205 protein-coding genes, 1 pseudogene and 2 riboswitches (2 of these 208 cut by a window edge) are annotated in these 227331 nt (G+C 71.3%); of the genes and pseudogenes, 111 read left to right on the forward strand and 95 right to left on the reverse strand.

All coding sequences use genetic code 11. From position 1 onward, the window contains the following. The 3 genes in view from tsaD to AC07DC_RS20305 are tightly spaced (at most 9 nt apart) and all read left to right on the forward strand, a layout consistent with a single transcriptional unit that may run on beyond the window. Nucleotides 1–825 carry the 3' portion of a tRNA (adenosine(37)-N6)-threonylcarbamoyltransferase complex transferase subunit TsaD gene (gene tsaD / locus AC07DC_RS20295; protein WP_478915771.1) on the forward strand. 312 nt of this gene lie to the left of the window's left edge, so the window shows 825 of its 1137 coding nt (coding positions 313–1137); the start codon falls outside the window, past its left edge; its stop codon occupies nt 823–825. Continuing rightward, nucleotides 825–1076 (forward strand): hypothetical protein, encoded by a 252-nt coding sequence (locus AC07DC_RS20300; RefSeq protein ID WP_478915772.1) that lies wholly within the window; start codon nt 825–827, stop codon nt 1074–1076. The genes tsaD and AC07DC_RS20300 overlap by 1 nt, the downstream gene beginning before the upstream one ends. A 9-nt stretch (nt 1077–1085) precedes the next feature. Continuing rightward, on the forward strand, nt 1086–1928 hold the full coding sequence (locus AC07DC_RS20305) for a polysaccharide deacetylase family protein (RefSeq protein ID WP_478915773.1): 843 nt from the start codon (nt 1086–1088) through the stop codon (nt 1926–1928). Between the two features lie 4 nt (nt 1929–1932). On the opposite strand, the gene AC07DC_RS20310 is transcribed toward AC07DC_RS20305, so the two are convergent. Together AC07DC_RS20310 and AC07DC_RS20315 are read right to left on the reverse strand one after the other, a co-directional pair. Further along, the gene (locus AC07DC_RS20310) at nt 1933–2169 is read right to left on the reverse strand and encodes a hypothetical protein (protein ID WP_478915774.1); all 237 of its coding nucleotides are present in this window, start codon (nt 2167–2169) and stop codon (nt 1933–1935) included. Nucleotides 2170–2264: 95 nt separating this feature from the next. Then, complete coding sequence (locus AC07DC_RS20315; protein ID WP_478915775.1) at nt 2265–3440, reverse strand: THUMP-like domain-containing protein; 1176 nt, start codon at nt 3438–3440, stop codon at nt 2265–2267. Nucleotides 3441–3668: 228 nt separating this feature from the next. On the opposite strand from AC07DC_RS20315, the gene groES reads away from it, so the two are divergent. Continuing rightward, a complete protein-coding gene (gene groES / locus AC07DC_RS20320) occupies nt 3669–3977 on the forward strand; it encodes a co-chaperone GroES (RefSeq protein ID WP_138352939.1) in 309 nt (102 codons plus the stop codon). 107 nt (nt 3978–4084) lie between these two features. Beyond that, complete coding sequence (gene groL / locus AC07DC_RS20325) at nt 4085–5710, forward strand: chaperonin GroEL (RefSeq protein ID WP_478915776.1); 1626 nt, start codon at nt 4085–4087, stop codon at nt 5708–5710. Nucleotides 5711–5781: 71 nt separating this feature from the next. On the opposite strand, the gene AC07DC_RS20330 is transcribed toward groL, so the two are convergent. From AC07DC_RS20330 to AC07DC_RS20345, 4 genes are all read right to left on the reverse strand, one after another. Further along, complete coding sequence (locus AC07DC_RS20330; protein ID WP_478915777.1) at nt 5782–6483, reverse strand: ester cyclase; 702 nt, start codon at nt 6481–6483, stop codon at nt 5782–5784. A 70-nt stretch (nt 6484–6553) separates the two neighbouring features. Further along, complete coding sequence (locus AC07DC_RS20335) at nt 6554–7327, reverse strand: SDR family NAD(P)-dependent oxidoreductase (RefSeq protein WP_478915778.1); 774 nt, start codon at nt 7325–7327, stop codon at nt 6554–6556. A 97-nt stretch (nt 7328–7424) separates the two neighbouring features. After that, the gene (locus tag AC07DC_RS20340; protein WP_478915779.1) at nt 7425–8075 is read right to left on the reverse strand and encodes an MOSC domain-containing protein; all 651 of its coding nucleotides are present in this window, start codon (nt 8073–8075) and stop codon (nt 7425–7427) included. Nucleotides 8076–8185: 110 nt separating this feature from the next. After that, entirely contained in the window at nt 8186–9181 is a 996-nt protein-coding gene (locus AC07DC_RS20345) for an aminotransferase class V-fold PLP-dependent enzyme (protein ID WP_478915981.1), read from the reverse strand. A gap of 348 nt (nt 9182–9529) precedes the next feature. Between AC07DC_RS20345 and AC07DC_RS20350 the strand changes: the two genes are divergently transcribed. Continuing rightward, nucleotides 9530–10435 carry a LysR family transcriptional regulator gene (locus AC07DC_RS20350; protein ID WP_478915780.1) on the forward strand — a complete coding sequence of 302 codons (906 nt, stop codon included), beginning with the start codon at nt 9530–9532 and terminating at the stop codon, nt 10433–10435. Nucleotides 10436–10619: 184 nt separating this feature from the next. Here the strand turns inward: AC07DC_RS20350 and AC07DC_RS20355 are convergent, their stop codons facing one another. After that, nucleotides 10620–10925 (reverse strand): WhiB family transcriptional regulator, encoded by a 306-nt coding sequence (locus tag AC07DC_RS20355; protein WP_283463538.1) that lies wholly within the window; start codon nt 10923–10925, stop codon nt 10620–10622. 496 nt (nt 10926–11421) lie between these two features. Here AC07DC_RS20355 and AC07DC_RS20360 point away from each other — a divergent pair, with 496 nt between their 5' ends. The 4 genes from AC07DC_RS20360 to AC07DC_RS20375 all read left to right on the forward strand — a co-directional run bounded on the left by AC07DC_RS20360 (nt 11422) and on the right by AC07DC_RS20375 (nt 15949). Then, nucleotides 11422–12033, forward strand: a complete 612-nt coding sequence (locus tag AC07DC_RS20360; RefSeq protein ID WP_003948568.1) for a response regulator transcription factor — start codon at nt 11422–11424, stop codon at nt 12031–12033. A 422-nt stretch (nt 12034–12455) separates the two neighbouring features. Then, nucleotides 12456–13085, forward strand: coding sequence for a sigma-70 family RNA polymerase sigma factor (locus tag AC07DC_RS20365; RefSeq protein WP_478915781.1), 630 nt, complete (start codon nt 12456–12458; stop codon nt 13083–13085). Between the two features lie 135 nt (nt 13086–13220). Next, nucleotides 13221–14723, forward strand: a complete 1503-nt coding sequence (gene guaB / locus AC07DC_RS20370; RefSeq protein ID WP_478915782.1) for an IMP dehydrogenase — start codon at nt 13221–13223, stop codon at nt 14721–14723. A gap of 104 nt (nt 14724–14827) precedes the next feature. Further along, nucleotides 14828–15949, forward strand: a complete 1122-nt coding sequence (locus AC07DC_RS20375) for a GuaB3 family IMP dehydrogenase-related protein (protein WP_478915783.1) — start codon at nt 14828–14830, stop codon at nt 15947–15949. Nucleotides 15950–16035: 86 nt separating this feature from the next. Here the strand turns inward: AC07DC_RS20375 and AC07DC_RS20380 are convergent, their stop codons facing one another. Together AC07DC_RS20380 and AC07DC_RS20385 are read right to left on the reverse strand one after the other, a co-directional pair. Then, nucleotides 16036–16620, reverse strand: coding sequence for a hypothetical protein (locus tag AC07DC_RS20380; RefSeq protein WP_478915784.1), 585 nt, complete (start codon nt 16618–16620; stop codon nt 16036–16038). Between the two features lie 136 nt (nt 16621–16756). Next, nucleotides 16757–18013 carry a nucleotide sugar dehydrogenase gene (locus AC07DC_RS20385; RefSeq protein WP_478915785.1) on the reverse strand — a complete coding sequence of 419 codons (1257 nt, stop codon included), beginning with the start codon at nt 18011–18013 and terminating at the stop codon, nt 16757–16759. A gap of 222 nt (nt 18014–18235) precedes the next feature. On the opposite strand from AC07DC_RS20385, the gene AC07DC_RS20390 reads away from it, so the two are divergent. The 7 genes from AC07DC_RS20390 to AC07DC_RS20420 all read left to right on the forward strand — a co-directional run bounded on the left by AC07DC_RS20390 (nt 18236) and on the right by AC07DC_RS20420 (nt 31041). Then, nucleotides 18236–19942 (forward strand): glycerol-3-phosphate dehydrogenase/oxidase, encoded by a 1707-nt coding sequence (locus AC07DC_RS20390; RefSeq protein WP_478915786.1) that lies wholly within the window; start codon nt 18236–18238, stop codon nt 19940–19942. A gap of 24 nt (nt 19943–19966) precedes the next feature. Further along, the gene (locus AC07DC_RS20395; RefSeq protein WP_478915787.1) at nt 19967–21646 is read left to right on the forward strand and encodes a serine/threonine-protein kinase; all 1680 of its coding nucleotides are present in this window, start codon (nt 19967–19969) and stop codon (nt 21644–21646) included. Between the two features lie 71 nt (nt 21647–21717). Continuing rightward, on the forward strand, nt 21718–23613 hold the full coding sequence (locus AC07DC_RS20400; protein WP_478915788.1) for a serine/threonine-protein kinase: 1896 nt from the start codon (nt 21718–21720) through the stop codon (nt 23611–23613). A gap of 116 nt (nt 23614–23729) precedes the next feature. Next, nucleotides 23730–25676: a serine/threonine-protein kinase gene (locus AC07DC_RS20405; RefSeq protein WP_478915789.1), complete on the forward strand. Its 1947-nt coding sequence runs from the start codon at nt 23730–23732 to the stop codon at nt 25674–25676. Between the two features lie 43 nt (nt 25677–25719). Then, nucleotides 25720–27384: a serine/threonine-protein kinase gene (locus AC07DC_RS20410; protein ID WP_478915790.1), complete on the forward strand. Its 1665-nt coding sequence runs from the start codon at nt 25720–25722 to the stop codon at nt 27382–27384. A gap of 151 nt (nt 27385–27535) precedes the next feature. Next, nucleotides 27536–29146, forward strand: a complete 1611-nt coding sequence (locus tag AC07DC_RS20415) for a succinic semialdehyde dehydrogenase (RefSeq protein WP_478915791.1) — start codon at nt 27536–27538, stop codon at nt 29144–29146. Nucleotides 29147–29208: 62 nt separating this feature from the next. Next, the gene (locus tag AC07DC_RS20420; protein ID WP_478915792.1) at nt 29209–31041 is read left to right on the forward strand and encodes a GMC oxidoreductase; all 1833 of its coding nucleotides are present in this window, start codon (nt 29209–29211) and stop codon (nt 31039–31041) included. A gap of 502 nt (nt 31042–31543) precedes the next feature. On the opposite strand, the gene AC07DC_RS20425 is transcribed toward AC07DC_RS20420, so the two are convergent. Further along, nucleotides 31544–31855, reverse strand: a complete 312-nt coding sequence (locus tag AC07DC_RS20425; protein WP_478915793.1) for a chorismate mutase — start codon at nt 31853–31855, stop codon at nt 31544–31546. Nucleotides 31856–32162: 307 nt separating this feature from the next. Here AC07DC_RS20425 and guaA point away from each other — a divergent pair, with 307 nt between their 5' ends. The 3 genes from guaA to AC07DC_RS20440 all read left to right on the forward strand — a co-directional run bounded on the left by guaA (nt 32163) and on the right by AC07DC_RS20440 (nt 35449). Then, the gene (gene guaA, locus AC07DC_RS20430; RefSeq protein ID WP_478915794.1) at nt 32163–33758 is read left to right on the forward strand and encodes a glutamine-hydrolyzing GMP synthase; all 1596 of its coding nucleotides are present in this window, start codon (nt 32163–32165) and stop codon (nt 33756–33758) included. A 156-nt stretch (nt 33759–33914) separates the two neighbouring features. Then, entirely contained in the window at nt 33915–34733 is an 819-nt protein-coding gene (locus AC07DC_RS20435) for a class II aldolase/adducin family protein (protein WP_478915795.1), read from the forward strand. A 170-nt stretch (nt 34734–34903) separates the two neighbouring features. Beyond that, nucleotides 34904–35449, forward strand: coding sequence for a DoxX family protein (locus AC07DC_RS20440; protein WP_478915796.1), 546 nt, complete (start codon nt 34904–34906; stop codon nt 35447–35449). A 119-nt stretch (nt 35450–35568) separates the two neighbouring features. Here AC07DC_RS20440 and AC07DC_RS20445 read toward each other — a convergent pair whose 3' ends face one another. Then, nucleotides 35569–36870, reverse strand: a complete 1302-nt coding sequence (locus tag AC07DC_RS20445) for a PspC domain-containing protein (RefSeq protein ID WP_478915797.1) — start codon at nt 36868–36870, stop codon at nt 35569–35571. Nucleotides 36871–37078: 208 nt separating this feature from the next. Between AC07DC_RS20445 and AC07DC_RS20450 the strand changes: the two genes are divergently transcribed. Both AC07DC_RS20450 and AC07DC_RS20455 read left to right on the forward strand, forming a co-directional pair. After that, nucleotides 37079–38359 carry a PspC domain-containing protein gene (locus tag AC07DC_RS20450; RefSeq protein WP_478915798.1) on the forward strand — a complete coding sequence of 427 codons (1281 nt, stop codon included), beginning with the start codon at nt 37079–37081 and terminating at the stop codon, nt 38357–38359. After that, nucleotides 38356–39027 (forward strand): LuxR C-terminal-related transcriptional regulator, encoded by a 672-nt coding sequence (locus tag AC07DC_RS20455; protein ID WP_138352966.1) that lies wholly within the window; start codon nt 38356–38358, stop codon nt 39025–39027. Before AC07DC_RS20450 ends, AC07DC_RS20455 begins: the two co-directional genes overlap by 4 nt. 171 nt (nt 39028–39198) lie before the next feature. Here the strand turns inward: AC07DC_RS20455 and AC07DC_RS20460 are convergent, their stop codons facing one another. From AC07DC_RS20460 to AC07DC_RS20470, 3 genes are all read right to left on the reverse strand, one after another. Beyond that, nucleotides 39199–39507: a helix-turn-helix domain-containing protein gene (locus AC07DC_RS20460; protein WP_478915799.1), complete on the reverse strand. Its 309-nt coding sequence runs from the start codon at nt 39505–39507 to the stop codon at nt 39199–39201. Beyond that, the gene (locus AC07DC_RS20465; RefSeq protein ID WP_478915800.1) at nt 39507–39872 is read right to left on the reverse strand and encodes a type II toxin-antitoxin system RelE/ParE family toxin; all 366 of its coding nucleotides are present in this window, start codon (nt 39870–39872) and stop codon (nt 39507–39509) included. Before AC07DC_RS20465 ends, AC07DC_RS20460 begins: the two co-directional genes overlap by 1 nt. 67 nt (nt 39873–39939) lie before the next feature. Further along, nucleotides 39940–40392 carry an ATP-binding protein gene (locus AC07DC_RS20470; RefSeq protein WP_478915801.1) on the reverse strand — a complete coding sequence of 151 codons (453 nt, stop codon included), beginning with the start codon at nt 40390–40392 and terminating at the stop codon, nt 39940–39942. 94 nt (nt 40393–40486) lie between these two features. Between AC07DC_RS20470 and AC07DC_RS20475 the strand changes: the two genes are divergently transcribed. Continuing rightward, a complete protein-coding gene (locus AC07DC_RS20475) occupies nt 40487–41296 on the forward strand; it encodes a Scr1 family TA system antitoxin-like transcriptional regulator (protein ID WP_478915802.1) in 810 nt (269 codons plus the stop codon). Next, entirely contained in the window at nt 41293–41550 is a 258-nt protein-coding gene (locus tag AC07DC_RS20480) for a DUF397 domain-containing protein (RefSeq protein WP_478915803.1), read from the forward strand. The genes AC07DC_RS20475 and AC07DC_RS20480 overlap by 4 nt, the downstream gene beginning before the upstream one ends. Before the next feature lie 17 nt (nt 41551–41567). Here the strand turns inward: AC07DC_RS20480 and AC07DC_RS20485 are convergent, their stop codons facing one another. The 8 genes from AC07DC_RS20485 to AC07DC_RS20520 all read right to left on the reverse strand — a co-directional run bounded on the left by AC07DC_RS20485 (nt 41568) and on the right by AC07DC_RS20520 (nt 50171). Continuing rightward, the gene (locus tag AC07DC_RS20485) at nt 41568–42635 is read right to left on the reverse strand and encodes a C40 family peptidase (RefSeq protein WP_478915804.1); all 1068 of its coding nucleotides are present in this window, start codon (nt 42633–42635) and stop codon (nt 41568–41570) included. A gap of 293 nt (nt 42636–42928) precedes the next feature. Beyond that, nucleotides 42929–43525 (reverse strand): hypothetical protein, encoded by a 597-nt coding sequence (locus AC07DC_RS20490; RefSeq protein WP_478915805.1) that lies wholly within the window; start codon nt 43523–43525, stop codon nt 42929–42931. Next, nucleotides 43522–44949, reverse strand: a complete 1428-nt coding sequence (locus AC07DC_RS20495; RefSeq protein WP_478915806.1) for a DUF58 domain-containing protein — start codon at nt 44947–44949, stop codon at nt 43522–43524. The genes AC07DC_RS20490 and AC07DC_RS20495 overlap by 4 nt, the downstream gene beginning before the upstream one ends. After that, entirely contained in the window at nt 44946–45941 is a 996-nt protein-coding gene (locus AC07DC_RS20500) for an AAA family ATPase (protein ID WP_478915982.1), read from the reverse strand. The genes AC07DC_RS20495 and AC07DC_RS20500 overlap by 4 nt, the downstream gene beginning before the upstream one ends. A gap of 227 nt (nt 45942–46168) precedes the next feature. Beyond that, nucleotides 46169–46654 (reverse strand): hypothetical protein, encoded by a 486-nt coding sequence (locus tag AC07DC_RS20505; RefSeq protein WP_478915807.1) that lies wholly within the window; start codon nt 46652–46654, stop codon nt 46169–46171. Beyond that, nucleotides 46651–47661, reverse strand: a complete 1011-nt coding sequence (locus tag AC07DC_RS20510) for a DUF4129 domain-containing protein (protein ID WP_478915808.1) — start codon at nt 47659–47661, stop codon at nt 46651–46653. The genes AC07DC_RS20505 and AC07DC_RS20510 overlap by 4 nt, the downstream gene beginning before the upstream one ends. 4 nt (nt 47662–47665) lie before the next feature. Beyond that, nucleotides 47666–48718 carry a C40 family peptidase gene (locus tag AC07DC_RS20515; RefSeq protein WP_478915809.1) on the reverse strand — a complete coding sequence of 351 codons (1053 nt, stop codon included), beginning with the start codon at nt 48716–48718 and terminating at the stop codon, nt 47666–47668. Continuing rightward, nucleotides 48717–48881: riboswitch (cyclic di-AMP (ydaO/yuaA leader) on the reverse strand. It overlaps the preceding gene by 2 nt. Before the next feature lie 138 nt (nt 48882–49019). Next, on the reverse strand, nt 49020–50171 hold the full coding sequence (locus tag AC07DC_RS20520) for a C40 family peptidase (RefSeq protein ID WP_478915810.1): 1152 nt from the start codon (nt 50169–50171) through the stop codon (nt 49020–49022). Nucleotides 50172–50177: 6 nt separating this feature from the next. Beyond that, a riboswitch (cyclic di-AMP (ydaO/yuaA leader) is annotated at nt 50178–50336 on the reverse strand. 268 nt (nt 50337–50604) lie between these two features. On the opposite strand from AC07DC_RS20520, the gene pcrA reads away from it, so the two are divergent. Next, nucleotides 50605–53058: a DNA helicase PcrA gene (gene pcrA / locus AC07DC_RS20525; protein WP_478915811.1), complete on the forward strand. Its 2454-nt coding sequence runs from the start codon at nt 50605–50607 to the stop codon at nt 53056–53058. Between the two features lie 100 nt (nt 53059–53158). Here pcrA and AC07DC_RS20530 read toward each other — a convergent pair whose 3' ends face one another. Then, nucleotides 53159–54721 (reverse strand): peptidoglycan DD-metalloendopeptidase family protein, encoded by a 1563-nt coding sequence (locus tag AC07DC_RS20530; RefSeq protein ID WP_478915812.1) that lies wholly within the window; start codon nt 54719–54721, stop codon nt 53159–53161. Between the two features lie 128 nt (nt 54722–54849). Further along, nucleotides 54850–55722, reverse strand: coding sequence for an esterase/lipase family protein (locus AC07DC_RS20535; RefSeq protein WP_478915813.1), 873 nt, complete (start codon nt 55720–55722; stop codon nt 54850–54852). 302 nt (nt 55723–56024) lie between these two features. Here AC07DC_RS20535 and AC07DC_RS20540 point away from each other — a divergent pair, with 302 nt between their 5' ends. Further along, the gene (locus AC07DC_RS20540; RefSeq protein ID WP_138352976.1) at nt 56025–56438 is read left to right on the forward strand and encodes a coenzyme B12-dependent isobutyryl CoA mutase small subunit; all 414 of its coding nucleotides are present in this window, start codon (nt 56025–56027) and stop codon (nt 56436–56438) included. Between the two features lie 52 nt (nt 56439–56490). Here AC07DC_RS20540 and AC07DC_RS20545 read toward each other — a convergent pair whose 3' ends face one another. Further along, nucleotides 56491–58137, reverse strand: coding sequence for a DUF5691 domain-containing protein (locus tag AC07DC_RS20545; RefSeq protein ID WP_478915814.1), 1647 nt, complete (start codon nt 58135–58137; stop codon nt 56491–56493). Nucleotides 58138–58175: 38 nt separating this feature from the next. Further along, entirely contained in the window at nt 58176–59489 is a 1314-nt protein-coding gene (locus AC07DC_RS20550) for an SWIM zinc finger family protein (protein ID WP_478915815.1), read from the reverse strand. Nucleotides 59490–59616: 127 nt separating this feature from the next. On the opposite strand from AC07DC_RS20550, the gene AC07DC_RS20555 reads away from it, so the two are divergent. The 5 genes from AC07DC_RS20555 to sucD all read left to right on the forward strand — a co-directional run bounded on the left by AC07DC_RS20555 (nt 59617) and on the right by sucD (nt 66617). Then, the gene (locus tag AC07DC_RS20555) at nt 59617–60732 is read left to right on the forward strand and encodes an ATP-binding protein (protein ID WP_478915816.1); all 1116 of its coding nucleotides are present in this window, start codon (nt 59617–59619) and stop codon (nt 60730–60732) included. 14 nt (nt 60733–60746) lie between these two features. Continuing rightward, nucleotides 60747–63119 (forward strand): DUF5682 family protein, encoded by a 2373-nt coding sequence (locus AC07DC_RS20560; protein ID WP_478915983.1) that lies wholly within the window; start codon nt 60747–60749, stop codon nt 63117–63119. Next, complete coding sequence (locus AC07DC_RS20565; RefSeq protein WP_478915817.1) at nt 63116–64327, forward strand: VWA domain-containing protein; 1212 nt, start codon at nt 63116–63118, stop codon at nt 64325–64327. Before AC07DC_RS20560 ends, AC07DC_RS20565 begins: the two co-directional genes overlap by 4 nt. 210 nt (nt 64328–64537) lie before the next feature. Further along, on the forward strand, nt 64538–65713 hold the full coding sequence (sucC, locus tag AC07DC_RS20570; RefSeq protein WP_478915818.1) for an ADP-forming succinate--CoA ligase subunit beta: 1176 nt from the start codon (nt 64538–64540) through the stop codon (nt 65711–65713). A 19-nt stretch (nt 65714–65732) separates the two neighbouring features. Beyond that, nucleotides 65733–66617, forward strand: coding sequence for a succinate--CoA ligase subunit alpha (gene sucD, locus AC07DC_RS20575; RefSeq protein WP_250977337.1), 885 nt, complete (start codon nt 65733–65735; stop codon nt 66615–66617). 100 nt (nt 66618–66717) lie between these two features. Here sucD and AC07DC_RS20580 read toward each other — a convergent pair whose 3' ends face one another. Continuing rightward, nucleotides 66718–67635, reverse strand: coding sequence for a sigma factor-like helix-turn-helix DNA-binding protein (locus tag AC07DC_RS20580; protein WP_478915819.1), 918 nt, complete (start codon nt 67633–67635; stop codon nt 66718–66720). 773 nt (nt 67636–68408) lie between these two features. Here AC07DC_RS20580 and AC07DC_RS20585 point away from each other — a divergent pair. Then, nucleotides 68409–69911, forward strand: coding sequence for a cell division protein PerM (locus tag AC07DC_RS20585; protein ID WP_478915984.1), 1503 nt, complete (start codon nt 68409–68411; stop codon nt 69909–69911). 755 nt (nt 69912–70666) lie between these two features. On the opposite strand, the gene AC07DC_RS20590 is transcribed toward AC07DC_RS20585, so the two are convergent. Continuing rightward, nucleotides 70667–71383, reverse strand: a complete 717-nt coding sequence (locus tag AC07DC_RS20590) for a hypothetical protein (RefSeq protein WP_478915820.1) — start codon at nt 71381–71383, stop codon at nt 70667–70669. A 242-nt stretch (nt 71384–71625) separates the two neighbouring features. Here AC07DC_RS20590 and purN point away from each other — a divergent pair, with 242 nt between their 5' ends. Both purN and purH read left to right on the forward strand, forming a co-directional pair. Continuing rightward, nucleotides 71626–72249 (forward strand): phosphoribosylglycinamide formyltransferase, encoded by a 624-nt coding sequence (gene purN, locus AC07DC_RS20595; protein WP_478915821.1) that lies wholly within the window; start codon nt 71626–71628, stop codon nt 72247–72249. Continuing rightward, entirely contained in the window at nt 72246–73808 is a 1563-nt protein-coding gene (purH, locus tag AC07DC_RS20600; RefSeq protein WP_478915822.1) for a bifunctional phosphoribosylaminoimidazolecarboxamide formyltransferase/IMP cyclohydrolase, read from the forward strand. The genes purN and purH overlap by 4 nt, the downstream gene beginning before the upstream one ends. A gap of 66 nt (nt 73809–73874) precedes the next feature. Here purH and AC07DC_RS20605 read toward each other — a convergent pair whose 3' ends face one another. Beyond that, nucleotides 73875–74504 (reverse strand): RDD family protein, encoded by a 630-nt coding sequence (locus AC07DC_RS20605; protein ID WP_478915823.1) that lies wholly within the window; start codon nt 74502–74504, stop codon nt 73875–73877. Nucleotides 74505–74710: 206 nt separating this feature from the next. Here AC07DC_RS20605 and AC07DC_RS20610 point away from each other — a divergent pair, with 206 nt between their 5' ends. The 5 genes from AC07DC_RS20610 (at nt 74711) to AC07DC_RS20630 (ending at nt 78532) form a co-directional block, all read left to right on the forward strand. Further along, nucleotides 74711–75577 (forward strand): bifunctional methylenetetrahydrofolate dehydrogenase/methenyltetrahydrofolate cyclohydrolase, encoded by an 867-nt coding sequence (locus AC07DC_RS20610; protein WP_478915824.1) that lies wholly within the window; start codon nt 74711–74713, stop codon nt 75575–75577. A 16-nt stretch (nt 75578–75593) separates the two neighbouring features. After that, nucleotides 75594–76001 (forward strand): DUF3017 domain-containing protein, encoded by a 408-nt coding sequence (locus tag AC07DC_RS20615; protein ID WP_478915825.1) that lies wholly within the window; start codon nt 75594–75596, stop codon nt 75999–76001. Between the two features lie 171 nt (nt 76002–76172). Continuing rightward, complete coding sequence (locus AC07DC_RS20620) at nt 76173–77162, forward strand: malate dehydrogenase (RefSeq protein ID WP_478915826.1); 990 nt, start codon at nt 76173–76175, stop codon at nt 77160–77162. A 183-nt stretch (nt 77163–77345) separates the two neighbouring features. Continuing rightward, entirely contained in the window at nt 77346–77498 is a 153-nt protein-coding gene (locus AC07DC_RS20625; protein ID WP_478915827.1) for a hypothetical protein, read from the forward strand. Continuing rightward, nucleotides 77495–78532: a hypothetical protein gene (locus tag AC07DC_RS20630; protein WP_478915828.1), complete on the forward strand. Its 1038-nt coding sequence runs from the start codon at nt 77495–77497 to the stop codon at nt 78530–78532. The genes AC07DC_RS20625 and AC07DC_RS20630 overlap by 4 nt, the downstream gene beginning before the upstream one ends. 12 nt (nt 78533–78544) lie before the next feature. Here the strand turns inward: AC07DC_RS20630 and pdxR are convergent, their stop codons facing one another. Further along, nucleotides 78545–79975, reverse strand: a complete 1431-nt coding sequence (gene pdxR / locus AC07DC_RS20635; protein ID WP_478915829.1) for a MocR-like pyridoxine biosynthesis transcription factor PdxR — start codon at nt 79973–79975, stop codon at nt 78545–78547. A gap of 49 nt (nt 79976–80024) precedes the next feature. On the opposite strand from pdxR, the gene AC07DC_RS20640 reads away from it, so the two are divergent. After that, nucleotides 80025–80498, forward strand: coding sequence for a carboxymuconolactone decarboxylase family protein (locus AC07DC_RS20640; RefSeq protein ID WP_478915830.1), 474 nt, complete (start codon nt 80025–80027; stop codon nt 80496–80498). On the opposite strand, the gene AC07DC_RS20645 is transcribed toward AC07DC_RS20640, so the two are convergent. Then, complete coding sequence (locus AC07DC_RS20645) at nt 80495–81325, reverse strand: DMT family protein (RefSeq protein ID WP_478915985.1); 831 nt, start codon at nt 81323–81325, stop codon at nt 80495–80497. The genes AC07DC_RS20640 and AC07DC_RS20645 overlap by 4 nt on opposite strands. Nucleotides 81326–81544: 219 nt before the next feature. Then, on the reverse strand, nt 81545–82750 hold the full coding sequence (rocD, locus tag AC07DC_RS20650; RefSeq protein WP_478915831.1) for an ornithine--oxo-acid transaminase: 1206 nt from the start codon (nt 82748–82750) through the stop codon (nt 81545–81547). A 180-nt stretch (nt 82751–82930) separates the two neighbouring features. On the opposite strand from rocD, the gene trpS reads away from it, so the two are divergent. Next, on the forward strand, nt 82931–83944 hold the full coding sequence (gene trpS, locus AC07DC_RS20655) for a tryptophan--tRNA ligase (protein ID WP_478915832.1): 1014 nt from the start codon (nt 82931–82933) through the stop codon (nt 83942–83944). A 184-nt stretch (nt 83945–84128) separates the two neighbouring features. After that, entirely contained in the window at nt 84129–84704 is a 576-nt protein-coding gene (locus AC07DC_RS20660; RefSeq protein WP_478915833.1) for a 2'-5' RNA ligase family protein, read from the forward strand. A gap of 33 nt (nt 84705–84737) precedes the next feature. Here the strand turns inward: AC07DC_RS20660 and AC07DC_RS20665 are convergent, their stop codons facing one another. Together AC07DC_RS20665 and AC07DC_RS20670 are read right to left on the reverse strand one after the other, a co-directional pair. Then, nucleotides 84738–85493, reverse strand: coding sequence for a decaprenylphospho-beta-D-erythro-pentofuranosid-2-ulose 2-reductase (locus AC07DC_RS20665; protein ID WP_478915834.1), 756 nt, complete (start codon nt 85491–85493; stop codon nt 84738–84740). A gap of 254 nt (nt 85494–85747) precedes the next feature. Then, complete coding sequence (locus AC07DC_RS20670; RefSeq protein ID WP_478915835.1) at nt 85748–87112, reverse strand: FAD-binding oxidoreductase; 1365 nt, start codon at nt 87110–87112, stop codon at nt 85748–85750. A 205-nt stretch (nt 87113–87317) separates the two neighbouring features. Here AC07DC_RS20670 and AC07DC_RS20675 point away from each other — a divergent pair. The 4 genes and pseudogenes from AC07DC_RS20675 to AC07DC_RS20690 form a co-directional block, all read left to right on the forward strand. After that, nucleotides 87318–87827, forward strand: a pseudogene (locus AC07DC_RS20675) (phosphatase PAP2 family protein); the annotation flags it as partial. Nucleotides 87828–87981: 154 nt separating this feature from the next. After that, a complete protein-coding gene (locus tag AC07DC_RS20680; protein WP_478915836.1) occupies nt 87982–88953 on the forward strand; it encodes a decaprenyl-phosphate phosphoribosyltransferase in 972 nt (323 codons plus the stop codon). Between the two features lie 35 nt (nt 88954–88988). Next, entirely contained in the window at nt 88989–89450 is a 462-nt protein-coding gene (locus AC07DC_RS20685; protein ID WP_478915986.1) for a GtrA family protein, read from the forward strand. A gap of 34 nt (nt 89451–89484) precedes the next feature. Further along, the gene (locus AC07DC_RS20690; protein WP_478915837.1) at nt 89485–90414 is read left to right on the forward strand and encodes a YihY/virulence factor BrkB family protein; all 930 of its coding nucleotides are present in this window, start codon (nt 89485–89487) and stop codon (nt 90412–90414) included. Nucleotides 90415–90460: 46 nt separating this feature from the next. On the opposite strand, the gene AC07DC_RS20695 is transcribed toward AC07DC_RS20690, so the two are convergent. Next, nucleotides 90461–91726 carry a D-alanyl-D-alanine carboxypeptidase family protein gene (locus AC07DC_RS20695; protein WP_478915838.1) on the reverse strand — a complete coding sequence of 422 codons (1266 nt, stop codon included), beginning with the start codon at nt 91724–91726 and terminating at the stop codon, nt 90461–90463. Nucleotides 91727–91864: 138 nt separating this feature from the next. Here AC07DC_RS20695 and AC07DC_RS20700 point away from each other — a divergent pair, with 138 nt between their 5' ends. Both AC07DC_RS20700 and AC07DC_RS20705 read left to right on the forward strand, forming a co-directional pair. Further along, nucleotides 91865–92161: an SCO4848 family membrane protein gene (locus AC07DC_RS20700; protein ID WP_478915839.1), complete on the forward strand. Its 297-nt coding sequence runs from the start codon at nt 91865–91867 to the stop codon at nt 92159–92161. Beyond that, a complete protein-coding gene (locus tag AC07DC_RS20705; RefSeq protein WP_478915840.1) occupies nt 92161–93456 on the forward strand; it encodes a metallophosphoesterase in 1296 nt (431 codons plus the stop codon). Before AC07DC_RS20700 ends, AC07DC_RS20705 begins: the two co-directional genes overlap by 1 nt. Here AC07DC_RS20705 and AC07DC_RS20710 read toward each other — a convergent pair. From AC07DC_RS20710 to AC07DC_RS20725, 4 genes are all read right to left on the reverse strand, one after another. Then, complete coding sequence (locus AC07DC_RS20710) at nt 93442–94359, reverse strand: TetR/AcrR family transcriptional regulator (RefSeq protein WP_478915841.1); 918 nt, start codon at nt 94357–94359, stop codon at nt 93442–93444. The two genes, AC07DC_RS20705 and AC07DC_RS20710, sit on opposite strands and share 15 nt — an antisense overlap. A gap of 10 nt (nt 94360–94369) precedes the next feature. Next, nucleotides 94370–94894, reverse strand: coding sequence for a thiol-disulfide oxidoreductase DCC family protein (locus AC07DC_RS20715; protein WP_478915842.1), 525 nt, complete (start codon nt 94892–94894; stop codon nt 94370–94372). 5 nt (nt 94895–94899) lie between these two features. Next, nucleotides 94900–95310 carry a hypothetical protein gene (locus AC07DC_RS20720; RefSeq protein ID WP_478915843.1) on the reverse strand — a complete coding sequence of 137 codons (411 nt, stop codon included), beginning with the start codon at nt 95308–95310 and terminating at the stop codon, nt 94900–94902. Nucleotides 95311–95473: 163 nt separating this feature from the next. Continuing rightward, nucleotides 95474–98188, reverse strand: coding sequence for an MMPL family transporter (locus AC07DC_RS20725; protein ID WP_478915844.1), 2715 nt, complete (start codon nt 98186–98188; stop codon nt 95474–95476). Between the two features lie 170 nt (nt 98189–98358). Between AC07DC_RS20725 and AC07DC_RS20730 the strand changes: the two genes are divergently transcribed. Further along, complete coding sequence (locus tag AC07DC_RS20730; protein ID WP_478915845.1) at nt 98359–99060, forward strand: response regulator transcription factor; 702 nt, start codon at nt 98359–98361, stop codon at nt 99058–99060. After that, nucleotides 99057–100679, forward strand: a complete 1623-nt coding sequence (locus AC07DC_RS20735) for a sensor histidine kinase (protein ID WP_478915846.1) — start codon at nt 99057–99059, stop codon at nt 100677–100679. The genes AC07DC_RS20730 and AC07DC_RS20735 overlap by 4 nt, the downstream gene beginning before the upstream one ends. 60 nt (nt 100680–100739) lie before the next feature. Here the strand turns inward: AC07DC_RS20735 and AC07DC_RS20740 are convergent, their stop codons facing one another. Beyond that, nucleotides 100740–101984, reverse strand: coding sequence for an MFS transporter (locus AC07DC_RS20740; RefSeq protein WP_478915847.1), 1245 nt, complete (start codon nt 101982–101984; stop codon nt 100740–100742). Nucleotides 101985–102071: 87 nt separating this feature from the next. On the opposite strand from AC07DC_RS20740, the gene AC07DC_RS20745 reads away from it, so the two are divergent. Both AC07DC_RS20745 and AC07DC_RS20750 read left to right on the forward strand, forming a co-directional pair. After that, a complete protein-coding gene (locus AC07DC_RS20745; RefSeq protein WP_478915848.1) occupies nt 102072–102590 on the forward strand; it encodes a MarR family winged helix-turn-helix transcriptional regulator in 519 nt (172 codons plus the stop codon). Nucleotides 102591–102619: 29 nt separating this feature from the next. Beyond that, entirely contained in the window at nt 102620–103459 is an 840-nt protein-coding gene (locus tag AC07DC_RS20750; protein ID WP_478915849.1) for a carboxymuconolactone decarboxylase family protein, read from the forward strand. 134 nt (nt 103460–103593) lie between these two features. Here the strand turns inward: AC07DC_RS20750 and AC07DC_RS20755 are convergent, their stop codons facing one another. Then, the gene (locus AC07DC_RS20755; RefSeq protein WP_478915850.1) at nt 103594–105738 is read right to left on the reverse strand and encodes a M4 family metallopeptidase; all 2145 of its coding nucleotides are present in this window, start codon (nt 105736–105738) and stop codon (nt 103594–103596) included. Between the two features lie 235 nt (nt 105739–105973). On the opposite strand from AC07DC_RS20755, the gene AC07DC_RS20760 reads away from it, so the two are divergent. Beyond that, nucleotides 105974–106906: a hypothetical protein gene (locus tag AC07DC_RS20760; protein ID WP_478915851.1), complete on the forward strand. Its 933-nt coding sequence runs from the start codon at nt 105974–105976 to the stop codon at nt 106904–106906. Nucleotides 106907–106952: 46 nt separating this feature from the next. Here AC07DC_RS20760 and AC07DC_RS20765 read toward each other — a convergent pair whose 3' ends face one another. From AC07DC_RS20765 to AC07DC_RS20785, 5 genes are all read right to left on the reverse strand, one after another. Continuing rightward, the gene (locus AC07DC_RS20765) at nt 106953–107738 is read right to left on the reverse strand and encodes a succinate dehydrogenase iron-sulfur subunit (RefSeq protein ID WP_478915852.1); all 786 of its coding nucleotides are present in this window, start codon (nt 107736–107738) and stop codon (nt 106953–106955) included. Further along, complete coding sequence (sdhA, locus tag AC07DC_RS20770; protein ID WP_478915853.1) at nt 107738–109492, reverse strand: succinate dehydrogenase flavoprotein subunit; 1755 nt, start codon at nt 109490–109492, stop codon at nt 107738–107740. Before sdhA ends, AC07DC_RS20765 begins: the two co-directional genes overlap by 1 nt. Before the next feature lie 27 nt (nt 109493–109519). Next, nucleotides 109520–109987, reverse strand: coding sequence for a succinate dehydrogenase hydrophobic membrane anchor subunit (locus AC07DC_RS20775; RefSeq protein ID WP_478915854.1), 468 nt, complete (start codon nt 109985–109987; stop codon nt 109520–109522). Between the two features lie 2 nt (nt 109988–109989). Further along, a complete protein-coding gene (gene sdhC, locus AC07DC_RS20780; RefSeq protein WP_478915855.1) occupies nt 109990–110370 on the reverse strand; it encodes a succinate dehydrogenase, cytochrome b556 subunit in 381 nt (126 codons plus the stop codon). 256 nt (nt 110371–110626) lie between these two features. Further along, nucleotides 110627–111157 carry a 2-oxo-4-hydroxy-4-carboxy-5-ureidoimidazoline decarboxylase gene (locus AC07DC_RS20785; RefSeq protein ID WP_478915987.1) on the reverse strand — a complete coding sequence of 177 codons (531 nt, stop codon included), beginning with the start codon at nt 111155–111157 and terminating at the stop codon, nt 110627–110629. A gap of 152 nt (nt 111158–111309) precedes the next feature. Between AC07DC_RS20785 and AC07DC_RS20790 the strand changes: the two genes are divergently transcribed. Then, nucleotides 111310–112836: a beta-N-acetylhexosaminidase gene (locus tag AC07DC_RS20790; RefSeq protein ID WP_478915856.1), complete on the forward strand. Its 1527-nt coding sequence runs from the start codon at nt 111310–111312 to the stop codon at nt 112834–112836. A gap of 20 nt (nt 112837–112856) precedes the next feature. On the opposite strand, the gene AC07DC_RS20795 is transcribed toward AC07DC_RS20790, so the two are convergent. Continuing rightward, a complete protein-coding gene (locus AC07DC_RS20795) occupies nt 112857–113642 on the reverse strand; it encodes a DUF4253 domain-containing protein (RefSeq protein ID WP_478915857.1) in 786 nt (261 codons plus the stop codon). A 139-nt stretch (nt 113643–113781) separates the two neighbouring features. On the opposite strand from AC07DC_RS20795, the gene AC07DC_RS20800 reads away from it, so the two are divergent. The 3 genes from AC07DC_RS20800 to AC07DC_RS20810 all read left to right on the forward strand — a co-directional run bounded on the left by AC07DC_RS20800 (nt 113782) and on the right by AC07DC_RS20810 (nt 118159). Then, nucleotides 113782–114384, forward strand: coding sequence for an RNA polymerase sigma factor (locus AC07DC_RS20800; protein ID WP_478915858.1), 603 nt, complete (start codon nt 113782–113784; stop codon nt 114382–114384). Between the two features lie 9 nt (nt 114385–114393). Continuing rightward, entirely contained in the window at nt 114394–115428 is a 1035-nt protein-coding gene (locus tag AC07DC_RS20805; protein WP_478915859.1) for a hypothetical protein, read from the forward strand. Nucleotides 115429–115810: 382 nt separating this feature from the next. Further along, nucleotides 115811–118159 carry a HEAT repeat domain-containing protein gene (locus tag AC07DC_RS20810; RefSeq protein ID WP_478915860.1) on the forward strand — a complete coding sequence of 783 codons (2349 nt, stop codon included), beginning with the start codon at nt 115811–115813 and terminating at the stop codon, nt 118157–118159. 32 nt (nt 118160–118191) lie between these two features. Here AC07DC_RS20810 and AC07DC_RS20815 read toward each other — a convergent pair whose 3' ends face one another. Continuing rightward, nucleotides 118192–119067: a L,D-transpeptidase family protein gene (locus AC07DC_RS20815; RefSeq protein ID WP_478915861.1), complete on the reverse strand. Its 876-nt coding sequence runs from the start codon at nt 119065–119067 to the stop codon at nt 118192–118194. A 230-nt stretch (nt 119068–119297) separates the two neighbouring features. Here AC07DC_RS20815 and AC07DC_RS20820 point away from each other — a divergent pair, with 230 nt between their 5' ends. Further along, nucleotides 119298–120896, forward strand: coding sequence for an acyl-CoA mutase large subunit family protein (locus tag AC07DC_RS20820; protein WP_478915862.1), 1599 nt, complete (start codon nt 119298–119300; stop codon nt 120894–120896). Between the two features lie 12 nt (nt 120897–120908). Here the strand turns inward: AC07DC_RS20820 and AC07DC_RS20825 are convergent, their stop codons facing one another. From AC07DC_RS20825 to AC07DC_RS20845, 5 genes are all read right to left on the reverse strand, one after another. Continuing rightward, nucleotides 120909–121040 (reverse strand): SCO1431 family membrane protein, encoded by a 132-nt coding sequence (locus AC07DC_RS20825; protein WP_478915863.1) that lies wholly within the window; start codon nt 121038–121040, stop codon nt 120909–120911. Between the two features lie 121 nt (nt 121041–121161). Next, nucleotides 121162–122697 carry an FAD-dependent monooxygenase gene (locus tag AC07DC_RS20830; protein WP_478915864.1) on the reverse strand — a complete coding sequence of 512 codons (1536 nt, stop codon included), beginning with the start codon at nt 122695–122697 and terminating at the stop codon, nt 121162–121164. Between the two features lie 99 nt (nt 122698–122796). Then, the gene (locus AC07DC_RS20835; RefSeq protein ID WP_478915865.1) at nt 122797–123990 is read right to left on the reverse strand and encodes an acyltransferase family protein; all 1194 of its coding nucleotides are present in this window, start codon (nt 123988–123990) and stop codon (nt 122797–122799) included. Further along, nucleotides 123987–125357 carry a polysialyltransferase family glycosyltransferase gene (locus AC07DC_RS20840; RefSeq protein WP_478915866.1) on the reverse strand — a complete coding sequence of 457 codons (1371 nt, stop codon included), beginning with the start codon at nt 125355–125357 and terminating at the stop codon, nt 123987–123989. Before AC07DC_RS20840 ends, AC07DC_RS20835 begins: the two co-directional genes overlap by 4 nt. Beyond that, nucleotides 125357–126343 carry a glycosyltransferase family 2 protein gene (locus AC07DC_RS20845; protein WP_478915867.1) on the reverse strand — a complete coding sequence of 329 codons (987 nt, stop codon included), beginning with the start codon at nt 126341–126343 and terminating at the stop codon, nt 125357–125359. Before AC07DC_RS20845 ends, AC07DC_RS20840 begins: the two co-directional genes overlap by 1 nt. 187 nt (nt 126344–126530) lie before the next feature. Here AC07DC_RS20845 and AC07DC_RS20850 point away from each other — a divergent pair, with 187 nt between their 5' ends. From AC07DC_RS20850 to AC07DC_RS20900, 11 genes are all read left to right on the forward strand, one after another. Next, nucleotides 126531–127847, forward strand: coding sequence for a DUF6716 putative glycosyltransferase (locus AC07DC_RS20850; protein WP_478915868.1), 1317 nt, complete (start codon nt 126531–126533; stop codon nt 127845–127847). A 23-nt stretch (nt 127848–127870) separates the two neighbouring features. Then, the gene (locus AC07DC_RS20855) at nt 127871–129160 is read left to right on the forward strand and encodes a cytidylyltransferase domain-containing protein (RefSeq protein WP_478915869.1); all 1290 of its coding nucleotides are present in this window, start codon (nt 127871–127873) and stop codon (nt 129158–129160) included. Then, nucleotides 129157–130113, forward strand: coding sequence for an N-acetylneuraminate synthase family protein (locus tag AC07DC_RS20860; protein WP_478915870.1), 957 nt, complete (start codon nt 129157–129159; stop codon nt 130111–130113). Before AC07DC_RS20855 ends, AC07DC_RS20860 begins: the two co-directional genes overlap by 4 nt. Before the next feature lie 175 nt (nt 130114–130288). Further along, nucleotides 130289–131404: a hypothetical protein gene (locus AC07DC_RS20865; protein WP_478915871.1), complete on the forward strand. Its 1116-nt coding sequence runs from the start codon at nt 130289–130291 to the stop codon at nt 131402–131404. A gap of 297 nt (nt 131405–131701) precedes the next feature. Then, entirely contained in the window at nt 131702–132835 is a 1134-nt protein-coding gene (locus tag AC07DC_RS20870; protein WP_478915872.1) for an amidohydrolase, read from the forward strand. Nucleotides 132836–132989: 154 nt separating this feature from the next. Further along, nucleotides 132990–134024: a BMP family lipoprotein gene (locus AC07DC_RS20875; RefSeq protein ID WP_478915873.1), complete on the forward strand. Its 1035-nt coding sequence runs from the start codon at nt 132990–132992 to the stop codon at nt 134022–134024. A 345-nt stretch (nt 134025–134369) separates the two neighbouring features. Continuing rightward, on the forward strand, nt 134370–135980 hold the full coding sequence (locus tag AC07DC_RS20880) for an ABC transporter ATP-binding protein (protein ID WP_478915988.1): 1611 nt from the start codon (nt 134370–134372) through the stop codon (nt 135978–135980). Beyond that, on the forward strand, nt 135977–137092 hold the full coding sequence (locus AC07DC_RS20885) for an ABC transporter permease (RefSeq protein ID WP_478915874.1): 1116 nt from the start codon (nt 135977–135979) through the stop codon (nt 137090–137092). The genes AC07DC_RS20880 and AC07DC_RS20885 overlap by 4 nt, the downstream gene beginning before the upstream one ends. Beyond that, nucleotides 137089–138366, forward strand: coding sequence for an ABC transporter permease (locus AC07DC_RS20890; protein ID WP_478915875.1), 1278 nt, complete (start codon nt 137089–137091; stop codon nt 138364–138366). Before AC07DC_RS20885 ends, AC07DC_RS20890 begins: the two co-directional genes overlap by 4 nt. A gap of 98 nt (nt 138367–138464) precedes the next feature. Continuing rightward, nucleotides 138465–138848: a cytidine deaminase gene (locus tag AC07DC_RS20895; RefSeq protein WP_478915989.1), complete on the forward strand. Its 384-nt coding sequence runs from the start codon at nt 138465–138467 to the stop codon at nt 138846–138848. 13 nt (nt 138849–138861) lie between these two features. Next, complete coding sequence (locus AC07DC_RS20900; RefSeq protein WP_478915876.1) at nt 138862–140139, forward strand: thymidine phosphorylase; 1278 nt, start codon at nt 138862–138864, stop codon at nt 140137–140139. Between the two features lie 163 nt (nt 140140–140302). On the opposite strand, the gene AC07DC_RS20905 is transcribed toward AC07DC_RS20900, so the two are convergent. Continuing rightward, nucleotides 140303–140521, reverse strand: coding sequence for a DUF397 domain-containing protein (locus AC07DC_RS20905; protein ID WP_478915877.1), 219 nt, complete (start codon nt 140519–140521; stop codon nt 140303–140305). A 5-nt stretch (nt 140522–140526) separates the two neighbouring features. Next, complete coding sequence (locus AC07DC_RS20910) at nt 140527–141408, reverse strand: helix-turn-helix domain-containing protein (RefSeq protein WP_478915878.1); 882 nt, start codon at nt 141406–141408, stop codon at nt 140527–140529. Nucleotides 141409–141716: 308 nt separating this feature from the next. On the opposite strand from AC07DC_RS20910, the gene AC07DC_RS20915 reads away from it, so the two are divergent. Next, on the forward strand, nt 141717–142112 hold the full coding sequence (locus AC07DC_RS20915; RefSeq protein ID WP_478915879.1) for an ATP-binding protein: 396 nt from the start codon (nt 141717–141719) through the stop codon (nt 142110–142112). 166 nt (nt 142113–142278) lie between these two features. On the opposite strand, the gene AC07DC_RS20920 is transcribed toward AC07DC_RS20915, so the two are convergent. After that, entirely contained in the window at nt 142279–143622 is a 1344-nt protein-coding gene (locus AC07DC_RS20920) for an MFS transporter (protein ID WP_478915880.1), read from the reverse strand. A gap of 62 nt (nt 143623–143684) precedes the next feature. On the opposite strand from AC07DC_RS20920, the gene AC07DC_RS20925 reads away from it, so the two are divergent. Continuing rightward, on the forward strand, nt 143685–144686 hold the full coding sequence (locus AC07DC_RS20925; RefSeq protein WP_478915881.1) for a LysR family transcriptional regulator: 1002 nt from the start codon (nt 143685–143687) through the stop codon (nt 144684–144686). Between the two features lie 163 nt (nt 144687–144849). Here AC07DC_RS20925 and AC07DC_RS20930 read toward each other — a convergent pair whose 3' ends face one another. Then, nucleotides 144850–145626, reverse strand: coding sequence for an alpha/beta hydrolase (locus AC07DC_RS20930; RefSeq protein ID WP_478915882.1), 777 nt, complete (start codon nt 145624–145626; stop codon nt 144850–144852). Nucleotides 145627–145726: 100 nt separating this feature from the next. Here AC07DC_RS20930 and AC07DC_RS20935 point away from each other — a divergent pair, with 100 nt between their 5' ends. From AC07DC_RS20935 to AC07DC_RS20945, 3 genes are all read left to right on the forward strand, one after another. Continuing rightward, on the forward strand, nt 145727–146893 hold the full coding sequence (locus AC07DC_RS20935) for an adenosine deaminase (protein ID WP_478915883.1): 1167 nt from the start codon (nt 145727–145729) through the stop codon (nt 146891–146893). A 104-nt stretch (nt 146894–146997) separates the two neighbouring features. After that, nucleotides 146998–147351 (forward strand): ATP-binding protein, encoded by a 354-nt coding sequence (locus tag AC07DC_RS20940; RefSeq protein ID WP_478915884.1) that lies wholly within the window; start codon nt 146998–147000, stop codon nt 147349–147351. 137 nt (nt 147352–147488) lie between these two features. Then, complete coding sequence (locus tag AC07DC_RS20945) at nt 147489–148211, forward strand: hypothetical protein (protein WP_478915885.1); 723 nt, start codon at nt 147489–147491, stop codon at nt 148209–148211. Here AC07DC_RS20945 and AC07DC_RS20950 read toward each other — a convergent pair. From AC07DC_RS20950 to AC07DC_RS20970, 5 genes are all read right to left on the reverse strand, one after another. Next, entirely contained in the window at nt 148195–148395 is a 201-nt protein-coding gene (locus tag AC07DC_RS20950) for a PspC domain-containing protein (protein WP_138352210.1), read from the reverse strand. The genes AC07DC_RS20945 and AC07DC_RS20950 overlap by 17 nt on opposite strands. Nucleotides 148396–148485: 90 nt before the next feature. Further along, nucleotides 148486–148983: a VanZ family protein gene (locus AC07DC_RS20955; protein ID WP_478915990.1), complete on the reverse strand. Its 498-nt coding sequence runs from the start codon at nt 148981–148983 to the stop codon at nt 148486–148488. A 53-nt stretch (nt 148984–149036) separates the two neighbouring features. Then, entirely contained in the window at nt 149037–149693 is a 657-nt protein-coding gene (locus tag AC07DC_RS20960) for a hypothetical protein (RefSeq protein ID WP_478915886.1), read from the reverse strand. Nucleotides 149694–149707: 14 nt separating this feature from the next. Next, nucleotides 149708–151204, reverse strand: coding sequence for a sensor histidine kinase (locus tag AC07DC_RS20965; RefSeq protein ID WP_478915887.1), 1497 nt, complete (start codon nt 151202–151204; stop codon nt 149708–149710). Then, nucleotides 151201–151878, reverse strand: coding sequence for a response regulator transcription factor (locus tag AC07DC_RS20970; RefSeq protein WP_187144990.1), 678 nt, complete (start codon nt 151876–151878; stop codon nt 151201–151203). The genes AC07DC_RS20965 and AC07DC_RS20970 overlap by 4 nt, the downstream gene beginning before the upstream one ends. 231 nt (nt 151879–152109) lie before the next feature. Here AC07DC_RS20970 and AC07DC_RS20975 point away from each other — a divergent pair, with 231 nt between their 5' ends. Continuing rightward, a complete protein-coding gene (locus AC07DC_RS20975) occupies nt 152110–152883 on the forward strand; it encodes a SigE family RNA polymerase sigma factor (RefSeq protein ID WP_478915888.1) in 774 nt (257 codons plus the stop codon). A 224-nt stretch (nt 152884–153107) separates the two neighbouring features. Here the strand turns inward: AC07DC_RS20975 and AC07DC_RS20980 are convergent, their stop codons facing one another. Beyond that, on the reverse strand, nt 153108–153869 hold the full coding sequence (locus AC07DC_RS20980; protein WP_478915889.1) for a hypothetical protein: 762 nt from the start codon (nt 153867–153869) through the stop codon (nt 153108–153110). Between the two features lie 192 nt (nt 153870–154061). Between AC07DC_RS20980 and AC07DC_RS20985 the strand changes: the two genes are divergently transcribed. Beyond that, nucleotides 154062–154454, forward strand: coding sequence for a hypothetical protein (locus AC07DC_RS20985; protein ID WP_478915890.1), 393 nt, complete (start codon nt 154062–154064; stop codon nt 154452–154454). On the opposite strand, the gene AC07DC_RS20990 is transcribed toward AC07DC_RS20985, so the two are convergent. The 4 genes from AC07DC_RS20990 to deoC all read right to left on the reverse strand — a co-directional run bounded on the left by AC07DC_RS20990 (nt 154407) and on the right by deoC (nt 159486). Further along, nucleotides 154407–155960, reverse strand: coding sequence for a hypothetical protein (locus tag AC07DC_RS20990; protein WP_478915891.1), 1554 nt, complete (start codon nt 155958–155960; stop codon nt 154407–154409). The two genes, AC07DC_RS20985 and AC07DC_RS20990, sit on opposite strands and share 48 nt — an antisense overlap. Before the next feature lie 208 nt (nt 155961–156168). Then, nucleotides 156169–157065, reverse strand: a complete 897-nt coding sequence (locus AC07DC_RS20995; protein ID WP_478915892.1) for an aldehyde dehydrogenase family protein — start codon at nt 157063–157065, stop codon at nt 156169–156171. Further along, nucleotides 157058–158488 (reverse strand): aldehyde dehydrogenase family protein, encoded by a 1431-nt coding sequence (locus tag AC07DC_RS21000; protein WP_478915893.1) that lies wholly within the window; start codon nt 158486–158488, stop codon nt 157058–157060. Before AC07DC_RS21000 ends, AC07DC_RS20995 begins: the two co-directional genes overlap by 8 nt. Before the next feature lie 5 nt (nt 158489–158493). Beyond that, nucleotides 158494–159486: a deoxyribose-phosphate aldolase gene (gene deoC, locus AC07DC_RS21005; protein ID WP_478915991.1), complete on the reverse strand. Its 993-nt coding sequence runs from the start codon at nt 159484–159486 to the stop codon at nt 158494–158496. A 288-nt stretch (nt 159487–159774) separates the two neighbouring features. Between deoC and AC07DC_RS21010 the strand changes: the two genes are divergently transcribed. Beyond that, complete coding sequence (locus tag AC07DC_RS21010) at nt 159775–160416, forward strand: PH domain-containing protein (protein ID WP_478915894.1); 642 nt, start codon at nt 159775–159777, stop codon at nt 160414–160416. A 307-nt stretch (nt 160417–160723) separates the two neighbouring features. Here AC07DC_RS21010 and AC07DC_RS21015 read toward each other — a convergent pair whose 3' ends face one another. The 3 genes from AC07DC_RS21015 to AC07DC_RS21025 all read right to left on the reverse strand — a co-directional run bounded on the left by AC07DC_RS21015 (nt 160724) and on the right by AC07DC_RS21025 (nt 163978). Further along, nucleotides 160724–162415 (reverse strand): phospho-sugar mutase, encoded by a 1692-nt coding sequence (locus tag AC07DC_RS21015; protein WP_478915895.1) that lies wholly within the window; start codon nt 162413–162415, stop codon nt 160724–160726. A 168-nt stretch (nt 162416–162583) separates the two neighbouring features. Beyond that, nucleotides 162584–163393 (reverse strand): purine-nucleoside phosphorylase, encoded by an 810-nt coding sequence (locus AC07DC_RS21020; protein ID WP_478915896.1) that lies wholly within the window; start codon nt 163391–163393, stop codon nt 162584–162586. A gap of 147 nt (nt 163394–163540) precedes the next feature. Continuing rightward, nucleotides 163541–163978 (reverse strand): gamma-glutamylcyclotransferase family protein, encoded by a 438-nt coding sequence (locus AC07DC_RS21025; RefSeq protein WP_138352192.1) that lies wholly within the window; start codon nt 163976–163978, stop codon nt 163541–163543. 63 nt (nt 163979–164041) lie between these two features. Here AC07DC_RS21025 and AC07DC_RS21030 point away from each other — a divergent pair, with 63 nt between their 5' ends. Both AC07DC_RS21030 and AC07DC_RS21035 read left to right on the forward strand, forming a co-directional pair. Next, complete coding sequence (locus tag AC07DC_RS21030) at nt 164042–165490, forward strand: NAD(P)H-quinone dehydrogenase (protein WP_478915897.1); 1449 nt, start codon at nt 164042–164044, stop codon at nt 165488–165490. Nucleotides 165491–165653: 163 nt separating this feature from the next. Continuing rightward, the gene (locus AC07DC_RS21035; RefSeq protein ID WP_478915898.1) at nt 165654–166592 is read left to right on the forward strand and encodes a DeoR/GlpR family DNA-binding transcription regulator; all 939 of its coding nucleotides are present in this window, start codon (nt 165654–165656) and stop codon (nt 166590–166592) included. Between the two features lie 231 nt (nt 166593–166823). On the opposite strand, the gene AC07DC_RS21040 is transcribed toward AC07DC_RS21035, so the two are convergent. Continuing rightward, nucleotides 166824–167384, reverse strand: a complete 561-nt coding sequence (locus AC07DC_RS21040; protein ID WP_478915992.1) for a TetR/AcrR family transcriptional regulator — start codon at nt 167382–167384, stop codon at nt 166824–166826. Nucleotides 167385–167514: 130 nt separating this feature from the next. Between AC07DC_RS21040 and AC07DC_RS21045 the strand changes: the two genes are divergently transcribed. Then, nucleotides 167515–168957: an MFS transporter gene (locus AC07DC_RS21045; RefSeq protein WP_478915899.1), complete on the forward strand. Its 1443-nt coding sequence runs from the start codon at nt 167515–167517 to the stop codon at nt 168955–168957. Between the two features lie 74 nt (nt 168958–169031). Here AC07DC_RS21045 and AC07DC_RS21050 read toward each other — a convergent pair whose 3' ends face one another. After that, nucleotides 169032–170798, reverse strand: a complete 1767-nt coding sequence (locus AC07DC_RS21050) for an acetyl/propionyl/methylcrotonyl-CoA carboxylase subunit alpha (RefSeq protein ID WP_478915900.1) — start codon at nt 170796–170798, stop codon at nt 169032–169034. A gap of 374 nt (nt 170799–171172) precedes the next feature. Between AC07DC_RS21050 and AC07DC_RS21055 the strand changes: the two genes are divergently transcribed. After that, nucleotides 171173–171628 (forward strand): hypothetical protein, encoded by a 456-nt coding sequence (locus tag AC07DC_RS21055; protein ID WP_478915901.1) that lies wholly within the window; start codon nt 171173–171175, stop codon nt 171626–171628. 35 nt (nt 171629–171663) lie between these two features. On the opposite strand, the gene AC07DC_RS21060 is transcribed toward AC07DC_RS21055, so the two are convergent. The 4 genes from AC07DC_RS21060 to AC07DC_RS21075 all read right to left on the reverse strand — a co-directional run bounded on the left by AC07DC_RS21060 (nt 171664) and on the right by AC07DC_RS21075 (nt 174396). Further along, on the reverse strand, nt 171664–172266 hold the full coding sequence (locus tag AC07DC_RS21060; RefSeq protein WP_478915902.1) for a nucleoside triphosphate pyrophosphatase: 603 nt from the start codon (nt 172264–172266) through the stop codon (nt 171664–171666). A 70-nt stretch (nt 172267–172336) separates the two neighbouring features. After that, a complete protein-coding gene (gene mmpB, locus AC07DC_RS21065) occupies nt 172337–172474 on the reverse strand; it encodes a morphogenic membrane protein MmpB (protein WP_478915903.1) in 138 nt (45 codons plus the stop codon). Between the two features lie 114 nt (nt 172475–172588). Beyond that, entirely contained in the window at nt 172589–172792 is a 204-nt protein-coding gene (locus tag AC07DC_RS21070; protein WP_478915993.1) for an acyl-CoA carboxylase subunit epsilon, read from the reverse strand. A 14-nt stretch (nt 172793–172806) separates the two neighbouring features. Beyond that, nucleotides 172807–174396: an acyl-CoA carboxylase subunit beta gene (locus AC07DC_RS21075; RefSeq protein WP_478915904.1), complete on the reverse strand. Its 1590-nt coding sequence runs from the start codon at nt 174394–174396 to the stop codon at nt 172807–172809. Nucleotides 174397–174543: 147 nt separating this feature from the next. On the opposite strand from AC07DC_RS21075, the gene AC07DC_RS21080 reads away from it, so the two are divergent. The 9 genes from AC07DC_RS21080 to hutH all read left to right on the forward strand — a co-directional run bounded on the left by AC07DC_RS21080 (nt 174544) and on the right by hutH (nt 183888). Beyond that, nucleotides 174544–175383, forward strand: coding sequence for a biotin--[acetyl-CoA-carboxylase] ligase (locus AC07DC_RS21080; protein ID WP_478915905.1), 840 nt, complete (start codon nt 174544–174546; stop codon nt 175381–175383). A gap of 203 nt (nt 175384–175586) precedes the next feature. Continuing rightward, on the forward strand, nt 175587–175934 hold the full coding sequence (locus tag AC07DC_RS21085) for a hypothetical protein (protein WP_478915906.1): 348 nt from the start codon (nt 175587–175589) through the stop codon (nt 175932–175934). After that, complete coding sequence (locus AC07DC_RS21090) at nt 175934–177415, forward strand: C2 family cysteine protease (protein WP_478915907.1); 1482 nt, start codon at nt 175934–175936, stop codon at nt 177413–177415. The genes AC07DC_RS21085 and AC07DC_RS21090 overlap by 1 nt, the downstream gene beginning before the upstream one ends. A 17-nt stretch (nt 177416–177432) precedes the next feature. Further along, on the forward strand, nt 177433–177762 hold the full coding sequence (locus tag AC07DC_RS21095) for a hypothetical protein (RefSeq protein ID WP_478915909.1): 330 nt from the start codon (nt 177433–177435) through the stop codon (nt 177760–177762). Next, on the forward strand, nt 177755–178534 hold the full coding sequence (locus AC07DC_RS21100; protein WP_478915910.1) for a hypothetical protein: 780 nt from the start codon (nt 177755–177757) through the stop codon (nt 178532–178534). Before AC07DC_RS21095 ends, AC07DC_RS21100 begins: the two co-directional genes overlap by 8 nt. A 285-nt stretch (nt 178535–178819) precedes the next feature. Then, nucleotides 178820–179986: an adenylate/guanylate cyclase domain-containing protein gene (locus tag AC07DC_RS21105; protein ID WP_478915911.1), complete on the forward strand. Its 1167-nt coding sequence runs from the start codon at nt 178820–178822 to the stop codon at nt 179984–179986. 104 nt (nt 179987–180090) lie between these two features. Next, nucleotides 180091–180894, forward strand: a complete 804-nt coding sequence (locus AC07DC_RS21110; RefSeq protein WP_478915912.1) for an enoyl-CoA hydratase/isomerase family protein — start codon at nt 180091–180093, stop codon at nt 180892–180894. 115 nt (nt 180895–181009) lie between these two features. Then, entirely contained in the window at nt 181010–182164 is a 1155-nt protein-coding gene (locus AC07DC_RS21115; protein WP_478915913.1) for a GGDEF domain-containing protein, read from the forward strand. Nucleotides 182165–182334: 170 nt separating this feature from the next. Further along, complete coding sequence (gene hutH / locus AC07DC_RS21120) at nt 182335–183888, forward strand: histidine ammonia-lyase (protein ID WP_478915994.1); 1554 nt, start codon at nt 182335–182337, stop codon at nt 183886–183888. Nucleotides 183889–183965: 77 nt separating this feature from the next. Here the strand turns inward: hutH and AC07DC_RS21125 are convergent, their stop codons facing one another. Beyond that, the gene (locus tag AC07DC_RS21125; protein WP_478915914.1) at nt 183966–184262 is read right to left on the reverse strand and encodes a hypothetical protein; all 297 of its coding nucleotides are present in this window, start codon (nt 184260–184262) and stop codon (nt 183966–183968) included. Nucleotides 184263–184363: 101 nt separating this feature from the next. On the opposite strand from AC07DC_RS21125, the gene AC07DC_RS21130 reads away from it, so the two are divergent. Then, the gene (locus tag AC07DC_RS21130) at nt 184364–184747 is read left to right on the forward strand and encodes a hypothetical protein (RefSeq protein WP_478915916.1); all 384 of its coding nucleotides are present in this window, start codon (nt 184364–184366) and stop codon (nt 184745–184747) included. Nucleotides 184748–185105: 358 nt separating this feature from the next. After that, nucleotides 185106–186386: a L,D-transpeptidase gene (locus AC07DC_RS21135; RefSeq protein WP_478915995.1), complete on the forward strand. Its 1281-nt coding sequence runs from the start codon at nt 185106–185108 to the stop codon at nt 186384–186386. A 130-nt stretch (nt 186387–186516) separates the two neighbouring features. On the opposite strand, the gene AC07DC_RS21140 is transcribed toward AC07DC_RS21135, so the two are convergent. Both AC07DC_RS21140 and xylB read right to left on the reverse strand, forming a co-directional pair. Beyond that, the gene (locus AC07DC_RS21140) at nt 186517–187689 is read right to left on the reverse strand and encodes an ROK family transcriptional regulator (RefSeq protein WP_478915917.1); all 1173 of its coding nucleotides are present in this window, start codon (nt 187687–187689) and stop codon (nt 186517–186519) included. 186 nt (nt 187690–187875) lie between these two features. Next, nucleotides 187876–189273: a xylulokinase gene (gene xylB / locus AC07DC_RS21145; protein WP_478915918.1), complete on the reverse strand. Its 1398-nt coding sequence runs from the start codon at nt 189271–189273 to the stop codon at nt 187876–187878. Nucleotides 189274–189350: 77 nt separating this feature from the next. On the opposite strand from xylB, the gene xylA reads away from it, so the two are divergent. The 4 genes from xylA (at nt 189351) to AC07DC_RS21165 (ending at nt 193587) form a co-directional block, all read left to right on the forward strand. Continuing rightward, the gene (xylA, locus tag AC07DC_RS21150) at nt 189351–190520 is read left to right on the forward strand and encodes a xylose isomerase (RefSeq protein WP_478915919.1); all 1170 of its coding nucleotides are present in this window, start codon (nt 189351–189353) and stop codon (nt 190518–190520) included. A 161-nt stretch (nt 190521–190681) separates the two neighbouring features. Continuing rightward, nucleotides 190682–192124 carry an ABC transporter permease gene (locus AC07DC_RS21155; RefSeq protein ID WP_478915920.1) on the forward strand — a complete coding sequence of 481 codons (1443 nt, stop codon included), beginning with the start codon at nt 190682–190684 and terminating at the stop codon, nt 192122–192124. Between the two features lie 31 nt (nt 192125–192155). After that, on the forward strand, nt 192156–192842 hold the full coding sequence (locus AC07DC_RS21160; RefSeq protein WP_478915921.1) for an ABC transporter ATP-binding protein: 687 nt from the start codon (nt 192156–192158) through the stop codon (nt 192840–192842). 232 nt (nt 192843–193074) lie between these two features. Further along, nucleotides 193075–193587, forward strand: coding sequence for a hypothetical protein (locus AC07DC_RS21165; protein ID WP_478915923.1), 513 nt, complete (start codon nt 193075–193077; stop codon nt 193585–193587). A gap of 12 nt (nt 193588–193599) precedes the next feature. Here the strand turns inward: AC07DC_RS21165 and msrA are convergent, their stop codons facing one another. Further along, on the reverse strand, nt 193600–194295 hold the full coding sequence (msrA, locus tag AC07DC_RS21170; RefSeq protein WP_478915924.1) for a peptide-methionine (S)-S-oxide reductase MsrA: 696 nt from the start codon (nt 194293–194295) through the stop codon (nt 193600–193602). A 125-nt stretch (nt 194296–194420) separates the two neighbouring features. Between msrA and AC07DC_RS21175 the strand changes: the two genes are divergently transcribed. Beyond that, nucleotides 194421–195584: a cystathionine gamma-synthase gene (locus AC07DC_RS21175; RefSeq protein ID WP_478915926.1), complete on the forward strand. Its 1164-nt coding sequence runs from the start codon at nt 194421–194423 to the stop codon at nt 195582–195584. 37 nt (nt 195585–195621) lie between these two features. Here AC07DC_RS21175 and AC07DC_RS21180 read toward each other — a convergent pair whose 3' ends face one another. The 3 genes from AC07DC_RS21180 to AC07DC_RS21190 all read right to left on the reverse strand — a co-directional run bounded on the left by AC07DC_RS21180 (nt 195622) and on the right by AC07DC_RS21190 (nt 197132). Beyond that, nucleotides 195622–195870, reverse strand: coding sequence for a hypothetical protein (locus AC07DC_RS21180; protein ID WP_478915927.1), 249 nt, complete (start codon nt 195868–195870; stop codon nt 195622–195624). Beyond that, nucleotides 195867–196475, reverse strand: coding sequence for a sigma factor-like helix-turn-helix DNA-binding protein (locus AC07DC_RS21185; RefSeq protein WP_478915928.1), 609 nt, complete (start codon nt 196473–196475; stop codon nt 195867–195869). Before AC07DC_RS21185 ends, AC07DC_RS21180 begins: the two co-directional genes overlap by 4 nt. A gap of 135 nt (nt 196476–196610) precedes the next feature. Further along, nucleotides 196611–197132: a MarR family winged helix-turn-helix transcriptional regulator gene (locus tag AC07DC_RS21190; protein WP_478915929.1), complete on the reverse strand. Its 522-nt coding sequence runs from the start codon at nt 197130–197132 to the stop codon at nt 196611–196613. A gap of 132 nt (nt 197133–197264) precedes the next feature. On the opposite strand from AC07DC_RS21190, the gene ilvA reads away from it, so the two are divergent. The 3 genes from ilvA to AC07DC_RS21205 all read left to right on the forward strand — a co-directional run bounded on the left by ilvA (nt 197265) and on the right by AC07DC_RS21205 (nt 200513). Then, on the forward strand, nt 197265–198491 hold the full coding sequence (gene ilvA, locus AC07DC_RS21195; RefSeq protein WP_478915930.1) for a threonine ammonia-lyase: 1227 nt from the start codon (nt 197265–197267) through the stop codon (nt 198489–198491). Nucleotides 198492–198690: 199 nt separating this feature from the next. Then, the gene (locus AC07DC_RS21200) at nt 198691–199659 is read left to right on the forward strand and encodes an ATP-binding cassette domain-containing protein (RefSeq protein ID WP_478915932.1); all 969 of its coding nucleotides are present in this window, start codon (nt 198691–198693) and stop codon (nt 199657–199659) included. 59 nt (nt 199660–199718) lie between these two features. Beyond that, nucleotides 199719–200513 (forward strand): ABC transporter permease, encoded by a 795-nt coding sequence (locus tag AC07DC_RS21205; protein ID WP_478915996.1) that lies wholly within the window; start codon nt 199719–199721, stop codon nt 200511–200513. 114 nt (nt 200514–200627) lie between these two features. Here the strand turns inward: AC07DC_RS21205 and greA are convergent, their stop codons facing one another. Then, complete coding sequence (gene greA / locus AC07DC_RS21210) at nt 200628–201125, reverse strand: transcription elongation factor GreA (RefSeq protein WP_250977451.1); 498 nt, start codon at nt 201123–201125, stop codon at nt 200628–200630. A 141-nt stretch (nt 201126–201266) separates the two neighbouring features. Further along, on the reverse strand, nt 201267–201677 hold the full coding sequence (locus AC07DC_RS21215; protein WP_478915933.1) for a DUF4307 domain-containing protein: 411 nt from the start codon (nt 201675–201677) through the stop codon (nt 201267–201269). Nucleotides 201678–201792: 115 nt separating this feature from the next. Here AC07DC_RS21215 and mca point away from each other — a divergent pair, with 115 nt between their 5' ends. Next, nucleotides 201793–202665, forward strand: coding sequence for a mycothiol conjugate amidase Mca (mca, locus tag AC07DC_RS21220; protein ID WP_478915934.1), 873 nt, complete (start codon nt 201793–201795; stop codon nt 202663–202665). A 48-nt stretch (nt 202666–202713) separates the two neighbouring features. Beyond that, entirely contained in the window at nt 202714–202998 is a 285-nt protein-coding gene (locus AC07DC_RS21225) for a hypothetical protein (RefSeq protein ID WP_478915935.1), read from the forward strand. A 63-nt stretch (nt 202999–203061) separates the two neighbouring features. Here AC07DC_RS21225 and AC07DC_RS21230 read toward each other — a convergent pair whose 3' ends face one another. Further along, the gene (locus AC07DC_RS21230; RefSeq protein ID WP_478915997.1) at nt 203062–206253 is read right to left on the reverse strand and encodes a tetratricopeptide repeat protein; all 3192 of its coding nucleotides are present in this window, start codon (nt 206251–206253) and stop codon (nt 203062–203064) included. A gap of 145 nt (nt 206254–206398) precedes the next feature. On the opposite strand from AC07DC_RS21230, the gene AC07DC_RS21235 reads away from it, so the two are divergent. Further along, a complete protein-coding gene (locus AC07DC_RS21235; protein WP_478915936.1) occupies nt 206399–208438 on the forward strand; it encodes a thioredoxin domain-containing protein in 2040 nt (679 codons plus the stop codon). A 58-nt stretch (nt 208439–208496) separates the two neighbouring features. On the opposite strand, the gene AC07DC_RS21240 is transcribed toward AC07DC_RS21235, so the two are convergent. The 3 genes from AC07DC_RS21240 to trhA form a co-directional block, all read right to left on the reverse strand. Further along, nucleotides 208497–209129, reverse strand: a complete 633-nt coding sequence (locus tag AC07DC_RS21240) for an acyl-CoA-like ligand-binding transcription factor (protein ID WP_478915937.1) — start codon at nt 209127–209129, stop codon at nt 208497–208499. A gap of 5 nt (nt 209130–209134) precedes the next feature. Beyond that, the gene (locus AC07DC_RS21245) at nt 209135–210793 is read right to left on the reverse strand and encodes a DHA2 family efflux MFS transporter permease subunit (protein ID WP_478915938.1); all 1659 of its coding nucleotides are present in this window, start codon (nt 210791–210793) and stop codon (nt 209135–209137) included. Between the two features lie 258 nt (nt 210794–211051). After that, complete coding sequence (trhA, locus tag AC07DC_RS21250) at nt 211052–211750, reverse strand: PAQR family membrane homeostasis protein TrhA (RefSeq protein WP_478915939.1); 699 nt, start codon at nt 211748–211750, stop codon at nt 211052–211054. 273 nt (nt 211751–212023) lie between these two features. Here trhA and AC07DC_RS21255 point away from each other — a divergent pair, with 273 nt between their 5' ends. Next, on the forward strand, nt 212024–213835 hold the full coding sequence (locus tag AC07DC_RS21255; RefSeq protein ID WP_478915940.1) for a phosphoenolpyruvate carboxykinase (GTP): 1812 nt from the start codon (nt 212024–212026) through the stop codon (nt 213833–213835). A gap of 293 nt (nt 213836–214128) precedes the next feature. Here AC07DC_RS21255 and AC07DC_RS21260 read toward each other — a convergent pair whose 3' ends face one another. The 3 genes from AC07DC_RS21260 to AC07DC_RS21270 form a co-directional block, all read right to left on the reverse strand. Continuing rightward, nucleotides 214129–215343 carry a pyridoxal phosphate-dependent aminotransferase gene (locus AC07DC_RS21260; protein ID WP_478915941.1) on the reverse strand — a complete coding sequence of 405 codons (1215 nt, stop codon included), beginning with the start codon at nt 215341–215343 and terminating at the stop codon, nt 214129–214131. A gap of 158 nt (nt 215344–215501) precedes the next feature. After that, the gene (locus AC07DC_RS21265) at nt 215502–217112 is read right to left on the reverse strand and encodes an N-acyl-D-amino-acid deacylase family protein (RefSeq protein ID WP_478915942.1); all 1611 of its coding nucleotides are present in this window, start codon (nt 217110–217112) and stop codon (nt 215502–215504) included. A gap of 44 nt (nt 217113–217156) precedes the next feature. Beyond that, nucleotides 217157–218434 carry an amino acid deaminase gene (locus tag AC07DC_RS21270; protein ID WP_478915943.1) on the reverse strand — a complete coding sequence of 426 codons (1278 nt, stop codon included), beginning with the start codon at nt 218432–218434 and terminating at the stop codon, nt 217157–217159. A 224-nt stretch (nt 218435–218658) separates the two neighbouring features. Between AC07DC_RS21270 and AC07DC_RS21275 the strand changes: the two genes are divergently transcribed. From AC07DC_RS21275 to AC07DC_RS21290, 4 genes are all read left to right on the forward strand, one after another. Then, the gene (locus AC07DC_RS21275) at nt 218659–219783 is read left to right on the forward strand and encodes a sugar kinase (RefSeq protein ID WP_478915944.1); all 1125 of its coding nucleotides are present in this window, start codon (nt 218659–218661) and stop codon (nt 219781–219783) included. Further along, nucleotides 219780–220541 (forward strand): IclR family transcriptional regulator, encoded by a 762-nt coding sequence (locus AC07DC_RS21280; protein WP_478915945.1) that lies wholly within the window; start codon nt 219780–219782, stop codon nt 220539–220541. Before AC07DC_RS21275 ends, AC07DC_RS21280 begins: the two co-directional genes overlap by 4 nt. Next, the gene (locus AC07DC_RS21285) at nt 220538–220972 is read left to right on the forward strand and encodes a RidA family protein (RefSeq protein WP_478915946.1); all 435 of its coding nucleotides are present in this window, start codon (nt 220538–220540) and stop codon (nt 220970–220972) included. Before AC07DC_RS21280 ends, AC07DC_RS21285 begins: the two co-directional genes overlap by 4 nt. A 152-nt stretch (nt 220973–221124) precedes the next feature. Continuing rightward, nucleotides 221125–222609 carry a GntP family permease gene (locus AC07DC_RS21290; RefSeq protein WP_478915947.1) on the forward strand — a complete coding sequence of 495 codons (1485 nt, stop codon included), beginning with the start codon at nt 221125–221127 and terminating at the stop codon, nt 222607–222609. Nucleotides 222610–222661: 52 nt separating this feature from the next. Here AC07DC_RS21290 and AC07DC_RS21295 read toward each other — a convergent pair whose 3' ends face one another. The 3 genes from AC07DC_RS21295 to AC07DC_RS21305 are packed head-to-tail and all read right to left on the reverse strand — an operon-like array spanning nt 222662 to nt 225009. Further along, nucleotides 222662–223309, reverse strand: coding sequence for a hypothetical protein (locus AC07DC_RS21295; RefSeq protein WP_478915948.1), 648 nt, complete (start codon nt 223307–223309; stop codon nt 222662–222664). Then, on the reverse strand, nt 223306–224697 hold the full coding sequence (locus AC07DC_RS21300) for a hypothetical protein (protein ID WP_478915949.1): 1392 nt from the start codon (nt 224695–224697) through the stop codon (nt 223306–223308). Before AC07DC_RS21300 ends, AC07DC_RS21295 begins: the two co-directional genes overlap by 4 nt. Before the next feature lie 9 nt (nt 224698–224706). After that, nucleotides 224707–225009 (reverse strand): hypothetical protein, encoded by a 303-nt coding sequence (locus tag AC07DC_RS21305; protein ID WP_478915950.1) that lies wholly within the window; start codon nt 225007–225009, stop codon nt 224707–224709. Nucleotides 225010–225103: 94 nt separating this feature from the next. Between AC07DC_RS21305 and AC07DC_RS21310 the strand changes: the two genes are divergently transcribed. From AC07DC_RS21310 to AC07DC_RS21320, 3 genes are all read left to right on the forward strand, one after another. Further along, nucleotides 225104–225592 carry a hypothetical protein gene (locus AC07DC_RS21310; protein ID WP_478915951.1) on the forward strand — a complete coding sequence of 163 codons (489 nt, stop codon included), beginning with the start codon at nt 225104–225106 and terminating at the stop codon, nt 225590–225592. An 18-nt stretch (nt 225593–225610) separates the two neighbouring features. Next, nucleotides 225611–226771, forward strand: a complete 1161-nt coding sequence (locus tag AC07DC_RS21315; RefSeq protein WP_478915952.1) for an epoxide hydrolase family protein — start codon at nt 225611–225613, stop codon at nt 226769–226771. A gap of 98 nt (nt 226772–226869) precedes the next feature. Continuing rightward, nucleotides 226870–227331: the 5' portion of a YfhO family protein gene (locus AC07DC_RS21320; RefSeq protein ID WP_478915953.1), read on the forward strand. Its footprint extends 2214 nt past the window's final position; only the first 462 of its 2676 coding nucleotides appear in the window; the start codon lies at nt 226870–226872; its stop codon lies beyond the right edge, outside the window.

Raw genomic sequence — 227331 nt, forward strand, 5'->3', positions numbered from 1 at the left:
CTCGGCAAGCCGCTCTACGGGGTCAACCACCTCGCCTCGCACATCTGCGTGGACCAGCTGGAGCACGGCGCGCTGCCCGAGCCGACGATGGCGCTGCTGGTCTCCGGCGGGCACTCGTCGCTGCTGCTCGCGCCGGACATCACCAACGACGTACGGCCGCTGGGTTCGACGATCGACGACGCGGCGGGCGAGGCGTTCGACAAGGTCGCCCGGGTGCTGGGCCTCGGCTTCCCCGGCGGCCCGGCCGTCGACCGGCACGCCCGCGACGGCGATCCGAAGGCCATCAAGTTCCCGCGCGGTCTGACCGGCCCGCGCGACGCGCCGTACGACTTCTCCTTCTCCGGGCTGAAGACGGCCGTCGCCCGCTGGGTCGAGGCGCAGCGCAGGGACGGCGTGGACGTGCCGGTGGCGGATGTGGCCGCTTCGTTCCAGGAGGCGGTGGTGGACGTGCTGACCCGCAAGGCGATCCGGGCCTGCAAGGAGAACGGCGTTGACCACCTGATGATCGGCGGCGGTGTCGCGGCGAACTCGCGGCTGCGCTCGCTGGCGCTGGAGCGCTGCGAGGGCGCGGGCATCGTGCTGCGGGTGCCGCGGCGTGAGCTGTGCACGGACAACGGCGCCATGGTCGCGGCGCTCGGCGCGGAGATGGTGGCGCGCAACCGGCCGTCGTCGACCTGGGACCTTCCGGCCGACTCCTCGCTGCCCGTCACCGAGGTCTCCGTACCGGGCCACACGCACCCGCACTCGGACGAACACGCCCGCCCGGCCGAGCACGCCCACTCGCACGACCATGTGCACGAGGTGAGCAAGGACAACCTGTACTGATGACCGTCGCCCTGATGTGGGAGGCGCGGGCCGCCGAGGGGCGCGGCGCCGAGCTGTTGGAATGGGTCCGCGCCCAGGAGCTGGAGCGGACCCCGCTGCGCCGCGAACACTTCTCCGCGCCCGGTGACCGGGTGCTCGTCATCACCTGGTGGGACGCGCCCTACGAGGCCGAGTTGCCCGAGCTGGCGGAACCCCCGGCCGCTTTTCTGCATCGTTCAGTACACAGATGGCGTTTTGAACGAACAGCATAGGGCTCACATATGCACATAAAAGCGGCGGGATTGATCGTTTCCGGTCTCCTGCTCGTCACCGGGTGCTCGGCGGGTTCGTCCTCGCCGAAGGCCGCGCCGACAGCTTCCGGGACGGGTCCTTCCGCCGCCCCTTCGTCGGACGGGAACGGCGCACCCGCCGATGGTGCGGACACCGCCGCCGCGTTCCGCAAGTGGAAGATCAAGCCGATGGCGCCGGTGCCGGCCCCGCCGAAGGTGAAGCCGGTCACGACCGGCGGCGGGGTACCGCCGGTGGTCAGCGACATCCCCACCAAGGAGAAGATCGTCTTCGTCACCTTCGACGACGGCGCGGAGAAGGACCCGAAGTTCGTCACCATGATGGGCGAGCTGAAGATCCCCTTCACGATGTTCCTGACCGACGACATCATCCGGAGCAACTACGGCTACTTCAAGCCGCTCCAGAAGCTCGGCAACCCGATACAGAACCACACGCTGACGCACCCGAACCTGCGGACCGAGTCGGAAGCCGCCCAGCGTCACGAGATATGCACCCAGCAGACGAAGTTGAAGGCCGAGTACGGCACCACGCCCCGCCTCTTCCGGCCGCCCTACGGCAACCTGAACGAGGCCACCAAGACCGCCGCGAAGTCCTGCGGGCTCCAGGCGATCGTCCTGTGGCGCGAGTCCATGCAGATCAAGGGCATGCAGTACCAGCGCGGCGACAAGAAGCTGCACCCCGGCGACATCATCCTGGCCCACTTCCGCGGCCCGTCGGAGCTCAAGGGCACCTCCATGACGGAGATGACCGCCAACATGCTGCGCGAGATATCCGCCCAGGGCTTCACCGTGGCGCGCCTGGAGGACTACGTCTGAGCCGTCAGCCCTTGCTCTCCCGCGCGGGCCGGTAGGCGCGGCGGGCGTACTGCTCCAGCGCCGCGGACAGCTGCCGCTCCTCGGCGGGATCCAGCCGCAGGGCGAGGCCCGCGCAACGCCGCGCCGCCGCGACGGTGACGCCCGCGGCCGCCGAGCTGACGCCGAACTCCTTGGGCGGGACCGCCCGCAGGCTCCCGGCCGGAACGGTCGCCCGCAGGAGGAATCCGCCGCCGCGGCCCACCGTGGCCCGGATGCGGACGAGCGCGACCGCTGCAGGTTATCGGCGCGGATGATGCCGCGTCAGCCGATGACCGGTGTCGCCCGACACCGGGCGTCCTACGGCGTCTTCACCGGCCCGCCCAGCAGCATCGACGGTGCGCCCGCGACGCGGGTCAGGAAGACCGTGACGGAGTTCGGGCCCTCCAGCCGGAGCTTCTTGCGCAGCTCCTCCGGCTCGATGGCGGAGCCGCGCTTCTTGATGACGGCGATGCCGACACCGCGCTGCCGAAGCAGCGCCTTGAGCTTCTTCAGGCCGAAGGGCAGCACGTCGGTGATCTCGTACGCAGTCGCGAACGGCGTCGGGTGCAGCTCGTCGGCGGTGATGTACGCGATCGTCTCGTCGATCAGCCGCCCGCCGAGCTGCTCGGCGACCTCCGCGACCAGGTGCGCGCGGATCACCGCGCCGTCCGGCTCGTAGAGATACCGGCCGACGGAGCCGGCCGGCGGGTCGGGGAGCGGGGTGCCGGTCCACAGGGTGGTGGCGGCCGGCAGCAGGGTCGCGCTCACCGAGCCGGGGTTCTTGCCGAACCACAGCACGGCCTCCTTCACATCGCCGCGGTACGAGATCCACTCCGCGGCGGCGTCGTCGGGAACGGCCTCGTGCGGGATGCCCGGCGCGACCTTCAGCGCGGCAACCGGCACCTCGCGGGCCGCCGCGATCGCCCAGGACAGCGACGGCGAGTACGCCTCAGGGTCGAAGATCCGGCCACGCCCGCCCCTTCGGGCCGGGTCCACGAAGACGGCGTCGTAGCCACCGACGGCGACCTCGGTCACATCGGCGCAGCGCACCTCGATGAGGTCCGCGAGGCCCAGCGACTCCGTATTGGCCCGCGCGACCGCGCAGGTCAGCGGGTCCCGGTCGACGGCCAGGACCGCCACACCCGCCCGCGCCAGCGCGATGGCGTCCCCGCCGATCCCGCAGCACAGATCGGCCAGCCGCCGCACGCCCAGTGCCTTGAAGCGCTCCGCGCGGTACTCCGCCACCTCGGTGCGGGTGGCCTGTTCCACCCCGTCGGGGGTGAAGTACATCCGGTACGCGTCGGCCCCGAACTTCGCCTCCGCGCGCTGCCGCAGCCGCGCCTGACCCAGAGCCGCGGAGACCAGTTCCGCGGGGTGCTCGCGGCGCAGCCGGGTCGCCTCCGCCAGTTCGCGGGTGGGGTCGTAGTCGCGCAGCGACCCCAGCAGGGCCTGCCCGGCGGGGGTCAGCAGGTAGGAGAACGCGTCAAGATCCACGCTTCGATTGTCCTCCAGACCGGCGGCACCCGACACCGTTCCGGCGGCGCTCCGTTGGCACTCCGCTTGACCGAGTGCTAAAGCCGTCCTAGTCTCGGTTCTGGCACTCAGCACTGCCGAGTGCCAGCACAACAGCGACGGGCAGGTCCGGCACCCGCGACGACGGGCCTACCAGGTCGCCACCCAGACAGACACTCCCGTTAGCCCTTTGAAGGGGGAGGTCGGAACGTGACGACCGCCAGCAGCAAGGTTGCCATCAAGCCGCTCGAGGACCGCATCGTGGTCCAGGCGCTCGAGGCTGAGCAGACCACGGCCTCCGGCCTGGTCATCCCGGACACCGCCAAGGAGAAGCCCCAGGAGGGCGTCGTCCTGGCCGTGGGCCCGGGCCGCTTCGAGGACGGTAACCGTCTTCCGCTCGACGTTTCCGTCGGCGACGTCGTGCTGTACAGCAAGTACGGCGGCACCGAGGTGAAGTACAACGGCGAGGAGTACCTCGTCCTCTCGGCCCGCGACGTTCTCGCGGTCATCGAGAAGTAGGTCTGCTTCACCACTAGCAGCAGCCGTGACCTTCCCCGGGTATCCGTGTCTACTGACCCGGCGCCCGGGGTTTGGTCTTTGACGAGGAAAAGACGAGGTAGGACGCAGTGCCGAAGATCCTTAAGTTTGACGAGGACGCCCGTCGCGCCCTTGAGCGTGGCGTCAACAAGCTTGCCGACACCGTGAAGGTGACGATCGGTCCCAAGGGCCGCAACGTCGTCATCGACAAGAAGTTCGGCGCGCCGACCATCACCAACGACGGTGTCACCATCGCCCGTGAGGTCGAGCTCGACGACCCGTACGAGAACCTTGGCGCCCAGCTCGTGAAGGAGGTGGCGACCAAGACCAACGACATCGCGGGTGACGGCACCACCACTGCCACCGTGCTGGCCCAGGCACTGGTCCGCGAGGGCCTGCGCAACGTCGCCGCCGGCGCTTCCCCCGCCTCCCTGAAGAAGGGCATCGACGCCGCGGTCAAGGCTGTCTCCGAGGAGCTGCTGAAGACCGCCCGCGCGATCGAGGGCAAGGAAGACATCGCGGCCGTCGCCGGGCTGTCCGCCCAGGACAAGCAGGTCGGCGAGCTCATCGCCGAGGCGATGGACAAGGTCGGCAAGGACGGTGTCATCACCGTCGAGGAGTCCAACACCTTCGGCCTGGAGCTGGACTTCACCGAGGGCATGGCCTTCGACAAGGGCTACCTGTCGCCCTACTTCGTCAGCGACCAGGAGCGTATGGAGGCCGTCCTCGACGACCCGTACATCCTGATCCACCAGGGCAAGATCTCCTCGATCCAGGACCTGCTGCCGCTGCTGGAGAAGGTCATCCAGGCCGGCGCGTCCAAGCCGCTGCTGATCATCGCCGAGGACGTCGAGGGCGAGGCGCTCTCCACCCTCGTCGTCAACAAGATCCGTGGCACCTTCAACGCCGTCGCGGTGAAGGCCCCGGGCTTCGGCGACCGCCGCAAGGCCATGCTCGGCGACATCGCCACCCTCACCGGTGCGACCGTCATCGCCGAAGAGGTCGGCCTCAAGCTCGACCAGGCCGGTCTCGACCTGCTGGGCACCGCCCGCCGCGTGACCATCTCCAAGGACGACACCACCATCGTCGACGGTGCCGGTGACAAGGCCGAGATCGAGGGCCGCGTCGGCCAGATCAAGGCCGAGATCGCCGCCACCGACTCCGACTGGGACCGCGAGAAGCTCCAGGAGCGCCTCGCGAAGCTCGCCGGCGGCGTCTGCGTCATCAAGGTCGGCGCGGCCACCGAGGTCGAGCTCAAGGAGAAGAAGCACCGTCTCGAGGACGCCATCTCGGCGACCCGCGCCGCGGTCGAGGAGGGCATCGTCTCCGGCGGTGGCTCCGCTCTCGTCCACGCCGTCAAGGTCCTCGAGGGCAACCTCGGCCTCACCGGCGACGAGGCCACCGGTGTCGCGGTCGTCCGCCGCGCCGCTGTCGAGCCGCTTCGCTGGATCGCGGAGAACGCGGGCCTCGAGGGCTACGTCATCACCGCCAAGGTCGCGGAACTGGAGGCCGGTCACGGCTTCAACGCCGCCACCAACGAATACGGCGACCTCGTGAAGGCCGGCGTCATCGACCCGGTCAAGGTCACCCGCTCCGCGCTGGAGAACGCCGCTTCCATCGCGGCCCTGCTGCTCACGACCGAGACCCTGGTCGTCGAGAAGCCGGCCGAGGACGAGGGCGACGCCGGTCACGGCGGCCACGGCCACTCGCACTGACGTTGTAACCGCGCCAGTCGCACAAAGGCCCCTGTTCCCGTCGGGAACAGGGGCCTTCGCCGTGCCGGCGGCTAGTGAGGCATCTCGATCACGCCGAGCTTGGTCAGCAGGCCGAGCATGTCGTGGTTCCACCAGGCTTCGACGATCTTCCCGTCCTGGAACCGGAAGACCGTCTGGCCGGTCATCTCGGCCGACCGGTTGGTGGGCGGCATGCCCCGGAACTCGCCGACGTGGGTGGCGGCCCAGGTCCACCGGTTCGCCACGCAGTCCCCTTCGGCGACCTGGCCGTCGACCGTGAAGCGGAAGTCGAATCCCGCCCGGTATCCGGCGACCTCCTCGCGCAGGCCGGCGGTTCCCACGGTGTCCGTCTCGTTGTTCGGGTCGTGATCGCGGTACTCGGCCGCGAAGATCTCGTCGATGGCGTCCAGATTTCCGTCAGTGGCGATCTCTTCGAAGAACCGGCGGCAGGCCGCCTTGTTGAGCTGCTCGTCGCGGACCACGTCCAGGTCCGTGAACGTGGGCACCTCGTCGCAGAGCGCCACCATCTCCTGGAAGATCCGCTCCGTCTCCGGAAGCTGAGAATTCTTCATCGCCTCTTCGTACGACGGGAATTCCACGATCTCGACGTAGTGGGACGCGTCGGACCGGTCCTTGCCGATGACGCTGTGGGTGGCGGTCCTCTTGCCCTTGGTCTGTTCGACCCAGCGATCCATGAGCTGGTTCATGTCGTCGAACTGGTCGGTCTTGAAGTCGATGATCTGTGCGAAGTTCATGGCGTACCTCCCGGGCTGGGTGGGATACGTCCATTTTAGTGAGAAATGCGCCTTCCGCAGATACCGCCCGCTACTGCGGCCCGTACTTGCGGCCGGTCCTGGACGTGACCCCGCCGAGCAGCCCGCGCGGCGCCAGCTTCACCAGGCCCATCAGCGTCTTGTACCTCGGGTCCGGCACGGACAGCGTCCTGCCGCGCGCCAGATCCTTGAGCGCCGCAGCGACCAGCTTGTCCGCGTCCAGCCACATCCACCCCGGGATGTTGTCCGTCCCCATCCCGGCACGCTCATGGAACTCGGTCCGCACGAAGCCGGGGCAGAGCGCCATCAGCCGTACGCCCGTCCCCGCCAGATCCTTCGCCGCGCCCTGGGTGAACTGCACCACCCACGCCTTGCTCGCGCCGTACGTCCCGCGCGGCACGAAGGCGGCGACCGACGCCACGTTCACCACCCCGCCGCGTCCCCGCTCCCGCATGCCGTCCGCCGCCGCGCTCGTCAGCCGCAGCACCGCCTCGCAGTGCACCTTGAGCATGGTCAGCTCGTCGGCCATCGAGACCTCGAGATAGCGCCCCTTGTTGCCGAACCCGGCGTTGTTGACGAGCAGATCCACCGCCTGCGCCCGGTCCGCGAGCCGTGCCTCGACCGCCGCGATCCCGTCGTCCTTCGACAGGTCGGCGCGGAGCACCTCCGCCTCGATGCCGTGCCGATCGTGCAGCTCGGCCGCCTGCTTCCGCAGCCGCTCGGCGTCCCGGGCCACCAGCACCAGGTTGTGCCCGTCGGCCGCGAGCCGCCGCGCGAAGGCGGCACCGATGCCCGCGGTCGATCCCGTAATCAGTGCAGTCGTCATGCCATCCCTGATCGTCGAAGTCCCGGCGCAGTGGTCAGGCTGGGCTCAACCGCAGTATCGCCGACACCGGTTGGCGGGCGCGCTTCGCGACGGCTGGTCAGCCGAGCCGCTTGCGGATCGAATCCGCATACGCCTTGTTGATCAGATCGATCGCCACCAGCGTCCGCGGCAGCAGTTCCGCCTCCGTCGTCATCGCCCGGAACAGGAACTCGACGGTCACCTCGTGATCGGGCCGCGACAGCACGGCGATCTCGTCGCCCGCCCGCACCGCACCCGGCTCGACGACCCGCAGAAAAGCACCGGGCCGGGCGTCCTGGGTGAAGCGCTTGACCCACCCCTTCTCGCCCAGCCAACCGGCGAAGGTCCGGCACGGGATCCGCGGCGAGGTCACCTCCAGCACCACCTCACCGACGCGCCAGCGCTCCCCGATGAGAGCGGAATTGACCTCCACTCCGACCGTCGTGAAGTTCTCCCCGAACATCCCGTTCGAAAGGGGGCGCCCGAGCGCCTTCTCCCACCGGTCCAGGTCCTCCCGCGCGAACGCGTACACGGCCTGGTCGTCCCCGCCGTGAAAACGCCGGTCGAAGACGTCGTCCCCCGCCAGCCCACTGCCCGCCACCCCTTGCGGCCCGGGATCGGCCACCGCGACCGGGCCCTCGACAGGCCGCTTGTCGATCCCGGTCGTCCCGGGATCCGAGTAGTCGACAGCCATCGGGTGGCCGATATTGAGTGACAGGAGTCGCGACATGGAAAGCACCTTACGTTGCCGCCTCCGGCGGGGGGGTGCGAGTACGGGGTCGCCCGCGACGCCGTGACGCCTGCGGCGGGCTTGCCCCCAGGACCCGGCCCCCGGAACCGTCAAACCGTCCGCAGCACGTCCAACACCCGCTCCACGTCCGCCCCCGCGTTGTACAGGTGGAACGCGAACCGCAAATTCCCCGCCCGCGCCGCCAACGCCACCCCGGCCTCCGCCAGCCGCCCCGCCACCCCAACCGGCAGCCCCGGAACCGACACGATCGCCGACCCCCCACCACCCACCGGCGCGAAGCCGAGCTTCTCCACACCGTCCCTGAACGCGCTCGCGAGAGCCACGTCATGCGCGTGAATCGCCTTCACGCCCACCTCCTCGATCAGCGCCAGCGACTCCGCCGTCGCCACGAACCCGAGATACGCGGGCGACGCGTCGAACTGCCGCGCCGATGGCGCCAATCGGGCGACCGGCCCGTAGCACTCGGCCCACGGGTCGTCCCCGGCGTACCAGCCGGCGAACGCGGTCGAGAGACCGTCCTCCGCGCCGGCGCGGACGGTGAGGAAGGACACGCCGTGCGATCCGAGGAGCCATTTGAAGGCGCCGCAGACGAGGTAGTCGTAGTCGTCGGCGCACAGCGGGAGCCAGCCGGCGGCCTGGGTGGCGTCGACGAGGGTGCGGGCGCCGTGCGCGGCCGCTGCCGCGCGGATCGCCGGGAGGTCGGCGATGCGGCCGTCGGCCGACTGGACGGCGCTGACGGCGACGAGCGCCGTACCGGGCCGCACTTCGGCGGCCAGGTCCGCCAGCGGGACGGAGCGCAGCGCCAGATCCCCGCGGCCGGCGAACGGGTTCACCAGGGAGCTGAAGTCGCCGTCGGCGACCAGCACTTCGGAGCCGGCCGGCAGTCGCGCGGCGATCTTGCCGACGTTCGTGGCGACGGTCGAGCCGATGGCGACCCGTTCGACGGGGGTGGACAGCAGCCGGGCGAAAGACGCGCGGGCGTCGACCACGGCGGCCTCGAACCGGTCGCCGGGCGGCCGCCCGGCGGCCCACTCGTCGACGGCGATGCGCAGGGCTTGGGCCGTTCGGGTGGGCGGCAGCCCCATGGTGGCGGTGTTCAGGTACGTCGTGTCCGGCGAGATCGCGGAGAACGCGCCGCCACCCAGCCCACCGCCCGGCACGGGAATCGCGCCGTCCGCGCCCCGTGGGCCATCCGTGTGACCCGCGCCGCGTGAGCCACCCCGGCCACCCGCGCCGCGTGCGCCGCCCGAGTCATCCATCCCGCGTGCGCCATCCGCCCCGCGCGCGCCGCCCGTCCCGCGTGCGCCGTCCCGGCCATCAGCGCTGTCCGCGCTCAGTTGAGAGTCCATGCCTCATGAGCCTGCCCCGTCCCGCCCTCAAAGTCCATTACCAATAACTGCCAAGCATCCCCAAGTATCGCTTATGGTTGAAGGATGATCGAGGCACGTCATCTCAGGGTGCTCCGCGCCGTGGCCAGAACCGGTTCGTTCTCCGCCGCCGCCCGGGAGCTGGGCTGCACCCAGCCCGCCGTCAGCCAGCAGATGAAGGCGCTGGAGCACTCCGCCGGCACGACGCTGCTGATCAGGACCGGCCGCGAGATGCGGCTGACGGAGGCCGGCGAGGCGCTGGTCCGGCATGCGGCCGGGATCCTGGCGGGCCTGACGGCCGCCGAGGAGGAGGTCGCGGCCATTGCTGGGCTGCGCGCGGGACGGGTGCGGCTGTCGTCGTTCCCGTCGGGCAGCTCGACGCTGGTGCCGACCGCCGTCGCGGGGATGCGCGCCGCGCACCCCGGCACGAAGATCTCGCTGGTCGAGGCGGAGCCGCCGAAGTCCGTGGAGATGCTGCGCGCGGGGGACTGCGACATCACGCTGGCGTTCCGGTACGTGGATCTGCCGACCCCGGCGGAGGAGCAGTGGGACGACCTCGTCGTCCGGCCGCTGCTGACCGACCGGCTGGTCGGCCTGGTGCCGGCCGGCCACCGGCTCGCGGCCGGGGACCGGCCGGTGCGGATCGAGGAGCTGGCGGAGGAGGAGTGGATCGCGGGTTGCCCGCGCTGCCGCCGCCATCTGGTGGAGGTGTGCGAGCGAGCCGGGTTCACCCCGCGCATCGATTTCGCGACGGACGACTATCCGGCGGTGGTGGGCCTGGTCGCCGCCGGGCTCGGCGTGGCGGTGCTGCCCGAGCTGGCGCTGGAGGCGGTACGCCCCAAGGGCGTCGCGGTGCTGGAGGTGCTCCCGGCCGTGCAGCGTGAGGTGGTGGCCCTCACGCTGCCCGACCTGGCGCATGTGCCGGCCGTGGACATGATGCTCGGCCGACTGGCCCGGGCAGGTCTGAGATAGGCCGGGCGGCCAGGGCGTCACGTACCGCCCTGCCAGGCATCACGTACCGCCCTGCCGGCCAAAGACCGAGGGACCTACGGGCTTACGGGCCTACCGGCCAACGGGTTCACCGTCACGTCCGACGCCACGCGGAAGACGCGCAGAGACCGACGGCGCATGGACGACGTGCGGAAGAAACGATTCTTCAGTTCGGCTGCATGGTGAGCAGCCGGTGCCGCGAGCGGCCCATCATCTCTTCGCGCTCATCCTCGGTCAGACCGCCCCACACTCCGTAGGGCTCCCTGACGGCCAATGCGTGCGTCGCGCACTCCGCGCGTACCGGGCACCGCATGCAGACCTCCTTCGCAGAGGCCTCGCGGGCGCTTCTGGCGGCGCCACGCTCGCCTTCTGGGTGGAAGAACAGGGAGCTGTCGACGCCGCGGCAGGCCGCGACGAGCTGCCAGTCCCATAGATCGGCGTTCGGGCCCGGAAGGCGGGAGAAGTCTGCCATTGCTCATCCCCTCGAAGGGTGTGTTGGGGAGCCAGGTCCAGTCCGTCGTTCCCCGGACCGTCCGCGATCGGCCGGACGCGCTCCAGGTGCTCTCGACCGTACATCTACTGTCTAAGCAGATGTAAATATGACTCATCACAAATTTAGCCGCGAACACCGTGTAATGCGCCAAAGAGCATCCGAATAGTGCAAAATCCGGCATAGGACCCGTTCGGCGGGACGCATGTCTGGCAAGTGGGCGCGCGAAGTGCTTCCGGGTCCGATCCGAGTGCGCCCTCTGGACCTGCGATGCGGCTGATCCGTATTCGTTCCCTCACGTAGAGTGCTGGCTACGGCAGCCAAACTCCGTAACTCTTTCGAGTGAGGGTCGTTGAGAGTGCGGAAGTGGTTGGCGGACGAACGATTCGGGCAGGTGCCCGACGCCGTCAGCCCCAACGGTGAAGTTTCGTACAGCCTGGAGGCTCAACGTGACGCGGTTCAGCTGCGGAGGGCGGGCATGACTTCCGTCCTCGTCTGTGACGACTCCCCGCTCGCCCGAGAGGCCCTGCGCCGCGCGGTCGCGACCGTGCCCGGCGTCGAGCGTGTAACGACCGCGGCCAATGGCGAGGAAGTCCTCCGCCGCTGGGGCGCCGACCGCTCGGATCTCATTCTCATGGACGTCCGAATGCCCGGTCTCGGCGGTGTCGAGACCGTGCGCCGGCTCCTCTCCGCGGACCCGGGCGCCCGCATCATCATGCTCACCGTCGCCGAGGACCTGGACGGCGTGGCGCTGGCCGTCGCGGCCGGTGCCCGGGGGTACTTGCACAAGGACGCCTCGCGCGCCGAACTGCGGGCCACCGTCACCCAGGCGCTCGCCGACCCGACCTGGCGGCTGGCGCCGCGCCGGCTGCGCTCCGCCGAGATGGGCGCCGCGCCGACCCTGACCGCGCGCGAGATCCAGGTGCTCGAAGGCATGAGCCATGGACGGTCCAACGCCGAGATCGGCCGCGAGCTGTTCCTCTCCGAGGACACCGTCAAGACGCACGCCCGGCGGCTGTTCAAGAAACTCGGCGCATCCGACCGGGCCCACGCCGTGGCGCTCGGGTTCCGCTGGGGCCTGGTCCGCTAGGCCGTGTCTGACAAATGGCGGCGTCCGCCCGGAGGGCGGGGCCCGGGGCGTCCGGTGCGTGCGATCGCAAGGCGGAGGGTCGTCCTCGTACCGGGCGTACGTGGATGAGCCCGACAACGCAGCGAGCGTGCGTGCCAGGCGCCCCGGGCGGGGGGCACCTCCCAGCGGTAGCTGGGGGAGGGATTTGTCAGACACGGCCTGGGGGCCCGGGTCGTGCGCGGCGGGCTGACGGTGGAGCCGTCCCGCTCGTACCGGTTTCCCGAGCGAGGACGCATGCTTGACGTATGGACTTCCTCGGGGATCGGCGGGCGGGGCAGCGGGGGGACGCCGTGAAGGCGGCCGGTGCCCCCGCGCATAACGCTTCGGTGCACAAGGACTCAGGCGATGCGGCAGAAAGTTCTGCGGCCATGCACCATGGACCGATGCGAGACGAGGCCAACGGCGACAACGCAGCCTTCGGCGCCCTCGTCCGCCGTGCGGTCGATGGTGACGAGCAGGCGACCCATGACCTGCTGGCCCTGGTGCACCCATTGGCCGAGCGCTATTGCCGCGGCCGGCTCTCCCGGTTGCCCGGTGATGCTCGTCACTTCGTGGACGACCTCGCACAGGAGGTCTGCCTCGCCGTGCTGTGCGCGCTGCCGCGCTATCGCGACCAGGGGCGGCCGTTCGAGGCATTCGTCTTCGCGATTGCCGCCCACAAGGTCGCCGATCTGCAGCGGGCCGCCATGCGCGGCCCCGGCAGCACCGCCGTGCCGTCCGACGAGATGCCGGAGAAGCCGGACGACTCCCTCGGCCCCGAGGAGCGCGCGCTGCTCAGCAGCGACGCGGCCTGGGCCAAGAAGCTGCTCGCCAACCTCCCGGAGCACCAGCGGGAACTGGTGCTGCTCCGGGTCGCGGTCGGCCTCACCGCCGAGGAGACCGGTCAGGTGCTGGGGATGTCGCCCGGCGCCGTCCGGGTCGCCCAGCACCGCGCTCTCAGCAGGCTGCGTGCCATCGCGGAGGAGTCCGCGGAGGCCTCGACCGGTGGCGATCCCCGAGGTCTCAGCGCGTAGCGCCGGTGGCCGGCCACGGGGTTCCGGCGGGTCCGGGACCGGTCGCGATCTTTGGTCCCGCGCACTCTGCGGGGAATGCCGGCGGAGTCCACTAGCATTGAACAACTCGCCGGGCAAGACCATTGGGAAGGTGTCATGACTCTGAACGCCGCAGGGGTACCCGAGAAATTCGCGATGCTCGGTCTCACGTACGACGACGTGCTGCTGCTGCCGGGCGCCTCAGAGGTGCTCCCGAACCAGGTCGACACCGCCTCCCGGATCTCCCGCAACGTCCGGGTCAACATCCCGCTGCTCTCCGCGGCCATGGACAAGGTCACCGAGGCGCGGATGGCCATCGCCATGGCGCGACAGGGCGGCGTGGGCGTGCTGCACCGCAACCTGTCCATCGAGGACCAGGTCAACCAGGTCGACCTCGTGAAGCGCTCCGAGTCCGGCATGGTCACCGACCCGATCACCGTGCACCCGGACGCGACGCTCGCCGAGGCGGACGCGCTCTGTGCCAAGTTCCGCATCAGCGGTGTCCCGGTCACCGACGCCGCGGGCAAGCTGCTCGGCATCGTCACCAACCGCGACATGGCCTTCGAGAGCGACCGCTCGCGCCAGGTGCGCGAGGTCATGACCCCGATGCCGCTGGTCACCGGCAAGGTCGGCATCTCCGGCGTGGACGCGATCGGCCTGCTGCGCCGCCACAAGATCGAGAAGCTTCCGCTGGTCGACGACGAGGGCCGGCTCAAGGGCCTGATCACCGTCAAGGACTTCGTCAAGGCCGAGAAGTACCCGCTCGCCGCCAAGGACGCCGAGGGCCGGCTGCTGGTCGGCGCGGCCGTCGGCGCCAGCCCCGAGGCGCTGGAGCGCGCCCAGGGCCTGGTCGCGGCCGGGGTGGACTTCCTGATCGTGGACACCTCGCACGGCCACAACAGCAACGCGCTGAGCTGGATCTCCAAGATCAAGTCGAGTGTCCCGGTCGACGTCATCGGCGGCAACATCGCCACCCGTGACGGCGCCCAGGCCCTGATCGACGCGGGCGCCGACGGCGTCAAGGTCGGCGTCGGCCCCGGCTCCATCTGCACCACCCGGGTGGTCGCCGGCATCGGCGTCCCCCAGGTCACGGCGATCTACGAGGCAGCGGTGGCCTGCCAGGCCGCGGGCGTCCCCGTCATCGGCGACGGCGGCCTGCAGTACTCCGGCGACATCGGCAAGGCCCTCGCGGCCGGCGCCGACACCGTGATGCTCGGCAGCCTGCTGGCCGGCTGCGAGGAGAGCCCCGGCGAGCTGCTCTTCATCAACGGCAAGCAGTTCAAGTCGTACCGCGGTATGGGTTCGCTCGGCGCGATGCAGTCCCGCGGCCAGGGCATGTCCTACTCCAAGGACCGCTACTTCCAGGCCGAGGTCTCCTCCGACGACAAGCTCGTCCCCGAGGGCATCGAGGGCCAGGTCCCGTACCGCGGCCCGCTCTCCGCGGTGCTGCACCAGCTGGTCGGCGGCCTGCGCCAGACCATGGGCTACGTGGGCGCCGCCAGCATCGACGAGATGGCGACCAAGGGCCGCTTCGTGCGGATCACCTCCGCCGGCCTCAAGGAGAGCCACCCGCACGACATCCAGATGACCGTCGAGGCGCCGAACTATCACGGGCGCTGACCTGCGGGAGAACGTCAGCGGAAGCCCGCAGACCGATGGTCTGCGGGCTTCCGCTTGCCCGCTCGGGGATACTGGGCGGGTAGACCAGCGAAGAAGGGCCAACAGTGACTGAGATCGAGATCGGGCGGGGCAAGCGCGGCCGCAGGGCGTACGCATTCGACGACATCGCCGTCGTCCCCAGCCGCCGCACCCGGGACCCGAAGGAGGTCTCGATCGCCTGGCAGATCGACGCCTACCGCTTCGAGCTCCCCTTCCTCGCCGCCCCGATGGACTCCGTGGTCTCGCCCGAGACCGCGATCCGCATCGGAAACCTGGGCGGCCTGGGCGTGCTCAACCTCGAGGGTCTGTGGACCCGGTACGAGGACCCGGAGCCGCTGCTCGCCGAGATCGCCGAATTGGACGAGACGGCCGCGACCGCCCGCCTCCAGGAGATCTACTCGGCGCCGATCAAGGAAGAGCTGATCGGTCAGCGCATCAAGGAGGTGCGCGACGCCGGTGTGGTCACCGCCGCCGCGCTCTCCCCGCAGCGCACCGCGCAGTTCTCCAAGGCCGTCGTGGATGCCGGCGTGGACATCTTCGTGATCCGCGGCACCACCGTGTCGGCCGAGCATGTCTCGGGCTCGCACGAGCCGCTCAACCTCAAGCAGTTCATCTACGAGCTGGACGTGCCGGTCATCGTCGGCGGCTGCGCCACGTACACCGCCGCGCTGCACCTGATGCGGACCGGCGCCGCCGGCGTGCTCGTGGGCTTCGGCGGCGGCGCCGCGCACACGACGCGCGCCGTGCTCGGCATCCAGGTGCCGATGGCGACTGCCGTCGCCGATGTCGCGGCCGCCCGCCGCGACTACATGGACGAGTCCGGCGGCCGGTACGTGCACGTCATCGCGGACGGCGGCTTCGGCTCCAGCGGCGACCTGCCGAAGGCGGTTGCCTGCGGCGCGGACGCCGTGATGATGGGCTCCCCGCTGGCCCGTGCCACGGACGCGCCGGGGCGCGGTTTCCACTGGGGCATGGAGGCGGTCAACCCGGAGCTGCCGCGCGGCAAGCGGATGAATCTCGGCACTGCCGGCTCGACCGAGGAGATCCTGCTCGGCCCGTCGCACGCGCCGAACGGCTCGATGAACTTCTTTGGCGCGCTGCGCCGTTCGATGGCCACTACGGGGTACTCGGACCTGAAGGAGTTCCAGCGGGTCGAGGTGACGGTTTCTCCGGCGCACACGCGCTGACGATCCACGTGCTGACGTGAAGGGGCCCGGACCGCAGCTTGCGGTCCGGGCCCCTTCACGTGGTGGTGCGGGTCGGCCGTCGTGGGTCAGCCGCCGACGCGCTTGGCGCCGGAGAAGCCGGCCGCGCCGCCGATGGCGAAGAAGAGGAACGTCATCGCGTCGGCGTCCGCCTTCCAGGCTTCGAAGACGAGCTTGGTGTGGTCGAAGATGAGGTCCGTCACCGAGAGGCCGGAGAGCTTGGCGCCGATCAGGGCCTCGCCGAAGTACTGGCCGAGGAAGACGCCGAGGAGCGCGAGCAGCACGCTGATCACCGGGAGTACCGGGTTGCGGCCGCCGACCTTGCCGACCGCGACGCCGACGAGGACGCCCACGCCCACCGCGGCGTAGCCGATCTCGTGGTTGGTCGCCCGGATGATCCCGCCGTACGCCGCGGCCGTGATCAGCATGACCACCAGACCGGCCAGGATGCCGAGACCCACGTTGTTGCGGGCCGGCGGCAGCGGTGCGGGCGGCGGGTAGCCGCCGCCGAAGCCGCCCTGCTGGCCCGGCTGCTGGCCGAACGGGTTGCCACCCTGCGGCGGGACGCCGCCCGGCTGTTGGCCGTACTGCGGCTGCTGCTGGCCGTAGGGGTTGCCGCCCTGCTGCGGCGGTGGCGGGTACGACTGGCTCATGGTGGGTCCCCCGGGGATGGAAGGTTTGAAATCGCACAGACGTGTTGCGTGCGAACAATGGCCCCGAAGGCTAGCAGCCGGATATGACACTGCGACAAGACGTTTCAGGGGCCGTTACGGGACCGCTACCGGTCCGCTACAAGCGGGCCGCGGCTCCCACCGGGGTGGCGCCGCGGGTGTCGAGGAGCAACTGGGCCTTGACGGCGAGGCCTTGGAGGTCGTAGGTGCGGTGATGCTGCAGCAGGAGCGTCAGATCGGCGTCGGCGGCGGCCTCCCAGAGGGAGTCGGCGCGGGGGATGGGCCGGTCCAGGACGCGCCACTCGGGGACGTACGGGTCGTGGTAGCAGATCTGGGCGCCCAGCTCGATCAGCCGGGAGCCGATCTCGCGGGCGGGGGCGTTCTCCTGGTCGGCCAGATCGGCCTTGTACGTGACGCCGAGCAGCAGGACGCGGGCGCCGCGCAGTGATTTGCCGTGCTCGTTCAGGAGGGCGGCCGCGCGCTGGACGACGTAGCGGGGCATCCGTCCGTTGACCTCCTGGGCCAACTCGACGATGCGCAGCGGGTAGCCGGGGGTGCGGGCGCGGGTGGCGACGTAGTTGGGGTCGAGGGCGACGCCGGGTCCGCCGACGCCGGGGCCCGGCCGGAACGCCTGGAAGCCGAACGGTTTGGTCTCGGCGCAGCGGATGACGTCCCACAGGTCGACGCCGACGTCGTGGCAGAAGACCGCCATCTCGTTGGCGAAGGCGATGTTGACGTGCCGGTAGTTGGTCTCCAGCAACTTGACGGTCTCGGCCTCGCGCAGTCCGCGGGCGCGGACGACGCGTTCGACGAAGCGTCCGTAGAACGCGGCGGCGGCCTCGGTGCAGGCGGAGGTGTAACCGCCGATGACCTTGGGGGTGTTGGGGATGTGGTGGTCCCGGCTGCCGGGGTCGACCCGGCTGGGGGAGTAGGCGAGATGGAAGTCGCGGCCGGCCCGCAGGCCGGATTCCTCCAGGATCGGCAGGAGGAATTCCTCGGTGGTGCCGGGGTAGGCGGTGGATTCGAGGACGACGGTGGTGTGCGCCCGCAGATGCGTGGCGAGCGCCCGTGCGGCGGCTGCCACGGCGCTGAGGTCGAGGGCGCGGTCGGCGCCGAGCGGGGTGGGGGCGCAGATGACGGCGGTCCTGACCCGGCCGAGCACGGAGGGGTCGGAGGTGGCGCGGAATCCGGTGGCGAGCAGCCGGCGGATGTCGGCGGCGGCGAGGGTGCCGGCCGGTACGCGGCCGGCGTTGATGTCGGCGGCGGTGTTCTCGTCGGCGTCGTATCCGATGACGCCGATTCCGGCGGCGGCGGCCGCTTGGGCGAGGAGGATCCCGGCGCGGCCGAGTCCCATGACGGCGAGGTCTGCGGGCATGTGGGTCAGTCCTCTCCCTAGCAGCCACGAATGGCTTCAAAACAGGCTAACCAGACATAAGGCTGATATGACCGCACGGCGCGCCGGAAGTACGGGGGTACTCGTCCGCCGACCCGGCGCCGATCCGGGGGTGCCAGGACGTGCAAAGGTGGCTGCCGGCCCCTGTGGCGGTCACTATCGAGTGACGGGGCGCACGCACCTGCTCCACAACAGGAGGCACGAATGCGGACGACAACACTGGGCCCGGCGGAGCGCGAGGCGGCATTCGCCCGGATGGCGGACGAGGAGCTCGACATCCTGGTCGTGGGCGGCGGCGTGGTCGGCGCCGGCACGGCGCTCGACGCGGCGACCCGCGGGCTGTCGACCGGCCTCGTCGAGGCGCGGGACTGGGCGTCCGGCACCTCCAGCCGTTCCAGCAAGCTGATCCACGGCGGTCTGCGCTATCTGGAGATGCTCGACTTCGCCCTGGTGCGCGAGGCGCTCAAGGAGCGCGGTCTGCTGCTGGAGCGGCTCGCCCCGCACCTGGTGAAGCCCGTGCCGTTCCTGTACCCGCTGCAGCACAAGGGCTGGGAGCGGTTCTACGCCGGCTCCGGCGTCGCCCTGTACGACACCATGTCGTTCTCGTCGGGACACGGCCGCGGGCTGCCCGTGCACCGCCATCTGACCCGTAAGCACGCGCTGCGGATCGCCCCCGCGCTCAAGAAGGACGCCCTGGTCGGCGCGTTGCAGTACTACGACGCGCAGATGGACGACGCGCGCTACGTCACGACGCTGGTCAGGACCGCCTCGGCGTACGGCGCCCAGGTCGCCAACCGGGCGCGGGTGGTCGGCTTCCTGCGCGAGGGCGAACGCGTCGTCGGCGCCCGGGTGCAGGACGTGGAAGGCGGCGGCGAGTACCAGGTCAGGGCCAAGCAGGTCGTGAACGCGACCGGGGTGTGGACGGACGACACCCAGGCCCTGATCGGCGAGCGCGGGCAGTTCCACGTCAGGGCGTCCAAGGGGATCCACCTGGTCGTGCCGAAGGACCGCATCCACTCGTCGTCCGGGCTGATCCTGCGGACCGAGAAGAGCGTGCTCTTCGTGATCCCGTGGGGACGGCACTGGATCATCGGCACCACCGACACCGACTGGGACCTCGACAAGGCGCACCCGGCCGCGTCCAGCGCCGATATCGACTACCTGCTCGAACACGTCAACTCGGTGCTCTCCGTCCCGTTGACCAGGGACGACGTCCAGGGTGTCTACGCCGGGCTGCGGCCGCTGCTGGCCGGCGAGTCGGACGCGACGAGCAAGCTCTCGCGCGAGCACACCGTGGCGCACCCGCTGCCGGGCCTGGTGGTCGTCGCGGGCGGCAAGTACACGACGTACCGGGTGATGGCGAAGGACGCGGTGGACGAGGCCGTCCACGGCCTGGCCCACCGGGTGGCGGAGTGCATCACGGAGGACGTGCCGCTGGTCGGAGCAGAGGGCTACCACGCGCTGTGGAACGCGCGGGCGCGCCTCGCCGCCCGCACGGGGCTGCACGTCGCCCGGATCGAGCACCTGCTCAACCGGTACGGCGCGCTCGCCGAGGAGGTCCTCCAACTCATCGTGGAGGATTCGTCGCTGGGCGACCCGCTGCCCGCCGCCGAGGACTATCTGCGGGCCGAGATCGTGTACGCGGCGTCGCACGAGAGCGCCCGGCACCTCGACGACGTCCTGACCCGCAGGACCCGTATCTCGATCGAGACCTTCGACCGCGGCACCCTCAGCGCCCGGGAGGCGGCCGAGCTCATGGCGCCCGTCCTGGGCTGGGACAAGGGGCAGATCGAGAAGGAGATCGAGCACTACCAGAAGCGGGTGGAGGCGGAGCGCGAGTCGCAGCGGCAACCCGATGACACGACCGCGGACGCGGCACGGCTGGGAGCGCCGGATATCGTGCCCCTTTAAGCCCAACGGGGGAGCAGAGGGGGCATGGTGTCTGATCACGCTGAGGCGGGACGACTCGTGGCCGGCCGTTACCGGCTGGTGGAGCGGATAGGCCGCGGCGGCATGGGCACTGTGTGGCGCGCGGAGGACGAACTGCTCGGCCGCCAGGTGGCGGTCAAGAAACTGCATCCACCGCAGCCCCATCTGCACGAGGACGAACTGGCCACCATCTTCGAGCGCACCCGCCGGGAGGCCCGCGCCGCCGCCCGGATCAGCCACCCGAACGTCATCGTCGTGCACGACGTGGTGGACGACGCGGGCCTGCCGTCCATCGTCATGGAGTACGTCCCGTCCATGACGCTGGGCGAGGCGCTGAAGAAGAACGGCGCCCTGCCGCCCGTGGAGGCAGCGCGGATCGGCCGCGGCATGGTCGCCGCGCTGCGCGCCGCGCACCGCGCGGGGGTGCTGCACCGCGATGTGAAGCCGGGCAACGTCCTGCTCGGCGGGGACGGCCGGGTGGTCCTCACCGACTTCGGCATCGCCCAGGCGTCCGGCACGTCGACGCTGACCCGCACCGGCGAGCTGATCGGCTCCATCGACTTCCTCTCGCCGGAGCGCATCAAGGGCCAGTCGCCCGGCCCGGAGGCCGACCTGTGGGCGCTCGGCGCGACGCTCTACCAGGCGGTGGAGGGGCGTTCGCCGTTCCGCCGGGACACCGCGATCGAGACCGCGTACGCCATCTCCGAGGATCCGGTGCTGCCCGCTGCCAACGCCGGGCCGCTGGAGCACGTCATCGCCGGGCTGCTCGCCAAGGATCCGCGCGAGCGGATGTCGGCGGAGGAGGCCGAGCGGCTGCTGCGGCTGCCCGCCGCCGAGGCGGACACCACGCGGTTCGAGCGCGGCCGTACCGCGCCGCACACCGCCTCGCACACGTCGCCGCACACCGCTTCGCACGCGGCTTCGTCCGGCGGGTCCCGGTCCGCGGGACCACCCGAACCCGCGGGCCCGACCACGCCGGTGACGGTCGGCCACGGCGCCGGGCCCGGCCCCGACGGCCCCACGACCACCCCCGGCGGAACGCACCCCGTCGCCGCCCGGCCGCGGCGCGGGGCCCGATGGGTCGTCGCGGTGCTCACCGCCGCCGCCGTCGCGGCCGGCGGGACCGCGGCCTTCGCGTACTTCCGGGTCACCGGCACCCCCGCCGCGGCCAAGAAGCACACCCCGCCGGCGATCACCGCGACCCCCGACCCCTCGGCGTCCACCACCACGACCCCGCCGCCGGTGCCGAAGAACTACCGGCTGGCCACCGAGGCCGCCAAGGGGTTCGCCGTGCCGGTGCCGAAGGGCTGGCGGCGCTCGGTGGCGGACGGTGAGATCAACTACATCGATCCCACCGGGCTCGTGGGGCTCAAGTTCAGCATCCTGGACTACGCCGGCCCCGACCACCTCGCGCACTTCAAGTCCCTGGAGACCAAGGTGAGCGGCAAGCTGGACGGCTATCACCAGGAGCGCATGCAGCCGACGTCCGTATTCGGACAGAACGCCGCCATATGGCAGTTCACGTTCAAAGGCAGTAAACGTGACTATCGGGCCATAGACCTGGGATTTGGCAAGGAAGGCGAACGCGAGTACGCCATCTACCTCTCCGCTCCCAAGTCCCAATGGGACGAGTACAAGCCGGTGTTCGACAACGCCGTGGCCGGTTTCCGGCTGTCCGCGCAGTAAGCCGGGTTCGCTTCGGAGGCCTCCGGTCGGCGATGATGGGGCTCACATCACCAGTGACCGCAGGGGAATTCATGGGCCAGGCGCAAGGCACCGACGGACGTCTCCTCGCCGACCGGTACCGGCTCGGCGAGGTCCTCGGCAAGGGCGGCATGGGAACGGTCTGGCGCGCGGAGGACGAAACCCTCGGCCGGACCGTCGCCGTCAAGGAGTTGCGCTTCCCCGGAAATGTCGACGAGGACGAGAAGCGCCGGCTGGTCACCCGCACCCTGCGCGAGGCGAAGGCCACCGCGCGGATCCGGGGTACCGGCGCGGTCACGGTGTTCGATGTCGTCGAGGAGGACGACCGGCCGTGGATCGTCATGGAGCTGGTCGAGGGCCGCTCGCTCTCCGACGCCATCCGTGAGGACGGACCGCTGACGCCCAAGCGCGCCGCCGAGGTCGCCCTGGTGGTGCTCGACGTGCTGAAGGCCGCCCACAAGGAGGGCATCCTCCACCGCGACGTCAAGCCGTCCAACGTCCTCATCGCCGACGACGGCCGCGTGGTGCTCAGCGACTTCGGCATCGCCCAGATCGACGGCGACCCGTCCGTCACCTCGACCGGCATGCTCGTCGGCGCCCCCTCGTACATCTCGCCGGAGCGCGCCCGCGGCCAGAAGCCGGGCCCGCCGGCGGACCTGTGGTCGCTCGGCGCGCTGCTGTACGCGTCGGTCGAGGGCCGCCCGCCGTACGACAAGGGTTCGGCCATCGCCACCCTGACCGCGGTCATGACGGAGCCGGTCGGCCCCATGCAGAACGCGGGCGCGCTCGCCGACGCCATCCACGGCCTGCTCATCAAGGACCCGGCGGAGCGCCTGGACGACGCGGGCGTCCGCACGCTGCTCACCCGCGTCGCCAACGCGCCGCAGCACCCGGCCGGTCCGGCGCTCGACGACGCCGGGCTCGCCGCGACCCGCACCGTCGCGCTCCCGCCCGACCCGCAGCCCACCCCGACCGACGCACCGCCGGCCGCCCGCAAGGCCGCCGCCGACCAGGCCCGGGTCCGCAACGCGCTGCGCTCGGTGCGCGGCGCGGCCGCGGCCGCCGGTACCGCCACCGCCGCCAAGGCGGCGAAGGCCGCGAAGGCGGCCAAGCCGAGACCGGCGGCGGAGCCGGGGGAGCCCGGCACCGCGCCCACGGCGCCGCGCGCCCCGCTCACCGATGTCGTTCCGCGCCGGGTGCTGATCATCGCCGCCATCGCCGTCGCGCTCGCCGTTCTCGGCACCGGGATCGGCTTCTGGCTGGCCAACGCCGGGGACGGCGACAACACGCCCGACTCCAAGCCCGGTTCGGCGTCCTCCGCCCCGGGCAAGGTCGGCGACGGCAAGGCGCCGGCCACCCCGTCGAAGGGGAGCACCGGTTCCCCGGGACAGCAACAGTCGACGAACCCGGGAGCGGCGACGAGCGTTGGCACGACCGCGGGTACGAGCGCCGGGACGGGCGGCACCGCGAACCCGCCGGTGGGCGCCGGCGGTACGGTTCCGGCCGGCTACAAGGTCGTGACCGCGGGCCACTTCTCCATCGCGTTGCCCGCCGGCTGGCACCAGACCGGCAGCGCGGGCGCGGACAGCTTCATATTCAGCGCCGACGGCGGCTTCCCGCGCGTGCAGATCGACTTCACCGACGAGCCGGGCAAGAACGCGGCGGCCGACTGGTTCGAGCACGAGTCCGCGGTGGCTTCCGCCAGTAGCGGCTACCACAGGGTGTCGATCGGCAACGTCGCCTTCAACGGCTACCCCAGCGCCGCCGACTGGGACTTCCTGCGGACCGAGAAGGGCGGCATCAAGGGCCGCGTCCTGAACCGCGGGTTCGTCGTCAACGACCACCAGGGTTTCGCCATCATGTTCTCCGCGCCCGCCGACCAGTGGGACACGCCCGCCGTCACGCAGATGCGCCAGACCTTCTTCGCCACCTTCAAGCCGTCCAACTGATCTGCGCAGAGCGGGTCACGGGGCATGCCTCCGGCACGTATCGTGAAAGCTCGCGGACTGTCCGCATCCAGAATCCATCCGGACCGGACCGGATCTGACGCTTTTGGGGAGGCGTCGTGGACGAATACGCGGGTCGCGTACTCGCCGACCGCTACCGCCTGCCCCGGCCGCCCGCGGACGAGTACGAACTGGTCGAAACGCGCGCCTTCGACACGTACAGCGGCCAGGAGGTCCTGGTCCGCCAGGTGCTGCTGCCGGAGATCGTCAGCGCCGAACTGATCAGCTCCGGGCCGTACGGCGACGAACCGGGCCGCGGCCCGGAGCGTACGAGCGACAGCGCGCAGCGCGCGCTGGACGCCGCGCGGGCCGCCGCCGCGATACCCGATCACCCGCGCCTGGTGCAGGTCTTCGACATCTTCGTCGAGGACGGCAGCCTGTGGATCGCCAGCGAGCTGGTCAACGCCCGGCCGCTCGCCTCGTTACTCGTCGACAAGCGGCTCGGCCACTACCGCGCCGCCGAGGTCGCCTCGGACGTGCTCGTCGCGCTGCGCGTCCTGCACGCGTACGGCTGGACCCATCGCAATGTCACCGCCAGCACCGTCCTGGTCTGCGACGACGGCCGCGCCATGCTCTCGGGCCTGGCGGCCGGTGCCGCGCAGGAGGCGCTGTGCGGCTACGACCCGGTACCGGCGGAAGTGATGGCCGGGGGGAACGGCCCCGGCTGGGGCGGACCCGACTCCGCGCTGGAACAGGAACGGGCCCGGCAGGCCCGTATCACCGTCGTCGGCCCGGTCACCGAGCGCTGGGCGCCCGAACAGGCCACGCCCGTCCACGAGAACTGGCAGCTCGCCCCGCCCGTCGGCCCCGCCGCCGACCTGTGGGCGCTGGGCTCGCTGCTCTTCCGCAGCGTCCAGGGCCACCCGCCCTTCCCCGAGGAGAGCACACCCGAGCTCGTCCAGCTGGTCTGCGCGGAACCGCCCGCCTTCGCCGAGGAGAGCGGGCCGCTGCGGCCCATCGTCGAGTCGCTGCTGCGCCCCGATCCCGAGGAGCGCCCGGACTTCGACGAACTGGAGGGCTGGCTGCGCTCCTTGATCCGGTCCGCCCCCGAGCCCGATCTGGGCCTGCGGACGGTGTCGGTCCCGACCGACCCCCGCAAGCTGCCGATCGTCCGGCGCAGGGGCGAGCTGGTCCGCCGCCGCAGGTCCGCCGCGGCCGCCTCCGCAGAGCCGCTCTCCGGTACGACCCACCGCCGCCACGCGCGGGCCAAGCAGGAACGGCCGGCCCGGCAGGTGAACCAGGCGCAGCAGACCCGGACGAAGGGGCCGAAGCAGCAGCAGAAGCAGCGTGCCCCGCGCAGCCTGGGCGCGCGGCTGCTCGTCCTCGTGCTGCTCCTGCTGGTCGCGGTGGTCGTGTACGCGCTGGTGATGATGCCGCGCAACACCACCGACGACGGCAGCCAGGCCGGCTCGACGACCCGGACGGTCCCCGCGCAGATGCCGGGCTCCGGCTCGGACGGCAAGGCCGGGAGCAAGACGCCGACCACCGCGCCGACGTCCGCGAAGCCGCCGCCCAGCAAGCAGCCCCCGGCGACGAGCGCATCCCCCGCCACCGATCTCGGCGGCGACTTCGCGCTGCGCACGGACGACGCGGGCTTCACCGTCGCCGTGCACACCGGCTGGCAGCGGCAGGGCAAGAACGCCCAGGACCAGATCCGGTACACCGGCGGTGACTTCCAGCTGATCGTGGTCCCCGGCCGCGACGCGGTCTCCGACGCGGGCAGCGATCCGATGGCGTACCAGTCGAACGAACCCGAGCTGGCCCCGTTCCGTGCCTCGCAGTGGGCCTCGGCCGGCGCGCTCCGGACGCTCGACATGGGCGGATCGCCCGCCGCGGAGGGCGAGTACAGCTGGCGGGACGGCAACGGTCACCAGGTCTACGCCCGCAATCTCGCGGTGATCCAGGACGGTAAGTACCACCTGGTCCTGGTCATCGGACCGGACGACCAGCGAGCCGACGTCCAGCGCATCTTCGACAAGGCAGCCGAGACGTACCGGACCACCTGAGACCGGCGCCACGTGGTGGGCATGACAGGGCATGATGGGACCCATGGCGAGCGACGGGGGACACGGCATGTCCCCGTACATGTCCGGCCTGCCGGGACCCGTCGCCGGCCGGTACCGGATCACCGGGCGGCTGGGCCGCGGCGGCATGGGCACCGTGTGGCGGGCGACCGACGAGCTGCTGGACCGGCAGGTCGCGGTCAAGGAGCTGCACCTCAACGAGGGGCTGTCCGAGAGGGACGAGCAGCTGTACCGGGACCGCGCCCTGCGCGAGGCCCGGAGCGTGGCGCAGATCCGGCACCCGCATGTCGTCGTCCTGCACGACGTGGTCGAGCAGGACGGCCGGCCGTGGATCGTGATGGAGCTGATCGACGGCCGGTCGCTGGCCGATGTGCTCTCCAAGGACGGCCCGGTGGAGCCGCGCGAGGCGGCCAGGATCGGCGCCGCGGTGGCGGGTGCGCTGCACGCCGCGCACGAACGCGGGGTGCTGCACCGGGACATCAAGCCGGCCAACGTCCTGATCGAGCGGGACACCGGGCGGGTCGTGCTCACCGACTTCGGGATCGCGCGGGTGTCGGGAACGACGACACTGACCGAGACCGGGGTGTTCGTCGGTTCGCCCGAGTACACCTCGCCGGAGCGGATGTCGGGGGCGATGGCGGGGCCGGAGTCCGACCTGTGGTCGGTGGGCGTGCTGCTGTGCGCGTCCGTCGACGGGCACTCGCCGTTCCGCCGCGATTCGATCGGCGGGGTGCTGCACGCCGTCGTCTTCGACGAGATCCGCCCGCCCGCCAGCGCCGGCCCGCTGCTGCCGGTCGTCACGGCGCTGCTGGAGCGCGACACCGGCCGCCGGATGGGCGCGGTCGCGGCGGAGCTGTGGCTGCGCACGTACGCCGAGACCGGCGAGGCCACCGAGACGGGACACGTCCCGACCATCACCCAGGACACCGTGGTCCCGCCGGATCCCGGCCCGGCTCCGGATCCCGGCCCGGCTCCGGCTCCGGGCCAGGCTCCAGGCGGCCAGGCTTCGGATCCGACCCCGCCCCTGACGGCTTCGCCGTTCCCTGTCGCGTCTCCCAAGGGCCGGAAGTCCCGCAGGGGAGTGCTGGTGGGCGCGCTGCTCGCGCTGGTCGTCGGGGGTGGCGTGACCGCCGCTGTGCTGACGATGAACGGTGCCGACGGCAGCGCGAACACCGTGACGAAGCCGCAACCCTCCTCGCACCCTCCGTCGGCCGCGCCCACCACGCCCCCCGTCACGCCGAGCTCCACCCCGGTCCCGGCCGGATTCCGTACCGTCACCGACGTGTCGGGCTTCTCGGTGGTGCTCCCCAGCGGCTACGGCCGGTCGGTCGTTCCACCGCGGATCTTCTACTACTCGCCGGGCAAGGAGTTCCGGTTCGGCGTCCGCAACGACAAGCCGGACCCGAAGGGCCCGATGGCGGTGATGACCGCGCAGCACCGCGCGGGCGCGGCCGCGTACAAGGGATACCGGGACGGGTTCGTCACGGAGACGACCAAGGGCGGCGGACCGGCCGCGCTCTGGGAGTTCACCTGGGACGGCTACCCGGGCGGCGGCGCGCGCCGCACGTTCGACCTGTGCTGGACCGAGAACGGGCGGCAGTACGACATGTGGGTCTCGTCGCCGGTGGAGAAGTCGGAGCAGGGCCGTCGGACCTTCGACACGGCGCGGGACACCTTCACGCCGCGCTGACACCGTTCACCCTGCGCTGACACCGTTCACCCCGCGCTGAGCTGCGGAAATCAAGATCACGCCAGCGATTACTGGCTCAATTGTGCTCGTCAGGTGAAAAGTAGCTACTGATGGGTACCCAGAGGCGCCCATCAGCCGTAATCTCGCCGCTATGACGGACTCGCTCGGCACCACGCGCCCCACCGACGGCAACCCGGCGGCACCCACCACCGCCAGAGGAGCCCAGGACGTCGTCACCCCCGACCTCGTCGCGCGGCTGACGCGTGGCGTCATCGGCAGCGGCCGCACCAGTAACCACACCCCGCTCACCGGCGAGAAGCTCGCCGACCTCCCGGAGGCGAGCCCGGACGAGGTCGCCACCGCCTTCGAGCGGGCCCGCGCCGCCCAGCACGCCTGGGCGGCCACCCCGGTACGGCAGCGCGCCGCCGTGCTGCTGCGCTTCCACGACCTGGTGCTCAGCCGGCAGAGCGAAGTCCTCGACCTCATCCAGTTGGAGACCGGCAAGGCCCGGCTGCACGCCCACGAAGAGGTCCAGGCCGTCATCATGTCCGCCCGCCACTACGGCCGCCGGGCCCCCGCGTACCTCAGGCCGAAGAGTCACGGCGGTGCCGTTCCCGTCCTGACCAAGGTGGTCGAGCTGCGCCAGCCGCGCGGTGTCGTCGGCCAGATCGCGCCCTGGAACTACCCGTTCGAGCTGTCGGTCGGTGACGCGCTCCCCGCGTTCGCCGCGGGCAACGCCGTCGTCATGAAGCCCGACACCGAGACCGCGCTCACCGCCCTGTGGGCGCGCGAGCAGCTCATCGAGGCCGGACTGCCCGCCGATGTCTGGCAGATCGTGATCGGCGAGGGCCCCGTCATCGGCCCGTCCCTCGTCGAGCACGCCGACTACGTCTCCTTCACCGGTTCCACCCGCACCGGCCGCGATGTCGCCCAGCGCGCCGCCGCCCGGCTGATCGGCGTCTCCCTCGAACTCGGCGGCAAGAACGCCATGCTCGTGCTGCGCGACGCCGACCTCGACAAGGCCGCGGAAGGCGCCGTCCGCGCCTGCTTCGCCTCCGCCGGTCAGCTCTGCGTCTCCATCGAGCGGCTCTTCGTGGACGAGACCGTCGCCGACGCCTTCCTGGAGAAGTTCGCCGCCCGCACCAAGGCGCTCAAGCTCGGCACGGCCCTCGCCTTCGGCGCCGGCATGGGATCGCTGGCCGGCGAACGCCAGCTGGAGACCGTCAGCCGGCACGTCGACGAGGCCCGGTCCAAGGGCGCCACGGTCCTGGCCGGCGGACAGGCCCGCCCGGACATCGGCCCCTACGTCTACGAGCCGACGATCCTGGACGGCGTCGAGGCGCCGATGTCGGTCTGCACCGAGGAGACCTTCGGCCCCGTCGTCTCCGTCTACCGCTTCCGCGACGAGGACGAGGCCGTCGAGCGCTCCAACGCGACCCCGTACGGTCTCAACTCCAGCGTCTGGACCAAGGACACCCGCCGCGGTGGGCGCATCGCCGCGCGGCTGCGCTCCGGAACCGTCAACGTCAACGAGGGGTACGCCCCCGCGTACGGCAGCGTCCAGGCGCCGATGGGCGGCATGAAGGACTCCGGCCTCGGCCGCCGGCACGGCTCCGAGGGCATCCTCAAGTTCACCGAGGCGCAGACCGTCGCGACCCAGCGGCTGCTGCCGATGGCGCCGTCGATGGGCATGGACGACGCGAAGTACGCGGCCTTCATGAGCCGTTCGCTGCGCGTGATGAAGGCGCTCCACCTGCGCTGATCCGCCGAGTGCGGCGCTGGTGACGGCGTTTGTCACCGCATCTGTGACGGCATGTGTACGGCATGTGTGACGGCAGTTCGAAGGCAACATCCGCTACGGAGGAACCTGTGTCGCGTGACCTGCCCGGCTACGACTACGACGTCATCGTCATCGGCTCCGGCTTCGGGGGCTCGGTGTCCGCCCTCCGGCTGACGGAGAAGGGCTACCGCGTCGGCGTACTCGAAGCCGGGCGCCGCTTCACGCGCGAGACGCTGCCCAAGAACTCCTGGGACATCCGCAACTTCCTCTGGGCGCCGTCGCTCGGCCTCTACGGCATCCAGCGCATCCATCTGCTGAACAACGTCCTCGTGCTCGCCGGCGCGGGGGTCGGCGGCGGTTCGCTGAACTACGCCAACACCCTGTACGTGCCGCCGAAGGCGTTCTTCGACGACCGCCAGTGGGGCCACATTACCGACTGGCAGGCGGAGCTCAAGCCGTACTACGACCAGGCCCAGCGGATGCTCGGCGTCCGGCTCAACCCGACGCTCACCCCCTCCGACGTGCACCTGAAGGCGGCCGCCGAGAAGATGGGGGTCGGCGACACCTTCCACATGGCGCCGGTCGGCGTCTTCTTCGGGGACGGCCAGGACGCCGACGGCGAGGCGAAGGCCGAGCCCGGCGGCGAGGTCGCCGACCCGTACTTCGGCGGCGCGGGCCCGTCGCGGCGCGCCTGTACCGAGTGCGGGGAGTGCATGACCGGCTGCCGGCACGGCGCCAAGAACACCCTCAACGAGAACTACCTGCACCTCGCCGAGAAGGCCGGCGCCGTCATCCACCCCATGACGACGGTCGTGGGCCTGTCCGAGGACCCCGCGGGCGGCTACCGCGTCGCGACCGCGCCGACCGACAAGAAGCGCAAGGGTAAGCGGCAGGTGCTGCGCGCCCGGCAGATCGTCGTCGCCGCCGGCACCTACGGCACCCAGACGCTGCTGCACACCATGCGCGACGCGGGCGAACTGCCCGGCATCTCCGCGAAGCTCGGCGAGCTGACCCGCACCAACTCCGAGGCCCTGGTCGGCGCCCAGACCGACAACCGCCGCTACCGCAAGGCGCACGGCGCGGCCAAGGTCGACTTCACCCAGGGCGTCGCCATCACGTCCTCGATCCACCCCGACGCCAACACCCACATCGAGCCGGTCCGCTACGGCAAGGGCTCCAACTCCATGGGCGCCCTCACCATCCTCCAGGTCCCGCACGGCACCCGCGCCCCCAAGGCGCTCGCCTTCGCCGCGGCCTGCGCGCGCCACCCGATGCTCACGTTGCGGTCGCTGTCCAACCGCCGCTGGTCGGAGCGGACCATCATCGGCCTGGTCATGCAGTCGCTCGACAACTCGCTGACCACGTACCGCAAGCCCAAGGGCCTGGGCAAGGGACTGCTCACCGCCAAGCAGGGCCACGGCGCGCCCAACCCCGAGCACATCCCCGAGGGCGCCGAGGCCGCCCGGCTCATCGCCGAGGAGATCAACGGTTTCGCGGGCAGCAACGTGGGCGAGCTGATGGGGACGCCGCTGACCGCGCACTTCCTCGGCGGCTGCGCGATCGGCGAGGACGCCGAGCACGGCGTGATCGACCCGTACCACCGGCTCTACGGGCACCCGGGCATCCATGTCGTGGACGGCGCCGCCGTCTCCGCCAACCTCGGGGTGAACCCCTCGCTCACGATCACCGCCCAGGCCGAGCGGGCGATGTCGTTCTGGCCGAACAACGGGGACGAGGACACCCGCCCCACCCAGGGCGAGGCCTACGTACGCCTGCCCGCGGTGCAGCCGCGGACCCCGGCCGTCCCCGAGGACGCCTTCGCCGCTCTACGACTGCCGCTGCTGCCCGTCCCCCCGATCCCGCCGAAGGCGGTCTGACGCTGAGCGCTGAACGTGCTGCCGGCCGTCGCCGGGAAGTGTCGCCGGGAATCGTGTCGCCCGGAATCGTGTCGTCGTGAGGAGGGTCGCCGGACGGGGTCGCCGGGCGGGGTCGCCGGGCGCGGGGGGCAGGACGTACTCCGATCGGGCGTCGGAAGTCCGTTCCCGGTGTCGCTGATGAGTAATGTGGGCTTCGCAGAGCGGCCGGATCCCAGCGTCCTGGGAGCCGACCGCCTCTTTGGAGTTGTGACCGAACGGCTGTCCCCTGCCGGCCGGTCACGGAGCCCGGAGCGAGGTCCCACGGCCTGCCGCACGAATGGGCAGGCCTCATCGCTCCGAATTAACACCCCGCCCAGCTGCGTCTGAGCGGCGTCCTGTTGGTCCACGCGTGGTTGTGGTCGACCGCCCCTGGCTGGCACGGACACCCCATCCAACGAAGGGGCCCCGGGCCGGTCACGTGCCGTACGGGTGATGCCGCCCGAACGGGCGATCCGCAGAAACGTCACACGCGGCCACGGCACAGCTCCAGCAGAGTCATCGCAAGGGTCGTGCCGGGCCGGCCCAGCTCATCGCTGAAGTGGTTCAGGACCTCCATCTCGCGGGACAGGTTGACCCGGCGCCCGCCCGACGCGATCCGGGCCCGCTGGATCTCCGACGAGACGGCCATCCGCTCCGTGACCAGCGCGATGATCCTGGTGTCGAGATCGTCGATCCGGCCCCGGGCTCCTGTGATGAGGGCCACTGCCTCGTCCGTGCGGGCGCCGGTCTCGGCGGGAGCGGGGGCCGTGGTGACTGCTGCCGTCTGGGTGCTCATCGTGATGTCTCCTGTGGTGATCGGGCCGAACCGGGCCCGGAGACGACAGACGCCCCGGACCGAAAGGTCCGGGGCGCCTGGGAAGTCGCTTGTCAGTAGCTCAAGCAGCACGACCATGGCAGCCGGACCAGCCGGTGCCATAGGTAAACGCGAAGATCGCGTAGTGCGTGTTCGAGGACATGCGGCCCAGTATGCCGACGAACACTCCGGGTAGCCAGCCGGCGACCGGATGGTGAGACGGGGGCGGCCTCGCGGAAACGGTAGAATCAGGGTCCGATCCCTCGTACACAACGCCGGAAGGCCGCCCGTGGCATCAGCGACCCCAGCCGCCCCCGACCACACCCCGGACGCCGTCCTGGTGGTGGACTTCGGAGCGCAGTACGCCCAGCTCATCGCCCGACGCGTCCGCGAGGCCCGGGTCTACAGCGAGATCGTCCCCAGCACCATGCCGGTGGACGAGATGCTCGCGAAGAACCCGAAGGCGATCATCCTCTCCGGCGGTCCCTCGTCGGTCTACGCCGAGGGCGCCCCCTCGCTCGACAAGGCGATCTTCGAGGCCGGGGTCCCGGTCTTCGGCATGTGCTACGGCTTCCAGCTGATGGCGGTGGCGCTCGGCGGCACCGTCGACGACAACGGTGCCCGTGAGTACGGCCGCACCGGGCTGTCCGTCAGCAAGCCCGGCTCGACGCTCTTCGAGGGCACCCCCACCGAGCAGTCGGTGTGGATGTCGCACGGCGACGCGTGCTCGGCGGCGCCCGCCGGCTTCGCCGTCACCGCCTCCACCGACGTGGTGCCCGTCGCCGCCTTCGAGGACGACGCGCGCAAGCTCTACGGCGTCCAGTACCACCCCGAGGTGCTGCACTCCACGCACGGCCAGCAGATCCTGGAGCACTTCCTGTACCGCGGCGCGGGCATCGCGCCGGACTGGACGACGACCAACGTCGTCGAGGAGCAGGTCGCGGCGATCCGCGCCCAGGTCGGCAATAAGCGCGCGATCTGCGGGCTGTCGGGCGGCGTGGACTCCTCGGTGGCCGCGGCCATCGTGCAGAAGGCCATCGGATCCCAGCTGACCTGCGTGTACGTCGACCACGGGCTGCAGCGCAAGGGCGAGTCGGAGCAGGTCGAGAAGGACTTCGTCGCGGCCACCGGCGTCCAGCTGAAGGTCGTCGATGCGGAGGAGCGCTTCCTGACCGCGCTCGCCGGCGTCACCGACCCGGAGACCAAGCGGAAGATCATCGGCCGCGAGTTCATCCGCGTCTTCGAGCAGGCCCAGGCCGAGCTCGTCGCCGAGGCGGGCGCGGCCGGCGAGGACGTCGCCTTCCTGGTGCAGGGCACCCTGTACCCGGACGTCGTCGAGTCCGGTGGCGGCACCGGCACCGCCAACATCAAGTCGCACCACAACGTGGGCGGGCTCCCGGACGACATCGAGTTCGAGCTCATCGAGCCGCTGCGCAAGCTCTTCAAGGACGAAGTCCGGATGGTCGGCCAGGAGCTGGGCCTGCCGGAGGAGATCGTCCAGCGCCAGCCGTTCCCCGGCCCCGGCCTCGGTATCCGCATCGTCGGCGAGGTCACCAAGGAGCGCCTGGACCTGCTGCGCGAGGCGGACTTCATCACCCGCGAGGAGCTCACCGCGGCCGGCCTGGACCGGGAGATCTGGCAGTGCCCGGTCGTCCTGCTCGCCGACGTCCGCTCGGTCGGCGTCCAGGGCGACGGCCGCACCTACGGCCACCCGATCGTGCTGCGCCCGGTCTCCTCGGAGGACGCCATGACCGCCGACTGGTCGCGCCTCCCGTACGACGTCCTCGCCAAGATCTCCACCCGCATCACGAACGAGGTCGCCGACGTCAACCGCGTCGTCCTGGACGTGACGAGCAAGCCCCCGGGCACCATCGAGTGGGAGTGACCTCCCGCTGAGCGGTCGGGCAGCCGAGCTGCCGGGCTGTTGAGCCGCCGAGCCCGCACAGCGCCGCCCCTCCTGATGCCGGAGGGGCGGCGCTGTCGTTCCCGGGCTCGCTCCGCGCTCTGTTCTTCTCGCCTACCGCGCGGTAGCTTCCGCTGCATGGCCGACTTCCTCCCGCAGCCCTCACCAGGGCGCACGCCGCCGCAGCCGATACCCACCGAGCAGCTGCACTTCGCGCTGCCGCAGACGTTCACCAACACCGACGACGAGCGGCAGCACCGCAAGGAGCGGCTGGTGGCCGCGTTGCGGCTGTTCGGGCGGTTCGGGTTCGAGGAGGGCGTGGCCGGGCACATCACGGCGCGCGACCCGGAGTTCACCGACCATTTCTGGGTCAATCCGTTCGGGATGAGCTTCAAGCTCATCACCGTCAGCGACCTGATCCTGGTCAACCACGCGGGCCAGGTCGTGGAGGGCCGCTTCCACGTCAACCAGGCGGCCTTCGCGATCCACGCACAGGTGCACCAGGCGCGCCCCGACGTGATCGCCGCCGCGCACAGCCACTCGACGTACGGGCGGGCGCTGTCGTCGCTCGGGGAGCTGCTGGACCCGATCACGCAGGACGTCTGCGCGTTCTACGAGGACCATGCACTCTTCGACGACTACACGGGCGTCGTGGTCGACGAGGAGGAGGGCCGCCGGATCGCGGAGGCGCTCGGTCCGCACAAGGCCGTCATCCTGCGCAACCACGGCCTGCTGACGGTCGGGGACTCGGTCGACGCGGCGGCCTGGTGGTTCATCACGATGGAGCGGTCCTGCCAGGTGCAGCTGACGGCACGGGCGGCCGGCAAGCCGGTGCTGATCGACCACGAGAGCGCCGTCCACACCCACGGGCAGCTGGGCAACGACCTCGTCGCCTGGATCAACTACCAGCCGCTCTACCAGCAGATCTCACGCAGCGAGCCCGATCTGTTCGGCTAGTTCCGGCGGGATCCCGGGCGATCCCGCCGGATCCGACCGGATCCGGATCCATTCGCCGGGAACTGAGTCGGATCTCAGCGGTGTACGTACCTCCCGGTGAGAGAGTCGTGCGTGAAGAATCGTTTCCTACATTCCTCGGGGGACGCGTACGACGGGAGAGGCGGGACATCATGCTCCGAACCTGGCGGGAGGCCGCTTCGCGGTATGCGTTGATGCCGCTGCGGGTCTTCCTCGGCGTGACCTTCATCTACGCGTCGCTCGACAAGCTCACCGGCTCGGTGTTCTTCACCGATTCGGCGCCGGGGTCGCTGGTCGGCACCCTGCACGCGGTGCGTGACAGTGCGGCGATCCCGGCGATGGTCGATCTCGCGCTCAAGGCGCCGCACGCCTTCGGATACGCCATCGCCTTCGGCGAGCTGGCTGTCGGCATCGGTATCCTCATCGGCCTGTTCGGTCGCCTCGCAGCGCTCGGCGGCGCGGCGATCTCGCTCAGCCTGTGGCTGACGGTCAGCTGGGCCACCGATCCGTACTACTACGGCAACGACCTGGTGTACCTGATGGCCTGGCTGCCGCTGATCCTCGCCGGGACCCCGCTGCTGTCCGCCGACGGACTCATCGCTTCACGCCGCCGTTCCACCGTCGCCCCGGTGCCGCCGCCGAACCAGCCGGGTGACCATCGACGCCACCGCGGCGAAAGCCAGACCGCCGCCCGCTAGGGCGACCGTCAGCTGCCGGGACGGATCCCAGCCACCGGCGGCGTCCAGCAGGAACATCGTCGCGAGGCCCAGCAGCACCAGTCCCATCACGAGGGACGCGGGCTCGAATCCATGCCGCTTCACCGGACCACCCTCATCTGTCCCGCGCCCACCTCGACGTCGAGTTCGATCGTGCCGGTCGACGGGATGCCCGCGTCCGGTTCGAAGACCACCTGGCTGCGCATGTCCGAGCTGATGTCCACACCGTGGTTGGTCTTGCCCGGCAGCTGCACCTCGCCGAAGCCCATCTTGTAGTTGAGCCGGACGGTGGCGTTCCTCGGCAGCCGGATCTCCGCGCGGCCCGCGCCGACCTCCAGCGAGGTCGTGACGGTCTTCCCGCCGAGGGGCAGTGCCGTCAGGTCCAGCAGGCCGTGTCCTGTGCCCTGCTCGTAGTGGGCCTGGAGGTCCGAGACGGCCACCGGCCGCCAGTCCGTCGTCGCCCAGTCGGTGGTCATCGTCTTGGGCACGGCGGCGGCGCCCACCAGCAGCGCGGTCGTCAGCACGGCCCAGAAGGCCGTACCGCCCCTGGCCCGGCCGGTCCAGGCGCTGAGGACGAAAGCCAGACCGAAGACGGCCAGCGAGGACGCCAGCCCGATCTCCAGGGCCGTACCGAGCGGGTGCCCGTGCCAGGCCGCCGCCGTGCCGATCGCCCCTGCCATCAGCGCCACGAAGAACGCCAGCACGCCCAGCCAGGACGACTCCCGCCGGGCCGCGGACTTCCTGGCCCGCCAGGCCTGGCGGTCCTGCTCCTCGTACGGGCCGTCGTCCGGCCCCCACAGATAGCCCGTGGAGCTGCTCACGCCGGCCGAGAAGTCCTTGGTCAGCGGATCGCGCCACCACGACGGTGTCACCGGGCTCGGCGGCGCCTGCGCGGCGGGCGGGGCGTCGGCGGCCGGTCCGGCCGCCACCGCGTCCGCCTCCCCGGCGAGCTTGGCGCGGCGGCGCTGCTGCGACCAGTAGACGGCGCCCACCACGGCGGCGAGCAGCAGGATCGAGAAGGCCTGGTTGGGGCCGTTGCCGAGCATCGACGCGTACAGGCCGCAACCGACCAGCGCGACGAGCACCGCGGTCAGCGCCGTCCCCTCGACCCGGCCGGACAGCAGCCGGTGCGCCTCGCTCTGGTCCTCGCCCTCCTGCGGGATGACCAGCCAGGCCATGCCGTACACGATCAGGCCGATACCGCCGGTGAGCGACAGCACGGCGAGCACGATCCGGAAGATCACCGGATCGATCTCGAAGTAGCGGCCCGCGCCGTCGCACACACCCGCGACCACCCGGCGGCGGCTGCGAACGATGCGGCGCCGGGCCGGGGGTTCCGGTGAGTCCGGGAGATCCGGGGTGGCGTCGGCCGGCTCGAAGGCCGGCCTGCTCTCCTGCGTCATGCCTCCATGGTGGCGGTCCCGGCCGCCGCCCGGCACCAGGTGCAACCCTGGCCGATCCCTGACCTACCCCCCAGGGGGCCGGGTTCCTGACCCATCACCCAGGTCGGTGGGCCCCGGGGGCACCCGGGCTCCTGGTCCCAGGGGGTCAGGGTGACCTCCGGGGGTAACCCTGATGCCCGGGGCGGCCCCGGCGTGTGACGATCGGGGTATGCCAGCCACCCCCCCTGCTCCTGCGACGGGCGCCTCCTACCTGAAGCAGCCCGACCCGGCGGACCCGCCGGCGCGCAAGCTCTACCGCAGCTCCGAGGGCCGGATGATCGGCGGAGTGGCGCGCGGGCTCGCCGGGCACCTCGGGCTGCCGGTGTCGTGGGTGCGCGTGGTGTTCGTGGTGCTCGCGACGTTCAACGGGCTCGGCATCCTCCTCTACGCGCTCTTCTGGTTCTTCGTGCCGCTCGGCGTCGGCGGGGTGAGCGAGGCGAAGGAGCCGCGCGACGCCAAGTCCTGGCTGGCCGGGCGGCGGCCCGACAAGGGCCAGATCCTCGCGCTCATCGCGCTCTTCATCGGCCTCGGCATCCTCGTCAGCAATCTGAACCTGGGCGCGGCCAACGCCGCCATCTGGCCGCTGCTGGTCATCGGCCTCGGCGTCGCCCTCGTCTGGCGGCAGGCCGACAACGCCCGCCGCAGCCGCTGGGTCGAGATGAGCCAGGGCAAACGGTTCTGGCCGATCGCCCGCGGCGCCGCCGGCGTGCTGCTGGTCGGGGCCGGGGTCACCGGCTTCCTCGTGGTGCGCAGTTCCGGCAGCCACATCGGCGGCATCCTGCAGGCGGCGCTCGCCGTGCTGGTCGGCGTGGCACTGATCGCCGGGCCGTACCTCGTACGCCTGACCCAGGACCTGTCCGCCGAGCGGCTGATGCGCATCAGGGCCCAGGAGCGTGCCGAAGTCGCCGCGCACGTCCACGACTCCGTACTGCACACCCTCACCCTCATCCAGCGCAACGCCGAGGACCCGCGCGAGGTCGCCCGCCTCGCCCGCGCCCAGGAACGCGAGCTGCGCGCCTGGCTGTACCGGCCGGAGGGCACCGGCAAGGAGGACGAGCCGACCAACTTCGCCGACGCCGTACGCAAGGCCGCCGCCGAGGTGGAGGACGCCCACGGGGTGCCCGTCGAGGTCGTCTGCGTCGGCGACTGCCCGCTGGACGACAATCTGGTCGCACAGATGGCAGCCGCACGCGAGGCAATGGTGAACGCGGCCAAGTACGGTGGCGACGAAGCGGTTCAGGTGTACGCCGAGGTCGAGGAGCGCAAGGTCTTCGTGTCCGTACGGGACCGGGGGCCGGGATTCGACCTCGACCAGGTGCCGGACGACCGCATGGGGGTCCGGCAGTCGATCATCGGCCGCATGCAGCGGAACGGCGGCGAGGCGCGACTGCGCAGCGCACCGGGCGGGGGCACGGAAGTGGAACTCGAAATGGAGAGGGTGGCGTCATGACTGAGGACCGACGCGTAAGGGTCGTGCTCGTCGACGACCACCGGATGTTCAGGACCGGTGTACAGGCCGAGATCGGCGAGACCGAACGAACGGGTGTCGAGGTCGTCGGCGAGGCCGCCGACGTCGACCAGGCCGTCACGGTCATCACCGCGACCCGCCCCGAGGTCGTCCTCCTGGACGTGCACCTCCCCGGCGGCGGCGGCGTCGAGGTGCTGCGCCGCTGCGCGCCGCTCATGGGGGACGCGGAGCGCCCGGTGCGCTTCCTGGCGCTGTCGGTCTCCGACGCCGCCGACGACGTCATCGGCGTCATCCGCGGCGGCGCGCGCGGCTACGTCACCAAGACCATCACCGGCCCCGACCTGGTCTCCTCCATCTTCCGGGTCTCCGACGGCGACGCCGTCTTCTCCCCGCGACTGGCCGGCTTCGTCCTCGACGCCTTCGCCTCGACGGACGCCCCGCCGGTCGACGAGGACCTGGACCGCCTCACCCAGCGCGAGCGGGAGGTCCTGCGCCTGATCGCCCGCGGCTACGCGTACAAGGAGATCGCCAAGCAGCTCTTCATCTCGGTGAAGACCGTCGAGTCCCACGTCTCGGCCGTACTCAGGAAGCTGCAGCTCTCCAACCGGCACGAGCTCACGAGGTGGGCGACGGCACGCCGCCTGGTCTGACGCGAGGCGCCTCGCGGCGCGGTGCGGCCGGGTGGGTGGCTGCCGTCAGAGCTGTGTGGAGTGCTTTTCTGCGTCGCGTCGCGCCTTGACCAGGCGGAGGGGGAGGCGCGAAGCGACGCAGAAAAACACTTCGGGATCTCTGACCTCAGCAACTACCGGATCTAGAGGTTGTTACGCGGCGTGTGCCTCGAACCACAGCGAACCCAGTTCGTGCCCCGGGGTGAGGCGGACGTCGGAGTCCAGCGCAGCGGCCAGCGTGCGGAGCAGTAGTAGCGTCGGCTCAGTGCCGCCCTCCTCGATGCACTCGATGGCGTCCTGCGTCATCCCGGCCCGTTCCGCCAGCTCCGCCGTGCTGAGGCCGAGGGCCACGCGCCGGTCGTAGAGGGCTTTGCCGAAGGCCAGGGACTCTCGGATCGCGATCCGCTCGGGGTCCTCCGCCTCAAGGCCGGAGGGAACCCAGCGGGTGTGCCGGCTTGCCATTACGCCTCCCGCTTGTACGACTCGTTCACGGGTCCATGATGCTCGCTGTCACAGACTTTCTGCGCCCGCACAGCCCGGTCGATCTGGGCCTGCTCGTGCTGCTTGGTCTTGCGGAACACCGTGAGCAGCGCGATCGTCCTGCTCGGAGTGATCCAGTAGGTGATACGGGCGGCGATGTCTCGCAGGCGGATGCGCAGCTCCCGGACCGGCCCCTCCAGATGGTCGGACCAAGGGCCACCGATGCCTGTACCCAATTCCGCGAGCAGGCTGACGACCTCGTCCACCCGCTTGAAATCGTGAACGGTGAGGCTGTCCAGCCACGCGCGTACTTCCGGTTCGATTTCGACGCGGTACAACTCGCTCACTGGCCATTCCTTCCACCTCATGCTCCTCAACCGCCGGTCGATGAACAACGGCGCGACTTCGCAGGAGTCACTGCGGAACGAGCTCGACGTCGACGGTCAGTTCGAACCAGACCGTCTTGCCGATGCCGCAGGGGCGCGGGCCGGCGTCCCACGCCTCCGCGAGAGCGGCGACGAGGGCGAGGCCCCGGCCGGACTCGTCGTCCGGGAACGCCCGGCCGAGCCGGGGAAGCTCGTTGCACGCGTCCGAGACCTCGACGCGGAGCGTCGTGCCGGAGAGCACGCAGCGCGCGCTGATCTCCCGGCCCGGCGACGCGTGCCCGTGACGGCACGCGTTCGTCATCAGCTCACTGAGGAGGAGGACGGCGGTGTCCGCCGTCTCCTCCGGCACCCGCCATGAACTCGACTGATGACGTAAGAGCGTTCGGGCGCGGCCGACGCTGCGGGGATGGCGCGGCAGGCGCCATTCGATGTCCTGGGGGAGGCCGCCGGGTCGTGCGACCGGGGAAGTTCCGACGTTCATGGGTCATACCGTGCCGGGCGGGGCATAGCCTCGGCAGTAACGACGCGAGTACGTACCGTAGCTGTACCTGCCGGGTACCGGAGGGGCGGAATCCATGACGAACGGCGAGTCTCCGCCCCCGATGGCGTGGCGCTACTGCGGCAACCAGATCAAGCTCTGGCGTACGCGGGCGGCGATCAGCCGCGAGGAGTTGGGCAAGGAGGCGGGCTACGAGTACGAGTCCGTGAAGTCGATGGAGATGGGGCGCCGGAAACCGGCGGTGAGGCTGCTCGAAGTCGCGGACGAGATGTGTGGCGCGCACGGCTTGTTGGTCGCCGCGCAGGACTATCTGAAGCCCGAGCGGTTCCCCTCGTACTCGATGGATTTCATCCGGTACGAAGCTGAGGCCCTGGTGCTCAGTTCCTTTGAGAACCAGTACATCCCCGGGCTGCTCCAGACTGAGGAGTATGCGCGGTCGCTGATCAACTCGTATTGGCCGCCGCTGGACGATGAGACGGTTGAGGAGCGTGTCGCGGCGCGCGTTGCACGCCAGGATCTGTTGAAGACGCAGACCAAGTCGTTCAATTTCACGATTGGGGAGTTCCCCCTTCGCTACCCCATCGGATGCGTCGAGGAACACAGGCGTCAGCTACAGCATCTCCTGGCCGCGAGCCAGGCGCGTCATGTGACGGTCCAAGTTGTTCGTGCCGGGGGCGCTCACCCCGGGCTTCGAGGTCCGTTTGTGTTGCTGGAGACGCCTGAGCATGAGCAGCTCGCATACGAGGAGGGGCAGATGGTGGGCCTTCTCTACGCGGAGCCCGACAAGGTCGGCGTTCTCCTCCAGCGTCATGCAATGATCCTTCGACAGGCTCTCAGCCCCGACGCTTCGGCGTGCCTCATAAGGGAGTTGGCGGAGGAACTATGAGCAATCAGCTGACGTGGTTCAAGTCCGGCTACAGCAACGACGAGGGCGGCAACTGCATCGAAGTCGCCCTCTCCTGGAGCAAGTCCAGCCACAGCGGCACCGAAGGCGGCGCCTGCGTCGAGGTTGCCGCCTGCCCCACCACCGTTCACGTCCGCGATTCCAAGGACCAGGACGGCCCCCAGCTCGCCTTCGCGCCTGACGCCTGGGCGGCGTTTGTTGCCTTTGCCGCCGCCCAGAACGTCGGCCGGCACTGACTGATCCTGCTCCGCCGTCAGGACGGCCTGCTCGCGCCCGCGAACGGCATCTCGCTGATCGGGGCGATGCGTACCGGTGCGCCCGGGTGCGGGGCGTGGATCATCTGGCCGTTGCCGATGTAGAGACCGACGTGGCTGATGCCGGAGTAGAAGAAGACCAGGTCGCCGGGTTGGAGTTGGGAATCGGAGACGCGCTGGCCGGCGTTGATCTGGGTGTACGTGGTGCGCGGGAGTGAGACGCCCGCGGCTTTCCAGGCGGCTTGGGTGAGGCCGGAGCAGTCGTAGGAGGACGGTCCGGTGGCGCCCCAGACGTAGGGGAGGCCGATGGCGCCGTAGGCGAAGGCGACGGCCTGGGCGGCGCGGGCGGAGGGGGCCTTGATGTCGCCGGGGGCGATCGGGACGCGGGCGCTGGAGCGGTCGGCGTGTGCGGTGTCGGACGAGGCCGCGTCGCCGCCGTCGTCCACGCTGGCCCGCTGGGCGGCCGTGAGGCGGTCCAGGAGGGCCTGGGCGTCGTGCAGCTTGGTCTCGATGGTGCGCTTGTGTTCTGCGAGCTTGGTCTGGGCGTCGCTCAGCGTGGCGAGCTTGGCGTCCGCCGCGTCGTGCGTCGTGTTGATCTCGCGCTGCTGCTCGCCGAGGGTGTGCAGGATGTCGGCCTGCCGGCCGCTCACCTGGTCGATGAGGGCGGCGCGTTCGAGATAGGTGTCCGGGGTGGAGTCCAGCGCGAGCTGCATGGCCGGGTCGATGCCGCCGGAGCGGTACTGCGCGGCGGCGATGGAGCCGATCTGGTCGCGGGTGGCGTTGAGCCGCGCGGTCTTGCGGGCCATCTCGTCCTGGAGCCTGCCCACGTCGGCGCGGGCGTTGTCGGCCGCCTCCTTGGCGCCGTTGTACTGCTCGGTGGCCTGTTCCGCCTGCTGGTACAGGGCGTCGACCTGGGTCTTCACCTCGCCGACGCTGAGCTGCGGTTCGGCCTGGCTGGTTTCGCCGAAGGCGGTGACGGACGCGGCTCCCGCCATGGCGAGGGTGGCCGCGGTTCGTGCGGTGGTACCGGTGAGTGAGCGCTGCTTGGGCTTTCTGTGCGACGCCACGCGGCCGTCACTCCTTTTGTGCCTAGCTGGGCCCGCCTGTTGGGACCTCGATCCGGCGGCGTCCGCACGGGGAAGCGGAACACCGCCGGATCTTCGGCGGGGGTGGCCGTGCCGTCGTGGTCCGACGGCAGTGGGGTTCGGCCACCTGGAGGAGGACGCTAAACCTGAGGGGTGCGGAGGAGTACGGCGTAGAGCAGGTCTGGTCCCAATCGGCCGCTGGTTGCTCGCTGATGATCAGTGTTCGACGGGTGACGCGGTCACTTCTCGAACGGCCTTGACCGATGGGGCAGTTGTCACTCCGTGGGCGGCTCGGCACTGCTACGGGGCGTGCTCGGCCGCCGGGGCCTGCGCGGCCACAGGGCTGTCCCCACGGCGTACGCCACGGCGCACATCGCGGCGGCGGCGACCGCCGGGCCCCAGGCGCTGCCGTCGGAGGGGGCGAACGCGGCGAACAGCACCAGCGCGCTCGCGCCGTACGCGGTCAGCGGGATGTGCCGCGCGCGCAGCTGGCGGACGCCCGCCGGGCCCGCGGCGCAGGCGTCGACGATGAGGAGATAGGTCAGCAGCAGGGCCGCGACGCACGACGCCAGCCAGACGGGCGGCGTGCTGAAGGCGGCGAGGACGACGCAGCTGACGGCGAAGACCGTGTTGCGGTGCTGGGAGAGCAGCGCCGCCTTGCGGGCCGAGTACTGGACCGGGCGCCGGACGAGCGGCGGGGCGGCCCACCAGGCCAGCGCGACCGCGGCGAGCGGCGTCAGCACGTCGCCCAGGGTGGGAGAGCCGGTGACCGCCGGGTCGCAGGCCGCGAGGGCCAGCGCGACACCGAGGCCGCGCACCGCCCGGACCGGAGCCTGCGGAAGGGACGTGGCAGAGGTCGGGGCCGGGGTCATCGGGTCCTGCCCTGGATTCGGGTGCGGAGCAACGGTGCGAGGGCGAGGTCGAGGCTCTTGCCTGCGGACTGGGGGACGACCGGGATGCCGCGTTCGCGCAGCGCGAACCGCATCGCCGCCCGGTCGGCCAGCCAGAGCCGCCGGGCCAGGTGCCCCACGGTGTCGCCGGGTGCGATGTACGGGGCGCCGGTCGGGATCTCGATGACGACCAGCGGGTTGCCGCGTTGCGCGAGATCGCCCAGCACCTCGAGGATGCGCTCGTCGGCGAGCTGGGTGATGGCGTAGACGAGGGCGCCGCGGGGCAGCGCGGGCGGTGGCAGGCGCTGGAGGGCGGGGACGGTGTAGCCGAGGTCCTTGCGGACCTCCAGCACGCTCTCGACGATCCGGTAGAAGTAGCCCCCGCCGGAGCCGGGTTGCAGCCAGCGCAGCGAGCCGCCGATCGAGACCAGGCCGACCCGGTCGTGGCTGCGCAGATAGGCGCGGGTGAGGCCGGCCGCGGCGCGCACCGTCTCGTCGAGTCCGGAGGCGCCGGTCGCGGGGTCGATGAAGTCGACGAGCGCGTCGACCAGCACGACGGTGTCGGCGGTGCGTTCGGCGGCGAACTGGTTGATCTGGATGGCGCCGCGCCGGGTGGTCGACGGCCAGTGGATGCGCCGCTGCCGTTCGCCCCAGATGTGCGGGCGGACGCCGACGACCTCGATGCCGTCGCCGTTCTGCCGGGCGGTGTGCTCGCCGAGCCGGTCCGGCAGCCGGACCGGGATGGGGGTGAGGGAGGCCTGCGTGGGCACCGGGAAGACCTGGATCTCACCGAGTTCGGCCCGCACGGTCCGACGGGCGAGCCCGCCGGTGTCGTAGACGTCCACATCGACGGTGCCCAGGCTCCAGCGGCCCCAGCGGCGGGCGGTGAGGGTGAGTTCGACGACCGGGCCGGTCACGGCGAGCGCGGTCAGCTCGATGCCGGGGCCGAGGGTGATGCCGGGGTCGATCCAGCCCGCCGCCCCGTCGAAGTCGAGCAGGATGCGGACGGCGATGTCCTCGTTCTCGAAGCAGCGGCTCGGGGAGGTCTCGACGGCGGCGCTCAGCCGGGTCGGCCGGCCGGCCGCCGTGAGGACCCCCGTCAGGGCTCCCACCGCAGCGCCCGGTCCGGCCAGCACGAGCAGGGCGACCGGGCCGGCGGCCAGCGCCAGCAGCCATGCGTGCCCGGTGAGCAGTGCGGCGGCCGCCGCCACGGTGGCCACCGTGAGCAGCCGCAGGGCGCGTTCGCCGGCCCGCCAGCCGGCTGGGGGCGGGGACGGGGGCTCGGCGGGCTCGGCCGCCTCGTCGGCGCCGGCGTCCGGCGGGCCGCCCAGCGCCCGCGCGATGTGCGCCGGGACGGCGGGCGGGCGGGCGGCAGGCCGGCCCGGTGGCTGTCGGCCCGCGGTCATGGCCGCGCTGCCGGCCGCCGGAGCGCGCTGTCCTTGTCGTCGGGCAGGGTCTGTGGCGCCGGTACGGACCGCGCGAGTTCGGCGATGACGTCGTCGGCGTTGATCTGCCGCACCCACAACTCGGGCCGCAGCGTGATGCGGTGCGCGAGGGCCGGGACGACCAGCGCCTTCACGTCCTCCGGGGTGACGTAGTCGCGGCGGTCGAGCACCGCGCGGGCGCGGGCCAGCTGCACGAGCGCGAGGCCGCCGCGCGGCGAGGCGCCGACCTGGATCTGCGGATGGGCGCGGGTCGCGCCGATCAGGGCGACGACGTACGCGATCAGATCGTCGTCGACTTCGACGCTCTCCAGGCTGGCCCGCATCGCGAGCACTTCGGCGGGCGTGCTCAGGGTGTTCAGTACGGCTTCGGGGGCGGCCCGGTCGATGCGGATGCGGAGCATCGTCGCCTCGTCGCGGGCCGGGAGGTAACCCATCCTGACCCGCAGCAGGAAGCGGTCCAACTGGGCCTCGGGCAGGCTGTACGTGCCCTCGTACTCGATGGGGTTGGCGGTGGCGATGACCACGAAGGGCTCGGGCAGCCGCCGGGTGACGCCGTCGACCGAGACCTGCGCCTCGGCCATCGCCTCCAGCAGCGCCGCCTGGGTCTTGGGGGGTGTGCGGTTGATCTCGTCGGCGAGCAGCAGATGGGTGAAGAGCGGGCCGGGACGGAAGACCATCTCGCCGCTGCGCTGGTCGTAGAAGGGCGCGCCGGACACGTCGGAGGGCAGCAGGTCGGGGGTGAACTGGATGCGGCGGAAGTCGAGTCCGAGTGCGGTGGCGAAGGAGCGGGCGAGGAGGGTCTTGCCGAGTCCCGGCAGGTCCTCGATGAGGATGTGGCCGCCGGCGAGGACGCCGAGCATGACGAGTTCGAGGGAATCGGGTTTGCCGACCACGGCGCGTTCGATCTCGCCGAGCACCTGGCGGGCGCGTTCACCGGCCTCGCGGGGCGTCAGGGACGGGGACGCGGTGCTGGTCTCGTTCCGGCCGGAGGTGGGCCGGCCGGCGGCGGGCTGAGCGCCGGCGGGCTGAGCGGTGGAAGGTTGAGCGGCGGGCTGAGCGTCTGCGGGCTGGGCGACGGTGGGTCGAGCGGAGGGCTGGGCCGGCTGGATGGTCGTCACGGTGCTCCTGGGAGGACGTTCGGCGGTTCAGTGGTTCCCATGGGGTCGGTCGGCGGTCCCCGCTACAGCTCGTCGAGGCGGTCGACGACGGCCCGCAGGACCTGCGGCGGGATCGTGCCCTCCGGGGCGGGCCGGTGGGGGTCGATCCAGGGCCACAGCTCGGGGCCGATGACGGCGGCGGCCCGGTCGGGCTGGGTGCGCAGCGAGATCCCGTGCCGCTCGGCGAGCCGGGCCGCGTACAGCCGCTGGATGCCGGGTCGCAGGGTCTGGCTGTAACCGTTCTCGGAGGAGAGCCCCTGGCCGACCGCGCGACCCCAGTCGCCCAGGCGGGGCGTCCGGCGGCCCAGCAGCCGCACCGGTCTGCGGTAGCCGTGGTCCTGGGAGTCGAAGCCCGTCGCGTAGCGGGCGGTGAGCAGGGCGGCGGCCGCGATGAGCACCGCGCCGGTGCCGGCCGCGGGGAACCCGCCGGCCAGGGCGAGGGCGGCCTCGGTACCGGCCGCGGCCGCGCCGAGCACGGCCAGCGTGTGGCGCGTCGAGCCGGGGGTCACCGATCGCCCGCCGGGGCACGGGTGCCGGTCGCGCCTTCGGCAGCGGCCTTCGCGGCGTCCTCCGCAGTGCCTTCCGCAGTGCCTTCCGCGGCGGCCAGTTGGGCCGCGATCGTGTCGAGGGCGGTGCCGGCCCGGCGCAGATGGCCGTCGTCCATCGGGTGGCTGGAGTACCGCGCCTCGCGGAAGAGCTGGGTGAGCTCACCGGCCGCTTCCCCGGTCAGCGTTCCGCCGGCCACCGCGCGGTGCAGCAGGTCCGTGGGGCTGTCCGAGTCGAGCCGGGCGACGCCGGACCGGCCGAGCGTCGACTCCATCGCCGCATAGCAGGCGATCACCGCGGCACGGGCGTCCTCGCCGTGCAGGGCCCGGCGGCCGGAGTCGACGGCGCCGGCGAGCGCGCTCTCGGCGGTGTTCGCGCTGCCGGGGATCAACTGGAGACCGGGTTCGGCCTTGCCCGCCAGGTACCAGCGCAGCCAGCGGACGAGCGCGACGACCACCACGACCGCGCCGAGGACCGCTCCGACGACGAGCAGCAGATGGAAGAGATCGAAGGACGATCCGGCCGACGCCTGCCCGGGTGAGGCCGGTGGCACCGACGGTGAGTCGGTGACGGGCGGCCCGCTCGCCGTCTCGGTCGGGACGCTCTTGTCGTACCGGGGCTCCACGCCCGACGGATTGCTCCGGTGGCTCAGCAGCACGGCGACCGGCACCACCACGGTCGCACCGGTCAACAGCAGGAACGCCGCGCTTTTCAGCCGTTCCGCCACCGGGTCCGGGCTGTCGGTGTGCTGCACCGCCCGGCGGTAGCGGGCGGCGAGCAACGCGCCGCCCGCCACGCACGCCAGGGCCAGCAGCAGGAGGTACCCGCCGTGGTACGAGAGCGGGCCGGAGCTGTCCGGCGGGTCGAGCACCGACCGGCCGCCTCCCGCTCGCAGCGCACCGGCCGCGAGGGCCAGACCGCCGACAGCGGCGGTGGCGAGGAGAACCGGCCGACCGGTGATCCGGGCCAAGGTGTCAGGCGAGACGCACAGCGCCGGCGAACGGCATCCAGCTCATCTTGCCGACCTCGACGACGCCACCGGGGTGCGGGGCGTGCACGATGTTGCCGTTGCCCAGGTAGATGGCGACGTGGCTGATGCCGGAGTAGAAGAAGACCAGGTCGCCGGGGCGCAGCTCGGACTGCGAGACGCGCGTGCCGTCGTTGATCTGGGTGTACGTGGTACGGCTGATGCTGATGCCGGCCGAGCGATACGCGGCCTGGGTGAGGCCGGAGCAGTCGTACGAGTTCGGGCCGGTGGCGCCGGAGACGTACGGCTTGCCGCGCGCGGCGAGGGCGAAGGCGATGGCCTGCGCGGCGCGGCCGCTTGCGGGGCCGTTGTACGTGTAGGACGCGCTGTCGGCGCTGCCGGACTGCTGGGTGTCCAGCGCCGCGACCTTCTTGCGGTCCTCGGCGGTGAGGCTGTTGAGCAGCTTCTGCGCGTCGGCGAGCTTGGCCTGGGCGTTCTTCTTCTCCTCGGCCAGCTTGGTCTGCGCGGCGGTCAGGTCCGCGACGCTCGCGGCGGCCTTGGCGCGCTCGGCCGTCGATGCCGCCTGCTGGGTGCGGAACTCCTTGATGGCCGCTTCCTGCGTGGCCGACATGCGGTCCACGAGGTGGGACTGCTCCAGGAACTTGTCCGGATTGTCGGAGAGCAGCAGGGCGGTGGTCTGGTCGACGCCGCCTTCGCGGTACTGGGCGGCGGCGAACTGGCCCAGGGTCTCCCGCGCTTCGTTCAGCTTCTGGGTCTTCTTGGCGACCTCGGCGAGCAGCAGATCGGCCTTCGCGCGCTGCTGGTCGGTCTTCTCCTTCGCCGCGTTGACGTGCTCCGTGGCGGCTTCGGCCTTCTCACGAAGGTCGTCGACCTGCGCCTTGACCTCCGTGATGGAGGGCTTCGCGGGCGCCGCGCTCGCGGACTCGCTCAGCAGCGTCACAGTGGCCAGCGCCACCGTCGTCAGTCCCACCACGGCGCGGGGGCCGGTGGAGGAGAGTATTCGGGGACGCGGTTTGCGATGCGACGCCAAGGCAGACATTCCTTCCGTGGACCGCTTACCGGGTTAGCTGACGGGTTCGGGCTCTGGAAGGCTGCCCTACGGTGCTGGCGTCCGGTGTGCGGACGTTCGCCCCGATTCACCCCAAGTCTTGCGTGTGGGTCCCCGGTTCCGGCCTCGCGGTCGGATTCAGCGGAGGCAGCTCGCGTCGGCTCTGCACCGGCTTGGGAACGAGCTGCCTAGCGGGCCACCGTAGTCAACTTGAGCGACTCTTGGGAAGTTTCGCTCGGAAGGTGAGCGAAATCGCTTCGATACCTTACCTATTGTGACCGTCGAGCGGGGTTCAGGACGGGCGCGAAGCCCCGTAAATGGGCATTTGGGTGATCGGTGCGATCTTGACGACCGTGCCGGTGTGTGGCGCGTGGATCATGTTGCCGTCGCCTATGTAGAGGCCGACATGGCTGATGTCGTCGTAGAAGAAGACCAGATCCCCGGGCTGCAGATCCGACGTCGAGACGCGCTCGCCGACCTTCACCTGGTCCCAGGTGGTGCGCGGGATGTCGATGCCGGCCGCCTTCCAGGCCGCCTGGGTGAGCCCTGAGCAGTCGTACGAGCTCGGACCCGTCGCGCCCCACACGTACGGCAGGCCGAGCTGCCGGCGGGCGAAGGCGACGGCCTTCGCCCCCTTCGACGACGTGCTGGTGTGGGAACCGGTACCGCCGGTGCCGGTCCCGGTCCCGGTCTTCGCGGCCTCCTTGGCGGCGGCCTCCCGGGCAGCCTTCTCCTTGGCGGCGATCGCCGCGGCGCGCTTGCGGTCCTCCTCCGCCTTCTTGGCCGCCAGCGCCGCCAGCCGGGCCTTCTCCTGCGTGGTGAGGGTGTTGAGGAGCGTCTGCGCCGCCGCCAGCTTCTCCTTGACGGTCTGCTTCTCCGTCTCCAGCTTCGCCCGGGAGGCGTTCAGCGCGTCGAGGCTCTTCACCGCCTCGGTGCGCTTCTGCGTCGTCGTGGCCTGCTGGGTGCGGAAGTTCTCGACCGCTTCCTTCTGGTTGCTGGTCATCCGCTTCATCTGGTGCGTCTGGTCGAAGAACTCCTGCGGATCGGCGGAGAGCAGGAACGCGCTCGTCGTGTCGACACCGCCGCTGCGGTACTGGGCGGCCGCGTACTGGCCCAGGACGCGGCGCGAGTCGTTCAGCGACGCGGTCCGCTGCGCGACCTGGCTCAGCAGCGCCTCGACCTTGGCGCTCTGCTGGTCGGCCTGCTCCTTGGCGCCGTTGTAGCGCTCGGTGGCGACCTCGGCGTCGTGGTTGAGCGCGTCGACCTTCGCCTGGACCTCTTCTATGGAGGGCGGCTGCGGCTGCGCGGGCGCCGCGCTCGCGGTCTCGCCCAGCAGGGTGACGGTGGCCAGCGCCGCCGCGGTGAAACCGACCGCCGCGCGGGGGCCGGTGGTGGTGAGCAGGCCGGCGCGTATGCCGGGGCGGGGTTTGCGGTGGGACGCCAAGACGGGAAGTCCTTCCGTAAACCGCTTACCGGGTTAGCTGTCGGGTTCGGGCTGTCGGAAGGTCGCCCTACGGTCCGAACGGAGTTTCCCGTGCGGGCCGATTCACCCCAGTGATGCTTGTGGGTCCCCGGCTGCGGCTTGCGCCGCACTCAGCGGAGACGGTCCGTGACGGCGTGTTGCCGAAGTAGAGGACGGACCGCCTGGTCCGGCACGGTAGCCAACTCTCCTGTCCGGTGGGAAGACCGGTGTCCGATAGGCCCGAAACCATTTCGTGATGTGAGCGCAACGGTCGGGTCCGGTCGCGGAGAGTGATGGTTTTTCAGGGTCGGGCAGCGTCATGGGCAGGGCCATGGGCAGGGTCAGGCTCGGGTCTGTGCGGACTCGGGCAAGCGGAGTGTGAGGTGTCAGTGGGGGCGCCTAGACTCGGGAGGCGATGAGCAGCCTCTTTGACGACAGCTTCCTGGCCGACCTCCAGGCCCCCGACCACGCGCCGGAATCGGCCCCGCCGCCCCCGGAGCACGGGACCGAGCACCGGCCGGACGATGCCGCGGACGACCTCTTCGGCGGGCGCTTCAACGAGCCCCCGCACGGCGGCCGGGACGCGTACTACCGGGACGGGGCCGCCCGCCCCGTCGTCGACCCCGCCCAGCTCCTGGAGGGGCTGAACGAGCAGCAGCGCGCCGCCGTCGTGCACGCGGGCGGTCCGCTGCTCATCGTCGCGGGCGCCGGATCGGGCAAGACGCGGGTGCTGACGCACCGCATCGCCCATCTGCTCGGCACGCGCGGCGCGCACCCGGGCGAGATCCTCGCGATCACCTTCACCAACAAGGCCGCGGGCGAGATGAAGGAACGCGTCGGCGACCTCGTCGGCGCGCGCGCCAACGCGATGTGGGTCATGACCTTCCACAGCGCGTGCGTGCGCATCCTGCGCCGCGAGAGCAAGAAGCTCGGCTTCACCTCCAGCTTCTCGATCTATGACGCGGCCGACTCCAAGCGGCTCATGGCGCTCGTCTGCCGGGACCTGGACCTCGACCCCAAGCAGTTCCCGCCGAAGGCGTTCAGCGCGAAGGTCTCGAACCTCAAGAACGAGCTGATCGACGAGGAGGACTACGCCCGCCAGGCGGAGAACGCCTTCGAGAAGCACGTCGCCGAGGCGTACGCGCTCTACCAGGCGAGGCTGCGCGAGGCCAACGCCCTGGACTTCGACGACATCATCATGACCACAGTGCACCTGCTCCAGGCGTTCCCCGACGTCGCCGAGCACTACCGGCGCCGGTTCCGCCACGTCCTCGTGGACGAGTACCAGGACACCAACCACGCCCAGTACACGCTGGTGCGCGAGCTGGTCGGCACCGGCGACCACACCGCCGAGCTGTGCGTGGTGGGTGACGCGGACCAGAGCATCTACGCCTTCCGCGGCGCCACCATTCGCAACATCCTGCAGTTCGAAGAGGACTACCCGCAGGCGACGACGATCCTGCTGGAGCAGAACTACCGCTCCACGCAGACGATCCTCACGGCCGCCAACGCCGTCATCGAGCGCAACGCCGGGCGCCGCGCCAAGAACCTGTGGACGGAAGCCGGCGACGGCCCCGTCATCACCGGGTACGTCGCCGACCACGAGCACGACGAGGCGCAGTACATCGCCGAGGAGATCGACCGGCTGACGGACGCGGGCGACTCCCGCCCCGGCGACGTCGCCGTCTTCTACCGGACCAACGCCCAGTCGCGTGTCTTCGAAGAGGTCTTCATCCGCGTCGGCCTGCCGTACAAGGTCGTCGGCGGGGTGCGCTTCTACGAGCGCAAGGAGGTCCGCGACATCCTCGCGTACCTGCGCGTCCTGTCGAACCCCGAGGACACCGTCCCGCTCCGCCGGATCCTGAACGTGCCCAAGCGCGGCATCGGCGACCGGGCGGAAGCGATGATCGACGCCCTGTCGCTGCGCGAGAAGATCTCCTTCGCGCAGGCGCTGCGCCGGGTCGACGAGGCGTACGGCATGGCCGCCCGCTCCTCCAACGCGGTCCGGAAGTTCAACGAGCTGCTGGAGGAACTGCGCACCATCGTCGAGTCGGGCGCCGGCCCCGCGACGGTCCTCGAAGCGGTGATGGAGCGGACCGGCTATCTATCGGAGCTCCAGGCCTCCACGGACCCGCAGGACGAGACCCGTATCGAGAACCTGCAGGAACTCGCCGCCGTCGCCCTGGAGTTCGAGCAGGAGCGGGCCGCCGCCGAGGACGCGGAGCCGGGCACCCTCTCCGAGTTCCTGGAGCGCGTCGCGTTGGTCGCCGACTCGGACCAGATCCCGGACGACGAGGAGGGGGGTGGCGTCATAACGCTGATGACGCTGCACACCGCCAAGGGCCTCGAGTTCCCGGTGGTCTTCCTCACCGGCATGGAGGACGGGGTCTTCCCGCACATGCGGGCGCTGGGCCAGGCCAAGGAGCTGGAGGAGGAGCGGCGACTGGCGTACGTCGGCATCACGCGGGCGCGCGAGCGGCTGTACGTGACGCGGTCGACGATGCGCAGCGCCTGGGGCCAGCCCTCGTACAACCCGGCCTCGCGCTTCCTGGAGGAGATCCCGCCCACGCTGATCGACTGGAAGCGGACCGGCCCGGTGGCCACGCCCGGGGCCGCGATGTCCGCCGCCGCGGCCTCGCTGTCGTCTTCGCGCGCCAAGGCCGGGCCCAAGGGCTTCGCGACCCGGCGTACGACGGACCGGCCGGTGATCGCGCTGACGGTGGGGGACCGGGTCACGCACGACCAGTTCGGCCTCGGGACGGTCGTCGGGGTCAGCGGTTCCGGATCGGACGCGCAGGCGACCGTCGACTTCGGCGAGGAGAAGCCGAAGCGGCTGCTGCTGCGGTACGCGCCGGTCGAGAAGCTCTGACGCGGGGCTCACGCAGGAGTGGACCGGGGCGGCTTCGGCCGTCCCGGCCTTTTTCGTGCTGTGTTGAGGGGTGGTCGGGCGGGCCTTTGGGTGGGTGCGGTCAGCGGGGGTCGAGCCCGTGCGCCAGCAGCCACGGCAGCGGGTCGATCGGCGAACCGCCGTGCGGCCGGACCTCGAGGTGCAGGTGCGGGCCGGTGGTGTTGCCGGTGTTGCCCGAGTACGCGATGACCTGGCCGGCCTTGACCGAACCGGAGCGGATCTTGGTGCTGCTGAGGTGGCAGTACCAGGTCTCGGTGCCGTCGGCGGCGGTCACTATGGCCATGTTGCCGTAGGAGCTGTTCCACTGCGTGCGGATGGTGCCGTCGGTCACGGACGACACGGGTGTGCCGGTGCCGACCGGGAAGTCGATGCCGGTGTGCAGTGCCATCCAGTTGACGCCGGACTGGCCGTAGTACGCGCTCAGCCCGCGCTCCGCCACCGGCAGCAGGAACTTCGGCCGAAGGGCCTCCTTGCGCGCCGCCGCGTCGGCCTTCGCCTTCTTCGCGGCGGCCTCGCGGTCCTTGAGGTCGATCCGCTCCTGCGTACGGCTGGCGCGGGTGGCGAAGTCGTCGGCGTCAGAGGTGACTCCGGCGAGCTGCGTGTCGAGCTTCGAGGCGGCCGGGTTGGTCGCGGCCGTGGCGGAGGCCTCGGTCTTGGACGTCGCATGGGCGCCGGGCACGTCGGTGATGGCGGCTGCGGCGCAGGCCGCCACGCCCATGACGGCGACCGACGGCACCGCGATGGTCAGGAGCGCGGAGCGCTTCGCGGGCCGCTTGCGGCGGCAGCCGCTTCCGCCGCCGCGGGGGGCCGCGGGGACGGGGGCCATGTCGGACTCGGATGCGGACTCGGGGTCGAGTTCGAGGTCCGGCTCGGGGTCCAGGTCGTGATCGAGGTGGAGATCGGCTTCGGGCTCGTGGGCGAGGTCGTGCGCCGGCTCGTGCTCGGGAGCGGTCTCCGGCTCGTACGCGTACTCGTCGGTGTAGCCGGTGCCGTACTCGTTCCCGTACTCGTTCGGGTTCCCGTTCCCGTTCCCGTTCGCGTTCCCGTACGGCGGTGCTTCGGCCGTTTCGGCGGCGTATCCGGGCGCGGGCTCCGGGGCGTAGCCGTGCTCGACGGGCCCGGCCTGCGCGGGCACGGTGTAGACGCCGGTGTCCCAGGACATCGCGTCGTACGTGCCGGTCGGGTAGCTGCCGGTGTCCTGGCCGGGGGCGTTGTAGCCGTATGCCGGGTACTGGCCGGAGTCCCAGTTCTGCTGCGGCTGCTGCTGTTCCTGCTGCTGGAACTGCGGCTGGTGCTGGGACGGGAAGTGCGGCTGGGGCTGGGACTGCTCGGGGTAGGTCTGGTAGCTGCCGGTCTGATAGGTGCCGGTCTGGGCCTGCCAGAAACCGCTCGCGTCGTAGCTGCCCGTTTCGTACACGGACGCGTCATAGCCGTGCTGTGCCGGCTGCGGGATGAACGCGTAGCTGCCCGTGGCGCCCGTGTCCGTGGTGCCGGTCATCGCTCCGAAGAGCGGATCGCCGTCCGCGAAGGTGGTGCCGATGTTCTGGTACGAGCCCGTGGAATAGGGGTCGTAGCCGTAAGCACCGTAGTCGGGGGTGTACCCCGACGGGTGACGATCGTTCACCGCCTACTTCTCTTTCGCCTCGGCAGCAGGAGAATTAGCGGTGACTGTAGCCCCCTACCCCCGACGGCGACAATCTTCGGCAGGTTCCGGATCCGCGCAATGCGTTGTGTTCGAATTGAATTCGACAGCTATGCGGCGTCCACGGCCCCCAACTCGCGCTCCTCGCCGATCAGGGCCTGGCGGATCCCGGCCGCCACGGTGGCGTGCACCGGAAGTGCGAGATGCCCGATTCCAGCTACTTGCACATTGTGTACCACCAGGTCGGGATGGTCGATGCGGGCGGTTTCCACCGGGATCATCAATTGGTCCAGGTCGCTCCAGAAGGCAACGAAATGCGTGCGGCAACCCGGGGCCGGTTTCGCCAATTCGCGCAGGAGGTCGGAACCCGGACGCATTTGCCGGACGATCGGGTGCGGCGTCAGGAGCGGGGCCGCGCGGGTGCCGGAGTGCGGAGTTCCCAGCGTCACCACTGTGCGTACCCGGGCATCTCCGCCGAGTAGCTGAACGTAATAGCGGGCGATCAGGCCGCCCAGGCTGTGGCCGACGATATCCACCTGCCGCTGCCCGGTCTGTTCGCAGATCTGCTCGACATGGCGGCCGAGCAGCGCGGCGGCGGTACGGATGTCGCAGCTCAGTGGGGAGTAGTTCAGAGCCTGGACGTGCGTCCAGCCATGCTTTCGCAGGGAGCGGCGCAGAAGGGTGAATACCGAGCGGTTGTCGACGAAGCCGTGCAGCAGCAGGACGGGAGGGTGCACGGCCTCGGCCCGCAGCAGTGCCGCACCGGAGGGGGCGTCCGTGGCCGTGGCCGTGTCTGTGCCCGGGAGCGCGTCCGTGGAGGGCCCGGGGCCGGAGCCCGACAGGTCACGCTCGGGCAGGATGCCGGTCGGATAGAGGAAGAGATGGCCGGTCAGGATGACGAGCTCGAAAACCGCGGCGCGTAGGGCGGCTGTGCTGCGCAGCCAGCGGCCCGTGGCGACGGCTCCGAACGACAGGGCGCTCATGGCCCACCTCCCGTGCGGCACGACGGGAAACAGCTCCGTCCCCCGTGTGCCCTAGTCCGGAGAGCCGTACAGCAGGCCCCGGCTCCCCGGGAACACGTTGGGCCCGCGGGCCACCTCCGGCGGAACGGAGGACGGCGGCGGGCCCAACGTATTGCGAACGTGTCCCATCGTGTGATTTCCCCCTCGCTGACCACCGCGAAACTGTCGGGTACGGGATGCTGGAGATAACGTTCGTTCACACTCGGTCCCGCTTGTGGTCCCGCTCGGCCGGCGATGACGCCGGCAATGTCATGGAGGCAGTGATGGGAGTGTCCGGTCCGATCCGCGTGGTGGTGGCCAAGCCGGGTCTCGACGGTCATGATCGCGGGGCCAAGGTCATCGCCAGGGCGCTGCGCGATGCCGGCATGGAGGTCATCTACACGGGCCTGCACCAGACCCCCGAACAAGTGGTCGACACCGCGATCCAGGAGGACGCCGACGCGATCGGGCTCTCCATCCTCTCGGGAGCGCACATGACGCTCTTCGCGAAGGTCCTCGACCTGCTGAAGGACCGGGACGCCCTGGACATCAAGGTCTTCGGCGGCGGCATCATCCCCGAGGCGGACATCGCCCCCCTGAAGGAACTCGGCGTCGCGGAGATCTTCACCCCCGGCACGCCCACCACCGACGCCGTCGCCTGGGTCCGGGCCAATGTGCGCCAGGGCGCCGAAGCCTGACCCCGCCCGGGAGGCGGCTCGCGAAGCCCCGCCGCTCCGCCCCCCGGCCGGATCATGAGGCCGGGGCGGCTGACGGGGCCGCGGCGGCCGGGGCTGGAGCGGCCGGCGTCGGCGGTTCGAGTTCCGCGAGCATCACGGCCCGCAGCCGCAGCGTGCTGACCAGCCGCTGGAACGCTTCCGCCCAGTAGCTGCCCGCGCCGGGGGAACCGTCGGCCGGCTCCTCGGTCGCGGCGGTCAGGACGGTGACCTGTTCGGCCTCCGCCGGGTCCAGACACCGTTCCGCCAGGCCCATCACCCCGCTGAAACTCCAGGGGTAGCTGCCGGCGTCCCGAGCGATGTCGAGCGCGTCGACCACGGCCCGGCCCAGCGGACCCGACCACGGGACGGCGCAGACCCCGAGCATCTGGAACGCCTCGGACAGGCCGTGCGTGGCGATGAACCGGGCCACCCACTCCGCGCGCTCCTGCTCCGGCAGGATGGACAGCAGCTTGGCCGGGTCGCCGACCGCGGCGACCGGTGACGCGGGCGCCGGCGGCGGTCCGAGCAGGGCCCGGGCCCACGCCGGGTCACGCTGGCGCACCGCGGCCCGGCACCAGGCGGCGTGCAGGTCGGGCTGCCAGTCGTCGGCCACCGGCAGCGCGATGATCTCCTCGGGGCTCCGGCCGCCGAACCGTCCGGTCCAGGTGGCCAGCGGCGTCGCCTCCACCAGCTGGCCGAACCACCAGGCCCGCTCGCCGCGCCCGGTGGGCGGATGCGGGGCGACCCCGTCACGCTCCATCGAGGCGTCGCACTCGTACGGCGCCTCCACCAGGACGCCGATCCCGGCCACGTTCTCCCCGGCGCCGAGTGAGACGCAGCTGCGGGCCCGTTCGGCCATTCGGGCGGCGAGCGCGGAGCCGGGCAGCGCGGACAGCAGCTCGGCCGCGGTCGCCCGGACGTTGCGGCTGCGGTCGGTCAGTGCCTGTTCCAGGAACGGCTCGTCGGTGGGCGACAGCCCGGCGCGCAGCGAATCGAGGAACATCAGCCGGTCCTCGGCGCGCTCGCTCGTCCACGTGGAGCGCAGCAGCGCCAGCGCGGCCGGAGCGTCCTGGCCGCGCAGCCGGGTCAGCAGCGCGACCCGTTCGGCGAACAGGCCCTCCTCCCACAGCTGCCGGATCGCCGCCGGATCCCCGGCCGCCGGCTCCAGGCCCCTGACGCCGGCCCGCAACGCGAACCTCCACTCCGGGTTCAGCTCCGCCAGCCACAGCGCGCGGGGCCCGGCCAGGGCCAGGGCGTCCGCCCGCAGATCGGTCCTGGCGCGGGCGGCGTCGAGCAGGTCCGGGAGCAGGGCGGCCGGTGCGGCATAGCCGTGCCGCCCTGCCGCGGTGAGCCACTGCGGGAGCAGCTCGGCGAGGTTGGGGGACGTGCCGCGCCTGCCCGACGAGCCGCCCGCCGAACGGTCCGCCAGCAGCAGCCCCAGCCTGCGGCGCGCCGCGTCGGGCAGCACCGGCCGTCCGTCCGGTGCCGCTGGCACCGGTCGCTCCCGCGCCGTGGCCGGCCGCAGCCCCGCACGGCGGCTCACGGTGCCGATCGCCGCCGCGTCGAGCAGCTCGATCGCCGGATCCCGGCCCGGGTGCGGGCCCGGGGACGACGGCGGTCTGCGCCGGTCCGTGCCGAGCAGCGCGCTCCCGACCAGGTCGGTCCAGCTGGCGTTCATCATTCCTCCTCGATTGCGCCCGCCCCGGACATGGACACGGACTAGAGCGGGACGGGGGTGGCGTCCGGGCCCCAGGCGGTGAGGGGGCGGACGCCGGTGTGGCCGAGTTCGGCGAAGAGCGTGACGGGGTGGCCGCCGGAGACGGCGGCCAGGCGCCAGGGGCCGCGGCCGGCGATCGGCAGCGCGTCCTGGCCGTCGGCGTCGGCGAGCTGCCAGCCGCCGGCATCGGAGCCGGGTATGGGGACGACGCCGGACAGGACGACCGGCCAGGCGTCGAGCCACGGGTCGTCCGCGAGGGCGGCCCCGTACGCGGCGAGGGCCGGGCCGACCGGGACCCCGGCCGGGACCGAGCCGGGTGCGGCCGGGCCGTGGCTCTCGCCGAGCACGGCACGCAGCGGCCGGGCCGAGGGGTAGAAGGCGACCTCGGCGTCAAGGCTCAGCCCGAGGGGGAGTGCCAACTCCGGCGCGCGGCCCGCGGCGCCGAAGGAGAGGAGCATCGCGACCTGGCCGGAACGGGCGCCGTGCAGCCAGATCCGACGGGTGGTCAGCCGGTCGTCCGACGTGTCGAGTTGGGAGAGCACCAGCCAGCGGTCCCGCACGGTGGGTCCGGCAAGCAACTCGGCCGCGTCCGTGGTGAACCCGACGCGGGAGCGCACCGTGGCGGCCAGCGGGCCGGGCAGCCGCTGCTCGCCGAGGTATCCCCGGGTGAGCAGATGGAGCAACGCGGACTCCTCCAGCAGCCGCGAGGGCCAGTCACCGCCCCCCGCGGCGACAGCACCCAACTCCCGCACCCGGGTGGCCAGTCCCGGCGCCTGTGCGTCCACCATCCGGGCCGCGATCTCGTCCCACTTCTGGTAGCCCTCCCGGTCCGCGCCGGCCAGGCCGCCGCGCAGCAGGTCGGTCAACCGCTGCTCCAGCTCCGTCACGCCCGCAGTCACCCGTTGGGCGCGCCGCTCGGCACGCCGTCGCGCGGCCTCCGGGTCGGCGGGCTTCGCGGGCCCGGCCGCGGCGGCCCTGGTCCGCTCCTGCCGGCTGTCGAGCCACTCCGTCACCCACTCCGGCGCCGTCTCCTGGCCGACGCCGCCCGACGCCTCGGACCACAGGAGCAGCAGCCCGAGCGCGTGCTTGCACGGGAACTTGCGGCTCGGACAACTGCACTTGTAGCCGGGGCCTTTCGTGTCCACCACCGTCTGGTACGGCTTGCTGCCGCTGCCCGCGCACAGGCCCCACACCGCCGCCTCCGCAGTGCCCGTACCGGACCAGGACGCGGGCATCGCGAGCCTGGCTCCGGCCTTCCGTGACGCGGCGTCAGGAGCGAGCGCCAGCACCTGATCCGTACTCCACCGTTCCTCCATGACACGACCGTAGGTGCCGCCACTGACAATGCGTCCGACCTGCGACTTCACCCGTTGTCAGTGGCGTGGTGCATGGTGGAAATCACCGCGGGACCGAGGGGTCCGGCGGCACAGGACAGGGGGATTCATGGCAGTCATGCCCACCGACATCGAGGATGCTCCGGAAGGTGCTCTGCGGCCGCACGCGGAGGAGGTCTTCGCCCATGAACTGAAGGCCCTCGCGGCGGCCGACGACCGTCCGCGGCCGTCCCGTTGGAATCTCTCGCCGTGGGCGGTGGCCCTGTATCTGCTGGGTGGATCCCTGCCCGACGGGATCGTCATCACGCCCAAGTACGTCGGCCCCCGGCGCATCGTCGAGGTCGCCGTCACCACGCTCGCCACCGACCGGGCGCTGCTGCTGCTCGGCGTGCCGGGCACCGCCAAGACCTGGGTGTCCGAGCACCTCGCCGCCGCGATCAGCGGCGACTCCACCCTTCTGGTCCAGGGCACCGCCGGCACACCCGAAGAGGCCATCCGCTACGGCTGGAACTATGCGGAGCTGCTCACGAACGGCCCGAGCCGCAGAGCGCTGGTGTCCAGCCCCGTCATGCGGGCGATGGCCGAGGGCCGGATCGCCCGGGTCGAGGAGCTGACCCGGATACCGGCCGACGTGCAGGACACCCTCATCACGATCCTGTCCGAGAAGACCCTGCCGATACCGGAGTTGGGGTCGGAGACCCAGGCCGTCCGGGGCTTCAACCTGATCGCCACCGCCAACGACCGCGACCGCGGCGTCAACGAGCTGTCCAGCGCGCTGCGCCGCCGGTTCAACACGGTCGTGCTGCCGCTGCCCGCCTCGGCGGAGGACGAGATCGACATCGTCACCCGCCGCGTCGACCAGCTCGGCCGCGGGCTGGATCTCCCGTCCGTCCCCGAGGGCGCCGACGAGATCCGCCGGGTCGTCACCGTCTTCCGGGAGCTGCGCGGCGGCGTGACCGCCGACGGCCGGACGAAGGTGAAGTCGCCGTCGGGCACACTGTCGACGGCCGAGGCGATCTCGGTGGTGACCAACGGCCTGGCGCTCGCGGCGCACTTCGGCGACGGCGTGCTGCGGGCGGGCGACATCGCGGCCGGCATCCTCGGCGCGGTCGTCCGCGATCCGGCCGCCGACCGGGTGATCTGGCAGGAGTACCTGGAGACGGTCGTGCGCGAGCGCGAGGGCTGGAAGGACTTCTACCGCGCCTGCCGGGAGGCGAGCGCATGAGTGCGCCTGCCGTCATGACACCCGCCGTACCGCGGACGGTGCCGCCCGCCGCCGGCCCGTCGGGGGTCGCCTTGCTCGGGGTGCGGCACCACGGGCCGGGATCCGCGCGGGCGGTGCGCGCCGCGCTCGACGCGTACCGGCCGGGGACCGTGCTGATCGAGGGGCCGCCGGAGGCCGACGCGCTCGTCGGGCTCGCCGCCGAGGAGGGCATGCGGCCACCGGTCGCCCTGCTCGCGCATGTTCTGGACGATCCGGCGCGGGCCGCCTTCTGGCCCTTCGCGGAGTTCTCGCCCGAATGGGTGGCGATCCGCTGGGCCGCCGGGCACGGCGTACCGGTCACCTTCATCGATCTGCCCGCCGCCCATTCCCTCGCCCTGCGGACGACGCCGGATCAACAAGAGGAAGCCACCGAGGGCGAGGGGGCGCCGGAGGCCGACGAGGCGGTGCAGGCGCTGCGCATCGACCCGTTGGCCGTGCTCGCGGAAACGGCCGGGTACGACGACCCGGAGCGCTGGTGGGAGGACGCGGTCGAGCACCGGAGCAGCAGCGGCGACGACCCGCTGGCGCCGTTCGCCGCGCTCGCCGAGGCGATGGGCGCGCTGCGCGAGCTGTACGGCGACGGCGGCCATGAGGACGATCCGGCGCGCGAGGCCCATATGCGGCTGCGGATCCGGGAGGCCCGGCGGACGCACGACCGCGTCGCGGTGGTCTGCGGGGCCTGGCACGTCCCCGCGCTGGCCCGGTCGGCGACCGCCACCGCGGACCGGCAGCTGCTGAAGGGGCTGCCCAAGGTGAAGGTCGAGATGACCTGGGTGCCCTGGACGCACCGCAGGCTGTCGCGGCACAGCGGATACGGCGCGGGCATCGACTCACCCGGCTGGTACGGGCATCTGTTCGGGGCGCCGGACCGTCCCGTCACGCGGTGGATGACCAAGGTCGCCGGGCTGCTCCGCGCCGAGGACCTGCCGGTCTCCTCCGCGCATGTGATCGAGGCGGTGCGGCTCGCCGACACCCTCGCCGCCATGCGCGGCCGCCCCCTCGCCGGGCTGAGCGAGACGACCGACGCGATACGGGCGGTGATGTGCGACGGCTCGGACGTACCGCTCGCGCTCATCAGGGACCGGCTCGTCGTCGGGGACGTGCTGGGGGAGGTGCCGGACAGCGCGCCCGCGGTGCCGCTGGCCCGGGACCTCACCCGGGAGCAGCGCAGACTCCGGCTGAAGCCCGAAGCGCTGGAACGCGAGCTGGAACTGGACCTGCGCAAGGAGACCGACGCGGGCCGAAGCCGGCTGCTGCACCGGCTGCGGCTGCTGGGCATCGACTGGGGGGAGCAGGTCCGCTCGCGGGGCGGCACCGGGACGTTCCGGGAGAGCTGGCGGCTGCGCTGGGAGCCGGAACTGGCGATCCGGGTCGCCGAGGCCGGGATCTGGGGCACCACACTGCTCTCCGCGGCGACGGCGAAGGCCGAGGAGGGGGCGGTGCACGCCGCCGCGCTCGCCGATGTGACCGCGCTCGCCGAGCGCTGCCTCGTCGCGGGGCTTCCGGACGCGCTGCCGGTGGTGATGCGGGTGCTCGCCGACCGGGCCGCCCTGGAGACCGACGTCGGCCACCTCGCGCGGGCGCTGCCCGCCCTCGTACGGTCCGCACGCTACGGCGATGTGCGCGGCACGGACTCCGAGGCGCTCCGCAAGGTCGCCGAGGGGCTGGCGGAGCGGGTCTGCATCGGGCTTCCGCCCGCCTGCGTCGGCCTGGACGCGGACGGCGCCGCCGAGATGCGCGGCCACACCGAGGCCGCGCACCGGGCGATCGGCCTCCTGGAGGCCGACGGCCTCCTCGAGCGGTGGGGGGTGATGCTGCGGGGCATCGCCGAGCGGGACGGGGCGATACCGGGGCTACTGCGCGGCAGCGCCACCCGCCTGTTGATGGACGACGGGCGGCTGGACGAGGCGGCGACCGCCCGGCTGATGGGGCTCGCCCTGTCACCGGGGACGCCGTCGGCCGAGGCCGCGGCGTGGCTGGAGGGCTTCCTCGCGGGCGGCGGCATGCTCCTCGTCCACGACGAGCGGCTGCTCTCGCTGGTCGACGGCTGGCTCGCCGCGGTGCCGGCCGCCGCGTTCAACGACGTGCTGCCGCTGCTGCGGCGCACGTTCAGCGAGTTCGAATCCGGCGTCCGCCGCACCGTCGGGGAGCTGGTCAGGCGCGGCACCTCGGGCCGGCCGGAGGTCGCCGCCGGGGAGGCGGTGCCGGGCTTCGGCGCCGGGTTCGACGAGGAGCGGGTGGCGGCTGCGCTGCCGGTGCTGCGGCTGCTGCTGGGGCTCGCGGACGAAGGGCTCGCAGACGATGCCGGGCAGTCCGACCGGTCCGACACGACGGGGGAGAACGGATGACCGACGACACGAGGGCCGGCGACACGAAGGCGGGCGGGACGACAACCGGCGGGACGACGTCCGCCGATGAACGGCTGCGCCGCTGGCGGCTGGTGCTCGGCGGGGGCGCTGCCGACGGAACGGGCTGCGACCTCGCCGGACGGGACGCGGCGATGGACCGCACCCTCGGCGCGCTCTACGGGGGAGACCGGGGAGGCGGCGGCGCGGACGGCAAGGGCGGCCGGACGGCCGGCCTCGGTGGCTCCGCGCCGCAGGTCGCCCGCTGGCTGGGCGACATCCGTACGTACTTCCCGACCTCCGTCGTCCAGGTGATGCAGCGGGACGCGATCGACCGGCTCGGGCTGTCGGCGCTGCTGCTGGAGCCGGAGATGCTGGAGGCCGTCGAGGCGGACGTCCATCTCGTCGGCACACTGCTGTCGCTGAACAAGGCGATGCCGGAGACGACGAAGGAGACCGCGCGGGCCGTGGTCCGCAAGGTCGTCGAGGACCTGGAGCGGAAGCTCGCCACCCGCACCCGCGCGACCCTGACCGGCGCCCTCGACCGGTCCGCGCGGATCAACCGCCCCCGGCACCGTGACATCGACTGGGACCGCACCATCCGCGCCAACCTCAAGCACTACCTCCCCGAGCACGGCACGATCGTGCCCGAGCGGCTGATCGGGTACGGCCGGGCGTCGCAGGCCGTGAAGAAGGACGTCGTGCTCTGCATCGACCAGTCCGGTTCGATGGCCGCCTCCGTCGTCTACGCCTCCGTGTTCGGGGCGGTGCTGGCCTCGATGCGGAGCATCGACACCAAGCTCGTCGTCTTCGACACCGCGGTGGTCGATCTGACCGACCAGTTGGACGATCCGGTGGATGTGCTCTTCGGCACACAGCTGGGCGGCGGCACCGACATCAACCGCGCCCTGGCGTACTGCCAGTCCTTGATCACCCGACCGGCCGAAACCGTGGTCGTCCTCATCAGTGATCTCTACGAGGGCGGAATCCGCGACGAGATGCTCAAACGGGTGGCCGCCATGAAGGGCGCGGGAGTGCAGTTCGTGGCCCTGCTGGCGCTGTCCGACGAGGGCGCGCCGTCCTACGACCGCGAGCACGCGGCCGCCCTGGCCGCGCTCGGAGCCCCCGCTTTCGCCTGCACACCGGACCTGTTTCCCGAGGTCATGGCCGCCGCGATAGAGAAGCGACCGCTCCCCGTACCAGAAGCCTGACGCGAGCCTGACAACGCGCTCTGTGACCGTTCTCACCGCTCACATGTGACCTGCGATTTAGGGACCTACGGCCCACGGGGATAACCTGCGAGACGGACATGCCGCGTACTTCGGTGACCGTGTGCGCCCTCCTTGTGACCGCGTAGTCACGCTTCCCGTATCGGCACGTTCGCGTAGAAAACAAACCGCGATCACCAAGGACGGACGCGCGTGGACCTGTTCGAGTACCAGGCGAGGGATCTCTTCGCCAAGCACGGTGTACCGGTGCTGGCCGGTGAAGTCATCGAGACGCCCGAGGCGGCTCGTGAGGTGACCGAACGTCTGGGTGGCCGCGCGGTCGTCAAGGCGCAGGTCAAGGTCGGTGGCCGAGGCAAGGCCGGCGGCGTGAAGCTTGCCTCCGACCCGGATGACGCGGTCGCGAAGGCCGACGCAATCCTCGGCATGGACATCAAGGGCCACACGGTCCACAAGGTGATGCTTGCCGAGACCGCGGACATCGCGGAGGAGTACTACGTCTCCTTCCTGCTGGACCGCACCAACCGCACCTTCCTCGCCATGGCGTCCGTGGAGGGCGGCGTGGAGATCGAGATCGTCGCGGAGGAGAACCCGGACGCGCTGGCCAAGATTCCGGTCGACGCCAACGAGGGCTGCACCCCGGAGAAGGCCGCCGAGATCGTCGCCGCGGCCAAGTTCCCGGCCGAGATCGCCGACCAGGTGGCCGACGTTCTGCAGAAGCTGTGGACCGTCTTCATCAAGGAGGACGCCCTCCTCGTCGAGGTCAACCCGCTGATCAAGTCCGGCGACGGCAAGATCATCGCGCTCGACGGCAAGGTCTCGCTGGACGAGAACGCCGAGTTCCGCCAGCCGGACCACGCGGCCCTTGAGGACAAGGACGCCGCCAACCCGCTGGAGGCCGCGGCCAAGGCCAAGAACCTCAACTACGTCAAGCTCGACGGCGAGGTCGGCATCATCGGCAACGGCGCGGGTCTCGTCATGAGCACCCTGGACGTCGTCGCGTACGCCGGTGAGAAGCACGGCGGCGTGAAGCCCGCCAACTTCCTCGACATCGGTGGCGGCGCCTCCGCCGAGGTCATGGCGAACGGCCTGGAGATCATCCTCGGCGACCCGGACGTCAAGTCCGTCTTCGTCAACGTCTTCGGTGGCATCACCGCGTGCGACGAGGTCGCCAACGGCATCGTCCAGGCCCTGGAGCTGCTGCACTCGCGCGGCGAGGACGTCTCCAAGCCGCTGGTCGTGCGCCTCGACGGCAACAACGCGGAGCTGGGTCGCAAGATCCTGACCGACGCCAACCACCCGCTCGTGCAGCGTGTGGACACCATGGACGGCGCGGCCGACAAGGCCGCCGAGCTCGCGGCTGCGAAGTAAGGGACAAGGTCACCACACCATGGCTATTTTCCTGACCAAGGAAAGCAAGGTCATCGTCCAGGGGATGACCGGCGCCACGGGCATGAAGCACACCAAGCTCATGCTTGCCGACGGCACCAACATCGTTGGCGGCGTCAACCCGCGCAAGGCCGGCACCAGCGTCGACATCGACGGCACCGAGGTGCCCGTGTTCGGCTCCGTCGCCGAGGCGATCGAGAAGACCGGTGCCGATGTCACCGTCATCTTCGTGCCGCCGAAGTTCGCGAAGGACGCCGTCGTCGAGGCCATCGACGCCGAGATCGGCCTGGCCGTCGTGATCACCGAGGGCATCACGGTGCACGACTCCGCCTCGTTCTGGGCGCACGCCGGCGCCAAGGGCAACAAGACCCGCATCATCGGCCCGAACTGCCCCGGTCTCATCACCCCGGGTCAGTCCAACGCCGGCATCATCCCGGGCGACATCACGAAGCCGGGCCGCATCGGCCTGGTCTCGAAGTCCGGCACGCTCACGTACCAGATGATGTACGAGCTCCGTGACCTCGGCTTCTCGTCCGCCGTGGGCATCGGTGGCGACCCGATCATCGGCACCACGCACATCGACGCGCTGGCCGCGTTCGAGGCGGACGCCGACACCGACCTGATCGTCATGATCGGTGAGATCGGTGGCGACGCCGAGGAGCGGGCCGCGGACTACATCAAGGCCCACGTGACGAAGCCGGTCGTCGGCTACGTCGCGGGCTTCACCGCCCCCGAGGGCAAGACCATGGGCCACGCGGGCGCCATCGTCTCCGGTTCGTCGGGCACCGCCCAGGCGAAGAAGGAGGCCCTGGAGGCCGCAGGCGTCCAGGTCGGCAAGACCCCGTCGGAGACGGCTCGCCTGGCGCGCGCCATCCTCGCCGGCTGACGCTTGTCGGCTGACGGCCGGTAGGCCGTAACGCGCAACGACGCGGGCCCGTCCCCTTCGGGGGGCGGGCCCGCGTTTGCGTTGTGCGCCCCGGCTTGGCTCAGCGCTCTGGGGGCAAACGGGGTGCTGCTGGGTGGGGTTCGGCGGGTTTGACGGGCTTGGCCGTCTGCTTCGCGGGCTTGGTGGGCTTGGTGGGTTGCGCGGGCTTTACGGGCTTGGCGGACTTCGCTGGGGCCGGTCGGCCGATGCGGCCGGCCTCCGGCACGCCCTGCCCCGGCGTGGCGGCGGGCGGCGCGGTCACCGTCGTCGGCCGCGCGCGGTGCGGCAGTTCGCCGACGCGGTCGTACGTCACCACCAGCGCGGCGCCGGTCGCCCCGGCGATCAGCGCGGTCAGCGCCACCGCGGCCAGCGACCTGCGGTGCATGCCGCGCTCGCTCGCGCCGCGGATCTGGGCCGCAGGGGGCTGGGTCGAGGCCGGCCCCGTTCCCGTTCCTGTTCCCGGGGCGGGCTCGGCGAGGATCGCGCTCAGCCGCGCCGGGGCCCGGTCACCCAGCTCCGGGACCGCCGCGCTCAGCGCCGCCCGCGCCCGGGTGATCCGGCTTGCCGTCGTCACCGTGCTCGCCTCGCTCTCGGCGGCGGCCACGGGCAGATCGAGCCCGAGCCCGTCGTAGAGCACGAGCGCCTGCCGCTGCGCGGCGGGCAGCCGCAGTACCGCCGTCCGTACCGCGCTGTCCCGTTCGGCCCCGTGCGGCGCCCGCGCGGCGGCTCGTGGATGCGTACGGTGCCCCGGCACCCAGCGCTGCCACGGCGCGAGCGCGTACTCGTACGCCGCCGCCCGTACCCAGCCGACCGGATCCGGATCCGCCGCGACCTCCGGCCACCGCTGCCACGCCAGGTCGAACGCGCGACGCACCGCGTGCCAGGCGAAGCCGGGATTCCCGGTGAGCAGGTCCACCTGCCGCACGAGGCCGCTCACGCTGCGCGTGTACAGGCTGTCGAAGGCTGCCTCGGGCCACATGGCTGTGGTCTGTGCGGGTGCGGGTGCGGCGGGTGCCGTGGCCTGCGCGCGTGCTGCGGATGCCGCGGGTGCCGCGGGCCGTGCCTGCCGTGCGGGCGGTTGAGTCTGTGCGGGTGGCGGGGCCGGTGCGGCCGGCACCGGTGGTGGGGGCGGTGGCGGCGCGGGTTTCGGCGTCCGCGGTGGCGCCGGTGGTGGGGGCGGCGTCGGATCGCCGGCCACGACGGGGGTCGTCCGGGGGAGGGGCCTGGCACGCCGCTGCGGGGAGTTGGCGGGCTTGGGGGCGCGCTTGACGGCGACTTCGGGGCGCTCGGGGAGCGGCGCGATGGGCGCGGGTTCGGCCGGTGAAGCGGCGGGCCGGGCCGCACGGGTGACGAGGTGTGAGGGTTCCGGGACGTCAGGTGCGGTCGCGGGTGCGGGCGGGGGTGCCGGTTTGGGTTGGGGTTGGGGCTCGGGTTGGGCTTTGCGTTGGGGTTTCGGGTTGGGCTTGGGCGCCGCCGGTGCCCCGGCGCGCGTGCGGGCCCTGGCCCGTTTGGGACGTTCTTCGGCGGAGGTCTTCACCGTCTTCACGGCCTTCTTGGCGGTGGAGGCGTGCTTCGCCGCCTTCCGCGCCGTCACGTGCCCGACCTCACACAGCCGCTCCGACCGCCTTCGAATCCCCGTACGCACGATTGTGTGAAAAGACGCATAACGTCATATTGCGCGACACGACGGCCATTCGCGCGCTGCCCGGTCAAATCGGTGTGTTCTTGGCAGCATGGGTCGACGTGACCCAAATGACCGACCGCCTGCCCACCCTGCCCGAGCGTGCCGCGGACGCCCGCCGCGCGTCCGCGGCGGCCGCCGCGTTCGGTGGCGGGGTGGTCGCGGCCGGGCTCGGGCTCGGCGCCCTTGCCGTCACCGTCATGATCCTGTGGATCACCTCACCGTTTCCGGACAGCGGCCTCGACGGAGCCCTCCGTATCGCCGCGGACCTGTGGCTGTTGGCGCACGGCGCCGACCTCGTGAGGACGGACACGCTGTCCGGGCTACCCGCGCCGATCGGGGTGACGCCCCTGCTGCTCACCGCGCTGCCGGCGTGGCTGCTGTATCGGGCCGCATGGCATGCGGTTGCTTCTCTGGAGGGTGGCGACGACGGCGAGGGGAGTGGCGGCCCGGGGGACGATGGCGGTGCTGACGCCGGCCCCGTTCGGGTGGAGCTTCGGGTCGCGGCTGCCGCCGCGGGCTGGCTCGTCGCCGGATATCTGCTGGTCGGCGTCGGCGCCGTGCTCTACAGCTCCTACGGGCAGGTGCGCAGCGATCCGCTGAGCGCGCTGCTCCACCTGCCTGTCGTCGCCGCTCTCGCGGCGGGGGCCGGCGCGTGGTCCGGGTGCGGGCGACCTGCGGTCGCGCTTCCCCGGGCGGTACGCCGCCGGCTCGACGAACTCGCGCTGCCGCGCCGGCTGACGCTTCCGGAGGGCGGTCTGCTGGTCGCTCTGCGCGCCGCCGCGGCTTCCACCGCCGTGCTCGTCGGCGGCGGGGCGTTGCTCGGCGGGGCCTCGCTGGTCTGGCATGAACGATTGGTCGGACATTCGTTCGCGCAGCTCAGCGCTCCGCTTTCGGGGCGGTGTGCGGTGCTGCTGGTCGCTCTGGCGCTGGTGCCGAACATGGCTGTGTGGGGTGCGTCGTACGCGCTCGGGCCCGGGTTCGCGGTCGGCGCCGGCAGCGTTGTGGCTCCCGCCGGGGTGACCGGGCAGGTGGATCTGCCGAGCTTTCCGCTCCTGGCGGCGCTTCCGGCGCACGGCGCGTCGCCGCTGAACTGGGCGGTGCTGGCTCTTCCCGCTCTGGCGGGGGCTGCTGCCGCGTGGCTCGTGGGCGGCGCCGCCGCGGTCGGGTCCTGGCGCCCCGCCCGGACCGCACTGGTCGCGACCCTCGCCGCGTTCGGCTGCGGCGCGGCCACGGCCGTTCTGGCCTGCTGGTCCGCCGGTCCGATGGGCTCCGCCGTGCTGGCCGACTTCGGGCCGGCGTGGTGGGCGGCGGGGGGTGCGGCGCTGGGGTGGACGGTGGTGGTCGGGGTGGCGGGGGCGGTGGGGGTGCGGTGGTGGCATGTGCGGGTTCCGGCGGAGCGGGTTCCGGCGGAACCGGTGTCTTGGGGGGAGCGGTGGGGGGCGGTGCGGGGGGTTTTTCGGTGGCGGTCGAAGCCGGTGGCGGAGGTTGAGGTTGTGGGTGCGGCGGAGGGGCCAGGTGTTCCGCCGATGCCGACGGTTCCGCCGCTGGTGCCGCCGGCTCCGCCGGAGTGACCGGGTCGGTGCCCGGGTCCTCCGGGGTGGGGTTCGAAATCGACTATTTACGTGCCTGGCGGCCCACAAATAGCTCGGCAGCATTTCGAACCCCACCCCTCCGGCCCCGGTCCCCTCACGTCCAAGCCACCGGGGGGGTGGCGGGCGGGATTCCCTACCCGCCGGCCGCCAACACCGCTCCTCCGGCAGTCCCGCAGCCGCCGGCAGGCGTAAGGGCGGGCGTGGGGGCACCCCCATCCGAAGGCTGGGAGGTGGGGAGGTGGGTCAGCGCGCCGCAGGCGAAAAAGGGCGTCCGAGTGCCGACCTGGTCCCCGCCGCTAGGCGGCAATGACGGGTGGGCGGAAAGCTCGCCGCAGGCGTGATGGCGTTGCGGACGCTGGTGTGCCCGCGCCCCCGCCGGAGGCGGGGCGGCCCGCCGGAGGCGCAATGGGCTGCGGAGCCCGGCCCCTGCGTGCACTCCGCCGGTAGGCGAAAAGGGCGGGCGGGTGGGGGAAGGCTCGCCGCAGGCGTGATGGCGTGGCGGGCGCCCGTGTACCCGCACTCCCCCCGCCGGAGGCGGCGCGGCCCGCTGCAGGCGCAATGGGCTGCGGAGCCCGGCCCCCTGCGTGCACTCCGCCGGTAGGCGAAAAGGGCGGGTGGGTGGGGAAAGCCCGCCGCAGGCGTGACGGCGGCGCGGGCGCTCATATACCCGCGCTCCCGTCGGAGGCGGCGACGTACCCGCACAACCCCCGCCGGAAGCATGCCGCGCGGGAGGGTTACCTGTTGTCCAGGAAGGAGCGGACCGGTTTGGGGAGGAGGTCTCGGCAGGATTCGCTGGCCGGGGTCGTCAGGGCGTCGCGCTTGCAGGTGTAGTAGTCGTTGTAGACGAACTGGAGGGTGAAGCTGGCGGCGACGATGGCGAGGGCCACGCCGCTGGTGATGATGCCGCTCCAGGCCGCCGCCGCGAAGGAGCGCTGGGAGGCGGGGTTGGAGGGCGGGGCGGGGCGGGGGGCGCCGGACTCGGCGAGGGCCGCTGCCGCTTCGGCGCGGGCCGCGGCGCGGTCCTCCGGCTTCATGCGCAGAGCGCTGATGCCCCAGTAGAGGGCGAGCGCGCCGAGCAGCAGGCCGATCTCGGTCCAGCCGAGGATCGCGAAGATCAGGCCCCAGCCGCCGCAGACCAGCGCGTAGCGGGAGCGGCGCTGGGCGGGGTCGGTGGGGTCGAAGCGGGAGCCGGTGGGTGGCGGCGGGGTGTCGGGGCCGGTGGGGCGGTTGCCGAAGCCGTCCTGGCGGCCGGGCTGCTGGTTGCTCCACTGGCCGCCCCAGCCGGGCGGCGGGGGAGGCGGCGGGGTGCTGTCGCCGTCCTCGGGCGTGCCTTCGGGGCGCCGCGGCTGCCAAGGCTGTTCGGGGGCGCCTTCGGGCGGCGGGGCGAACGGGTTGTCCTGCTGATCGCCCTCGGGCGCTCGCAGCGCGATAGTGATCTGTCCGCTGCTCATGATTGGTAGCGCCATCCCCTTGCCGTCGACTCCTCATGTCGTATGCGTCACGCGCAGGGCGCGCGATTGCCGTTCCTCCGGCAGACGCTACCGTCCGCACGCTCCCCCGTCCCGTGGGGGGACCTTCGCGTGCCGGTATCGTTGCTGACGGTCGGCGGCCTCGTAGGGTTCCCTGAATCGTGCGGACCCCCTGGCTCATACGATCCTCCAAATCCGCACGGTCTCGAGAGAGAGCCCCGCCAGTGGCTGCGCAATCCCCGGCTCGTCTAGTCGTCCTCGTCTCCGGTTCCGGGACGAATCTGCAGGCGCTGCTCGACGTCATCGAGAGTGATCCCGGCTACGGGGCGCGGATCGTGGCGGTCGGTGCCGACCGTGCCGGCATCGCCGGTCTGGAGCGTGCGGAGCGGGCCGGGCTGCCGGTTTTCGTGGTGAAGGTGAAGGACTACGCCGACCGGGCGGCATGGGACCTCGCGCTCGCGGAGGCGACGGCGGAGCACCGGCCGGATCTGGTGGTCTCCGCCGGCTTCATGAAGATCGTGGGGAAGGAGTTCCTCGCGCGGTTCGGGGGACGGTTCGTCAATACGCATCCCGCGCTGCTGCCGAGCTTCCCCGGCGCCCACGGCGTCAGGGACGCGCTCGCGTACGGCGCGAAGGTGACGGGCTGCACCGTGCACTTCGTCGACGACGGCGTCGATACCGGCCCGATCATCGCCCAGGGGGTGGTGGCCATCGAGCCGGATGACACGGAGGAAGCGCTCCATGAGCGCATCAAGGAAGTCGAGCGAGGGCTGCTCGTCGACGTCGTGGGGCGGCTGGCTCGCGACGGGTATCGCATTGAGGGACGAAAGGTATTGATTCCGGCATGAGCGCCGAAGGTACGAAGCGGCCGATCCGCCGCGCGCTGGTGAGTGTGTACGACAAGACCGGGCTGGAGGAGCTGGCGCGCGGACTGCACGAGGCGGGCGTCGAACTGGTGTCGACCGGGTCGACCGCCGCGCGCATCGCCGCCGCCGGGGTGCCCGTCACGCCGGTCCAGGACGTCACCGGCTTCCCGGAGTGCCTGGACGGCCGGGTCAAGACCCTGCACCCCAAGCTGCACGCCGGAATCCTCGCGGACCTGCGTCTGGAGGACCATCAGCGGCAGCTGGCGGAGCTCGGCATCGAGCCGTTCGAGCTGGTCGTCGTGAATCTGTATCCGTTCAAGGAGACCGTCGCCTCGGGCGCGTCGCCCGACGAGTGCGTGGAGCAGATCGACATCGGCGGGCCGTCGATGGTCCGCGCCGCCGCCAAGAACCACCCCTCGGTCGCGGTCGTCACCAGCCCCGGGCACTACGCGGACGTCATCGCGGCCGTCAAGGACGGCGGGTTCGACCTCACGCAGCGCAAGCGGCTCGCCGCCGAGGCGTTCCAGCACACCGCCTCGTACGACATGGCGGTGGCGATCTGGTTCGCCGAGGGGTACGCGGCCGACGAGAGCCCGTTCCCGGACTTCACCGGCGTCGCCCTGACCCGGCAGCACGTGCTGCGCTACGGCGAGAACCCGCACCAGCCCGCCGCGCTCTACAGCGACGGCAGCGGCAAGGGTCTCGCGGGCGCCGAGCAGCTGCACGGCAAGGAGATGTCGTACAACAACTACACGGACACCGAGGCCGCGCGGCGGGCCGCGTACGACCACGCCGAGCCGTGCGTCGCGATCATCAAGCACGCCAACCCGTGCGGGATCGCGGTCGGCGGCGATGTCGCCGAGGCGCACCGCAAGGCGCACGCCTGCGACCCGCTGTCGGCGTTCGGCGGTGTGATCGCGGTCAACCGCCCGGTGAGCGTGGAGCTCGCCGAGCAGGTCGCGGAGATCTTCACCGAGGTCATCGTCGCCCCGGCGTACGAGGACGGCGCCGTCGAGGTGCTGGCCCGCAAGAAGAACATCCGGGTGCTGCGCTACGCGGACGCGCCGATCGGCTCGGGCGAGTACCGGCCGATCGAGGGCGGCGCGCTGGTCCAGGTCAAGGACCTGCTGCAGGCCGACGGCGACGACCCGGCGAACTGGACGCTGGCGACCGGTGAGGCGCTGGACGCCGCCGAGCTGGCGGACCTGGCCTTCGCCTGGCGCGCCTGCCGCGCCGTGAAGTCCAACGCGATCCTGCTCGCCAAGGGCGGCGCCAGCGTCGGCGTCGGCATGGGGCAGGTCAACCGGGTGGACTCGGCGAAGCTCGCGGTGGAGCGGGCCGGCGAGGAGCGGGCGCAGGGTTCGTACGCGGCCTCCGACGCCTTCTTCCCGTTCCCCGACGGGCTGGAGATCCTGCTGGCGGCGGGCGTCAAGGCCGTGGTCCAGCCGGGCGGTTCGGTCCGTGACGAGCTGGTCGTCGAGGCGGCGAAGAAGGCCGGCGTGACGATGTACCTCACCGGGACCCGGCACTTCTTCCACTGACACCGGCCGGAACCGGCCAGGGCGCAACGCGGCCCGCACCCCGAGGGGGTGCGGGCCGTCGCCGGTCTACGGGCGCTTCACCACGACCGTGTGCATGATCTTGTCGGCGAAGGTCTGGTTCTTCTCGTCCCACAGCGGCCACAGGTAGCCGATGTAGCAGGCCATCCCGTCGAGGGCGTGGCACAGCCGGCGCACGAACGCCATCCCGAAGCCCAGCACCTGGCCGTCGGCCTCGCGCAGCAGGTGGATGCCGGCGATCTTCTTGCCCGGGGTCTGTCCGGTGGAGCCTTCCCGGTAGCAGAGCCACAGGGTGCCGGCGAGGCTCAGCATGCCGCCGATGGCGATCAGCGCGAGGGAGCTGCCCGGCATGGGAGGGACGGGGCACGTCTGGCTGTTGGACGCGTCGCACGCGTCGACCGCGTCGATGAACACCTTGAGGAACTTGATGTAGCCGACGGCGAGCAGGATGGTCGGCACCAGGCCGACGATCAGGAAGTCCAGCAGCGTCGCGCCGACGCGGGCGCCCCAGCTCGCCAGCGGCGGCATCCCCGGCGGCAGGCCGCCCTGCGGGTACCCGTACTGACCCTGGTTCTGCTGCGGGAAGGGCTGCTGCTGCGGGTAGCCGTACCCCTGCGGGGACTGGGGCGGCTGTTGCGGCTGGTCGTACGGATTGTTCGGGCCGGGCGGATAGCTCACGTGCGGTTTCCTCCGAGCGGGGACGTGGAGCGTGGGGACGCAGGGGCACATCGTCGTGCTCCCGGAGGCAGCAGCGCAAGGCGCGCGGGGCAGGGGGACCGGTGACGGAGTCAAGATCGCGTCAAGCCACTGCCACGAGCGGGGATCAGGTAACGATCGGTGGCCCGGATTCGTCGGAGGGACCACCCATCCGGAAAGATGGGGCCATGACCGCCCAGATTCTCGATGGCAAGGCCACCGCAGCCGCGATCAAGTCCGATCTCACGTCCCGCGTGGCGTCGCTCAAGGCCCGGGGCATCGTGCCCGGTCTTGGCACCCTGCTGGTCGGCGAGGATCCGGGCAGCAAATGGTATGTCGCGGGCAAGCACCGCGACTGCGCGCAGGTCGGCATCGGCTCGATCCAGCGCGAACTGCCCGACACCGCCACCCAGGAGGAGATCGAGGCGGTCGTCAGGGAGCTGAACGCGAACCCGGAGTGCACCGGCTACATCGTCCAGCTCCCGCTGCCCAAGGGCATCGACACCAACCGGGTCCTGGAGCTGATGGACCCGGAGAAGGACGCCGACGGTCTGCACCCGATGAGCCTGGGCCGCCTGGTGCTCAACGAGACCGGCCCGCTGCCGTGCACCCCGAACGGCATCGTCCAGCTGCTGCGCCACCACAAGGTGGAGATCAACGGCGCGCATGTCGTCGTCGTCGGCCGCGGGATCACCGTCGGCCGCTCGATCGGCCTGCTGCTGACCCGCCGCAGCGAGAACGCCACCGTGACGCTGTGCCACACCGGCACCCGCGACCTGGGCGGGCTGCTGCGCCAGGCGGACATCATCGTGGCGGCGGCGGGCGTCGGGCACCTGGTCAAGCCGGAGGACGTCAAGCCCGGCGCGGCCGTGCTCGACGTCGGTGTCAGCCGGGACGGCGAGGGCAAGATCGTCGGCGATGTCGACCCGGGCGTGGCCGAGGTCGCCGCCTGGATCTCCCCGAACCCCGGTGGTGTCGGCCCGATGACCCGCGCGCTGCTGCTGGCCAACGTCGTGGAGGCTGCCGAGCGCGCGGCAGCGGGCCATGGCGGCTGAGCCGGAGCCCGGAGACATGGCCGCCGAGGCTGCCGCCTCCCGGCCGCACCGGTACGCGCTGTGGACCCGTACCACCGCCCGCCCCGAGGGCGGCGGCCGGGCGGCGGGCCGGGACGCGTCCGCGCCGGCCCGGCAGTGGCCGATCCTGGTGGTGCTCGGCGGGGTCGTGCTCGGCCTGGTGCTGACGGCGGCCGACCACTTCCGGGCGGGAACGGTGATGGTCGGCGCGGCGCTGCTGGTGGGCGGTGCGATGCGGTTCACGCTGCCGTCGGTCGGCATGCTGGCCGTGCGCAGCCGGTTCACCGACGTGATCACGTACCTGGTGCTCGGTACCGCCATCGTGCTGCTGGCGCTGATGGCGCAGCCGGATCCGATCCTGGACGTCCCGTTCCTGGAGGACATCATCCGATTCTCGGTGCGCTGAGCGGCGAATCCCGCGAAGCGGTGACCGGGGCCACACCCCGGCGGGTCAACTGCCCCGCCGCGGCGCGATAGCCTGGCGGCGGGTCTCTTGATGCCGAGAGACCCACGTTCCGGGGCTAGGGACGCTGCCGGGGCGGCCAGATTTCCCGCAGGAAAAGGCCAGGAGAAGGCAATGACTCGCACCCCCGTCAACGTCACCGTCACCGGAGCGGCGGGCCAGATCGGCTACGCGCTGCTCTTCCGCATCGCCTCGGGCCATCTGCTCGGCTCGGACGTGCCGGTGAACCTCCGCCTCCTGGAGATCCCGCAGGGTCTCAAGGCCGCCGAGGGCACCGCCATGGAGCTCGACGACTGCGCGTTCCCGCTGCTGCGCGGCATCGAGATCACCGACGACCCGAACGTCGCCTTCGCCGGTGCGAACGTCGCGCTGCTCGTCGGCGCCCGCCCGCGCACCGCCGGTATGGAGCGCGGTGACCTGCTCTCCGCCAACGGCGGCATCTTCAAGCCGCAGGGCAAGGCGATCAACGACAACGCCGCGGACGACATCAAGGTCCTCGTTGTCGGCAACCCGGCCAACACCAACGCGCTCATCGCGCAGGCCGCGGCCCCGGACGTGCCGGCCGAGCGCTTCACCGCGATGACCCGCCTGGACCACAACCGGGCGCTCTCGCAGCTGGCGAAGAAGACCGGCACCACGGTCTCCGACATCAAGCGCCTGACGATCTGGGGCAACCACTCGGCGACCCAGTACCCGGACATCTTCCACGCCGAGGTCTCCGGCAAGAACGCCGCCGAGGTCGTCAACGACGAGCAGTGGCTCGCCGATACCTTCATCCCGACCGTCGCCAAGCGCGGCGCCGCGATCATCGAGGCCCGTGGCGCCTCCTCGGCCGCCTCGGCCGCGAACGCCGCGATCGACCACGTGCACACCTGGGTCAACGGCACCGCGACCGGCGACTGGACCTCGATGGGTATCGTCTCCGACGGTTCCTACGGGGTTCCGGCCGGTCTGATCTCGTCCTTCCCGGTCACCACCAAGGACGGCGCCTTCGAGATCGTCCAGGGCCTGGACATCAACGAGTTCTCCCGCACCCGCATCGACGCTTCGGTGAAGGAGCTCGAGGAGGAGCGCGACGCGGTCCGCGCCCTCGGCCTCATCTGAGTCGAGCGCTCAGCACGCCACGACGGCCCGCCGCCGGTCCCCTGGGATCGGCGGCGGGCCGTTGCGTTGTACAGGAACATGACCCGGGAACCGTCCGGACCCCGCCCGCTTCCTTTATCCTGAGATCTCCGAATTACGTTCAACTCGTGCTGTTCAGGCATGAGTTCGACGATCTGGGGGCGAATGTCTGTTCCCGTGCACCACGACTCGCGCACGGAGGCCACCCGCCTTCTGTGCGCCGGTGTCCACCTCGACATCGACTTCCTGCCGCTGCTGGCCAGGACGGCGGACGACGGTCTCGACGAGACTGCTCGGATGAGGAGGCGGCCGACATGAGCCATTGGGACGCGGACCGGCAGCAGTGGGTGCGGGGCCCGCAGGCCGGACAGACACCGGAAGAGCCCTGGGACCTCACGCCGGAACCACCGGCGGTACCGCCCCGGCCGGAGTACGAGCCGACGGCGTACGAGCTGACGGCGTACGAGCCGCCGCAGTACGAGCCGCCGCAGTACGAGCCACCGACGTACGAGCCGCCGGTCTTCGATCCGGGTGCCTACGTACCGCCGTCGCACGAAGAGACGCGCTACGAACCGTTCCACGGTCCCTCGTACGGTCCACCACCCGGCCCGCCGCCGGGACCGCCGAACGGACCGCCGCAGGGCTGGTCGCACGCCGCCGTGCTGACGGCCGTCGTCGCGTCGGTGGTGCTCGTCGCCGGGCTCGGGTTCGGCGGTTGGGTGCTGCTGCGCCACCACGACGGGAACAAGGATGCCCAGCCCGGGTCGAGTTCGACACCCTTCGAGCAGCCGTCGAGCGACAGCACGACGGACGACACCACCGATACGGGCACGCCCACGGACTCGCCCAGCGACTCGCCCTCGGACAGCCCCAGCACTACGGAACAGAGCACGCCGCCGCCCGGCTTCGTCCGGACGTCCGACCCGGCCGGCTTCACCCTGGACGTTCCCCACGGCCGGCAGCGCAGTACGGAGGGCGACAGCGTCTTCTACAAGACGGCCGACGGCACCAGCCTGATCCAGGTGTTCGCGCTGCGGGGTCCCGAGACGACGCCGTACGAGTCCCTGGTGGCGACGGAGAAGACGGTGTCGCAGAACCCCGGCTACCACCAGGTCCGGCTGGAGCAGCTCGGCTCCGGCGCGGGCGACGCCGCCGAACTCGAATACACCTACGTCCGCACCGACGGCACCGTCCGGCACGTCGTCGTCCAGGCCTTCACCGACCCCAGCACCGTCCAGTACGCGCTGCTGGTGGCCGGCCCGGACAGCGACTGGACGGCGCACCAGGAGATCTTTCGGGACCTGCTGTCGTCGTTCTGCACGACCGGCCACTGCCCGTCCGACAGCGGCTGATCCACACCGCGCTCAGCGGCCGGCGGCGTCGGCGAGCAGCGCGCACAACGCGTCGAGCGCGCCGGTGAAGGCGTGTTCGGGCGGGGTGCCGAAGCCGACGACCAGGGCGTCGGGCCCGTCCGTCGGGCCGTTGTACGCGTCGAGGCCCGCGAGGGCGAGGCCCGACCGGGCCGCGCGGGCGACGAGCTCGCCCACCGCGGGTGCGCCGGGCGGCAGTTCCAGCACGGCGTGCAGCCCGGCCGCGATGCCCGACACGCGCACCCGGGGCGCGTGCACGGCGAGCGCCGCGACCAGCCGGTCGCGGCGCCTGCGGTAGTGCAGCCGCATCCGCCGCACATGGCGGTCGTAGCCGCCCGAGCGGATCAGTTCGGCGAGCGTCAGCTGGTCCATGACGGGGGAGTGGCGGTCGGCGGACCGCTTCTCGTCCACCACCGCGTCGAGGAGCGCCGGCGGGAGGACGAGCCAGGCCAGCCGTACGCCGGGTGCCAGGCTCTTGCTGGCGGTCCCGGCGTAGACGACCTGGCCGGGGGCGAGCCCCTGGAGCGCCCCGACCGGCTGGCGGTCGTAACGGAACTCGCCGTCGTAGTCGTCCTCGATGACGGTCCCGCCGGTGGCCCGCGCCCACTCCACCACCGCGGTGCGCCGCTCGGGCGAGAGCGGCACCCCGATCGGGAACTGGTGCGCCGGTGTCAGCAGCACCGCGTCCGCCGCGGGCAGCCCGTCGAGCCGGGCGCCACCGGCGTCCACGGGCAGCTCGACGGTGCCGAGTCCCGTCGAGCGCAGGATCCGGCGGGTGTCGGGGAAGCCGACCGCCTCGACGCCGATCCGGCGCGCGCCGCGGGCGCGCAGCGCGCGGCCCAGCAGCCCGGTCCCCTGGATGAACCCCGAACAGACCAGGATCAGCTCGGGGTCGGCCCGCACCCCGCGCACCCGCGCCAGATACTCCGCGAGCGCCTGCCGCAGCTCGGGGCGGCCGCGCGGGTCCGAGTAGCCGAAGGCGTCGTTGGGCGCGGCGGCCATCGCGCGGCGCGCCGCCGCGAGCCAGGCGCCGCGCGGGAACGACGACAGGTCGGAGCTACCGGGCCGCAGATCGTACGGGTAGCCGTCGGCGGCCGGATTCCCCAGCAGCAGCCCCTGCTGCTCGGGGCCGGCCCGGCGGGCGGCCGGGCGGGGCGGCGGCGCGCTGCCCGCCACCTGGGTGCCCGAGCCCTGCCGGGCGGCGAGCCAGCCCTCCGCGACCAGCTGGCCGTACGCGTCGGCGACCGTGTTCCGGGCCAGACCGAGATCCTTGGCCAGCGCCCTTGACGACGGCAGCCGGGTCCCCGCGGCGAGCCGGCCGTCCCGTACCGCCTCGCGCAGCGCCCGCTCCAGACCGGCCCGCGCGCCGGTGCCGGCGGTCAGGTCCAGATGGAGGTCGACCCCGGAAATGGCCCAGTCGTTCATCTCCCAAGTGGACCATGCGACGGGGCCACTGCCCGCCTAGCGTGGAGTCATGACTTCGACCGACCGGACCACCGTTCCCGCTCCCGCCCAGCGCATCAACCTGATGAAGTCCGCCCCCGACGTCTACGAGGCGATCGTGGCGCTCAACAAGGCCGCCGCCCACGGCCTCGACCCGATCGTCGCCGAGCTGGTCAAGGTCCGCGCGTCCCAGCTCAACGGCTGCGCCTTCTGCCTGGACATGCACTCGCACGACGCGAGCAGGCTCGGCGTGTCGGAGCAGAAGCTCCACGGCATCGGGGTCTGGCGCGAGACGCCCTTCTTCACCGCCCGCGAGCGCGCAGCCCTCGCCCTCTCCGAATCCGTCACCCGCCTCGGCGACCACGGCGTCCCCGACGACATCTTCGACGAGGCCGCCCGGCACTTCGACGAGGACGAGCTGGCGCGACTGATCGCCATGTGCATCACCATCAACGCCTGGAACCGGGTCGGCGTCACCTGCCGCCTCTCGCCGACCGCGCGCTAAACATCCGGCGGCGCGCCGCCTTCCCCGAACCGGGCCAGCGCCAGCGCGCCGAGCACCGCCAGCGCGAAGCCCGCGATCGCCAGCGGCGCCAGGCCCGGCCGGGTGCGGTCGCCGAGCGTGACCACCCCGACCAGGGCCGGCCCGACGGTCTCGCCGATCACCATCCCGGCGGTGGCGGCGGTCACCGAGCCGCGCTGCAGGGCCGACGTCAGCAGCAGGAAGGCGGCGCCGCCGCCGATGAGCAGCGCGTAGGACGCCGGATTGGCGAGTACGGCGCGCGGCGACAGGTCGTCGACCAACCGCACCGCGACCTCGACGACCCCGAAGCCGATCCCCGCGCCGAACCCCAGCGCGGCGGCCCGCGCCCGGTCCGGCAGCCGCCCGGCCACCACGCCGAGACCCAGCACCGCGAACGAGGTGGCCAGCACGCCCCACCGCAGCGCCGTGCTCCCGACGCCGTCGCCCTCCCGCCCGGACGCGAGGCCCAGCATCCCCAGCCCGCCGCACACGGCGGCCACCGCACACCACTCGACGCCCTTCAGCCGCACCCGCAGGAGCCGCGCGGCGGCGACCGCGGTGACCGCCAGACTCGCCGCGAGCGCGGCGCCGACCGCGTAGATCGGCAGCACCCGCAGCGCCACGATCTCGAGCACGAACCCGGCGGCGTCGAGCCCGAGCCCGGCCACGTACCGCCACTGACGCAGCGCCCGCATCAGCAGCCGGGCATCCACCCCGGACCCGCTCCCGGGCGTGGCGGCCCGCGCCGCGACGGCCTGCAACACCGACGCGATCCCGAAACAGACCGCCGCGCCGAGCGCACAAAGCATTCCCACGACCATGCGCCGACCCTAGGCCCCGCCCGACCACTGATCGGGCTGACGGACCGACGGCACGCGGAGCCGAACGTGGACAGGAGGGGGACGGGCGCGCAGGGGTGGGGGTTCGAAATGCTGCCGAGCTATTTGTGAGCCGCCAGGCTCGTAAATAGTCGATTTCGAACCCCCACCTCGGAGCGACCGGCCCCCAACCCACGAACCGGCCCGACCTCAGCCCGCGAGAACAGCCCGCAGCTGCTCCAGCCCCCAGTCCAGATCCTCCTTCGAGATCACCAGCGGCGGCGCCAGCCGAATCGTGCTGCCGTGCGTGTCCTTCACCAGCACCCGCCGGTCCATCAGCCGCTCCGACACCTCGCGACCCGTCCCGTGCCCCGCCGCGATGTCGATGCCCGCCCACAGCCCGCGCCCCCGCACCGCCGCGACCGGCCCGTTGCCGGTGAGGAGGCCGAGCTCGTGGTGCAGGTGGTCGCCGAGTTCGGCGGCGCGCTGCTGGTACTCGCCGGTGCGCAGCATCGCGATGACCTCCAGCGCGACCGCGCAGGCCAGCGGGTTCCCACCGAAGGTGGACCCGTGCTCGCCGGGGTGGAAGACGCCCAGCACCGCCGCAGACGACACGACCGCCGAAACCGGCACCACCCCACCCCCCAGCGCCTTCCCCAGGACGTACATGTCGGGCACGACACCCTCGTGCTCGCACGCGAAGGTGCGGCCCGTGCGCCCGAGCCCCGACTGGATCTCGTCGGCGATGAAGAGCACGTTCCGGTCGCGGGTGAGCGCCCGCACCCCCGCCAGATAGCCCGGCGGCGGCACCAGCACCCCCGCCTCGCCCTGGATCGGCTCCAGCAGCACCGCGACGGTGTGCTCGTCGACGGCGGCCTCCATCGCGGCGAGGTCGCCGTACGGAACGATCTGGAACCCGGGCGTGTACGGCCCGAAGTCGGCGCGCGCCTCCTCGTCCGTCGAGAAGCTGATGATCGTCGTCGTACGGCCGTGGAAGTTGCCGTCCGCGACGACGATCTTCGCCTTGCCGTCGGGCACGCCCTTGACCCGGTAGCCCCACTTCCGGGCGGTCTTGACCGCGGTCTCGACCGCCTCGGCGCCGGTGTTCATCGGCAGCACCATCTCCATGCCGCACAGCTCGGCGAGGCGCGTACAGAAGTCGGCGAACCGGTCGTGGTGGAAGGCGCGCGAGGTGAGCGTCACCCGTTCGAGCTGGGCCCTGGCGGCGTCGAGCAGCCGCCGGTTGCCGTGGCCGAAGTTGAGGGCCGAGTAGCCGGCCAGCATGTCCAGGTACCGGCGGCCCTCGACGTCCGTCATCCACGCGCCTTCCGCGGTGGCGACGACGACCGGCAGCGGATGGTAGTTGTGGGCGCTGTGGGCCTCTGCGGCGGCAATGCTGGTGTCCGTTGTCGTCACGTACGTGCTCCGTTCGTGGTGCGTCGGGAGTTGTTGCCTCGGGGCGGGGTGACGCCCCTTTCTATCGTCGGTCGGGCGCAATGCGATGAAACCTTGCGGAGACAGCTGGTCGGGGCGCGACTGCGCGGCGGTGCCGGGGAGGGGGGTGATCGTGCCCGGGCGACCTGAGAGAATGACGGCATGGCCAACGACCGTCCGCGCGCGCTCTCCGGTATCCAGCCCACCGCAGGCTCCTTCCACCTGGGGAACTACCTGGGTGCGATCCGCCAGTACGTGGCGCTCCAGGAGACCCATGACGCGTTCTACATGGTCGTGGACCTGCACGCCATCACGGTTCCGCAGGACCCCGCCGAGCTGCGGTCCAACACCCGCCTCGCGGCGGCGCAGCTGCTGGCGGCGGGCCTGGACCCGGACCGCTGCACGCTCTTCATCCAGAGCCATGTGCCGGAGCACGCGCAGCTCGGCTGGGTGATGAACTGCCTGACCGGTTTCGGCGAGGCCGGCCGGATGACGCAGTTCAAGGACAAGTCGGCGAAGCAGGGGGCGGACCGGGCGACCGTGGGCCTCTTCACGTACCCGATCCTGCAGGTCGCGGACATCCTGCTGTACCAGGCGGACGCGGTGCCGGTCGGTGAGGACCAGCGGCAGCACGTCGAGCTGACCCGCGATCTGGCGGGGCGTTTCAACACCCGCTACGGCGACACGTTCACCGTCCCGGCGCCGTACATCGTCAAGGAGACCGGGAAGATCTACGACCTGCAGGACCCGACGGCGAAGATGAGCAAGTCGGCGTCGTCCCCGAAGGGTCTGATCAACCTCCTCGACGAGCCGAAGGTCTCGGCGAAGAAGATCAGGAGCGCGGTCACCGACACCGGCACCGTGGTCCGTTTCGACGAGAAGGACAAGCCGGGCATCAGCAACCTCCTCACCATCTACTCCACTCTCACCGGTACCGGAATCGCGGAACTGGAGCAGCGGTACGAGGGCAAGGGCTACGGTGCGCTGAAGACGGACCTCGCTGAGCAGTTTGTGGAGTGGGTCACACCGTTCCGGGAGCGCACGCAGGAATACCTGGGCGACCCGGAGACGTTGGACGCTGTCCTGGCCAAGGGTGCGGAGAAGGCGCGCGCCGTGGCCGCGGAGACGCTGGCCAGCGCGTATGACCGCATTGGCTTCCTGCCCGCGAAGCACTGAAACACTCCCGAGCACCGGCGCAGCGCCGTCCCGAAAGGGTCCGGTGGGGGCGGTGAACGGGTCCGAGGTCCCGGCAGAGTGTGTCCGACGACGCTCGCGGCGCGACCCGCGCACGCGTCACACTGAGAGCAGACCGAACAGCGCCCGCGAGGCGCCCGTGATCCGGGGAAGAGGGGTGAACGCAGTGGGGACCAGCACGATCGGAGTCTCGATCGCGGTCCCGGAGCCCTACGGGCGCCTGCTCCAGGAGGCGCGCGCGGGTTTCGGCGACCCGGCCGCGTACGCCATCCCCACGCACGTCACGCTGCTGCCGCCGACCGAGATCGACTCCGGTGACCTCCCGGCGCTGCGCCGCCACCTCGCGAAGGTCGCGGCGGCCGGTCGGCCCTTCCCGATGCGGCTGGAGGGCACGGACACCTTCCGTCCGCTCTCCCCGGTGGTCTACGTGCACCTGGCCGACGGCACCCGCGAGTGCACCGAGCTGCAGGGCGAGGTGCGGTCCGGGCCGGTCGTGCGCGAGCTGCAGTTCCCGTACCACCCGCATGTGACCGTCGCGCACGGCATCGCCGAGGAGGCGATGGACCGGGCCTACGCGGAGCTCGCGGAGTTCACCGCGACGTGGACGGCCACCGGTTTCGCCCTGTACGAGCAGGGCGGTGACGGGGTCTGGCGCAAGATGCGCGAGTACCCGTTCGGCATCGACACCTGTGGTGCCGTTCCGCACCAGCAGGGCGCCCGCGCCACCACAACGCCCCGCTGATCCCCCCTGATCCCCTGACGGGATCGTCGGCCCTCAGACCGGCAGCTTCCTGAAGAGCGTGCGCGGCACGTGCCGCAGCGCCGACATGACGAAGCGCAGCGCGCCGGGCACCCACACCGTCTCGGAGTGACGCCGCAGGCCGGTCTCGATGGCCTGCGCGACCGCCTCGGGAGTCGTGGCCAGCGGCGCTTCCGGCAGCCCCGCCGTCATTTTCGTGCGGACGAAGCCGGGCCGGACGACCATCACGTGCACGCCCGAGCCGTGCAGCGCGTCGCCGAGGCCCTGGGCGAAGGCATCCAGGCCCGCCTTGCTCGACCCGTAGACGAAGTTGCTCCGCCGGGCCCGCTCGCCGGCCACCGAGGAGAGCACGACCAGCGAGCCGTGCCCCTGCCGCCGCAGCGCGCTCGCGCACACCAGGGAGGCGGAGACCGCCCCCGTGTAGTTGACCTGCGCGACATGGACGGCCGACAGGGGCTCCCGCTCGTCGCGGGCCTGGTCGCCCAGCACGCCGAAGGCGAGCAGCACCATGTCGATGTCGCCCTCGGTGAAGAGCTTGCCGAGCACTTCCTCGTGGGACACGGTGTCCAGCGCGTCGAAGGGCACGACGTGCGCGTCCGCGCCCAGCGACCGCAGATGCTCGGCGGCGGCGTCGAGGGCGGGGGAGGGGCGGCCCGCCAGATGGACGGTCCTGGTGCGGCGCCCGACGAGGCGGCGGGCGGTGGCGAGCGCGATCTCGGAGGTGCCGCCGAGGATCAGCAGGGACTGGGGGGTGCCGAAGGCGTCTTTCACTGCGGGGAGCTCCTAGGGAGTGTCTTCAAAGTAGCGTCGTCCGCCCGGAGGGCGGGGGCGCGGCGGGGTCTGGTGCGTGCGGTCGCAAGGCGGAGGAGGGAGTCCATGCGGTGGGGGCACCTCCCAGCGGTAGCTGGGGGCCATCGGCGACCGACGACAACGCCGCGAGCGTGCGTGCCAGACCCCGCCGGCCAGACGGGACTTTGAAGACACGACCTAGCGGGCCCGGGGGCCGGGGACGGTGACGACACGATCTAGAGGGCCAGGCGGCGGGCGAGGTCCGAGGTGAAGACCCCGCGGGGGTCGAGCTCGGAGCGCAGCTGCCGGAAGGCGTCGAGCCGCGGGTACATGCCGGGCAGCAGTTCGGGGCGCAGCCGGGAGTCCTTGGCGAGGTAGACGCGGCCGCCGGCGGCGGCGACCTCGTCGTCGAGGACGTCGAGGAAGGTGTCCAGGCCCGGCATGGTCGCGGGGATGTCGAGGGCGAGGGTCCAGCCGGCCATCGGGAAGGAGAGCAAGCCCGGATCGGCCTCGCCGAACCGCTTGAGCACGGCGAGGAACGACGGGCAGCCGCGGCGGCTGATCCGTTCCACGATGCGGCGCAGCGCGCTCTCCTGCCCGTTGCCGATGACGAACTGGTACTGGACGAAGCCGCTGCGCCCGTAGATCCGGTTCCAGTCCGGCACCCCGTCGAGCGGGTGGAAGAACGTCGAGAGCTTCTGCAGTTCGCCGCGCCGCTCGTGGGGCGCCTTGTGGTACCAGAGGGCGTTGAAGAGTCCGACGGTGCCGCGGCCGAGCAGCCCTTCCGGTACGAAGCGCGGGGCGCCGGGGAGCCGGCCGGGCCGGAAGTCGAGCGGTGCCCGGCGGGCGCGCGGCGGCAGGGCGTCGAGCGGGGCGTGGTCGCCGCGGGTCAGGACGGCGCGGCCGGTCTTCGCGCCGCGGGCGAGCAGATCGATCCAGGCGACCGAGTAGCGGTAGCGGTGGTCGGTCGCGGTGAGCCGGGCCATCAGGTCGTCGAGGTCGGTGGCCCGTTCGGTGTCGACCCTCATCAGCGAGGTCTCCACCGGCAGCAGCTGGATCGTCGCGGCGAGCACGACACCGGTCAGGCCCATGCCGCCGGCTGTCGCCCAGAAGAGGTCCGGCTCGTCCTCGGGTGTGACCAGGCGGGTGCCGCCGTCCGCCATGAGCAGCTCGATGGCGCGCACGTGCCGGGTGAACGACCCCGACACGTGGTGGTTCTTGCCGTGGATGTCGGTGCCGATGGCCCCGCCGACCGTGACGTACCGGGTGCCGGGGCTGACGGGTACGAACCAGCCGAGCGGCAGCAGGATCTGCATCAGCCGGTGCAGGCTCACCCCGGCGTCGCAGACCACCAGGCCGTTGATGGCGTCGATCTCGTGGATCCGGTCGAGGCCCGTCATGTCGAGGACGGAGCCGCCGGCGTTCTGCGCCGCGTCGCCGTACGCCCGGCCGAGCCCGCGGGCGATGGCGCCGCGGCCTCCGCAGTCCCGGATCGCTTCGGCCGCTTCCTCGTAGGTGCGCGGGCGGAGTACGTGTGCGGTGGTGGGCGCGGTGCGGCCCCAGCCGGAGACGGGGGTGCTCAGGGCGGAGGGTGCAGGCATACGGGTGACCGTATCGCCCGACAAGTGATGAATGACCGTATATGACGTGTCTGTCACTGAAACGGGTGACTGATGGTGAGTCAGAAGCAATAAGTGGGCATATTAAATCACTATCCCTTTTGTTCTGGAGGGGGAGGAGCCACGAACGAGGGAGAACCCGACGGTGCGAACTCCGGACTCCGCCGCGTCCCGTGCGTCCGAGCGTGTGTCGGACGCGGACCGCCGGCTGCTCACCGCGCTGCACCGGTGCGGCGACGGCCCGCACATCGCCCGCGCCGCGCGGGCCCTGTCCTGGAGCGGCGAGCACGGCGCGCTGTGGCTCGCCGCCGGGCTCGCGGGCGCGTCCGTGGACCGGCCGCGCCGCCGCGCCTGGCTGCGGGCCACCGCCCTGGTCGGCGCCGCGCACCTGGCGAGCATGGGCGTCAAACGGGTCGTCCGCCGGCCCCGCCCGCAACTGCCCGGCGTGCGGCCCCTGGTGAGCACCGCGGGCCGGCACAGCTTCCCCAGCTCGCACGCCGCGTCGTCGGCGGCCGCGGCCGTCGCCTTCGGCGCGCTGCTGCCGGGCCCGTTCCGCCTGTTCGACCCGTTCCCGACGGTGGCCGCCTGCATGTGCGTGTCGCGGCTGGTCGTGGGCGTGCACTACCCGAGCGATGTCGCCGCGGGCGCCGCGCTGGGCGCCGCCACCGCCCGACTGGGCCGGGCCTGGTCGCTGGGTGCGCCGGGAGCACGGTCCCCGGGAGCACGGTCCCCGGGAGCACGTACCCCGGGTGTGGGGATCCGTGACGTGGGGGTCCGTGAGGTGCGGGTCCGTGACGTGGGGGTCCGTGACCTGGGGATCCCTGAAGTGCCGGCTCCGGGAGGCGGATCCCATGGCTGAGCCCACCTCGGCGATCCTCGACGAGGCACCCCGTCCGCCGCGCCCCGCCCCCGCCGCCGGGATGTTGCGCACGGTGGCGGGCCTGCCGGGCGGCCTGGTCCGTACCGCCAGGCCGCGGCAGTGGGTCAAGAACGGCCTGGTGCTCGCCGCGCCGGTCGCCGCCGGGCGGCTCCTGTCCCACCACGGGCTGATCCAGCTCGGCATCGTCTTCGCGCTCTTCACCGCCTGCGCGTCCGCCGTCTACCTGGTCAACGACGCGCGCGACGCCGAGGCCGACCGCGCCCACCCGGTCAAGTGCCACCGCCCCGTCGCCAGCGGCCGGCTCCCGGTGCCGGTCGCGTACACGGCGGGCGCGCTGCTCGGTGTCCTCGCACCGGTCGCCGCGTACGTGCTGTGCAACGTGGCGACCGCCGGGCTGCTCGCCGCGTACCTCGTCATGCAGCTCGCGTACTGCCTCCGGCTCAAGCACGTCCTCGTCGTGGACCTCGTCGTCGTCACCACCGGCTTCCTCATGCGCGCGATGGCCGGCGGCTTCGCCCTCGACATCGACCTGTCGCGCTGGTTCCTGATCACCTCGGGGTTCGGCGCGCTCTTCATGGTCGCCGCCAAGCGCTACTCGGAACTGCTCCTGATGTCCGGCGCCGAGGGCGAGGCGGGCGCCTCGCGGTCCCTGCTGACCGCCTACACCACCGGCTATCTGCGGTTCGTCTGGCAGCTCGCGGCCGGGGTGGCGGTCCTCGCGTACGGCATGTGGGCGATGGAGACCGGCGCCGCCGCCACCGGCTCACTGCCCTGGCGGCAGCTGTCCATGATCCCGTTCATCCTGTCGGTGCTCCGCTACGCCGTCTTCGCCGACGCGGGCGCGGCCGGCGCGCCGGAGGACGTGGTGCTGCACGACCGCCCGCTGCTCGTCATCGCCCTCGGCTGGGCGGTGCTCTACGCCCTCGCGGTGGCCGAGCTGTGACGTACGGCCTGCGGCGGCGGGCGAAGCGCGGGGCGATGCGCGGCGAGGAGCACGGCGGCTCCTCGACGCTGCGCTCCGAGATCCTCGGGTTCGCGATGGCCGGCGCCGCCGCCTACGCCGTCGACCTCGGCCTGTTCATCTGGCTGCGCGGCCCCGGCGGCTTCGGGCCGCTCACCGCCAAGGCGCTGTCCTTCCTCGCCGGCTGCACGGTCGCGTACGCCGGCAACGCGCTGGGCACCTACCGCGGCCGCCCGCCCGCCGTGAGCCGCGCCCGCCAGTACGGGATCTTCTTCGCGTTCAACGTGGCGGGCGCGGTGGTACAGCTCCTGTGCCTCGCCCTGTCGCACTACGTCCTCGGGCTCACCGACCCGCGCGCGGATGTGATCTCGGGCGCCGGCATCGGCATGGCACTGGCCACCGCGCTGCGCTTCTGGGGAACGCGGACCTTCGTCTTCGGACGGCCCGGACCGTCCTCGTCCCAGGAGTGCGCGCGCTGACGGAGGGTAGGCGCGCAGACATGGAGTGGATCACATGGAGTGGCTGACGAAACTGCGGTGGATCGGCCCGTGGATCAGCCGGCTGATGCGGACCCACGCCTGGCGCTCCTTCGAGCACCTCCAGGAAGTGCACTGGAGCCGGCTGGCCGCGGCCGTCACCTTCACCAGCTTCCTCTCCCTCTTCCCGCTGATCACCGTCGCGGCGGCGATCGGCGCGGCCCTGCTCTCCGACCAGCAGCTCCAGGACATCCAGAAGAAGGTCTCCGAGCAGGTCCCCGGCATCTCCGACCAACTCGACATCAACGGCCTGGTCGCCAACGCCGGCACCATCGGCCTCATCGCCGGCGCGCTGCTGCTCTTCACCGGCCTCGGCTGGGTCGCCTCGCTGCGGGACTGCCTGCGCGCGGTCTGGGAGAAGGACGACGAGGACGAGAACCCGATCCTGAGCCGGCTCAAGGACCTCGGGATCCTGCTCGGCCTCGGCGCCGCCGCCGTCGTCTCGCTGGCCGCCTCGGGCTTCGCCACCGCCGCCGTCGGCTGGGCCGCCGACCACCTCGGCCTTGAACACAGCAGCCCCGGCCGGTTCTTCCTCACCGCCGCGGGCTTCTGCATCGCCGTCGTCGCGGACTTCGTGCTCCTGGTCGTCCTGCTCACCCTCCTGCCCGGCGTCGAACCCCCGCGCCGCAGGGTCGTCGTCGCGGGCCTCGTCGGCGCCATCGGCTTCGAGCTCCTCAAGCTGGTCCTCAGCAGCTACCTGCGGAACGTCGCCGCCAAGAGCATGTACGGCGCGTTCGGCGTCCCCGTCGCCCTGCTGCTCTGGATCAACTTCATGGCCAAACTCCTCCTGTTCTGCGCCGCCTGGACAGCCGTCCCGCCCAAGGACGACGCCCCCGCGGCAGACCCCCAGCCCCCCGGCGAACCGGCACCCGCCAAAGACCACCCCGAACCCGCCCACCCGTCCTGACACGTCCGGCCCGGGTGCGTCCCGGGGGGATGGGACAGTCCGTCGGTCAGTCGACGATTTCGTCGTGGGGGTTGCGGTGGGGGGTGAGCGGTAGGGGCTGGGGGGTTCGGCGGCGGCGGATCAGGAGGACGAGGGCGGTGGCCAGTGCCAGTGCGCCGGCGGCGATGGCGGCGGCGGTCCAGAGGCGGGTCGAGCCGGACGTGCTGGTGACCGTGGCCTGTGCCGGGCCCCGGGTGTCCTTGGTGTCCTTGGCGGGGGCGTTGGCGTTGGCGGCGCTCCGCGTCGGGACGAGGGTGCCGACGGGCTTGACGGTGGAGGCGGCCTTGAAGCCCCAGTCCAGCAGGGCTGCCGTCTCCTTGTAGACCGTGCCGCTGCCCGCGGCCGGGTGCATCACGGTGACCAGCAGGGTGCGCCCGTCGCGCTCGGCCGCGCCGGTGAAGGTGTTGCCCGCGTTGGTGGTGTAACCGTTCTTCACGCCGAGCAGGCCCGGGTAGCGGTGGACGCCGTCGGCGCCGGTCAGCAGGCGGTCGGTGTTCTGTATGCCGAAGGTGCCGCGCACCTTCGTCGGCTTGCCCGCCTTGTCCTTCACGTAGTCGCCGGGGAACTGGGCGTTGGCCGTCGCGCAGTACTCGCGGAAGTCCGGGTTCTTCATCCCCGACCGGGCGAAGAGCGTGAGGTCGTAGGCGCTGCTGACCTGGCCCGGCATGTCGTAGCCGTCGGGCGACACGACGTGGGTGTCGTCGGCCTGCAACTCCTTGGCCTGGGCGTTCATCTCCTGCACGGTCTTGTCGACGCCGCCGTTCATCGTGGCGAGGACGTGCACGGCGTCGTTGCCCGAGTGCAGGAAGACCCCGAGCCACAGGTCGTGGACCGTGTAGCTGAGCTTCTCCTTGATGCCGACGAGGCTGCTGCCCTCGCCCATCCCGCGCAGGTCGGAGTCGGCGACCGTGTGCACCTGGGTCTTCTGGAACCTGGGCAGCACGGTGTCGGCGAAGAGCATCTTGAGGGTGCTGGCGGGAGCCAGCTGCCAGTGCGCGTTGTGCGCGGCGAGCACCTCGCCGGTCGACGCGTCCGCGACGATCCACGAACGGGCGGAGAGCTTCGGCAGCGGCGGGCTGCCGGCCTCCGGCTGGACCTGGGTGCCGGGCACCCCGAGCCGTTCGCCGCCGACTGTCGACATACTGGCCGGAGGTACCGGCTCTTTCGTTCTGCCGTCCGCGTGGGCGGGAGACGCGAGCAGCGGACCGGACGCCAGGGCAGCGGCGCACAGGGCCAGCAGGGAACGGCGGAAGACGCGTGCAGGCTTGGACACCAGCAGAACGTACAGGCCTGGTGGCGGAACGCGCGCCCTTCGGTTGTCCTGCGGACGAGTGAGGATTCGCACGCCCCCGAGGTGGAACCATCCGGACCCTGTCGGCCGTTGCCGTGCGGGAGTCTCCATACTGGACGTATGAAGCTCAACCGCCCCGTCTCCTGGTTCCTGGTCGCCTTCGGTGTGTGGTCCTGGATCGTCTGGACCACCTTCGTCAAGAACCTGTGGAAGGACGTCAGCGGGCTCGCCTTCGACAACGGCTCCCCGACGGCGTACTTCTGGGTGCACCTGACGCTCGCGATCACCTCGTTCCTGCTGGGAACGGCGATCGGCGCGCTCGGGCTGCGGTCGCTGCGGGTCCTGAAGCGGGAAGCTGCCGGGACCGCAGCCGGGACCACCGCCGAAGCGCGCCCCTCCGACACGGCCTCCGTTTAGTGATCGTCGTCTTCGTCCTGGGCGCGCTGGCCGTCCTGGCGCTGCTCGCCGCGCTGCACCGGTACCTGTGGCGGCGACTGGTCCGCGACGTGTCGGCGCCGGGCGGCTGGTACCGGCGCATCGGGACGGTGCTCGCCTTCGTCCTCCCGCTGACCAGCCTGGGCGCGCTGGTCGGCGGCCGCGAGCTGCCGCTGACGGGCGAACGGTGGCTGGCCTGGCCGGGCTACATGTGGCTCGCGGTGCTGATCTATCTGACGTTCGCGCTGCTGGTGGGCGAGGCGGTACGGCCCCTGCTGCGCCGCGCCCTCGACCGCCGGGCGGCGGCCAGGACAAAACCGGAGGAAGTGGTTCCGGCGGCGGTTCCGGCAACTGTTCCGCCGGCGGCAACGCCGCCGGCGGCAGCCACAGCGGCAGCCGACACACCGGCCGCCGCCGACACACCGGCCGACGCCGACGGACCGGCCGCCGACGCCACCCGGCGGCAGTTCGTCGCCCGCACCGTCGCCGTCGCGTCCGTCGCCGCGGCCGCCGGGATCGTCGGCTACGGCACGTACGGCGTCCTGCGCGGCCCCCGGCTGAAGAACGTGACCGTGCCCCTGGCGAAGCTGCCCGCACGCGCGGACGGCTACCGGATCGCGGTGGTCAGCGACATCCACCTCGGACCGATCCTGGGGCGGTCGCACACCCAGCGGATCGTCGACACGATCAACGGCGCGCGCCCCGACCTGGTGGCGATCGTCGGCGACCTGGTCGACGGGACCGTCGCCGATCTGGGCCCGGCCGCCGAGCCGCTCGCCCAGCTGCGGGCCCGGCACGGCTCGTACTTCGTGACCGGCAACCACGAGTACTTCTCGGGCGCGGCCCCGTGGGTCGACTTCGTGCGGGAGTTGGGCGTCCACCCGCTGGAGAACGCCCGGGTGGAGCTGCCCGGCTTCGATCTCGCGGGCGTCAACGACATCTCCGGCGCGGACCACCATGCCGCGCCGGACTACGGCAAGGCGCTCGACGACCGGGACAGGACCCGGGCCGCCGTCCTGCTCGCGCACCAGCCGGTGATGATCCACGAAGCGGTGAAGCACGGCGTGGACCTGCAGCTCTCCGGGCACACGCACGGCGGCCAGCTCTGGCCGGGCAACTACATCGCGGAGCTGGCGAACCCCACGGTGGCGGGCCTCGACCGGTACGGCGACACGCAGTTGTACGTGACCCGCGGTGCGGGCGCCTGGGGCCCGCCGGTCCGGGTCGGGGCGCCGTCGGACATCACCATTGTGAAGCTGGTGTCACTGCGCGCGTGACGCCCGCTTCGCGGCGCGCTTCGCCGCCCGCTTGGCGGGGGCCTTCGCGACGGGTTCGACGGGTTCGGTGGCGCCGGCGCCGGCCGTAGCCGAAACCTTCGCGCCCGAACCCGAACCCGCACCCGCACCCGCGCCCCCCGACGACTTCTGGGCCGAGATGAACGTCGGCAGGATGAAGTCGTGGATGAGCCCCTTGGCGTCCCTGACCAGCGGCCGGAACACCCGGTAGCGCGAGAGGCTGACGACCTTCGCCACCAGCGGAGTGCACCGCTTGACGAAGTTCCGGGTGCGTTCGGTGTCGTCGGTGCGGTCGAAGACCCAGTACAGCACCACGATCATGAGGTGCAGCCAGAGCAGGTCCGGGAGGAGTTCGGCCAGTTCGGCGTCGAGCTTGGGGGCCAGCTCGGAACCGTTCAGCACCTCGTCGAAGATGGCGACGGCGGTGGCCCGCGCCGGGTGCGACTCGTTCGAGAACGGGCTGAGCGGGCTGTCCGGGTCGGCCGCCGTGCGGAAGAACTGCGACGCGAACTCGTGGTACGGGGCGGCGCAGTCCACCCACGAGGTCAGGGCGATCTCCAGGCGCTTGGAGAAGTCCGTGACGCCGGCCATCTTGGCGTGGGCGTCGAGCGCGTGCTCGTGCGTCATCCGGTCGTAGAAGCCCTGGATCAGGAACTCCTTCGACGCGAAGTAGTAGTAGGCGTTGCCGACCGACACCCCGGCCTCGGTCGCGATCGCCCGCATCGTCGTCTTGTTGTAGCCGCGCTCCTGGAACATCCGCATCGCGGTGTCCAGGATGAGCGCCCGGGTCAGCTCGCTCTTGTCGGTCTTCGGTCGCGCCCGGCCGCCTGGCAGTTCGGCGGCCGGGACGGCGTCCTCGGACGGGCTGCGGTCAGTTTCTTCCACGAGGGTGAGCCTAACCGCCGTGCCGGCACGCATCGCCGCAGTCCTCATGGGCCGGCAGGACCGGCCGCCCGGTGTCGGCCCGGGCGGTGCCCCAGCCGTCGTACGGGCTCGTCGCCGCGCGGTACTTGGCGGCCGCCAGGACCGCGGCGCGGGCGAGCGGCGCCCCGACCGGGGTGCTGAAGCGGTGGGCCGTGGGACGGTACTCGGCGAGCGCCCACAGGACGACGATCCAGGCGGCGTCGCCCGTGTAGAGCTGCCCCTGGTCGCCGATGACGGTGATCCGGCTCAGGGTCGCGGCATGGTCGAGGTCCGGGTACCGGTGGCGCGCCTCGGGGGAGCAGGCGGGGACCAGGTCCAGCGGGACGAGCTGGCGCTGCCGGGCGAGCCAGCCCCGTACGAAGGTGCAGAGCTTGCAGTCGGCGTCGTACAGGACGGTCAGCCGGCGAACCGGGACGCGGGCGTCCCGGTAGGCCGGTGCGGGTGCCGCTGCCCCCTGGGGGGCAGCCTCCGCGGCGTGGGTGGCGTCGGCGGCCATGGTGTTCAGAGCGCCGGGGTGGCGGGGGTGGCCCAGCCCTGCGGCGGCACCGGCGGGATCTGCTCCTTCTCCATGATGCCCCGGCGGCGCATCTTGTTGAGGATGTAGACGTTGCCGAGGTGCAGGACACCGAGGACGAGCAGGACGACCCCGAGCTTGACCGACAGGGCCTCGAAGAGGCCGCGGGCGTTCTCGACCGTGTCGGCGCCCTTGAGGTACAGGGCGACGAAGCCGAAGTTGACGAGGTAGAAGCCGACCACCAGGAGGTGGTTGACGGCGTCGGCGAGCTTCTCGTTGCCGTGCAGCACGTCGGCGAGGAAGATCCGCCCGTTGGTGCTGAGGGTGCGCGCGACCCAGATGGTCAGCCCGATGCTGATGAGCAGGTAGACGACGTACGCGACGACCGTGAGGTCCATGGTCCATCCCTTTGCAAGAGACTTGAACGTGTTCAAAACTTCTGACAGGCATGACTGTAGCCCTATTTTTGAACGCGTTCAACCGCAAGTCTCGGCAGAAAAGAAAAACGCCGGGCGGGCCTGATTTCTCAGGCCCGCCCGGCGTTCCGGGGAGAGGAGCCGGTCAGTCGCGCGAGTGGCTCAGCTCCAGGTCGAGGTCGTCGCCACCGTCGCCGTCCTCACCACTGCCCACCGTGACCGTGGCCGGGAAGGGCGGGTAGCCCATCGTCAGCAGGGTGTAGCGGCCCGGGTAGAGGTTGGCGAAGGCGTAGCCGCCGTCCTTGCCCGTGTGGACGACGCCGACCTCCTTGCCGTCCGCGTCCTGGAGCACGACCCGCGCGTCGTCGACGGGTTGGCCCTTCGCGGTGCGCACCGTGCCGGTGAGGGTTCCGGTGCCGCTGAGCCGCAGATCGCACTCGACCGGACGGTCGGACGTCATGACGCTCGCCGTCTGCGGGTGGTGCCCCTCGGCGTTGGCGACCAGCACGTACGAGCCGCTGCCGGGCGTCGGCAGGCTGTACGTACCGTCGTCGTCCGCCGTGATCCGGCCGACCTGGCGGCCGTCGGCGGCGATCAGGGTCAGCTCCGAGCGCGGGATCGGCAGTCCGAACGACCCGCGGACGGTGCCGCGTACGGACGGGCCGCCGGCCTTCTGCAGCGGGACGACGACACCGCCCACCGGGGCGTCGTCGTCCGGCGCGCCCTCGACCGCCAGGTGCGGCAGCCGCTTGTCGAGCCACCCCGGCAGCCACCAGTTGGCGTTGCCGAACATGTGCATCAGCGAGGGGACGAGCACCGTCCGCAGGATGAACGCGTCGAGCGCGACCGCCCCGGCGAGCCCGACGCCGAACATCGCGATGACGCGTTCCCCGTTGAGGACGAAGGCGACGAAGACGCAGATCATGATGACGGCCGCCGAGTTGATCACCCGGCTGGTCTCGGCCAGGCCGACCCGTACCGCCCGTGCGTTGTCCTTGGTGTGCACCCACTCCTCGTGCATCCGGCTGACCAGGAAGACCTGGTAGTCCATGGAGAGACCGAAGAGCAGCGACAACATGATCACCGGCAGGAACGCCTCGATCGGCCCCTCGCGGCTGGCGAGCAGCAGATCGCCGCCCCAGCCCCACTGATAGGCCGCGACCAGTACCCCGAAGGACGCGGCGGCCGCCGCGAGGTTCATCACCGCGGCCGTCAGCGGAACGACGAGGCTGCGGAAGGCGATCAGCAGCAGGACGAAGCCCAGCGCGATGATCACCGCGACGAAGACCGGCAGTTTGCCCATCAGGACCGAGGCGAAGTCCTTGTACATGGCCGTCTGGCCGCCGACGTACGCGTGCATCGTGCTGCCCTTCTCGGCAGCCGGTACGACGTCGTCGCGCAGATGGTCGATCAGGTCCGACGTCGACTTGTCCTGCGGCGAACTGTTCGGCACCGCCTGGATGACGGCGATGTCGGCGCCCGGCTTCATCGGCATCGCGGCGGCGAAGGTGATGCCCTTGGTCGCGTTGAGCTTGCCGACCAGGGTCTGCACCGCGGCCTTGTCGGTGTCCGACTTCACTTCGGCGAGGATCGTCAGCGGACCGTTGAAGCCCGCGCCGAACCCGTCGGCGAGGAGGTCGTACGCCTTGCGGGTCGTCGTCGTGTCCTTGTTGTTGCCCTGGTCGGAGGAGCCGAGGCGCAGGGAGAGCACCGGCACGGCCAGGGTGACCATCATCGCGATGGCGATCACGGAGAGCACCCTCGGGTGCCGCTCCACGAACGACGACCAGCGGGCGGCTGCACCGGTGGCCAACTTCGCCTCCGGGCCGTTCGCGGCCAGTTTGCGCCGCTGGCGGCGGGAGAGCACGCGGTTGCCGAGGACACCGAGCATCGCGGGCAGCAGGGTGATGGCCGCGGCGACGCTCAGGATGACGGTCAGCGAGGCGGCGATGGCGACGCCGTTGAGGAAGCTCAGTCCCATCGCGAACATGCCGAGCAGCGCGATGCAGACCGTTCCGCCGGCGAAGAGCACGGCGCGCCCCGAGGTGTTGACCGCCGTCACGGCGGCCTCCTCCGGGGTCAGCCCGCGCAGGATGCCCTTACGGTGCCGGGTGACGATGAACAGCGCGTAGTCGATCCCCACGCCCAGCCCGACGAGCATGGCCAGGACCGGTGCGAAGTCGGCGACGGCCATGCCGTGGCTGAGCAGGATGATCGCGGACGAGGCGGTGAAGATGGCGAACAGCGCGGTGATGATCGGCATCAGCATGCCCAACACCGAACCGAGCGCGAGGAAGAGGACGACGGCCGCGGCCGCGACACCGACCAGTTCGCTCAGACCCTGCGGGGGCTGCTCGGCCATCTGGATGGCCTGGCCGCCGGCCTCGACCTCCAGACCGTTGCCCGCCGCGTCGTGCGCGATGCTGATCAGCTTCTTCGTCTGCTCCTTGTCCAGTTCGTTGCCGAGCTTGGTGAAGGTGATGGCCGCGTAGGCGGTCCTGCCGTCCTTGCTGATCTTCGCCGCGCCCTCGGGGGCATACGGGCTCGCGACGGTGCCGACGTCGGCCACGTCGCTCTTGATCTTCTGGAGGGTGGCGGTCATCCTCTGCTGGACCGCGGTGTCCCGCACGGAGCCCTGGTCCACGTGCCAGACGATGTTGTCGGTCTCGCCGGCCTGGTCGGGGAAGGCCTTGTCCATCAGCTTCAGGACCTGCGCGGACTCGGTGCCCGGCAGCTCGAAGACGTTGGCGTAGGCGCTCCCGGCGGCGCCGCCCGCGCCGCCGAAACCGGCCATCACGAGCACCCACAACCCGATCACCAGCCATTTGCGCCTGAAGCACCAACGTGCCAATGAGGCCACGGTCCCAGCTCCTTCACTCGCTGCCGACGTGTACCGCCGAACACAGATCTCTGCAGTCGGTTCAGCCTCCGTGCCGGGACTGGGCAGTTACAAGGTGAATCGGGATCTCTCAGGGAACTCCCAAGTTGTCTCCAGTGGGTCTGTGGGGCATCACTGCTGATAATCGAGTCATGGAGAAACCCGAGAGCCCGGCCACCGTGTTGATTGTCGAGGATGAGCCGGGCATCGCGGACATTCTCCGAATTACCCTGAAATACCATGGATTTACGGTGCACACCGCGGCCACCGGCCGGCAGGCCGTCATCACCGCCCGCGAGCACCGGCCCGACCTGGTGCTGCTCGATGTGATGCTGCCGGACGGCAACGGCTGGGAGGTCTGCCGCACGCTGCGCGCCGAACGCGACGACCTCGCGGTGATCTTTGTGACCGCCCGGGACGCGCCGCGCGATGTCGTCGGCGGCCTCGCCCTCGGCGGCGACGACTACATCACCAAGCCGTTCGGCGTGGACGAGGTCGTCGCCCGGGTGCACGCGGTGCTGCGCAGGACCCGGCGCGAACCGGAGCCCGTCGACCCGGTGCTGCGCCACGGCGACCTGGAGATGGACGAGACGACGTACACCGTCCGCCGCGCCGGCGAGCCGGTCGATCTGACCCCCACCGAGTACAACCTGCTGCGGCACCTGCTGCGCAACGCCGGGCGGATCGTCACCAAGGAGCAACTGCTGCAGCACGTCTGGCAGTACGACACCGTCGTCGAGTCGACCGTCGTCGAGACGTACATCAGCTACCTGCGGCGCAAGCTCGACCGGCTCGGCCCGCCGCTGATCGAGACCCGGCGCGGCATCGGCTACGGACTGCGGGCGCCGGCATGAAGCTCGGATTCGGCATGTTCGGGTTCGGAATGTCCGGGTCCGGGCGGAGTCCGGCAGCGCGGCGCGAGGCCGGACGGCACGAGACCGGGCCAGGAAGGCAGCTCGGCTTCGGAAGCCGCCCGGACGGCAAGCGCTGCTTCTGGCCGCGCCCCCGCTCGCTGCGCGGGCGCTTCACGATCGCCAACGTCACCTTCCTGGCCATCGGCCTGGTGATGGCGGGCGCCGCCAGCCTCATCGGCATGTACACCATGCTGATAGGCGAGATAGACGACTCGCTGAAGACCTCCCAGAAGGCGTTGTCCTCCACGCCGTTCACCAGCGGCGGCCTGCAACAGCTGTGCACCATGGCCGGCATGCTGCAGTCCAACGACGGCAACAAGGTCGTCGCCCAGGCCTTCGACCAGGACCTCTTCCTGGTGCTCGACGCCCAGGGCCGGATCTCCACGGTGTGCGAGGGCAACGTGGCCAACTTCGGCGAGGAGCGCCGCAGTCTCGCGGCGGCCCTGCCGGACCCGAAGGCCCTCGCGGCCTCCGGTGACGCCGCGACCGTGCACAGCGACGGCAGCTACTACCGGGTGGTGGTCTCCCGTCTCGGCGACGGCACCATGGTCGTCAAGGGGATGCGGCTCAACGGGGTGCGGCGCGCGGTCGGCCATCTCCTCATCGTCGAGGTCATCGACAGCGTCGTGCTGCTGGGGCTGCTCGCCATGGGATCGCTGACCGCCGCCCGCCGGCGGCTGCAACCGCTGGAGGACATGGTCGAGACGGCGTCCGCCATCTCCGAGGGCGACCTCTCCCGGCGGATCGCCATCGCCTCGCACGGCAGCACCGAGGTCGAGCAGCTCAGCGCCGCCCTCAACGCCATGCTCCAGCAGATCGAGACGGCGCTCACCAGCAGCGAGCGCGCCACCGCCCAGCTCCGCCAGTTCCTCGCCGACGCCTCCCACGAACTGCGCACGCCGCTGGCCTCCGTACGCGGCTATCTGCAGCTCTACGAGAAGGGCATGCTCGACCCCGACGAGAAGGACCGCGCCCTGCACCGGGTCTCCGCCGAGGCGCTGCGGATGAGCCGCCTCGTCGACGAACTCCTCGCTCTCGCCCGGCTGGAGGACCGGCCCGCGCTCACGCCGCGGCCCGTCGACCTCTCGCAGCTGGTCAGGGACGGTATCGCGGACCTCGCCATGCAGCAGCCGCAGCGGCCGATCGCCCTCGTCCTGCCGGGCTGTGTGGAAGTGCTCGGGGACGAGGCGCAATTGCGGCAGATCCTCGGCAATCTGCTCAGCAACGTCCGCGTCCACACCCCTGCGGACTCTCCGGTCACCGTGGAGGTGGTCCGCCGGGACGAGGACGTCCTGCTGCGGATCACCGACTCGGGACCCGGCCTCTCCCCGCAGGACGCCGCCCGCGCCTTCGACCGTTTCTTCCGCGCCGACCCCGACCGCGCCCGGGACACCGGCGGCGCCGGCCTCGGCATGTCGATCGTGCAGGCCGCCGTGGACGCCCACCACGGCTCCGTCCGCCTCGACACGGCCCCGGGCACCGGTCTCACGGTCCGCGTCACCCTTCCGTCGGCCCGTGCGGCCGAACTCGTTGTGGAGGACGACGCGGGCGCGCGGTAGCCCGTCGTCCCGCCGTCCCGTCGTCCCGTCGTCCCGCCGGGTTCAGGCCGTTCCGCTCGCTCAGGCCTGTCCGGCGGTCGAGGGCACCGGCTGAGCGGTGGCGGTGGCGGCCGCCGCCCGGCCGACTCGGCGGACCCCCGGCACCAGCGCCGTCCCCAGGCAGGCGGCCGCGACCAGGCAGGCAGAGACCGCCAGCGGGGTCGCCGTCCCCCAGGCGTCGGCGGCGAGCGGCGCGGCCGCGTAGCCGACCGGCATCGCGGCCAGCGAGAGCAGCCAGTCGTAGGACGTGACGCGGGCCAGCACACCGGCCGGGACGGCCTCCTGGACGGTGGTCTCCCAGACCGGGTTGAGGAAGCCGAGCGCGCCGAGGGCGATGCCGTACGAGGCGATGAGCAGCGGGGCCGGAGCGGCAACGGCGAGCATGGCCAGCGGCAACGCGTACGTCGCGAGGCCGAGGTTGGCCACCAGGACGGGGCGGGTGAGGTTGGCGCGGCCTGCCAGCAGGGAGCCGAGGACCAGGCCCACGGTGCCGGCCTGGAGCATGTAGATCCAGACGTCGTCCCCGCCGAGGCGCTCGCGGGCGACGATCGGTCCGAGGGTGGCGAGGACGGCGGCGGTGCCGTTCCAGGTGGCGTGCGCGATCAGGCTCGTCCAGTACCAGTCCCGGGACCGCACCTCGGACCAGCCCTCGACGAGGTCGGCGCGCATCGAGCGGCGGGGGATCGGCGTGCGGCGGACGCGGATCGCGGCCAGCAGCGCCGCACTGGCCGCGAAGGTCGCCGCGTCCAGGACGAAGGCCCAGCCGGGTCCCGCGGTGAAGACCAGCAGCCCGGCGACGCCGGGCCCGCCGAGGAAGGCGGCGTTGCGCGCCGCGGCCATCAGCGAGTTGGCCCTCTGGCGGCCCGGTCCTTCGGTGGTGCCCGCGACGAGGGGCGAGGCGGTCGGCATGGCGAACGCCGAGGCGATGCCGCCGACCACCTCGGCGGCGGCTATGTGGAGGAGCTGCGGGTCGCTGCCGATGAGTTCGAGGCCGACGAAGAGCTGGGCGGCGCAGCGAACGAGGTCAGTGGTGAGGGCGACCTTGCGGACGTCGAAACGGTCGCCGAGTACGCCGCCGAGGGGGAGCAGGAGCAGCTTCGGGACCATCGAGCAGCCGAGGACGACGGCGAGCGCGGTGGCCGAGCCGTCGGTGGCCCGGGTGATGGCGATGGCCAGCGCGGCGGGGACGACGGCGTCGCCGAGGGCGGACAGGGTGCGGCCGATGAAGAGCAGCCGGAAGGCGTGCAGCCGGAGGGGGTGCGTCACGTGTGTCACCCCGAGAAGATATTTCGTTGCCGAACCTTTCGTCAACGAATAATTCGGCGCCGATGGAACTGGCGTAGAGTTGGCGGTATGAGCCCTGACAGCGGTGGCGACCGGGACCGGACCGACGAGCACGTCGAGCGCTGGCTGCCCGTCCTCCCCGACCTCGACCCCGACATCGAGGGCGCGGTCACCCGGATGAAGATGATCGCCCACCATCTGCGCCGGTTCCGGGACCAGTCGCTCGCCGACTACGACCTCCAGCGGCACGAGTTCGAGACCTTGCACGCGCTCGCGGGCCGCGGCGGCAAGGCCAGCCCGTCCGAGCTCGCCAACGACCTGGACATGGCGCCCGCCTCCATCACCGGTCGGCTCGACACGCTCGCCCACCGCGGTTTCGTCCGCCGCACCGCCTCCGCCACCGACCGCCGGCGCGTCGACATCGAACTGACCGAGGAGGGCCGGGCCACCTGGCTCGGTTCGATGGACGTACTCGGCAACGAGGAGTACCGGCTGCTCGGCGCGCTCAGCGCCGACGAGCGCCGCATGCTCTCCGATCTGCTGCGCCGGATCCTGTTGGCGGCGGAGGATGTTCAGGGCTTGCGTTAGAGCCCACTCGAACCCGTACGTTCGGTGCCATGGCCACCACAGATCAGAACACCGCTGCCGACGTCCCCTCAGAGCGCTTCGCCCGCGGCCTCGCCGTGCTGCAGCAGATCGCCGGCACCGAGCGTCCCGCCGTGCTCGACAGCCTCGCCGACATCGCCCCCGACCTGGGCCGATTCACCGTCGAGTTCGGCTACGGCGACATCATCTCCCGCCCCGGGCTGACCCTCCCGCAGCGCCAGCTGGCCACCGTCTCCGCGCTCGCCGCGATGGGCAACGCGGCCCCGCAGCTGCGCTTCCACATCGACGGCGCGCTCAACGTCGGCGTCAGCCGGCGGGAGATCGTGGAGACCTTCATCCACGTCAGCGTCTACGCGGGCTTCCCGGCGGCCCTCAACGCGCTCACCATCGCCCGCGAGGCCTTCGCCGCCCGCAAGGAGTCCGGCGAAGCGGACGCGGGAACCGGCCCCGTCGCACCGGCCACCCCGAGCGAACCGGGTGACACCCGCTACGAGCGCGGCCTCGAAGCGCTGGCCCGTATCGACGGCCACGCGGGCGAGGCCGTCGTGGCCTCGCTCCAGGACATCGCCCCGGACCTGGCCCGCTACCTGATCGAGTACAGCTTCGGCGACGTCTACTCCCGTTCGGGGCTCGACCTCAAGTCCCGCGAGCTCGCCAGCGTCGCCATGTGCACCGCCCTGGGCACCGCCGCTCCGCAGCTCCGCGTCCACCTCCACGGGTTCCTCAACGTCGGCGGCACCGAGGACGAGGCCGTCGAGATCATCATGCAGATGGCCGGCTACGCGGGCTTCCCCGCCGCCCTCAACGGCATCACCGCCGCCCGCGCGGTCTTCGCCGAGCGGGCGGAGTGAAGCGCCGCTGACGTAACCCCCGGCCGCCCGTCCCCCCACCACGCAACCGACCGCAGGATGCGGAAACGGCGGCGGCCCGGGCGGAAGGCCTTTGCCGTTCCGTCCGGGCCGCCACCCCGTGGGGGGCAGTTGGGTCAGCCGTTGGTGACCGCGGTGTCGTCCACCAGGAAGCTGGTGGCCGCGGAGGAGTCCTCGGCGCCCAGGAACTTGATGGTGACCGTCTTGCCCTTGAAGGCGGACAGGTCGAGGGTGCGCTGGACGTAGCCGCTCGGGGTGACGTTGGAGTACGTCGCCAGGGTGGTCGTCGTGGTGCCGGAGACGACCTGGGCCTTGAGGGTGTCGTAGACCGTGGAGCCGGTCTCCTTGGTGTTGATGGCGAGCCAGAAGCTGAGCTTCGGGGCCGCGGCGGTGGCCGGGATGGTCACCGACTGGGACAGCGTGTCGGTGTGGGTGGTGCCGTAGCCGTTGAGCCAGGCGTAGTACGAACCGGCGTGGGCGGTGGCGCCGGTCTCATTGGTGATGACACCGCTGGTCTGGGCCCAGGTGGTGGCACCCGACTCGAAGCCGGGGTTGGCCAGCAGGTTGGTGCCGTCCGGCGGCGGGGTGGTGCCGGTGCCGCCGCAGGTCGTGGAGGTCGCGGCGACAGCGGCTGCGGTCCAGGCCTTCTCGACCGCGGCGCACTGGGCGCTGCTGCCGCCGAACAGGTCCTTGGCGGCCTTGATGCTCGCGGTGCGGGCGCCCGGGTAGTCCGTGGCGGCCGTCATGTACGTGGAGAGGGCGCGGTACCAGATCTTGCCGGTGTCGGCGTTGCCGATGCCGGTGACGGCCGGAGCGCCGTTGCACGTCGGGCTGTTGCCGTAGGAGGAGGAGCCGGAGCCGACCGCCAGCAGGTAGAACCAGTGGTTGCCGACGCCCGACGAGTAGTGCGGGTCGAGGTTCTTGGTGTTGGTGGTCCAGCAGGACTGCGAGACGCCGTCCTTCTTCGGGTCGTCCATGTACCGCAGCGGCGTGGAGCTGATCTTCTCGCCGATGAGGTAGTCGGGCGTGTCCGCCGGGTTGTTGGCGTTGAACTCGACCAGGGTGCCGAAGATGTCGCTGGTGGCCTCGTTGAGGCCGCCCGCGTCGCCGAAGTAGTTCAGGCCGGCGGTCGCGGCGGTGACGCCGTGGCTCATCTCGTGGCCGGCCACGTCCAGCTCGGTGAACGGCTTCTGGCCGGTCGCGCCGTCGCCGTAGATCATCGAGAAGCTGTCGTCGTCCCAGCCCGCGTTGGCGTAGTTGACGCCGTAGTGGACGAAGGAGCGGGCGCCGACACCGTCGTTCTTGATGCCGTTGCGGCCGTGGACGTTCTTGTAGTAGTCCCACGTGGCCTGGATGCCGTAGTGGGCGTCGACGGCGACGGTGGCGCGGTTGGTGAGGGTGCCGTCGCCCCAGACGTTGTCGGAGTCGGTGAACGCGGCGCCCCAGCCGGCCGGCGGCGAGTCGTTGGTGGTCGTCTTGTTCTGGGCGTCCCGCGTCTCCCCGTTACCGCGGGTCGGGTCCAGCAACTGGTAGCCGCCGCTGACGCTGGTGGTGCCCAGCGTGACGTCGCCGACCTGGTAGCCGTGACCGGTACCGGAGGCCGCGGCGCCCGCGACGGAGGTGACCGGGGCGGTCGCCTGGGTCTGGCCCGCGGCGACCGTGCTGATGAAGCTGTTCCACGACTGGCCGGCAGCGCCGGTCTGCGCGTTCACCAGGACGTGCAGGTGGCTCGGCGACTGGTCGGGGGCGGTGCCGTTGGTGACCACCTGCCAGACCAGCGTCGGTGTGGCCGTGGTGGCGTCGACGACCAGCGTGGCCGTGCTGCCGTGCTTGACGCCCTTGAACTTCTTGGCCGCCGTGGCGATGGCCTGCTTGGCGGTGATCTTCGGCGTGACCGACAGGTTCAGCGGCGCCGCCAGCGTCAGCGAGGCGTCGCGCGCGGTTCCGTCCGGAGCCGAGTGGACGACGACGTCGCCGCCCAGGACCGGCAGGCCCTGGTAGGTACGGTCGAGGTGTACGTGGCGGGAGCCGTCGGCGTCGACGGTCACGTCGCGTGACGTGAACGCGTCGTGTGCGCCGGCCCGCACCAGCTGCGGGTGGGCGGCCACGGCGGAGTTCGCGTCGCGCAGTGCCTGAGCTTCGCTCGCCTTCGGCGGGATGGGCCGGGGGTTCTTCGCGGCGCTGGCGGGGGTGCCCGCCCCGGCTATCAGGAGCCCGCTGACCGCGAGGGTGAGGGTGCTGGCGAGTACAGATCGTTTCATGGCCAGGGAGCATGGCGGTGGCCCGTGAGCCAGGGCAACGGAGTGCCAACTCTGTTTAATTGCAGGAGTTGCAACAACTCGTTAAACCGTCGCCCACAAGCTGTGAGACGTCTGTGAACGCTAAATCTTTGGGTAAGACTGTTCACAGCGTGATGCACGTCACCGGCCGTTTCCCGGCTGGTCGCTAGCATGTGGCCTCCCCACACCCGGCACGCAGGACGGACGACCCTCCCCTGTGACCTACAGACCGCTGCCACCAGAAATCGCCGATGCGCTGCGCAACGGCCCCTTCGAAGCCGCCCTCGACGCCGCCGTCCGGGCCAGCGGACTCAGCATGGAACGTATCCGGCACCGGCTCGACACCCGGGGCGTCCAGGTGAGCGTCACCACGCTCAGTTACTGGCGCCGTGGCCGCAGCCGGCCCGAACGTCCCCAGTCCCGGCAGGCCGTACGCCTGCTGGAAGAGCTGCTCGCCCTTCCCTCCGACTCCCTGGTCTCCCTGCTCGGCCCGCAGCGCCCGCGCGGCCGCTGGGTCAACCGCCCGCCCGCCAACCTCGACGCCGCCCGGCTCTGGCAGGAGTACGACAGCCTGCCGGGACTGCTCGGCGAGATGGGCTCCACCGACGACGGGCTCGCCCGGCTGGCGGTGCACGACCGGTACGAGATCGACGCGAACGGCTGCGAGAAGACCTGGACGACGACCCTGGTCCTTCGGGCCGAACGCGAGCGGGTGGACCGCTGCATGATCATCACGCGCGGAGACGACCCGAAGCGCGAGCTGCCGGTACTCACCGGGGTGCGCAACGCCCGCCCCGGCCGGGTCCGTATCGACAGCTCCGTACCGCTGGTCGTCGCCGAGTTGCTGTTGGACCGGGTGCTCGCCAAGGGCGAGACCGAGGTCGTCGAGTACACCTACCGCATGCCGAGCGCGGGCGCCCGCACCACCGAGTGCGGTCGGGGCTTCCCGGTGCCCATCCGGCTCTACACGCTGGAAGTGCAGTTCCACCCGGACGCCGTGCCGTTCCGCAGCCACCGCTGCGTCGGCACCACCGCGGGCGGCCCGCTGCCCGCGGTCGAACCGGTCTGGATCAGCGCCTCGGGCCGGGCCCTGTTCTCCGTCGAGGACCCGCAACCCGGCTTCCAGGCGCTGCGTTGGGAGTGGGAATAGCTGAGGGCCCCACCGCATCGCGGAGGGGCCCTCACCTGCGGGAAGACTAGAAGCGGCGCGTGATGAGGGCGCGCTTGACTTCCTGGATGGCCTTCGTGACCTCGATGCCGCGGGGGCATGCGTCGGTGCAGTTGAAGGTGGTGCGGCAGCGCCAGACGCCGTCCTTGTCGTTCAGGATCTCCAGCCGCTGCTCACCGCCCTCGTCGCGCGAGTCGAAGATGAAACGGTGCGCGTTGACGATGGCGGCCGGGCCGAAGTACTGGCCGTCGTTCCAGAAGACCGGGCAGGACGACGTGCACGCGGCGCACAGGATGCACTTGGTGGTGTCGTCGAAGCGCTCACGGTCCTCGGCGGACTGCAGGCGCTCGCGCGTCGGCTCGTTGCCCTTGGTGATCAGGAAGGGCATGACGTCGCGGTAGGCCTGGAAGAACGGGTCCATGTCGACGATCAGGTCCTTCAGGACCGTCAGCCCCTTGATGGGCTCGACCGTGATCGGCTTCTCCGGGTTGAGGTCCTTGATCAGGGTCTTGCACGCCAGCCGGTTGCGGCCGTTGATGCGCATGGCGTCCGAACCGCAGATGCCGTGGGCGCAGGAACGCCGGAAGGTCAGCGTGCCGTCGAGCTCCCACTTGATCTTGTGGAGGGCGTCCAGGACGCGCTCCTTGGGATCGATCGGGAACTGGTAGTCGATCCACTCGACCGCGTCGGAGACCTCCGGGTTGAACCGGCGGACCCGCATCGTGATCGTGATCAGGTGACCCGCGGCGGCCTCTGCGGCGTCCAGGGCCTCTGAGTTGTGTCCGGCGGACTTGTCGAGCGTCGGGGTGCTCATCAGTACTTACGCTCCATCGGCTGGTAGCGGGTCACCACGACCGGCTTGTAGTCGAGGCGGATCGACTCGTTGCCGGCGGAGTCCGTCTCGCGGTACGCCATGGTGTGCCGCTGGAAGTTGACGTCGTCGCGGTTGGGGTAGTCCTCGCGGTAGTGACCGCCGCGGGACTCCTTGCGCGCCAGCGCGGACACGGCCATGACCTCGGCCAGGTCGAGCAGGTTGCCCAGCTCGATGGCTTCCAGCAGGTCGGTGTTGAAGCGCTTGCCCTTGTCCTGCACGGACACGTTCTTGTAGCGCTCGCGCAGGGCGCCGATCGTCTCGACGGCCGTCTTGATCGTCTGCTCGGTGCGGAACACCATCACGTTGGTGTCCATGCACTCCTGCAGCTCCTTGCGGATGTCCGCGACCCGCTCGGTGCCGGTGTTGTTGCGCAGGCCCTCGACCTGGGCGATGACCCGGGAGGCCGGGTCCTCCGGCAGCTCGATGTGGTCCGTGGTCGCCGAGTACTCGGCGGCCGCGATGCCGGACCTGCGCCCGAAGACGTTGATGTCGAGCAGCGAGTTGGTGCCCAGGCGGTTGGCGCCGTGCACCGAGACGCAGGCGACCTCGCCCGCGGCGTACAGGCCCGGGACGACGGTGGTGTTGTCGCTCAGCACCTCGCCCTGGACGTTGGTGGGGATGCCGCCCATGGCGTAGTGCGCGGTCGGCTGGATCGGGATCGGGTCCGTGTAGGGCTCGATCCCGAGGTACGTCCGCGCGAACTCGGTGATGTCGGGCAGCTTGGCGTCCAGCTGCTCCGGCGGGAGGTGCGTGAGGTCGAGGTAGACGTGGTCGCCCTCGGGACCGCAGCCACGGCCCTCACGGATCTCGGTGTAGATGGAGCGCGAGACGACGTCGCGGGAGGCGAGGTCCTTCATGACGGGCGCGTACTTCTCCATGAAGCGCTCACCGTCCTTGTTGCGGAGGATGCCGCCCTCGCCGCGGGCACCCTCGGTGAGGAGGATGCCCATGCGCCAGATGCCCGTCGGGTGGAACTGGAAGAACTCCATGTCCTCCAGCGGCAGCCCGCGCCGGTACGCGACGGCCTGGCCGTCACCGGTCAGGGTGTGCGCGTTGGAGGTCACCTTGAAGAACTTGCCGGTGCCGCCGGAGGCGAAGATGACGGCCTTCGCCTGGAAGATGTGGATCTCGCCGGTGGCCAGCTCGTAGGCGACGACGCCGGCGGTCCGCTGGACCCCGTCGACCTCGGCGAGGAGCAGGTCCAGGACGTAGAACTCGTTGAAGAACTCCACACCCTCCTTGACGCAGTTCTGGTACAGCGTCTGGAGGATCATGTGGCCGGTGCGGTCCGACGCGTAGCAGGCGCGGCGCACGGCGGCCTCGCCGTGGCTGCGGGTGTGCCCGCCGAACCGGCGCTGGTCGATCTTGCCCTCGGGCGTCCGGTTGAAGGGCAGGCCCATCTTCTCGAGGTCGAGGACCGCGTCGATGGCCTCCTTCGCCAGGATCTCGGCGGCGTCCTGGTCGACCAGGTAGTCGCCACCCTTGACCGTGTCGAAGGTGTGCCACTCCCAGTTGTCCTCCTCGACGTTCGCGAGGGCGGCGGCCATGCCGCCCTGGGCGGCGCCGGTGTGGGAGCGGGTCGGGTAGAGCTTCGTCAGGACGGCGGTGCGGCTGCGCTTCGTCGACTCGATGGCCGCGCGCATGCCGGCGCCGCCGGCGCCGACGATGACGGTGTCGTACTTGTGGATCTGCATGGGGTTGTTTCCCTGTCCGTCCCTGGCCTAGCGGATGTTCGGGTCGAAGGTGAAGATCACCAGCGTGCCGAGCACGATCGTGAACGCCGTTGCGGTGAACAGCAGCGTCTTCAGCCAGAACCGGGTGTTCGCCTGCTCGGCGTAGTCGTTGATGACGGTGCGCAGACCGTTGCCGCCGTGCAGCATGGCCAGCCACAGCATGACCAGGTCCCAGCCCTGCCAGAACGGCGAGGCCCAGCGGCCGGCCACGAAGGCGAAGCCGACCTTGGTCACGCCGCCGTCGAGGACCAGCTGGATCAGCAGGTGGCCCAGCACCAGGACGACGAGCACGACACCGGACAGGCGCATGAACAGCCAGCCGTACAGCTCGAAGTTGGTGCGGGTGGCGCGCGGGGTGCGCTTGGTACGGGCGCGCGGGGCCTCGATGAACGGCGCCGGGTTCTCCGGGCTGAACGAGGCACTGGAGGAGCTGAGCTCCACGGAGTCAGTAGTCATTCTCAGCTCCCGAACACAATGCGTGCGGCGTGCCCGAGAACCGGGTAGATGGCCATGACCATCAGCAGGATCCAGACGCCGAGGACGGACCACAGCATCTGCTTCTGGTACTTCGGGCCCTTGGACCAGAAGTCGACGGCGATGATGCGGAGCCCGTTGAGAGCGTGGAAGAGGATGGCCGCGACGAGGCCGTACTCCAGCAGGCTGACAGGCCAGGTCTTATAGGTCGCGACGACCTTGTCGTAGTCCTCGGGGGAGACCCGCACGAGTGCGGTGTCGAGGACATGGACGAACAGGAAGAAGAAAATGAGGACACCGGTGACTCGATGAGCCACCCATGACCACATGCCTTCCCGGCCGCGGTACAGCGTTCCAGCCGGCACGGAAAACCCTCCGGGAGCGGTTTGGGGCCAGCCGGCTTCGGTGTCGGACGGGCCCGGCCGGGTACGGTCCACCGGCCCTGGCCATCGTAGCGACGCGTTGTCGGCTACGTACGCCCGGGTAGGCCAGGTGTGATTGATCCCGCACGACTGGGTGAACGTCTGGGGGAACCTACGAATGAACGGGCGACCGGATGCGCGGGCCAAAGGCCGGTGGGCGTACGGGCGCAGACGCCTGTGGAGGTGCCGTTCCGCGGCGCTAGCGGTGCACTTCCGCCACGGTCTGGTCTGCCGACCGTTCCGAGACCAGCCGGGCGAGCCGCGCCCGGGTGATCCTCCGCAGCTCGTCCGCTGTGACGACGCGCTCCTCGTCCTCGTCGTTCGCCAACCGGGCGCGGATTCCGGTCAGCACCTGGTTGAGGAGGCTGGCCGGGTCGTCGCCCTTGAGGGCGATGACGAAGACATTGCCGAACTTGTTCTCGTACGCGGCCTGCGCGGCGCTCAGCGCGGTGTGCGTGGCGAGACCGCCGCGGTGCGGCAGCGGGGTGGCCGCCTCGCAGGCCAGCGCCTCGGAGAGGTCGCCGGGGGTGAGGTCGTACGCCGCCTCGTCGGCCGCCGCGAGTAGGGCGTCAAGATCCGGGTAAGGGCGGTGCAGGGCCATCCGGCGGGCCCAGCGGTGGCTTCCGCAGCAGTCGCGCAGAGCGGCTTCCGCAGTGCCGAAGGGGGCCTCGTTGAGCCGGGAGAGCCCGGCGGTCGGGGCGGGCCCCTGGGCCGGAGTGTCGGGGAACAGCGCTGAACTCCTGTCGGAAAAGCGAGGAAGCGGTACACGTTAGTGGGGCATGTTCGACTCCGTCCGACGGATGAGTGGATTTCACCCGTACGGGATCGAAATATGTCACGAAGTGGACGGCGGTACGGGGATGATCTGCCATAACGTCCGGTATGGGGAAATTCTGGACAGGGTTGGTGCTGTCGCTCGCCGCACTCGCACCGGCCGTCGGCACACCCAACGACGCACCGGCCCCGCGGACACTGCCGGTCATCCCCGAGGTGAGGGAATTCCGGCCGGCCGGGGCCGGAGTGTTCCACATCGGCCCGGGGACCAGGGTGCGCGCCGGCCGCGGCGGCGCCGTCGAGGACGAGGCGCGGCTGCTCGCCGGACAGCTCCAGGTCCCCTTCGGGTTCGACGACGACAAGGCCGACGGGGACGGTCCGGCCGGACCGGGAGACATCACCCTGCGGCTCGACGGTTCCCGTGCCGCGACCGCGAAGTACGCCGTCGCCGCGGACGAGTCGTACGTCCTCACCGCCCGGAACAGCCAGGTCACCATCGCTGCGCCCACCGACGCGGGGGTGTTCTACGGCACCCGCACCCTCCTGCAGACGCTGCGCGCCGACGGCGGCCTGCCCGAAGGCGTCGTCAAGGACGCCCCGGACCGGCCGCAACGCGGCCTGACCCTCGACATCGCGCGCAAGAACTTCACCCGCGACTGGATCGAGGACCGGGTCCGGGAGCTGGGCGACCTCAAACTCAACCAGTTGCATCTGCACTTCAGTGACGACCAGGGCTTCCGCATCGAGAGCACCCGCCACCCGGAGATCGTGTCGCGGGAACACCTCAGCAAGGCCGACGTCACCGCGATCATCAACCTCGCCGCGCAGCGCCACATCACCGTCATCCCGGAGATCGACAGCCCCGGGCACCTCGGCGCCGTCATCAGGGCCCACCCGGACCTCCAACTGCGCAACGCCTCGGGCAGGGCGCTGCCCGGCGCGATCGACATCTCGAACCCCGCCGCCGCCCGCATGGTCGACGATCTGACCCGCGAGTTCGCGCCCCTCTTCCCCGGCCCCTACTGGCACCTGGGTGGCGACGAGTACCAGGCGCTGGTCGTCAGCGACCCGGAGAGCTCGTACCCGCAGCTCGTCCCGCCCGGCGGGACCGTCGCGGAGGCGGCGACCCGCTGGCTCAACGACCGCGAGGCGGTGGCGCGCAAGTTCGGCAAGCGGACCAAGGCGTGGAACGACGGATTCATCTCCACGCCGCGCGCCGTGCCCGACGCCGACCGCGAGGTCGAGTACTGGACGGGCAGGGAGCTGGGCGCCCGCGAGCCGGAGGAGTACCTGAACGCCGGCCGCAAGGTCGTCAACCTCAACGACGAGTACCTCTATTACGTACTCGGCGAGCCGAACGACTTCAGCTATCCGACCGGCGAGCGCATCTACCGCGAGTGGACCCCCGCCGTACTGCGCGGCACCCGCCCGGTCGCCGCCGCCCTGGCGACTCCTGGCCGGGTGCTCGGCGGCCGGTTCGCCGTCTGGTGCGACCTCGCGGACGCGCAGTCGCAGGACGAGGTGGCGCGGGGCATCCGACTCCCGCTGAACGCGGTGTCGCAGAAGCTCTGGGACCCCAGGTCACCGTCGCGTTCCTGGGCGGCCTTCACTGCGCTGGCGGACAAGGTGGGCTGAGGGGGTGGGGAGTGGTGGGGTCAGTCCCACCAGAAGGACCACAGCCGTTCACCGCGCAGCGCCTCGGCGTAGTCGGGGAAGGGGAAGGTGCCGTCATTGAGGTTGGAGGCGCCGGTGAGGACGTGTTCGAGGGCGACACGGGCGGCGTGTTCGGACGTCAGCGGCGGGGAGGCGACGGAGAGGAAGACGGAGGAGCCCTCGAAGCCGATGACGCGGGCGCCGAATCGCGCCTCCCAGGTGCGCAGCAGCGCGGAGAACTCCAGGGCGGCCGCGTTCGCCTCCCACCCGAGGAGGGCCGGGACATCGGCACTGCGGCGGGTCGGGACCAGAGCGATGTGCGCGATGAAGCGGGTGGTGAAGTAGTGCAGCATCTGACCCACCGTCTGGCGGGCGACGGCGTCCGGCGGGGGGCCCGGGTGCGCGGGGGAGGCGCAGGCGAGGCCGGGCCAGCGGGTGAACGGCGGGCCGGGGTCGTCGAGCAGCAGGGCGCCGTCCTCGGGCCAGATCTCGTCGATCGCCGGATGCGGCGGCCGCAACGAGCGCAAGTCCTGGTACGAGCGCCAGGAATCAGTCATCGTGGCTTCTACGTTCACTCCGTCGATGTCCTCGGTGCGGTGGCCGCGGCCTGTCGCGCAGGGCCAGGCCATGAGGACCGGGCACCAGCCCGTCTCGTCCTGTTGCTCCTGATAGCGGGCCCAGAGCCGGCCGGGAGCGACGACGGGTTCGTAGGAGAGCCACAACCCGGGGGAGTCACCGGGCAGGAACCGGCCGGGCGGGAGGCCGTCGGGGAGACGGGCCAGGGGCATCGGTGGGCTCCATCGGTGGGGGGCACGAGCTGAGACGGCCGGGGGCCGCCTCCCCCCACAGGAGCGTCCCCGGCCGCCGTCTATTACAGCGCCGCGGGCGCCGGAAGTGTCACCGCGGCAATGGGGCAGGATGGTGTGGGTGTTCGAGGGGGTGGAGCGGGCGGTGGATCTGGGGACCGCGGTCAGTGCCGCGCAGGAGGGCGACGACGCTGCGTTCCGGGTGCTGTACCGAGCGGTACAGCCACAACTGCTGCAGTACGTACGGACCCTGGTCGGACCGGCGGACGCCGAGGACGTGGCGTCGGAGGCATGGCTGCAGATCGCCCGTGACCTGTCGGGGTTCCGCGGCGACGGCGACGCGGTGCGCGGTTGGGCGGCCCGGATAGCCCGGAACCGGGCGCTGGACCACCTGCGGGCCCGCAGCCGGCGGCCGGTCACCGGAGCCGGCGTCGACGCGCTGCTGCACATGCCGGCGCACACGGACACCGCGGGCGAGGCGCTGGACGCGGTGGCCACCGACCGCGCGCTCGCGGCCATCGCGCAGCTGCCGCGCGAGCAGGCCGAGGCGGTACTGCTGAGGGTCGTCATGGGGCTGGACTCCAGCAGCGCGGCACAGGTGCTGGGCAAGCGCCCGGGCTCGGTGCGGATGGCCACCCACCGGGGGCTGCGGCGGCTCGCCGAGCTGCTGGACGACGAAAGCCGCGCCGCGGGTGTGACGTTTTCGGCGGCGAAGACGCTTTGAGGATATGAGATGACGGAAAACCGGCGATGCGACGGACATCGTGACGACGACTGGCTCGACGAGGAGGCCGCGGAGCGGCTCCTGCGCGGCGAGTCCGTCATGTCCGGCGGCGCCGTGGCGGCCCGGCTGGCCCGACTGCTGGCGGCTGCCGCCGTGCCGGCTGCCGTCGACCGGGCGCGCGAGGAGGCGGCGGCCGCCGCTTTTCGGACGAGCTTCGACAAGAGTCCGAAGGCGGGGCCCCGGGACGGCTTTCAGGGGGATTTCGGAGCGGGTCCTCGGGACGGTTCCGGGAACGGTTCGGCGGACAAATCGGTAGACGGTTCGACGGCCGGTTCGGCGGACACCGATTTCCTTTCGGTGGTCCGGCTGGGCCGGCCGGGCGCGCTGCCGGGCACGGCACCGACCATCAGGACCGGACGGCTCGGCAGGGTGGCGGGAGCGCCGAAGTCGCTGAAGGTGTCGGTCGGCGCGCTGGTGGCCACCATGGCCCTGTGCGCCGCCGCGCTCGCGACGAGTCCCGGCTTGCTGCCGGTGCCGTTCGAGGGCGACAACGTCGGGAACGCACCCGTGCACAGCGGAGCCCCGGACTCCGTCCCGCCGGACAGCTCCGGTTCCGCGGGACCGAACGGCCGTTCCTCGCCGCTCACCGGCGGGACGACCGACGCGCCACCCGGAAAGGGCGCGTCGACCGAGCCCGGGCGCGGTACGACTCCGCCGACCGGCCGGCCGTCCTCGCCCGCGAACCCTCCGGCGACACCACAGCTCTCCCGCCCGCCCTCGCCCCAGGCGGATCACGGGGACCGGGACCGGCAGAACGTGGAGTTGTGCCGCGCCTACATCAAGGCGGGCGGACGTCTGGACGACGCGTCGTCCGACCGGCTCACGGCGGCGGCGGGCAGCAAACGGGACGTGCCGAGGTACTGCGCGCGGGTGCTGGCCGCCGCGTACGTGGCCGGATTTGGCGGTTCCGGAAACGGTGACGGTGGCAAGTCCGGTGGTACGGGCGGCGGCCACAAGAGCAAGGACGAGAGTCGGCGCGACTAGGTCGTGTCGTCGGAGTCCCGCCCGGGCGGGCTCCAGGCGTCGGCAACCGTATTCCAACGTCGCCGGGTCGTCTGACCTGCGGGCTCGGAGGGCGCTGGTGACACTTTCCGGCTGGTTGACGCTTTAAGTAGTGGGTCGACTGGTCATCGGCCCCGCGGACCCCGGTGCTCCCCGTGCCGAGTGGGTCCGCGCCCAGGGCGCGGCCGGGTGCATTCCCCCTATCCGGCCGCGCCCGCCTGGCGTTCCGGCGCTCCGGCCGAAAGTGGCTGGTGGCTGTCTGCGGCGGCCCGGCGGGTCCTGCCGGACGGCCGATAACTCCCGGCCGAATGTCGGTGCCGTGGTGCAGACTCGGTTGGGAGAGCAAAACCGGGGGAGGTACGCCATGTTGGCAGGACTGTACGAGATCGACTGGGCGGCTATGGGGCATGCCTACGGATCGGCGGAGGAGGTCCCCGAGCTCTTGCGGGGGCTGGCCTCGGGGGACGCGGGGGAGCGGGAGGCCGCCCTTGACGCGATGTACGGGGCCGTTCATCACCAGGGCGATGTGTACGACTCGACGCTCGCCTGCATTCCCTTTCTCTTCGAGCTGGTGGCGGATCCGGCGGTGCGGGACCGGGGCCGGATCGTCGTGTTGCTGACCAGCATCGGAGGTGGCGACGAGGTCGCGGAGGAGTACCTGGACGAGATCGTGATCGAGGCCGGCGGACCGGCCGTGGAGGGCGCGTGGAGCGCGCTGGGGGATGAGCACGGAAACGCTCCCGGTACCGGGTCGGGCGCAGCCGCGGGTGCGGCGGACGACCTCGATGCCGAGGACATCCTCGGCCTGCTGGACGCCGAGGGGGAGTCCCCAGGCCGGAGGCTGCGGGACGAGGACGCGGAGGCGGCCGCCTGGCGGGCCAACTACGCGATGGCCGTCACCGCCGTGCGGGCCCAGGCGGAGGTCTTCACCGAGCTGGTCGCGGATCCGGATCCCGATGTACGGCGCGCGGTCCCGGTGGCGCTCGGCGCGCTGCACGGGGAGACCGCGCGGATACTCGACGTCCTGCGGAACCGGCTGCCGGTGGAGCGGGACACCGAGACCCGGCTGGCCCTCGTCGAGGCCGTCGGCACCCTCGCGCTGCGGCCGGGCGGTCCCGCCGCCGAGGCCGCCGACTGGCTCGTCCGGCTCGCCGGAAGCCGCACCGACAGCTCGTTCAACGGCTCGTCCAACGGTTCGTCCGACGGCCCGTCACCTTCCGCGGACCCGGGGCTGCGGCTGGCCGCGCTCGCCCAACTCGCCCGCTGCGCGCCCGAGCGGCTGCCGGCGGACATCGTGCCCACCGCCGTCGGCCTGCTCCGCGCGGTGCGCGGCGAGGAGTCCGGCGGCAGGTCCCCGCAGGAGGCGTCCGCCGAGCGGCCGGTGCCCGCCACCTTCGTCGGCCATCTGCGGGAGCTGCGCGAGCGGGCCGAGGCCGGCCGCTCCGCGCCCTGGGCCGCCGACCTGCTCCGTACGCTGCACACCGCGCTCGACGACCGGGTCGACGACCGCATCGCGCTCGTCATCGACCAGTTGCGCAGCCCGGACTGGGGCCAGCGCATCGACGCCGTGTGGATGAGCGGCGGCCTGGTGCGCGGCTGGCGCGGGCCGTACGAGGAGCTGGTCCGCCTGCTCGGGCAGCAGCTCGACGACCCCGAGGACCGGTTGCGCGACGGCGCCGCCTCGGTGCTGGAGAACCTGTACGAGCTGGCCGCACCGGCCGCCGACGCTCTCGCCGAGGCGGTCGCGGCGGATCCCGGGAGCTGGGTCCAGGAGTGGTCGCAGGGGCGGCCGAGCCTCGGCGGCATGGTCAAGACCCTCGCCCGGCTCGGTGACCCGCGCGCCCTGCCCGCGTTGGCCTCGGCCCTGGACCGACCGGACATACCGCAGGACCTGGGCTATGCCATCGAGCACCTGGGCGAGGCGGCGCTCCCGCTCGCGCCCCTGCTGCGCCGCCGGCTGGCCGAGGTGACGTTGAACGACGAGGAGGCGTACGACCAGGCGGAGCCGCTGCTCAGGGGGGTGGCCGCGATTGCGTCCACCGAGGCGTTCCCCGAGGTGCTGCGGATCCTGCGCGGGGCGCCGAAGGCCCGCCGGGACTGGCTGCTCTGCTCGGCGATCCGCGCGCTCGCCCGGTTCGGCCCGGCGGCCCGCGACGCGCTGCCCGATCTGCGCGCGCTGGTCGCCGATCCCGGCTCCTGCATAGCGCTGGAGGCCGCGTCCGCGCTCTGGGCGATCGAGCGGAACAGCGCCGTCCTGCCGGTGCTGCTCGCGCACCTCGACAGCGACAGCCCGCACACCCGGCGCTCCGCCGCCGAGGCGCTCGGCGAGTTGGGCCCCGCGGCGGCCGCTGCGGCGCCGCGGCTGCGGGAGCTGCTCGCGGACCCCGCGGTGTGGATGCGGGTGGACGCCGCGGTCGCGCTGTGGCGGGTCGCCGGCGACGCCCGACCGGTGCTGCCCGTCCTGCGGTCCGCCTGGGCGGAGAACGTGCACACCCGCACGGTCATCGCCGGCTGTCTCGCGGAGCTGGGTCCCGCCGCGGCCGGGGCCGTCCCGTTGCTGCGCGCCGAACTGGCGGCCGTCCGCCGGCACAACAACGAGGGCGACCACTACGGCACGCTCGACGTGTGCGCCGACGAGAAGCTGCTCCTGACATGCCGACGGGCCCTGTCCCGGATATCCGGAACAGAGCCCGTGGTGGACGGCGGCCGTTAGGTCGTGTGCTGGACCTCAGAGCCGGTCCGGGGTCACCAGTAGACGACGACCTTGTCGCCGGCCTTGACCTGGTCGAAGAGGGAGGCGATGGCGGCCTTGTCGCGCACGTTCACGCAGCCGTGGGAAGCACCGGCGTAACCGCGGGCCGCGAAGTCGGACGAGTAGTGCACGGCCTGGCCGCCACTGAAGAACATCGCGTACGGCATGGACGAGTGGTAAATCGTCGAGACGTGGTCACGGCTCTTGAAGTCCACCTTGAACTGGCCCTCGCGGGTCGGGGTGTACTGCGAGCCGAAGCGCACGTCCATCGTGGTCTGCACCTTGCCGTCGATCACCCAGGACAGCGACCGGGTGGTCTTGCTGATGCACAGCACGCGGCCGGTCATGCAGCGCGGGTCCAGCTTGGCGCTGGCCGGCTGCGTGGTGGGCGGGTACATCGCCGCGTGCGTCGGCTCCTTGGTGACGCTGCGCAGCTTGCTCCAGGTCTGCGCGGAGACGCTGCCGGTCATCGGCAGGCCGTAACGCTCCTGGAAGTCGTTCACGGCGTTCGCGGTGACCGAGCCGTAGGTGCCGGTGGGCGTGCGGCTGAACAGGTTGAGCTGGCCCAGCCGGGCCTGCAGCTCGCGGACCTGCGCGCCGGTGGAGCCCTGCTTCATGACAGCGGGCACGACCGGGGGCTTGGACGTGGTGGCTGAGTCGCTGGGGGTCGCGGAGGGCGATGCCGAAGTCGAGTTCGACGCCGAGGGAGAGTCACTCGGGCTCGCGGTGTCGTTGGGACTCGCGGTGGTCGACGCGGCGGACGTCGGCTTGGCGCCCGAGGCGGGCTTGTCCTGCGGGCCGCAACCCACGAGGGCTGCTGCCGCCAGAGCGGCCACCACGATCGCTATCGGAGTTCTCTTCGTACGCAAGACAGTCACCCTTTGCCCCCAAGAATCTGCAGTTACCCGGCTAGACACTCAACCCGCCCGTGCAGTTGCACGGATCCGGAGCAAGACTGTTTCGTGACATCGGAGAGACAAGACTGTGAGGAAGGTCCCAGCGCGGTGGTCTCCACGGCGCGCACGCCCACAACTACAGTCCGTGCCGGAGACAGGATATTACCCACCAGTAACGCGACAGCGATGCGGAGGCGTGAACCATGGCGCGCGAGACGGACACCGCCCGGTCCACCGAGAGTGGACTGCCCATCGAGCCGGTCTACGGACCCGTGGCGCTCGACAGCTGGGATCCCGCGGAGCAGCTCGGTGAGCCGGGCTCGTACCCGTTCACCCGTGGCGTCTATCCGTCGATGTACACCGGCCGCCCCTGGACCATGCGGCAGTACGCCGGGTTCGGCACTGCCGTCGAGTCCAACGCCCGCTACCAGCAGCTGATCGCCAACGGCACGATGGGCCTGTCCGTCGCCTTCGACCTGCCGACGCAGATGGGCCACGACTCGGACGCGAGGATCTCCAGCGGCGAGGTGGGCAAGGTCGGCGTCGCCATTGACTCCGTCGACGACATGAAGGTGCTCTTCGACAACATCCCGCTGGACAAGGTGTCCACGTCGATGACGATCAACGCACCCGCCGCGCTGCTGCTGCTGATGTACCAGCTCGTCGGCGAGGAGCAGGGCGTCCCGGCCGACAGGCTCACCGGCACCATCCAGAACGATGTGCTCAAGGAGTACATCGCCCGCGGCACGTACATCTTCCCGCCGAAGCCGTCGCTGCGGCTGATCGCCGACATCTTCAAGTACTGCCGCACCGAGATCCCGAAGTGGAACACGATCTCGATCTCCGGCTACCACATGGCCGAGGCCGGTGCCTCGCCCGCGCAGGAGATCGCCTTCACGCTCGCCGACGGCATCGAGTACGTCCGCACCGCCGTCGCGGCGGGGATGGACGTGGACGACTTCGCGCCCCGCCTGTCGTTCTTCTTCGTCTCGCGCACCACCATCCTCGAAGAGGTCGCGAAGTTCCGCGCCGCCCGCCGGATCTGGGCGCGGGTGATGCGGGACGAGTTCGGCGCGAAGAACCCCAAGTCGCAGATGCTGCGCTTCCACACCCAGACGGCCGGCGTGCAGCTCACCGCCCAGCAGCCCGAGGTCAACCTCGTCCGGGTGGCGATCCAGGGCCTGGCCGCGGTCCTCGGCGGCACCCAGTCCCTGCACACCAACTCCTTCGACGAGGCCATCGCGCTGCCCACCGACAAGTCGGCCCGGCTGGCGCTGCGCACCCAGCAGGTGCTCGCCTACGAGACGGACGTGACCGCGACCGTCGACCCGTTCGCGGGCTCCTACGTGGTCGAGACGATGACCGACGAGGTCGAGGCCCTCGCGCTGGACCTGATGCGGAAGGTCGAGGAGCTGGGCGGCGCCGTCAACGCGATCGAGCACGGCTTCCAGAAGGGCGAGATCGAGCGCAGCGCGTACCGCATCGCCCTGGAGCAGGACGCGGGCGAGCGAGTCGTGGTGGGTATGAACCGCTTCCAGCTCGACGAGGAGGACCCGTACGACCCGCTGCGCGTCGACCCGGCCATCGAGGCCCAGCAGGCGGCGCGGCTGGCGGCGCTGCGGTCCACCCGGGACCAGGGCGCCGTCGACACCGCGCTCGCCGAGCTGCAGAAGGCGGCCCAGGGCACGGACAACGTCCTGTACCCGATGAAGGACGCGCTGCGCGCGCGGGCCACGGTCGGGGAGGTCTGCAACGCGCTGCGCGAGGTGTGGGGGACGTACGTCCCGACCGACGCGTTCTGAGCGGGTCGGCGGTTACAGCAGGTGGAGCTGCGTGATCAGCATCGCCAGAACGATGCAGAGCGTCCATCCGGCGATGTGCTCGACGATCTTCCTGCTCTCCTGGGGCCCGCCGGTGCCGGTGCGCGCCGCTGCGATCTCCGCCATTGCCAGTCCTGTCGTCCGCCGATGAAAGCCCCCGCAGCTGCCCAGGATGCGGGGGCCTTTCGCCTGCTGTACAGAGGCAAAATCACCTTTATGGCGGATCGTGACCGAATTCACCGCATGGTCAGCCGGTGAAGCGCGCAAGGTACCCGGCCACATTGGCCGGGTCATGCGTGGCCAGACCGATGTAACCATCGGGGCGGACGAGGAAGAGCCCGTCGCCGTACACGTCGTACGCGCTGTTCGTGCTGTTGGTGCTGTTCGCGCCGTGCGCCGGGGCGTCGTCGATCCGGTGCGCGTGCACCAGGTCCCCGTCCGTCCTCGCGCCCTGTGGCAGCTCGGCCTTCCCAAGGGCGAGCAGCGTGAAGTGCGGCCCGCGGAAGAGGTCGAAGAGCCGGCTGCCGCCGGCCAGCGGCGCGTCCGGGGCCCGGTCGCCCGCGCGCGGCGCGTCCTCGGGCAGCGTGCCCCCGGCGAGCGCGTCCGGCCGGCGTTCCGAAGTGAGCGGCCCGCCGCGGTAGTTCAGCTCCAGGCCGTGGGTGTCGGTGCCGCGCTGCCGGGCGGCGGTGTCGTCGCCGTCGCGGGTCGCGCCGTGCAGCCGGGTGCTGAGGCCCAGGACGTCGGCGGCGATCGGCAGCCGCTCCTGCTCGTAACTGTCGAGGAGCGCGGGGTCCGCACCGTGCCGCAGCACCTGGCCCAGCTTCCAGCCGAGGTTGTACGCGTCCTGGACGCTGGTGTTCAGGCCCTGCCCGCCGGCCGGTGAGTGGATGTGCGCGGCGTCGCCGGCCAGGAACGCCCGGCCGACGCGGAAGCGGTCGGCCATCGCCGCGCTCGGGTGGAAGACGGACGACCAGAGCACCTCGCGGACCTGGTCGCCGCCGATCGGCGTGCGGGCGCCGATGAGCTCGCGGATCCCCTCGACGGAGCCGTCCGGCTCGGTGCCGGTCTCCGTGTACTGCGCGAGCAGCTGGAAGTGGTCGGTGCCGGCCAGCGGGCAGAGCATGACGGTGCCGCCGTCCGCCTTGGGCCAGACATGCCAGTGGTCGCGGTCGATACCACCGAGGAGCAGGTCGGCGATGAGGATCGGGTGCGGGTCGATGGTCTCGCCGGTCATGCCGACGCCGAGCGCCCGGCGGCCGGTGCCGCGTCCGCCGTCGGCGGCGACGAGGTAGCGGGCCCGGACGGTGCCGGACGTGCCGTCGGGCAGGGACAGCGCGGCGTCGACGCCGTCGTCGTCCTGGGTGACGCCGGTGAGCGCGGTACCGAACTCGACGCTGCCGCCGAGTTCCCGCAGCCGCTCGTGCAGAATCTCCTGCGTGCGCCACTGGGTGAGCATCCAGACCTCGCCGTAGGGGGCCTGCGGTGTCGGCGCGATGCGCTCCAGCAGATCCCACTCGCCGACCCGCCGGTCGTCCTGCCAACCCATCATCAGCGGGTACGGGCCGCCGGACGCGAGGACGGCGTCGATCACTCCGAGGTCGTCGAGGACCTCCAGGGTGCGCGGCTGCAAGCCCTTGCCGCGCGAGCCGGGGAACAGCCGGTCGGACTGCTCGACGAGGCGGGCGGATATCCCCCGGCGGGCGAGGTCGACCGCGAGCGCCAATCCGGTGGGGCCCGCTCCGGCGATGAGTACGTCCATGTCCTGGACGCTGTTGAGTGCCATGTGGACAGCGTGTACCGGCCGGCCCTGACCTCCAAGCCCCCACGCCCTATTGGTACTTGGGCGACGCTGCTATGGAAACGACCCTCCTGCCCCTGGAGATCAGGAACGCGGTGCGCGGGCGGGCGCCTTCGGAACCATCGTCAGAAAGCGCTTGAGCCGGGGCGCCAGTGGACGTTCGACAAAACGGTGCAGAAGCCACGCCAGTAGCAGCATCGACCCGGCGGTGAGCGGCAGCACGGCGTAGGACGGCATGTGCAGGCGCTGGTGCAGCTGGAAGATGACGACCCAGCCCAGGTGTTCATGGACCAGGTAGAAGGGATAGGTGAGGATGCCCGCCGTGGTCAGCCACCGCCAGTCGACGCCCGCGACCCGGGGTAGCAGGGTGACCGCCGCCACCGCCGCGAAGCCGAGCGTCACGATGACGATGATCACCGTCTCGGAGCGGTGCTGGAAGACATGCGCGGCATGCGCGTTGGGGATCAGCCCCTTGACCGCGTAGTGCTGGCCGAAGAGCCAGCCGACCGCGACCACGCCCCAGGAGAGCGGGTCGTTGCCGAAGCGGTGGACCAGGTAGATCCCGATACCGCCGATGAAGAACGGCGCGTACTCCGGCATCAGCACGGTCTTGAGGAACGCCTCGTCCGACGCGTCCGCGAGCACCGCGCCCATCGTCCACAGTCCGCAGAACGCCAGCACCCGGCGGCGGGTGGCGCCTGGGGGCCCCTCCCGGCCGAAGGTTGGGGGACACACCACGGCCAGCGCGAAGAGCAGATAGAAGCGCAGCTCGGCCCAGAGGGTCCAGCACACACCGAGCACCCGGTCGGCGCCGACCGGCATCTGCAGCATCGTCATGTTGGTGAGCAGATCGCTCGGCGAGACGGTCTTCCACACGACGCCCGGCAGCGCGAAGACGGCGGTGACCAGCAGGACGGCCGCCCAGTAGGCCGGGTACAGGCGGATCGCCCGGGAGATCGCGAAGCCCTTGAGGGTGCGGCCCCAGCCGCTCATGCAGATGACGAACCCGCTGATGACGAAGAAGATCTGGACACCGAGCGGACCGTAGACGGCCGCCTTCGACAGCTCGGGGAAGACCAGCGCGGGCGTCTGCCCCCAGGCCTTCCAGGCGTCGCCGCCGCGCCCCGCGTAGTGGTAGAAGCACACCATGAGCGCGGCCACGAGCCGCAGCCCGTCGAGCGCCCGCAGCCGGCCGGGACGCGGTGCGGCCACCACGGCATCCGGTGCGGCATCCGGTGCGGAGTCCCGGGCGGAGACCTGCTGGAGCTGGAGACTCATCCGATGGCAGCCTTCTTCAAGGCGCGTGCGCGGCGGGCGACGCGACGGAGCAGGGGATTGCGGGGCAGGAACGCGAGCTGCGCCGGGACCGCGCCCGGCAGGGCCAGGGAGGCGAGCCGGCGCCGCTTGAAGTACCGCCAGGTACGGGCGTTCAGCTGCTTCGACAGATAGGCGACGGTCTCCTCGCGCAGCTCCGGGTACAACTGCGCCCGCATGCAGAACCCGACGGCGCGCAGCAGCGGCGTGAGGTCCCCGGCGATCCGTTCGGGGGCCGGCGGGGACCAGGCGCGGACGGCTTCCGCGTCGTCGAGGTCGGGCAGCAGCGCGTCGACGATGGTGACCGGGACGCGGTTGCTGTTCTGGTACGGCGACAGCCGCTCCAGCAGCATCTCCGTACCGGTGCGCGCCACCGGGATCCCGTAGAACGCCGACGCGGTGAGCAGCGCCGTCGAGTAACAGCCGGCCACCAGCGCCGGACGCGCCCGCTGGTACACCACCTCGGCCAGCACGGGGGAGTCCAGCACGGTCAGCTCCACACCGAGCTTGGCCGCCTCCCGCTCCAGCGGCTCCGACCAGTGCGCGGGCGCGATGGGGTGCGGTTTGAAGATGATCCGCCGGTGGCCGAGCGCCGCCGCGCCGCGCAGCATCCGCAGATGCAGCTCCTCCTCCTCGGCGGAGGTGAGGATGCCCAGCGCGGACAGGTACTGGCCGAGCAGCAGGGCCGCGCCCTCGGGGAGCGCGGACGGGTCGATCTCCGCCTGCACGTCGCTCGCGTCGGAGAGTTCCGCGAGCACCTTGGCGAACTCGGCGGCCGGCACGATCTGCGGTTCGATGCCGTACTCGGTCAGCAGCAGCGGGCGCAGCCCGGCCACCAGGTCGAGGTGGAGCAGCCGGTTGATGCGGGTGGTCACCAGCGATTCGAGCTTGTCGCGGGTCGGGCCGTACGACATGAGGCCGTCCGCGTAGACATCGATCGTCGCGGCCGGGAAGAGCCTGACCAGGGCGGCGGCGGGTTTGACCTGGATCGACTCGACGATCAGTTCCAGGTCGTCGTCACCGAGGTCCCACAGCATCCGCAGGTACCGCTCCCACATCGGTACGTCCTCCGGGCGCGGCGCCCAGTCGCCGGGGTGCATGGGCGAGATCGTCTCGTTCCACGACAGCACCCGGTCGAACCGGTCGCGCAGCGCCCCGAAGCCGGGGGCCTCGTCGACGGCCGGCGTGGTCTCCGGAACGGCGGAGTTGTTGCTGATCAGCAGCAGCCGGCGGTCCGCCGGTCCGAAGAGTCCCGCGTCCAGGGCGGCCGCGATGGTGGCGGCGCCGTACAGCGTCGACGCCACATGGATCTGCGTACGTGCGCGGGCCATCAGGCGGCCACCGTCCCGGTCGAGGAGGAGGCGAGCCGCCTTCGCAGCCGGCGGAGCGGGACGCTGCGGTCCACGCCCATCGAGTCCAGCGCCTCCATGAGGATGTCCTGCGGCATCCGCTTCAGGGCGGCGGCGCTCATCGTCTTCAACTGGCGTGCGACCTGCGGTTCGAAGCGTTCGATCGAGTTCAGGTGGTGGGCGATGATCGCGCAGTAGGTGCGTACCGCCTTCGGCAGGAACCGGTCCGCGTCCGGGTCCGCGGCGGTCTCCGCGAGCACCTGGTCGAAGGAGCGGATGAAGTCCAGCTGCCGTACGTCGCCGATCTGGGTGAGCGAGGTGGCGATGCCGCGCCGGTAGAAGACCCCGAGCAGGCCCACCACCGCGAAGGACGCCGCCTCCCGGTGCAGCCGCCAGATCCACGGCCGGTCCTCGGCGGTCCGCAGCCCGTCGGGGAAGTGCAGCAGCCCGGCGTCGGCGAGCCGGCGGTGGTAGATCCCGGCCCAGGCGAAGGGGTAGTCGACCGAGGTCGGCCGCCCGGCGGGCAGGATCGCCTCGCGCGGGTTCAGTACCACCCCGCGGCGGCCGTGCGGCACATGCGTGATGACCCGGACGCGGTCGGTGCACTGCACATGGTCGGTACGGACGAAGTCGGTACCGAGCTCCTCGATGGCCGCCAGCAGTTGGGGCAGGTAGCCGGGGGCGAGCCAGTCGTCGCCGTCGAGGAAGGTGAGGAACTCGCCGCGCGCCGCGTCGATTCCGGTGTTGCGGGCGGTGGCCAGGCCGCCATTGGTCTCGCGCGCCACGAGAACGGAGCCGGGAAGGGTGCGTGTCGCCCGCTCCAGGATTTTCGGTGTGTCATCCGTCGAACGGTCGTCGACCAGGATGAATTCGAAATCCGGGCGGGAGTTCGCACGAAGACTTTGGAGCATGTCGGGTGCGAATGCCTGCACGTTGTAAAACGGCACAATGACGGAGAGCTTGACCACCTGCTGAACGTTAGGGGCCGACCGGACTCGGCGGCCGACATTGCGCGGACCCTCAGGTGAACGGCGCATGTCGGAACCGTGAAGCAGTCGTCCCTTAAGCATGGTTGGGCAATTCGCGGCACGCTGTTTACCGTCCGTTGGTTCAACGTTGGAGCGCTGCTCGGAACGGATTCCTAGCGTCTGCGTCGTGCCAAAAAGTTCTTCAGAGTCGCTGCGGATCACCGTTCTCGCCGATTCGGACACCCGTTGGAAATGGGGCGCGCTGACAGCGCGTCGTATTTCGCCCGATGTCCGGCTCGATGCCCGTCTGCTCCGCGGCCGGGCCACTCCGACGAGCCGCCAGCTCGCCGAGATCGGCATACCCGCGGAGTCGATGCGCGAGGTCACCGCCGCCGAGTTCCTCAGCGAGGCGGGCCGGGGCCGAGCGAGTGACGGCGGCTGCGACGTCATCGTGCTCGCCTGCGTCGGCGGCACCGTCCAGGCGATGCTGCACGGCCTGGCCCGCGCCTGGGAGGGCACCGCCCGCCGCCCGGTGGTCGTCACCGGATACGTCGGGGTGGTCTACGAGAAGCTCGCCGACGGCCTGCTGCTGCGGGCCGGCGCCGATGTGGTGCTGGCCAACAGCGCGCACGACGCCCAGCGCTTCCGCGACACCTACGAAGGCGTCGGTGCGGACACCGCGGGCATCGTCGAGACCGCGCTGCCCTTCCTGGAGGGCGCGCCCTACCAGCCGGCGGACGAACGGCCGTTCACCGTCACCTTCGCCGTGCAGCCGTCCGCGCCGGAAGGCCGCGCCGACCGCACCTACCTGGCCCGCCGCGCGGTGGAGCACGCCCGGCGGCACCCGGAGCGCGAGGTCCTGGTCAAGCTGCGCAGCAAGCCCGGCGAGCACACCACGCACATCGAGGAGCACCCGTACCAGAAGCTCGTCGCCAAGCTCGGCCCGCCCGGCAACCTGCGGCTGGTCTACGGGCACATGGGCGAGGTGCTGGACCGGACCGACCTCCTGGTGACCGTCAGCTCCACCGCGGCCCTGGAATCACTGCACCGCGCCATCCCCACCGCCGTCCTCACCGACCTCGGCATCCGTGAGTCGCTCGGCAACCACCACTTCCTCGGCTCGGGCTGCTTCGCCTCCTGGGACCAGCTCGACGAGGGCCGCGTCCCGCAGGCCGATCCCGGCTGGCTCGCCGCCCAGGGAGTGGCCTCGAATGACCCCTTCGGGGCCCTGCGCGAGCGTGTCACCGCCCTCGCCGCGGCCGACGAACTGCCGCCGCCCGCGCCGTACTACACCCCGCTGACCGCCCCCGGCTACCTGCCGGGCGTGCTGGCCCGGCACGGCCTCGACGCCAAGGGCGAGCCGCTGCCCGGCGCGGTCGCCGAGCGCGAGCCCTGCGCCCTGCGCCGCGTGCTGCGGGACGCCGCGCGCAACTGCGCACGTACCGCCTACCGGCAGGGCGTGCAGCGCGTCGCGCCCGTCATCCGCCGCTGGGGCCAGCTGTGACGAACCGACCGACCGGAGCACCCGTGACCACCCCACTGTCCGTGCCCACCCCCGCTGCCGCGGACGCCCGCGTCCTCGCCGTCATCCCCGCCCGGGGCGGCTCCAAGGGCGTCCCCGGCAAGAACCTCGCGCCGGTCGGCGGTGTCCCGCTGGTGACCCGCGCGGTGACCGAATGCCTCGCGGCACGGCTGGTCACCGACGTGGTCGTGTCCACCGACGACCCCGCCATCGCCGAGGCGGCCCGCGCCGCCGGCGCCGAAGTCGTCCTGCGGCCCGCGGACATCGCGGGCGACACGGCGACCAGCGAGGCGGCCGTCCTGCACGCGATGGACGCCCACGAGGCGCTGCGCGGCGGCAGCATCGACGTCGTCCTGCTCGTGCAGTGCACCAGCCCCTTCCTCACCCGCGAGGAGGTCGACGGCGTCGCCGCCGCCGTCATCGAGGACGGCGCGGACACCGCGCACACCGTCGCGCCCTTCCACGGCTTCGTCTGGCGCGAAGGGGACGGCGCCGACGGCGGCCACGGCGTCAACCACGACAAGGCCACCCGCCCGCGCCGCCAGGACCGCCCCCAGGACCTGCTGGAGACCGGCGCCGCCTACGCCATGCGCGCCGCCGGCTTCCGCGCCGCCGGCCACCGGTTCTTCGGCCGTACCGCGCTGGTGCGCACCGAGCCGGCCCGCGTCCTGGAGATCGACGAGCCGGACGACCTCGTCCGGGCCCGCGCCCTCGCGCCGCTCCTCGACGCCGGCTCCACCCCCACCCTCGACGACATCGACGCGGTGGTACTCGACTTCGACGGCACCCAGACCGACGACACGGTGCTGGTCGACGCCCAAGGACGGGAGACCGTCGCGGTCCACCGCGGCGACGGGCTCGGTATCGCGGCCCTGCGCCGCGCCGGGCTGCCCGTACTGATCCTGTCCTCGGAGACCAACCCGGTCGTCGCGGCACGGGCCAGGAAGCTCCAGGTGCCCGTACTCCACGGCATCGCCCGCAAGGACCTCGCCCTCAAGCAGTGGTGCGAGGAACAGGCGATCGCCCCCGAGCGGGTCCTGTACGTCGGCAACGACGTCAACGACCTTCCCTGCTTCGCGCTCGCCGGCTGGCCCGTCGCGGTCGCCAACGCCCACGACGTCGTACGGGCCTCGGCCCGCTCCATCACCTCCACCTCCGGCGGCCGCGGCGCGATCCGCGAGATCGCCGCGTGGATTCTCGGCCCCACCCTCGCCACCCCGCTCGCTGAACCTCCCTACGCACCCCTCACAGCTGTCCCCTCAGCACCTCTCTCCGCAAAGGAACTCTCCCAGTGACCAGCACCTCCCTGACCCCGAAGAACCTCCGTCCGGTCGGCAGCCGCTACATCGGCACCGGGCAGCCCGTCTATGTCACCGGCGAGATCGGCATCAACCACAACGGTGAGCTGGAGAACGCCTTCGCGCTCATCGACGCCGCGGTCTCGGCCGGCTGTGACGCCGTGAAGTTCCAGAAGCGCACCCCGGAGATCTGCACCCCGCGCGACCAGTGGGAGATCGAGCGCGACACCCCCTGGGGCCGGATGACGTACATCGACTACCGGCACCGCGTCGAGTTCGACGAGAACGACTACAACGCGATCTCCGACTACTGCCGCAAGCGCGGCATCGACTGGTTCGCGTCCCCGTGGGACGTCGAGTCCGTCGCGTTCCTGGAGAAGTTCGACCTCCCGGCCCACAAGGTCGCCTCCGCCTGCCTCACCGACGACGACCTGCTGCGCGCGCTGCGCGCCACCGGCCGGACGATCATCCTCTCCACCGGTATGTCCACCCCGAAGCAGATCCGGCACGCCGTCGAGGTGCTCGGCAGCGACAACATCGTGATGTGCCACGCCACGTCCACGTACCCGGCGAAGCACGAAGAGCTCAACCTGCGCATGATCAACACCCTGCAGTCCGAGTACCCGAACGTGCCCGTCGGCTACTCCGGCCACGAGGTGGGCCTGCAGACGACGCTGGCCGCCGTCGCCCTCGGCGCGGTCTTCATCGAGCGCCACATCACCCTCGACCGCGCCATGTGGGGCTCCGACCAGGCCGCCTCCGTCGAGTCCCAGGGCTTGGAGCGCCTCGTCCGCGACATCCGCATCATCGAGACCTCGCTCGGCGACGGCGTCAAGAAGGTCTACGACGGCGAGCTCGGCCCGATGAAGAAGCTCCGCCGCGTCCCCGGCGTCGTCGCCGAGGCCGAGGCAGCGGTACCCGGGTCGGACCGCGCCACCGCCTCGGTCTGACGGAGCGCGCCACCCCGGTCCCACCGACCGGGCCCCGCGGCAGCCCCCTTGACCCGGGGGCTGCCGGGTCCCGCGGTAGCCCCTATTGACCCGAGGGCTGCCGGGTCCCGCGGTAGCCCCCATTGACCCGAGGGCACAGCGCACCACGCGAACCATAAAGACGAGGAGTACCGGGATGACCGCGCCCGCATCCGGCCGGGGACCGCTCGCACTGGTCGAGTCCCCTGTCCAGCTCCTCAACGTCCTGGAGTGGTCGCACATACACCCCCCTACGGCGGTCGCCGTACCGCACCCCGGGGCGGCTCCCGCCGCCCCGGGCGGCGGCCCTGTCAGCGGACCGCTCACCGTCGTGGTGCTCTCGCCCCGCGACCCCATGAGCCGCGGGCAGCTGCGCCGGATGGCGGAGCTCGCCCGGGAGGACGGCGTCACCGTCCGCTGGTTCGAGGCCCGCAGCAACCGGCTCGGACTGCTGCGCACCGCCCTGACCCTGGCACCGCTGCTGCTGCGCGTGCGCCACCTCGTCCTCGGCGATCCGTTCTCCCGGCTGGTGCAGGTGCTCCTGCCGCTGTGCCGGGCCCGGGAGATCACCGTGGTCGACGACGGCACCGCCACCATGGAGTTCACCGAGATCCTGAGCAGCGGCGGCCGTCTGGTGCGCTGGCACCGCGCCGGCCGCCGGTCACCCACCGACGCGGCCTTCGCCGTCTTCGCCTCGGCCGCCCGCCGCCGGCTGACCCCCGGCCGCCGCCGCACCGTCGAACTCTTCAGCGCGATGCCCGCGACACCGCCGGCGGGCATGGCGCTGCGCGCCAACCGGTTCGCCTGGACGCGCTCGCGCTTCGGGCCGCCGCGGATCACCGCCGGCACCGACATCATCGGCACGTCCCTGGTGGAGACCGGAGTCGTCGACCTCGACCGGTACCTCGCCGCCGTCGCCGCCCTCGCCGAGTCCCACGGCGCCACCCGCTACTTCGCGCACCGCCGCGAGGACACCGCCAAGCTGCACCGGCTCGCCGTCGAGACCGGCCTGGAGATCGTCCGGCCCGACCTGCCGCTGGAGCTGGTCGCCCGTCGGGGACCGATCGGGCACACCGTGCTCAGCTTCCCCTCCACCGTCGTCCACACGCTGCCGCTCGCGCTGGCCGGTACGGGGGTCAAGGTGGTCGTCCGCGACATCGACGACGGATGGCTCACCCACACTGCCTCGCCCCGCGCGCAGGGCTTCCTCTCCGGCATCACCGGCACGGCCAGGGACCTGCACGGTCTGACCTCGGCCACCGCGACCGCATAGCGCCTGTCCGGCGGACAGGGGCGGTCAGGACTCCCCTCACCTTCCGGCCGGAGGGTTTGAGCGGGCCGCGATGCCCGGCCCCTACGCTCCGGGCCGTCGGCCCCCGTGTGGCACGGGACACCCCCTGCCTCGGAGCCGTTGCCTCGCGATCGATGGATCGTTGAGCGAGGATGGGATGGGTGGTGAAGGCCCAAGAGGCCGTGATACCCCCCAGAGGGATTGGGTATGCGCCGATCGGGTGATTTCTTCTCCTTCAACAGGAATGAATTTCTCTCGATCAACGCTGGAGGATCTCCCATGGGGCCTACGCTGTCGGAGGTGAACGACTCACCCGCAGTGCCACCCGGCGCGCTGCCCGCCGGGCTGCGCGCCGAAATGATCGCGCTCCGCCGGGAATCGAGCCACCGCCCCGCAACGGGCCGGCCGGACTCCCAGGACGCCGAGACCGCCGCCGAGGCGGTCAGGGCCCGGCTTGAGCAGGACGGTCTACGGCCGCGGGTACTGCCCGGTGGGACCGGGGTCGTCTGCGACATCGGCGCCACCGACCCCGCCCGTCCGCGCCTGGCCCTGCACAGCGACATCGACGCGGTGCTGCTCGGCGCCGGCCTGGCGCTCGCCGCCCTGGAACGTGACGGCCTGCTGCCGCGCCCGGTGCGGCTGATCCTGCAGCCCGCGGACGAGACGGCTCCGGGCGGAGCGCTCGGCGCGATCGAGGCCGGGGTGCTGGACGGTATCGGCCGGATCCTGGCCGTGCACGGCGACCCGGGGACCGACGCCGGACGGATCGGCCTGCGGCAGGGCCCCATCACCGCGGCCGCCGGCCGGCTGGTCCTGAAGCTCGACGGCGCGGGCGGCCACAGCGCCCGCCCGCACCTGACGACCGACCTGGTGATGGCCACCGCCAAGATGGCCACCGAACTGCCGGCCGTGCTCGCCCGCCGGATGGACCCGCGCTCCGGCGTCCGGGTCGTGTGGGACCGCATCGAGGCCGGCCACGCCTGCAACGTGATCCCGCAGCACGCGGAGCTGGAGGGCACCGTCCGCTGCCTGGACCTGGCGGCCTGGCGCGAGGCGCCCGACCTGGTGCACGAGGTGATCGACCAGGTGGCCGGCATGTACCGGGCGAAGTGCGAGATCCAGTACCAGCGCGTCGTCCCCCCGGTCGTCAACGAGGTGGAGTCGACGGAGCTGCTGCGGGAGGCGATGACGCTGCGGTACGGCGCGCACGCCGTCGAGGACACCGGCCAGAGCCTCGGCTGCGAGGACTTCGCCTGGTACCTGGAGCGCGTGCCGGGGGCGCTGGCCAGACTCGGCCTGCGACCCGCCGAGGGGTCGCCGCGACACGGCGTCCATCCGGGTGAACCGGACGGCTCCGAGGACGCTGTGATGATCGGTGCGGAGCTGCTCGCGAGTGCTGCGCTGCTGGTCTGAACGGTGGGTGACGCGGCGCCAACAGGTGGTTCACCTGGCCGAAATGCGTCGATCCGATAACAGGTCTTCATTCAGGCTTTACCTGACATCTACGCGCGTTAAGCTCCCGCTTAGCCAGCGCCGGACGGGGCGCTTTCGAATGAAGGGGACCCTCGTGCGCCGGGTTACCAAGATCGTTGCTGCGGGTGTCGCATCCGCGGCGCTCGCCCTCACCGCCACCGCCTGCGGCAGCAGCAGCTCCGACGGAAGCAAGGACAAGGGCGTCGGAATCGCCTACGACGTCGGTGGCCGAGGCGACCACTCCTTCAACGACTCCGCGGCCAAGGGCCTGGACAAGGCCAAGGCCGAGTTCAGCCTGGGCAGCAAGGAGCTCACCGCCAAGAACACCGACACCGAGGCGGACCGCGAGCAGAAGCTCAACGACCTCGCCGGTGCGGGCTACAACCCGGTCATCGGTGTCGGCTTCGCCTACGCCGACTCGGTGAAGGCCGTCTCGAAGAAGTTCCCGAAGACGACCTTCGCGATCGTCGACTCCGTGGTCCCCGCCGCCAACGTCGACAGCATCAACTTCACCGAGGAGCAGAGCTCCTACCTGGCCGGCGTCGCCGCCGCGCTGAAGACCAAGACCAACAAGGTCGGCTTCATCGGCGGCGTGGACACCACGCTGATCAAGAAGTTCGCGGCCGGCTACCAGCAGGGCGTCAAGGACACCAAGCCCTCCGTCTCGGTCGACATCGAGTACATCACCCAGGGCGGCGACTTCTCCGGCTTCGCGAAGCCGGCCGAGGGCAAGGCCAAGGCCAAGGGCATGCTCGACCGCGGCATCGACGTGATCTACGCCGCCGCGGGCAGCTCCGGCACCGGCGCCATCGAGGCTGTCGCGGGCAAGAAGGGCACCTGGGCGATCGGCGTCGACGGCGACCAGTACCAGGACAAGGGCCTGGCGCAGTGGAAGACCTCGATCCTGACCTCCGCCGTCAAGAACGTCGACGGTGCGGTCTACGAGGTCATCAAGAGCGTCAAGGACGGCAAGCCGCTGAGCGGCACGCACGTCTACGACCTCGCCAAGGGTGGCGTCGGCCTGGCCACCTCCGGTGGCTACATCGATGACATCAAGGCGCAGATCGATGCGGCCACGAAGAAGATCACCGACGGCACGTTGAAGGTCAACACGACTCCGACCAGCTGATCACCGACGCGAGGCCCGGCCAGGGAGCGTGACGTTCCCTGCCGGGCCTCGCGGCTGAGCGGGCTCGGGGAAGTGGAGCACGCCCCCACGCCGCCCGGCACGGCACCTCGCCGCACTGCCGCATCACCCCAGTACATCCAGTACAGGGGCAATGCGGCAGCACACCGAGGCACCGCACCGGACGACGCGGGAACGCACCCCCCTTCCCCGAGCCCGCTTGTGCGGCCACCGTGCCGTATGTATCCCGCGACAACTGTGGATCTGGCGCCGCTACGCGCGTAGAGTCCGATCCTCGCGATACGTTCGCCCCCATCGCTCCGCTCTGCCCCGCGAGGAGAGTGCGTCATCAACGCGTCCAGCAGCCCCCCCGCCGTCGAACTCCGCGGCATCACCAAACGCTTCCCGGGCGTCGTCGCCAACCGGGACATCGACATCACCGTGCTCCGTGGCACCGTCCACGCCCTGGTCGGCGAGAACGGCGCGGGCAAGTCGACCCTCATGAAGATCCTTTACGGGATGCAGCGCCCCGACGAGGGGACCATCACCCTCGACGGCGAGAAGGCCGACCTGCACACCCCGGCCGACGCCATCCGGCTCGGTATCGGCATGGTGCACCAGCACTTCATGCTCGCCGACAACCTCACGGTGATGGAGAACATCGTTCTCGGCGCCGAGCAGTTGCACGGCATCGGCGGCAAGGCCCGCGCCAAGATCAAGGAGATCTCCGACGCCTACGGCCTCGGCGTCCGCCCCGACCTCCTCGTCGAGGACCTCGGAGTCGCCGACCGCCAGCGCGTGGAGATCCTCAAGGTCCTCTACCGCGGCGCCCGCACCCTGATCCTTGACGAGCCGACCGCGGTCCTCGTGCCGCAGGAGGTCGAAGCGCTCTTCGCCAACCTCCGCGAGCTCAAGTCCGAGGGCCTGACGATCATCTTCATCTCGCACAAGCTCGGCGAGGTGCTCTCGGTCGCCGACACGATCACGGTCATCCGCCGCGGCACGACGGTCGGCGACGCCGACCCGAAGACCGTCACCGTCAAGCAGCTCGCCGAGCTGATGGTCGGCAGCGAACTGCCGTCGCCGGAGACCCGCGAGTCCACGGTCACCACCGAGACGATGCTCACGGTCGAGGGGCTCACGCTCTCCGACGTGGGTCTGGAGCCGATGTCGGAATCCTCGGCCCTCATCGTCGAGGAGGTCGAGGCCCGGGATGCCCGCCTCCTCCTCGACGACATCTCGCTCACGATCCACAAGGGCGAGATCCTCGGCATCGCCGGGGTCGAGGGCAACGGCCAGGCCGAACTGGTCGAGACCATCATGGGGATGCGGACCCCCGACGCCGGGGTGATCACCCTGGACGGCGCCGACATCTCCCATGCGCCCACCCGCAAGCGGCGCGAGGACGGCATCGGGTACATCCCCGAGGACCGCCACCGGCACGGCCTGCTCCTCGAAGGCACGCTGTGGGAGAACCGCATCCTCGGCCATGTCACCGAGAAGCCCAACAGCCGCGGCGCGCTGCTGGATCTGACCGCGGCCCGCCGCGACACCGCACGGATCGTCAAGGAGTACGACGTCCGTACGCCCGGCATCGAGGTCACCGCGGCCTCCCTCTCCGGCGGCAACCAGCAGAAGCTGATCGTCGGCCGCGAGATGAGCCACCTGCCCAAGCTGCTGATCGCCGCGCACCCGACCCGCGGTGTGGACGTCGGCGCGCAGGCGCAGATCTGGGACCAGATCCGGCAGGCCCGCCGCGAGGGCCTCGCCGTGCTGCTGATCTCCGCCGACCTGGACGAGCTGATCGGCCTGTCCGACACCCTGCGGGTGATGTACCGCGGCCGCCTGGTCGCGGACGCCGACCCCGCCACGATCACTCCTGAGGAGCTGGGTTCCGCCATGACCGGCGCCGCTTCCGGCCACCTCGAGCACACGGACGCCGAAGGAGAGGACCGATGAAGAAGTTCGACAAGGATCGGCTGATCCTTGGCCTGGCCGCTCCCGTCCTCGCGATCGTCGCCGCCTTCGTACTCACCGCGCTCGTGCTCCTGGCCACCGGCAAGGAACCGTTCCACGCGTTCAACGTGATGTTCGACAAGGGCCTGACGAGCGACAGCCAGGTCTTCATCCTCAACAAGGCGACGCCGTACTACCTCGCCGGCATCGCGGTGGCCATCGGCTTCCGGATGAACCTGTTCAACATCGGCGTCGACGGCCAGTACCGCCTCGCGGCCTTCTTCGCGGCCGTCGTCGGCGGCGCGGTGAACCTGCCCTCCTTCATCCAGATCCCGCTGATCATCCTCACCGCGATGCTCGTCGGCGCGATGTGGGCGGGAATCGCGGGTGTGCTCAAGGTGACCCGGGGCGTCAGCGAGGTCATCACCACGATCATGCTGAACGCCATCGCCACCGCGGTGATCGGCTACTTCATGATCCCCGGCCGGCTCGCCGTGCTGCACGCGGACACCAACTCGGTCTCCACCAAGGAAATCCCCTCCTCGGGGCACTTCTTCGGGTTCGACATGGGCACGGACGGCACGATCTGGGGCTTCATCGTCATCGCCGCCCTCGTCGGCGTCCTCTACTGGTTCGGCCTCTCCCGCACCCGGTTCGGCTTCGACCTGCGGGCGGTCGGCCGCTCGGAGTCCGCGGCCGAGGCCAGCGGGGTCGACGTCAAGCGCATGGTGATCACCAGCATGCTGCTGTCGGGCGCCATCGCCGGCCTGGTCGGCATGCCGGTGCTGCTCAACGACGCGCACCAGTTCAGCACCGAGTTCCCGGCCGGTATCGGCTTCACGGGTATCGCAGTGGCGCTGCTCGGCCGGAACCACCCGATCGGTATCGCGCTGGCCGCGCTGCTGTGGGGCTGGCTGGAAATCGCCTCCAGCAAGCTGGAGTTCGAGGACTACGACAAGGAGATCGTCGGCGTCATGCAGGGCATCATCGTGCTCTGCGTCGTCGTCGCCTACGAGGTCGTCCGCCGCTACGGCATCAAACGCCAGCAACAGAAGGTCGGCGAGGAACTCGCCGCCCAGGCCCGTACCGACGCGCACAAGGAGGTGGCAGCGTGAGCGCCACGGCTACCCCCGGCAAGACCGCCAAGAGCCCCGCGGCCAAGATCCGCGCCAAGCTCACCGTCTCCCGCGTGCTGCTGATCCTCGCGGGTGCGCTGATCCTCATCTCCGCCGTACGCGCCATCACCGGCGCCAACGACATGACGTCCTCCGGGCAGATCTCCGGCGCCCTGACCATGGCCGTGCCGATCGGCCTCGCCGGCCTCGGCGGCCTGTGGTCGGAGCGGGCCGGCGTGGTCAACATCGGCCTCGAGGGCATGATGATCCTCGGCATGTTCTTCGGGGCATGGGCGGGCTGGCAGACCAACCCGTGGGTCGCCGTCGTCGCCGGCATCCTCGGCGGCGCGGCCGGCGGCCTGATCCACGCCGTCGTGACCGTGACCTTCGGCGTCGACCACATCGTCTCCGGTGTGGCGATCAACATCCTGGCGCTGGGCACCACCCAGTACCTCGCCAAGATCTGGTTCAGCATGGGCGAGGCCGCGGCCGCGGGTGGCAGCCCCAAGCAGTCGCCGCCGATGGACGACATCAAGTCGTTCACCGTCCCCGGCCTCTCCGACTGGATGCACACCCTCGAAGGCCACCACTGGTTCCTGATCTCGGACCTCGCCGGGATCATCGGCGGCGTCGTCACCGACCTGTCGTCGCTCACCATCCTGGCCGCGGCGCTGTTCGTGGGCACGTTCTTCGTCCTGTGGCGGACCGCGTTCGGTCTGCGGCTGCGCTCCTGCGGTGAGAACCCGATCGCCGCCGAGTCGCTCGGCGTCAACGTCTACAAGTACAAGTACCTGGCGGTCATCGCCTCCGGCGGCCTCGCCGGCCTCGGCGGCGCCTTCCTCGCCATCGTCCCCTCGCACATCTACAACGAGGGCCAGACGGGCGGCCGCGGCTACATCGGCCTCGCCGCCATGATCTTCGGCAACTGGCGGCCCGGCGGGCTCGCCATGGGCGCGGGCCTGTTCGGGTACTCCGACAGCCTCCAGCTGCGCAACGGCGGCGAGACCGTGCACGCGCTGCTGCTGGCACTCGCGGTCGGACTGGCCGCACTGGCCGCCTGGCGCCTCTACCAGAAGAAGTACATCCCGGCCGTGATCGGCGGCGCCGTCGCCGTCCTGCTGGTGGTCTGGTACGCGCTGACCGACACCGTGCCCGACCAGCTCGTCGGCGCCACGCCGTACATCGTCACCCTGCTGGTGCTCGCGCTCGCCTCCCAGCGGCTGCGGATGCCGGCGGCCGACGGACAGCCGTACCGAAAGGGCCAGGGCAAGTGACGAATCCTCCTGCCGAGGGCTTCGACGGTCCTTCCGGTGCGGGTGCGGGTGCGAGTGCGGGTGCCGGTGCCGGTGCCGGCTCGCGTCCCGTCGAGTCCATCGACTGGGAGGGCTTGCGGAAGCAGGCCCGGGACATCATGTCCCGGGCCTACGCCCCGTACTCGCACTTCCCGGTCGGCGCGGCCGCCCTCGTCGACGACGGCCGTGTCGTCGTCGGCTGCAACGTCGAGAACGCGGCCTACGGCGTCGCGCTCTGCGCCGAGTGCGGACTGATCTCCGCGCTGCACGCCTCCGGCGGCGGCAGGCTCACCGCCTTCACCTGCGTGGACCTGCGCGGCAACCTGCTGATGCCCTGCGGCCGGTGCCGCCAGCTGCTCTGGGAGAACGGCGGCCCCGAACTCCTCGTCGACACGGCGCGGGGCGTCGTCCGGATGAGCCAACTCCTGCCGGACGCCTTCGGCCCCGAAGACCTGAACCGCTAAGGAAGCCCCTGTCATGGACGTCATTTCCGTCATCCGCACGAAGCGCGACCGCGGCCGCCTCAGCGACGAACAGATCGACTGGGTCATCGACGCGTACACCCGCGGTGTCGTCGCCGACGAGCAGATGTCCGCGCTCGCCATGGCGATCCTCCTCAACGGCATGGACCGCGCCGAGATCGCCCGCTGGACCGCCGCGATGATCAACTCCGGTGAGCGGATGGACTTCTCCTCCCTCCCGCGCCCCACCTCCGACAAGCACTCCACCGGCGGCGTCGGCGACAAGATCACGCTGCCGCTGGCCCCGCTCGTCGCGGCCTGCGGCGCGGCCGTGCCGCAGCTGTCCGGACGCGGCCTCGGCCACACCGGCGGCACCCTCGACAAGCTGGAGTCCATCCCGGGCTGGCGCGCGTCGCTGTCCAACGCCGAGATGCTCGACGTGCTGCGGGGGACCGGCGCCGTCATCTGCGCCGCGGGCGACGGCCTCGCCCCCGCGGACAAGAAGCTCTACGCGCTGCGCGACGTCACCGGCACCGTCGAGGCGATCCCGCTCATCGCCTCCTCGATCATGTCGAAGAAGATCGCCGAGGGCACGGGGTCGCTCGTGCTCGACGTGAAGGTCGGCACCGGCGCCTTCATGAAGACGCTGGAGGACGCGCGCGAGCTGGCGTCGACGATGGTCGGCCTCGGCACGGACCACGGTGTACGCACCGTGGCCTTGTTGACGGACATGTCCACGCCGCTCGGCCTCACGGCCGGTAACGCGCTGGAGGTGCGGGAGTCCGTCGAGGTGCTTGCGGGGGGTGGCCCGGCCGATGTTGTCGAGCTCACGCTCGCCCTCGCGCGCGAGATGCTCGACGCGGCGGGTCTGCGCGACGCGGACCCCGCGAAGGCCCTCGCGGACGGCTCCGCGATGGACGTCTGGCGCCGCATGATCGCCGCCCAGGGCGGCGACCCCGACGCGGCGTTGCCGGTGGCGCGGGAACAGCACGTCGTGAACGCCTCCACCAGCGGCGTCCTCGAAGTCCTCGACGCGTACGCCGTCGGCATCGCGGCCTGGCGCCTCGGCGCCGGCCGCGCCCGCAAGGAGGACATCGTCCAGCTCGGCGCGGGCGTCGAACTCCACGCCAAGCCGGGCGACTCCGTCGTGGCGGGCCAGCCCCTCATGACGCTGCACACGGACACGCCGGAGAAGTTCGCATACGCCCTGGAGGCGCTGCACGGCGGGATCCTGGTGGGCGCGACGGACGCAGCGTTCGAACCGAAGCCGATTGTTTTGGACCGGATCGCCTGACGGTGCGGGTGCGTGGGCCGGCCGGGGGCCGGTGACTCCGGGGGTGGGGTTCGAAATCGACTATTTACGGTCCCCCAACCTTCGGTCGGGGGTGCCCCCAGGGGCCCGCAAATAGCTCGGCAGCATTTCGAACCCCACCCCCTCCGCCCCCGTCCCCCTCTGCTCAGGCGTCGGGGAACTCGCCGTACCCGACTGCGGCCGCGAACGACCGCCATGCGTCAGCGGTGAAGACCAGTGCTGGCCCGTGCGGGTCCTTGGAGTCGCGGACGGCCATCGAGCCGTCCGCCAGGCGGGCGCCCTCGACGCATGCACCGCCCTGGTTGTCGCTATAGCTGGATTTGAACCAGGCGGCGTCGTTGAGGGTGTCGGCCTTGGTGGTCATCTGTATCAATGCTCCTTGATCGCTTCCTTGATCATGCTCAGGGACTCCTGCGGTCCCGGAGCAAGGGCTTGCAGTTCGGAGAACGCGTCCGCGTATCGCTCGACGGCACCGTCGCTGCGTTTGACCACCGCGTCCGTCAGGTTCTCCATGTAGACCATCGGCTTCAGAGCGAGCCGTTCCGGAAAATGCAGGACGAAGAACGACCCGCTCATTCCCGAATGAACCCCGGCCCGGAACGGCACGATCTGCACCCGTACGTTGGGCCGGGACTCCGTGACGTTCACGATGTGGGTGAGTTGCTCCCGCATGACCGTCGCTCCGCCAACGCAGCGACGCAGCACGGCCTCGTTGATGATCGCTGTGAACTTCAGCGGTGTCTTCGCGCGGTGCAGAACTTCCTGCCGGGTCGTCCGAATGGCGACCAGCCGATCGATGTCATCGGCCGAAAGGGCCGCGTCCGCCTGATAGATCGCGTGGACGTACGCTTCGGTCTGCAACAGGCCGGGCACGAATTCGGCCTCGTAGTTCTGGAGTACCGCGGCGGTGGCCTCCAGGTCGAGGTATGCCTTGAAACCGGGCCGGATGACCGGCCGGTACTCCGGCGGCAGCCACCAATCCTTCTTCGTTTTGGTGACGCCCGCGTATCCCTGCAACCGGGCGCGGGTCTCCGGGTCTGCGCCATAGATCTCGCAGAGGGCCATCACATCAGCGGTCTCGACGGACGAGTTCTCCCCGGTTTCCAGCCGGGTGAGCTTCGACGGACTCCAGATCAGCTTCTTGACCACTTGGGCGCCCTTGAGGCCCGCAGCCAGCCGCAGTTGGCGCAGTTCGCTGCCTAACTGGAGACGGCAGAGAGCGGGCGTCGCCGCCTCCACGTCTGTGATCATCTGCTTCTCCTCCGCGCAGTGTTCCAGTGTGTGGGGGAAGGTTCCGCGCGTGCAAGGAACCTTCTGCGCCACAGCGGGAGATGTCGTCGTGGGGTGTGAACTCCCTGGTGGGACAAGGAAGTTCACGCGAAAAGTTGACGGCAGAATTCCGCTGGAGCGCTATCACCGTAGCGCCGGGAGTGCCACGCTTGCATGCGGTTGCTCGCATAGAGCACGCACGACTTCGCCGAGAGTAACGGCTCCGGAATGACGGAGGCACGACGATGCAACAGGTACCGCTCAGTCGCGGATCGCGCGGTGGAACGGCCGTGGTGACGACGCGGTGGCCGTCCTCGCCCCGCTCGGTCGGCCAGGCGCGGCACATGATGGAGGGCACGCTCAACGACTGGGGGTTGACCGGCCTCGCCGAACCGGCCGTGCTCGTCATCTCCGAACTGATGACGAATGCCGTCGTGCACGGACGGGTGCCGGGGCGGCGGGTCGAGACGCGGGTCATTCGGCTGGCCGGCGGCGTGCGCATCGAGGTTCATGACGCGAACCGGAAGCGGCCGGAGATGCGGCAGCCGTCCGAGGACGACGAATGGGGCCGCGGCCTCGCGCTGGTGCAGGAGCTCACCCGCGGATGCTGGGGCGTGAACACCCGCCAGGGCGTCGGCAAACTCGTCTGGGCCCAACTCACAGCCGACGGCAACCGCACCCGATGAGTGCCCGCGGTGAAGTTCGGCGATCCGATCGAGCTGCCCGAGCCTTTCGCGATCACGCTGGAGACCGGATCGTTCCCCGTCGGATGAACGCCGCGCTCAGCCGACGCCGGGGCTTGGACGGAAGGGGGACGGGGCTGGAGGTGTAGGGGTCCGAAATGCTGCCGAGCTATTTGTGAGCCGCCAGGCTCGTAAATAGTCGATTTCGGACCCCTGCACCGGAAGGCCCGGCGCCCGGCCCACCACCGGCCCGAGCATCAAGCGCAGCCCGGCGCGTGGCGTACAGGGTGATCGAGGCGACGCCGACGAGCGCGGCCAGGCTCAGGGCCACCGTCCCCTCCCACCCCGCCGCGTTGAACGCGGAAGCGCCCACCGTGCCGCCCACGCTGTTCCCGATGTAGTACGCCGTCAGGTACAGCGCCGAGGCCTGCGCCCGACCCGTCGTCGCCGTGCGGCTCACCGCGGACGACGCCACGGCGTGGCCGGTGAAGAAGCCGCCGGTGATCAACACGAGGCCGGCCAGAACCAGAACCAGCGACGCCGACAGGCTCAGCAGCAGACCGGCCGCGGCCAGGCTCACCGCGACGTACAGCGCGCCGCGCCGGCCGACGCGGCCGAGCAGGACGCCCGACCCGGCCGACGCGGCCGTCCCGACCAGGTACACGAGGAAGATCAGACCGACCGCGGTCTGGGAGAGCCCGAACGGCTCGGCCATCAGCCGGTAGCCGAGGACGGTGTAGACCGCGCCGAAGACCGCCATGAAGAGCAGGCCGATCGCGTAGAGACGGCGCAGCAGCGGGTTGCCGAGGTGGTCGGTGACGGTGCGCAGCAGGGCCGCCGGGTTGACCGGGCCGGGCTGGAAGTTCCGGGCCGCCGGCACCAGCAGCCGGAACGCGACCGCGCAGGCCAGCGCGACGAGCCCGACGACGAAGAGCGCGGTGCGCCAGCCGAGTGCCTGCGAGACCGCTCCGGAGAACACCCGCGAGCTCATGCCGCCGATGCTGTTGCCCGCCACGTAGAGGCCGATCGCGGAGGCCACGGCCTTGGGGTGGATCTCCTCGGCGAGGTACGCCATGGCGGTCGCGGGGAGCCCGGCCAGTGCCACGCCCTGCACAGCACGCAGCACGACGAGCGTGGTGAGGTCCGGGGCGAACGGGATCACGAGGGCCAGCAGCGCGGCGCTGAAGACAGAGGCGGTCATGACCGCCGTACGGCCGTACTTCTCGCTGAGCGCGCTCACCGGCAGCAGCGCGACGGCGAGCGCGGCGGTGGTGGCGGTGACCGTGAGGCTCGCCTGCGCGGGGGTCAGCGCGAGGTCCGCGGAGATCGCGGGGAGCAGCGCCTGCGTGGAGTACAGGAGCGCGAACGTCGCCAGACCGGCGGCGAAGAGCGCGAAGTTGGCGCGGCGGTAGCCGGGGCTGCCGGGGCTGAGCTTGGCGGTGGTGTCGGGGGACGGCGGAGCAGAGGCGCCCGCGCGCGGTGCGGCGGACGCCTCCGTATCGGCGGGAGGCATGCCATGAATCTAGGTCCGCAGGTTTTATGCGTCCAATGCACAAACAGTGCAGAATCAATCCCATGGCGCATGAAGCGAGGTCAGCGGTACCGGTGTCACCGTCCCGCAACGGAAAAGACACTTCCGTGACAAGCCGGCCGCAGGCCGCCGATCTGGACAGCGAGTCCTGGGCGGCGGTGCTGGCGCCGCGCCTCGCCCAGTTCGCCGCCGTGGCGCGGCACGAGCACGTGACCCGCGCCGCGCAGCAACTCGGCATGCCGCAGTCGACGTTGAGCCGCGCGATGGTCCGGCTGGAACAGGATCTGGGGGTCGCGCTCTTCGCCCGCCGGGGCCGCAACGTCCAGCTGACCCGGGCGGGTCACACGTTCCTGGCGTCGGCCGAGCGGGCGCTCGGCGAGGTCGAGCGGTCCGCCGAGGCGGTGCGGGTGGACGCAGACCCGCACACCGGCAAGGTCGCGTTCGGCTTTCTGCACACGCTCGGGTCCGAGACCGTCCCGTCGCTGCTGCGCGGCTTCCGCGCGGACTATCCGCGCGTGCAGTTCCAGCTCGTGCAGAACTACGCGGAGGCGATGCTGGAGCGGCTGCGCGCCGGCGAGCTGGACCTGTGCCTGACGTCGCCGCCGCCCGACGCGCCGGACCTGGTCGTACGGCGGCTCGACGAGCAGCGGCTGCGGCTGGTGGTCCCCGCCGATCACCGGCTGGCGACGCGGAAACGGGTCCGGCTGGACGAGGCCGCGGGCGATCTGTTCGTCGCCCTCGAACCGGGGTATGGACTGCGGCGGATCACCGACGACCTGTGCGCCGAGGCGGGCTTCGTGCCGCGGCTGGCCTTCGAGGGCGAGGAGGCGGAGACGTTGCGGGGGCTGGTGGCGGCGGGGCTGGGGGTGGCGCTGCTGCCGCCGCCGGCGGTGCCGCGGCCGGGGGTGGTGGAGTTGACGGTGTCGGCGCCGCGCGCGGTGCGGTACATCGGGGTGGCGTGGTTGGACGGGCATCCGGATACGGCGCCGGTGGCGGCGTTCAAGAAGTTCTTGCTGTCGCGGCGGGGTCAGCTGCTGCCGCGGTAGGTGGTGCGGTCGGGGGCCGGGCCCTCCGGGGCGGGGCTTCGAAATCGACTGTTTAGGGCCTAGCGGCCCACAAATAGCTCGGCAGCATTTCGAAACCCCACCCCTGCGGACCCGGCCCCCTCACGTCACGACCCCCCGTGCCCCCGGGCCCGACGCCAGGGCGTCAGGCCCGGAGTGACTGGCCGAAGCCGGAGGCGAGTGGCATTCGTAGGCCCAGCGGCGGCGGAGCCGCCAGTGCGTCGGCTACGGGGCGGGCGTAGGGGCGGCCGAGGAGGGAGCCCAGGGCGAAGTCGGTGGTGAGGGCGGAGATTTCGGCGCGGTGTTGGTGGAGGGTGTGGCCGTCGGTGTGGACCTCGAAGCGGCAGACGTCGCGGTTGACCTTCTTGGCGCGTTCCGCGAGGAGGTAGGAGAGCTCGGGGTCGGTGGCGTAGTCGTCGGTGCCGTGGGCTATGAGGACATGGCGGCCGATGAGCTGCTTCACCGGATCGGGTTCTCCGCCGGGCGGCAGCCAAGGGGAGAGCGCCACAACGGAGTTGACGGCGGGGTGGCCCGCGGCGTGCAGGGCCGCGCGGGCGCCCATGTCCATGCCGACGAGGCATACCGGTACATCGCCGTAGCGCCGGACGATCTCGCCGACGGCCCATTCGGCGTCCGCGGCCGGATGGGCGTTGCCGCCGTTCCAGCCGCGGTAGCGGTAGTGGACGACATGGGCGGCGAGACCGCCCTCGCGGCCTTCGCGCACCAGATGGCGCGCGAGCGGCCACATGAGGGCGGCGGCCAGTGGGGAGCGGCGGCGGGTGCTGGTGGCGTCGCCGCCGGGAAGGACAAGGACGACGGCGCGGACCGTCTCTCCGGTCTCGCGCCGCGGGGCGGGAACGAGTCCCGGCGCGACCGGCCGGCCGAGCCGGGCACCTCGCGCCGTTAATGCTTGCGAAGCCATGGCCCAACGATGGCAGACACAAGGGTGTGCGCTACATGTCGGTGCGGAAAATTATCTGTCCCGGGAGGTGATCTACGCGCGTAGGCGGTATCGTTCGTGGATGCAGAGCCAGAAAACGAGCACCCCGACCCCGGACCAGATCCGTCGCGCGCCCAAGGTGCTCCTCCACGACCACCTCGACGGCGGGCTGCGTCCCGGCACGATCGTCGAGCTCGCCCGCGAAATCGGCTACGCCGGTCTGCCCGAGTCCGATCCGGACAAGCTCGGCACCTGGTTCCGCGAGGCCGCCGACTCCGGCTCCCTGGAGCGGTACCTGGAGACGTTCGCCCACACCTGCGCGGTCATGCAGACCCGCGAGGCGCTGGTGCGGGTCGCCGCCGAGTGTGCCGAGGACCTCGCGGCCGACGGTGTCGTGTACGCGGAGATCCGCTACGCCCCCGAACAGCACCTCGAAGCCGGACTGACCCTCGAAGAGGTCGTCGAAGCGGTCAACGAGGGCTTCCGCGAGGGCGAGCGGCGGGCGCGCGAGGACGGCAACCGTATCCGCGTCGGCGCCCTGCTGACCGCGATGCGGCACGCGGCCCGCTCGCTGGAGATCGCCGAACTCGCCAACCGCTACCGGGACCTGGGCGTCGTCGGCTTCGACATCGCGGGCGCCGAGGCGGGCTTCCCGCCCACCCGGCACCTGGATGCCTTCGAGTACCTCAAGCGGGAGAACAACCACTTCACGATCCACGCCGGCGAGGCCTTCGGGTTGCCGTCGATCTGGCAGGCGCTCCAGTGGTGTGGTGCCGACCGGCTCGGCCACGGCGTCCGTATCATCGACGACATCCAGGTGGCCGAGGACGGCACGGTCAAGCTGGGCCCGCTCGCCAGCTACGTCCGTGACAAGCGGATCCCGCTGGAGATGTGCCCGACGTCCAACCTGCAGACGGCCGCGGCCGTCTCGTACGCCGAGCACCCCATCGGGCTGCTGCGCCGGCTGCACTTCCGGGTCACGGTGAACACCGACAACCGGCTGATGAGTGGCACGAGCATGAGCCGCGAATTCGACCACCTGGTCGAGGCGTTCGAGTACTCCCTCGATGACCTGCAGTGGTTTACGGTCAATGCGATGAAATCAGCATTCATCCCTTTCGATGAACGTCTCGCGATGATCAATGACGTAATCAAGCCCGGATACGCCGAGCTGAAGGCGGAGTGGCTGTTCCAGCAGGCCGCCGCCACACCGGCGCTGGCCAGCGGTTCTGCCACGCCGCAGGCCTGATCGGGAAACCTTCGGGCGTGGCCGTGACCCCCGGGTTACGGCCACGCCCGTACATGTTTTCCCCGCTTGCACCCTTCGTGAGGTCATGACTACGTTCCGGAGCCATGACGACCCGAACCATGAAGACCCTTGGTGCCGCCGCTCTCGGCGTCGCCTTCGCCGCCGCTGCCGCTGGCTCCGCCTCGGCCGCCGCTCCCGCTCTCCCCGCCCTCGACGCCCTGGGCACGGTGGGCTCGCTGGCCGGCCAGCTGCCGACGGGCCAGGTCACCAACACCCTGCCCGGTCTCAGCACGGCCACCGACTCCACCAAGACGGTGCTCACCGGAAGCGGCTCCACGCTGCCGGAGGCCCAGAAGGACCCGGTCGCCGGTCTCCTCGGCGGCCTGCCGGTCGGGAAGTCCCTGCCGACCGGCCCGGTCTCCAGCAACGCGCTGCCCGGCGGCCTGCTCGGCGGCTGATCCTCCGCGCACCCGCACCACCCGCGGTGTTCCACCGCGGACCGACCAGCGATCGCCTCGCCCAGCGTGGCGCGACGACGGGCCGTACCCTGCCTTCCCGGCGGGGTACGGCCCTTTGCTCTTGCTACGCTCCGCGCGTGCACATTCCCCAGAGGATCGCCGGGTTGGCGCTGCTCGCGCCCCTGTTGCTGGTCGCGGCCTGCAGTGGATCGTCCGGCGGCGACACGGCCGGCGCCTCCACCGGGCCCGGCGCCACCACGCCGGCGGCGCTGCCCGCGCGCACCGCGCTGGAGCGGAAGGCGCTCGTACCGGGGGACGTACCGGGCTTCACGGTGACCGCGGGCGACGCGGCCGGCTCCGGCGCCGACGCGACGGCGGCCGACAAGCGCGCGTGCCAGCCGCTCGCCGATCTGCTCTCCGGCCGTCCGCCGGCCGGCGCCAAGGAGACCGTCCCCAGGACGCTCGCCCCCGCCGGCCAGAAGATGCCGGGCGCGGGCGTCACCGTCACGCTCTCCGCCTACGGCGGTGGGGGAGCGCAGAAGGCGATCACGACCCTGCGGACCGCGGTTCGCACGTGCTCCGCGGGGTTCAAGCCGGTCATCGGCGGTGTCACCGGGGTACCCGTGGCGGTCGCCACGCGGCCCGCGCTCAAGCTGGGCGACGACGATCTGCGGTTCGCCCTCGGCTTCGCGGCGGGCGGCAGCGGCGCGCGGCAGGACTTCGTCGTGATCCGTACCGGCTCGACCGTCAGCATCTTCCGGGCGGCGGACGTCACCCTGGCGAAGAGCTACGACGTGCCATCGGCCGTCGTGACCGCGCAGTTGAAGAAGCTGGGCGCGTCGGTCACCAAGCGGCGGTAGCGGACTTCTCCGCCGGGAGCATCACCCACAGGGCGATGTAGAGCAGGAACTGCGGGCCGGGAAGCAGGCACGACAGCAGGAAGATCACCCGCATCGTCGTGGCGGAGGTGCCGAACCGGTTGGCCAGCGCGGCGCACACGCCGCCGATCATGCGGCCGTTGGTGGGGCGGGCGAGGGCGCTCATCTCGTACTCCTGTCGGGAGGTCGGCGGCCGGCTGATTCCGGCGTTCCGATGACTCCACGCTACGAGCACATACCCAGGCAGATCATCGCTCTACGGGGCGATCCCGACCCTGGGAGTCGTCGGGGACGACCCCTGAGAGCGGGCCGGGGGTCCGGGTCGGGTCAGGGCGCCGAACCCGCGGCGGCGCAGCCGCCGCCGGGCCGCGGGGACGACCGCCAGGTAGGTCAGGGCGACGCCCGCCGTGTTCAGCAGCAGGGCGTCGATGTCGAAGATCTGGCCCGGCACCACCGTCTGCAGGAACTCGACGGACAGCGACACCATCAGTCCGGCGAAGACCGTACGGGCGAAGGACCCGACCCCGGAGGTGCGGATCCGGCCGCCCGTCATCGGCAGCAGGACACCGAGCGGGGCGAGCAGCAGCAGCCCCGCGAGGAGCCGCCGGGCGGCCTCGAACGGCTCCATGGCCAGGTCGGCGTGGATGGTGCCGAACGGGCGCAGGTTCGGCGCCGACACCCAGGGAACGTAGTGCGGCCGGAGCATCAGCCATCCGACGAAGGACAGATGCACGGCGGTGAGCATCAGGCCCATCGCGCGTGCCTTCAGAATCGGGGCTTCAGGCTGCACGAGAGGAATGACGCCATTCACTTGACGGCGGTTCCCGCGGTGTCCGCCGCATCCGGCCTGGTGCGCAGCGCGGAGGTGCAGCTGTAGCGCTTGACCTGGTCCTCCGGACCCGGGCCGCCGAGGAGCACCGAGTGGTCCGCCGAGCTCACACCGGGCGCGGCCGCGAAGGTGCACACGATCTGGGCGAGCGCGAAGGACGGCAGTTCGTCCAGTGGCAGGCTCAGCCGCAGCGACTCCCTGGGATCACCCGGCGACGGGCCGGTGATGTCCAGATTGCCGGGCACTTCGGTGGTGAACCCGGCCTCCGTCTCCCTGCTGGACGGACGGCGCTGCAATTGGCCGAGGAGCTCGTGAGCACCGGCCAGCCGGCTCGTCGGAGCGGGCCGCGAGCCGGTGATGTCGGGGGTGGTGACGGTACGCGTGACCTGCGCGGCCAGCGCGCTGCACACCAGGTACACCTTCACGACGGTCGCGCCGGGGGTCTCCGGCGGGACGGTCGCCTGTGGCACGGCGCACGACACCCGGGTCGGCGCGGGGCCGGCGTCCACCGGCACGGTGGTCGTCCGGATGCCGCAGCCGCAGGTGGCGGCCGTGACGAGGGCCGCGAGCAGCGCGACGGTACGGAACGTACGGCCCCGCGAGGAGCGGGCGCCGTTTCTCAGAAGGGATGCCACGGTCGTCAGGGTCGTCACGGTCGGCCGTCCTCGTCGCCCTCGGGCAGTGCCTCGGCGGGCCGTACCGGCAGGTACAGGGTGAAGACGGCTCCGCCGCCCGGCGCGTTCGCGGCAGTGATGTCGCCGTCGTGGATGTGCGCGTTCTCCATCGCGATCGACAGGCCGAGCCCGCTGCCCTCCGAACGGGCGCGTGAGGCGTCCGCCTTGTAGAAACGGTCGAAGACGTGCGGCAGCACGTCCTCGGGGATGCCGGGGCCGTTGTCCGCGACCTCGACGACCAGTTGGTCGTCGGCGGTCCGCACCGAGACCCGGACCGGGGAGCCGCCGTGCTTGAGCGCGTTCCCGATCAGGTTCGCCATGATCACATCGAGCCGGCGCGGGTCGAGGCGTACGAAGATGCCGCGCGGCGCGTCCAGTTCGACGGAGTCCAGCCATGCCCGTGCGTCCATGCACGCGGTCACCATGTCGGCCACGTCGACCTCGTCGAGCAGCAGCCGGGCGGTGCCCGCGTCGAAGCGGGTGACCTCCATCAGGTTCTCCACCAGCTCGTTGAGCCGCCGGGTCTCGCTGACGACCAGGCGCACGGCGGGCGCGATCATCGGGTCGAGGGAGTCGGCCTCGTCCTCCAGCACCTCGGTCACGGCGGTGATCGCGGTGAGCGGGGTCCGCAGCTCGTGCGACATGTCGGCGACGAAGCGGCGGCTGGCGGCCTCCCGCGCGCTCAGCTCATCCACCCGCGTCTCCAGGGCCTCCGCCGCCTTGTTGAACGTCCGGGAGAGCTCCGCCAGCTCGTCCGTGCCCGACACCTTCAGCCGGGTGCCGAGCTGCCCCTCGCCGAGCTGCCGCGCCGCGTCGCCGAGCCGCTGCACGGGCCGCAGCACCGTCGAGGCGGCGGCCTGCGCCAGCAGCGCGGAGCCGATCAGCGCGAGAAGGGTGGCGATCCCCAGTGACCAGGCGAGGGAGTTGAGGTCCTTGCGCTCGGCGTCCAGCGACTTGAGCATGTAGCCGGTCGGACCGTCGTCCATGATCTTCGCGCCGGCCACCAGGTACGGCGTGCCGTGCAGCGAGATCCGCAGCCAGTGCAGGTGGTACTTGTTGTCCTGTTGCTTGTGCCGGGTGTTCACCGCTTCCTGCAGCGCCCTCGGCACGTCGTCCAGGGTGAAGAGGTCCCGGCTGGACGGTGCCGCGCACGGCCCGTTGTCCGGGGTCCTGTCGATCAGCAGCACCGCGTAACTGCCGGGGCCGCCCATCTCGTCGGCGGCGTTCTTCAGCCCCTCGCACGGCGGGTTGACCGGCAGCGAGGCCGCGTTGCGCTGCAGCGAGTCGCGGAAGTCGTTCAGCGCGGAGTTCTGGGCGCGGGTCAGCACCGCGTCACGGTTCAACCAGTACGCGATCCCGGAGGCCGACACGGCGGCCGTCAGCGCCACCAGGGCGAAGACCGCGACCAGCCGCAGCCGCAGGCTGGTCCAGCGCAGCAGGCCGGAAGCCCAGCCGAAGAACCGGTCCGTCACTGCGGCGTGTCCAGGCGGTACCCGACACCGCGGACCGTACGGATGAGGGTCGGTGACGACGGAACGTCCTCGATCTTCGCGCGCAGCCGCTGCACGCAGGCGTCGACCAGCCGCGAGTCACCGAGGTAGTCGTGCTCCCACACCAGCCGCAGCAACTGCTGCCGGGACAGGGCCTGACCGGGGCGGCGGCTCAGCTCCAGCAGCAGCCGCAGCTCCGTCGGCGTCAGCTGCAGATCCTCGCCGTCCTTCGTCACCGTCATCGCCGAACGGTCGATCACGATGGAGCCGAAGGCCGCGGAATCCGTGCTGTCCCGCTCACCGCGGCGCAGCACGGCGCGGATCCGGGCGTCGAGCACCCGGGGCTGGACGGGCTTGATGACGTAGTCGTCGGCCCCCGACTCCAGCCCCACCACGACGTCGATGTCGTCGCTGCGGGCGGTCAGCAGGATGATCGGCAACTGGTCGGTGCGCCTGATCCGACGGCACACCTCGAAACCGTCGATGCCCGGCAGCATCACATCCAGCACGATCAGGTCGGGGCGCTGCTCCTTGAGCAGCTTCAGGCCGTCCTCGCCCGTCGCCGCGGCAACCACACGGTGGCCCTGGCGGGACAGGCCGAGTTCGAGGCCGGTACGGATGGCGTCGTCATCCTCGATAAGCAACAGGAAAGGCACGCCGGTCATTGTGACCTACCGGAAGCCCATGTATCGAGCACGGGGGGATCTCACCTCACCGATCGCCCTCCGGCTCACTCTGCGTGTACCGGAAGTCTCTGTGACGGGCCTGTGACACTCGGCGGACAGCGCCATGAAACTGGCCCGGCAGTCTTATGGACCTAAGGCAGGCATCCACACGGAGACCGACGCCGAATATCACCAAGACGGTTCCACCGACGGGGGCGCGACATGAACGCACTGCACAGCACCACCACCACCGCAGTCCTTCAGCCGCGCCAGCACACCGCCGGCCGGAACGACGCGAAGTCCGGTGCCGCGAGCGGACGGGGGTGCGCACGCGGCACCGGACGACAGACGGCACAGAGCACCGGCCAGGTGACCCGCAACCGGCCGCCGTACATGACGGCGATCGAGGGCGGCGCCGGCGCCACGGCCACCACGGCCACCGCCACGATTCCGGTACCGCGGCACGACAGCCTGGCGGAGGCGGAGTTCACCGCCTACGTCAAGGAGCGCCGCGCCTCCCTCTACGCCACCGCCTACCACCTGACCGGTGACCGTTACGAGGCCGAGGACCTGCTGCAGAGCGCGCTGTTCTCCACGTACCGCGCCTGGGACCGGATCAGCGACAAGGCGGCCGTCGGCGGCTACCTGCGCCGCACCATGACCAACCTGCACATCAGCGCCTGGCGCCGCCGCAAGCTCAACGAGTACCCGACCGAGGAACTGCCGGAGACGGTCGGCGAGTCGGACGCGATGGGCGGCACCGAGCTGCGCGCCGTGCTGTGGCAGGCGCTGGCCAAGGTTCCCGAGACCCAGCGCACCATGCTGGTGCTCCGCTACTACGAGGGCCGGACCGACCCGGAGATCGCCGACATCCTCGGCATCAGCGTGGGCACGGTCAAGAGCAGCATCTGGCGCTCGCTGCGCCGGATGCGCGAGGACGAGGCGTTGAGCTTCGGCCGCGACGAGGAGGAGTCGTTCGGCGAGCTGGTCGCCTGACGATTCGGACCGTCCACAGAACGCCGGTCGGGGGACCGGTGGGGGGAACGGGGTACGGGGGAAACCGGGGGGAACGGGGGAAAACCGGGGGGGTACGGGGGAAAAGCCGCGGTCGGGGGAGCGCGGCGGGTGCGGGGCTGGGCAGTCCGGGGGGACTGCGTGGCCCCGCACCTGTGTGTGCGGGTGCGGGGGTCGGGCCCTCCGGTGCAGGGGTCCGAAATCGACTATTTACGGTCCCCCAACCTTCGGCCGGGGGTGCCCCCAGCGGCCACAAATGGCTCGGCAGCATTTCGAACCCCTACACCTGCGGTCCCGTCCCCCTCACGTCCGATCCAGCGTGCGGAGGGGAGCGCCTCCGGTAGAAGGTCGGCGGACAGCGGCAGCGCGGCGATTCGGCGCAGTGCCTCGTCCTGGTCGCACGGGTACGCGCCCAGCGCCGTCTGCCGGGCCACGATCGCGCGCTCGCCGCGCATCAGCCGCCAGCCCCTGCGCAGCAGGACCGTCACCGACTTGCGGCCCTCCGCCAGATCGCGCCGGAACCGCCGCCAGGCCGTGACGGCCGGACGGCCGCGCAGGCACAGGGTGTCCGCCAGCAGGCCCAGTTCGCGGCACTGGTCGGTGATGTCGGCCGCGAAGATCCCCTCGGCGACGAAGACGGGGGAGCCGGCCAGCTCGACGTGGATCTCGCCGGTGATGGAGCTCGACGCGATGTCGTACTGGGGTACCGAGGCGCTCCCGGTCGCGCACAGCGCGCCGATCGCGGCCACCGCCGCGCCCGCGTCCCAGGACAGTGCCGAGTCCCAGTCCGTTCCGGCGCCGTGCGGCAGCTGGGGGAGGGTCGGGTCGTCGCTCTCCTTGTAGAAGTCGTCGAGGTGCAGAACCGGCAGTCCGGTGCGGGCGGCCAGGGACGACTTGCCGGACCCGGAGGGGCCGGTCAGCAGGATCACGCGTGCGGCGGGGAGGGCGGCGCGGGGAGAGGAACTCACGAGACACCAGTGTGCGGCATTGCGCCGACCGGGTGACCCCCCGGTCGACGGTTTGGACGCTGCGTGTCCGTCCAACTACCTTGTGTAGTCGAATGGGGATTCTCCGTCGTCCCGCGTCGTGAAGAGCCCCCGAGGTGCTTCCCGGCACCGTGCTCCGCCCGATCGCCGTACTTCTATGCCAAGCAGGTGGCCATGCCGAACCACGCCCGTCCGAAAGTGAATCCCCTGCTGCGTGCCGCGGCCGGTGTCACCGTCGCCGCGGCGGCGGTCGCCCTCGCGGCGAGCGGCTCGGCCTCGGCAAGCTCGGAGCCCGCCCTCACCGACGCGAGCCTCGGTTCCGACTCGGCCGTCGGCTCCGCGCTGGGCTCCGACTCTGCCCTGGGTTACGCGCTGGGCCCGATCAAGCACCTGACGATCAACCCGCTGGCCAAGACCGGGGTGGACCCGCTGGACAACGTGGTCACCCCGCAGGTGGCGGACTTCCGGCCGGTGTCGACGGGCGCGGTGACCGGACCTCTCTCCCAGGGCGACTCGCTGTCAGAGCTGCCGCTCGTGGGCCAGGTGTCCGGGCTCCTGCCCGGCTGACGAAGCCCCCGCCTGCGCCGCGGCTCTCGCCCTCGGCACGGCCGCGGCCGGGGTCGCGACACCGACCGAGACCGTCGCGACGGCCACTTCCGCATGCCGGCCGTCGGCGTCGTCGGCGCACAGGCAGCTGGTGTCGGCGGCCTTCGCCACGTACAGCAGGGCGTGGCGCACCTCTTGGGGGTCGCCGGACCGGACCGCACGCAGCAGGGTGCGGACGACGCGGGTGGCGGTCACGGCGCGGTGCACGACGCGCGCGGCGGCCCCCAGGGCGGTGAGCGCCGCCAGGACGATCCAGCCGGTGGCGCCGCTGTCGTGGGTCCACAGGTCGCGGAGGAGCACCAGGGTCAGGCCGAGGAGGGTCAGCCCGCCGAACGAGACGCCGTCACGGACGGCCAGTTTCCGCAGAACGGAAACCCGCCACCAAGGCGAGTCGTGGAAGTCCGGCGGCAGATGGAGGCGGCGGGCCAGCATCCGGTCGAGGGGCCGCGCCAGGGACAGCACCGGATCGGTGGGCGCCCGGGTGGGCTGCTCGGGCGTCGTGACGGCGGCCGGGACGGCCTCGGAGGGCCGCCAGTGGCGGCGCCACCGCAGCTGGGAGAGGCCGGTGCCCAGCGCGCTCACCAGCAGCTCGGCCGCGCAGAGCGCGCCGAGGATCGGCAGGCTGTCGGTGTCGAAGGCGTTGCCGCGCAGCGGCCGGGGCAGGGCGATCACGTCAAGGGCGTCACCGCGCCGGTAGTGCCCGTCGTCGGCGCGGATGCAGTCGACCTCGGCGGCCCTGCGGGAGCCGTCCCAGGGGTCGGCCCAGCCGACGCCGCAGTAGTCGTCGCCGGTGTTCGACGTGACATGGGCGGTCACCTGCCGGCCGAAGACGGCGATCGAGGCCACCGGTACGGCGCCGAGCAGCGCCAGGACGGCCAGGACGGCGCACCAGACGGGCAGACGGGCCGGCAGGCGGTGCGGGGCAGGCCGTCCCGTGGGGTGCGCCTGGAGGGCAGCCCGCAGGGCGCGGCTGTCCCCCCGGGCCGTCTCGATCCGCAGGGTGCCGCCCGACGGCGTCCGGTGGACGAGCGCGGTCCGCACGATCCGCCGGCCCGAGCCGGGGGCGGAGCCGGCGCGGGCGTACAGGGTGCGCTCGAAGGTGCCGCCGGGGGGCAGTTCCAGTACCGGTCCTTCGGACGACAGGAAGTACAGCGGTCCGCCGGGCAACGCCACCAGCTCACCGCGCTCGGACGTGCTGGGCGGGGCGGAGGGGGTGGAGGGGGCGGAGGTCTGCGTCAGCGGTGCGTCGGGGTACGGGGATGGGTGCGGGGACGCGTACAGGGGCTTGTGCGGGGACGCGTGCGGGGGCTCGTCGACGCGCAGCCGGCTGCGGATCCGTATCGGCCGGCCCATGGCGGCCGCGCGGGCTTTGCGGCGCCCGAGCCACACCGGGACGGACGGCACCAGGAAGCACAGGAACGCGCTGAAGGCGACGTAGGGAAGAACCCCGGTGAAGCCGTCCCACACAGGGATCCTCCGACGGTGGCGCACTGACGCGGGGAGTCACGGCGGCGCGATGAACGGGTACGTAGAGCGCAACACCCCCCGCGGGTCAAGCCTGCCCCGCGAGGGGTGTCGGTGGACGGAGACCTTGCTCACACGTGTGCGAGCCGCCGCCCGGAGGCCTTCAGCGGGCCTGTCGCAGGCCGGTCGGAAGCCGCCCGGTCGAGACCGGTCACACGCCGATCGGGTGCCAGACGGTCTTGGTCTCCAGGAACGCCTTGAGGCGGTCGAGGCCGGGGTCGCCGGACCAGTCGCCGTCCTTCGCGCCGCGGGGGCGCAGGACGCGCTTCATGTTGTCGGCCGCCGCGATCTGCAGCTCCTTCGCCAGGTCGGCGTCGGCGCCCGTCAGATCGATCGCGTTGACGTCCTGGTGGGAGGCGAGCGACGGAGTGATCTCCGCCGTCCGCCCGGACAGGATGTTGACGACGCCACCGGGCAGGTCCGAGGTGGCGAGCACCTCGCCCAGCGCCAGCGCGGGCAGCGGAGACTTCTCGCTCGCCACGAGGATCACCGTGTTGCCGGTGGCGATCGCGGGGGCGATCACCGAGACGAGGCCGAGGAACGACGACGCCTGGGGGGCGAGGACGACCACGACGCCGGTCGGCTCGGGGGTGGAGAGGTTGAAGAACGGCCCGGCGACCGGGTTCGCGGAGCCGACGATCTGGCCGATCTTGTCGGTCCAGCCCGCGTACCAGATCCAGCGGTCGACGGCCGCGTCCACCTGCGCCGCGGCCTTGGCCTTGGAGATGCCCTCGGCGGCGGCGACCTCCGCGGTGAACTGCTCGCGGCGCCCGTCCAGCATCTCGGCGACGCGGTAGAGCACCTGGCCGCGGTTGTACGCGGTCGCGCCCGACCAGCCGCCGAACGCCTTGCGGGCGGCGACGACCGCGTCACGCGCGTCCTTGCGGGACGACAGCGGCGCGTTGGCGAGCCATTCGCCCTTGGAGTCGGTCACCTCGTACACCCGCCCGCTCTCGCTGCGGGGGAACTTGCCCCCCACGTAAAGCTTGTACGTCTTGAAAACGCTGAGCCGCTCGGACTTTTCAGATTTCTCGGACTTCTCAGACATCGAGGTACGCCTCCAGGCCGTGACGGCCGCCTTCGCGGCCGAAGCCCGATTCCTTGTAGCCGCCGAAGGGCGAGGTCGGGTCGAACTTGTTGAACGTGTTGGCCCAGACGACGCCCGCGCGGAGCTGGTTCGCCATCCACAGGATGCGCGAGCCCTTCTCCGTCCAGATGCCGGCCGACAGGCCGTACTGCGTGTTGTTGGCCTTCTCGACGGCCTCGGCCGGGGTGCGGAACGTCAGCACGGACAGCACCGGGCCGAAGATCTCCTCGCGGGCGATCCGGTGCGCCTGGGTGACGTTCGTGAAGAGCGTCGGGCGGAACCAGAAGCCGGCGGACGGCAGCTCGCAGGCCGGGGCCCAGCGATCGGCGCCCTCGGCCTCGCCGGCCTCGGTGAGCTCGGTGATGCGGGCCAGCTGCTCGGCGGAGTTGATGGCGCCGATGTCGGTGTTCTTGTCCAGCGGGTCGCCGACGCGCAGGGTCTGCATGCGGCGCTTGAGCGCGTCCAGCACCTCGTCGGCCACGGATTCCTGGACCAGGAGGCGGGAGCCGGCGCAGCAGACGTGCCCCTGGTTGAAGAAGATGCCGTTGACGATGCCCTCGACGGCCTGGTCGATCGGCGCGTCGTCGAAGACGATGTTGGCGGCCTTGCCGCCCAGCTCCAGCGTGACCTTCTTGTCGGTGCCCGCGATGGAGCGGGCGATGGCCTTGCCGACCTCGGTGGAGCCGGTGAAGGCGACCTTGTTGACGTCCGGGTGCTCGACGAGCGCCGCGCCGGTGGCGCCGTCGCCCGTGATGATGTTGACGACGCCCTTGGGCAGCCCGGCCTGGCGGCAGATGTCCGCGAAGAACAGGGCGCTCAGCGGGGTCGTCTCGGCGGGCTTGAGCACCACCGTGTTGCCCGCGGCGAGCGCCGGGGCGATCTTCCACGCGAGCATCAGCAGCGGGAAGTTCCACGGGATGACCTGGCCGGCCACGCCCAGCGGGCGCGGGTCGGCGCCGTAGCCGGCGTGGCCGAGCTTGTCGGCCCAGCCCGCGTAGTAGAAGAAGTGCGCGGCGACCAGCGGCAGGTCGGTGTCGCGGGTCTCGCGGATCGGCTTGCCGTTGTCCAGCGACTCCAGCACGGCCAGCTCGCGGGAGCGCTCCTGCACGATGCGGGCGATCCGGAACAGGTACTTGGCGCGCTCGGCGCCCGGCAGTGCGGACCACTTCTCGAACGCCTTGCGGGCGGCCTTCACCGCCCGGTCCACGTCCTCGGCCCCGGCCTGCGCGACCTCGGAGAGGACCTCCTCGGAGGAGGGCGAGACGGTCTTGAAGACCTTGCCGTCGGCGGCCTCGGAGAACTGGCCGTCGATGAAGAGCCCGTACGACGGCGCGATGTCGACGACCGCGCGGGACTCGGGTGCGGGTGCGTATTCAAATGCCATGTCGGTCAGTCCACCGTCACGTAGTCGGGACCGGAGTAACGCCCGGTGCTGAGCTTCTGGCGCTGCATCAACAGATCGTTGAGCAGGCTGGACGCACCGAACCTGAACCAGTGCGGGGACAGCCACTCCTCGCCGAGCGTCTCGTTGACCATCACCAGGTACTTGATGGCGTCCTTCGTGGTGCGGATGCCGCCGGCCGGCTTCACTCCCACTTGTACACCCACCGCGTCGCGGAAGTCGCGGACGGCCTCCAGCATCAGGAGCGTGTTCGGCGGGGTCGCGTTGACCGCGACCTTGCCCGTCGAGGTCTTGATGAAGTCGGCGCCCGCGAGCATCGCGAGCCAGGAGCAGCGGCGGATGTTGTCGTAGGTCGACAGCTCGCCGTTCTCGAAGATCACCTTGAGGTGGGCGGCACTGCCGTCCGGCCTCCGGCAGGCGGTCTTTACGGCACGGATCTCCTCGAAGACCTGCATGTAGCGGCCGGAGAGAAAGGCGCCACGGTCGATGACCATGTCGATCTCGTCCGCGCCCGCGGCCACCGCGTCCGCGGTGTCGGCGAGCTTCACCGGCAGCGCGGTACGGCCGGCGGGGAAGGCGGTGGCGACGGAAGCGACATTGATGCCGGATCCGTGCAGCGCCTCCTTGGCGGTCTTCACCATGTCCGGATAGACGCAGATCGCGGCGACCTTCGGGGCCGTGCGGTCACTGGGATCCGGATGGATGCCCTTGGCGCACAGTGCCCGGACCTTGCCGGGAGTGTCCGCGCCTTCGAGCGTGGTCAGATCGATCATGGAGATCGCCAGGTCGATGGCGTAGGACTTCGCCGTCGTCTTGATCGAACGAGTGCCGAGCGTGGCGGCGCGGGCTTCGAGGCCGACGGCATCGACACCGGGCAGTCCGTGGAGGAAGCGGCGGAGTGCGGTGTCCGAGGCGGTCACGTCCGCCATCGTCGCCAGCCGGGCCGCGGCTTCTGGGCCGAAAGCGGGAACAGTGGGCATGGTCACCACATGAGCATATCTACGCGCGTAGCGACCTGTCACCACCACCCCCGGGATTCGTTCGCCACACCCGGCCTCGCGCGACCGGGTGTGCGGCGGGTCTGCCGCCGGCCTGCCGCCGGGTCGCGCGGGGGTACGGGGCCCGCGCCGCAAGGCCACGGAGGGGCCGGTCGGTCTTTTTCGCCCCTCCACCGCTGATTCCTTCGATTTCCTTCGATCCCTGCCGATGCCGTACCGCAACCTGTGCGCGACCGGGAGTGCGGCACCCGTCAGGCAGAATCGGGCCCTATGACGAGTTCCGACAATCCCACGCCGGCCCCGCAGCCCGACCGGCCGAAGTACGACGACCGCTCCTACCGGTCGATGGCCGGCATCGTCACCGGCGTGCTGCTGATCGCGCTCTCCCTGTGGCTGGGCGGCGACGCGGTCCTCAACGGCTCGGGACGCACCCCCTGGCTGACGCTCGCCGGACTCCTGGCGGCGCTGCCCCTGATGGCGGCCTTCACGATCCGGCCCGTCGTCTACGCGGGGGAGGAGCGGATGCGCATCCGCAACCCGTTCCGGACGATCACCGTGCCGTGGTCGGCGGTGGAGCACCTGCGGGCCGGCTACTCGACCGAGGTCCTCGCGGGCGGTCGCCGCTTCCAGCTCTGGGCCATCCCGGTGTCGCTGCGCGCCCGCAAGCGCGTCGCCCGCCAGACCGCCCGCGCGGCGACCGCGACCGCCCGGCAGTCCAGCGCCCTGGGGGCCACCGACGTCCCGACCCGCGCCTGGTCCGACCAGGCCGTCGACGAACTGCGCGAACTCGCCGAGACCAACGCCACCAAGCCCAGCGCCCAGGGCGAGGTCAGCGTCCGCTGGGCCTACGAGGTGATCGCCCCGATCGCCACCGGCACCATCGTCCTGGCCGTCCTCCTCGCCATCGGCTGACGGCCCGGCCGGTCCGGCCGGCCGGGAGGCCTGTACGCCGCGGATTCACATGGCGCGCAAAGCGGCCACGCCGGTCACCGCGACCGGCGGTGCCTGTGCTCCGGCACCAGGTCGGCGTCGACCCGCAGCACACCGGGCGGCGTGCGGCCGGGTCCGCCCCGGCCGCGGTCGGCCGGGGCGGGGCGCGCCCGGCGTCATCGTCGAGCATGGTCCGGCGGACGCCGTGTTCAGCGGCCCCAGGGCCCCGCATCTCACCCGACTACGTCAACGCGCACCACCGACGGCGTCAACGGCCGCTTCGGCCGGGTCAGATGCCCGCTGCTGCCGCCAGGTCCTTCTTGATGGCGGCGAGCACCGTGTCCGTGGTGGTGCGGGCGTCGGTGAGGGTGGTTTTGGCCGTGACGGGGACGACGACCTCCAGATAGCACTTGATCTTGGGCTCGGTGCCGCTCGGGCGGACGATCACCCGGGCGGACTCGACGCCCGAGGCCGTGTCGCCGGCCAGCGTGTAGCGCAGGCCGTCGGTGGGCGGGAGCTGCTCGCTGCCCTCGGCGAGGTCCTCGGCCGAGGCCACCGTGAGGCCCGCCAGGACCGTCGGGGGCTTCTCGCGCAGCCGCGCCATGGCGTCCGCGATGAGGGAGAGGTCGGCGACGCGCGCCGAGAGCTGGTCGGTGGCGTGCAGGCCGTGTTCGAGGGCCAGGTCGTCGAGGAGGTCGTCGAGGGTGCGGCCGTCCTCCTTGAGGGACGCGGCCAGCTCGGCGATGAGCAGGGCGGCGGTGATGCCGTCCTTGTCGCGGACGCCGCCGGGGTCGACGCAGTAGCCGAGCGCCTCCTCGTAGCCGTAGCGCAGGCCCTCGACGCGGGCGATCCACTTGAAGCCGGTGAGGGTGTCCTCGTAGGGCAGCCCGGCCGCGGCGGCGATCTTCGAGAGCAGCGAGGACGACACGATGGAGGCGGCGAACGTGCCGCTCGCGTGCTTGTGCACCAGGTGGAATGCGAGCAGTGCGCCGACCTCGTCGCCGCGCAGCATGCGCCAGCCGGACGCCGAGGAGCGGTCCGGGACGGCGACGGCGCAGCGGTCCGCGTCCGGGTCGTTGGCGATGATGATGTCCGGGCCGAGCGACTGCGCGGCCTTGAAGGACAGGTCCATGGCCCCGGGCTCCTCCGGGTTGGGGAATGCCACGGTCGGGAAGTCCGGGTCGGGCTCCGCCTGCTCGGCGACGGGGGTCGGCGCCGGGAAGCCGGCGCGTGCGAAGGCCGCCATCAGGACCTCGCGGCCCACGCCGTGCAGCGGCGTGTAGACCACGGACACGTCGCGCGGCCCGCCCGGCGCCACGACACCGGTCGCCCGCGTCAGGTACGCGTCGATGACGTCGTCGCCGAGGACCTCCCAGCCGTCGGCGGCGAGGGGCACGTCGGCGAGCGCACCGACCGCCTCGATCTGGTCGGCGATCTCCGCGTCGGCGGGCGGCACGATCTGCGAGCCGTCGCCGAGGTAGACCTTGTAGCCGTTGTCCTGCGGCGGATTGTGGCTCGCGGTCACCATGACACCGGCCACCGAGCCGAGGTGCCTTATGGCGAAGGCGAGGACGGGCGTGGGCAGCGGCCGGGGCAGCAACGCCGCCCGCAGGCCCGCGCCGGTCATCACGGCCGCCGTGTCACGCGCGAAGTCGTAGGACTTGTGCCGGGCGTCGTAGCCGATGACGACCAGGCCACCGGTCTGCCCCTGCGCCTTCAGATAGCCCGCGAGGCCCGCGGCCGCCCGGATCACCACCGAACGGTTCATCCGCATCGGGCCGGCCCCGACCTCGCCGCGCAGCCCCGCGGTGCCGAACTGGAGCGTCCCGGAGAACCGCTCCGCCAGCCCGGCCGCAGCCGCCTCGTCGCCGGCCTCCACCGTCGCCAGGAGCGTCTCCAGCTCCGCCCGGGTGTCCGGGTCCGGGTCCTCGCCGAGCCAGGTACGCGCGGCGTGCGTGAGCTGAATCCTGTCGGTTCCCATAAGAGCTCCTGATCGGGGAGAGGTGCGTACGGATGGTGCCGCGCCGAGGGTGCCCGCGAGCGCTCCGGGACGGAGTCCGGGAGGCGCCGCCGGGCAGGCCTGTGCTTCAAGCCTGCCCGGCGGCCGCGGGCATCGACCCGTTCGGGCCGGTAAGAGCTGGACGCGGTCCTACAGTCGGCCGAGGACCTGGCCCAGCAGGCTGCCCATCCGCGTGGCGGACTCGCGGCCGGCTTCGAGGACCTCTTCGTGGTTGAGCGGCGCGCCGGTCATGCCCGCCGCCAGGTTGGTGACGAGGGAGATGCCGAGCACCTCGGCGCCGGCCTCGCGGGCGGCGATGGCCTCCAGCGTCGTGGACATGCCGACGAGGTCACCGCCGATGGCGCGGACCATGCCGATCTCCGCCGGGGTCTCGTAGTGCGGGCCGGGCAGCTGGACGTAGACGCCCTCCTCCAGGGTGGCGTCCACCTCCTTGCACAGCGCGCGCAGCCGCGGGGAGTACAGGTCGGTGAGGTCCACGAAGTTGGCGCCCACGATCGGCGAGGTCGCCGTCATGTTGATGTGGTCGCTGATCAGGACCGGCTGGCCGGGGCGGAAGTGCGGGCGCAGCCCGCCGCAGCCGTTGGTGAGGACGACGGTCTTGCAGCCCGCGGCGACGGCGGTGCGGACACCGTGCACGACGGTGGCGACACCGCGGCCCTCGTAGAGGTGGTTGCGGCCGAGGAAGACCAGGGCGCGGACGCCGCCGATCGTGACCGAGCGGACCTTGCCCGAGTGGCCGGCCACGGCGGGGGGCGGGAAGCCGGGGAGCTCGGTGATCGGGAATTCGGCATCGGCGGTGCCGAGCTGGTCGGCGGCGGGGACCCAGCCCGAGCCCATGACGAGGGCGACGTCATGGGTCTGGGCGCCGGTCAGCTCGCGCAGGCGGGCGGCGGCGGCATCGGCGGCGCCGTACGGGTCGGGGTTAACAGAAGCGTTCACGCGCACGAGGGTATCCGGTTCCGGCCTACGCGCGTAGACGTCCCAGCGGAGCGTCCCCAGGATTTCGGATGATCCGCTGATTGACGCACCTGCGGGAGGGAAGTTAGGACACCGCCGAGACGGGTGGCGGGCCGCGGTGCCGGTGGTTCAGCAGGGGCGCTTGCGCAGCTCCATCACGTAGTCGTGGGGTGCGCCGCACGACTCCGCCGCGTCCGCGATCTCACCGAGGTAGCGGGCGTTGGGCAGGCCGCCCTCGTAGTCGTTCAGCACATATGTCCAGGCGGCGACCTCGCCGTCCAGCGTGTGCACGCGCACGGTCGTCCGCCGGTAGATGCTGAGTGGTACGCCCTCCCAGCGGTCCATCGACTCCTCGTCGATCGGCGCGATGTCGTACAGCCCCACGAAGACCTGCCGCAGCGGGTCCTCGACCAGGGTCGCCAGGGCGCCTTCCCAGCCCATCTGCTCACCGCCGAAGGTGAGCCGCCAGCCGTCCAGCCAGCCGGTGCCGCGCAACGGGGAGTGGGGGGCGCGGCGGGTCATGAGCCGCGCGTCGAGGTTGCCTGCGTAGGCGGCGTAGAGCGACATGAGGACGAGAGTACGGGAGGGAGGTGAGCCCCCTGTAAGTGAACGCTTGGCGCGTGCGGGACAATGGGGTACGTGACTCGGATCGTGATCATTGGCGGCGGACCCGGCGGATATGAGGCAGCGCTCGTTGCCTCGCAGCTCGGCGCGGAGGTGACCGTCGTCGACTGCGACGGTCTGGGCGGGGCGTCGGTGCTCACCGACTGCGTCCCGTCGAAGACTTTGATTGCCACCGCCGAGGTGATGACCACCTTCGACTCTTCGTACGAAGAGCTGGGAATCATCGTCGCGGACGACACCCCGCCGCTGGAGCAGGCGGCGCGTGTGGTGGGCGTGGACCTGGGCAAGGTGAACCGACGGGTGAAGCGCCTCGCGCTGGCCCAGTCGCACGACATCACCGCCTCCGTCACCCGTGCGGGCGCACGCGTCATGCGCGGTCGCGGCCGGCTGGAGGGCTGCCAGACCGCAGGTGGCACACGGTGTGTCGTCGTCGAGGCGGCGGACGGCACGACGGAGACGCTGACGGCCGACGCGGTGCTCATCGCGACCGGCGCGCGCCCGCGCGAGCTGGCGGACGCGCTGCCCGACGGCGAGCGGATCCTGAACTGGACGCAGGTCTACGACCTGGACGAGCTCCCCGAGGAGCTCATCGTGGTGGGCTCCGGCGTGACCGGCGCGGAGTTCGCCGGCGCGTACCAGGCGCTCGGCTCCAAAGTGACGCTTGTCTCTTCGCGCGACCGCGTGCTGCCGGGCGAGGACCCGGACGCCGCCGCCGTGCTGGAGGACGTCTTCCGGCGCCGCGGCATGAACGTGATGGCTCGCTCGCGCGCCGAGTCCGCCAAGCGGGTCGGCGACCGGGTGGAGGTCACCCTGGCGGACGGCCGGGTCATCACCGGCTCGCACTGCCTGATGGCGGTGGGGGCCATCCCGAACACCACCGGCATGGGTCTGGAGGAGGCGGGCGTCAAGCTCAAGGACTCCGGCCACATCTGGACCGACAAGGTCTCCCGCACCTCCGCGCCCGGCGTGTACGCGGCCGGCGACGTCACCGGCGTCTTCGCCCTCGCCTCGGTCGCCGCCATGCAGGGCCGGATCGCGATGTACCACTTCCTGGGCGACGCGGTCGCGCCGCTCAACCTCAAGACGGTCTCCTCGAACGTCTTCACCGACCCGGAGATCGCCACCGTCGGCTACACCCAGGCCGACGTCGACAGCGGCCGGATCGACGCCCGCTGCGTCAAGCTGCCGCTGCTGCGCAACCCGCGCGCGAAGATGCAGGGCATCCGGGACGGCTTCGTGAAGCTGTTCTGCCGGCCGGGTACCGGGATCGTGGTCGGGGGCGTCGTCGTGTCGCCGCGCGCCAGTGAGCTGATCCACCCGATCTCGATCGCGGTCGACAACAACCTGACCGTCGAGCAGATCGCGAACGCGTTCACCGTCTACCCGTCCCTGTCGGGCTCGATCGCCGAGGTGGCCCGCCAGCTGCACACCCGCAAGACCGCGAGCGAGCTCTAGCCGCCAGTCCCGGCCGGGGGTTTGTAGCCGGGAGATGACCGGACGGTAACCGGGTGGTGGCGCCGTAAAGGCTCTACCACCCGATGGTCTCTTTTGTGCACGACTTCGGTTAAGTGGCGCAAAGTGCTGAAAGCAGACGGTCGTTGGCGTTACTGTCAGTTTCGTGTTCGCTGCAGAACGTCGCCAATTGATCCTCGAAATGGTGCGTGCCAACGGAGCGGTGTCGCTCCGTGAGCTCGCCCGTGTCGTCCAGACCTCCGAAGTGACCGTACGGCGGGACGTGCGCGCTCTGGAGGCCGAAGGACTGCTCGACCGCCGGCACGGCGGTGCGGTTTTGCCGGGTGGTTTCACCAGGGAGTCCGGCTTTCCGCAGAAATCCCATCTAGCGACCGCGGAGAAGACGGCCATCGCCGATCTCGCGGCGAGTCTCGTCGAAGAGGGCGAGGCCATCGTGGTCGGCGCCGGGACCACCACGCAGGAGCTGGCCCGCCGGCTCGCGCGGATCCCGGGGCTGACCGTCGTCACCAACTCCCTGCTGGTGGCGCAGGCGCTGGCACACGCGAACCGGGTCGAGGTCGTCATGACCGGCGGCACTCTGCGCGGATCCAACTACGGCCTGGTGGGCAGCGGCGCCGAACAGTCCCTCCAGGGACTGCGGGTGTCGCGGGCCTTCCTGTCCGGCGCGGGACTGACCGCTGAACGCGGCCTGTCGACGTCCAACATGCTCTCCGCGAGCGTGGACCGGGCGCTGGTGCAGGCGGCGGCGGAGGTCGTCGTGCTGGCCGACCACACGAAGCTGGGCTCGGACACCATGTTCCAGACCGTGCCCACGGATCTGATCACGCACCTGGTGACGGACGAACCGCCGCCCGGTGACGATCGCAGCGCGACCGAGCTCCAGGCCCTCGCGGACCGTGGGGTGCAGGTCGCCGTCGCGACCCTCGTCGGGGCCGACGCCATCGCGGCCGGTCGGCCGCGCCGCGAGATGCCGATGCCCGCGCCCCGGCGGCACCCGCACCCGGGACAGCCTCCGCTGCGCAGCGCGACGCCGCTCGGGGCGGATCAGCAGGCAGCCAGGATCGCCGACCTGCGGCGCCGCTAGGGACGGCCGCGGGGAGCTCCCCACGGACCCGGAGCCGGACCTAGAGCCGGACCCGGAGCCGGAGCCGGACCCGGGTCGAGGAAGGCCCGGCTTGCGAAGGTCCAGGTCACGCATGGTCCGGGTCGTGACGGCCCGGGGTATGGCAGGTCCGGGTCGTGACGGCCCGGGGGTATGACGGGTCCGGGTCGTGACGGCCCCGGGCATGACAGATCCGGGTCGTGACGGCCCGGATCACGCCTGCGCGGTGATCCCCGCCGGGGTGCGCAGGCCGTGCAGGGCCAGGTCCATCAGCCGGTCGAAGATCGCCCGGTGCTCCGGGTCCTTCTCGGCCACCAGCACGATGGCGTTCGTCAGCTTGAGCAGGTCGGCGATGTTCGTGTCCGTCCGCACCTCACCGGCCCGCTGGGCGCGCTCCAGCAGCGCCCCGCCCGCCGCGCGCAGCGGCGCCTTGCACGCGACCATCTTCGCGTCGCCCGCGGCCATGATGGCCGCTGCCAGCCCCCGGTACATGGTGGAGTGGACGGCGACCATCTGCAGCCACCTGACGAGCGCGTCGGTCGGTGAGTCCGCCGTCAGCAGCTCGTGTGCGCGCGCCGTCAGCAGCTCGACCTCCTGCTCGAAGACCGCGTTCATCAGCGCGTAGCGGTCGGGGAAGTGCCGGTAGAGGGTGCCGATGCCGACGCCCGCGTGGCGTGCGATGTCCTCCAGCGACGCGTCGGTGCCGTGCACGATGAAGGCCTGTCGGGCCTCGGCCAGCAACCGGTCGTAGTTGCGCTGCGCGTCTGCCCGCATCGCCACCTGCCTCCCAAGGTCCGGATCCCGGAATTCCAGGATCCCCAGAATGGCATTGTAGAACCGGAGGCGTCCTCCGTATAGTTTACGGAGGCACCCTCCGTTTCTCTCCGCTGGAGGTCTACTCACCATGTCCACATCCTTGAGCACCGCTCCGGTCACCACCTCCGCCCAGTCCCGGCGGCACCACCCGTTACTCGCTCTCTCCGCCATCGTCGGCACCCAGCTGATGCTGCTGCTGGATGCGACCGTGGTGAATGTCGCCCTGCCGGGCATAGGCGCCGACCTGGGCTTCTCCTCCACCGGTATGTCCTGGATCCTGAATGCCTACATCCTCGCGTTCGGCGGTCTGCTGCTGCTCGGCAGCCGGATCGGCGACCTCATCGGCCGCCGCCGCGCCCTGATCATCGGGGTGCTGGCCTTCACCGCCGCCTCGGTGGCCGGCGGATTCGCCACCGACGCGACGCTGCTGCTCGTCTCCCGCGCCGCCCAAGGAGCCGCCGCCGCACTGGCCGCGCCCAGCACGCTTGCCCTGATCACCACCACCTTCACGGAAGGCACCGAGCGCAACCGCGCGCTGAGCGTGTTCTCCGCGATCTCCGGCGCCGGCTCCGCCGTCGGCCTCATCCTCGGCGGGATGCTCACCGAATGGGGCTCCTGGCGCTGGGTGTTCTTCATCAACATCCCCGTCGGGCTGGCCATCGCCGCGCTCGCCCCGCGCCATGTCGCCGAGACGACCCGCCACCCCGGCGGCCGGTTCGACGTCGCCGGAGCGCTCACCGGCACCCTCGGCATGGCCTCGCTCGTCTACGCCTTCATCCGCGTCGCCGACCAGGGCTGGGGCGACACCCGCGCCCTGACCACCTTCGCCGTGGCGGCCGCGCTGCTCGCCGCGTTCCTGGTCAACGAGGTACGGGCCGAACGGCCGCTGGTCGTCCTGCGGCTGTTCGCCGACCGCAACCGGGCCCTCGCCTACGGCTGCATGCTGCTCGTTCCGGCCGGCATGTTCGGGGTCTTCTACTTCTCGACGCAGTTCCTGCAGGGCGTGCTGGGCTACAGCCCGCTGCGTACCGGCTTCGCCTTCCTCCCGCTGGCGGTCCCGCTCTTCGTGGCCGCTCGCACCGCGCCGCGCGCACTGGCCCGCTTCGGCGCCAAGCGCGTCGCGTCGATCGGCGCCCTGCTCTCCGTCGGCGGGACGCTGTGGCTCTCGCAGCTCGACGCGGGTACCGGCTACGCGGCCGCGCTGCTCGGGCCGCTGGCCCTGATCGGGGTGGGTGTCGGCTTCACGTTCATGCCGCTCACCACCCTCATCCTGACGGGTGTCCAGCCGCGTGACGCCGGGTCGGCCGCCGGACTGCTGCAGACGATGCAGCAGATCGGCGGCAGCCTGGGCCTGTCGATCCTCGTCACCGTCTTCGGCACCGCGTCCCGGCACGCCGGCGGAGGCGCGGCGGAGGTCTTCACATCGGGCGCCACCGCTGCCTTCGCGGCGGCCGCCGTCTTCACCGGCCTGGCGCTGCTGCTCGTCCTGGCCGTACGGACCCCCTCGAAGGGGCCCGCCGGCCGGGGTTGAACCGGGCGGGGACAGCGAAATGCCGGGCGGGCCCGAGGGGCCCGCCCGGCATCGTCATGTCACCGGTCCGCGGATCAGTCCTTGATCTCGCAGATCAGGGCGCCGGAGGTGACCGAGGAGCCGACCTCGGCCGTCAGGCCCTTGATGGTGCCGGAGCGGTGCGCGTTGAGCGGCTGCTCCATCTTCATGGCCTCCAGGACGACGACGAGGTCGCCCTCGTTGACCTGCTGGCCCTCCTCGACCGCGACCTTGACGATGGTGCCCTGCATCGGGGATGCCAGGGAGTCGCCGGAAGCGGCCGAACCGGCCTTCTTGGTGGTGGCGCGGCGCGGTGCCTTCTTGTTCAGGCCGACCGGCATGGACGCGACACCGAGCGACGCAGGGAGGGAGACCTCCAGGCGCTTGCCGCCGACCTCGACGACCACCGTCTCGCGGGCCGGAGCCTCTTCGTCCTCGCCACCGACGGGCGCGAACGCCGTGATGGTGTTCTCGAACTCCGTCTCGATCCACCGGGTGTGGACGGTGAACGGCTCGGTGGATCCGCCCAGCTCGGGGGCGAACGCCGGGTCGGTCACGACCGCGCGGTGGAACGGGATGGCCGTGGCCATGCCCTCGATGCGGAACTCCGCCAGCGCACGGGCCGCACGCTGCAGCGCCTGCTGCCGCGTCGCGCCGGTCACGATCAGCTTGGCGAGCAGCGAGTCCCAGGCCGGGCCGATGACCGAACCGGCCTCGACGCCCGCGTCCAGCCGCACACCGGGGCCCGACGGGGGCTGGAAGGTGGTGACGGTGCCGGGTGCGGGCAGGAAGCCGCGGCCCGGGTCCTCACCGTTGATGCGGAACTCGATCGAGTGGCCGCGCAGCTTCGGGTCGTCGAAACCGAGCGCCTCGCCGTCCGCGATCCGGAACATCTCCCGGACCAGGTCGATACCGGCGACCTCCTCGGTGACCGGGTGCTCGACCTGCAGACGGGTGTTGACCTCCAGGAAGGAGATCGTGCCGTCCACGGCCACCAGGAACTCCACGGTGCCCGCGCCGATGTAGCCGGCCTCCTTGAGGATGGCCTTCGACGCCCGGTACAGCTCGGCGTTCTGCTCATCGGTCAGGAACGGCGCCGGAGCCTCCTCCACCAGCTTCTGGTGGCGGCGCTGCAGCGAGCAGTCACGGGTGGAGACGACCACGACATTGCCGTGGCTGTCGGCCAGGCACTGCGTCTCGACGTGGCGCGGCCGGTCCAGGTAGCGCTCGACGAAGCACTCACCGCGCCCGAAGGCGGCGACCGCCTCGCGGACCGCGGAGTCGAACAGCTCCGGGATCTCCTCGATGGTGCGGGCGACCTTCAGACCGCGCCCGCCACCGCCGAAGGCGGCCTTGATGGCGATCGGCAGGCCGTGCTGCTGGGCGAACGCGACGACCTCGTCCGGGCCCGAGACCGGGTCCGGGGTGCCCGCGACGAGCGGGGCACCGGCGCGCTGCGCGATATGACGGGCCGCCACCTTGTCGCCGAGGTCGCGGATCGCCTGCGGCGGCGGGCCGATCCAGGTCAGCCCGGCGTCCAGCACCGCCTGGGCGAACTCGGCGTTCTCGGACAGGAATCCGTATCCGGGGTGGATCGCGTCCGCCCCCGATTCGGCTGCGGCGGCGAGCACCTTGGCGTAGTCCAGATAGCTGGACGCCGGGGTGTCACCACCCAACGCGTAGGCCTCGTCGGCCGCGCGGACATGCAGCGCGTCCCGATCCGGGTCTGCGTAGATGGCTACGCTGGCGATCCCGGCATCCCGACAGGCGCGGGCGACGCGGACTGCAATTTCACCGCGGTTGGCGATGAGCACCTTGCGCACGATGGCTCCCTCCTTGAAACAAGCCGAGTTTAGTTACTGACGACACTTCATGCCGAGTCACCCCTACAGGTGAGCTTGCCCACACGGAGGGTGATTCGAGCGCCGGTCGAGCGTCCTGGTGCCTGCTAAATCCACGGTACGACCCCATTCGTCCGGGTGGTTCAGGGTCCTTGGTGTGGTCCATGTCTCTCTGCGTAATCAGGGGCAGGATGCCGGATCCTTTGTGGGTTCTCCACGAATAGGGGGTGGAATCTTTGCTGGTCCGCCACCCCGAAAGGGTGGTGGGGTCATGGACCTTGCCGCGAGGCGTACCCGTTAGTAGCGTTCGCGATGCGTGATACCCGGGGTAACGGTTGCAGGTTGAAGGGGGCAAGGTGCGCAGAGGTCTGGCGGCGACCACAGCTGTAGTGCTCGTCATCGAGGCGATCGGCATCGCCTTCATCCATCTGGTGCTCGGTCTCGCCGTGCGCAACCAGAACATGTCCGTCGCCGGTCTCGACTCCGACGGCATGGCCATCGGCACCTGGGTCGGCGGCGTCCTGTTCGCGCTCTTCCTCATCGGCTGTGCCCTCGTCCCCGCGCGGATGGCGCTGCGTGACCGCCCGGCCGGCCGGTTCGGGCAGATCCTGCTCATCGTCAGCGCGGTCGTGCACGGCCTGCTGGGCGCGCTGGTGGTCGGCCTCGTCGGCTGGCCCGCCTTCATCTTCATGATGGTCGTCCTGGCGCTCCTTGTCGGCACCTTGCTGATGTACCCGGACACCGAGGACGCGGTGAGCGCCGCCGGTACCGACGGCAAGGTCCCGCCGCCGACCGCCCCGGCCGCAGCCTAGGACGTCACGGGCGGGACCGGGACGATTTGGACGGGTTACGCCGTCCAGAGGTCGGTGATCCGCACGTCCAGGTCGCCCAGCAGCCGCCGCAGCATCGGCAGGGAGAGGCCGATGACGTTGCCGGCATCCCCGTCGATCCCGTCGAGGAACGGGGCCGAGCGGCCGTCGAGGGTGAACGCCCCCGCGACGTACAGCGGCTCGCCGCTCGCGACGTAGGCGGCGATCTCGGTGTCGTCCGGCGACCCGAAGTGCACCGTGGTCGACGCGGTCGCCGAGACCTGCTTGCCGTTCGCGGTGTCGATGACGCAGTGACCCGTCTGCAGCACGCCCGACCGGCCGCGCATCGCCATCCACCGGGCGGTCGCCTCCGCGGCGTCGGCAGGCTTGCCCAGCGCCTCGCCGTCCAGGTCCAGTACGGAGTCGCAGCCGACCACCAGCTCGCCGCCGGTCAGTCCCGCCGCGACCGCCGACGCCTTCGCCTCGGCCAGCACCCTCGCCAGCTCCGCCGGGTTCGCGGCCGTCAGGGCGTCCTCGTCGACCCCGCTGACCACGACCCGGGGATCGAGTCCGGCCTGCCGCAGCAGGTTGAGACGGGCGGGGGAGGCGGAGGCCAGGACGAGGGGGCGGCGGGGGCTCATCGGGCCATCGTAATTCGGGCCGGCGCCGCGCCGGTGCCGGGGCGGGGTACCCGGGCGGGATGCCGGACGGTCAGCCGTGCCAGCCCACCAGCAGCATCAACAGGGGCAGGGTCAGCGCGATGACGAGGATCGCTCGCCGCAGCATCTCCTGTACCTGCCGCATGTCCTCCGGCGGCTCGTCGCGCCGGTCGCGGTCCGACCACAACATGTCTTCCAGGTTGCGCCCAGGAAAAGGCCCGCGCCTGAGTACGGGTACTCAAGCGCGGGCCGGCAGATGACTATTTCTTCTGCGGAGTCCTCGGCGGAATCCTCAGCGATGTCCTCAGCGGGGCCAGTACGACGTGCGCCACGCGCCGGGGCCGGGGCTGGGGACGGAGCGGGGCACGTTGTGGGCCGGGTCGGCCCACTCGTCCGTCCGCTGCGGGCCGTCGGCGCTGCCCGACGTGGCGGCGGCCCGCGCCTGGACCAGTGCCACGACGGCGGCAAGCTCCTCCGGGGTCGGATTTCCCCGCTCTACCTTGATCACCACGGGACGGCTCCTTAGAGGGGGATGTTGCCGTGCTTCTTCGGCGGCAGGCTCTCGCGCTTGTTGCGCAGCGTCCGCAGCGCCTTGACGAGGTGCGAGCGCGTCTCGGACGGCATGATCACCGCGTCGATGTAACCGCGCTCCGCGGCCACGTACGGATTCAGCAGCGTGTCCTCGTAGTCGGTGATCAGCTGCTGGCGCAGCTCCTCGACCGCCTCCGGCGTCTTCGCCTCGGCCAGCGTGCGGCGGTGCAGGATGTTCACCGCGCCCTGCGCGCCCATGACCGCGATCTGCGCGGTCGGCCACGCCAGGTTGAGGTCCGCGCCCAGGTGCTTGGAGCCCATCACGTCGTAGGCGCCGCCGTACGCCTTACGGGTGATGACGGTGATCAGCGGGACCGTCGCCTCCGCGTAGGCGTAGATCAGCTTGGCGCCGCGCCGGATGATGCCGTTCCACTCCTGGTCGGTGCCGGGCAGGAAGCCGGGCACGTCCACGAAGGTCACGACCGGGATGTTGAAGCTGTCGCAGGTGCGGACGAAGCGGGCGGCCTTTTCGGACGCGTCGATGTCCAGACAGCCCGCGAACTGCATCGGCTGGTTGGCGATGATGCCGACCGGACGCCCCTCGATCCGGCCGAGGCCCGCGACGATGTTCGGCGCGAAGAGCGCCTGCGTCTCCAGGAACTCGCCGTCGTCCAGCACGTGCTCGATGACCTTGTGCATGTCGTACGGCTGGTTGGCGGAGTCCGGGATCAGCGCGTCCAGCTCCAGGTCCTCGGCGCTGGTCGACAGGTCGGCCTCGACCGGGTAGGCCGGGGCCTCCGTCAGGTTGTTGGACGGCAGGTACGACAGCAGCGCCTTCACGTACTCGATGGCGTCCTTCTCGTCACCCGACATGTGGTGCGCGTTCCCGGACGTCGTGTTGTGCGTGCGGGCGCCGCCCAGCTCCTCCATCGCGACGTCCTCGCCCGTCACCGTCTTGATGACGTCGGGCCCGGTGATGAACATGTGCGAGGTCTTGTCGACCATCACCACGAAGTCCGTGATGGCCGGCGAGTACACCGCGCCGCCCGCGCACGGGCCCACGATCAGCGAGATCTGCGGGATCACACCGGAGGCGTGGGTGTTGCGGCGGAAGATCTCGCCGTACATGCCCAGCGAGGCCACACCCTCCTGGATGCGGGCGCCGCCGGAGTCGTTGATGCCGATGATCGGGCAGCCGGTCTTCATCGCCCAGTCCATGACCTTGACGATCTTCTCGCCGTAGACCTCGCCCAGGGCGCCGCCGAAGACGGTGAAGTCCTGGGAGAAGACGGCCACCGGGCGGCCCTCGACCGTGCCGTAACCCGTGACGACACCGTCGCCGTAGGGCCGGTTCTTCTCCAGGTCGAAGTTGGTCGACCGGTGCCGGGCGAGCTCGTCCAGCTCGACGAACGAATCCTCGTCAAGCAGCAGTTCGATCCGCTCCCGGGCGGTCAGCTTGCCCTTGGCGTGTTGCTTCTCCACCGCGCGCGCGGAGCCGGCGTGCGTCGCCTCCTCCATACGGCGGCGCAGATCCGCGAGCTTGCCCGCGGTGGTGTGGATGTCGTGCTCCGGCTCGGCCATGGAGGCGGCTCTCCTGCTCTCGTGGGTCCTGTCGGGTCCTACTTGACTGGCGAGTAACGCTGTTTCGTAGCGTAACGGCGGGACTGGTTCTCCAGCAGTGCGGCGTTGGACACACTCCGCTGCCGGGACATCTCCTAATCTGGGCAAATGACGACTCCCAACCGCTGGTCCGACCTGGAGCGCCCCCCTCTCGGCGAAGCCGCGCTGCGCCGCGCGGTCATCGCGCCGGACTCTCCCTGGACGTCCCTCGACGTCGTCGAGGCCACCGGTTCCACCAACAGTGACCTGGCGGAACGTGCCAACGCCGGAGCGCCCGAAGGCGCCGTGCTGGTCGCGGAGGAGCAGACCGCGGGGCGCGGCCGGCTCGACCGCCAGTGGTCGGCGCCGCCGCGCTCCGGGCTGTTCTTCTCCGTACTGCTGCGGCCGACCGACGTACCGGTCGAGCGCTGGGGCTGGCTGCCGCTGCTCGCCGGGGTCGCCACCGCCACGGCGCTCTCGCGGACGGCCGGCGTCGACACGGCGCTCAAATGGCCCAACGACCTGCTCGTCACCATCGACGGCGAGGAGCGCAAGACCGGCGGTATCCTCGCCGAGCGCGCGGGCACCGACGGCGTCGTCATCGGCATCGGCATCAACGTGTCGCTGCGCACCGACGAGCTGCCCGTCCCCGCCGCGGGCTCCCTCGCCCTCGCCGGCGCCAAGGGCACCGACCGCGACCCGCTGCTGCGCGCCGTGCTGCGCTCCCTCGCCGACTGGTACGGCGAATGGCGCGCGGCCAGCGGCGACCCGGCCGCCTCCCGGCTCCAGCAGACGTACGCGGCCGGCTGCGCCACCCTCGGCCGCGAGGTCCGCGCCGAGCTGCCCGGCGGGCGCGAGCTGGTCGGCACCGCGGTCGGCGTGGACGAGGACGGGCGGCTGGTGCTCGCCACGGCAGACGGGGAGCAGGCGGTCGGCGCGGGCGACGTCGTACACATCCGCCGCGCCTAGGGCGTTTCGTCAGAGTGCCTCCCCCCAGCTACCGCTGAGAGGTGCCCCCGGGCCGGGCTTTCGTACGGCGTGTCGCGATCTGGCACCCCCCGGGCGGAATCCCGGCCGCCGCTTGCCTTGCCGCACTCGCTACCATCCCTGGAACCGATCAGGACGGTTCACCCGTCCGATCGATCAATGACGTCGGTTCACGGGGGAAGTACATGGGAACCAATGATGATGCTGCCCAGCTGAAGATACGGGCGCAGCATTTGCGCGACTGCGCCAAACAGGCGCGCTCGCTCGCCCGCACGCTGGGCCAGTTCCTCGACGGTGTGGTCAAGAAGGCCACCCCGCGCGCCGCCAATCCGGCCGCGAACCCGGGGACCGCGATCTGGCAGGGGCCGTTCGCCGACCAGTCCACCCAGGCGCTGGTCAACCGGCAGCGCACCCTGCAGGGCATGGCCACAGCGCTGATGGCCGACGCCGGCCGCTGGGAGAACGCGGCGCAGCGGCTCGACGAAGAGGCGAAGTCCAAGGACAAGACCAAGGCCCCGGCGGGTGGTCACTGATGGCGTACCAGGGCTTCGACCCCGTCCAGCTGAAGGCGCTCGCGGGGGATCTCGACTCCCTCGCACAGCACGCCGGCGGGTTGCACAGCAAGCTGGCGGGGCTGCTGACCACCGCCCAGCAGAACCTGCCGCCCGGCACCCGCGCCTCGGGCGACCCGAACCTGCAGAGCCTGGTCGGCGATCTGATCCCGATGCCGTTCTTCGGCCGCAGCCGGCTGCCGGGTCTGCTCACCGGCGAGCTCGGCGACATGCAGGGCTCGATGAAGCGCCGCATCACGCAACTGGAGGCGCTCGTCGCGTTCCAGAAGCAGGGCTACCCCGTCGACCCGAGCATCGTCTTCCTGGACGAGCCGCCGCCGGACGGCAAGAAGGTCGACGCGGCCCTCAAGGAGCTGCAGGCCCTCAAGGGCAAGGACTTCGGCACCAACGGCAACCGCGACGATCTGGAGAAGGTCTCCCATCTGCTCGACGGGCTGACCGGGGCCGAGCTGGACGCGCTGGTCACCAAGGCGGACCCGGAGGACCTCGCGCGGTACGGAAAGCTGGCCGACTGCACCGACGACTCCGCCTGGAACCCGTTCGACCACAACGGCCTGCCGACCCAGGAGCGCCTCGACACCCTCGGCAAGATGCTCTCCAAGGTCGGCTGCGAGAACATGGTCAAGCTCACCACGGCCTTCCCCGGTGTGCAGCCGACGTTCACGAACACCGAGGCGTACAAGAACGGCGGCAACTCCCAGAACGGCCAGAACAACTCCGGTATCCACTGGCAGGTTCCGACGGACCCGCTCTTCAACGGCGAGCCGTCGGCGGACGACATCAACCAGCGGCAGTTCGGCGACTGCTGGTACGTCGCCTCCCTGTCGGCCGTCGCGCTGAAGGACCCGCAGTTCATCAAGGACGGCATCAAGCAGAACGCCAACGGCACCGTCAGCGTGCGGATCTGGGACAAGAACGGCAACAACCACTGGGTCACCGTGACCCCGGACCTGCCGACCGACACCAATGGCAACCCGATCAGCACCTACGGCAACGGCGACACCTGGCCGGCCTACTACGAGAAGGCGTTCGCCCTGGCCTACACCGGCGGTGAGGGCGGCTACGGCGGTATCGAGGGCGACGACCCGAAGGCGTCGGCGCCCTATCTGACCGGCCACGACGGCAAGGACGTCACCAAGAGCGTCTTCCTCGGGCTCGGTTCTGAGGACAACAAGGACCTGAACAACCTGAAGAAGGCGTTCGACTCGGGGAAGGCCCTGACGGTCTCGACGCCGAACGACGAGGGCCTGGACAAGAAGCACCCCAAGGAATGGGGCAACACCTACCACAGCAACCATGCCTACTACGTGCGCGGATTCACCAGCGACGGGAAGATCATCCTCGGCAATCCGTGGGGCACGTCGGGCTATCCGCCGCTCACCGTGACCCAGGAGCAGTTCAACAAGTACTTCCAGTCGCCCGAGGCGTACGACGTCCCCTGACGAACACGGTGAGCGAGATGACCGAGCACGTGAAATACCCCTTCGAAGTGGACGGCCGGTGGCCGGTCCGCTATCACATCCCCTACACCGTGGAGCACGACGGACACTCCTTCGGGATCGTCGCCACGATCTTCGCCGAACCGTCGGTGCACGGCCGGCTGCAGGTCAGCCGTGAGGGCGTGCCCTTCGCCGAGTTCGACGACCTGACGGCGGGCGATGTCGTGGAGATCACCGGTGACGCGTGGCGCGTCACCGAGGTGGAGTACCGGACGCGCATCGTGCTGGAGCGCGCCGACGCCGTCTCGGACGGCAGCGGGAGCGGAAGCGGGGAGACGGCCGATGCGTAGGCAGACGGCACTGGCGGTCGTGGCGCTGCTGGCACTGGCCGGCTGCGGCTCCGAATCCGCCTCCGGCGGCGGTACGGACACCCCCACGTCCTCCGACGGGGGCACGACGTCCGTAGCGGCGCGCGACAAGGGCCCGGTCTGCGCGGGCACGCCGACGGCCGACGGGCTGCATGTGCTGCGCGGCGGCGGCTACAAGCTGCCGGGTGGCGGAGCGGTCCGGTACGAGGCGGCGCAGGCGGACGGGACGTCGCGCACCGCCACCCTCCGCGAGGGCGCGACCTACCAGGACGGGCAGCCGAGCCAGTCGGTCAAGCCCGGCCAGCAGGTCACGTACGCGGGGCATGCGTTCACGGTCAGCCAGATCTGCTCCTACCGGGTGGTCCTGGAGCCCAAGGACGCAGCCGACCGGACGGCGGCCGCGGCCGCTCCCGCGTCCATGAAGTCGGTCGGCGGAGCCGCCGACACCGGGCTCTGCTTCACCACGAACGCGGCCGTCCGCGCCGCCGCCGCGAAGGGCTTCCCGGCGAAGGGCGGTTCCGTGGCCCTGATCAACAACGGCGGCCTGAAGGTGTTCCCGACCGGCTGGTCCGTCGCCGCGATGGACGTCGACCCGGCCGCGGGAACCGCCCACTTCACCGCGAACTGCGGGGCGGTGCCGGTGGCGGACTACCAGGACGCGGCGGTCGGCGACCCCGTCGAACTCGCCGGGGTGGAGTTCACCGTCGGGAAGATCTCCGGGAATGTGGTGGCACTGACCCGGACGAGCGCCTAGGGCCCGGCCCAGGGCCCGGCGGGTCGCGCCTCGTCGCCTCCCGCCCGTCGCCTGCTCGACCGTCACCTGCCCGGCCTGTCGCCTGCCCGTCCCGTCACCCGTCCGGCCCTGTCCCCCGACCGGCAGGTTGTGCGGGAAGGCGCCGGTGACCCGGTGGTGCGGGCATGGACAGGTGACGTGAGCTACGGCACACCTGCCGTATCGTTGAGGCGGCGCGTCGGCTTGATGATCGGAAGGGCTCGGACGGGCATTGCGCAGGGATCTGACAGGGGGCGGAGGGTGAGCGTGGCGGACGACGCGGACCTTCCCTCGTACGCGACGGATCCGGGCACCGGCCCGGACCCGGACGGCGTCGACCCCGACAATCCGACCGATCCGTCCGTCCCGGCCAACCTGGTGGCGCCCGCCGACCCCGGTGGCGGCCCGGATTCGACCGATCCCGCCGAGCATCCGCTGGCGCTGCGCCTCGAACATCTCATCCTCGGCGCAGGCCGCCAGTACACGCCCTTCCAGGCCGCCCGCACCGCGGGCGTTTCCATGGACCTGGCCTCCCGCTTCTGGCGCGCGATGGGCTTCGCCGACATCGGCCAGGCGAAGGCCCTCACCGAGGCCGACGTGCTCGCGCTGCGCCGCCTCGCGGGGCTCGTCGAGGCCGGGCTGCTGAGCGAGTCCATGGCCATCCAGGTCGCCCGCTCGACCGGCCAGACCACCGCCCGGCTCGCCGACTGGCAGACCGACTCCTTCCTCGAAGGGCTCACCGAGCCGCCCGAGCCCGGTATGACGCGAGCCGAGGTCGCCTACCCGCTCGTCGAGCTGCTGCTGCCGGAGCTGGAGGAGTTCCTCATCTACGTCTGGCGGCGCCAGCTGGCCGCCGCCACCAGCCGCGTCGTCCAGTCCGACGACGAGGAGGCCGTCGACCGGAGGCTGGCCGTGGGCTTCGCCGACCTCGTCGGCTTCACCCGGCTCACCCGGCGCCTGGAGGAGGAGGAACTCGGCGAGCTCGTCGAGGCCTTCGAGACCACGGCGGCCGACCAGGTCGCCGCGTACGGCGGCCGGCTGATCAAGACGCTCGGCGACGAGGTGCTGTACGTCGCCGACGACCCCGGCACCGCCGCCGAGATCGGGCTGCGGCTCATCGAGACGATGACCGGCGACGAATCCATGCCCGCGCTGCGCGTCGGGATGGCCTTCGGCACCGTGACGACGCGGATGGGCGATGTCTTCGGCACGACCGTGAACCTCGCCAGCCGCCTCACGTCCATAGCGCCACGGGATGCCGTCCTCGTCGACGGTGACTTCGCGCAGGCGCTCGGCGCGGCGGGCGACGCGCCCGTCTCCGAGGTCGACGCCTCCGAGGACGACAAGTACCGCTTCGCCCTGCAGCCGATGTGGCGTCGCCCGGTGCGCGGGCTCGGTGTCGTCGAGCCCTGGCTGCTGACCCGCCGAAGCTGACCCGCCGGAGCCGACCCGCCGCGGCCGACCTGTTGGAGCCGACCCCCCGCAGCCGACCCCACCTGCACTGCCGCGCGGCGGGCGCGGCTGGCATGATCCGGGGCATGACGGAGTCTGAAGTGCGGTTCGGGGAATGGGTCGCGGTGCGGCGGCACGGCGCGCGCGTGGCGGAGTTGGTGCTGGATCGCCCCAAGGCGATGAACGCCATCTCGACGGAGATGGCGGGGAACGTGGCGGCGGCGTGTGCCGCGCTCGCTGCCGACCGGACGGTCAGCGTCGTGGTGCTGACGTCCACGCACGAGCGGGCGTTCTGCGTCGGCGCGGACCTGAAGGAGCGCAACTCCTTCACGGACGCCGACCTCGGCCGGCAGCGCCCGCACACCCGGGCCGCGTACACCGCGGTACTGGAGCTGCCGATGCCCTCGATCGCCGCGGTGCACGGCTTCGCGCTCGGCGGCGGCTTCGAACTGGCGCTGTCCTGCGACGTGATCGTGGCGGACGCCACCGCGGTGGTGGGGCTGCCGGAGGTCTCGGTGGGCGTGATCCCGGGCGGCGGCGGCACGCAGCTGCTGCCGCGCAGGGTCGGTGCGGCACGCGCCGCCGAGCTGATCTTCACGGCGCGCCGGGTGGTGGCGGAGGAGGCCCGCGAGCTGGGACTGGTCGACATCCTGGCGGCGGCGGGCGAGGACCGCGCGGACGCGCTGGCGCTCGCGGAGCGCATGGCGGCCAACTCGCCGGTGGGGCTGCGGGCCGCGAAGCGGGCGCTGCGGCTGGGGCACGGCCTGGATCTGCGGGCCGGGCTGGACGTCGAGGACGCGGCGTGGCGGACGGTGGCGTTCTCGGGGGACCGGGCCGAGGGCGTGGCGGCGTTCAACGAGAAGCGGACGCCGCAGTGGCCGGGGGAGTGACCCCAGTAGCCACCCGAGCGGTGCCGGCGGAGTGCCCGGGGCCGGCGGAACGGTAAATTCGCTTCGGGAGTAGTCAAACAGCCCCAAGTGCGACATTTCTTCTTAACCTGGTGTGATGGGTGACGGGACGGCCGATCGACGGCTGCGAGCGGTCGTGGAGTTGGCGCAGGCGATGGCGGCCGCTCAGAACCCGCGCGAGGCGGTGCGGGCGGCCGCCGCGAAGGCGCGGCTCGCGATGGGCGGTTCGTTCGCGGCGCTGTCGTCGTGGGAGCGGGGCTCGGGCCAGCTCCGGGTGCTCGTCAACGACGGCGACCTGGCGCCGGGCGAGGACCCGGAACCGCGGGACGAGACCTACCCCGTGCACGACTTCCCGGAGATCGTGGAATTCCTGCACGGGAAGTGGGCGGGCGGCGGGGAGCCGCACGCCTGGGTCGAGACGGCGGACGGCGCGCCGCAGGGACCGGGCGCGTACTGCCACCAGCGGGTCGCCGCGCTGCGGCGGCGCGGGCGCGGCTGCTGCGTCGTCGCGCCGATCGTGCTGCACGGGCGCGCCTGGGGTGAGCTCTACGTGGCGCGGGGCACGGGGGAGCCGGTCTTCGACCGGGCGGACGCGGACTTCGCGACGGTGCTGGCCGCCGTGATCGCGGCCGGGATCTCGCAGACGGAGCGGCTCGCCGAGGTCCAGCGGCTGGCCTTCACCGATCCGCTGACCGGGCTCGGGAACCGGCGCGCGGTCGATGTCCGGCTCGACGAGGCGCTGGAGCTGCACCGGGTCACCGAGGCCGTGGTGAGCCTGGTGGTGTGCGATCTGAACGGTCTGAAGAAGGTGAACGACCGGCTCGGGCACGCGGTCGGCGACCAGCTGCTCGAACGTTTCGGCTCCGTCCTGTCGCTGTGCGGCGCGCTGCTGCCGGGGAGCCTGGCGGCCCGGCTCGGCGGCGACGAGTTCTGCCTCGTCGCGGTCGGCCAGAGCTCGGACGAGGTGGTGGACGCGGCGGAGGAGCTGTGCCGGCGGGCCACCGAGCTGGAGGTGGGCGAGGGCGTCGCGTGCGGCGTCGCCTCGACGGGCGATCCGATCGGGCCGGTACGGACCGCCCGGCGGCTCTTCCGGCTGGCGGACGCCGCCCAGTACCGGGCGAAGGCGCTGCGCTCGACCACTCCGGTCGTCGCGGGGCGCGGCGGCCCGGACGACCCCGTCGTGCGCCTGGCGGACCAGCCGCCCGCGCCCGAGGGCGAGCGACGGCGGATCCGGGGCGGCCATCGGTCCTGACGAGCGGCCCGCGAGTCGGTCTTGCCGGGACCGACCGCCGGGCCGTGCCGGGCCCCGAGCCCTTGCCGTGCACGGCCCGCGAAGATCCACCGGGAAGCCGGCGGAAGATCGTCGGCGAAGGTAAGGAGTGACAGGCGGCGATTCACTCTCTAGGGTGCGTGAATATGAATATGCATAACGTGGTCATCGGCGCCGACGGCGCGAGCGCGGACGACGTCCTGGCCGTGGCTCGCGGCGGCGCGAAGGTCGAACTGTCGCAGCAGGCACTGGCCGGCATCGCCGCGTCGCGGCAGGTCATCGAGGCGCTGGCGGCCAAGCCCGAGCCGGTCTACGGCGTCTCCACGGGCTTCGGCGCGCTGGCCGTCCGCCACATCAGCCCGGAGCTGCGCGCACAGCTGCAGCGCTCCCTGGTGCGCTCGCACGCCGCCGGCATGGGCCCGAGCGTCGAGCGCGAGGTGGTGCGCGGGCTGATGTTCCTGCGGCTGAAGACGCTCGCGTCCGGCCGCACCGGCGTGCGTCCGGTCGTCGCCGAGACGATGGCGGCGATCCTGAACGCCGGGATCACCCCCGTCGTGCACGAGTACGGCTCGCTCGGCTGCTCCGGCGACCTCGCACCGCTCGCCCACTGCGCGCAGGTGCTGATGGGCGAAGGCGTGGCCGAAGGCCCCGACGGAACGATTCGTCCGGCCGGCGAGCTGCTCGCCGAGGCCGGCATCGAGCCGGTGGAGCTCCGCGAGAAGGAGGGCCTGGCCCTCATCAACGGAACCGACGGCATGCTCGGCATGCTGGTGATGGCGTGCGCGGACCTCGCGCAGCTCTTCACCGCGGCCGACATCACCGCCGCGCTCTCGCTGGAGGCGCTGCTCGGCACCGAGCGCGTCCTCGCGCCCGAGCTGCACGCCATCCGCCCGCACCCCGGCCAGGCCGCGAGCGCCGAGAACATGCGCCGCGTGCTGGAGGGCTCCGGCTTCACCGGGCACCACCAGGACGACGCCCCGCGCGTCCAGGACGCCTACTCGATCCGCTGCGCGCCGCAGGTCGCGGGCGCCGGCCGGGACACCCTGGCGCACGCCCGGCTGGTGGCCGACCGCGAGCTGATCTCCGCCGTCGACAACCCCGTGGTGCTGCCCGACGGCCGCGTGGAGTCCAACGGCAACTTCCACGGCGCGCCTGTCGCGTACGTCCTGGACTTCCTGGCGATCGCCGCCGCCGACCTCGGCAGCATCGCCGAGCGGCGTACCGACCGGCTGCTCGACAAGTCGCGGTCGCACGGGCTGCCGGCGTTCCTCGCCGACGACCCGGGCGTGGACTCCGGCCTGATGATCGCTCAGTACACGCAGGCCGCGCTGGTCAGCGAGATGAAGCGGCTCGCCGTCCCGGCCTCCGTGGACTCCATCCCGTCGTCCGCGATGCAGGAGGACCACGTCTCGATGGGCTGGTCCGCGGCGCGCAAGCTGCGTACCACCGTCGACAACCTGGCGCGGATCATCGCGGTCGAGCTGTTCGCCGCGACCCGCGCCATCGAGATGCGCGAGAAGCTCACCGCCGGCGGCCTGCGGCCCGGCCCGGCGACCCGGGCGATCGTGGCGGCGGTCCGTGAAGCGGGTATCGACGGGGTCGGCCCGGACCGTTTCCTGTCGCCCGACCTCGAGGCGGCGTACGCCTTCGTCCGGGCCGGAAAGCTCACGGCGGCGGCCGAGTCCGTTACGGGGCCGCTGGCCTGACGTCGGATCAGCGGCTTGGCTGCTGAGCGTGACGACGGTGAGGGGCGCACGCCTTCGGGTGTGCGTCCCTCAGTGCGTCACAGCGCCTGCGCGCGGGAGCGGCGGCCGGCGTTCAGCACCAGCCCCGCACCGCCGACGAGGAACGCGGCCCCGCCGATCAGAAAGGGCGTGTTGTGCACCGTGCCGGTGGCCGCGAGATGGAGCGTCCCGGTCGTCGACGTCGTCGGTCCTGTCCCCGTCACGGGCGCTTTGACCTGCGAAGCAGGCGCAGGATCCGGGCTGGCGGTGGCGGACGGCACGAAATACAGCGCTGCCAGCACGGAGGCCGCGGCGGCGGCGACGAACGGGCGTGGAGAAGCCAGAGGCGAGGTCAACGGATCCCCCATTGGGTGCGGCGACTTGACCGTAGACGCCGATGTTAGTGACCTGGTGTGCCTGGTGGGAAGCTGGCGCTCCGGCGTTTACGCTCCGTCGCATGAGCACTACTGAGATTCCCCGTGGCGACAGCGGCCCGCGCTATGTACGACTCCAGGTCGAGCTCGTTCTCGAGGTCACCGGACAGCAGGAAGTGACCGCCGCCGCACTGGCCCACATCGCCGCCGACGCGGAGATGCCCGCCGAGGAGCGGACGCACGCCGAGGCGGCCGTGAAGCAGGACGAGTCCGAGGCGCTTGCCTATCTCGTCGACCCGTTCGACCTGGTCACGACGGTCCCCGGGATCGAACTCGTGCAGGCCTCGTGGTCCTGCGCGCACACCGAGTACGACCCCGACTCCGAGGAGTGGGACATGTACGGCGACGACGATGCCGCAGAGGAGGACTTCGAGGACGGCGTTGAGGAGGCGTCCACGACGGTGTGAACCCGGTCTGAATCCGGTCTGATCGGATCTCCGACCCGGTCTGGCCGGTCTGATCCGATCTCTGCTCCGGTCTGACCGGTCTGACCTGCACTTTCCCCCCACCCCGGGCCGTTCGCGGCCCGGGGTTTCCTACGTGGGCCTCGACACACTTTCCGGACAAAGGGAACGGACCTCTGGCCACGCATGTTCCTCTGGTCATGGATGAGGTTCGTTTCCGGATCCATCGCGTCCGGATCCGTCGCCCGCAGGGACGCGGGCAGGACTCGCTGGGAAGCGAGCAGGGAACGTGCTCCCGTAGGCATTGGAGATCTGTGTGAAGTCGCCCGACACCGGCACCGCGACCGGCCCCGTCAACGGCATGACGCCCGACCAGCACCCGCGCCGGGGACGCCGGCGGCGCGCCGGCCTGGCGGCCGTCGCGGTCGTGCTCGGCGGTGCGGTCGCGCTGACCGCGTGCGGCGGCTCGGACAAGGGCGGCGCCGCGACGGACAAGGGCAAGACACAGGCGGACGTCGACGCGGCGGCCGCCAAGGACGCCTCGGACGCCAAGATCGTCATCACCCCGAAGACCGGGACCAGCAACGCGAGCATCAACAGCGGTGCCAAGGTCGCCGTGACCGACGGCAAGCTCACCGCGGTCGCCATGACCGAGGTCGTGAGCGGCAAGGCCGTCAAGGGCGCGATAGCCGCCGACGGCACGAGCTGGACACCGGACGCGTCCCTCGACCGCGGCAAGAAGTACAAGGTCGCGGCCACCGCGCAGGACGCGAAGGGCCGCACCGCCACCGAGACCTCCAGCTTCGGCACGGTCTCCGCCAGCAACAGCTTCATCGGCTACTTCACGCCGGAGGACGGCTCCACGGTCGGCGTCGGCATGCCGGTGTCGATCAAGTTCGACAAGGCCGTCACCAACAGGAAGGCCGTCGAGTCGGCGATCAAGGTGGCGTCCAGCAGCGGCCAGACCGTCGTGGGCCACTGGTTCGACGCCACCCGGCTGGACTTCCGTCCCCAGGAGTACTGGAAGGCCGGCTCCAACGTCACCGTCAAGCTGAAGCTCGACGGCGTCGAGGGCTCCAACGGCGTCTACGGCGTCCAGAACAAGGACGTCAACTTCACCGTCGGCCGGTCCCAGGTCTCGACGGTCGACGCCAACACCAAGACGATGACGGTCGTCCGCGACGGCAAGACGATCAAGACCGTCCCGATCTCCGCCGGCTCGGCCGAGAACCCGACCTACAACGGTCAGATGGTCATCTCCGAGAAGTACAAGCAGACGCGCATGAACGGCGACTCGGTCGGCTTCAAGGGCGAGTACGACATCGCCGACGTACCGCACGCCATGCGGCTGAGCTCCTCGGGCACGTTCATCCACGGCAACTACTGGGGCAACAAGTCGATCTTCGGCTCGGCCAACACCAGCCACGGCTGCATCGGCCTGAGCGACACCAAGGGCGCCAACGACCCGGACACGCTGGGTGCCTGGTTCTACGACAACTCGCTGATCGGCGACGTGGTCGTCATGAAGAACTCGCCCGACAAGACGATCAAGCCGGACAACGGGCTCAACGGGTGGAACATGACGTGGAGCGCCTGGACGGCGGGGTCGGCGCTGGGGGCGACGTCCGGGGCCACGTCCTGAGCCGCGTCCTGAGCTACGTCCTGAGCGACGCCCTGAGCCACGGCTCTTCTTCCTGGGCCACGGGTTGCTGTGCGGGTTGAGCTGGGGCCTGTAGGGACCCCGGCTCCCAGGTAGGGGCCCGAAGGGTCCCCTAACGGGCGGTCCACTCCTGCGGGTCGTCCAGGACCGCCCGCACCGCGCTGTACGCCGCGCCCAGCAGCACCCCGTCGCGGCCCAGCCGTGACTCGACCACCAGCGCGCCGCCGCCCGTGACCCGCCGGCCCAGCTCCCGCCGTACGCCCGGCAGGAGCCACGGGGCCAGCTCGGAGAGCGGGCCGCCGAGTACCACCGCCTGCGGGTCGAGCAGGTTCACCGCGCCGCTCAGCGCGATGCCGAGCGCCCGGCCGGCGGCCTCCAGGGCCGCCAGCGCGGGCGCGTCGTCGTCCGCGGCCGCCGTCCGCAGCGCCTTGAGGCGCCCCGGCAGCTCCGGGGCGATGCCCGCGGCCCGCAGCACCGCCTCCTCGCCCGCGTACTGCTCCAGACAGCCTCGGGCGCCGCACGAGCACCGGGGGCCGTCCGGGTAGACGGGGACGTGCCCGAGCTCGCCCGCGAAGCCGCGCGCTCCGCGGAAGAGGCTGCCGTTGATGACGAGCGCCGCGCCGATACCGATCTCCGCCGAGACGTGGATGAAGTCGGTGAGGGGGGCCCGGGCCTGCTCCTGCTCCTGCTCCCCGCCGGTCAGCCACAGTTCTGCCAGCGCGCCCAGGTTCGCCTCGTTCTCGACGGTCAGGTCGGTGTGTTCGTCCTGCCAGCCGAGGTTCGGTGCCCGCAGGATCGTGTGCCGGTCCTGGCCCACCAGGCCGGGGACCGCGACGGTCAGTCCGGCCGGGCGCAGCCCGAGGGCCACCGCCTCGTCCGTCACCTGCCGGACGAGTCCGTCCAGCTCGCCGAGTGTCTGCGCGGCCGCCCGGCCGCGGTTGCGGGCCTCCACGGTCGCTCTGGCCCGTACGGTGCCGCGCAGGTCCACGACGCAGGCGGCGAGGTGGTCCACGCCCACCTCGGCGCCGATCCCGGCCGGGCCGCGCGCGCTGAGCGCCAGCGCGGTGCCGGGGCGGCCCACGGTGCCGGGGCGCTGCGCGCCCAGCTCGGTGACGAGGCCCGCCGCGATGAGTTCGTCGACGAGTGTCGAGACGGTGGCCCGGGTGAGGCCGACCTCGGCGGCGACCGCCGCCCGGGACGGGTGGTCGCCGGCGGCGACGGCGTGCACGACGGCCGACAGGTTGCGGCGGCGTAGCGCGGCTTGGGGGCCTGTGCCGTTTGCCACGGTGGCTCCGTTCTGTGGGGGGCGGGGGCCGGTCCCTCCGGGGTGGGGGTCCGAAATCGTATATTTACGTGCCTGGCGGCCCACAAATACACGGCAGCATTTCGGACCCCCACCCCTGCGGGCCCGTCCCCCTCGCGTTCGAGCCACCCGATGGGGTTGAGGGTGGGTGAAACTGCGGCCCAGGCTTCAGGTGGTGCTGAGTGCCGCCGCCAGGCTGTCCAAAGCGGCTTCGTCCCTTTCGATCGGATCGTAGACCGGTCCTGCCGACGTGCCCCAACGTGCGGCGATGTCGGTGGGTGTCTCGCCGGTGAGCAGCGCGGCTGCCTGCGCCGCGGCGCCGAGGGCGACGAGGTCGTCCGCGTCGGGGATCTGGACCGCTCGTCCGGAGAGCCGGCGGACGGTCTGCCGCCAGGCGGTGCCGCGGGCGCCGCCGCCGATCAGGAGGAGGGGTTCGTCGGAGGGTCGGTCGTCCACCGCCAGGACCAGGTCCAGGGCGGTGAGCAGGGCGTACGTGGCGCCGTCGTAGGCGGCCTGCAGGATCTGGCCGGGGGTGGTGTCGTGGCGCAGGCCGGTGAGGGTGCCCGAGGCGTGGGGGAGGTTGGGCGTGCGCTCTCCGTCCAGGAAGGGGAGGAGGACGACGTTCTTGCCGGGTTCTACTGCTTCTCTGGTGATGCTGAGGAGGCTGGCGATCTTGTCCACTGCCTGGGTGCAGTTCAGGGTGCAGGCCAGCGGGAGCCAGCCGCCGTGCGCACCGGCGAAGCCGGCGACCGTGCCCGTGGGGTCGGTGGGGCGGTTGGTCGATGGGGTGTAGACCGTTCCTGACGTGCCCAGGCTGAGCGCGGCGCGGCCGGGGGTGAGGCCGAGGCCCAGGGCGGCCGCAGCGTTGTCGCCGGTGCCGGAGGCGACCAGGACGCCAGATGGGAGCGGGAGGCCGGGGAGTGTTGTGCCCGCTGTCTCGCCCGGCCCCAGCACGCGGGGGAGGAGGGACCTGTCGAGGCCGACCGAGGCGAGGACGGCGTCGTCGTAGGTCTCGGTGTCCGAGGCCCACCAGCCGGTTCCCGAGACGTCCCCGCGGTCCGTGACCGCCTGGCCCGTCAGGCGCTCGGTGAGGAAGTCGTGCGGCAGGCGCACGCCGGCTGTCGCGGCGGCGACGTCCGGTTCGTTCTCGCGCAGCCAGGCCCATTTGGCGACGGTGAAGCTGGCGCCGGGGACCGAGCCGAAGCGTTCGGCCCAGTGTTTCGCCCCGAAGCGCGCGACGAGCGCGTCGGCCTGGGGTGCTGATCGCACGTCGTTCCAGAGCAGGGCCGGGCGCAGTGGCCCACCGGATTGGTCGAGGGTGACCAGGCCGTGTTGCTGTCCCCCGATGGAGATCGCTCCTGCGGCTGTGGTGTGGGCCTGCAGTTGGGTCAGGGTTGTCCTGAGGGCCTGCCACCAGACTTCCGGGTCTGTTTCGCGGGTTCCGCCCGTGCTGACCGTGTGGGGCGATCTGGCCCGCGCCAGCACCTCGCCGGTGTCCACCCGGACCGCCAGCGCCTTTGTCGACTGGGTGGAGCTGTCCACCCCGATCACGACCGTCGGTTCCATTGAGCGACCCCTTCTCTTCCCATCGCGGCCTTCGCATACTAATTTGTTCAACGGTCTTACGAATAGGAGCCGGCGCAATGTCTCTCACCCCCACCCCCGAGCACAAGTTCACCTTCGGCCTCTGGACGGTCGGCTGGCAGGGCCGCGACCCCTTCGGTGACGCCAGCCGCCCGGCCCTCGACCCGGTCGAGTCCGTCACCCGGCTCGCCGAGCTGGGCGCGTACGGCGTGACGTTCCACGACGACGACCTCATCCCGTTCGGCGCCACGGAGGTCGAGCGCGAAACGCACATCAAGCGCTTCCGGCAGGCCCTGGACGCGACCGGGCTGGTGGTGCCGATGGCCACCACGAACCTCTTCACGCACCCGGTCTTCAAGGACGGCGCCTTCACGTCCAACGATCGTGACGTGCGGCGCTACGCGCTGCGCAAGACGATCCGCAACATCGATCTCGCCGTCGAACTGGGTGCGCAGGTCTATGTCGCGTGGGGCGGGCGGGAAGGGGCCGAGTCCGGGGCGTCGAAGGACGTACGGGTCGCGCTGGACCGGATGAAGGAGGCGTTCGACCTGCTCGGCGAGTACGTGCTGGGGCAGGGGTACGACCTGCGGTTCGCCGTGGAGCCCAAGCCGAACGAGCCGCGCGGCGACATCCTGCTGCCGACCGTCGGCCACGCGCTCGCCTTCATCAACGAGCTGGAACACCCGGAGCTGGTCGGGGTGAACCCCGAGACCGGGCACGAGCAGATGGCCGGGCTCAACTTCACGCACGGCATCGCCCAGGCGCTGTGGCACGGCAAGCTCTTCCACATCGACCTGAACGGCCAGACCGGCATCAAGTACGACCAGGACCTGCGCTTCGGCGCGGGCAACCTGCGGGACGCGTTCTGGCTCGTCGACCTGCTGGAGACCGCCGGCTACGAAGGGCCGCGCCACTTCGACTTCAAGCCGCCGCGTACCGAGGACTTCGACGGCGTCTGGGCCTCGGCGGCCGGGTGCATGCGCAACTACCTGCTCCTCAAGGAGCGCGCCGCCGCGTTCCGCGCCGACCCGGTCGTACAGGAGGCGCTCCGGGCGTCGCGGCTGGACGAGCTGGCCAGGCCGACGCTGGGGGAGGGCGAGTCGTTGAGTGATCTGCTCGCTGACCGGGCCTCGTTCGAGGACTTCGACGTCGAGGCGGCGGCGGTGAAGGGCATGGCGTTCGAGCAGCTCGACCAGCTGGCGATGGACCATCTGCTCGGCGCCCGCTGACCTTTCTCATCGGGCTCTCACCCCGGCCTCACCCGTTCATCACCGCTGATTCCTACCGTGACGGCGCAGCGGGAGTACGAGGGACCACGATCCACTCGTACTTCCGCCGTCCCCACTCATCCCCCCGCATCCTGGCCGGGGCGGCAACGGCGAGGAATCGCATGTTCTTTACGTATCTCAGGCGCGAGCTGCGACGTCGCAGGAAAGCCGCGCTGGTCATCGCCATGGGGCTGGCCCTCGGCATCGGGCTCGTCATCACCGTCAACTCCGCATCGGCGGGTATGCAGGTGGCGCAGGGGAAGGTCCTGCAGTCCCTGTACGGCCTCGGGACCGACATGACGGTCACCAAGGCCGCCGCGGCGCAGGGCAGTACCGGGGCCACCGGGCGACCGAAGTTCAACTTCGGTGCCACCACGGACTCCAAGGAGCAGAGCAGCGACCAGGTGATGGTGCAGGGCTTCGAGTCCCTGCCCACCTCGGTCGTCTCCCAGGTCGCAGGGCAGAAGGGCGTGGACGACGCGGTCGGCGGGCTGAGCCTGCGGGTGCTGAAGGTCAGCGGGCAGTTCGCCCGGGGGCAGGTCAAGGAGGGCCAGGCGTCCGGTGGAGGCAGGGCCGGTGGCGGTGGGCAGCCGCCGGCCGAGGTGCAGGGCGGTGGCGCGCAGTTCGACGTCAACAACTACTCGGTCTACGGCGTGGACGTCTCCAAGCCGACGCTCGGGCCGCTGACCTCCTCGAAGATCACCTCGGGTACGTCCTTCACGACCGCGCAGTCCAATGCCGCCGTCGCCGTCCTCGACAGCTCCTACGCCAAGGAGAACAAGCTCGCGGTGGGCGGCACGCTCACCATCAAGAGCGTCAAGTACTCGGTCATCGGCATCGCGACCGCCGACAGCGGCGACTCCGCGGCCAACGTCTACATCCCGCTGACGCAGGCCCAGACGCTGGCCGCCGCCAAGGACAAGATCACCACGGTCTATGTGAAGGCCTCGGACTCGCAGCAGATCAGCGGCGTCAAGTCCGCCATCCAGAAGAACGTGCCGGGCACGACGGTCACCACCTCCGCCGATCTCGCCTCCACGGTCTCCGGTTCGCTCTCCACCGCTTCCGACCTGGCGACGAACCTCGGCAAGTGGCTCTCCATCGCCGTGCTGATCGCCGCCTTCCTGGTCGCGGGACTGCTCACCTCCTCCGCCGTCAGCAGGCGGGTGCGGGAGTTCGGCACGCTCAAGGCGCTCGGCTGGAAGAGCCGCCGCGTCACCGGCCAGGTGATGGGCGAGGCCCTGGTCAACGGCCTCATCGGTGGTGTCCTCGGTATCGCGCTCGGCCTCGGCGGCGCGTACCTCATCACCGCCATCAGCCCGACGCTGACCGCGTCGGTCGCCTCCTCCGGCGGGGGTGGCGGCGGTGGCGGCGGCTTCGGCGGCGGACCGGGGCGGCAGGCCGCGACCAAGGCGCTGAACATCGCGCTGACCGCTCCCGTCAGCCTCGGCACCATCGGCCTGGCGGTCGGCCTCGCCGTCGCCGGCGGCCTCATCGCGGGCACCTTCGGCGGCTGGCGCGCCTCCAGGCTCCGCCCGGCGGACGCCCTGCGCCGCGTCGAATAGCCACCCACCTTCAATTTCAAGGGAGTTGACCATGTACAAGCTGACCGGCGTCACCAAGCGCTACCGTCGCGCCAAGGACACCGTCGAGGCCCTTCGGGGTGTCGATCTCACCATCGAGGACGGCGACCAGCTCGTCATCCAGGGCCCGACGGGCGGCGGCAAGTCCACGCTGCTGCAGATGCTCGGCGCTCTCGACCGTCCGACCGAGGGCTCGGTCGAGTTCGACGGCGTCGACCTCGCCCGGCTCGGCGAGGCCAAGCTCACCAGGATGCGCGCCGAGAACATCGGCTTCATCTTCCAGAGCTTCAACCTCATCCCGACGCTGACCGCCCAGGAGAACGTCGAGACGGCCCTCGTCCCGATGGGCATCAAGCCCGCGGAGCGCCGCCGCCTCGCTGTCGAGGCGCTGGAGTCGGTGGGCCTCGACGAGCGCCTGAGCCACCTGCCCTCCGAGCTCTCCGGTGGCCAGCAGCAGCGCGTCGCCATCGCCCGCGCCCTCGTCAAGAAGCCGAAGGTCCTCCTCGCCGATGAGCCCACCGGCAACCTCGACGAGGTCACCCGCGACGACATCATGGGCCTCCTCGAAGGCCTCTGGAAGGAACGCGGGCTGACCTTCATCCTCGTCACCCACGACTCCGCCATCGCCAAGCGCGCCCCGCGCCTGGCAACGATCCGCAAGGGCCGGGTCACCGTGACGGAAAGGGTCCCGGCGACGTAGGGACCAACGGTTCGAACGTGAGGGGCCGGGCTCTGGGAGCCCGGCCCCTCACGTTCGCTAGTGCTCTGGCCGGAAAGGTTTGCCTGGTTCGCGGCGGCCGGCGCGGTGCATCGCAAGGCGGAGGATCGTCCTCGTACCGGGCGTACTCGGACGACTCCGACAACGCAGCGAGGTGCCGTGCCGGGCGTCGCGAACCGGTGAACCTTTCCGGTCAGAGCACTAGGGTCGCTGCATGGGTGTCGCGATAGCCGCAATGGTCACTGCCGTCGTCGGCGTACTGGGCACGCTCCTCGCACCGTTGGTCGCCCACCGGTCCGCCGCCCGCCAGCGGGCCGAGGACGCCGCGGCCGCAGAGAAGCGGCGCGGTTTCCTGGAGCGGCGCGACGCGTACACCGCGATGAACCGTGCGTCCCGGCAGTTCCACACCCTGCTCAAGGACGCCCTGCACCGGATCCGCGACGGCGTCTACACCCAGGAGGAGCGCACCCTCGTGGAGGAGACCCGGCGCGACTACCGGGACCGTTACGCCGAGGCCCAGATGATCGTCCCGCAGCGCGTACTCGCCGCCTCCCGCGAGCTCAACATCGTCCTCGCCCTGGCCGACGCCGCGGCCAAACGCCTCGACCGCGGCATGGCCTCCCCCGACGAGACCGCCGAGTCCGCCCTCGAAGACCTGCGCGCCGCAGACCCCAAACTCACCGAACTCCAACGCCTGATGCGCGCCGACCTGGGCATCGAGGACTGACGAGCCGCCGGGTCAGCCGCCGGCCGGGGCGATGCCCGTCGGGCAGGAGCGGCCCCAGTTGGTCTCCGACGGGGAGTCGAGGTTCACGCCGGTGCCGCCGATGCCGCAGTAGCCGTCGGGGTTCTTGTCGAGGTACTGCTGGTGGTAGGGCTCGGCGGGGTAGAAGGGGCCGGCCGGGAGGATCTCGGTGGTGATGTCGCCGTAGCCGGCGCCGGTGAGGATCTGCTGGTAGGCGTCGCGGGAGGCCTTGGCGCCGGTGAGCTGCTCGGGGGAGTGGGTGTAGACGGCGGAGCGGTACTGGGTGCCCGAGTCGTTGCCCTGGCGGTTGCCCTGCGTGGGGTTGTGGGACTCCCAGAAGACCTTCAGCAGCTCCGCGAAGGACACCAACGCGGGGTCGTAGACGACGCGGACGGCCTCGGTGTGCGCGGTGAGGCCGCTGCAGACCTCGTCGTACGTGGGGTTCGGGGTGTGGCCGCCCTGGTAGCCCACGAGGGTGGTCCAGACGCCCGGGGTCTGCCAGAACTTGCGCTCGGCACCCCAGAAACAGCCCATGCCGAAGTCCGCGACCGCGAGATCGGCGGGATACGGGCCGGTGAGCTGCTTGCCCAGCACGGTGTGCCGCGCGGGCACGGTGAATTCCGGCTCCGTGCGGCCCTTGAGGGCCTCCTCGGCGGAGGGCAGGTGGTTCTTGTGGCGGTTCAGGAACATGGGGGTTACTCCTCCGGGATCGGCTCGCTACAGGGGAACGTACGGGCGGGCCGCAGGATTCCGTGCGGGCGCGGCAGCCGGGTACGGCAGGCGGTCACCGGGCCCGGGCGACTACCCTCGGCGGAATGAGCGACCACGACCAGCAGCACCAGAATTTCGAAACCCTCGCGATCCACGCCGGTCAGGCGGCCGACGCGCAGACCGGCGCCGTGGTGACGCCGATCTACCAGGTGTCGACGTACAAGCAGGACGGAGTGGGCGGGCTGCGCGGCGGCTACGAGTACAGCCGCTCCGCGAACCCGACCCGGTCCGCGCTGGAGGCGAACCTCGCGGCGCTGGAAGGCGGCCGGCGCGGGCTGGCCTTCGCGTCCGGGCTGGCGGCGGAGGACTGCCTGCTGCGCACCATCCTTTCTCCCGGCGATCACGTGGTGATCCCGAACGACGCGTACGGCGGCACGTTCCGTCTGTTCAGCAAGGTCGTCGAGCGCTGGGGTGTCCAGTGGTCGGTGGCCGACACGTCCGACCCGGCGGCCGTGCGGGCGCAGCTGCGGCCGAACACCAAGGCCATCTGGGTGGAGACCCCGTCCAACCCGCTGCTCGGCATCACCGACATCGCGGCGCTGGCGGAGATCGCGCGCGGCGCCGGCACCGGCGTGAAGCTCGTGGTGGACAACACCTTCGCCAGCCCGTACCTGCAGCAGCCGCTCTCGCTCGGCGCGGATGTCGTCCTGCACTCGACGACGAAGTACATGGGCGGGCACTCCGACGTCGTCGGCGGCGCGCTGGTGACCGGTGACGCGGCGCTCGGCGACGAGCTCGCCTACCACCAGAACGCGATGGGCGCGATCGCCGGGCCGTTCGACGCCTGGCTGGTGATGCGCGGCGTCAAGACGCTGGCGGTGCGCATGGACCGGCACAGCGCCAACGCCACCCGCATCGCGGAGATGCTGCAGTCGCACCCGAAGGTGTCGCGGGTGCTCTACCCGGGGCTGCCCGAGCACCCGGGACACGAGGTCGCGGCGAAGCAGATGAAGGCGTTCGGCGGCATGATCTCGTTCCAGGTGACAGGGGGCGAGGAGGCGGCCGTCGCGGTCTGCAACCGCGCGGGCCTGTTCACGCTGGGTGAGTCGCTGGGCGGCGTCGAGTCGCTGATCGAGCACCCGGGCCGGATGACGCACGCCTCGGTGGTGGGCTCCGCGCTGGAGGTCCCGGCGGACCTCGTACGGCTCTCGGTGGGTATCGAGTCGGTCGACGACCTGCTGGCGGACCTCACCCAGGCGCTCGGCTGAGCCGTAGCAAGGGACACCTGGTGGGCGGCTCGGCCCGCTACCAGGTGTCCACCGGCGGCGTGGTGTCGAGCGGCGCCTGATCGGGCCACGCCAGCACCGCGAACACCACGCCCGCCACGATCGCGGCGAAGAGCAGCAGCCACATCAGCCGGTGGACGACGCGCCGCCGCCGCAGGATGCGGCGGCCCCGCTCGACGGCCCGTTCTGACAGGTCGGCCGGGACGTACGGGTGCGGGGTGTCGAGGACCCGGCGGACCTCCTCCTCCTTGCGGTCCGGGGGCATCATGGCGCGGCTCCGCGGATCTCCTCGGCCACGGACGGCTTCTCCGACGGCTTCTCCGCAGGCTTCTCCGGCGGTGTCTGCGAAGGGCTCCCCGGGGAGGTCTCCGGTGGGTTCTCCGCCGCAGCCCGTTTCCGGGCCTTCTCCGCCGCCGCACGGGCCTCGGTCACCGATCGGGCGGGCGGCTGCGCGGGGCGGCTGCGCAAGGTGGCCGTGGCACGGTTGCAGATGGCCCGGACGCGCTCGACGGGCAGTCCCAGCTGCGCGGCGGCCTGTTCCTCGGCAACGCCCTCGAACAGCCGCAGGACGACCACCAGCCGCTCCTGGGCGGTGAGCCGGTCCAGCGCCCCGCCGTGCGGCCGACGCCACCACGGCCGGTACGCGAAGCGCCGTACGAGCTCGGTGCGGGCCTGGTCGTACGGGTCCTCGGCACGCATCCGGAACCAGTTCGCGTACGTCTGCGACAGGACTGTGACCAGCAGTTTCTCCGCGGCGGCCGGGTCGCCGGTGAGCAGGGTGGCGGCGTGCAGGAGTCGTCCTGCCGCTCCTGCGGTGAACGCCTGAAACTCGACGTCCCGTTGGTACTCCGCTGCCGCCCGGCGCGTGCCCACGCCGCCAGTGGACGTCAAGCAGGCGGTTCAGGTCAAGAGCCCTGCGCATGCGGGGCGCGCGCAGCGGCCGGGTGGGACCGGATCAGGCGCCGGCCAGGGCTTTTGCCGGCCGGGCCGTCGGGGATCTGTCAGGACCTAGTCGTCGGACGGTCCTGACTGCACCGTGGTCGCGTGCCACTCCGACAGTGCCAGGTTGAAACGCCCGAGCAGCTCGCAGAACATCTCGCGTTCCCCCTCGCTCCAGCCCTCGGTGACCTGGGCCATCAGCTCCTTGCGCGAGCTGCGCACCTCTTCGAGCCGGCCGCGGCCGCGCGGCGAGAGGGCGAGCACGACGGCGCGCCCGTCCTCGGGGTGCGAGGTGCGCTTGACCAGGCCCGTGTCGACCAGCGGCGCGACCTGGCGGGTGACGGTGGAGGAGTCGATGCCCATGCCCTCCGCGAGCGCCTTGACGCCCATCGGGCCTTCGTGGTCGAGCCGGTTGAGCAGCAGGTACGCGGCCCGGTCCATGGAGTTGCGGGCCTTGCCCACACCGCCGAGGCGGGTCTGCTCCGCGCGCCGGGCGAAGAGCGCGACCTGGTGCTGGAGGCGCTCGAAGAGTTCGGTGGGCCCCTCCTCGTCGAGGGGGGGAGAGGAGGGCGTCTCCGATGGATTGGGCATGGCCGGAAGCTCGCGTTCTGTCGGTCCTGCGGAGGTTGGGAGAAGAGTACGCGGAGAGGGTCACCATGAGACCCATCCCGCACAAACCGGGGTCCGGCGGTGATGGTGGACGGGAACTGGGAGACTGGGCGCATGGACAGAGCGGCGCCCGCAGTACACCACCCGATCACGCTCGACGACGTGCGCGGGGCGCACAAGATGCTCTCCGGGGTGGCCCGGGTGACCCCGATGGAGGGCAGCCGGTACCTGACCGGTCTCGTCGGGTCCCCCGTGCACATGAAATGCGAGAACCTGCAGCGCACCGGCTCGTTCAAGGTGCGCGGCGCGTATGTGCGGATCGCCGGGCTGACCCAGGAGGAACGATCCGCCGGGGTGGTCGCCGCGAGCGCCGGCAACCATGCGCAGGGCGTCGCGCTGGCCGCGTCGCTGCTCGGCGTGCGGTCCACGGTCTTCATGCCGGTGGGCGCGCCGCTGCCGAAGATCGCGGCGACCCGCGACTACGGAGCCGAAGTGCGGATGCACGGGCAGGTGGTGGACGAGACGCTGCGCGCCGCCAAGGCGTACGCGGAGGAGACCGGTGCGGTCTTCATCCACCCCTTCGACCACCCGGACATCATCGCGGGTCAGGGCACGGTGGGCCTGGAGATCCTGGAGCAGTGCCCCGAGGTGCGGACCATCGTGGTCGGGATCGGCGGCGGCGGGCTCGCGGCGGGTGTCGCGCTGGCGGTGAAGGCGCTGCGCCCGGACGTGAAGGTGATCGGTGTGCAGGCGGCGGGCGCGGCGGCGTATCCGCCCTCGCTGGCGGCGGGCGAGCCGGTGGCGCTGGACGGGGTGGCGACGATGGCCGACGGGATCATGGTGGGCCGGCCCGGGGACATCCCCTTCAAAATCATTCGCGAACTGGTGGACGAGGTACGTACGGTTTCCGAGGACGCCCTCTCCAGCGCGCTGCTGCTGTGTCTGGAGCGGGCGAAGATGGTCGTCGAGCCGGCCGGCGCGAGCCCGGTGGCGGCGCTGCTGTCCGATCCGGAGTCCTTCGAGGGCCCGGTGGTGGCGGTGCTGTCCGGTGGGAACGTGGACCCGCTGCTGATGCAGCGGATCCTGCGGCACGGCATGGCCGCGGCGGGCCGCTACCTGTCGCTGCGGCTGCGGGTGACGGACCGCCCGGGGGCGCTGGCGACGCTTCTGGCGGTGTTGTCAGAGGCGGACGCCAACGTCCTCGATGTGAGCCATGTGCGGACCGATCCGCGGCTGGGGCTCACGGAGGCGGAGGTCGAACTGCACCTGGAGACCAAGGGACCGGAGCACTGCGAGGCGGTGGAAGCCGCCCTGCTGGGAGCCGGCTACACGGTCATCTGACTTCCGCTCCGGGCCGAGGTGCCCGAAGATTTCGGGAGTCCCGGTCTTGACGCGATATATCGCATGCGCAATGCTCGCGATGTGTCGCGTTTGGACTCTCTGTGTGCGGGCCCGGACGTCGGCCGATATGGTTCGCGGCCGCCCGCGAACCTCGCGAACATCGTCACCAGAGACCTATCCCCGGATTGGGAGTAGTCACATGCCAGGCGCGATCTACGCCGAAGGTCTGGTCAAGACCTTCGGTGACGTACGGGCATTGGACGGAGTGGATTTCGACGTCCCGGAAGGCACCGTTCTGGGACTGCTGGGCCCGAACGGCGCCGGCAAGACCACCGCCGTACGAGTTCTCACCACCCTGCTGCAACCGGACAGCGGCAGAGCCGTCGTGGCCGGTATCGACGTGCTCAAGCACCCCAACGAAGTCCGCCGCCACATCGGCCTGTCCGGCCAGTTCGCGGCGGTCGACGAGTATCTGACCGGCCGTGAGAACCTCCAGATGGTCGGCCAGCTCTACCAGATGAAGAGCCGTGACGCGAAGCTCCGCGCGGCCGAACTGCTGGACCGCTTCAACCTCGCGGAGGCGGCCGACCGGCCCACCAAGACGTACTCCGGCGGTATGCGCCGCCGGCTGGACCTCGCCGCGGCGCTCGTCGTCAAGCCGCCCGTGATGTTCATGGACGAGCCCACGACCGGCCTGGACCCGCGCAACCGGCAGGTGATGTGGGAGGTCATCCAGGACCTGGTGGCCGGCGGCACGACCCTGCTGCTCACCACCCAGTACCTCGAAGAGGCCGACCAGCTCGCGCACGACATCTGCGTGATCGACCACGGCAAGGTCATCGCCCGCGGCACCTCCGACCAGCTCAAGGCGCGGACCGGTGGTGAACGCGTCGAGGTCGTCGTCCACGAGCGGGACCGGCTCTCCGAGGCGGAGGGCATCCTGCGCGGCTTCGGCAAGGGCGACACCAAGACCGAGGAGCACACCCGGCGGATCACCGTCCCGGTCGACGGCGGTGCCAAGCTGCTCGCCGAGGTCATCCGTGATCTCGACGCCCGGGGCATCGAGATCGACGACATCGGGCTGCGCCGCCCGACGCTGGACGATGTGTTCCTCTCGCTGACCGGCCACGAGGCCGAGGTCGCCGCACCGGAAGAGGAGGCCAAGTGATGGCCATCATCGACGCAAAGCCCACCACCACGCTGGCCCCGCGGTCCGGCGGCGGGGTCATGCAGTCCGTCCGGGACTCGCTGGTCATCGCCAAGCGCAATCTGATCCGGATGACCCGCATCCCGGAGATGATCATTTTCGGGCTGATCCAGCCGATCATGTTCGTGGTGCTGTTCACCTACGTGTTCGGCGGCTCCATGAAGGTCGGCGGCAGTACCGACCCCGCCACGTACAAGGAATTCCTGATGGCGGGCATCTTCGCCCAGACCGTCACCTTCGCCACGGCGGGCGCCGGCGCGGGCATCGCCGACGACATGAACAAGGGCCTCATCGACCGCTTCCGGTCACTGCCCATGGCACGCGGCGCGGTCCTCACCGGACGCACCCTCGCCGACCTGGTGCAGACGATGCTGACCGTCATCGTGCTGGCCGTCGTCGCCCTGATCGTCGGATGGCGCGTCCACGAGGGCATCCCCAAGATGCTCGGCGCCTTCGGGCTGCTGCTCCTGCTGGGCTACGCCTTCTCCTGGATCGGTGCGCTCATCGGCCTGTCGGTCCGCACCCCGGAGGCGGCCACCTCCGGTGGTCTGATCTGGCTGTTCCCCGTGACGTTCATTTCCAACGCTTTCGCGGACACCACCAACATGACGCCCTGGCTGCGCCACATCGCCGAATGGAACCCGTTCAGCGCCACGGTGCAGGCCTGCCGGCAGCTGTTCGGCAATCCGGGCGTCTCGCAGTCCGACGCCTGGCCGATGCAGCACGCCGTATGGGCGTCGTTGCTCTGGTCCGTCCTGATCCTCGTGGTGTTCCGCACCCTGGCGGTGCGCAAGTACCGTTCCGCGACCGCCTGACCCGGACGACCGCCGAGTCACCCCGTAACGCAGGACGGGCTCCCCGCCGTACCCATGGCGGGGAGCCCGTCCTGCGTTCGTTCGTCCCGGGAAGGTCGGCCCCGGGCGGGAAGGTCAGCCCCGGTGCGGCTTGACCGAGAGGATCTTCACGGAGGACTTCTTGCCGTTCGGCAGCTCGTAGACGGCGTCCTCGCCGGCCTTCTTACCGCTCACGCCCTTGCCCAGCGGGGACTGGGGCGAGTACGTCTCCAGGGTGTCGCTCACGTATTCGCGCGAGCCCACCAGGAAGGTCATGGTGTCGTCCGGGTCGCCGTCGAAGGCGATCGTCACGACCATGCCGGGCGCGACCACGCCGGTGTCGGCCGGCGCCTCGCCGACCTTGGCACGCTCCAGCAGCTGGGTCAGCTGGCGGACCCGCAGCTCCTGCTTGCCCTGATCCTCGCGTGCCGCGTGGTAACCGGCGTTCTCCTTGAGGTCGCCCTCCTGGCGGGCTTCCTCGATCTTGGCGATGATCAGAGCGCGTGCCGGACCCGACAGGTACTCCAGCTCGGCCTTGAGCTGGTCGTACGCCTCCTGGGTCAGCCAGGTGACGCTCTCGCTGGTCTGGGTCACTGGTGCTCCTCGTAGGTACATGGGTCTGCGTCGAAGTGCCTTGCCATCGCGTGGCGGGGCGAAACCTGGAGCCTAACAATTCCGGCACCCACACGGGAGCGGGAAATTGCCAGTGTGTCGTCGTAGCAGGTCAGCGGCAGGTCAGCCCTGGTCCGCCGGCTTGCAGCCGAGCAGCTCAGCGGTCTCCCCGCGGTGCGTGGTGCGCATGGTCACCACGGTATCGACCTGTTTCTTGTGGTCGCGCAGGGTCACGTCCATGCGTCCCACCTCAGTGTGGTCCTCGTCCACCGAGCGCAGCGTGCACACGGCGACCGTTCCGGCGTCCTTGCGGACCTCCAGATGGATCTCCACGGCCTGGTCGGAGACGGCCCGGGACTTGATCACTTCGCCGCTCACGTCCGTGCCCGCGACCGAGTGCCAGCCGAACCAACCGACCCCGCCCAGTGCCAGCACGCCCAGCACCAGGCCGATGATCTTCAGTCGCCGGTCGGCCCGCGCGTCGGCGCCGCGTCCGTAGCGCCCTTCGGGCAGCCCCTCGCGCACCGCAGCCATGATCGTTCCTTCCGGTGGGGGCCATGGAATTAAATGCCCCCTCGCTTCGGTCACTATAGGAGGCGCCCTTTACACGGAACGAGGGGGCCACTACTGATGACTAGAGGATCCAGCCTTGACTGAGCAGCTGCGACTGATGGCCGTCCATGCCCACCCCGACGACGAGTCGAGCAAGGGCGCGGCCACCATGGCCAAGTACGTGTCCGAGGGGGTGGACGTACTGGTCGCCACCTGCACCGGCGGAGAACGCGGCTCGGTGCTCAACCCCAAGCTCCAGGGTGATCCTTATATCGAGGAGCACATTCACGAGGTCCGCGCCAAGGAGATGGACGAGGCCCGCGAGATCCTGGGCGTCAAGCAGTCCTGGCTCGGCTTCGTCGACTCCGGCCTCCCCGAGGGCGACCCGCTGCCCCCGCTGCCCGACGGCTGTTTCGCCGTACAGGACGTCGAGGAGGCCGCCGGGGCCCTGGTGAAGCTGATCCGCGAGTTCAAGCCGCAGGTGATCACCACCTACGACGAGAACGGCGGCTACCCGCACCCCGACCACATCATGACCCACAAGATCTCCATGGTCGCCTTCGAGGCGGCGGGCGACCCGGAGCGCTACCCCGACGCCGGCGAGCCGTGGACGCCGCAGAAGCTCTACTACAACCAGGGCTTCAACCGGGCCCGCACCGTCGCCATGCACGAGGCGCTGCTCGCCCGCGGCCTGGAGTCCCCGTACGCGGAGTGGCTGGAGCGCTGGAAGGAGTTCGACCGCCCCGAGCGGCAGATCAGCACCCACGTGCCCTGCGCCGACTTCTTCGAGATCCGTGACAAGGCGCTGCTCGCGCACGCCACCCAGATCGACCCGGACGGGGCCTGGTTCCACGTCCCCATGGAGATCCAGCAGGAGGTCTGGCCGACCGAGGACTACGAGCTCGCCAAGTCGCTCGTGGACACCTCACTCCCCGAGAACGACCTCTTCGCGGGCATCCGGCAGCTCTAGAGCCCCGCCCGTGTTCCGCCGGACAGGCCCTAGCGCACAATGGGTACCGTGATTGCCTCCCACGCACTGACCCAGTACGTCCCGCTCGCCGCTCAGGAGCTGGACAACAACAAGGTGACGCCCGGTCTCATCGGCTTTGTGATCTTCGCGGCGATCGCGCTGTCGCTGTGGGCGCTGATGAAGAACATGGGCAAGCAGTTCAAGAAGATCGACTTCGAAGAGGCCCCGGACCCCACCGGCGCGCCGGCGGCCCCGAAGCCGTCGCGGGGTCTGCGGGCGCACCGGGAAGCGCAGGCCGCGGCCCAGGCGTCCCAGGACCACCAGGCTTCGTAGCGCGCCCGGGCGCCGGCCGGGCCGGCCGCACACCGGCCCGACCGGCGCTTCCGCGTGCCGCCCTCAGGGCGTGATCGGCAGCAGGTCCATGACCATGCGCGCGGAGCGTCGCGGCATCATGCCCAGCCGCCACGCCTCCCAGCTGCCGCCGGGCGCGGCCGTACCGCGCTCCAGCAGCACCGAGTAGGCCTCGGCGTACTCCTCCAGGTCCGGGTCGCGGCCGGGGTAGTGCGCGGCCAGCAGGGTGCGCAGCGTCTCCAGGGCCTGGCCGGCCCCTGGCTCGGACAGCAGGGGCTCGACGGTGCAGCGCAGGAAGACCGCCCAGTCCTCGCCACGCCGGTCGCCCAGGTCGGCGAAGAGCTCGCGGGCCTCGTCCAGCAGCGTGAGGGCCTCGACGAAGCGGTTGTTGCCCGCGTCGATCACCGCGAGTTCCACGCAGGACCACGCCTCGCCGTGCTCGACGCCGATGCGCCGGAAGTCCTGCCGGGCGTCCTGGAGCAGCTGGCGGGCGAAGCCGCTGTTGCGGAGGTTGCCGGTGCGTACGGCCCGCTGGTCGCGGGTGACGCGGGCCGAGTGGTGGCGGGCGCAGGCGAGCCCGTACACGTCCCGCATCCGGCTGAACATGGAACGGGCCCGCTCCAGGGTGCGCAGCGCCTGGTCGCTGTTGCCGGACTCCTCCAGGGCGTGCCCCAGGTAGTACAGCGTCCAGGCCTCGCCGCGGGCGTCCTCGCAGGCCCGGTGGCGGACGAGTGCCTCGTCGAGCTCCCGGGTGGCCTCCTGGGCGTCGCCGCGCTGCAGGGTGGCGCGGGCGAGCTGGGTGCGGGTCCAGGCGGCGCCGCGCTGGTCGCGGGTGAGCGCGTAGCACTGGCCCGCGCTGCGCAGTTCGGCCTCGCCCTCGTCGACCGCGCCGAGCCGCAGATGGACCTGCCCGAGCTGGAGATGGGCCCAGGCCTGCCCGCTGACGCTCTCGTTCTGCCGGTGCAGTTCGAGGGATTCGAGCAGCAGCGGCAGTGCCTTGCCGAGCTGCCCCATGTCGCGCAGCACGGCCGCCAGCGCGTGCAGCGTCCAGGCCCGGTCCTCGCCCAGCTCCGGCGCCGCCTGCAGCACCAGCGCCTCACGGAGCTTGACCTCCGCCTCCCGCAGATTGCCCTGGTGGTGCAGGGTGATGCCGAGGCTGCCGAGCGCCCGGGCGGCGCCCGCCGGATGCTGCGCCTCGAAGTACAGGTCGACGACGGAGCTGAGGGTGGAACGCGCCTTGTCGAGCTCGCCCAGCTGCCGGGCCGCGATGCCGGTGCGCCACTGCACGGACCGCACCAGGATGTTCTGCTCCTCGTCCGGGTCGGCCTTGGACGCCTGCGCCAGCTCGCTGATCTCCCCGAGCCGGTACAGGTCGCCGCGCAGCAGGCAGTAGTCGCACAGCGCGCCGAGCAGAGCCTGGACGACGGTACGGTCCACGCCCTCGGCGTGCCGCAGCGCGGCGGTGATGAAGCTGGACTCGTCGTCGAGCCAGCGCAGCGCCATTTCGAGCGAGGCGAAACCGTGGGCCCCGAAACGCCCGGCCCGGGTGGACGTCTTGCCCTCGACGAGGCGGATCACGGCGTTGGCCAGCTCCGCGTAGCTGCGGATCAGCCGCTCGTGGGCGGCGGCGCGCTCGGCCGGGTCCTCCTCGTCCAGCAGCCGCGCGTGCGCGAAGCGGCGTACGAGGTCGTGCGGCTTGTAGCGGCTGCCGCGGATGTGCTCGATCAGTCCGGCCCGCGCCAGCTCCTCCAGCCGGCGGGCGGCCTCCTGCTCGTCGGTGGCCAGCAGCGCGGCGGCGGCCGCCGCGCCGAAGCTGGCCCGCCCGGCGAGCGCGAGCCGGCGCAGCAGCTTCCGGGTCGGCTCGGGTTGGTCGCGGTGGCGCAGCGCGAGGATCCGCTCGACGGCCTCCTGCGGGCCGTACGCCTCCAGGTCGGCGGCGAGCCCGGCGGCCGTGCCGTGGTCGGGCAGGGCCGCGCCGGCTATCCGCAGCGCGAGCGGCAGGCCGTCGCAGAGCCCGCGCAGCCGTTCGGACTCCACGGAGGTGGGCTCGGGCGCCTTCGCGGTCCTGGCCAACTCGCCGAGCAGCTCGTAGGTCTCGTCGGCGCCGAGCGGGCCGACGGGCAGGCTGTGCACCCACGCGTTCGGCAGATCCAGCGAGAGCGGCTCGCGGGCGGTGACCAGCACCAGCGCCTCGGACCGCTCGGGGACCAGCATCCGTACCTGTTCGGCGTCGGAGGCGTCGTCGAGCACGATCGTCACCGGCGTACCCGTCAGATGCTTCTGGTACTGGTCGGCGAGGCGCCGCAGGTGCTGCTCGTGGTTGGGGCGCTCCCGGAACAGCAGCTGCTCGCGGGGCGCGCCGAGCCGGTTGAGCAGGTGCAGCAGCGCGTCCCGGGTCGGCAGCGGGCGTTCGTCCAGGGCCCCGCCTCGCAGGTCCACCACGCACGAGCCGCGGAACTGGTCGCGCAGCTGGCGGGCGGCGCGCACCGCGAGGGTGGTCGCCCCGGCGCCGGCCGGTCCGTGCAGGACGACGACGGTCGGCTTGCTCTCCGTGGACACCCGCGCCTGGTGCACCCACTGCGCGATCTGCGCGACCTGCTTGCGGCGGCCGGCGAACGGGCCGTCCGCGGAGGGGAGCTGGCCGAACGACTGCTCCAGCACCGCCCGGGTCCTGGCGGCGGCGCTGCGGTCGGTGCGGCGGGGCGCCGGGACCTGGTGCCGGTTGCTCGCCGCGGCGCTGGGGGCGGTCCGCGAGGCGGCGGCCGCCGCCGTCGCCCGGCTCCGGTGCTGTTCGAGAAAGGGCCGGATACCGCGCTGCTCCACCGCGTCCAGCCAGCGCAGCCGGTACGGGGCCGGGTCGTCGGCCGCCGCGGCGGAGTCGGGCCGCGGCCGTGCCGTGCCCCTGAGCCCGACGGCCACCGCCCCGACCGCCCCGGCGGCCAGCCCGGTGGTGAGGGACGCCCCGGCCGACAGCTTCTGGCCGATCACGTCCACCGCGAACGCGGTCGCCCCGACCGCGCCGGCGGTGATCGCGCCGGTCGTGACCGTCTCGCGGCTGAACCGTCCGGCGAGCCGGGCCTGCCCGGCGGGCCCGGCGCCGGTGGCGCGCAGATAGAGCGCGTACTCCTCGGCCGCCTGCGCCATGATCTCGTCCAGCGAGGCCAGCGCCCGCTGGAGCAGCCGCTCGGCGTCCGCCGGCGTACTGCCACGCGCCTCCTCGACCACGGCCAGCTTCAGCCGGTTCTCGACCTCCGCCCGGTCCCTCCCGGACGGCTTCGCCGGCTCTGGCGCTTCATTCACGTAGCTCCCCCTCGGTCGCCCGCCCGCCCCAAGTGTCCTGCCGTACACGTCGCGGAGCGACACCGTGTGTGAGGGTGGGTACATGGCCAATCGACTCAGCCGTTCCACCTCTCCCTACCTCCTGCAGCACGCCGACAACCCTGTGGACTGGTGGCCGTGGGGTGCGGAGGCGTTTGCCGCGGCTCGCGAGCGGGGGGTGCCGGTGCTGCTCAGCGTCGGTTACAGCAGTTGCCACTGGTGCCATGTGATGGCGCACGAATCGTTCGAGGACGAGACGGTCGCGGCCTACCTCAACGAGCACTTCGTGCCGGTGAAGGTGGACCGCGAGGAGCGGCCGGACGTCGACGCCGTCTACATGGAGGCGGTGCAGGCGGCGACCGGGCAGGGCGGCTGGCCCATGACGGTGTTCCTGACCCCGGGCGCCGAGCCGTTCTACTTCGGCACGTACTTCCCGCCCGAGCCGCGCCACGGCATGGCCTCGTTCCAGCAGGTGCTGGAAGGCGTGCAGGCGGCCTGGCGGGACCGCAGGGACGAGGTCGACGAGGTCGCCGCGCGGATCGTCAAGGATCTCGGCGAGCGGCAGAGCGCCTACGGGGCGTCGGTGACACCCGGCGCCAAGGAGCTCGACGCCGCGCTGCTCGGCCTGGCCCGGGAGTACGACGCCGACACCGGCGGCTTCGGCGGTGCGCCGAAGTTCCCGCCGTCCATGGCCGTGGAGTTCCTGCTCCGCCACCACGCCCGCACCGGCTCGGACGACGCCCTGCGGATGGCGGCCGACACCTGCGAGGCGATGGCCCGCGGCGGCATCTACGACCAGCTGGGCGGCGGCTTCGCCCGGTACTCGGTGGACCGGAATTGGACCGTGCCGCACTTCGAGAAGATGCTCTACGACAACGCGCTGCTGTGCCGCGTCTACGCGCACCTGTGGCGCTCCACCGGCTCGGAGCTCGCGCGCCGCGTCGCGCTCGAGACCGCCGACTTCATGGTGCGCGAACTGCGCACGGAGGAGGGCGGGTTCGCGTCCGCCCTCGACGCCGACAGCGACCGCGCCGACGGTTCGCACGCCGAAGGGGCGTTCTACGCCTGGACGCCGGCGGAGCTGCGGGAGGCGCTGGGCGAGCAGGACGCGGCGTTCGCCGCCGCGCACTTCGGCGTGACGCCGGAGGGCACCTTCGAGGAGGGCGCCTCCGTACTCCAGTTGGCGGCGGACGGAGCGGCGGCCGACGCGGACCGCGTCGCGTCGATCCGCGAGCGGCTGCTCGCGGCGCGCGAGGAGCGGCCGCGCCCCGGCCGCGACGACAAGGTCGTCGCCGCCTGGAACGGCCTGGCCATCGCGGCGCTCGCCGAGACCGGCGCGTACTTCGACCGCCCCGACCTGGTCCGGGCCGCGCTGGACGCGGCCGACGTGCTGGTGCGGGTCCACATGGACAACTCCGGCCGCCTCTGCCGCACCTCGCGCGACGGCGTCGCGGGCGACAACTCCGGGGTGCTGGAGGACTACGCGGATGTCGCCGAGGGCTTCCTCGCGCTCGCCGCGGTCACCGCCGAGGGCGTCTGGCTGGACTTCGCGGGGCTCTTCCTCGACTCGGTGCTGCACCACTTCGCCGCCCCCGACGGAACGCTCTACGACACCGCGGACGACGCGGAGGCGCTCATCCGGCGCCCGCAGGACCCGACCGACAACGCCACCCCGTCCGGGTGGACGGCGGCGGCCGGGGCAATGCTGTCGTACGCCGCCCACACCGGGTCGAGCGCCCATCGCGAGGCGGCGGAGCGTGCCCTGGGCGTCGTGGGGGCGCTGGCGCCGCGCGCGCCGCGCTTCATCGGCTGGGGGCTCGCCGTCGCCGAGGCCGCTCTGGACGGCCCCCGGGAGATCGCCGTGGTCGGTGCGCCCGACGACCCGGCCACCGCCGCGCTGCACCGGACGGCGCTGCTGGCCACGGCCCCCGGCGCCGTCGTCGCGCCCGGCGCGCCCGGCAGCGGCGAGTTCCCCCTGCTGCACGAGCGGCCCCTCGTCGGGGAGCTGCCGGCGGCCTACGTCTGCCGGCACTTCGTCTGCGACGCGCCGACCACGGATCCGGCCGCGCTGGCCGCGATGGTGGGAGCGCCTCCCGGAGGGTGAGGCCGCGCCCCCGTAGCTCCCGCTCAGAGGGTGAGGCCTCGCTCCGGTAGGCCTTCGCTCAGAGGGTGAGGCCGCGCTCCAGCACGTCCAGGGTGCGCTCGACGACGTCGATGAGTTCGCCCTCCTGGTCGTGCTCGCCCCAGTGCATCATGGCCTCCTGGAAGGCGCCGAGCACCGCCCCGGTGAAGATCCGCAGCTCCAGGTCGTCCACCGGGCGGCCGGTGCGCTCGGCGAGGACGCCGGCGAGGATCCGGCCGGTCGCCGACATGCTCTCCATGGAGCGGGCCCGGACGGCCGGCACGTCCCGCAGCAGCTTGGCCCGCGCGCTGAGGTCCGCGCGTTCCTGCGGGTCCTCGCAGATGGCACGCAGCGATTCCAGGAAGGCGTGCCGGATCGCCCGGAGCGGGGACTCGGCGGCCGGGCGGGACCGGATCGCCACCTCGATCATCGGGTCGTACTCGTCCGTGAGGACGATGTCCTCCTTGGTGGGGAAGTACCGGAAGACGGTGCTCGGGGAGACGTCGGCGGCCTCGGCGATCCGGTCGACGGGCGTGGCGTCGTACCCCTGCTCCTCGAAGAGCCGGTACGCGGCCCTGCGGATCGCCTGGCGGGTCTGGATCTTCTTCCGCTCCCGCAGGCCGATCTTCGGCGGGGCGGCGGGAGCGGTGGCGGCCGTCGTACGTGCGGACATGCCCATCATTGTCCGGCATCGGCGGGCAGCGCGGCCACCGGCGGTACGGCCCCGGATCCGCTCCCGGCACCCGCGTCCGCACCCGCGTCGGCACCTGAGTCGGCGTCGGTTCGGGAACCGGCACCCGCACCCGCGCCCGAGTCCGAGTTCGAGTCCGAGTCGGCGTCCGTTCCGGTCCCGGTATCGGTCGTGGTGTCGGCGGTGGGCCTGGGCAGCAGCGTCGCGGTCAGCAGCGCCGCTACGAGGGCGGTGATGCCGCAGACCAGCAGGACGGTCGACATGCCGTGGACGTACGCGGCGTCCGCCGCGGCCGCGAGCCGGGTGTCGCCCAGCTTGCCGGCCACCGCGTGGGCCGCGACGACGGAGTCGGCGGCGGCGCGCGGCGCCCCGGCCGGCAGCCGGTCGGCGTAGGCGCTGACCAGCAGCGAGCCGAGCAGCGCGATCCCGATCGCGGCGCCCACCTGCCGTACGGTGCTCAGCAGCCCCGAGCCGCTGCCCGCCCGGTCCCCGGGCAGTGCGCTGAGCGCCGCCGTCATGGCGGGGACCACCGCGAAGCCGAAGCCGAAGCCGACGACGGACAGCCACAGGGCGGTGAAGCCGTAGCCGCTGTCCACGGTGGTGCGGCTGCCGAGGAACGCCGCGAAGGCGAGCACCACCAGCCCGGCGCTGATCACCGCGCGGGCGCCGAACCGCTGGATGACGGTGGCGCTGCCCTTGGCGGCGAACATCACGCCGCCCATCATCGGCAGCAGCCGCAGGCCGGTGCCGAAGGCGTCGTTGCCGAGTACCGCCGTCAGGTACGGCGGGAGTACGAACATCAGCCCGGAGAAGATGAACATGCCCAGGGTCGCGGCGAGCGTGTTGAGCAGGAACGGGCGGTGGCCCAGCAGCGTCATGTCCAGCATCGGCCGGACCATGCGGCGTTCGCGCAGGACGAGGGCCGCGATCAGGACGGCGGCCCCGGCCAGCATCCCCACCACGACCGGGTCGGACCAGCCGCGGGCGGGCGCCTCGATGATCCCGTAGATCAGCGCGCCGAGACCGGCCGCGGTGAGCGCGGTGGAGACCGCGTCGACCTTGGGCGACGCCGGGTCGCGGGTCTCGGGCAGCAGGAAGACGCAGGCGATGATCCCGAAAGCGGCCATCGGGACGTTGATCAGGAAGACCGAGCCCCACCAGAAGTGGTTGAGCAGGAAGCCGCCGATGATCGGGCCGAGCGGCATCCCGAGCGCGGAGGCGGCGGTGACGATGCCGACCGCCTTGGCGCGCTCCTGGGGGGCGAAGAGCGACGGCAGCACGGCGAGGGCGAGCGGCATCACCAGCGCGCCGCCGATGCCCATGACCGCACGGGCGGCGATGACCGGTTCGACGCTGGTGGCGAGCGAGCCGACGAGCGAGCCGGCGAGGAAGATCCCGAGTCCGGTGACGAGCATCCTGCGGCGGCCGAAGCGGTCGCCCAGCAGCCCGGCCGGGAGCATCAGCGCGGCGAAGACGACGACGTAGGCGTCCGCCATCCACTGCTGCTCGCCGGTGGTGGCGCCGAGCTGGCCGGCCATCGTCGGGAGTGCCACGTTCAGGATCGTCATGTCGAAGCCGAGCACGAGCATGCTCGCGACCATGGCGCCGAGCGCCCACCAGCGCCTGGGGTCGAGCTGTGCGGTCATGACACTCCTCCGTCACATCTTTAAGAGTCGCTATCAAGTGATAGTAGCTCGCAAAAGATGGAGTCTGTCAATATCCGAAATGTAAGGGGTACGCAAAGGCGCCCGCGACCGGATCGGTCGCGGGCGCCTGCGATGAGTCTGCGGCGGGCCGTTGGGCGGTGCCTTGAGCGGGGCTTGAGCCGGGGTCCAGGGGGCACGTGAGGCGGGCTCCAGGGGGCCTGGCCGAGGTGGTGGGACAGGGTGGGGGCCCGGCCGCGGTTACGCGTGCTGGTACGCGACCAGCGAGATCCCGACGTAGTGGATGACGAACGCCGCCATCGTCAGGGAGTGGAACACCTCGTGGAAGCCGAACCAGCGGGGTGACGGATTGGGCCGCTTGAGGCCGTAGATGACGCCGCCCGCGCTGTACAGCAGTCCGCCGACGACCACCAGGACCAGCACCGCGATACCGCCGGTGCGCATGAAATCCGGCAGGAAGAAGACGGCCGCCCAGCCGAGCGCGATGTAGCAGGGGGTGTAGAGCCAGCGCGGGGCGCTGACCCAGAAGACCCGGAAGGCGATCCCGGCCAGCGCGCCCGCCCAGACGAACCACAGCAGCGGGGTCGCCTTGCTCGACGGCAGCAGCAGGATCGCGAGCGGTGTGTAACTGCCCGCGATGATCAGGAAGATGTTGGAGTGGTCCAGGCGACGCAGGATCGCCTCGCCTCTCGGGCCCCAGTTTCCGCGGTGGTAGAGGCCGCTCACGCCGAACAACGCGCAGGCGGTGACGGTGAAGACGGCGCACGCGATGCGACCCCGGGTGCTCTCCGCGAAGGCGGTCAGAACCACTCCCGCGATCAGTACCGCGGGGAACATACCCGCATGAATCCACCCTCTGAGCCGGGGCTTCAAGAGGGCGGGCGGGTCGAGCTCTTCTACGGCTTGGGGCACAGCGGAAGTCTCCTCGACGAGGTCCATAGCGTCAATGCTACCTACGGCTCCGTAGGTTACGGCGCCGTAGGTATGGCAGGTAGAAGTGGCGATGCTCACCCTTCGCGCCCTGGACAGATCGGGTTTTCTCCCCCGACACTCATATGAGTGAGGTCGGCACCGGATGAGCGGCCACGTGGCGTCCGGGTCGCAGCCCCCAAGGGGCCGAGGTAGTTCCACCATGCGGACAGCAGGACCAGAGTCCGCAAAACCCTCAAATCTGACGCCGAATCTGTGCAAATTCGGCGGGACGGAGCGATCGTGGCGCGCGAAATTGCGGCTCCCACCAATCACAAGGACCTGATCGCCTGGGTCGGCGAGATCGCCGAAATCACCCAGCCGGACGAGATCGTGTGGTGCGACGGCTCGGAGGCCGAGTACCAGCGCCTCTGTGACGACCTCGTGGCGAACGGCACCTTCAAGCAGCTCGACCCCAACAAGCGCCCGAACTCCTACTACGCCGCCTCCGACCCCACCGACGTCGCCCGGGTCGAGGACCGTACGTTCATCTGCTCCGAGCGTGAGCAGGACGCCGGCCCGACCAACCGCTGGAAAGCCCCCGCGGAGATGCACGAGATCTTCTCGGGCGACAAGGGCCTGTTCCGCGGCTCCATGCGCGGCCGCACCATGTACGTCGTCCCGTTCTGCATGGGCCCGGTCGGCTCGCCGCTCTCCGCCAACGGCGTCGAGATCACCGACTCCGCGTACGTCGCCGTCGCCATGCGCACCATGACCCGCATGGGCAAGGCCGTTCTGGACGACCTCGGCGAGGACGGCTTCTTCGTCAAGGCCGTGCACTCCGTCGGCGCGCCGCTCGCCGAGGGCCAGGCCGACGTGCCGTGGCCGTGCAGCACCACCAAGTACATCTCGCACTTCCCCGAGACCCGCGAGATCTGGTCCTACGGCTCCGGCTACGGCGGCAACGCCCTGCTCGGCAAGAAGTGCTACGCGCTGCGCATCGCCTCCGTCATGGCCCGCGACGAGGGCTGGCTCGCCGAGCACATGCTGATCCTCAAGCTGACTCCGCCGACGGGCGAGGCCAAGTACATCGCGGCCGCGTTCCCTTCGGCCTGCGGCAAGACCAACCTCGCGATGCTGCAGCCGACCATCCCCGGCTGGACCGTGGAGACCGTCGGTGACGACATCGCCTGGATGCGCTTCGGCGAGGACGGCCAGCTCTACGCGATCAACCCCGAGGCCGGCTTCTTCGGCGTCGCGCCCGGCACCGGCGACGACACCAACGCCAACGCCATGAAGACCATGTACGCCAACACGGTCTTCACCAACGTCGCCCTGACCGACGACGGTGACGTCTGGTGGGAGGGCATGACGGACGAGCCGCCGGCCCACCTCATCGACTGGAAGGGCAACGACTGGACGCCCGAGTCCGGCACCCCGGCCGCGCACCCCAACGCCCGGTTCGCCGTCCCGGCCTCGCAGTGCCCGACCATCGCGCCCGAGTGGGAGGACCCCAAGGGCGTCCCGATCTCCGCGATCCTCTTCGGTGGCCGCCGCGCCAGCGCGGTGCCGCTCGTCACGGAGTCCTTCGACTGGCAGCACGGCGTCTTCATCGGCTCCAACATCGCCTCGGAGAAGACCGCCGCCGCCGAGGGCAAGGTCGGCGAGCTGCGCCGCGACCCGTTCGCCATGCTGCCGTTCTGCGGCTACAACATGGGCGACTACTTCGGCCACTGGATCAAGATCGGCCAGCAGGCCGACGCCGCCAAGCTGCCGAAGATCTACTACGTCAACTGGTTCCGCAAGGACGCCGGCGGCCGCTTCGTGTGGCCGGGCTTCGGCGAGAACAGCCGCGTCCTGAAGTGGATCGTCGAGCGCCTCAACGGTGAGGGCGAGGGCGTCGAGACGCCCATCGGCATCCTCCCGGCCGCGGGCGCCCTCGACACCGAGGGGCTCGACATCTCGCAGGAGGACCTGGACCTGCTGCTCTCCGTCGACCTCGACGTCTGGCGCGACGAGGCCGGCCTCATCCCCGCCCACCTGGAGACCTTCGGCGACCACACGCCGAAGGAGCTGTGGGACGAGTACCGCGCACTGGTCGCGCGGCTCGGCTGACCCGCCTCCGGCGCGGCTCCCGTCTCACGGGGGCCCGTCGGGCTCGGCAAACATGAACTCGGGCGGCCCTCCCGCATGTGCGATGCGGGAGGCTGCCCGGTGGCGCGGCGCGCCCATCCGGTAGGCACCCCGACCAAGACCGTCTGCCGGACGGACCGATGCCAACCCTCACGCCGAGGGCCCGGTCACGACTCACGTCGTGACCGGGCCCTCGGGTGTTTTTTGGCGGGGCAGGCGGGGTACAGAAGGGGGTCGACGGCCGCGGCCGACACACCCCGCCGCCGGCGCGAGGGTTACGGCTGGCTGTAGCCGTCCAGGAAGCGGCCGATGCGGGTGCACGCCTCGGTCAGGTCGTCGGCGTACGGCAGCGTCACGATGCGGAAGTGGTCCGGCTCGTGCCAGTTGAAGCCGGTGCCGTGCACGACCATGATCTTCTCGGCGCGCAGCAGATCGAGGACCATCTGCCGGTCGTCCTTGATCTTGTAGACGTTCGGGTCCAGCCGCGGGAAGAGGTAGAGCGCCCCCTTCGGCTTGACGCAGGTGACGCCCGGGATCCGGGTGAGCGCGGCATGCGCGGCGTCGCGCTGCGCGAGCAGCCTGCCGCCGGGCAGCACGAGGCTGTTGATCGACTGGTGGCCGCCGAGCGCGGTGGCGATCGCGTGCTGGGCGGGCATGTTGGCGCACAGCCGCATGTTGGCCAGGATCGTCAGACCCTCGATGTAGCTGGAGGCGTGGGACTTGGGACCGCACACCGCCATCCAGCCGCTGCGGTACCCCGCCACCCGGTACGCCTTCGACAGCCCGTTGAACGTCAGTGTCAGCAGGTCGGGGGCGATGGCCGAGGTCGGGGTGTGGGTGGCGCCGTCGTACAGGATCTTGTCGTAGATCTCGTCGGAGCAGACGATCAGCTTGTGGCGACGGGCGATGTCCGTCAGGCCGCGCAGCATCTCGTCGTCGTACACCGCGCCCGTCGGGTTGTTCGGGTTGATGATGACGATGGCCTTGGTGCGGTCGGTGACCTTGCGCTCGATGTCGGCGAGGTCCGGCATCCAGTCGGCCTGCTCGTCGCAGCGGTAGTGCACCGCGGTGCCGCCGGCCAGCGAGACCGAGGCCGTCCACAGCGGGTAGTCGGGCGCGGGGACGAGCACCTCGTCGCCGTCGTCCAGCAGCGCCTGCATCGACATCTGGATGAGCTCGGAGACGCCGTTCCCGAGGTAGACGTCGTCGACATCCAGCGGGATGCCCTTGGTCTGGTAGTGCTGCATCACCGCGCGGCGCGCGGAGAGCAGGCCCTTCGCGTCGCCGTAGCCATGCGCGTCGCCAAGGGTGCGCAGCATGTCCTCAAGGATCTCGGGCGGGCACTCGAAACCGAAGGGCGCCGGATTGCCGGTGTTGAGCTTGAGGATGCGGTGGCCCGCCGCCTCGAGCCGCATCGCCTCTTCGAGGACCGGGCCCCGGATCTCGTAACAGACATTCGCGAGCTTCGTGGACTGGATCACCTGCTGCATGCCCGTCACCTTACGGGCGCGTACGGCTGCCCGCCCGGTGTTTTTCGCCACGTCGGGACGGCCGGAGCCCGCGCTGCCGCCGCACGGGGCTCCACACCGTTCACCCTGGCGGTCGACGCCGGCCGGGGGATGGGCAGGAACAGCCCGATGCGGCTGCGTCACACCCGCTCCCGCCGTACCGAGCGTCCGGCCAGCACATCCGTCCGGCGGCCGTCCTCGATGACGAAGCGGCCGTCGATGAGGACGTGCGGGATGCCCGTCGGCAGGACGCGCGGCGCATCGAAGGTGGAGCCGGCCGCCACCGTCGCCGGGTCGAAGAGCACCAGGTCCGCGCGGTAGCCCTCGCGGACCAGGCCCCGGTCGGCCAGCCGCAGCCGGGCGGCCGGGCGGGAGGTGAGGTGGGCGACGCACTCCTCCAGGGACAGGATGCCCAGATCGCGCACGTACTTCCCCAGGTACTCGGGGAAGGTCCCGTACGCGCGCGGATGCGGCTTGTCGCCCATCAGGATGCCGTCGCTGCCGCCGGTGTGGACGCGGTGCCGCATGATCGCCCGGACGTTCTCCTCGTGGCCGACGTGCTGCAGGATCGTCGACCCCAGCCGGTCGTCGATCAGCAGCCGCCGGGCCGTCACGAACGGCTCCTCGCCGCGCTCGGCCGCGATGCGCGCGACGGTCCTGCCGACGCAGCCCGCGAGTCCGGGGTCGCTCACCCCGGAGATCTCGATCGTCGACCAGTCCATCGGCACGCCGTGGCAGCCGTCCGCCCCGTCGACCTCCATGACGTGCCGGATCTTCTCCGCCGTCACGTCGTCCCGCAGCCGGGCGAGCGTCGCCTCCGGGCCACCCTCCGTCGCCCAGCTCGGCAGCATCGCCGCGAGCGTCGTACAGCCGGGGAGGTAGGGATAGGTGTCCAGCGAGATGTCGGAGCCCGCGTCCAGGGCCTGGTCCAGCAGTGCCAGCAGATCCGGCGCCTTTCCCTTGTTCACACCGAAGTTCATCGTGGCGTGCGCCAGGTGCAGGGCGCAGCCCGCGTCCCGGGTCAGCGCCACCATCTCCTCGTACGCCTGGAGCGCGCCCGCCCCGTACGAGCGGTGGTGCGGGCAGTAGTAGCCGTCGTACGCGGCCACCACCCGGCACAGCTCGGTGAGTTCGGCGTCCGACGCGTACATCCCCGGCGTGTACGTCAGCCCGGACGACAGGCCGACGGCGCCCTGTTCCAGCCCCTCCGCCACCAGCCGCTTCATCGTGGTGATCTCGGCCGCCGTGGCAGGGCGGTCCTCCCAGCCGAGCGCCAGCATCCGAACGGTGCCCTGCGGGACGAGGTACGCGGCGTTCACCGCGATGCCCCGGTCGAGGCGGTCCAGGTACTCGCCGACGCTGCGCCAGTCGAAGTCGATGTCCGAGCCGTCGCCGTTCCAGCCGGTGATCTGCGCGCGGACCTCGGCGAGGGTGCGGTCGTCGACCGGTGCGTACGACAGGCCGTCCTGCCCCAGCACCTCCAGCGTCACGCCCTGCGCGGCCTTCGCGGAGTGGTCGGGGTCCCGCAGCAGGGCCAGATCGCTGTGCGCGTGCATGTCGATGAAGCCGGGGGCGAGTGCCAGGCCGCCGGCATCCTCGACGCGGGTTCCGGTCAGCCGGATGTCCCCGAACCGCGCTTCGTCCTCGCGGCGGATCCGGGTGATCCGGCCCGCGTCGATGCCGACGTCGGCCCGGTAGGCGGTCTCCCCGCTTCCGTCGATGACGCTCACGTCGCGGAAAACGAGATCCATGCCGGTGCCTTTCCCGTGCTCGGTCTGCTGGTCGGGCCGGTGGGCTAGAAGAACGTGCGGATGTATTCCGTGACGGTGCCGTCCGCCTCGACCAGCGGCAGGAGCTTCCACTTGTCGAACGCCGTGCAGGGGTGGGAGAGGCCGAGACCGACCCACTCGCCGATCTCCAGCGCGGCGCCGGCGGCGATGGCGACGAACGCGTGCTGGTCCGACAGCGCCGTCACCGTCAGCCCGGTGGCGGGCCGCAGCGAACCGTCCGCGCCGCGGACGACCTGCGGTTCCGGCAGCCCGAGGTCGAAGGAGGCGTCGCGCTTGCCGGCGTTGAGGAAGGCGAGCGCGCCTTCCGGCTTGGAGATGACCTGGGCCCACAGCCGGAACGCGGGCTGGAGGGCGCCCTCCTGGGGGATGCGGTCGTGGAACGGGGTGATCTCGCGGTAGTGGCCGTCGTCGTGGGTGATGTAGGCGCCGGAGCGCAGCAGCTTGAGCAGCGGCTTCGAGAAGGCCGTCGCCTCGACCGGCTGGAACACCTCGGCGACCGTGTCGAACCAAGCGCTGCCGCCCGCACTGAGGATGATCTCGTCGGCGTCCGCGAAGCGCCCGGCGGCGTCGAAGTCCCGGGTGAGGGCGACGAGCCGGTTCAGCCAGTCACGGACGGTCTTCTGGGTCTTGACGGGGAGCTCGCCCTCGTACCCGGCGACACCGACCAGCCGCAGATGGCGGGCGGCCCCGACCGCGTCGGCGACCTCGGTGGCGGCCGCCGCACCGCGTACGCCGGTACGGCCGCCCTCCTCACCCAGCTCCACGACGACATCGACGGGGCGGACGGCATCCGCCAGTGCCGCGTCCATCAGTTCCACACCGCGTACGGAGTCGACGTAGCAGACGAAGCGGAAGTCCGGGTCGGCGGCGAGTTCGCCGGCGAGCCAGCGCAGCGCCGCGGCGTCGACCAACTCGTTGGCGAGGAAGATGCGTTGGACGCCGAAGGCGCGGTACACCCGGACCTGGGTGGGGACGGCGGCGGTGATGCCCCAGGCGCCGTAGGCGAGTTGGCGGGCGAAGAGCTGTGGCGCCATGGATGTCTTGCCGTGCGGGGCGAAGGCGAGTCCGTACTTCTCGGAGTAGCTCTCCATCAGCGCGAGATTGTGCTCCAGGGACTCGGCGGAGAGCGTGAGCACCGGAGTGGTGAAGCCGCCGTCGAAGAGCGAGCGCCGCTCGGCCGCCAGCTCGCCGAGGGTCAGCTCCGCGGCGTCCGGCGGCAGTCCCTTGAAGCGGTGGCCGACCCGCTCCTCGTGCAGCAGCTCGGTCGTCTTCGCGACGTCCATGGAACCTCCTGGAGAATCTCTGCGCGGATCTTTGCGTTGCAACATGTGCAACGTCCATTGCATGTCTTGCTTCGTGCTGTCTAACATCCCGGCAAGCACCGGGTCAACGGTGTGTGAAACACCGGCCGACCGGAACAGCAGTCGCTGGCCGATCCGAACGGCCATCGTCCGACAGACCCATCCGACGGACCCACCCGACAGCCCCATGAGGAGCGAGAGCGACCGTGACCGCAGTCCCGAGCGGCCCGCAGTTCGACGTAGCGTGCCTTGGCGAATCCATGGTCACCTTCGTGCCCTCGCAGCCCGGCAGCCTCGCCGACGTACCCGCCTTCGACCGCGGCATCGGCGGCGCCGAGTCCAACGTCGCCTGCGCCCTCGCCCGCTCCGGCCACAGCGCCCGCTGGATCAGCCGCGTCGGCGGCGACGGCTTCGGCGACCATCTGATCCGCGCCGTCGCCGCGACCGGCGTCGACGTCACCGCCGTCCAGCGCGACGCCGCCCGCCCCACCGGCATCTACTTCAAGGAGCAACTGGCGGACCGTACCGCCGTGCTCTACTACCGCGCCGGCTCCGCGGCCGCCGCCATGTCCCCGGAGACCGTGCACCGCCGTGACGCCTGGTCCGGGCGCATCCTGCACCTGTCCGGCATCACCGCCGCGCTGTCGCCCGAGTGCCGCGCCCTCATGCGCTCCCTCGTCACCCGCGAGCCGGGCCGGCCGCTGGTCTCCTACGACGTGAACTTCCGCCCCGCCCTGTGGGGCACCGGCGACGACCCCTGGCTGCTCGCCGAACTGGCCCGCGGCTGCGACATCGTCTTCGTCGGGGAGGACGAGGCCCAGGACGCCTGGGGCCTGACCGACGCGGCCGCCATCCGCACCGCGCTCCCCGAGCCCGCCGTCCTCGTCGTCAAGCAGGGCAGCGCGGGAGCCACCGCCTTCACGGGCGACACGGCGACCTTCGTTCCCGCCCTCGACGTCGACGTCGTCGAACCCGTCGGCGCCGGCGACGCCTTCGCCGCCGGTTTCCTCTCCGCCACCCTCCGCGGTCTGCCCCTGGCCGATCGGCTCCGCCACGGGCACGTCATGGCCGCCGCTGCCCTCACCGTCCCCGGCGACCTCGGCACACCACCCGCGCGCGCCCACGCCGACGCCCTTGTCGCCCTCGACGAGGACGCGTGGGGGACACTGCGGCTGGACCCCGGATGGACGGACCGGGACGGCGGGACGGATCGGGCTGGATCGACGGATCGGGCCGGGTCGACGGATCGGGCTGGATCGACGGATCGGGCCGGATCGACGGATCGGGCCGGATCGTTGGATCGGGCCGGATGGACGGAGAAGGACAGATGAGCCAAACAGTCGACCGCGCGTTGCGCATCCTGCCGCTGCTCGCGGAGGGACCGGCCAACCTCGAACAGGTCGCCACCCGCCTCGACGTCCACAAGTCCACGGCGCTCCGCCTGCTGCGCACCCTGCACGAACACGGCATGGTCTACCGCCAGGAGGACCAGCGCTACCGGCTCGGCGCCCGGCTCTTCGCCCTCGCCCAGCAGGCCATGGAGACCCTGGACGTACGGGAGGTCGCCCACCCGCACCTCGTCGCGCTCAACGAGAAGATCGGCCACACCATCCACCTCGCGGTCTACGAGGAGGGCGAGGTCGTCTACATCGACAAGGTCGAGAGCCGCTACCCCGTACGGATGTACTCGCGGATCGGCAAGCCCGTCGCGATCACCGTGGCCGCCGTCGCCAAGCTGCTCCTGTCCGACCTCCCCGAGGCCGAGCGCCGCTCCATCGCCGAGCGCCTCGAATACCCCAAGTACACGGCCAAGTCGACACCCGACGCGGCCGCCTTCCTCACCGAGCTCCTGCGGGTGCGCGACCAGGGCTGGGCCACCGACCTCGGCGGCCACGAGGAATCCATCAACTGCGTCGGTGCCCCCATCCGGGGCGCGGACGGCAGAATCGCCGCGGCGATGTCCGTCTCCGCGCCGAACGTCGTCGTCACCGCCGACGAACTGCTCAAACTGCGCCCGCTGATCCTCCGTACCGCGGAGGCCATCAGCCGGGAGTACTCAGGAAACACCGTTTCGAAGGACACCCCATGAGCGACAACCTCCAGACCCCCGGATCCCCCCTCCAGAAGACCGCCATCACCCCGGCGACCCACGCCACACCGCCCGCCAGGTTCTCGCACGGCGTGCGCAAGGGGAACCTCCTCCAGGTCGCCGGCCAGGTCGGCTTCCTGCCCGCCGTGGACGGCCAGGCCCCCACACCCGTCGGCCCGACGCTCCGCGACCAGACCCTCCAGACGTTCGCCAACGTCAAGGCGGTCCTCGAAGAGGGCGGCTCCTCCTGGGAGGACGTCATCATGACGCGCGTCTACCTCACCGACACCGCGCACTTCGCCGAGTTCAACGAGATCTACAACGAGTACTTCGCCGGCCTGAAGGAAGCCCCGTCGGCCCGCACCACCGTCTACGTCGGCCTGCCGGCCGGCCTGCTCATCGAGATCGACGCGCTGGCCGTCCTCGGCTGACGATCCCCCCGATCGCCGCCCGATCCCCCCGACACCGCTGATCTCCTTGCCGCACCGCACCACCAACCCCCAGCCGCCGCACGGTGCGGCGCCCCCACCACGGGCGCCGTGCCGCGGTCCCCCCTGCCCTCATCCGAATACGGAGTCCCCACGTGTTCTCATCGCTCGCCACCCTCGCGGCAGACCCACCCCCACCAACGCCGCACACCGGCGGCCTCCTCCTGCTGATCCACGGCACGGCCGGGCTGCTGACCGTCGCCGCCCTCGGCATCGGACTGCTGCTCGTCCTCATCATCAAGGCGCGCGTCCAGCCGTTCGTCGCACTGCTCGGCGTCTCCATAGCCGTCGGCCTCGCCGCGGGCCTGTCCGTCACCGAACTCTTCGGCACGGTCCAGAAGTCAAGCGCCACCTCGCTCATCGAGACCGGCATGGGCGGCACCCTCGGCCATATCGCGATCATCATCGCGCTCGGCACGATGCTCGGCGCGATCCTGGAGATATCCGGCGGCGCCGAGGCCCTCTCCGCCCGCCTGCTCAACGCCTTCGGCGAGAAGCGTGCCCCGCTCGCGATGGGTCTGACCGGCCTCATCTTCGGTATCCCGGTCTTCTTCGACGTCGGCATCTTCGTCCTCGCGCCGATCGTCTACGCGGCCGCCAAGCGCGGCGGCAAGTCGATGGTCCTCTACTCGATGCCGCTGCTCGCGGGCCTCTCCATGACCCACGCCTTCCTGCCTCCGCACCCGGGCCCGGTCGCCGCCGCCGGCCTGCTGCACGTCCAGCTCGGCTGGGTCATCCTGATGGGCGCCGCCGTCGGCATCCCGTCCGTCATCGCCGCCTGGGTCTATGCCGCCTGGATCGGTAACCGCATCTTCGTCCCCGTCCCGCAGGACATGGTCGACGCCGCCGACGAGGCCAAGGCCGCCGTCGCCGCCGAGCAGCAGGCCGCGGGCGTCACCCCCGTCGAGACACCGGTCTCGCTCGGCACGGTCCTCGCCATCATCGGCACCCCGCTCCTCCTCATCCTGTGCGCGACGTTCTCCTCCATCGCCCTGGACCCAAGCACCGGCCGCTCCGTCATCGAGTTCTTCGGCCACCCCTTCGTGGCCCTGATGATCGCGCTCTTCCTCGCCTACTACCTGCTCGGCATCCGCCGCGGCTGGTCCCGCAAGTCCCTGGAGACCGTCTCGACGGCCTCGCTCAAGCCGGTCGGCAACATCCTGCTGGTCGTCGGCGCGGGTGGCGTCTTCGGCGCCGTCCTGAAGGGCAGCGGGGTTGCTCAGGCGCTGGCCGACGCCTTCGACAGCGCCGGCCTGCCGGTCATCGTGCTGGCCTGGCTGATCTCGGTGGTGCTGCGCGTCGCCCAGGGCTCCGCGACCGTCGCCATCGTCACCACGGCCGGAATCGTCGCCCCCATGCTCTCCGCCGGCGACTTCTCCCAGGCTCACCTGGCCCTGGTCATCATGGCGATCTCCGCCGGCTCCATCTTCGCCTCGCACGTCAACGACGGCGGCTTCTGGATGGTCTCCAAGTACTTCGGCATCTCAGAACGCGACACCCTCAAGTCCTGGACGGTCCTCGAATCCGTCCTGTCGGTGGCGGGCTTCGCCGTGGCCGCGACGCTCAGCCTCGTCATCTAGCGGTCGGGGTGCTGGATGGGGGTGGCCGGCCCGCCGGGGCCGGCCACCCCCATCAGCCGTCCAGGTCGGCCGGAATGTCGTCGGAAACCCCCGCCCACCACCCGTCCTCGTCATCCGCCCGCACCTTGATCCCGTGCACGAGCGCATCGATATCGGGCATGACCTGCCCGAGCCGCACAAGATCCCCGGTCGAGGCGAACACGACGACGTCCACTGCGTGGTGCTCGTCGCGGAAGGCGTACCAGAGGTTGGCGACGATGTCGTTGTCGTCGAGCTCGACATGCCCCAGAGCTTTTAGGCCCTCGCCGAGGTGGCCGGAGTGGAAGGTTTCCACGGCGGGTGGGCGCAACAGTTCTGGGTCCTCGGCGCGGACCAGGCGCCGCAGCGCGCGGCTGCGATCGCCTTCGGCGGGGCAATACGACACTTCGACTGGGAACGGATCGTCTCTAAGGTCACCAAGGTGAACGTATGTACGCATGCCGAGGCCATGCCGTGAGTAGACGTCGTAGGCGCGGATGAGCGTCTTTGCCAAGCGTCGTGTGGCTAGCCACCGATGCGGCTGCCTGCGCAATGTCAGGACGGTTTCAGCTGTTGAGCAAGCCCACTCCCGCTGGTTGTCCCAGACCGTATCCGCCCAAGTGCTCCGCGGAGTGATGTCGGCCCAAAGGTCCAGCGGATAGTAGATGTCCACCCAGCTCATGTGCGTGCTCCCGTCGTCAGATCCGGGTCCAACCAGCTTGTGGAGTAGCGGAGACTTCCCTTGCCCGAGTCGTAGCTCTTGAGGCTCGGTTTCGCGGCGAAGAGGTCACTGCTGCCAGCGGATTTGTCTGCAACGTCAGCCGTTGTGCCTACAGCGAAGGCGCCAACATTCTTCACGGCATGCGCGTCGAGGTGCCGTGATGCAGCCTGCACTTCTGCACTATCCGGATGCTTTGCGAACTCGTGAGCGCCGACCTTCCGCGCAACGGCCGTATCGCGCGAACCTCCGGCGAGCAGCACCTCACGCCGTGAGACCTCGGGTGTGTGCTGGGACGGATAGCGCGCTGCTGCCCGTGCCTCCCGATTCATCTGCTTCAACTGGCCTTCCAGGAACTGCCGTCGCGGCTTCGGGATGCTCCGATTCCGCAGCTCGCGCACGATCTCCTGCCGGGCTTCGCCCTGCCCCGCTCGGGCTGCCGAGACGGCATCTTTCGCCGCCTGCCGCGAGGCAACCCGCGTGGCGTCCACCCCCGCCGAAACCCCCTGCTCCGCAGCCTTGCCCATGCGCAGCGTGAGGATGGCGATGACGTCCAGGCCGACGTCGGCCCATGTGCCGTTGCCTGTGGCGGCGAGGGCGGTGTGGACGATGGCGGTGCCGTACGTGGCGGCTTCCGCTCCGGCGATGGCCCAGGACGCGGCGAGGGCCAGCCAGGCGGGGGCTGTGGGGGCGCAGGCGATGAGGACGGCGGCGATGGCCACGACCGTGGCGATCCAGCCGATGATTTCCAGTGCTTCGTTGATCCAGGCGGCGTTGCGTTCGAAGAGGTTGGAGGTCCAGCTCCAGCACGAGTCCTCCAGCGAGTCGTCGAGGAGGTCCTCGATGGCGGCGGAGATGCGGCGGGCGTCGGACTCGTAGTCGCCGACGGCGCCGTCGAACGCGGCCTGTGCACGGACGAGTGAGGCGCGGGCGTGGTCGAGTTCGCTCTTTTGGGTGGGGGTGAGGTCGGCTTCGGGGAGGGCGTCGAGCGGGGCGAGGACGTCGTGCGCCGCTGTGGCGGCGCGGTGGGCGTCGACCGTCTGGTGCTGGGCGTCCTCGACCGCTTCGGCCCAGGCGGAGACCTTGACGGCGACAGCCTCATAGCGGTCGGCGACCTTGCCGAGTTTGTCGCGGAGGCGGTCCGCGCCGTCCGCGAGGGCGTCGGCGTAGTCGCCCTTGAGGCCGGTGCCGTCGGAGAGGGCGCGGAGCCGGGTGATCTGGGTGCGGATCTCGATGGCGGTGTCGGTCATGGTCCGGCGGCCGGTACGGATGTCGGCGGGGGAGCCGGGGGTGGGGTCGGCGTAGCGGTCCTCGGTGCGCAGGGGGTGCCAGTCGCGGGGGTGGAGGGACATCGGGAGGGCTCAGCCCTTCGCTCGGGCGGCGAGGTCACGGTCGACGGCCGCGAACGCCGCCTTCGTCGCGCGGACGAGGTTGAGGACCTGGCCGAGGTTCCAGAGGGTCTCCTTGCGGTTGTCCTTCCAGTTGTCGGCGAAGGTGTGCATGACATCGGCCATGCGTGGGGCGCCGACGGCGTGGGCGAGGGCGTCCTGGGTGGCGGGGCAGCGCTGGAGTGCCGTTCGGATGGAGCCGAGGGAGTGCTCCGAGGCGTCGAGGAGGCGGCCGTCGACCTTCAAGTCGGCGGCGCTGGTGCATGTGTTGGACATTTGTCCGGACTCCTGTGGGGTTGTGTTCCTGTGGAACGATCCGACCGGGCATAGGTCACAGGCATGGATCAGCGACGGAACAGGGTGAGTTGTGATGGTTGGCGGATACCGGCTGGTGCTGCCGCCCGGCTGGGGGCGGATTCCGTTGCGCGAAGGGACCGAGGACGCGATCCGGGGGATGGTGACGTCGGCCTTCGACGGTTCGCGCGGCGACCGGGTGGCGCAGGTGCGGGTCCGGTTGGAGGGCCGGCTGCGGGAGTTGGCCGTCCGGGCACGCCGGGACGGCGCCGGGCTCGACCTCTACCTCCCCGTACGGCCGCGCAATGGTGCCGCCCCGGTGCCGGCGTCGTTCGTCGTGTCGGAGCTCGCGGTGGAGGGCAGGCGGGAACGGCGGGAGTACGTCGTGGGGGAGGCCCGGCGGGTGGATTACGTACTGCCCGTCCCGGACGTCCCGGGGCGCTGTCTGGCCGCCGCGTTCTCGACGCCGACGGCCGCGGCGGAGCCCCGGCTGGCCGATCTGTTGGTGGAGCTGTTCGACGCCGTCATGGGGACTTTTCGCTGGAACAATGCGGACGGAACCTGACCGCATCGAAGTGGCGATATGGAGAGACAGAAGAACATCCGTCCCTACCGCGTCGACTTCCCGCAGCCCGACCTCGACGATCTCCGGGAGCGGCTGTCCCGTACCCGCTGGCCCGACGAGCTGACGCGTGCCAACGCGACCTGGGAGTACGGCGTCTCCCTCGCCTGGGTGCGCGAGCTCGTCGAGTACTGGCGGACCGGCTACGACTGGCGCGCCCAGGAGGCGCGGTTGAACGAGCACCCGCAGTTCATCACCGAGATCGACGGGACCGACGTCCACTTCCTGCACGTCACATCACCCGAGCCGGACGCGCTGCCGCTGCTGCTGACGCACGGCTGGCCGGGCTCCGTCATCGAGTTCCTGGAGATGATCGGCCCGCTGACCGACCCCCGCGCGCACGGCGGCGACCCGGCGGACGCGTTCCATGTGGTGGTGCCCTCCCTGCCCGGCTACGGGCTCTCCGGTCCGACGCGGGAGGCCGGTTGGGACCGGACCCGGGTCGCGCGGGCCTGGATCGAGCTGATGACGCGGCTGGGCTACAGCGGGCGCTGGGGAGCCCACGGCGGCGACATCGGTTCGCTCGTCGGGCGCGAGCTGGGCGTCCTGCGTCCCGAGGGGCTCGTCGGAACGCATGTCACGCAGATCTTCGCGTTCCCGAGCGGGGACGAGAAGGAGTTCGCGGAGCTCACGCCCGAGGACCACCGGCGGCTGGCAGTGCTGGCGAAGTTCTCGACCCGCAACGGCTACCAGGTGATCCAGTCCACCCGGCCGCAGACCCTCGCGTACGGGCTGACCGATTCGCCCGCCGGGCAGCTCGCCTGGAACGCGGAGCTGTTCAACAACTTCGGCGACGTGGTGGACATGGTCGACCGCGACCGGTTCCTGGCGAACGTGACCCTGTACTGGCTGACCGGTACGGCCGGCTCCGCCGCGCGGATCTACTACGAGGACAGCCGGTCCGGCGCCTGGGAGAAGGAGGAGCCCAACACGGTGCCCACCGGGGTCGCGGTCTTCCCGGACGACTTCCTCTCCATCCGGCGCTTCGCGGAGCGGGCGAACAACATCACGCACTGGACGGAGTTCACGGACGGTGGCCACTTCGCCGCACTCGAAGTCCCCGAACTGCTGGTGGATGACATCCGGGAGTTCTTCGGTTCCCTCCGCCGACGGAACGCGTGATGAACTCGCGCTGAAGCAGACGCGTCGGGTGAACGGGCACTTCGGGTCAAGGGGCGCATCCGGGTTTTCGGCGGGTTAGCGTCCTTTCGGAGGAAGCCATGCCGACGAAGGAAGCCGCCCTGAAAAGGGCCGGTGACAGCGCCACCAGCGATGCCAGTGACACCAGCGACAGCACCACCATGCGGGCCGGGGACCGGGGACCCGCACCGCACATCCGCCGCCGCGCCACCGCCCTGGCCGCGTTGATCACCGCGCTGGCGTTCTGCGTCGGCGACGCCGTCGCGACCACCTTTCCCTTCGGACGCCACAGCCGGAGCGTCAGCGACCTGGGCAACCAGTTCGTACCGTTCCACGCGCACCTGTGGGACCTGCTGCACGGCAGGGCCGACGGCGGGCTGCTGGTCAACTGGCAGTCCGGGTACGGCTCCAGCTTCCTCCCCGACCTCGGCACGTATCTGAGCAGCCCCTTCGCGCTGCTGGTCGGGGTCTTCCCCCGGGACGAGATCGACCTCGCGGTGTACGTGATCACGGTCCTGAAGATGGCGTCGGCAGGTGCCGCG

The sequence above is a fragment of the Streptomyces sp. NPDC045021 genome (assembly GCF_056432645.1).

Bases quoted from the DNA above. Each gene is read 5' to 3' on its own strand.
- AC07DC_RS21095 (WP_478915909.1), top strand. From the start codon at position 177,433: ATGACCGAGCACGTGAAATACCCCTTCGAAGTGGACGGCCGGTGGCCG.
- pdxR (WP_478915829.1), bottom strand. From the start codon at position 79,975: ATGAACGACTGGGCCATTTCCGGGGTCGACCTCCATCTGGACCTGACC.
- AC07DC_RS20720 (WP_478915843.1), bottom strand. From the start codon at position 95,310: ATGGACCTCACGGTCGTCGCGTACGTCGTCTACCTGCTCATCAGCATC.
- AC07DC_RS20830 (WP_478915864.1), bottom strand. From the start codon at position 122,697: ATGGCACTCAACAGCGTCCAGGACATGGACGTACTCATCGCCGGAGCG.
- AC07DC_RS20445 (WP_478915797.1), bottom strand. From the start codon at position 36,870: ATGACGCAGGAGAGCAGGCCGGCCTTCGAGCCGGCCGACGCCACCCCG.
- AC07DC_RS21165 (WP_478915923.1), top strand. From the start codon at position 193,075: ATGGGTGTCGCGATAGCCGCAATGGTCACTGCCGTCGTCGGCGTACTG.
- AC07DC_RS20730 (WP_478915845.1), top strand. From the start codon at position 98,359: ATGGAGAAACCCGAGAGCCCGGCCACCGTGTTGATTGTCGAGGATGAG.
- xylB (WP_478915918.1), bottom strand. From the start codon at position 189,273: ATGGAACCGACGGTCGTGATCGGGGTGGACAGCTCCACCCAGTCGACA.
- hutH (WP_478915994.1), top strand. From the start codon at position 182,335: ATGCATAACGTGGTCATCGGCGCCGACGGCGCGAGCGCGGACGACGTC.
- AC07DC_RS20865 (WP_478915871.1), top strand. From the start codon at position 130,289: ATGACCGCGCCCGCATCCGGCCGGGGACCGCTCGCACTGGTCGAGTCC.
- AC07DC_RS21280 (WP_478915945.1), top strand. From the start codon at position 219,780: ATGAGCCAAACAGTCGACCGCGCGTTGCGCATCCTGCCGCTGCTCGCG.
- AC07DC_RS20545 (WP_478915814.1), bottom strand. From the start codon at position 58,137: ATGATGAACGCCAGCTGGACCGACCTGGTCGGGAGCGCGCTGCTCGGC.
- AC07DC_RS20475 (WP_478915802.1), top strand. From the start codon at position 40,487: ATGACGAACGGCGAGTCTCCGCCCCCGATGGCGTGGCGCTACTGCGGC.
- AC07DC_RS21205 (WP_478915996.1), top strand. From the start codon at position 199,719: ATGCAGTCCGTCCGGGACTCGCTGGTCATCGCCAAGCGCAATCTGATC.
- AC07DC_RS21240 (WP_478915937.1), bottom strand. From the start codon at position 209,129: ATGTCCGCACGTACGACGGCCGCCACCGCTCCCGCCGCCCCGCCGAAG.
- purH (WP_478915822.1), top strand. From the start codon at position 72,246: ATGAGCGCCGAAGGTACGAAGCGGCCGATCCGCCGCGCGCTGGTGAGT.
- AC07DC_RS21115 (WP_478915913.1), top strand. From the start codon at position 181,010: ATGGGTGACGGGACGGCCGATCGACGGCTGCGAGCGGTCGTGGAGTTG.
- AC07DC_RS21190 (WP_478915929.1), bottom strand. From the start codon at position 197,132: ATGCCCAATCCATCGGAGACGCCCTCCTCTCCCCCCCTCGACGAGGAG.
- AC07DC_RS21295 (WP_478915948.1), bottom strand. From the start codon at position 223,309: ATGAGCTGGGTGGACATCTACTATCCGCTGGACCTTTGGGCCGACATC.
- AC07DC_RS20550 (WP_478915815.1), bottom strand. From the start codon at position 59,489: ATGGAGGAACGGTGGAGTACGGATCAGGTGCTGGCGCTCGCTCCTGAC.
- AC07DC_RS20680 (WP_478915836.1), top strand. From the start codon at position 87,982: ATGGCTGAGCCCACCTCGGCGATCCTCGACGAGGCACCCCGTCCGCCG.
- AC07DC_RS20305 (WP_478915773.1), top strand. From the start codon at position 1,086: ATGCACATAAAAGCGGCGGGATTGATCGTTTCCGGTCTCCTGCTCGTC.
- AC07DC_RS20490 (WP_478915805.1), bottom strand. From the start codon at position 43,525: ATGACCCCGGCCCCGACCTCTGCCACGTCCCTTCCGCAGGCTCCGGTC.
- deoC (WP_478915991.1), bottom strand. From the start codon at position 159,486: ATGCCCACTGTTCCCGCTTTCGGCCCAGAAGCCGCGGCCCGGCTGGCG.
- AC07DC_RS21075 (WP_478915904.1), bottom strand. From the start codon at position 174,396: ATGGCCGAGCCGGAGCACGACATCCACACCACCGCGGGCAAGCTCGCG.
- AC07DC_RS20360 (WP_003948568.1), top strand. From the start codon at position 11,422: ATGACTTCCGTCCTCGTCTGTGACGACTCCCCGCTCGCCCGAGAGGCC.
- AC07DC_RS20345 (WP_478915981.1), bottom strand. From the start codon at position 9,181: ATGGGGCTGCCGCCCACCCGAACGGCCCAAGCCCTGCGCATCGCCGTC.
- AC07DC_RS20365 (WP_478915781.1), top strand. From the start codon at position 12,456: ATGCGAGACGAGGCCAACGGCGACAACGCAGCCTTCGGCGCCCTCGTC.
- AC07DC_RS21155 (WP_478915920.1), top strand. From the start codon at position 190,682: ATGTTCTTTACGTATCTCAGGCGCGAGCTGCGACGTCGCAGGAAAGCC.
- AC07DC_RS20385 (WP_478915785.1), bottom strand. From the start codon at position 18,013: ATGCCCGCAGACCTCGCCGTCATGGGACTCGGCCGCGCCGGGATCCTC.
- AC07DC_RS20900 (WP_478915876.1), top strand. From the start codon at position 138,862: ATGGACGTCATTTCCGTCATCCGCACGAAGCGCGACCGCGGCCGCCTC.
- AC07DC_RS20690 (WP_478915837.1), top strand. From the start codon at position 89,485: ATGGAGTGGCTGACGAAACTGCGGTGGATCGGCCCGTGGATCAGCCGG.
- AC07DC_RS20825 (WP_478915863.1), bottom strand. From the start codon at position 121,040: ATGGCGGAGATCGCAGCGGCGCGCACCGGCACCGGCGGGCCCCAGGAG.
- AC07DC_RS21060 (WP_478915902.1), bottom strand. From the start codon at position 172,266: ATGAGCCCCCGCCGCCCCCTCGTCCTGGCCTCCGCCTCCCCCGCCCGT.
- AC07DC_RS20870 (WP_478915872.1), top strand. From the start codon at position 131,702: ATGGGGCCTACGCTGTCGGAGGTGAACGACTCACCCGCAGTGCCACCC.
- AC07DC_RS21030 (WP_478915897.1), top strand. From the start codon at position 164,042: ATGGGGTACGTGACTCGGATCGTGATCATTGGCGGCGGACCCGGCGGA.
- AC07DC_RS20820 (WP_478915862.1), top strand. From the start codon at position 119,298: ATGGCGCGCGAGACGGACACCGCCCGGTCCACCGAGAGTGGACTGCCC.
- AC07DC_RS20985 (WP_478915890.1), top strand. From the start codon at position 154,062: ATGCCGAACCACGCCCGTCCGAAAGTGAATCCCCTGCTGCGTGCCGCG.
- AC07DC_RS20495 (WP_478915806.1), bottom strand. From the start codon at position 44,949: ATGACCGCGGGCCGACAGCCACCGGGCCGGCCTGCCGCCCGCCCGCCC.
- AC07DC_RS21090 (WP_478915907.1), top strand. From the start codon at position 175,934: ATGGCGTACCAGGGCTTCGACCCCGTCCAGCTGAAGGCGCTCGCGGGG.
- AC07DC_RS20630 (WP_478915828.1), top strand. From the start codon at position 77,495: ATGAGCCATTGGGACGCGGACCGGCAGCAGTGGGTGCGGGGCCCGCAG.
- AC07DC_RS21010 (WP_478915894.1), top strand. From the start codon at position 159,775: ATGACGAGTTCCGACAATCCCACGCCGGCCCCGCAGCCCGACCGGCCG.
- msrA (WP_478915924.1), bottom strand. From the start codon at position 194,295: ATGTTCCTGAACCGCCACAAGAACCACCTGCCCTCCGCCGAGGAGGCC.
- AC07DC_RS20620 (WP_478915826.1), top strand. From the start codon at position 76,173: ATGACTCGCACCCCCGTCAACGTCACCGTCACCGGAGCGGCGGGCCAG.
- AC07DC_RS20920 (WP_478915880.1), bottom strand. From the start codon at position 143,622: ATGCCTCCCGCCGATACGGAGGCGTCCGCCGCACCGCGCGCGGGCGCC.
- AC07DC_RS20750 (WP_478915849.1), top strand. From the start codon at position 102,620: ATGGCCACCACAGATCAGAACACCGCTGCCGACGTCCCCTCAGAGCGC.
- AC07DC_RS21180 (WP_478915927.1), bottom strand. From the start codon at position 195,870: ATGATGCCCCCGGACCGCAAGGAGGAGGAGGTCCGCCGGGTCCTCGAC.
- AC07DC_RS21310 (WP_478915951.1), top strand. From the start codon at position 225,104: ATGGTTGGCGGATACCGGCTGGTGCTGCCGCCCGGCTGGGGGCGGATT.
- AC07DC_RS20645 (WP_478915985.1), bottom strand. From the start codon at position 81,325: ATGCTTTGTGCGCTCGGCGCGGCGGTCTGTTTCGGGATCGCGTCGGTG.
- AC07DC_RS20930 (WP_478915882.1), bottom strand. From the start codon at position 145,626: ATGGCTTCGCAAGCATTAACGGCGCGAGGTGCCCGGCTCGGCCGGCCG.
- AC07DC_RS21260 (WP_478915941.1), bottom strand. From the start codon at position 215,343: ATGCAGCAGGTGATCCAGTCCACGAAGCTCGCGAATGTCTGTTACGAG.
- AC07DC_RS20565 (WP_478915817.1), top strand. From the start codon at position 63,116: ATGACCGACGACACGAGGGCCGGCGACACGAAGGCGGGCGGGACGACA.
- AC07DC_RS20925 (WP_478915881.1), top strand. From the start codon at position 143,685: ATGGCGCATGAAGCGAGGTCAGCGGTACCGGTGTCACCGTCCCGCAAC.
- mmpB (WP_478915903.1), bottom strand. From the start codon at position 172,474: ATGTTGTGGTCGGACCGCGACCGGCGCGACGAGCCGCCGGAGGACATG.
- AC07DC_RS20555 (WP_478915816.1), top strand. From the start codon at position 59,617: ATGGCAGTCATGCCCACCGACATCGAGGATGCTCCGGAAGGTGCTCTG.
- AC07DC_RS20330 (WP_478915777.1), bottom strand. From the start codon at position 6,483: ATGAACTTCGCACAGATCATCGACTTCAAGACCGACCAGTTCGACGAC.
- AC07DC_RS20625 (WP_478915827.1), top strand. From the start codon at position 77,346: ATGTCTGTTCCCGTGCACCACGACTCGCGCACGGAGGCCACCCGCCTT.
- AC07DC_RS20535 (WP_478915813.1), bottom strand. From the start codon at position 55,722: ATGAGCGCCCTGTCGTTCGGAGCCGTCGCCACGGGCCGCTGGCTGCGC.
- AC07DC_RS20585 (WP_478915984.1), top strand. From the start codon at position 68,409: ATGACCGACCGCCTGCCCACCCTGCCCGAGCGTGCCGCGGACGCCCGC.
- trhA (WP_478915939.1), bottom strand. From the start codon at position 211,750: ATGGACCTCGTCGAGGAGACTTCCGCTGTGCCCCAAGCCGTAGAAGAG.
- AC07DC_RS21235 (WP_478915936.1), top strand. From the start codon at position 206,399: ATGGCCAATCGACTCAGCCGTTCCACCTCTCCCTACCTCCTGCAGCAC.
- xylA (WP_478915919.1), top strand. From the start codon at position 189,351: ATGTCTCTCACCCCCACCCCCGAGCACAAGTTCACCTTCGGCCTCTGG.
- AC07DC_RS20955 (WP_478915990.1), bottom strand. From the start codon at position 148,983: ATGGGCCTGATGCTCACCGCCGTGCATCTGTCCTTCGTCGGATGGCTG.
- AC07DC_RS20390 (WP_478915786.1), top strand. From the start codon at position 18,236: ATGCGGACGACAACACTGGGCCCGGCGGAGCGCGAGGCGGCATTCGCC.
- AC07DC_RS20395 (WP_478915787.1), top strand. From the start codon at position 19,967: ATGGTGTCTGATCACGCTGAGGCGGGACGACTCGTGGCCGGCCGTTAC.
- AC07DC_RS20885 (WP_478915874.1), top strand. From the start codon at position 135,977: ATGAAGAAGTTCGACAAGGATCGGCTGATCCTTGGCCTGGCCGCTCCC.
- ilvA (WP_478915930.1), top strand. From the start codon at position 197,265: ATGGACAGAGCGGCGCCCGCAGTACACCACCCGATCACGCTCGACGAC.
- AC07DC_RS20735 (WP_478915846.1), top strand. From the start codon at position 99,057: ATGAAGCTCGGATTCGGCATGTTCGGGTTCGGAATGTCCGGGTCCGGG.
- AC07DC_RS20515 (WP_478915809.1), bottom strand. From the start codon at position 48,718: ATGTCTGCCTTGGCGTCGCATCGCAAACCGCGTCCCCGAATACTCTCC.
- AC07DC_RS21000 (WP_478915893.1), bottom strand. From the start codon at position 158,488: ATGGCATTTGAATACGCACCCGCACCCGAGTCCCGCGCGGTCGTCGAC.
- AC07DC_RS21085 (WP_478915906.1), top strand. From the start codon at position 175,587: ATGGGAACCAATGATGATGCTGCCCAGCTGAAGATACGGGCGCAGCAT.
- pcrA (WP_478915811.1), top strand. From the start codon at position 50,605: ATGAGCAGCCTCTTTGACGACAGCTTCCTGGCCGACCTCCAGGCCCCC.
- AC07DC_RS20435 (WP_478915795.1), top strand. From the start codon at position 33,915: ATGGCCGACTTCCTCCCGCAGCCCTCACCAGGGCGCACGCCGCCGCAG.
- AC07DC_RS20950 (WP_138352210.1), bottom strand. From the start codon at position 148,395: ATGAGCGCCCTCGCCCGCCCCACCAACGGCCGCATGATCGGCGGCGTG.
- AC07DC_RS20460 (WP_478915799.1), bottom strand. From the start codon at position 39,507: ATGGCAAGCCGGCACACCCGCTGGGTTCCCTCCGGCCTTGAGGCGGAG.
- AC07DC_RS20420 (WP_478915792.1), top strand. From the start codon at position 29,209: ATGTGTGACGGCAGTTCGAAGGCAACATCCGCTACGGAGGAACCTGTG.
- AC07DC_RS20540 (WP_138352976.1), top strand. From the start codon at position 56,025: ATGGGAGTGTCCGGTCCGATCCGCGTGGTGGTGGCCAAGCCGGGTCTC.
- AC07DC_RS20745 (WP_478915848.1), top strand. From the start codon at position 102,072: ATGAGCCCTGACAGCGGTGGCGACCGGGACCGGACCGACGAGCACGTC.
- AC07DC_RS21315 (WP_478915952.1), top strand. From the start codon at position 225,611: ATGGAGAGACAGAAGAACATCCGTCCCTACCGCGTCGACTTCCCGCAG.
- AC07DC_RS20350 (WP_478915780.1), top strand. From the start codon at position 9,530: ATGATCGAGGCACGTCATCTCAGGGTGCTCCGCGCCGTGGCCAGAACC.
- AC07DC_RS20670 (WP_478915835.1), bottom strand. From the start codon at position 87,112: ATGCCTGCACCCTCCGCCCTGAGCACCCCCGTCTCCGGCTGGGGCCGC.
- AC07DC_RS20835 (WP_478915865.1), bottom strand. From the start codon at position 123,990: ATGAGTCTCCAGCTCCAGCAGGTCTCCGCCCGGGACTCCGCACCGGAT.
- AC07DC_RS20615 (WP_478915825.1), top strand. From the start codon at position 75,594: ATGGCCGCCGAGGCTGCCGCCTCCCGGCCGCACCGGTACGCGCTGTGG.
- AC07DC_RS20700 (WP_478915839.1), top strand. From the start codon at position 91,865: ATGAAGCTCAACCGCCCCGTCTCCTGGTTCCTGGTCGCCTTCGGTGTG.
- AC07DC_RS20450 (WP_478915798.1), top strand. From the start codon at position 37,079: ATGCCAGCCACCCCCCCTGCTCCTGCGACGGGCGCCTCCTACCTGAAG.
- AC07DC_RS20440 (WP_478915796.1), top strand. From the start codon at position 34,904: ATGCTCCGAACCTGGCGGGAGGCCGCTTCGCGGTATGCGTTGATGCCG.
- AC07DC_RS21215 (WP_478915933.1), bottom strand. From the start codon at position 201,677: ATGGCTGCGGTGCGCGAGGGGCTGCCCGAAGGGCGCTACGGACGCGGC.
- AC07DC_RS20410 (WP_478915790.1), top strand. From the start codon at position 25,720: ATGGCGAGCGACGGGGGACACGGCATGTCCCCGTACATGTCCGGCCTG.
- AC07DC_RS21100 (WP_478915910.1), top strand. From the start codon at position 177,755: ATGCGTAGGCAGACGGCACTGGCGGTCGTGGCGCTGCTGGCACTGGCC.
- AC07DC_RS20640 (WP_478915830.1), top strand. From the start codon at position 80,025: ATGACTTCGACCGACCGGACCACCGTTCCCGCTCCCGCCCAGCGCATC.
- AC07DC_RS20755 (WP_478915850.1), bottom strand. From the start codon at position 105,738: ATGAAACGATCTGTACTCGCCAGCACCCTCACCCTCGCGGTCAGCGGG.
- AC07DC_RS21080 (WP_478915905.1), top strand. From the start codon at position 174,544: ATGACGACTCCCAACCGCTGGTCCGACCTGGAGCGCCCCCCTCTCGGC.
- AC07DC_RS20560 (WP_478915983.1), top strand. From the start codon at position 60,747: ATGACACCCGCCGTACCGCGGACGGTGCCGCCCGCCGCCGGCCCGTCG.
- AC07DC_RS20995 (WP_478915892.1), bottom strand. From the start codon at position 157,065: ATGTCTGAGAAGTCCGAGAAATCTGAAAAGTCCGAGCGGCTCAGCGTT.
- AC07DC_RS20810 (WP_478915860.1), top strand. From the start codon at position 115,811: ATGTTGGCAGGACTGTACGAGATCGACTGGGCGGCTATGGGGCATGCC.
- AC07DC_RS20795 (WP_478915857.1), bottom strand. From the start codon at position 113,642: ATGCCCCTGGCCCGTCTCCCCGACGGCCTCCCGCCCGGCCGGTTCCTG.
- AC07DC_RS20340 (WP_478915779.1), bottom strand. From the start codon at position 8,075: ATGTCGCGACTCCTGTCACTCAATATCGGCCACCCGATGGCTGTCGAC.
- sucD (WP_250977337.1), top strand. From the start codon at position 65,733: ATGGCTATTTTCCTGACCAAGGAAAGCAAGGTCATCGTCCAGGGGATG.
- AC07DC_RS21130 (WP_478915916.1), top strand. From the start codon at position 184,364: ATGAGCACTACTGAGATTCCCCGTGGCGACAGCGGCCCGCGCTATGTA.
- AC07DC_RS20610 (WP_478915824.1), top strand. From the start codon at position 74,711: ATGACCGCCCAGATTCTCGATGGCAAGGCCACCGCAGCCGCGATCAAG.
- AC07DC_RS20840 (WP_478915866.1), bottom strand. From the start codon at position 125,357: ATGGCCCGCGCACGTACGCAGATCCATGTGGCGTCGACGCTGTACGGC.
- AC07DC_RS20380 (WP_478915784.1), bottom strand. From the start codon at position 16,620: ATGAGCCAGTCGTACCCGCCACCGCCGCAGCAGGGCGGCAACCCCTAC.
- AC07DC_RS20905 (WP_478915877.1), bottom strand. From the start codon at position 140,521: ATGACCACCAAGGCCGACACCCTCAACGACGCCGCCTGGTTCAAATCC.
- AC07DC_RS21270 (WP_478915943.1), bottom strand. From the start codon at position 218,434: ATGGACGTCGCGAAGACGACCGAGCTGCTGCACGAGGAGCGGGTCGGC.
- AC07DC_RS21160 (WP_478915921.1), top strand. From the start codon at position 192,156: ATGTACAAGCTGACCGGCGTCACCAAGCGCTACCGTCGCGCCAAGGAC.
- AC07DC_RS21040 (WP_478915992.1), bottom strand. From the start codon at position 167,384: ATGCGGGCAGACGCGCAGCGCAACTACGACCGGTTGCTGGCCGAGGCC.
- AC07DC_RS21015 (WP_478915895.1), bottom strand. From the start codon at position 162,415: ATGGGAACCGACAGGATTCAGCTCACGCACGCCGCGCGTACCTGGCTC.
- AC07DC_RS20805 (WP_478915859.1), top strand. From the start codon at position 114,394: ATGACGGAAAACCGGCGATGCGACGGACATCGTGACGACGACTGGCTC.
- AC07DC_RS21300 (WP_478915949.1), bottom strand. From the start codon at position 224,697: ATGTCCCTCCACCCCCGCGACTGGCACCCCCTGCGCACCGAGGACCGC.
- AC07DC_RS21285 (WP_478915946.1), top strand. From the start codon at position 220,538: ATGAGCGACAACCTCCAGACCCCCGGATCCCCCCTCCAGAAGACCGCC.
- guaB (WP_478915782.1), top strand. From the start codon at position 13,221: ATGACTCTGAACGCCGCAGGGGTACCCGAGAAATTCGCGATGCTCGGT.
- AC07DC_RS20975 (WP_478915888.1), top strand. From the start codon at position 152,110: ATGAACGCACTGCACAGCACCACCACCACCGCAGTCCTTCAGCCGCGC.
- AC07DC_RS20415 (WP_478915791.1), top strand. From the start codon at position 27,536: ATGACGGACTCGCTCGGCACCACGCGCCCCACCGACGGCAACCCGGCG.
- AC07DC_RS20425 (WP_478915793.1), bottom strand. From the start codon at position 31,855: ATGAGCACCCAGACGGCAGCAGTCACCACGGCCCCCGCTCCCGCCGAG.
- AC07DC_RS20470 (WP_478915801.1), bottom strand. From the start codon at position 40,392: ATGAACGTCGGAACTTCCCCGGTCGCACGACCCGGCGGCCTCCCCCAG.
- AC07DC_RS20940 (WP_478915884.1), top strand. From the start codon at position 146,998: ATGACGACCCGAACCATGAAGACCCTTGGTGCCGCCGCTCTCGGCGTC.
- AC07DC_RS20775 (WP_478915854.1), bottom strand. From the start codon at position 109,987: ATGACTACTGACTCCGTGGAGCTCAGCTCCTCCAGTGCCTCGTTCAGC.
- AC07DC_RS21110 (WP_478915912.1), top strand. From the start codon at position 180,091: ATGACGGAGTCTGAAGTGCGGTTCGGGGAATGGGTCGCGGTGCGGCGG.
- AC07DC_RS20400 (WP_478915788.1), top strand. From the start codon at position 21,718: ATGGGCCAGGCGCAAGGCACCGACGGACGTCTCCTCGCCGACCGGTAC.
- AC07DC_RS20335 (WP_478915778.1), bottom strand. From the start codon at position 7,327: ATGACGACTGCACTGATTACGGGATCGACCGCGGGCATCGGTGCCGCC.
- sdhA (WP_478915853.1), bottom strand. From the start codon at position 109,492: ATGCAGATCCACAAGTACGACACCGTCATCGTCGGCGCCGGCGGCGCC.
- AC07DC_RS20765 (WP_478915852.1), bottom strand. From the start codon at position 107,738: ATGAGCACCCCGACGCTCGACAAGTCCGCCGGACACAACTCAGAGGCC.
- AC07DC_RS21025 (WP_138352192.1), bottom strand. From the start codon at position 163,978: ATGTCGCTCTACGCCGCCTACGCAGGCAACCTCGACGCGCGGCTCATG.
- AC07DC_RS21305 (WP_478915950.1), bottom strand. From the start codon at position 225,009: ATGTCCAACACATGCACCAGCGCCGCCGACTTGAAGGTCGACGGCCGC.
- AC07DC_RS21245 (WP_478915938.1), bottom strand. From the start codon at position 210,793: ATGACCGCACAGCTCGACCCCAGGCGCTGGTGGGCGCTCGGCGCCATG.
- AC07DC_RS20685 (WP_478915986.1), top strand. From the start codon at position 88,989: ATGCGCGGCGAGGAGCACGGCGGCTCCTCGACGCTGCGCTCCGAGATC.
- AC07DC_RS20590 (WP_478915820.1), bottom strand. From the start codon at position 71,383: ATGAGCAGCGGACAGATCACTATCGCGCTGCGAGCGCCCGAGGGCGAT.
- AC07DC_RS20480 (WP_478915803.1), top strand. From the start codon at position 41,293: ATGAGCAATCAGCTGACGTGGTTCAAGTCCGGCTACAGCAACGACGAG.
- AC07DC_RS20910 (WP_478915878.1), bottom strand. From the start codon at position 141,408: ATGATCACAGACGTGGAGGCGGCGACGCCCGCTCTCTGCCGTCTCCAG.
- AC07DC_RS21175 (WP_478915926.1), top strand. From the start codon at position 194,421: ATGAGCGACCACGACCAGCAGCACCAGAATTTCGAAACCCTCGCGATC.
- AC07DC_RS20715 (WP_478915842.1), bottom strand. From the start codon at position 94,894: ATGGCCGCCGACGCCACCCACGCCGCGGAGGCTGCCCCCCAGGGGGCA.
- AC07DC_RS20935 (WP_478915883.1), top strand. From the start codon at position 145,727: ATGCAGAGCCAGAAAACGAGCACCCCGACCCCGGACCAGATCCGTCGC.
- AC07DC_RS21045 (WP_478915899.1), top strand. From the start codon at position 167,515: ATGTCCACATCCTTGAGCACCGCTCCGGTCACCACCTCCGCCCAGTCC.
- AC07DC_RS20790 (WP_478915856.1), top strand. From the start codon at position 111,310: ATGGGGAAATTCTGGACAGGGTTGGTGCTGTCGCTCGCCGCACTCGCA.
- AC07DC_RS21265 (WP_478915942.1), bottom strand. From the start codon at position 217,112: ATGGATCTCGTTTTCCGCGACGTGAGCGTCATCGACGGAAGCGGGGAG.
- AC07DC_RS21135 (WP_478915995.1), top strand. From the start codon at position 185,106: ATGACGCCCGACCAGCACCCGCGCCGGGGACGCCGGCGGCGCGCCGGC.
- AC07DC_RS20300 (WP_478915772.1), top strand. From the start codon at position 825: ATGACCGTCGCCCTGATGTGGGAGGCGCGGGCCGCCGAGGGGCGCGGC.
- trpS (WP_478915832.1), top strand. From the start codon at position 82,931: ATGGCCAACGACCGTCCGCGCGCGCTCTCCGGTATCCAGCCCACCGCA.
- AC07DC_RS20455 (WP_138352966.1), top strand. From the start codon at position 38,356: ATGACTGAGGACCGACGCGTAAGGGTCGTGCTCGTCGACGACCACCGG.
- AC07DC_RS20355 (WP_283463538.1), bottom strand. From the start codon at position 10,925: ATGGCAGACTTCTCCCGCCTTCCGGGCCCGAACGCCGATCTATGGGAC.
- AC07DC_RS21200 (WP_478915932.1), top strand. From the start codon at position 198,691: ATGCCAGGCGCGATCTACGCCGAAGGTCTGGTCAAGACCTTCGGTGAC.
- AC07DC_RS20580 (WP_478915819.1), bottom strand. From the start codon at position 67,635: ATGTGGCCCGAGGCAGCCTTCGACAGCCTGTACACGCGCAGCGTGAGC.